At 57.3% G+C, this 227,803-nt stretch carries 212 protein-coding genes and 1 pseudogene (2 of these 213 cut by a window edge); 95 read left to right on the top strand and 118 right to left on the bottom strand.

Annotated elements, in window-relative coordinates; all coding sequences use genetic code 11:
• Nucleotides 1-9, bottom strand: the 5' end (the start) of a protein-coding gene (gene sodB / locus OSH03_RS02650) for a superoxide dismutase [Fe] (protein WP_061098434.1). Its footprint begins 573 nt before the window's first position; only the first 9 of its 582 coding nucleotides appear in the window; it begins with the start codon at nt 7-9; its stop codon lies off the left edge, out of view.
• Between the two features lie 122 nt (nt 10-131).
• The gene (locus tag OSH03_RS02645) at nt 132-905 is read right to left on the bottom strand and encodes a C40 family peptidase (protein ID WP_266178199.1); all 774 of its coding nucleotides are present in this window, start codon (nt 903-905) and stop codon (nt 132-134) included.
• A 338-nt stretch (nt 906-1,243) separates the two neighbouring features.
• Between OSH03_RS02645 and grxD the strand changes: the two genes are divergently transcribed.
• Nucleotides 1,244-1,591, top strand: coding sequence for a monothiol glutaredoxin 4 (gene grxD / locus OSH03_RS02640; protein WP_003832760.1), 348 nt, complete (start codon nt 1,244-1,246; stop codon nt 1,589-1,591).
• Between the two features lie 42 nt (nt 1,592-1,633).
• Here the strand turns inward: grxD and rnt are convergent, their stop codons facing one another.
• From rnt to eptA, 5 genes are all read right to left on the bottom strand, one after another.
• Nucleotides 1,634-2,284: a ribonuclease T gene (gene rnt, locus OSH03_RS02635; protein ID WP_266178198.1), complete on the bottom strand. Its 651-nt coding sequence runs from the start codon at nt 2,282-2,284 to the stop codon at nt 1,634-1,636.
• 95 nt (nt 2,285-2,379) lie between these two features.
• Entirely contained in the window at nt 2,380-2,787 is a 408-nt protein-coding gene (gene gloA, locus OSH03_RS02630; protein WP_013096923.1) for a lactoylglutathione lyase, read from the bottom strand.
• 100 nt (nt 2,788-2,887) lie between these two features.
• On the bottom strand, nt 2,888-3,985 hold the full coding sequence (nemA, locus tag OSH03_RS02625) for an alkene reductase (protein WP_266178197.1): 1,098 nt from the start codon (nt 3,983-3,985) through the stop codon (nt 2,888-2,890).
• 53 nt (nt 3,986-4,038) lie between these two features.
• A complete protein-coding gene (locus OSH03_RS02620) occupies nt 4,039-4,638 on the bottom strand; it encodes a TetR/AcrR family transcriptional regulator (protein ID WP_266178196.1) in 600 nt (199 codons plus the stop codon).
• Between the two features lie 41 nt (nt 4,639-4,679).
• Nucleotides 4,680-6,305, bottom strand: a complete 1,626-nt coding sequence (gene eptA / locus OSH03_RS02615) for a phosphoethanolamine transferase EptA (protein ID WP_266178195.1) — start codon at nt 6,303-6,305, stop codon at nt 4,680-4,682.
• Nucleotides 6,306-6,454: 149 nt separating this feature from the next.
• Between eptA and OSH03_RS02610 the strand changes: the two genes are divergently transcribed.
• From OSH03_RS02610 to sodC, 3 genes are all read left to right on the top strand, one after another.
• Nucleotides 6,455-6,694, top strand: coding sequence for a DUF1289 domain-containing protein (locus OSH03_RS02610; RefSeq protein ID WP_266178194.1), 240 nt, complete (start codon nt 6,455-6,457; stop codon nt 6,692-6,694).
• Between the two features lie 48 nt (nt 6,695-6,742).
• On the top strand, nt 6,743-7,639 hold the full coding sequence (locus OSH03_RS02605; protein WP_266178193.1) for an aldo/keto reductase: 897 nt from the start codon (nt 6,743-6,745) through the stop codon (nt 7,637-7,639).
• An 80-nt stretch (nt 7,640-7,719) separates the two neighbouring features.
• Nucleotides 7,720-8,238 (top strand): superoxide dismutase [Cu-Zn] SodC, encoded by a 519-nt coding sequence (gene sodC, locus OSH03_RS02600; RefSeq protein WP_061098426.1) that lies wholly within the window; start codon nt 7,720-7,722, stop codon nt 8,236-8,238.
• Here the strand turns inward: sodC and OSH03_RS02595 are convergent.
• From OSH03_RS02595 to OSH03_RS02585, 3 genes are read right to left on the bottom strand one after another with little or no spacing between them, the layout of a single operon-like run.
• The gene (locus OSH03_RS02595; protein WP_266178192.1) at nt 8,217-10,250 is read right to left on the bottom strand and encodes an FUSC family protein; all 2,034 of its coding nucleotides are present in this window, start codon (nt 10,248-10,250) and stop codon (nt 8,217-8,219) included. The genes sodC and OSH03_RS02595 overlap by 22 nt on opposite strands.
• Complete coding sequence (locus tag OSH03_RS02590; protein WP_266178191.1) at nt 10,250-11,110, bottom strand: efflux RND transporter periplasmic adaptor subunit; 861 nt, start codon at nt 11,108-11,110, stop codon at nt 10,250-10,252. Before OSH03_RS02590 ends, OSH03_RS02595 begins: the two co-directional genes overlap by 1 nt.
• Nucleotides 11,111-11,112: 2 nt before the next feature.
• Entirely contained in the window at nt 11,113-11,349 is a 237-nt protein-coding gene (locus OSH03_RS02585; RefSeq protein WP_061098423.1) for a DUF1656 domain-containing protein, read from the bottom strand.
• A gap of 186 nt (nt 11,350-11,535) precedes the next feature.
• Here OSH03_RS02585 and slyA point away from each other — a divergent pair, with 186 nt between their 5' ends.
• A complete protein-coding gene (slyA, locus tag OSH03_RS02580; RefSeq protein WP_021241135.1) occupies nt 11,536-11,976 on the top strand; it encodes a transcriptional regulator SlyA in 441 nt (146 codons plus the stop codon).
• A 37-nt stretch (nt 11,977-12,013) separates the two neighbouring features.
• Here the strand turns inward: slyA and OSH03_RS02575 are convergent, their stop codons facing one another.
• Together OSH03_RS02575 and slyB are read right to left on the bottom strand one after the other, a co-directional pair.
• On the bottom strand, nt 12,014-13,375 hold the full coding sequence (locus OSH03_RS02575; RefSeq protein ID WP_266178190.1) for a sensor domain-containing diguanylate cyclase: 1,362 nt from the start codon (nt 13,373-13,375) through the stop codon (nt 12,014-12,016).
• Nucleotides 13,376-13,573: 198 nt separating this feature from the next.
• Nucleotides 13,574-14,041, bottom strand: coding sequence for an outer membrane lipoprotein SlyB (gene slyB / locus OSH03_RS02570; RefSeq protein ID WP_028012906.1), 468 nt, complete (start codon nt 14,039-14,041; stop codon nt 13,574-13,576).
• 245 nt (nt 14,042-14,286) lie between these two features.
• Here slyB and anmK point away from each other — a divergent pair, with 245 nt between their 5' ends.
• The 5 genes from anmK (at nt 14,287) to pdxY (ending at nt 18,869) form a co-directional block, all read left to right on the top strand.
• On the top strand, nt 14,287-15,411 hold the full coding sequence (gene anmK, locus OSH03_RS02565) for an anhydro-N-acetylmuramic acid kinase (RefSeq protein ID WP_151413261.1): 1,125 nt from the start codon (nt 14,287-14,289) through the stop codon (nt 15,409-15,411).
• 93 nt (nt 15,412-15,504) lie between these two features.
• A complete protein-coding gene (gene mliC / locus OSH03_RS02560; protein ID WP_028012908.1) occupies nt 15,505-15,828 on the top strand; it encodes a C-type lysozyme inhibitor in 324 nt (107 codons plus the stop codon).
• Between the two features lie 57 nt (nt 15,829-15,885).
• Nucleotides 15,886-16,542: a pyridoxamine 5'-phosphate oxidase gene (gene pdxH, locus OSH03_RS02555; RefSeq protein WP_061098420.1), complete on the top strand. Its 657-nt coding sequence runs from the start codon at nt 15,886-15,888 to the stop codon at nt 16,540-16,542.
• A gap of 125 nt (nt 16,543-16,667) precedes the next feature.
• Nucleotides 16,668-17,942, top strand: coding sequence for a tyrosine--tRNA ligase (gene tyrS / locus OSH03_RS02550; protein WP_023311370.1), 1,275 nt, complete (start codon nt 16,668-16,670; stop codon nt 17,940-17,942).
• A 66-nt stretch (nt 17,943-18,008) separates the two neighbouring features.
• Complete coding sequence (gene pdxY / locus OSH03_RS02545; protein WP_266178189.1) at nt 18,009-18,869, top strand: pyridoxal kinase PdxY; 861 nt, start codon at nt 18,009-18,011, stop codon at nt 18,867-18,869.
• A 60-nt stretch (nt 18,870-18,929) separates the two neighbouring features.
• On the opposite strand, the gene gstA is transcribed toward pdxY, so the two are convergent.
• The 12 genes from gstA to blr all read right to left on the bottom strand — a co-directional run bounded on the left by gstA (nt 18,930) and on the right by blr (nt 29,203).
• The gene (gene gstA / locus OSH03_RS02540; RefSeq protein WP_151413264.1) at nt 18,930-19,535 is read right to left on the bottom strand and encodes a glutathione transferase GstA; all 606 of its coding nucleotides are present in this window, start codon (nt 19,533-19,535) and stop codon (nt 18,930-18,932) included.
• A gap of 105 nt (nt 19,536-19,640) precedes the next feature.
• Nucleotides 19,641-21,149 carry a dipeptide/tripeptide permease DtpA gene (dtpA, locus tag OSH03_RS02535; protein WP_266178188.1) on the bottom strand — a complete coding sequence of 503 codons (1,509 nt, stop codon included), beginning with the start codon at nt 21,147-21,149 and terminating at the stop codon, nt 19,641-19,643.
• A gap of 601 nt (nt 21,150-21,750) precedes the next feature.
• Entirely contained in the window at nt 21,751-22,386 is a 636-nt protein-coding gene (nth, locus tag OSH03_RS02530) for an endonuclease III (RefSeq protein WP_042719087.1), read from the bottom strand.
• Nucleotides 22,383-23,069, bottom strand: coding sequence for an electron transport complex subunit E (locus tag OSH03_RS02525; RefSeq protein ID WP_266178187.1), 687 nt, complete (start codon nt 23,067-23,069; stop codon nt 22,383-22,385). The genes nth and OSH03_RS02525 overlap by 4 nt, the downstream gene beginning before the upstream one ends.
• A gap of 2 nt (nt 23,070-23,071) precedes the next feature.
• Complete coding sequence (gene rsxG, locus OSH03_RS02520; RefSeq protein WP_266178186.1) at nt 23,072-23,692, bottom strand: electron transport complex subunit RsxG; 621 nt, start codon at nt 23,690-23,692, stop codon at nt 23,072-23,074.
• A gap of 10 nt (nt 23,693-23,702) precedes the next feature.
• Complete coding sequence (gene rsxD / locus OSH03_RS02515; protein ID WP_266178185.1) at nt 23,703-24,755, bottom strand: electron transport complex subunit RsxD; 1,053 nt, start codon at nt 24,753-24,755, stop codon at nt 23,703-23,705.
• Nucleotides 24,756-26,873: an electron transport complex subunit RsxC gene (gene rsxC / locus OSH03_RS02510; RefSeq protein WP_266178184.1), complete on the bottom strand. Its 2,118-nt coding sequence runs from the start codon at nt 26,871-26,873 to the stop codon at nt 24,756-24,758.
• Nucleotides 26,866-27,444, bottom strand: a complete 579-nt coding sequence (gene rsxB, locus OSH03_RS02505) for an electron transport complex subunit RsxB (protein ID WP_061098411.1) — start codon at nt 27,442-27,444, stop codon at nt 26,866-26,868. The genes rsxC and rsxB overlap by 8 nt, the downstream gene beginning before the upstream one ends.
• A complete protein-coding gene (rsxA, locus tag OSH03_RS02500; RefSeq protein WP_014883581.1) occupies nt 27,444-28,025 on the bottom strand; it encodes an electron transport complex subunit RsxA in 582 nt (193 codons plus the stop codon). The genes rsxB and rsxA overlap by 1 nt, the downstream gene beginning before the upstream one ends.
• Nucleotides 28,026-28,101: 76 nt before the next feature.
• A complete protein-coding gene (locus OSH03_RS02495) occupies nt 28,102-28,542 on the bottom strand; it encodes a DUF2569 domain-containing protein (protein WP_151413875.1) in 441 nt (146 codons plus the stop codon).
• Nucleotides 28,543-28,628: 86 nt separating this feature from the next.
• Nucleotides 28,629-28,844 carry a transcription modulator YdgT gene (gene ydgT / locus OSH03_RS02490; protein ID WP_013096896.1) on the bottom strand — a complete coding sequence of 72 codons (216 nt, stop codon included), beginning with the start codon at nt 28,842-28,844 and terminating at the stop codon, nt 28,629-28,631.
• A gap of 233 nt (nt 28,845-29,077) precedes the next feature.
• Nucleotides 29,078-29,203: a division septum protein Blr gene (blr, locus tag OSH03_RS02485; RefSeq protein WP_168733269.1), complete on the bottom strand. Its 126-nt coding sequence runs from the start codon at nt 29,201-29,203 to the stop codon at nt 29,078-29,080.
• Between the two features lie 241 nt (nt 29,204-29,444).
• On the opposite strand from blr, the gene OSH03_RS02480 reads away from it, so the two are divergent.
• A complete protein-coding gene (locus OSH03_RS02480) occupies nt 29,445-30,485 on the top strand; it encodes an oxidoreductase (RefSeq protein WP_266178183.1) in 1,041 nt (346 codons plus the stop codon).
• A 43-nt stretch (nt 30,486-30,528) separates the two neighbouring features.
• On the opposite strand, the gene add is transcribed toward OSH03_RS02480, so the two are convergent.
• The 3 genes from add to malX all read right to left on the bottom strand — a co-directional run bounded on the left by add (nt 30,529) and on the right by malX (nt 34,440).
• Nucleotides 30,529-31,530 (bottom strand): adenosine deaminase, encoded by a 1,002-nt coding sequence (gene add, locus OSH03_RS02475; protein WP_266178182.1) that lies wholly within the window; start codon nt 31,528-31,530, stop codon nt 30,529-30,531.
• A 96-nt stretch (nt 31,531-31,626) separates the two neighbouring features.
• Complete coding sequence (locus OSH03_RS02470) at nt 31,627-32,799, bottom strand: MalY/PatB family protein (RefSeq protein ID WP_266178181.1); 1,173 nt, start codon at nt 32,797-32,799, stop codon at nt 31,627-31,629.
• A gap of 48 nt (nt 32,800-32,847) precedes the next feature.
• Nucleotides 32,848-34,440: a maltose/glucose-specific PTS transporter subunit IIBC gene (malX, locus tag OSH03_RS02465; protein ID WP_061098406.1), complete on the bottom strand. Its 1,593-nt coding sequence runs from the start codon at nt 34,438-34,440 to the stop codon at nt 32,848-32,850.
• 177 nt (nt 34,441-34,617) lie between these two features.
• On the opposite strand from malX, the gene OSH03_RS02460 reads away from it, so the two are divergent.
• On the top strand, nt 34,618-35,646 hold the full coding sequence (locus OSH03_RS02460) for a Mal regulon transcriptional regulator MalI (RefSeq protein ID WP_253541739.1): 1,029 nt from the start codon (nt 34,618-34,620) through the stop codon (nt 35,644-35,646).
• A 1-nt stretch (nt 35,647) separates the two neighbouring features.
• Here the strand turns inward: OSH03_RS02460 and OSH03_RS02455 are convergent, their stop codons facing one another.
• Nucleotides 35,648-36,544: a LysR family transcriptional regulator gene (locus OSH03_RS02455; RefSeq protein ID WP_266178180.1), complete on the bottom strand. Its 897-nt coding sequence runs from the start codon at nt 36,542-36,544 to the stop codon at nt 35,648-35,650.
• A 106-nt stretch (nt 36,545-36,650) separates the two neighbouring features.
• Between OSH03_RS02455 and OSH03_RS02450 the strand changes: the two genes are divergently transcribed.
• Nucleotides 36,651-37,631 (top strand): MBL fold metallo-hydrolase, encoded by a 981-nt coding sequence (locus tag OSH03_RS02450; RefSeq protein ID WP_266178179.1) that lies wholly within the window; start codon nt 36,651-36,653, stop codon nt 37,629-37,631.
• Between the two features lie 15 nt (nt 37,632-37,646).
• Entirely contained in the window at nt 37,647-38,501 is an 855-nt protein-coding gene (locus tag OSH03_RS02445) for an alpha/beta fold hydrolase (RefSeq protein ID WP_266178178.1), read from the top strand.
• A 38-nt stretch (nt 38,502-38,539) separates the two neighbouring features.
• Here OSH03_RS02445 and OSH03_RS02440 read toward each other — a convergent pair whose 3' ends face one another.
• Both OSH03_RS02440 and manA read right to left on the bottom strand, forming a co-directional pair.
• Complete coding sequence (locus OSH03_RS02440; protein WP_266178177.1) at nt 38,540-40,072, bottom strand: YdgA family protein; 1,533 nt, start codon at nt 40,070-40,072, stop codon at nt 38,540-38,542.
• 99 nt (nt 40,073-40,171) lie between these two features.
• The gene (gene manA / locus OSH03_RS02435) at nt 40,172-41,347 is read right to left on the bottom strand and encodes a mannose-6-phosphate isomerase (protein WP_266178176.1); all 1,176 of its coding nucleotides are present in this window, start codon (nt 41,345-41,347) and stop codon (nt 40,172-40,174) included.
• Nucleotides 41,348-41,546: 199 nt separating this feature from the next.
• On the opposite strand from manA, the gene fumA reads away from it, so the two are divergent.
• Together fumA and fumC are read left to right on the top strand one after the other, a co-directional pair.
• Nucleotides 41,547-43,193 (top strand): class I fumarate hydratase FumA, encoded by a 1,647-nt coding sequence (fumA, locus tag OSH03_RS02430; RefSeq protein ID WP_266178175.1) that lies wholly within the window; start codon nt 41,547-41,549, stop codon nt 43,191-43,193.
• A gap of 137 nt (nt 43,194-43,330) precedes the next feature.
• Entirely contained in the window at nt 43,331-44,725 is a 1,395-nt protein-coding gene (gene fumC, locus OSH03_RS02425; protein WP_266178174.1) for a class II fumarate hydratase, read from the top strand.
• On the opposite strand, the gene tus is transcribed toward fumC, so the two are convergent.
• The 3 genes from tus to rstA all read right to left on the bottom strand — a co-directional run bounded on the left by tus (nt 44,726) and on the right by rstA (nt 48,308).
• The gene (tus, locus tag OSH03_RS02420; protein ID WP_266178173.1) at nt 44,726-45,655 is read right to left on the bottom strand and encodes a DNA replication terminus site-binding protein; all 930 of its coding nucleotides are present in this window, start codon (nt 45,653-45,655) and stop codon (nt 44,726-44,728) included.
• 73 nt (nt 45,656-45,728) lie between these two features.
• Complete coding sequence (rstB, locus tag OSH03_RS02415) at nt 45,729-47,027, bottom strand: two-component system sensor histidine kinase RstB (protein ID WP_266178172.1); 1,299 nt, start codon at nt 47,025-47,027, stop codon at nt 45,729-45,731.
• Between the two features lie 564 nt (nt 47,028-47,591).
• Nucleotides 47,592-48,308, bottom strand: coding sequence for a two-component system response regulator RstA (gene rstA / locus OSH03_RS02405; protein WP_266178171.1), 717 nt, complete (start codon nt 48,306-48,308; stop codon nt 47,592-47,594).
• A gap of 128 nt (nt 48,309-48,436) precedes the next feature.
• Between rstA and OSH03_RS02400 the strand changes: the two genes are divergently transcribed.
• Complete coding sequence (locus tag OSH03_RS02400; protein ID WP_061098395.1) at nt 48,437-48,772, top strand: GlpM family protein; 336 nt, start codon at nt 48,437-48,439, stop codon at nt 48,770-48,772.
• Here the strand turns inward: OSH03_RS02400 and folM are convergent.
• From folM to ydgH, 3 genes are all read right to left on the bottom strand, one after another.
• Nucleotides 48,769-49,491, bottom strand: a complete 723-nt coding sequence (gene folM, locus OSH03_RS02395) for a dihydromonapterin reductase (protein ID WP_061098394.1) — start codon at nt 49,489-49,491, stop codon at nt 48,769-48,771. The two genes, OSH03_RS02400 and folM, sit on opposite strands and share 4 nt — an antisense overlap.
• 39 nt (nt 49,492-49,530) lie before the next feature.
• On the bottom strand, nt 49,531-50,913 hold the full coding sequence (locus OSH03_RS02390; protein WP_266178169.1) for an amino acid permease: 1,383 nt from the start codon (nt 50,911-50,913) through the stop codon (nt 49,531-49,533).
• A gap of 186 nt (nt 50,914-51,099) precedes the next feature.
• Complete coding sequence (gene ydgH / locus OSH03_RS02385) at nt 51,100-52,044, bottom strand: DUF1471 family protein YdgH (RefSeq protein ID WP_028012941.1); 945 nt, start codon at nt 52,042-52,044, stop codon at nt 51,100-51,102.
• 535 nt (nt 52,045-52,579) lie between these two features.
• Between ydgH and pntA the strand changes: the two genes are divergently transcribed.
• From pntA to OSH03_RS02370, 3 genes are all read left to right on the top strand, one after another.
• On the top strand, nt 52,580-54,109 hold the full coding sequence (gene pntA / locus OSH03_RS02380) for a Re/Si-specific NAD(P)(+) transhydrogenase subunit alpha (protein WP_266178168.1): 1,530 nt from the start codon (nt 52,580-52,582) through the stop codon (nt 54,107-54,109).
• Between the two features lie 10 nt (nt 54,110-54,119).
• The gene (gene pntB, locus OSH03_RS02375) at nt 54,120-55,508 is read left to right on the top strand and encodes a Re/Si-specific NAD(P)(+) transhydrogenase subunit beta (protein ID WP_013096868.1); all 1,389 of its coding nucleotides are present in this window, start codon (nt 54,120-54,122) and stop codon (nt 55,506-55,508) included.
• A gap of 106 nt (nt 55,509-55,614) precedes the next feature.
• Nucleotides 55,615-56,724: a mechanosensitive ion channel family protein gene (locus tag OSH03_RS02370; RefSeq protein ID WP_151413861.1), complete on the top strand. Its 1,110-nt coding sequence runs from the start codon at nt 55,615-55,617 to the stop codon at nt 56,722-56,724.
• Between the two features lie 40 nt (nt 56,725-56,764).
• Here the strand turns inward: OSH03_RS02370 and uspE are convergent, their stop codons facing one another.
• The 7 genes from uspE to OSH03_RS02335 form a co-directional block, all read right to left on the bottom strand.
• The gene (gene uspE / locus OSH03_RS02365) at nt 56,765-57,715 is read right to left on the bottom strand and encodes a universal stress protein UspE (RefSeq protein ID WP_028012944.1); all 951 of its coding nucleotides are present in this window, start codon (nt 57,713-57,715) and stop codon (nt 56,765-56,767) included.
• A 109-nt stretch (nt 57,716-57,824) separates the two neighbouring features.
• Nucleotides 57,825-58,007: a hypothetical protein gene (locus tag OSH03_RS02360; protein ID WP_014883604.1), complete on the bottom strand. Its 183-nt coding sequence runs from the start codon at nt 58,005-58,007 to the stop codon at nt 57,825-57,827.
• Between the two features lie 146 nt (nt 58,008-58,153).
• Nucleotides 58,154-58,906, bottom strand: coding sequence for a fumarate/nitrate reduction transcriptional regulator Fnr (fnr, locus tag OSH03_RS02355; protein WP_006174991.1), 753 nt, complete (start codon nt 58,904-58,906; stop codon nt 58,154-58,156).
• A 183-nt stretch (nt 58,907-59,089) separates the two neighbouring features.
• Entirely contained in the window at nt 59,090-59,605 is a 516-nt protein-coding gene (gene ogt, locus OSH03_RS02350; protein ID WP_028012946.1) for a methylated-DNA--[protein]-cysteine S-methyltransferase, read from the bottom strand.
• Nucleotides 59,606-59,615: 10 nt separating this feature from the next.
• Nucleotides 59,616-61,142, bottom strand: a complete 1,527-nt coding sequence (abgT, locus tag OSH03_RS02345; protein WP_061098388.1) for a p-aminobenzoyl-glutamate transporter — start codon at nt 61,140-61,142, stop codon at nt 59,616-59,618.
• A gap of 46 nt (nt 61,143-61,188) precedes the next feature.
• Nucleotides 61,189-62,634: a M20 family metallopeptidase gene (locus OSH03_RS02340; protein ID WP_266178167.1), complete on the bottom strand. Its 1,446-nt coding sequence runs from the start codon at nt 62,632-62,634 to the stop codon at nt 61,189-61,191.
• On the bottom strand, nt 62,634-63,944 hold the full coding sequence (locus OSH03_RS02335) for a M20 family metallo-hydrolase (protein WP_266178166.1): 1,311 nt from the start codon (nt 63,942-63,944) through the stop codon (nt 62,634-62,636). The genes OSH03_RS02340 and OSH03_RS02335 overlap by 1 nt, the downstream gene beginning before the upstream one ends.
• Before the next feature lie 175 nt (nt 63,945-64,119).
• On the opposite strand from OSH03_RS02335, the gene OSH03_RS02330 reads away from it, so the two are divergent.
• Together OSH03_RS02330 and smrA are read left to right on the top strand one after the other, a co-directional pair.
• Nucleotides 64,120-65,031 carry a LysR family transcriptional regulator gene (locus OSH03_RS02330; protein ID WP_028012950.1) on the top strand — a complete coding sequence of 304 codons (912 nt, stop codon included), beginning with the start codon at nt 64,120-64,122 and terminating at the stop codon, nt 65,029-65,031.
• Nucleotides 65,032-65,386: 355 nt separating this feature from the next.
• On the top strand, nt 65,387-65,950 hold the full coding sequence (gene smrA / locus OSH03_RS02325; RefSeq protein ID WP_061098385.1) for a DNA endonuclease SmrA: 564 nt from the start codon (nt 65,387-65,389) through the stop codon (nt 65,948-65,950).
• A 27-nt stretch (nt 65,951-65,977) separates the two neighbouring features.
• Here smrA and tcp read toward each other — a convergent pair whose 3' ends face one another.
• On the bottom strand, nt 65,978-67,639 hold the full coding sequence (gene tcp / locus OSH03_RS02320; protein WP_061098384.1) for a methyl-accepting chemotaxis citrate transducer: 1,662 nt from the start codon (nt 67,637-67,639) through the stop codon (nt 65,978-65,980).
• 143 nt (nt 67,640-67,782) lie between these two features.
• On the opposite strand from tcp, the gene OSH03_RS02315 reads away from it, so the two are divergent.
• Complete coding sequence (locus tag OSH03_RS02315) at nt 67,783-68,649, top strand: aldo/keto reductase family oxidoreductase (RefSeq protein WP_266178165.1); 867 nt, start codon at nt 67,783-67,785, stop codon at nt 68,647-68,649.
• 46 nt (nt 68,650-68,695) lie between these two features.
• Here OSH03_RS02315 and OSH03_RS02310 read toward each other — a convergent pair whose 3' ends face one another.
• Nucleotides 68,696-68,896, bottom strand: a complete 201-nt coding sequence (locus tag OSH03_RS02310; RefSeq protein WP_061098382.1) for a hypothetical protein — start codon at nt 68,894-68,896, stop codon at nt 68,696-68,698.
• A 313-nt stretch (nt 68,897-69,209) separates the two neighbouring features.
• Between OSH03_RS02310 and umuD the strand changes: the two genes are divergently transcribed.
• Nucleotides 69,210-69,644 (top strand): translesion error-prone DNA polymerase V autoproteolytic subunit, encoded by a 435-nt coding sequence (gene umuD, locus OSH03_RS02305; protein ID WP_266178164.1) that lies wholly within the window; start codon nt 69,210-69,212, stop codon nt 69,642-69,644.
• Nucleotides 69,628-70,890, top strand: coding sequence for a translesion error-prone DNA polymerase V subunit UmuC (gene umuC, locus OSH03_RS02300; protein ID WP_151413856.1), 1,263 nt, complete (start codon nt 69,628-69,630; stop codon nt 70,888-70,890). The genes umuD and umuC overlap by 17 nt, the downstream gene beginning before the upstream one ends.
• Nucleotides 70,891-70,897: 7 nt before the next feature.
• Here the strand turns inward: umuC and OSH03_RS02295 are convergent, their stop codons facing one another.
• Nucleotides 70,898-71,794 carry a LysR family transcriptional regulator gene (locus OSH03_RS02295; protein WP_266178163.1) on the bottom strand — a complete coding sequence of 299 codons (897 nt, stop codon included), beginning with the start codon at nt 71,792-71,794 and terminating at the stop codon, nt 70,898-70,900.
• 97 nt (nt 71,795-71,891) lie between these two features.
• On the opposite strand from OSH03_RS02295, the gene OSH03_RS02290 reads away from it, so the two are divergent.
• Nucleotides 71,892-72,947: an SDR family oxidoreductase gene (locus OSH03_RS02290; RefSeq protein WP_266178162.1), complete on the top strand. Its 1,056-nt coding sequence runs from the start codon at nt 71,892-71,894 to the stop codon at nt 72,945-72,947.
• A gap of 40 nt (nt 72,948-72,987) precedes the next feature.
• Here the strand turns inward: OSH03_RS02290 and OSH03_RS02285 are convergent, their stop codons facing one another.
• Nucleotides 72,988-73,968: an NAD(P)H-dependent flavin oxidoreductase gene (locus tag OSH03_RS02285; RefSeq protein WP_266178161.1), complete on the bottom strand. Its 981-nt coding sequence runs from the start codon at nt 73,966-73,968 to the stop codon at nt 72,988-72,990.
• A gap of 133 nt (nt 73,969-74,101) precedes the next feature.
• On the opposite strand from OSH03_RS02285, the gene OSH03_RS02280 reads away from it, so the two are divergent.
• Entirely contained in the window at nt 74,102-74,986 is an 885-nt protein-coding gene (locus tag OSH03_RS02280; RefSeq protein ID WP_266178160.1) for a LysR family transcriptional regulator, read from the top strand.
• A 196-nt stretch (nt 74,987-75,182) separates the two neighbouring features.
• Here the strand turns inward: OSH03_RS02280 and OSH03_RS02275 are convergent, their stop codons facing one another.
• From OSH03_RS02275 to OSH03_RS02260, 4 genes are all read right to left on the bottom strand, one after another.
• Nucleotides 75,183-78,254 carry an efflux RND transporter permease subunit gene (locus tag OSH03_RS02275; RefSeq protein WP_266178159.1) on the bottom strand — a complete coding sequence of 1,024 codons (3,072 nt, stop codon included), beginning with the start codon at nt 78,252-78,254 and terminating at the stop codon, nt 75,183-75,185.
• Nucleotides 78,251-79,399: an efflux RND transporter periplasmic adaptor subunit gene (locus tag OSH03_RS02270; RefSeq protein ID WP_266178158.1), complete on the bottom strand. Its 1,149-nt coding sequence runs from the start codon at nt 79,397-79,399 to the stop codon at nt 78,251-78,253. The genes OSH03_RS02275 and OSH03_RS02270 overlap by 4 nt, the downstream gene beginning before the upstream one ends.
• Before the next feature lie 78 nt (nt 79,400-79,477).
• Nucleotides 79,478-80,674 carry a sensor histidine kinase gene (locus OSH03_RS02265; RefSeq protein ID WP_266178157.1) on the bottom strand — a complete coding sequence of 399 codons (1,197 nt, stop codon included), beginning with the start codon at nt 80,672-80,674 and terminating at the stop codon, nt 79,478-79,480.
• Complete coding sequence (locus tag OSH03_RS02260) at nt 80,671-81,366, bottom strand: response regulator (RefSeq protein ID WP_266178156.1); 696 nt, start codon at nt 81,364-81,366, stop codon at nt 80,671-80,673. The genes OSH03_RS02265 and OSH03_RS02260 overlap by 4 nt, the downstream gene beginning before the upstream one ends.
• A gap of 124 nt (nt 81,367-81,490) precedes the next feature.
• On the opposite strand from OSH03_RS02260, the gene OSH03_RS02255 reads away from it, so the two are divergent.
• Nucleotides 81,491-82,276, top strand: coding sequence for a MipA/OmpV family protein (locus OSH03_RS02255; protein ID WP_266178155.1), 786 nt, complete (start codon nt 81,491-81,493; stop codon nt 82,274-82,276).
• A gap of 37 nt (nt 82,277-82,313) precedes the next feature.
• Here OSH03_RS02255 and yajD read toward each other — a convergent pair whose 3' ends face one another.
• A complete protein-coding gene (gene yajD / locus OSH03_RS02250) occupies nt 82,314-82,661 on the bottom strand; it encodes an HNH nuclease YajD (RefSeq protein ID WP_266178154.1) in 348 nt (115 codons plus the stop codon).
• Between the two features lie 178 nt (nt 82,662-82,839).
• Here yajD and OSH03_RS02245 point away from each other — a divergent pair, with 178 nt between their 5' ends.
• Together OSH03_RS02245 and OSH03_RS02240 are read left to right on the top strand one after the other, a co-directional pair.
• On the top strand, nt 82,840-83,865 hold the full coding sequence (locus tag OSH03_RS02245; protein WP_266178153.1) for an LLM class flavin-dependent oxidoreductase: 1,026 nt from the start codon (nt 82,840-82,842) through the stop codon (nt 83,863-83,865).
• Nucleotides 83,866-83,893: 28 nt separating this feature from the next.
• A complete protein-coding gene (locus OSH03_RS02240) occupies nt 83,894-84,841 on the top strand; it encodes a zinc-dependent alcohol dehydrogenase family protein (protein WP_266178152.1) in 948 nt (315 codons plus the stop codon).
• 3 nt (nt 84,842-84,844) lie between these two features.
• Here OSH03_RS02240 and OSH03_RS02235 read toward each other — a convergent pair whose 3' ends face one another.
• A complete protein-coding gene (locus tag OSH03_RS02235) occupies nt 84,845-85,879 on the bottom strand; it encodes an AI-2E family transporter (RefSeq protein ID WP_061098375.1) in 1,035 nt (344 codons plus the stop codon).
• 133 nt (nt 85,880-86,012) lie between these two features.
• Between OSH03_RS02235 and OSH03_RS22150 the strand changes: the two genes are divergently transcribed.
• The 3 genes from OSH03_RS22150 (at nt 86,013) to mdtI (ending at nt 86,980) form a co-directional block, all read left to right on the top strand.
• Nucleotides 86,013-86,183, top strand: coding sequence for a protein YdgV (locus OSH03_RS22150; RefSeq protein WP_420909746.1), 171 nt, complete (start codon nt 86,013-86,015; stop codon nt 86,181-86,183).
• A 118-nt stretch (nt 86,184-86,301) separates the two neighbouring features.
• On the top strand, nt 86,302-86,664 hold the full coding sequence (gene mdtJ / locus OSH03_RS02230) for a multidrug/spermidine efflux SMR transporter subunit MdtJ (RefSeq protein ID WP_061099675.1): 363 nt from the start codon (nt 86,302-86,304) through the stop codon (nt 86,662-86,664).
• Nucleotides 86,651-86,980, top strand: a complete 330-nt coding sequence (mdtI, locus tag OSH03_RS02225; RefSeq protein ID WP_028012966.1) for a multidrug/spermidine efflux SMR transporter subunit MdtI — start codon at nt 86,651-86,653, stop codon at nt 86,978-86,980. The genes mdtJ and mdtI overlap by 14 nt, the downstream gene beginning before the upstream one ends.
• Before the next feature lie 38 nt (nt 86,981-87,018).
• Here the strand turns inward: mdtI and OSH03_RS02220 are convergent, their stop codons facing one another.
• The 9 genes from OSH03_RS02220 to puuD all read right to left on the bottom strand — a co-directional run bounded on the left by OSH03_RS02220 (nt 87,019) and on the right by puuD (nt 95,853).
• Nucleotides 87,019-87,840 (bottom strand): trypsin-like serine peptidase, encoded by an 822-nt coding sequence (locus OSH03_RS02220; RefSeq protein WP_028012967.1) that lies wholly within the window; start codon nt 87,838-87,840, stop codon nt 87,019-87,021.
• A gap of 102 nt (nt 87,841-87,942) precedes the next feature.
• On the bottom strand, nt 87,943-88,026 hold the full coding sequence (ydgU, locus tag OSH03_RS22250) for a small membrane protein YdgU (protein ID WP_021241182.1): 84 nt from the start codon (nt 88,024-88,026) through the stop codon (nt 87,943-87,945).
• A 93-nt stretch (nt 88,027-88,119) separates the two neighbouring features.
• Nucleotides 88,120-88,494, bottom strand: coding sequence for an acid resistance repetitive basic protein Asr (gene asr, locus OSH03_RS02215; RefSeq protein ID WP_032642591.1), 375 nt, complete (start codon nt 88,492-88,494; stop codon nt 88,120-88,122).
• Nucleotides 88,495-88,642: 148 nt separating this feature from the next.
• Nucleotides 88,643-90,130: a carboxypeptidase M32 gene (locus OSH03_RS02210; protein WP_266178151.1), complete on the bottom strand. Its 1,488-nt coding sequence runs from the start codon at nt 90,128-90,130 to the stop codon at nt 88,643-88,645.
• Nucleotides 90,131-90,280: 150 nt separating this feature from the next.
• Entirely contained in the window at nt 90,281-91,552 is a 1,272-nt protein-coding gene (gene puuE, locus OSH03_RS02205; protein ID WP_266178150.1) for a 4-aminobutyrate transaminase, read from the bottom strand.
• Between the two features lie 25 nt (nt 91,553-91,577).
• Nucleotides 91,578-92,858, bottom strand: coding sequence for an NAD(P)/FAD-dependent oxidoreductase (locus tag OSH03_RS02200; RefSeq protein WP_266178149.1), 1,281 nt, complete (start codon nt 92,856-92,858; stop codon nt 91,578-91,580).
• Complete coding sequence (gene puuC, locus OSH03_RS02195) at nt 92,855-94,348, bottom strand: aldehyde dehydrogenase PuuC (RefSeq protein ID WP_266178148.1); 1,494 nt, start codon at nt 94,346-94,348, stop codon at nt 92,855-92,857. The genes OSH03_RS02200 and puuC overlap by 4 nt, the downstream gene beginning before the upstream one ends.
• Before the next feature lie 157 nt (nt 94,349-94,505).
• Nucleotides 94,506-95,063, bottom strand: a complete 558-nt coding sequence (puuR, locus tag OSH03_RS02190) for an HTH-type transcriptional regulator PuuR (RefSeq protein ID WP_013096835.1) — start codon at nt 95,061-95,063, stop codon at nt 94,506-94,508.
• 25 nt (nt 95,064-95,088) lie between these two features.
• Nucleotides 95,089-95,853: a gamma-glutamyl-gamma-aminobutyrate hydrolase gene (gene puuD, locus OSH03_RS02185; RefSeq protein WP_028012974.1), complete on the bottom strand. Its 765-nt coding sequence runs from the start codon at nt 95,851-95,853 to the stop codon at nt 95,089-95,091.
• A 214-nt stretch (nt 95,854-96,067) separates the two neighbouring features.
• On the opposite strand from puuD, the gene OSH03_RS02180 reads away from it, so the two are divergent.
• From OSH03_RS02180 to OSH03_RS02175, 3 genes are all read left to right on the top strand, one after another.
• Nucleotides 96,068-97,486 (top strand): glutamine synthetase family protein, encoded by a 1,419-nt coding sequence (locus OSH03_RS02180; RefSeq protein WP_266178147.1) that lies wholly within the window; start codon nt 96,068-96,070, stop codon nt 97,484-97,486.
• Between the two features lie 172 nt (nt 97,487-97,658).
• Nucleotides 97,659-97,853 (top strand): YmjE family protein, encoded by a 195-nt coding sequence (locus tag OSH03_RS22145; RefSeq protein WP_061098367.1) that lies wholly within the window; start codon nt 97,659-97,661, stop codon nt 97,851-97,853.
• Complete coding sequence (locus tag OSH03_RS02175; RefSeq protein ID WP_061098366.1) at nt 97,843-99,234, top strand: APC family permease; 1,392 nt, start codon at nt 97,843-97,845, stop codon at nt 99,232-99,234. The genes OSH03_RS22145 and OSH03_RS02175 overlap by 11 nt, the downstream gene beginning before the upstream one ends.
• Before the next feature lie 70 nt (nt 99,235-99,304).
• Here the strand turns inward: OSH03_RS02175 and OSH03_RS02170 are convergent, their stop codons facing one another.
• Complete coding sequence (locus tag OSH03_RS02170) at nt 99,305-100,558, bottom strand: MFS transporter (protein WP_266178146.1); 1,254 nt, start codon at nt 100,556-100,558, stop codon at nt 99,305-99,307.
• 121 nt (nt 100,559-100,679) lie between these two features.
• Here OSH03_RS02170 and OSH03_RS02165 point away from each other — a divergent pair, with 121 nt between their 5' ends.
• From OSH03_RS02165 to bioD, 3 genes are all read left to right on the top strand, one after another.
• Entirely contained in the window at nt 100,680-101,576 is an 897-nt protein-coding gene (locus OSH03_RS02165; RefSeq protein ID WP_266178145.1) for a LysR family transcriptional regulator, read from the top strand.
• 130 nt (nt 101,577-101,706) lie between these two features.
• A complete protein-coding gene (mlc, locus tag OSH03_RS02160; RefSeq protein ID WP_041910244.1) occupies nt 101,707-102,927 on the top strand; it encodes a sugar metabolism global transcriptional regulator Mlc in 1,221 nt (406 codons plus the stop codon).
• A 130-nt stretch (nt 102,928-103,057) separates the two neighbouring features.
• Nucleotides 103,058-103,753: a dethiobiotin synthase gene (bioD, locus tag OSH03_RS02155; protein ID WP_061098364.1), complete on the top strand. Its 696-nt coding sequence runs from the start codon at nt 103,058-103,060 to the stop codon at nt 103,751-103,753.
• On the opposite strand, the gene clcB is transcribed toward bioD, so the two are convergent.
• From clcB to OSH03_RS02125, 6 genes are all read right to left on the bottom strand, one after another.
• Complete coding sequence (clcB, locus tag OSH03_RS02150) at nt 103,688-104,998, bottom strand: voltage-gated ClC-type chloride channel ClcB (protein WP_266178144.1); 1,311 nt, start codon at nt 104,996-104,998, stop codon at nt 103,688-103,690. The genes bioD and clcB overlap by 66 nt on opposite strands.
• 101 nt (nt 104,999-105,099) lie before the next feature.
• Nucleotides 105,100-106,248, bottom strand: a complete 1,149-nt coding sequence (gene osmV / locus OSH03_RS02145; protein ID WP_266178627.1) for an osmoprotectant ABC transporter ATP-binding protein OsmV — start codon at nt 106,246-106,248, stop codon at nt 105,100-105,102.
• Nucleotides 106,248-106,895, bottom strand: coding sequence for an osmoprotectant ABC transporter permease OsmW (osmW, locus tag OSH03_RS02140; protein WP_028012983.1), 648 nt, complete (start codon nt 106,893-106,895; stop codon nt 106,248-106,250). The genes osmV and osmW overlap by 1 nt, the downstream gene beginning before the upstream one ends.
• Nucleotides 106,896-106,903: 8 nt before the next feature.
• Nucleotides 106,904-107,803 carry an osmoprotectant ABC transporter substrate-binding protein OsmX gene (gene osmX / locus OSH03_RS02135; RefSeq protein ID WP_151413851.1) on the bottom strand — a complete coding sequence of 300 codons (900 nt, stop codon included), beginning with the start codon at nt 107,801-107,803 and terminating at the stop codon, nt 106,904-106,906.
• Between the two features lie 18 nt (nt 107,804-107,821).
• Nucleotides 107,822-108,532, bottom strand: a complete 711-nt coding sequence (osmY, locus tag OSH03_RS02130; RefSeq protein ID WP_045261451.1) for an osmoprotectant ABC transporter permease OsmY — start codon at nt 108,530-108,532, stop codon at nt 107,822-107,824.
• Between the two features lie 275 nt (nt 108,533-108,807).
• A complete protein-coding gene (locus OSH03_RS02125) occupies nt 108,808-109,755 on the bottom strand; it encodes an NAD-dependent epimerase/dehydratase family protein (RefSeq protein ID WP_266178143.1) in 948 nt (315 codons plus the stop codon).
• Nucleotides 109,756-109,846: 91 nt separating this feature from the next.
• Here OSH03_RS02125 and OSH03_RS02120 point away from each other — a divergent pair, with 91 nt between their 5' ends.
• Complete coding sequence (locus tag OSH03_RS02120) at nt 109,847-110,251, top strand: MerR family transcriptional regulator (protein WP_266178142.1); 405 nt, start codon at nt 109,847-109,849, stop codon at nt 110,249-110,251.
• A 6-nt stretch (nt 110,252-110,257) separates the two neighbouring features.
• Here OSH03_RS02120 and OSH03_RS02115 read toward each other — a convergent pair whose 3' ends face one another.
• On the bottom strand, nt 110,258-110,995 hold the full coding sequence (locus OSH03_RS02115) for a YoaK family protein (RefSeq protein WP_266178141.1): 738 nt from the start codon (nt 110,993-110,995) through the stop codon (nt 110,258-110,260).
• A 417-nt stretch (nt 110,996-111,412) separates the two neighbouring features.
• Here OSH03_RS02115 and catA point away from each other — a divergent pair, with 417 nt between their 5' ends.
• Nucleotides 111,413-112,078: a type A chloramphenicol O-acetyltransferase gene (gene catA / locus OSH03_RS02110; protein ID WP_266178140.1), complete on the top strand. Its 666-nt coding sequence runs from the start codon at nt 111,413-111,415 to the stop codon at nt 112,076-112,078.
• 79 nt (nt 112,079-112,157) lie between these two features.
• Here the strand turns inward: catA and OSH03_RS02105 are convergent, their stop codons facing one another.
• The gene (locus tag OSH03_RS02105) at nt 112,158-112,475 is read right to left on the bottom strand and encodes a YebG family protein (RefSeq protein ID WP_266178139.1); all 318 of its coding nucleotides are present in this window, start codon (nt 112,473-112,475) and stop codon (nt 112,158-112,160) included.
• 69 nt (nt 112,476-112,544) lie between these two features.
• On the bottom strand, nt 112,545-112,898 hold the full coding sequence (locus OSH03_RS02100; RefSeq protein WP_266178138.1) for a helix-turn-helix domain-containing protein: 354 nt from the start codon (nt 112,896-112,898) through the stop codon (nt 112,545-112,547).
• 333 nt (nt 112,899-113,231) lie between these two features.
• Between OSH03_RS02100 and oqxA the strand changes: the two genes are divergently transcribed.
• Both oqxA and oqxB read left to right on the top strand, forming a co-directional pair.
• Entirely contained in the window at nt 113,232-114,407 is a 1,176-nt protein-coding gene (gene oqxA / locus OSH03_RS02095) for a multidrug efflux RND transporter periplasmic adaptor subunit OqxA (protein ID WP_061098354.1), read from the top strand.
• A gap of 24 nt (nt 114,408-114,431) precedes the next feature.
• Nucleotides 114,432-117,584, top strand: a complete 3,153-nt coding sequence (gene oqxB / locus OSH03_RS02090; RefSeq protein ID WP_028012992.1) for a multidrug efflux RND transporter permease subunit OqxB — start codon at nt 114,432-114,434, stop codon at nt 117,582-117,584.
• Nucleotides 117,585-117,643: 59 nt separating this feature from the next.
• Here the strand turns inward: oqxB and oqxR are convergent, their stop codons facing one another.
• From oqxR to OSH03_RS02075, 3 genes are all read right to left on the bottom strand, one after another.
• On the bottom strand, nt 117,644-118,123 hold the full coding sequence (gene oqxR, locus OSH03_RS02085; RefSeq protein ID WP_061098353.1) for an efflux pump transcriptional repressor OqxR: 480 nt from the start codon (nt 118,121-118,123) through the stop codon (nt 117,644-117,646).
• A 137-nt stretch (nt 118,124-118,260) separates the two neighbouring features.
• Complete coding sequence (locus tag OSH03_RS02080) at nt 118,261-119,649, bottom strand: sensor histidine kinase (RefSeq protein WP_266178137.1); 1,389 nt, start codon at nt 119,647-119,649, stop codon at nt 118,261-118,263.
• A complete protein-coding gene (locus tag OSH03_RS02075; protein ID WP_061098351.1) occupies nt 119,649-120,326 on the bottom strand; it encodes a response regulator in 678 nt (225 codons plus the stop codon). The genes OSH03_RS02080 and OSH03_RS02075 overlap by 1 nt, the downstream gene beginning before the upstream one ends.
• A gap of 203 nt (nt 120,327-120,529) precedes the next feature.
• Between OSH03_RS02075 and OSH03_RS02070 the strand changes: the two genes are divergently transcribed.
• The gene (locus OSH03_RS02070; RefSeq protein ID WP_266178136.1) at nt 120,530-121,363 is read left to right on the top strand and encodes a MipA/OmpV family protein; all 834 of its coding nucleotides are present in this window, start codon (nt 120,530-120,532) and stop codon (nt 121,361-121,363) included.
• A 55-nt stretch (nt 121,364-121,418) separates the two neighbouring features.
• On the opposite strand, the gene OSH03_RS02065 is transcribed toward OSH03_RS02070, so the two are convergent.
• Together OSH03_RS02065 and OSH03_RS02060 are read right to left on the bottom strand one after the other, a co-directional pair.
• Nucleotides 121,419-122,882, bottom strand: a complete 1,464-nt coding sequence (locus OSH03_RS02065; RefSeq protein WP_266178135.1) for a DUF1254 domain-containing protein — start codon at nt 122,880-122,882, stop codon at nt 121,419-121,421.
• Between the two features lie 12 nt (nt 122,883-122,894).
• Nucleotides 122,895-124,373, bottom strand: coding sequence for a DUF1254 domain-containing protein (locus tag OSH03_RS02060; protein ID WP_266178134.1), 1,479 nt, complete (start codon nt 124,371-124,373; stop codon nt 122,895-122,897).
• A gap of 308 nt (nt 124,374-124,681) precedes the next feature.
• Here OSH03_RS02060 and OSH03_RS02055 point away from each other — a divergent pair, with 308 nt between their 5' ends.
• Together OSH03_RS02055 and OSH03_RS02050 are read left to right on the top strand one after the other, a co-directional pair.
• Nucleotides 124,682-126,295, top strand: a complete 1,614-nt coding sequence (locus OSH03_RS02055) for a mechanosensitive ion channel family protein (RefSeq protein WP_266178133.1) — start codon at nt 124,682-124,684, stop codon at nt 126,293-126,295.
• Between the two features lie 31 nt (nt 126,296-126,326).
• The gene (locus OSH03_RS02050) at nt 126,327-127,514 is read left to right on the top strand and encodes an OmpP1/FadL family transporter (protein ID WP_266178132.1); all 1,188 of its coding nucleotides are present in this window, start codon (nt 126,327-126,329) and stop codon (nt 127,512-127,514) included.
• Between the two features lie 81 nt (nt 127,515-127,595).
• Here the strand turns inward: OSH03_RS02050 and dmsD are convergent, their stop codons facing one another.
• The 4 genes from dmsD to OSH03_RS02030 all read right to left on the bottom strand — a co-directional run bounded on the left by dmsD (nt 127,596) and on the right by OSH03_RS02030 (nt 132,095).
• On the bottom strand, nt 127,596-128,210 hold the full coding sequence (gene dmsD, locus OSH03_RS02045) for a Tat proofreading chaperone DmsD (protein WP_028012998.1): 615 nt from the start codon (nt 128,208-128,210) through the stop codon (nt 127,596-127,598).
• A 92-nt stretch (nt 128,211-128,302) separates the two neighbouring features.
• Entirely contained in the window at nt 128,303-130,741 is a 2,439-nt protein-coding gene (gene ynfE, locus OSH03_RS02040) for a selenate/tellurate reductase subunit YnfE (RefSeq protein ID WP_266178131.1), read from the bottom strand.
• Nucleotides 130,742-130,872: 131 nt separating this feature from the next.
• Nucleotides 130,873-131,166 carry a DUF1161 domain-containing protein gene (locus OSH03_RS02035; protein ID WP_048956357.1) on the bottom strand — a complete coding sequence of 98 codons (294 nt, stop codon included), beginning with the start codon at nt 131,164-131,166 and terminating at the stop codon, nt 130,873-130,875.
• Between the two features lie 131 nt (nt 131,167-131,297).
• Nucleotides 131,298-132,095 carry a glycosyltransferase family 25 protein gene (locus OSH03_RS02030; RefSeq protein WP_266178130.1) on the bottom strand — a complete coding sequence of 266 codons (798 nt, stop codon included), beginning with the start codon at nt 132,093-132,095 and terminating at the stop codon, nt 131,298-131,300.
• Between the two features lie 175 nt (nt 132,096-132,270).
• Between OSH03_RS02030 and OSH03_RS02025 the strand changes: the two genes are divergently transcribed.
• On the top strand, nt 132,271-132,981 hold the full coding sequence (locus tag OSH03_RS02025; RefSeq protein WP_151413842.1) for a YnfC family lipoprotein: 711 nt from the start codon (nt 132,271-132,273) through the stop codon (nt 132,979-132,981).
• A 17-nt stretch (nt 132,982-132,998) separates the two neighbouring features.
• Here the strand turns inward: OSH03_RS02025 and speG are convergent, their stop codons facing one another.
• Together speG and OSH03_RS02015 are read right to left on the bottom strand one after the other, a co-directional pair.
• Nucleotides 132,999-133,559 (bottom strand): spermidine N1-acetyltransferase, encoded by a 561-nt coding sequence (gene speG / locus OSH03_RS02020; RefSeq protein WP_151413841.1) that lies wholly within the window; start codon nt 133,557-133,559, stop codon nt 132,999-133,001.
• Nucleotides 133,559-133,897 (bottom strand): DUF1283 family protein, encoded by a 339-nt coding sequence (locus OSH03_RS02015; RefSeq protein WP_008502414.1) that lies wholly within the window; start codon nt 133,895-133,897, stop codon nt 133,559-133,561. The genes speG and OSH03_RS02015 overlap by 1 nt, the downstream gene beginning before the upstream one ends.
• 297 nt (nt 133,898-134,194) lie before the next feature.
• On the opposite strand from OSH03_RS02015, the gene manD reads away from it, so the two are divergent.
• The 4 genes from manD (at nt 134,195) to OSH03_RS01995 (ending at nt 139,567) form a co-directional block, all read left to right on the top strand.
• Nucleotides 134,195-135,409, top strand: coding sequence for a D-mannonate dehydratase ManD (gene manD, locus OSH03_RS02010; RefSeq protein ID WP_266178129.1), 1,215 nt, complete (start codon nt 134,195-134,197; stop codon nt 135,407-135,409).
• A 14-nt stretch (nt 135,410-135,423) separates the two neighbouring features.
• Nucleotides 135,424-136,443, top strand: a complete 1,020-nt coding sequence (locus tag OSH03_RS02005; RefSeq protein ID WP_266178128.1) for a Zn-dependent oxidoreductase — start codon at nt 135,424-135,426, stop codon at nt 136,441-136,443.
• A gap of 73 nt (nt 136,444-136,516) precedes the next feature.
• Nucleotides 136,517-137,884: an MFS transporter gene (locus OSH03_RS02000; RefSeq protein ID WP_151413838.1), complete on the top strand. Its 1,368-nt coding sequence runs from the start codon at nt 136,517-136,519 to the stop codon at nt 137,882-137,884.
• Nucleotides 137,885-138,103: 219 nt separating this feature from the next.
• Complete coding sequence (locus tag OSH03_RS01995) at nt 138,104-139,567, top strand: mannitol dehydrogenase family protein (protein ID WP_266178127.1); 1,464 nt, start codon at nt 138,104-138,106, stop codon at nt 139,565-139,567.
• 43 nt (nt 139,568-139,610) lie between these two features.
• On the opposite strand, the gene ydfZ is transcribed toward OSH03_RS01995, so the two are convergent.
• Nucleotides 139,611-139,814 carry a putative selenium delivery protein YdfZ gene (ydfZ, locus tag OSH03_RS01990; protein ID WP_028013008.1) on the bottom strand — a complete coding sequence of 68 codons (204 nt, stop codon included), beginning with the start codon at nt 139,812-139,814 and terminating at the stop codon, nt 139,611-139,613.
• Between the two features lie 288 nt (nt 139,815-140,102).
• Between ydfZ and OSH03_RS01985 the strand changes: the two genes are divergently transcribed.
• Nucleotides 140,103-140,534 carry a universal stress protein gene (locus tag OSH03_RS01985; protein WP_041910207.1) on the top strand — a complete coding sequence of 144 codons (432 nt, stop codon included), beginning with the start codon at nt 140,103-140,105 and terminating at the stop codon, nt 140,532-140,534.
• Between the two features lie 33 nt (nt 140,535-140,567).
• Here OSH03_RS01985 and OSH03_RS01980 read toward each other — a convergent pair whose 3' ends face one another.
• Both OSH03_RS01980 and ydfG read right to left on the bottom strand, forming a co-directional pair.
• Nucleotides 140,568-141,254, bottom strand: coding sequence for a GntR family transcriptional regulator (locus OSH03_RS01980; RefSeq protein ID WP_266178126.1), 687 nt, complete (start codon nt 141,252-141,254; stop codon nt 140,568-140,570).
• A gap of 91 nt (nt 141,255-141,345) precedes the next feature.
• On the bottom strand, nt 141,346-142,092 hold the full coding sequence (gene ydfG, locus OSH03_RS01975; protein ID WP_266178125.1) for a bifunctional NADP-dependent 3-hydroxy acid dehydrogenase/3-hydroxypropionate dehydrogenase YdfG: 747 nt from the start codon (nt 142,090-142,092) through the stop codon (nt 141,346-141,348).
• Between the two features lie 142 nt (nt 142,093-142,234).
• Between ydfG and dcp the strand changes: the two genes are divergently transcribed.
• The 3 genes from dcp (at nt 142,235) to OSH03_RS01960 (ending at nt 147,861) form a co-directional block, all read left to right on the top strand.
• Nucleotides 142,235-144,268 (top strand): peptidyl-dipeptidase Dcp, encoded by a 2,034-nt coding sequence (gene dcp, locus OSH03_RS01970; protein WP_266178124.1) that lies wholly within the window; start codon nt 142,235-142,237, stop codon nt 144,266-144,268.
• Nucleotides 144,269-144,677: 409 nt separating this feature from the next.
• Entirely contained in the window at nt 144,678-146,225 is a 1,548-nt protein-coding gene (locus tag OSH03_RS01965) for a methyl-accepting chemotaxis protein (protein WP_151413833.1), read from the top strand.
• 427 nt (nt 146,226-146,652) lie between these two features.
• Nucleotides 146,653-147,861: an MFS transporter gene (locus OSH03_RS01960; protein WP_266178123.1), complete on the top strand. Its 1,209-nt coding sequence runs from the start codon at nt 146,653-146,655 to the stop codon at nt 147,859-147,861.
• 19 nt (nt 147,862-147,880) lie between these two features.
• Here OSH03_RS01960 and OSH03_RS01955 read toward each other — a convergent pair whose 3' ends face one another.
• Nucleotides 147,881-148,870 carry a 2-hydroxyacid dehydrogenase gene (locus OSH03_RS01955; protein WP_116340177.1) on the bottom strand — a complete coding sequence of 330 codons (990 nt, stop codon included), beginning with the start codon at nt 148,868-148,870 and terminating at the stop codon, nt 147,881-147,883.
• A 210-nt stretch (nt 148,871-149,080) separates the two neighbouring features.
• Between OSH03_RS01955 and OSH03_RS01950 the strand changes: the two genes are divergently transcribed.
• The 3 genes from OSH03_RS01950 to OSH03_RS01940 are packed head-to-tail and all read left to right on the top strand — an operon-like array spanning nt 149,081 to nt 152,233.
• A complete protein-coding gene (locus OSH03_RS01950) occupies nt 149,081-151,720 on the top strand; it encodes a YdbH family protein (RefSeq protein ID WP_266178122.1) in 2,640 nt (879 codons plus the stop codon).
• Nucleotides 151,717-151,908 carry a YnbE family lipoprotein gene (locus OSH03_RS01945; protein WP_126326064.1) on the top strand — a complete coding sequence of 64 codons (192 nt, stop codon included), beginning with the start codon at nt 151,717-151,719 and terminating at the stop codon, nt 151,906-151,908. Before OSH03_RS01950 ends, OSH03_RS01945 begins: the two co-directional genes overlap by 4 nt.
• A 7-nt stretch (nt 151,909-151,915) precedes the next feature.
• Complete coding sequence (locus tag OSH03_RS01940) at nt 151,916-152,233, top strand: YdbL family probable chaperone protein (RefSeq protein ID WP_266178121.1); 318 nt, start codon at nt 151,916-151,918, stop codon at nt 152,231-152,233.
• Here the strand turns inward: OSH03_RS01940 and feaR are convergent, their stop codons facing one another.
• Nucleotides 152,234-153,142: a transcriptional regulator FeaR gene (gene feaR, locus OSH03_RS01935; protein WP_266178626.1), complete on the bottom strand. Its 909-nt coding sequence runs from the start codon at nt 153,140-153,142 to the stop codon at nt 152,234-152,236. It abuts the gene before it with no gap.
• 241 nt (nt 153,143-153,383) lie between these two features.
• On the opposite strand from feaR, the gene OSH03_RS01930 reads away from it, so the two are divergent.
• On the top strand, nt 153,384-154,883 hold the full coding sequence (locus OSH03_RS01930) for an aldehyde dehydrogenase family protein (protein WP_266178120.1): 1,500 nt from the start codon (nt 153,384-153,386) through the stop codon (nt 154,881-154,883).
• Between the two features lie 99 nt (nt 154,884-154,982).
• Here the strand turns inward: OSH03_RS01930 and OSH03_RS01925 are convergent, their stop codons facing one another.
• From OSH03_RS01925 to paaZ, 3 genes are all read right to left on the bottom strand, one after another.
• Nucleotides 154,983-156,089, bottom strand: coding sequence for a GGDEF domain-containing protein (locus OSH03_RS01925; protein WP_266178119.1), 1,107 nt, complete (start codon nt 156,087-156,089; stop codon nt 154,983-154,985).
• Between the two features lie 118 nt (nt 156,090-156,207).
• Entirely contained in the window at nt 156,208-158,481 is a 2,274-nt protein-coding gene (gene tynA / locus OSH03_RS01920; protein WP_266178118.1) for a primary-amine oxidase, read from the bottom strand.
• A 195-nt stretch (nt 158,482-158,676) separates the two neighbouring features.
• Entirely contained in the window at nt 158,677-160,719 is a 2,043-nt protein-coding gene (gene paaZ, locus OSH03_RS01915) for a phenylacetic acid degradation bifunctional protein PaaZ (RefSeq protein WP_266178117.1), read from the bottom strand.
• A 285-nt stretch (nt 160,720-161,004) separates the two neighbouring features.
• On the opposite strand from paaZ, the gene paaA reads away from it, so the two are divergent.
• From paaA to paaY, 13 genes are all read left to right on the top strand, one after another.
• Nucleotides 161,005-161,934 (top strand): 1,2-phenylacetyl-CoA epoxidase subunit PaaA, encoded by a 930-nt coding sequence (paaA, locus tag OSH03_RS01910; protein ID WP_061098322.1) that lies wholly within the window; start codon nt 161,005-161,007, stop codon nt 161,932-161,934.
• A gap of 12 nt (nt 161,935-161,946) precedes the next feature.
• Nucleotides 161,947-162,234, top strand: a complete 288-nt coding sequence (gene paaB / locus OSH03_RS01905) for a 1,2-phenylacetyl-CoA epoxidase subunit PaaB (protein ID WP_003857353.1) — start codon at nt 161,947-161,949, stop codon at nt 162,232-162,234.
• Between the two features lie 8 nt (nt 162,235-162,242).
• Nucleotides 162,243-162,989, top strand: coding sequence for a 1,2-phenylacetyl-CoA epoxidase subunit PaaC (gene paaC / locus OSH03_RS01900; RefSeq protein WP_266178116.1), 747 nt, complete (start codon nt 162,243-162,245; stop codon nt 162,987-162,989).
• 11 nt (nt 162,990-163,000) lie between these two features.
• A complete protein-coding gene (gene paaD / locus OSH03_RS01895) occupies nt 163,001-163,498 on the top strand; it encodes a 1,2-phenylacetyl-CoA epoxidase subunit PaaD (protein WP_266178115.1) in 498 nt (165 codons plus the stop codon).
• Between the two features lie 7 nt (nt 163,499-163,505).
• Entirely contained in the window at nt 163,506-164,576 is a 1,071-nt protein-coding gene (gene paaE / locus OSH03_RS01890; protein WP_266178114.1) for a 1,2-phenylacetyl-CoA epoxidase subunit PaaE, read from the top strand.
• Complete coding sequence (paaF, locus tag OSH03_RS01885) at nt 164,573-165,340, top strand: 2,3-dehydroadipyl-CoA hydratase PaaF (protein ID WP_266178113.1); 768 nt, start codon at nt 164,573-164,575, stop codon at nt 165,338-165,340. Before paaE ends, paaF begins: the two co-directional genes overlap by 4 nt.
• A complete protein-coding gene (gene paaG, locus OSH03_RS01880; RefSeq protein WP_266178625.1) occupies nt 165,340-166,128 on the top strand; it encodes a 2-(1,2-epoxy-1,2-dihydrophenyl)acetyl-CoA isomerase PaaG in 789 nt (262 codons plus the stop codon). The genes paaF and paaG overlap by 1 nt, the downstream gene beginning before the upstream one ends.
• A gap of 1 nt (nt 166,129) precedes the next feature.
• On the top strand, nt 166,130-167,554 hold the full coding sequence (gene paaH / locus OSH03_RS01875) for a 3-hydroxyacyl-CoA dehydrogenase PaaH (protein ID WP_266178112.1): 1,425 nt from the start codon (nt 166,130-166,132) through the stop codon (nt 167,552-167,554).
• Nucleotides 167,544-167,966 (top strand): hydroxyphenylacetyl-CoA thioesterase PaaI, encoded by a 423-nt coding sequence (gene paaI, locus OSH03_RS01870; protein ID WP_253541848.1) that lies wholly within the window; start codon nt 167,544-167,546, stop codon nt 167,964-167,966. The genes paaH and paaI overlap by 11 nt, the downstream gene beginning before the upstream one ends.
• Nucleotides 167,966-169,171: a 3-oxoadipyl-CoA thiolase gene (gene pcaF, locus OSH03_RS01865; protein ID WP_266178111.1), complete on the top strand. Its 1,206-nt coding sequence runs from the start codon at nt 167,966-167,968 to the stop codon at nt 169,169-169,171. Before paaI ends, pcaF begins: the two co-directional genes overlap by 1 nt.
• Before the next feature lie 27 nt (nt 169,172-169,198).
• The gene (gene paaK / locus OSH03_RS01860) at nt 169,199-170,515 is read left to right on the top strand and encodes a phenylacetate--CoA ligase PaaK (protein WP_266178110.1); all 1,317 of its coding nucleotides are present in this window, start codon (nt 169,199-169,201) and stop codon (nt 170,513-170,515) included.
• A gap of 133 nt (nt 170,516-170,648) precedes the next feature.
• Nucleotides 170,649-171,584, top strand: coding sequence for a phenylacetic acid degradation operon negative regulatory protein PaaX (gene paaX / locus OSH03_RS01855; RefSeq protein WP_021241337.1), 936 nt, complete (start codon nt 170,649-170,651; stop codon nt 171,582-171,584).
• A gap of 9 nt (nt 171,585-171,593) precedes the next feature.
• Nucleotides 171,594-172,190, top strand: coding sequence for a phenylacetic acid degradation protein PaaY (gene paaY, locus OSH03_RS01850; protein WP_151413827.1), 597 nt, complete (start codon nt 171,594-171,596; stop codon nt 172,188-172,190).
• On the opposite strand, the gene OSH03_RS01845 is transcribed toward paaY, so the two are convergent.
• Nucleotides 172,099-173,370 (bottom strand): serine hydrolase domain-containing protein, encoded by a 1,272-nt coding sequence (locus OSH03_RS01845; protein ID WP_266178109.1) that lies wholly within the window; start codon nt 173,368-173,370, stop codon nt 172,099-172,101. The genes paaY and OSH03_RS01845 overlap by 92 nt on opposite strands.
• A 136-nt stretch (nt 173,371-173,506) precedes the next feature.
• On the opposite strand from OSH03_RS01845, the gene OSH03_RS01840 reads away from it, so the two are divergent.
• Complete coding sequence (locus OSH03_RS01840) at nt 173,507-173,989, top strand: glutathione peroxidase (protein WP_266178108.1); 483 nt, start codon at nt 173,507-173,509, stop codon at nt 173,987-173,989.
• A 122-nt stretch (nt 173,990-174,111) separates the two neighbouring features.
• On the opposite strand, the gene OSH03_RS01835 is transcribed toward OSH03_RS01840, so the two are convergent.
• Together OSH03_RS01835 and OSH03_RS01830 are read right to left on the bottom strand one after the other, a co-directional pair.
• The gene (locus OSH03_RS01835; RefSeq protein ID WP_266178107.1) at nt 174,112-175,068 is read right to left on the bottom strand and encodes a hypothetical protein; all 957 of its coding nucleotides are present in this window, start codon (nt 175,066-175,068) and stop codon (nt 174,112-174,114) included.
• A 222-nt stretch (nt 175,069-175,290) separates the two neighbouring features.
• Entirely contained in the window at nt 175,291-175,728 is a 438-nt protein-coding gene (locus tag OSH03_RS01830) for a VOC family protein (RefSeq protein ID WP_266178106.1), read from the bottom strand.
• A gap of 361 nt (nt 175,729-176,089) precedes the next feature.
• Between OSH03_RS01830 and OSH03_RS01825 the strand changes: the two genes are divergently transcribed.
• A complete protein-coding gene (locus tag OSH03_RS01825) occupies nt 176,090-177,007 on the top strand; it encodes a LysR substrate-binding domain-containing protein (protein WP_266178105.1) in 918 nt (305 codons plus the stop codon).
• Nucleotides 177,008-177,051: 44 nt separating this feature from the next.
• Here the strand turns inward: OSH03_RS01825 and OSH03_RS01820 are convergent, their stop codons facing one another.
• Nucleotides 177,052-177,522, bottom strand: coding sequence for a hypothetical protein (locus OSH03_RS01820; protein ID WP_266178104.1), 471 nt, complete (start codon nt 177,520-177,522; stop codon nt 177,052-177,054).
• A 287-nt stretch (nt 177,523-177,809) separates the two neighbouring features.
• Between OSH03_RS01820 and OSH03_RS01815 the strand changes: the two genes are divergently transcribed.
• Complete coding sequence (locus tag OSH03_RS01815; RefSeq protein ID WP_266178103.1) at nt 177,810-178,286, top strand: WbuC family cupin fold metalloprotein; 477 nt, start codon at nt 177,810-177,812, stop codon at nt 178,284-178,286.
• Nucleotides 178,287-178,349: 63 nt separating this feature from the next.
• Here OSH03_RS01815 and OSH03_RS01810 read toward each other — a convergent pair whose 3' ends face one another.
• Both OSH03_RS01810 and OSH03_RS01805 read right to left on the bottom strand, forming a co-directional pair.
• Nucleotides 178,350-178,823 carry a DMT family transporter gene (locus OSH03_RS01810; RefSeq protein ID WP_266178102.1) on the bottom strand — a complete coding sequence of 158 codons (474 nt, stop codon included), beginning with the start codon at nt 178,821-178,823 and terminating at the stop codon, nt 178,350-178,352.
• A gap of 14 nt (nt 178,824-178,837) precedes the next feature.
• A complete protein-coding gene (locus OSH03_RS01805; RefSeq protein WP_266178101.1) occupies nt 178,838-180,235 on the bottom strand; it encodes an amidohydrolase family protein in 1,398 nt (465 codons plus the stop codon).
• 125 nt (nt 180,236-180,360) lie between these two features.
• On the opposite strand from OSH03_RS01805, the gene OSH03_RS01800 reads away from it, so the two are divergent.
• Nucleotides 180,361-181,245: a LysR family transcriptional regulator gene (locus tag OSH03_RS01800; protein WP_266178100.1), complete on the top strand. Its 885-nt coding sequence runs from the start codon at nt 180,361-180,363 to the stop codon at nt 181,243-181,245.
• Here the strand turns inward: OSH03_RS01800 and OSH03_RS01795 are convergent.
• From OSH03_RS01795 to OSH03_RS01785, 3 genes are all read right to left on the bottom strand, one after another.
• Nucleotides 181,238-181,837 (bottom strand): NAD(P)H-dependent oxidoreductase, encoded by a 600-nt coding sequence (locus OSH03_RS01795; RefSeq protein ID WP_266178099.1) that lies wholly within the window; start codon nt 181,835-181,837, stop codon nt 181,238-181,240. The genes OSH03_RS01800 and OSH03_RS01795 overlap by 8 nt on opposite strands.
• 74 nt (nt 181,838-181,911) lie before the next feature.
• The gene (locus OSH03_RS01790; RefSeq protein WP_266178098.1) at nt 181,912-182,505 is read right to left on the bottom strand and encodes a TetR/AcrR family transcriptional regulator; all 594 of its coding nucleotides are present in this window, start codon (nt 182,503-182,505) and stop codon (nt 181,912-181,914) included.
• 89 nt (nt 182,506-182,594) lie between these two features.
• Nucleotides 182,595-183,062 carry a nuclear transport factor 2 family protein gene (locus tag OSH03_RS01785; RefSeq protein WP_061098304.1) on the bottom strand — a complete coding sequence of 156 codons (468 nt, stop codon included), beginning with the start codon at nt 183,060-183,062 and terminating at the stop codon, nt 182,595-182,597.
• A gap of 104 nt (nt 183,063-183,166) precedes the next feature.
• On the opposite strand from OSH03_RS01785, the gene OSH03_RS01780 reads away from it, so the two are divergent.
• Nucleotides 183,167-183,745: a TetR/AcrR family transcriptional regulator gene (locus tag OSH03_RS01780; RefSeq protein WP_266178097.1), complete on the top strand. Its 579-nt coding sequence runs from the start codon at nt 183,167-183,169 to the stop codon at nt 183,743-183,745.
• Nucleotides 183,746-183,796: 51 nt separating this feature from the next.
• Here the strand turns inward: OSH03_RS01780 and OSH03_RS01775 are convergent, their stop codons facing one another.
• Nucleotides 183,797-184,576, bottom strand: coding sequence for an SDR family oxidoreductase (locus OSH03_RS01775; protein ID WP_266178096.1), 780 nt, complete (start codon nt 184,574-184,576; stop codon nt 183,797-183,799).
• A gap of 90 nt (nt 184,577-184,666) precedes the next feature.
• On the opposite strand from OSH03_RS01775, the gene OSH03_RS01770 reads away from it, so the two are divergent.
• Nucleotides 184,667-185,044, top strand: coding sequence for a winged helix-turn-helix transcriptional regulator (locus tag OSH03_RS01770; RefSeq protein ID WP_061098301.1), 378 nt, complete (start codon nt 184,667-184,669; stop codon nt 185,042-185,044).
• 74 nt (nt 185,045-185,118) lie between these two features.
• On the opposite strand, the gene OSH03_RS01765 is transcribed toward OSH03_RS01770, so the two are convergent.
• Nucleotides 185,119-185,907, bottom strand: a complete 789-nt coding sequence (locus OSH03_RS01765; RefSeq protein WP_266178095.1) for a hypothetical protein — start codon at nt 185,905-185,907, stop codon at nt 185,119-185,121.
• 1 nt (nt 185,908) lies between these two features.
• On the bottom strand, nt 185,909-186,106 hold the full coding sequence (locus OSH03_RS01760) for a hypothetical protein (RefSeq protein ID WP_024908361.1): 198 nt from the start codon (nt 186,104-186,106) through the stop codon (nt 185,909-185,911).
• Between the two features lie 258 nt (nt 186,107-186,364).
• Between OSH03_RS01760 and OSH03_RS01755 the strand changes: the two genes are divergently transcribed.
• Genes OSH03_RS01755 through OSH03_RS01720 form a run of 8 tightly spaced genes read left to right on the top strand, consistent with a single transcriptional unit; the run spans nt 186,365 to nt 192,245 of the window.
• A complete protein-coding gene (locus OSH03_RS01755; RefSeq protein WP_266178094.1) occupies nt 186,365-186,799 on the top strand; it encodes a nuclear transport factor 2 family protein in 435 nt (144 codons plus the stop codon).
• On the top strand, nt 186,796-187,515 hold the full coding sequence (locus OSH03_RS01750; RefSeq protein ID WP_266178093.1) for an SDR family NAD(P)-dependent oxidoreductase: 720 nt from the start codon (nt 186,796-186,798) through the stop codon (nt 187,513-187,515). Before OSH03_RS01755 ends, OSH03_RS01750 begins: the two co-directional genes overlap by 4 nt.
• Entirely contained in the window at nt 187,512-188,771 is a 1,260-nt protein-coding gene (locus OSH03_RS01745) for an NAD(P)/FAD-dependent oxidoreductase (RefSeq protein ID WP_266178092.1), read from the top strand. Before OSH03_RS01750 ends, OSH03_RS01745 begins: the two co-directional genes overlap by 4 nt.
• A gap of 1 nt (nt 188,772) precedes the next feature.
• Nucleotides 188,773-189,495, top strand: a complete 723-nt coding sequence (locus OSH03_RS01740) for a DUF1365 domain-containing protein (protein WP_266178091.1) — start codon at nt 188,773-188,775, stop codon at nt 189,493-189,495.
• Nucleotides 189,492-190,712 (top strand): SAM-dependent methyltransferase, encoded by a 1,221-nt coding sequence (locus tag OSH03_RS01735; RefSeq protein ID WP_266178090.1) that lies wholly within the window; start codon nt 189,492-189,494, stop codon nt 190,710-190,712. The genes OSH03_RS01740 and OSH03_RS01735 overlap by 4 nt, the downstream gene beginning before the upstream one ends.
• Nucleotides 190,709-191,194 carry a DUF2878 domain-containing protein gene (locus OSH03_RS01730; protein ID WP_266178089.1) on the top strand — a complete coding sequence of 162 codons (486 nt, stop codon included), beginning with the start codon at nt 190,709-190,711 and terminating at the stop codon, nt 191,192-191,194. The genes OSH03_RS01735 and OSH03_RS01730 overlap by 4 nt, the downstream gene beginning before the upstream one ends.
• Nucleotides 191,191-191,715 (top strand): hypothetical protein, encoded by a 525-nt coding sequence (locus OSH03_RS01725; RefSeq protein ID WP_266178088.1) that lies wholly within the window; start codon nt 191,191-191,193, stop codon nt 191,713-191,715. The genes OSH03_RS01730 and OSH03_RS01725 overlap by 4 nt, the downstream gene beginning before the upstream one ends.
• Complete coding sequence (locus OSH03_RS01720; RefSeq protein ID WP_266178087.1) at nt 191,712-192,245, top strand: DUF3833 domain-containing protein; 534 nt, start codon at nt 191,712-191,714, stop codon at nt 192,243-192,245. Before OSH03_RS01725 ends, OSH03_RS01720 begins: the two co-directional genes overlap by 4 nt.
• Here the strand turns inward: OSH03_RS01720 and OSH03_RS01715 are convergent.
• A complete protein-coding gene (locus OSH03_RS01715; RefSeq protein WP_266178086.1) occupies nt 192,242-192,700 on the bottom strand; it encodes a DMT family transporter in 459 nt (152 codons plus the stop codon). The two genes, OSH03_RS01720 and OSH03_RS01715, sit on opposite strands and share 4 nt — an antisense overlap.
• Nucleotides 192,701-192,704: 4 nt before the next feature.
• The gene (locus OSH03_RS01710; protein WP_266178085.1) at nt 192,705-193,139 is read right to left on the bottom strand and encodes a DMT family transporter; all 435 of its coding nucleotides are present in this window, start codon (nt 193,137-193,139) and stop codon (nt 192,705-192,707) included.
• 95 nt (nt 193,140-193,234) lie between these two features.
• On the opposite strand from OSH03_RS01710, the gene OSH03_RS01705 reads away from it, so the two are divergent.
• A complete protein-coding gene (locus OSH03_RS01705; protein ID WP_266178084.1) occupies nt 193,235-194,167 on the top strand; it encodes a LysR family transcriptional regulator in 933 nt (310 codons plus the stop codon).
• Nucleotides 194,168-194,172: 5 nt separating this feature from the next.
• On the opposite strand, the gene OSH03_RS01700 is transcribed toward OSH03_RS01705, so the two are convergent.
• The 3 genes from OSH03_RS01700 to OSH03_RS01690 form a co-directional block, all read right to left on the bottom strand.
• Nucleotides 194,173-195,201: a methionine synthase gene (locus OSH03_RS01700; protein ID WP_061098288.1), complete on the bottom strand. Its 1,029-nt coding sequence runs from the start codon at nt 195,199-195,201 to the stop codon at nt 194,173-194,175.
• Nucleotides 195,202-195,224: 23 nt separating this feature from the next.
• Nucleotides 195,225-196,199, bottom strand: coding sequence for a DUF1852 domain-containing protein (locus tag OSH03_RS01695; protein WP_266178083.1), 975 nt, complete (start codon nt 196,197-196,199; stop codon nt 195,225-195,227).
• A 141-nt stretch (nt 196,200-196,340) separates the two neighbouring features.
• Nucleotides 196,341-196,799 carry a GNAT family N-acetyltransferase gene (locus tag OSH03_RS01690; RefSeq protein ID WP_266178082.1) on the bottom strand — a complete coding sequence of 153 codons (459 nt, stop codon included), beginning with the start codon at nt 196,797-196,799 and terminating at the stop codon, nt 196,341-196,343.
• A 140-nt stretch (nt 196,800-196,939) separates the two neighbouring features.
• Here OSH03_RS01690 and OSH03_RS01685 point away from each other — a divergent pair, with 140 nt between their 5' ends.
• Nucleotides 196,940-197,479, top strand: coding sequence for a DUF2058 domain-containing protein (locus OSH03_RS01685; RefSeq protein ID WP_028013071.1), 540 nt, complete (start codon nt 196,940-196,942; stop codon nt 197,477-197,479).
• A gap of 7 nt (nt 197,480-197,486) precedes the next feature.
• Here OSH03_RS01685 and OSH03_RS01680 read toward each other — a convergent pair whose 3' ends face one another.
• Together OSH03_RS01680 and azoR are read right to left on the bottom strand one after the other, a co-directional pair.
• On the bottom strand, nt 197,487-198,173 hold the full coding sequence (locus tag OSH03_RS01680; RefSeq protein ID WP_266178081.1) for an RluA family pseudouridine synthase: 687 nt from the start codon (nt 198,171-198,173) through the stop codon (nt 197,487-197,489).
• Nucleotides 198,174-198,262: 89 nt separating this feature from the next.
• Nucleotides 198,263-198,868, bottom strand: a complete 606-nt coding sequence (gene azoR, locus OSH03_RS01675; protein ID WP_008502313.1) for an FMN-dependent NADH-azoreductase — start codon at nt 198,866-198,868, stop codon at nt 198,263-198,265.
• A 205-nt stretch (nt 198,869-199,073) separates the two neighbouring features.
• On the opposite strand from azoR, the gene hrpA reads away from it, so the two are divergent.
• On the top strand, nt 199,074-202,976 hold the full coding sequence (gene hrpA, locus OSH03_RS01670) for an ATP-dependent RNA helicase HrpA (RefSeq protein ID WP_266178080.1): 3,903 nt from the start codon (nt 199,074-199,076) through the stop codon (nt 202,974-202,976).
• A 499-nt stretch (nt 202,977-203,475) separates the two neighbouring features.
• Here the strand turns inward: hrpA and OSH03_RS01665 are convergent, their stop codons facing one another.
• From OSH03_RS01665 to OSH03_RS01645, 5 genes are all read right to left on the bottom strand, one after another.
• Nucleotides 203,476-204,135, bottom strand: coding sequence for an O-methyltransferase (locus tag OSH03_RS01665; protein WP_266178079.1), 660 nt, complete (start codon nt 204,133-204,135; stop codon nt 203,476-203,478).
• Nucleotides 204,136-204,208: 73 nt separating this feature from the next.
• The gene (locus OSH03_RS01660; protein ID WP_266178078.1) at nt 204,209-205,588 is read right to left on the bottom strand and encodes an efflux transporter outer membrane subunit; all 1,380 of its coding nucleotides are present in this window, start codon (nt 205,586-205,588) and stop codon (nt 204,209-204,211) included.
• Nucleotides 205,585-206,667: an HlyD family secretion protein gene (locus tag OSH03_RS01655; RefSeq protein ID WP_217478590.1), complete on the bottom strand. Its 1,083-nt coding sequence runs from the start codon at nt 206,665-206,667 to the stop codon at nt 205,585-205,587. Before OSH03_RS01655 ends, OSH03_RS01660 begins: the two co-directional genes overlap by 4 nt.
• A gap of 22 nt (nt 206,668-206,689) precedes the next feature.
• Complete coding sequence (locus tag OSH03_RS01650) at nt 206,690-208,342, bottom strand: MFS transporter (protein ID WP_266178077.1); 1,653 nt, start codon at nt 208,340-208,342, stop codon at nt 206,690-206,692.
• Between the two features lie 157 nt (nt 208,343-208,499).
• Nucleotides 208,500-209,819 (bottom strand): MFS transporter, encoded by a 1,320-nt coding sequence (locus tag OSH03_RS01645; RefSeq protein ID WP_266178076.1) that lies wholly within the window; start codon nt 209,817-209,819, stop codon nt 208,500-208,502.
• 64 nt (nt 209,820-209,883) lie between these two features.
• Between OSH03_RS01645 and OSH03_RS01640 the strand changes: the two genes are divergently transcribed.
• Both OSH03_RS01640 and OSH03_RS01635 read left to right on the top strand, forming a co-directional pair.
• Entirely contained in the window at nt 209,884-210,009 is a 126-nt protein-coding gene (locus tag OSH03_RS01640; RefSeq protein ID WP_266178075.1) for a hypothetical protein, read from the top strand.
• A gap of 137 nt (nt 210,010-210,146) precedes the next feature.
• A complete protein-coding gene (locus OSH03_RS01635; protein WP_266178074.1) occupies nt 210,147-210,941 on the top strand; it encodes a YdcF family protein in 795 nt (264 codons plus the stop codon).
• A 56-nt stretch (nt 210,942-210,997) separates the two neighbouring features.
• Here the strand turns inward: OSH03_RS01635 and gap are convergent, their stop codons facing one another.
• On the bottom strand, nt 210,998-211,999 hold the full coding sequence (gene gap, locus OSH03_RS01630; protein ID WP_028013079.1) for a type I glyceraldehyde-3-phosphate dehydrogenase: 1,002 nt from the start codon (nt 211,997-211,999) through the stop codon (nt 210,998-211,000).
• A gap of 189 nt (nt 212,000-212,188) precedes the next feature.
• On the opposite strand from gap, the gene cybB reads away from it, so the two are divergent.
• Complete coding sequence (gene cybB, locus OSH03_RS01625; RefSeq protein ID WP_266178073.1) at nt 212,189-212,719, top strand: cytochrome b561; 531 nt, start codon at nt 212,189-212,191, stop codon at nt 212,717-212,719.
• Nucleotides 212,720-212,762: 43 nt separating this feature from the next.
• Here the strand turns inward: cybB and OSH03_RS01620 are convergent, their stop codons facing one another.
• A complete protein-coding gene (locus OSH03_RS01620; protein WP_266178072.1) occupies nt 212,763-213,830 on the bottom strand; it encodes an oxidoreductase in 1,068 nt (355 codons plus the stop codon).
• A 13-nt stretch (nt 213,831-213,843) separates the two neighbouring features.
• On the bottom strand, nt 213,844-214,587 hold the full coding sequence (locus OSH03_RS01615) for a DeoR/GlpR family DNA-binding transcription regulator (RefSeq protein WP_266178071.1): 744 nt from the start codon (nt 214,585-214,587) through the stop codon (nt 213,844-213,846).
• Nucleotides 214,588-215,302: 715 nt separating this feature from the next.
• Here OSH03_RS01615 and OSH03_RS01610 point away from each other — a divergent pair.
• The 3 genes and pseudogenes from OSH03_RS01610 to OSH03_RS01605 all read left to right on the top strand — a co-directional run.
• On the top strand, nt 215,303-216,640 hold the full coding sequence (locus tag OSH03_RS01610; RefSeq protein ID WP_061098275.1) for a TolC family outer membrane protein: 1,338 nt from the start codon (nt 215,303-215,305) through the stop codon (nt 216,638-216,640).
• Between the two features lie 121 nt (nt 216,641-216,761).
• Nucleotides 216,762-219,272 (top strand): annotated as a pseudogene (locus OSH03_RS22245) (Ig-like domain-containing protein); the annotation flags it as partial.
• A gap of 18 nt (nt 219,273-219,290) precedes the next feature.
• A protein-coding gene (locus OSH03_RS01605) for an Ig-like domain-containing protein (protein WP_478213771.1) crosses the window boundary here: on the top strand, nt 219,291-227,803 show its 5' portion. Its footprint extends 7,012 nt past the window's final position; only the first 8,513 of its 15,525 coding nucleotides appear in the window; it begins with the start codon at nt 219,291-219,293; its stop codon lies beyond the right edge, outside the window.

The following is a 227,803-nucleotide window of genomic DNA, read 5'->3' as shown; positions in this document are numbered from 1 at the left end:
GAACGACATTGCTTCTCTCCTTATTGTATTTTGTGTTGCCAATAACCCTACAGACAACAAGGACAGGATAGCAAATTGAAAGGGTATGCAAAAGAGGAACTTACCCTGCCGCCGATGCGGCAGGGCAGGGATTAACGAATGGTTTTTGGCGTCATGACGCGACGCGCGCCAACGTAGTGACGTACCCAGTAATCTTCGCTGAGCGAGGTGATCTGAATGTCCTGACCGCTGCGCGGAGACTGGATGAATTTCCCGTTGCCGACATAGACGCCCACGTGGTCAGCCGTACCGCGACCCTGCGTGCGGAAGAAGACCAGATCGCCGTTTTCCAGCTCACCCCGGTTAACCGGCGACGCATCGCGCAGGTGATACATCTCATTGGCGGTACGTGGAATACGGAATTTAACCAGATCTTTATAGGCGTAATAGACGAGGCCGCTGCAGTCGAAACCGGTACGCGGTGAACTTCCGCCCCAGCGATAAGGTTTGCCAATCTGCCCCATCAGTTTATTCATCGCGGTTTTTTGCGCTTTTTGCACACGCACTTTATGCACGTCCGCCAGCTTCGTTACCTTCGTGCATTTTGCTTTATGGCCTTTACGGGGAATGCATTTTTCTGTAACGAGGTTAGCGGCGGTCTGCGAAGCTTTATTTTTGGCGGTGCGGGTAGTGCGGGAAGATTTTGTTTTCGTTTTGCTGGAAGCGGTTTGTTTAGTCTGAGCGGTAGATTTTTTCTTGACGTTCTTCGTGGTGGTTTTTTTCTTACGTTCTGTGGCTTTTACCAGATGGCTTTTTTGTACAGCAGATTGCCGCGCCTGCTGAGAGGCGTTTGCCGCTGGCGTTAATGTGAGTGATGTAAACAGTAAAGCACAGAGCGTGATCGAGATTTTAGTTATCCGCGCCACTGGGCAGTCCCCTGATATATGCAGGTCATCAATAATACCCGCGTGTGATTTACAAAGCCCGTCGATTCTAATCCATAAAAACCCGAGAAGTTAATAGCATTTTTCAATCTAAAAACGTGTTTCGTTAGCAAGTGCAAAAAAATTCATCGTTCTGTCGCACAATTGTTCACTCCCTAAGCAAAACCCTGACGAGCGACGGGGTAAACGTCATTTGCAATGCAACTTTTGTGGAGTCGGGGTAAAATATATAAACGTGACGAAAATGTTATTTTCCGATGCCAGCCTGACCCGCTACAATGTCAGACTACTGCCGTAACAGAAGTTAAAGGAAGCAAGACATGAGCACCACTATTGAAAAAATCCAGCGCCAGATCGCTGAAAACCCGATTCTGCTGTATATGAAAGGTTCTCCGAAGCTGCCAAGCTGCGGCTTCTCCGCGCAAGCGGTTCAGGCGCTGTCAGCCTGTGGTGAGCGTTTTGCTTACGTTGATATCCTGCAGAACCCGGACATCCGCGCTGAGCTGCCAAAATACGCTAACTGGCCGACCTTCCCGCAGCTGTGGGTAGACGGCGAGCTGGTGGGCGGCTGCGATATCCTGATTGAGATGTATCAGCGCGGCGAACTGCAGCAGCTGATCAAAGAGACGGCGGCGAAGTACAAAACCGAAGAGCCGGACGCTGAGTAATTATCTGCGTTAATAAAAAGCGACCTGAAGAGGTCGCTTTTTTTATACTTCACTGTCGCCCATCGGCAGCGGCCAGCCGCCCAGACGCTTCCAGCGGTTGACGATCTCACAGAACAGCTCCGCGGTGCGCTCCGTGTCGTATAAGGCGGAGTGCGCCTGGGTGCCGTCAAACGGTATACCCGCCGTAATGCAGGCTTTGGATAAAACCGTTTGTCCCAGAGCCAGGCCGCTCAGCGCGGCGGTGTCGAAGGTCACGAACGGGTGGAAAGGGTTGCGTTTGAGCGACGCGCGTTCGGCTGCGGCCATGGTAAAGCTGTGATCGAAGGTGGCGTTATGGGCTACCATGATGGCGCGGCTGCAGTTGCTCTCTTTCATGCCTTTACGCACCATTTTAAAAATGGCGTGCAGCGCATCATATTCACTGACTGCACCGCGCAGCGGGTTATGCGGATCGATACCGTTAAACGCCAGCGCCTCCGGCTGTAAGTTTGCCCCTTCGAAAGGTTCAACGTGGAAATGCAGCGTGGTGTCCGGTGTAAGCCAGCCCTGTTCATCCATCTTCAGCGTGATGGCGGCAATTTCGAGCAGCGCATCGGTTTTAGCGTTAAATCCGGCTGTTTCTACATCAATGACAACGGGATAAAAACCACGAAAACGGTCGCACAGACCGCTAAATTGAGCGTTATCGGACATCAGGGTCTCTTACAAGGGGAAAAAGCAGTGCGCATTATGGCAAATTTTGCAGAGTGATGCAGTAAAACTACGGGCGCATGTTGCGCCCTGAGGGATCAGTTGCCCAGACCGCGTCCCGCGTCTTTGGCTTCAATCAGCTCGATCTTGTAACCGTCCGGATCTTCCACGAACGCAATCACGGTGGTGCCGCCTTTTACCGGGCCGGCTTCGCGCGTGACGTTACCGCCGTTGCTGCGGATGCGTTCACACGCTTCGGCAGCGTTGTCCACTTCCAGCGCGATATGGCCGTAGGCCGTACCCAGCTCATAGCTGTCCACGCCCCAGTTGTAGGTCAGTTCGATGACCGCTTCATCCGTTTCCGGGCCGTAACCCACGAACGCCAGCGAGTATTTGTATTCCGGGTTTTCGCTGGTGCGCAGCAGCTTCATGCCCAGGACGTTAGTGTAGAAATCGATAGAACGTTGCAGATCGCCAACGCGCAGCATGGTGTGAAGTAGGCGCATAATTTCCTCATTAACCAATGGAGTAGAGTATCTTTTTGAACAGAAACGATGTTTTAGTATAGCGGCGAAGTGTCGCCGCTATCAATGAACAATGGCGAGATTACAGAGAAGGGTAGTCGGTGTAGCCTTCCGCGCCGCCGCCGTAGAAGCTCTCAGGACGCTGCGGGTTCAGGGCCGCTTTCTGCTGCAGACGAGCAACCAGATCCGGGTTGGCAATATAGTCGCGGCCAAACGCCACGGCGTCGATCAGCCCTTTATTAATCAGGTCTTCGGCTTTCTCCGGAGTATAAGCACCCGCTCCGATGATCACCCCGTGGAAGCGCTCGCGTACTTTCTGACGGAAGGCTTCCGTATAAGGCTTACCGCCGGCCCAGTCCGGCTCGGACATGTGCAGATAGGCAATGCCGCGTTTCGCCAGCTCTTCAATCAGATACAGCGCGTCCGCTTCTTCATTCGGACCGTTGTCAACGTTCTGGAACGTACCGATTGGGGAGACGCGGATACCGATACGGTCCGGGCTCCACTCCTGGCATACGGCATCAACCACTTCCAGCACCAGGCGGGCGCGGTTTTCGACGCTGCCGCCGTACTGGTCGGTGCGATGGTTAGACGACGGTGACAGGAACTGGTGCAGCAGGTAACCGTGCGCGGAGTGTAGCTCAACCAGGTCAAAACCGGCTTCGCGGGCGTTGGCCACGGCCTGACGGAAGTCGTTAACGATACCCGGGATCTCGTCCAGCTCCAGCGCGCGTGGCGTAGAGGTGTCGACGCGGATCGCGTTGCCGTTTTCATCGCGCAGGGAGGTGCGGGTGTTCGCGTTCAGGGCAGACGCTGAAACCGGCGCCTGACCGCCAGGCTGAATGCTGCTGTGGGAGATACGACCGGTATGCCACAGCTGGACCGCAATGCGGCCGTCTTCAGTGTGAACGCCAGCGGTGATTTTCTGCCATGCGGCGATCTGCTCCGGGCTGTGCAGCCCCGGCGCACCCGCATATCCTTTGGCCTGAGCAGAAATCTGCGTGGCTTCAGTGATGATCAGGCCAGAGCTGGCGCGCTGACGATAGTATTCACCCATCAGTGGGGTTGGGATATCACCCGGCTCAATGCTGCGCAGACGGGTAAGCGGAGCCATAAACACGCGGTTTGGCGCGGTGACGGCACCCACTTTTAAGGGGGTAAATAATTTTTCAGCTGACATAACGACTCCTGAGTAGACCAGTCGACTAGTAATAACGGAAATAAAAACGCCTGCTAAGCGCCAGGCGCAGTGATCGTACTTTTCACATGCGCCAGCGCGCTTTCCAGCGGCACGGCACTGCGAGAAATTTTAGCCTGCAGGTTGGCGCCTAACCAGAGGGAGTAGAGCACCTGAGCCTGCGTTAAGGGATCGCCGGGGAAGGCGAGCGTATTTTCTTCGCGCCCCTGCGCCAGCGCCTGCGCCAGCAGGGCGATAACGCCGCTGGCGCCTTTATCCATTGCCGTGCGCATATCTTCTGAGAGATCGCACACTTCGGCAGAGAGTTTAACCGTCAGGCATCCGCTGATAATGCCCTGCTGACAGAACTGGTTCAGCGTTTCCTGATAGTAGTTCAGAACACGATCCCGATAGTTACCTTCCCCCGTGGCGAAGTGGGTCGCGAGGCGCTGGTGGTAAGCAGCATAGTGCCGCTCCAGCATCGCCACGCCAAAAGCCTCTTTGGACCGGAAGTAGTGATAGAACGACCCCTTCGGTACCTCAGCGGTTTTTAATAGCTCGCTCAATCCCATACCGGTGAAGCCGCGGTGCATGCACAGCCGCTCGCCGGTCGCCAGGAGATGTTCGCGGGTATCGTGTTCAGTATTTCTGCTCATGGATTCACTCTAATAGACCGTTCGGTCTAATGCAAGCGCTGTTACCGGCGACACGCGTTCAGAATGTCCAGCTGTTGCTGATAAGTGCTTGATTTAACGTCCATCATGCCCAGCACCGTCGAGAACAAATTGTCCTGCGAAACCGCATTTTTTGCTGCGTGGTCGCGTAAACACTGCTCGTTGATGCCAAAGTTTTTCGCATAGTCCGGGGAGAGCCAGAACATAAACGGAATGTGCGTCTGCTGCTCCGGCGCCAGCATGTACGGCGTGCCGTGCAGATAAATACCGTTCTCACCGAGCGATTCCCCGTGATCCGAGAGGTAGATCAGCGCGGTGTTCATGTTCGCCTGTCGGGCCTTCAGCGCGTCAATGGTTTTGCTGACCATGCTGTCGGTATACAGGATGGTATTGTCATAGGTGTTCATCAGCGCCTGATGATCGCAATCCTGAATCTCGTTGGTGTCGCAGGTGGGGGTGAATTTACGGAAATTATCCGGGTAACGGCGGTAGTACGCCGGACCGTGGCTGCCCATCAGGTGGATAACCAGCACCGTGTCCTGCTTCAGACCGTCCAGCACGTTGTCCAGACGGTAGAAGTTTACGTCATCAATACAGGACTGGTCTTTGCAGAACTGGTCCAGCTTCCACTGCGTCATGTCGGTATGGGGAATACGATCGCAGGCGCCTTTACAGCCGCCGTCGTTGTCGCGCCACAGGAGGTTGAAACCCGCATGCTTGAGCACGTCGAGCAGTCCTTCCTGATGGTGCGCCAGATCGGCATCGTATTTGCTGCGCGTCATGCCGGAGAACATGCAGGGCACAGAAACGGCGGTTTCAGTCCCGCACGAGGAGGCCTGGGGGAAGTTAATCACATCCTGCTTTTTCAGCTCGGGGTTGGTTTCACGCCCGTAGCCATTGAGTGAGTAGTTCGCCGCGCGCGACGCTTCGCCGATGACCAGCACCAGAACGGTTTTCTTCTGCTGACCCGTAATCAGCGCGCCTTTGTGCGCATCTTCGCCAATCCGCACCAGCGTTTGATCGCCGGCAAACCAGCGCATCTTGCTGTATTTCACCACGGCGCTGACGTAGTTCGCCGGGGTGACCATTTTGACGATGCTTTTATTATTGCGGAACAGCGACGCGTAATCTTTATAAAACACCGCGGCGATAAGAATAATCACCAGCAGGGCACCGAGCATCGCGGCAACGCGCGTCAGCAGGGCGTACCACCATTTGCCGGTACGAATGCGGGTCAGGGCCAGCACCAGGGATGGAACAAGACCGGCTATGACAATCCACAGAATCATCTGCGGGGTCACCAGCGCGGTGGCTTCCTGGGAATTAGTTTCGAACACGTTCACAATCATGTTCTGATCGATGACCGCGCCGAAGGTAAACATAAAATACGTTGCCGCAGCGCACCCGACAGTTAAGACGATCAGCAGCGGCTTACGGATATACGGGATATTGAGCAGGCTAAAAACTATCACCCAGCCACAAAACAGCACCACCGGTACGGATGCGGCGAAGAGAATATCGTGCAGATGCGCAGGGGCAATAATGGCCCAGCTGCGCTGAATAAATAGCCCGTTTAGCAGCGTGAAGAAGAGTGCACAGCCCAGAGTGAATTTTATGTCGTTACACTGTAACTTTTTACTTAACCACATCGATCGGTAAACCTGTCATTGTCATGATGTGGCGAGTATAGAGAGGGAAGATTAGTGAAACCTTAATGCCACAAAACTGTGGTAAAGCCCTTGCACGCGGCGCTTTTAGCGTCTTCACTGTAGGTGAGAGCGGTTAACCGGAGGTGAGTGTGGCAGAGCAGCTGGAGTTTTTCCCCATCCAGAGCCCGTGCCGGGGGATTTGTCAGTCAGATGAACGCGGTTATTGCCGCGGGTGCATGCGTACCCGCGACGAGCGTTTTAACTGGCAAAACTTCAGCGACACGCAAAAGCAGGAGGTGCTACGCCTCTGCAGACAGCGACTTCTGCGCAAAATCCGCGCAAACAAAGCCGCTGAGACCGAAGAACCCCAGCAACCTTCACTGTTTTAATGCGGTAATTGCGTATACTCATGACATCACGTCCTTGAGGAAAATGTTATGGTTCAGCGAATTACCCTTGCCCCCCAGGGGCCAGAATTCTCCCGTTTTGTGATGGGCTACTGGCGCCTGATGGACTGGAATATGTCCCCCCTCCAGCTGGCAAGCTTTATTGAAGAGCATATCGATTTAGGGGTAACAACCGTCGATCATGCGGATATTTACGGTGGCTATCAGTGTGAAGCCGCCTTTGGCGAGGCGCTCAAGCTGGTTCCGGCACTCCGGGATCGCATGGAGATCGTCACGAAATGTGGTATTGCCACCACGGCCAAACCGGAGCATGCCCTCGGTCACTACATTACCGACAGCGCCCATATCATCAAGAGCGCCGAGCAGTCGCTGGTCAATCTGGCAACCGATCGTATCGACCTGCTGCTGATTCACCGTCCGGACCCGCTCATGGATGCCGACGAGGTGGCGGAAGCCTTCCTGAGCCTGCATCAGAGCGGGAAGGTGCGTCACTTCGGCGTCTCCAACTTTACCCCGGCTCAGTTTGCGCTGCTTCAGTCTCGCCTGCCGTTCACGCTCGCCACTAACCAGGTTGAGATCTCCCCGGTACACCAGCCGCTGCTGCTGGACGGTACGCTCGACCAGCTGCAGCAGCTGCGCATTCGCCCGATGGCCTGGTCGTGCCTCGGCGGAGGACGCCTGTTTAATGATGATGCGTTCCAGCCGCTGCGCAATGAGCTGGAAACCATCGCCCGCGAGCTGAACGCGGAGAGCATAGAGCAGGTGGTTTACGCCTGGATCCTGCGTCTGCCGTCAAAACCGCTGCCGATCATTGGCTCCGGGAAAATTGAACGCGTCCGTTCCGCACTGGTCGCCGAAGAGCTGCAGATGACCCGCCAGCAGTGGTTCCGCATCCGCAAGGCCGCGCTGGGTTACGACGTGCCATAAACCGCAAGAAGGTGACTTTCCGGTGAAATCTGTGCCCCTGGTATACACTTAAGGGGCAAAAAATAACCAGCGGAGGTCATATGAAGCGTTTTACTCTGGCATTGGTCACGCTGGTTGTTTGCGCAGGGGCGCAGGCAGCCAGCGACGAAGTAGAAATGAATCTCGTCACCTCACAGGGTGTGGGTCAGTCCATCGGGACGGTGAAAATCACTGAGACCGATAAAGGGCTGGAATTCGCACCCGATCTTAAAGCACTCCCGCCGGGCGAACACGGCTTCCACGTTCATGCCAAGGGGAGCTGTCAGCCAGCCATGAAAGAGGGTAAACCGTCGGCAGCGGAAGCAGCAGGGGGCCACCTCGATCCGCAGAATTCAGGTAAACATGAAGGGCCTGAAGGTATGGGACACCTGGGCGACTTGCCGGTGCTGGTGGTCAACAATGACGGTAAAGCCACGGATCCGGTCGTGGCTCCGCGGCTGAAAAAGCTGGATGAGGTCAAAGGCAAAGCGCTGATGATCCATGTGGGCGGCGATAACATGTCCGATCGGCCTAAACCGCTTGGCGGCGGCGGGGCGCGCTATGCCTGCGGCGTAATCTGATCCCCAATCGTTCCCGGCGGAGGCGCCTGTTCCAGCTGCGACAGCGAGCAGTGCAGGCGCCAGATTATCGAGGCCAAATCGCGGGCTGCGGGAAGATGGTGCCGTGCAAGGGTGTCGCAGATCCGCTGCAGTTCAGCCAGCGTGGCCTCCAGAGGCCGCTGCTGAACGCCGCGCTCGCTCATCACATCGCGTAGCAGAGAGATGCAAACATCACGTACCTGCGACAGCGGATCGGAGCGCGTTTCCCACGCGCGAAGCTGCCAGACCACGTGCGAGCAGTTCAACAGCACCACGCCCCAGCGCAGCAGCCAGCGTCGGGAGAGCGCGTCCTGGCTGTTATTTAACTGGCTGACGTGGTGATAAACCAGCGACTCATACTCGCTTTCTTGCAGATCCGGCTTGCGGCTGAGCTGGTCGACAAACCCTCTGCGCAATTCACGAATATGTCGACGGCTCTTGCGTGCGTCAGAGCCGGGACGCAACACCGCGAAGGCCAGCCACGCCAGCCCCACGCCAAGGATTTTTGCCAGGTTGTCATTCAGAAAATCGGCGTAATCATACACCGGCGGATTCGTCACGGAGATAAACGAGCCCATAAAGACAATCAGCTGCCCCCACAGACCCGCCAGTTTCGGCATTTGCAGCTTAAGGAGCTGCATCGTAGTTAACAGCGGAAACAGGAACAGCAGAAACTGCCAGAGATCGCTTATCTGCACCATCAGGCCAAACTTCACCACAAAACTGAACAGTGACAGCAAAACAAGCGTTCGCAGCAGCAGCGTAAGCGAGTTAAACGGCGAGTCCGCGACGGAGTATAGGACGCAGCTGATAGCGGCAAGCGTTAAAGCCGCCGAACCGGACTCCCACTGCGTGGTGATGCTCCAGGCCCCCACCAGCATCAGCGCGCAGAAGGTGCGAAAACCGCTCCACAGCGCTTCCAGATAATCGGTGTGACGTGCGAGAGCCGGGCTGCCGGGAACGTTAAACTCCGTGACCGGGGTGGCATTCTCAACCGCCTTAATCCAGCGGCTGCTGCGCAGATATAGCCGACAAAAGTAATTCAGCCGCTGCCAGAAGGCGCGATGGCGATAATCATACTCATCCACCGGGGCGAGCGGGGCGATGATCTTCGCGACGGTGTAGATGTCCGCATCCGGGCGCGCGAGCGCCGCGAGCAGGGTTTCGATTACGGCGCGGGTGTTTTCCGGCGGTGACGGCCAGTTGAGCAGCATCCGCCGCAGGCTGGAGATGGCGCTGGTCATGCGCAGCTGCTGGTGTAGCAAATAGTTAAGCAGCGTGTTCTGACGGCGAAAACGGTAATGGCTCCAGAACGCCTGAATACGTAACAGATTCATGGTCAGGATCTGCCCGATAACCTTTTCATGCGCGAGTCGGATGTCGTCGCTGGTATCCGGTTGCCACAGCAGGCTCGCGTGTTCCAGCAGCCGGGTATGCATGGTTTTCAGCGCAGTGATAAGCGCTGTGCCGTCGGAGGTGCTGGGCAGGACCATCATCATAAATCCGCCGCAGAGGATCCCGACAATCACTTCGCAGACGCGCGCCTGTGCGATATCCCATAGCTCGGTGGTGTCGAGCACGTTGACGACCGGGAAGGCGATAATGGCGGCGGTATAGCCCGCCAGCTGGAAAGCATAGGCCACGTTATTGGTGAAATGGGCGCAGGCCCAGGTACAGCAACCCAGCCATGCCGCCATGCTCAGCAGGAACAGCCACGGATCGTTCAGCGTGTGGCCCGCGATTATTAACGCCGCGGTGGCACCCAGCAGGCTACCTGCGATACGGCCAAGGCTTTTGCTGATCACCCCGCCAACGGTAGGGAAGCTTACCACCGCCGCAGAGGTCATCGCCCAGTAGGGCTCATCCAGGTTCAGGTAATAGGCGACGGTCAGCGCCAGGCACATGGCAATGCCGTTGCGCAGCGCGTAGCGCCACTGGGGGCGCGTCGCTTTCATCCACGGCGTGTTTTGCCAGGAGAGCGCCTGTAGCTTCATTAACGGGTTCCGATGGAGACAGTGCAGGTGGTGCCGGAAACCAGCGTGATGTCCTCGGGTAAACGGTCAAACTCCACGCGCACAGGCACGCGTTGAGCCAGGCGCACCCACGGTACGTTCGGCTTGATGTCCGGCACCAGCCCGGAATCCGTTTCAACGCTTTGATCGTAAATGGCGCGGCCAATGCTGGAAACGTGACCATGTAACTTTTGCGAGCCGCTGTAAAGCGTTATGGCGGCGGGAGCACCTTCACGTATATGACGAAGCTTGGTCTCTTCGAAATAGCCCACGACGTAGAAGGAGTGGCTATCGACGAGGGCAAAAACAGGCTGACCGGCGGTGGCATAATTCCCCACACGGGCGGAGAGGTTGGTCACCCATCCATCGACGGGGGCGGTAACCACAGTTTGGGTAAGCTCCCACTGCGCCTGCTTCAGCGTCGCCTCAGCCACGTTGACGCTCGCCTGCATGGCTTTGACGTTGATATTGGCGGTATCTAAATCTTCCGCGGAGATGTAGTTTTTCGACAGGTGACGGCGGCGATTGGCCTCGTTATTGGCCTTCGCTAAGTCAGACTGGGCTTTTGCCAGCTGCGCCTGGGCGTTCAGAATCGCAATGTGGTACGGGGTGTCGTCGATGCGGAATAACACCTCTCCCTTTTTAACGAGCTGGTTATCCTTAACCAGCAGCGTTGTAATACTTCCCGACACCTGGGGAGTGATGCTGACCTGCTCAGCGCGAACTTTGCCGTCACGGGTCCAGGGGGACTGCATATAATAATTCCACAGCCACCAGCCAGCGACCACGGCAAGGACAAGGACGAACAGGGTGGAAAAGTACTTCAGCGTTTTCAGAGGCATATTCACCACACGATCAGAACAGCAAGGCCCAGGCATACGGAGAGGGCAAACAGGGAAAGATCCATCAGCATGGGATGCCAGATTTCGCCGGAGTACATCCAGTCGCGAAGCAGGCGATGCGCGATGAGCCACAGAATAAAGCCCACCAGCACGGCTTTAAACAGAGGAGGAAAGTAGACTGACGCACCGAAGATCAGATCCTGAAGGGGTAAACCCTCTGGGCGATGAAAAAAGATCACAGGCAGAAATCCTTTGCAGTGAACAGAATGCCGCGTTGGCTTGTCTGAGTATGAAGAAGCATCACAAATCAGTGTAAGTCATACTTTTGAATTAGATGAATGCAGTATTGCATTTGTTTTGCCATTACAAATGCTGCACACTATTCTAAAATCAGTATAATAACTTAGCAAGCTAATTATAAGGAGATGAAATTGGAATCGCCATTAGGTTCTGATCTGGCAAGGTTGGTACGCGTCTGGCGTGCTCTGATTGACCATCGCCTGAAACCTCTGGAACTGACGCAGACGCATTGGGTCACGTTGCACAACATTCATCAGCTGCCGCCCGACCAGTCGCAAATTCAACTGGCTAAAGCGATAGGCATTGAGCAACCGTCGCTGGTGCGCACGCTTGACCAACTGGAAGAGAAGGGACTTATCTCCCGGCAAACCTGCGCCAGCGATCGTCGCGCCAAGCGGATTAAGCTGACGGAGAAAGCGGCTCCCATCATCACTGAAATGGAAGCTGTAATTACCAAAACCCGCGGTGAAATCCTTTCAGGGGTTTCCCCGGCGGAGCTGGAAATGCTCATCAGCCTCATTGCGCGGCTGGAGCAAAACATCCACGAGCTACAGTCTCGCGACTGACCGGACAACAAGGCCTTGCATCCGCAAGGCCTTATTTTTACTTGAAGACAACGACGCGGTTACGGCCTGTCTCTTTCGCTTCATACATCGCCTTATCGGCATTTTCTACGCACGCTTCTGCGGAGACCGATGATGAGGTTGCCGTAAATACCCCCATGCTGATGGTAACCGGCTCCGGTAACTGACCCTCACTGCTGATTTTGTCAAAACTGCTCAGCTTCAACCGAATACGCTCTGCCACCTGGTAGGCGTCTTCGGCAGCGGTGTTTGCCAGCATCAGGACAAACTCTTCGCCGCCGATTCGCGCCGCGATATCCTGGGGGCGCACGGAATCCATCAGCAGATTAGAGACAAACTGCAATACTTTGTCTCCCTGAAGGTGTCCATAGTTGTCGTTGATGCGTTTGAAGCGATCGAGATCGCTGACGATAACCGAAACAGGGCGGCTGGAGGTGGCGATGTCCAGCGCCTGGTTTAACGATTCGTAAAAATAGCTGCGGTTATAAAGGCGCGTGAGCGGATCGCGAATCGAATTTTGGTACGACTGCTGATACTTTAAATGGGAATCACGGTATAACCTGAAGACATCGTAGAGCAGAACGAAAATAATCATCAGCGTCGCGACGGTTTCAAATAGCCGGGCACGATACCACGATATATCTTCGGCGTGCCCGCCCACTAACAGCATAGAGAGCGTGACGACGTAGCAGATACACAGAAAATTACCTCCCACCCAGAAAAGATTGCGCACCCGCGTAATAAACATCAGCGTAGCTAATGTCACCACCCAGAGAACAATTAATGAAATATTAATACTGTGGCTCCAGAGAACCATAAACTGCCGCGTTTCATTATCGACCAGATCGAGGGATAAAAACGGGGAATGGCTGGAATAAATCCACGCAAGCATCACGCCACAGGCGGTAAAGAGAAATGCACCACTGACGATCGAGATATGCGCTAAGCGTGAAAAAGGCTGATTGCGGGAGGGATAGAGTAATGCCGAAGCGATCATCAGGACGGCCATTATGAGATGGCGGAACATATAGTAGATCATCGCATCGTTGTAGTTCGCGTCGTTAAACTGATAGAGGTTCAGCCATGCCGGAAAGCTGGTCAACGTTCCAACCATCAGTAATGCTGAACCGGAAAAGGCAAAGGAGATGACAATCAAATAAAGCCGTCTCTTATCACACCAGTATTTCATTGCCATAAAGCAGGCAATGAACAGGTGAAACACGAGTAAAAAAATGGTGAGCGTAGGGAACAAAAGGGGTGAGAAGGAGGGAACCCATTCCACCAGTTTCGCAAATAAAGCTTGTAGTATTCCGATGACGACAGCGCAACCGAAACAGAACGAGATATAACGACCTTTGACAGAACGACTATTCGCAAGCATATAAAGTTTTACAAAATTAAAATGAAATAGGGTGAGGTAGTTGCGAAGAGTCTAATCAATTAAAGCAATAAATACTTTGCGCGGGAACAATATACGGCGGGATTAATAATATATGGAATAAATATATATTGTAAATATATTCACGAGAATTATATATTTTGTAAGTGGATGTGGCCGGATGACCACATCCATCTTTAATTAACGCGGGGAAACGGTAACCTGGCTACCGTTGCTTGCCAGCACAACGCGCTGACCGGCGGAGAAGCGGGTATTGCCCTGTTTCTGAACCACCATAATGGTGCTGCCGTCGTCTTTACGAATTTCCAGCTCTACGCCCTGGGTTTTGTTCATCGCGCCCTGAACGCCCTGGCCCGCGACGCCACCCGCTACAGCGCCCGCTGCGGTCGCCAGAGAACGGCCCGTGCCGCCGCCAACGGTATTACCCAGGAAACCACCCAGTACAGCACCGCCGATTGCGCCCATCACGTTGTTTTCATCACCACCCTGAATTTGTACAGGACGGGCGTTAACAACGGTACCGTAAGTCACGCTCTGAACCTGTTTTGCTTCAGAAGCGCTGTAAACGTCGCCAGACAGCGAGCTGTCGTTCACACAGCCAGCCAGGGTTAAACCAATCAGCGAAACGCCCAGTACACGTACAATCATTTGAATCTCCTGTTCACCAAAAACGCCTATCTGGAGGCATCCGTTATGGCTAAATTATATGGCATAAAGGGCCATAGTTCATATCTTTGCACTAACAATAAGAAAATTGTACTTGAATTTGACTTAACGAGACATAAACAGGATCCGCCCGGCGACATTGTTAAAAAATATTAGCGTCGGATGGCAAAGGAGCGCTGTTTATGGTTGAGTGGATATCCTTAGCCCACGCAACGTAAGGAAAGCGCATGAAATCGGGTCGCTACATTGGTGTGATGTCGGGCACCAGCCTGGATGGGGTAGATGTCGTTCTGGCCGCCATTGACGAACATATGGTGGCACAGCAGGCGAGCCTGACCTGGCCAATCCCCCTTTCGCTGAAAGAGGACATTCTGAGCATTTGTCAGGGGCAGCAGTTGACCCTCTCCCAGCTTGGTCAACTTGATGTTCGGCTGGGGGCGCTGTTTGCGGATGCGGTGCAGGCGTTAATGCAAAAAGAACATCTTCGTCCCCAGGATGTGGTCGCCATCGGGTGTCACGGACAAACCGTCTGGCATGAGCCGACGGGCGATGCGCCGCATACGTTGCAAATCGGCGATAACAACCAGATTGTGGCGAAGACCGGCGTAACGGTCGTCGGGGATTTTCGTCGCCGCGATATTGCGCTTGGCGGCCAGGGCGCGCCGCTGGTGCCTGCTTTCCATCAGGCGTTGCTGGCGCACCCTTCAGAACGCCGCATGGTGCTCAACATTGGCGGGATTGCTAACCTCTCGATGCTTATTCCGGGGCAGCCCGTTCGCGGCTACGACACCGGTCCGGGAAATATGTTAATGGATGCCTGGATCTGGCGGCAGTGCGGTCAACCGTATGATAAAAACGCCGATTGGGCGAGCGAGGGTAAAGTGGTTCTCCCGCTGCTGCAGTCCATGCTCAGCGACCCTTATTTTGCCTTGCCGGCGCCCAAAAGCACGGGGCGTGAATACTTCAACTTTGGCTGGCTTGAGCGCCAGCTGGCGCTGTTCCCGGCTCTCGCCCCGCAGGACGTCCAGGCGACGCTTGCAGAATTAACGGCCGTGTCGATCTCTGAGCAAGTGCTGCTCAGCGGCGGCTGCGAACGCCTGCTGGTGTGCGGCGGGGGAAGCCGAAACCCGCTGGTGATGGCGCGTCTTGCCGGGCTGCTGCCGGGCACCGAGGTGACCACGACGGACGAGGCCGGCATCAGCGGTGATGATATGGAAGCGCTGGCTTTCGCCTGGCTTGCCTGGCGCACCATCGCCGGGCTGCCGGGCAATTTGCCGTCGGTAACCGGCGCGCGCGAGGCCAGTGTCCTCGGGGCGATTTTCCCGGCTAATCCTCGTCATAATCAGAGTTAACTGAAATTCAGCGCGGCGTCTCGTCGTTAGAATGGAATAAAACAGGAGGGCAGCCATGCCCTCCAGGACCAGGAAAGTCTTCGGAATACGCCCATGAAAAAACTTCTTCTTATTGCCGCGCCTTTATTGCTGTCAGGATGCAGCGTCTACAACCAGTTCCTTGAGCGCATGCAGACCGATACCCTGGAGTATCGCTGCGATGAAAAACCGCTGACCGTGAAGCTGAATAACCCGCGTCAGGAAGCCAGCTTCGTCTACGACAATAAGCTGCTGACCCTTAAGCAGGGTATCTCGGCCTCCGGAGCGCGTTATTCGGACGGCATCTATGTCTTCTGGTCGAAAGGCGACAGCGCCACGGTCTACAAACGCGACCGCATTGTGCTGAACAACTGCCAGCTTGAAAATCCGAAGCGTTGAGATTTTTACAGGGGCGGCGCACAATAGCGCCACCCAATCTCAAGATCAGCTAACGCCATGTCAGATAACGATGAACTGCAGCAAATTGCGCATCTGCGCCGTGAATACACCAAAGGCGGCCTGCGTCGCCAGGATCTTCCCGCTGAACCCCTCGCGCTCTTTGAACGCTGGCTGAAACAGGCCTGCGACGCGAAGCTGGCCGACCCAACGGCCATGGTCGTCGCGACGGTAGATGAAAACGGTCAACCGTATCAGCGCATCGTCTTGCTCAAGCATTACGACGAGAAAGGGCTGGTGTTCTATACCAATCTGGGCAGCCGCAAGGCGCACCACTTAGAAAATAATCCGCGCATCAGCCTGCTGTTTCCGTGGCACATGCTTGAACGTCAGGTGATGGTCACCGGCAAAGCGGAACGTCTCTCGACCCTTGAGGTGGTGAAGTATTTCCACAGCCGCCCGCGCGACAGCCAGATTGGCGCCTGGGTGTCAAAACAGTCCAGCCGGATCTCTGCCCGCGGCGTGCTGGAAAGTAAATTCCTGGAGCTGAAACAGAAGTTCCAGCAGGGTGAAATCCCGCTACCGAGCTTCTGGGGCGGCTTCCGCATTCCGATTGAGCAGATGGAATTCTGGCAGGGCGGTGAGCATCGCCTGCACGACCGCTTTTTATACCAGCGCGAGAATGGCGGCTGGAAAATCGACAGACTGGCCCCGTAATCCCCGAAATTTGTTGATTTAAGCGCTAGCGCACACCGCGCTTGCGCTTTATTCTATGGTCCTTTCGCATCAGGCGAAAAGTCGTGTACCGGCAAAGGTGCAGTCGTTTATACATGGAGAATTTGATGGCAAGCAGTAACTTGATTAAACAATTGCAAGAGCGGGGCCTCGTGGCCCAGGTGACGGACGAGGAAGCGTTAGCAGAGCGACTGGCGCAAGGCCCGATCGCGCTCTATTGCGGCTTCGATCCCACCGCTGACAGCTTGCATTTGGGGCATCTTGTTCCATTGTTATGCCTGAAACGCTTCCAGATGGCGGGCCATAAGCCTGTTGCCCTGGTGGGCGGCGCGACCGGTCTGATTGGTGACCCGAGCTTTAAAGCCGCGGAGCGTAAACTGAACACCGAAGATACCGTGCAGGAGTGGGTCGATAAGATCCGCAAACAGGTTGCACCGTTCCTCGACTTCAACTGTGGTGATAACTCTGCCATTGCTGCTAACAACTACGACTGGTTTGGCAGCATGAACGTGCTGACCTTCCTGCGTGACATAGGCAAGCACTTCTCTGTTAACCAGATGATTAACAAAGAAGCGGTCAAGCAGCGTCTGAACCGTGACGACCAGGGTATCTCCTTTACCGAGTTCTCCTACAACCTGCTGCAGGGCTATGATTTTGCCTGCCTGAACAAGCTGCACGGCGTCTCTCTGCAGATCGGCGGCTCTGACCAGTGGGGGAACATCACCTCCGGTATCGACCTGACCCGTCGCCTGCATCAGAACCAGGTCTTCGGCCTGACCGTTCCGCTGATCACCAAAGCAGACGGCACCAAATTCGGTAAAACCGAAGGCGGCGCGGTGTGGCTCGATCCGAAGAAAACCAGCCCGTACAAATTCTATCAGTTCTGGATCAACACGGCGGACGCCGATGTTTACCGCTTCCTGAAGTTCTTCACCTTCATGGACATTGCAGAGATCAATGCGCTGGAAGAGGAAGATAAGAACAGCGGTAAAGCACCGCGTGCCCAGTACGTGCTGGCGGACGAAGTGACCAAACTGGTTCATGGTGAAGAAGGCCTGGCTGCGGCAAAACGCATCACCGCAAGCCTGTTCAACGGTACGCTGAGCGATCTGAGCGAAGCGGACTTCGAACAGCTGGCGCAGGACGGCGTGCCGATGGTTGAGATGGAAAAAGGGGCTGACCTGATGCAGGCGCTGGTGGACTCTGAGCTGCAGCCGTCTCGCGGGCAGGCGCGTAAAACCATCGCCTCCAACGCTATTACCATCAACGGTGAAAAGCAGGCTGACCCGGAATACACCTTCGTTGACGGCGATCGTCTGTATGGCCGCTACACGCTGCTGCGCCGCGGTAAGAAAAACTACTGTCTGGTCTGCTGGAAATAAGTAAAAGTCTCCAGGGGCGTGGGAAACCACGCCCTTTTTGTTTGTTCAGGGTTTGGTAAGAAAAAGATGAAGAACATCCTCGCCATTCAGTCCCACGTTGTTTTTGGACATGCTGGCAATAGCGCAGCGGAATTCCCGATGCGCCGCCTCGGTGCCAACGTCTGGCCGCTCAATACCGTGCAGTTCTCTAACCACACGCAATATGGTAAATGGACAGGCTGCGTGATGCCGCCTTCGCACCTTACGGACGTTGTGCAGGGTATTGCGGATATAGACCAGCTCAAGCGCTGCGACGCCGTTCTGAGCGGCTACCTCGGCTCAGCGGAGCAGGGGGAACATATCCTCGGCATCGTGCGTCAGGTGAAAGCGGCAAATCCGGCGGCAAAATACTTCTGCGACCCGGTTATGGGTCACCCGGAGAAAGGCTGCATCGTGGCGCCTGGCGTAGCGGAATTTCACGTTCGCCATGCGCTGCCCGCCAGCGATATCATTGCGCCCAACCTGATTGAGCTTGAGATCCTCTGCGAGCATCCGGTTAACAGCGTAGAAGAGGCTGTAAGCGCGTCTCGCGAGCTGATAGCCCAGGGGCCGGAGATTGTACTGGTAAAACATCTCGCCCGCGCAGGGCTGACCCAGGAGCGTTTTGAGATGCTGCTGGTGACGAAAGATGACGCATGGCATATCAGCCGGCCGCTGGTGGATTTCGGCACGCGTCAGCCGGTGGGCGTGGGTGATGTGACCAGCGGGCTGCTGCTGGTGAAGCTGCTGCAGGGTGCAACGGTGCGAGACGCGCTGGAGCACGTTACGGCAGCGGTGTACGAAATTATGATTGCGACGAAAGAGATGCAGGAATATGAACTGCAGGTGGTCGCGGCCCAGGATCGCATCGCGAAGCCGGAGCATTATTTCAGCGCCACACGATTATAATCGTCCAGAGTTCGCAGGCCGGGTAAGCGTCAGCGCCACCCGGCAACACAGACGGCTCGCTTAATTCAACCCTTCCGCTTTTAGCGCCGCAGCCACCGCTGGGCGCTCCGCCACGCGCGCCATATACGATGCGATGTGGTCCAACCCTTCCAGGTTCAGCTTAACCGCACGCGCCCAGCGCAGTACGGTAAACAGGTACGCGTCGGCAATGGTGAAGCGTGAACCGCAAATCCACTGATCGTCCTTCAGCGATTCATTCACGAACTGCAGCTTTTTCTCTAGCAGGGCTCGCACGGTCGGCTTGTACTCTTCCGGCGTATCCGGGCGGAACAGGGGGGTAAAACCTTTGTGCAGCTCGGTGGCGATATAGTTCAGCCACTCCAGCGTTTTATAACGTGCGACGCTGCCGGTAGGGGCAAGGAGCTGGCGATCCGGTACGTTGTCCGCCAGGAATTGCATAATCGCCACGCCTTCGGTCAGCAAAGTACCGTCATCCAGCAGCAGGGCCGGAACCTGCCCTTTAGGGTTAATTGCAAAAAAGTCATCCCCGTTTTCCAGGCGCTTTTTCATCAGGTCAACGCCATCCAGCGTGAAATCCTTGCCGCTCTCGCGCAGGGTGATATGGGAAGCAAGAGAGCACGCGCCCGGTTTGTAGAACAGTTTCATCGGTAACTCCTTTTTGCTGAGGTTTCAGCTATGTTAGTGCGCGAAGGAACAAAAAAAAAGCCGCTAAAATCTTAGCGGCTTCTGTTCAGTCGTTTCTCTCAGATATCACGCGGTAGCGGTTTTGTTCGCTTCCGCGGTCTTGTCGTCGTCCTGAGTCATTCGATTCAGTTTCGGCGCGGTCAGCAGCATCAGCGCCGCGATAACCGCCGTAGCGATACCAATCTGCATGAACACGGTACCGTAGACGTTCAGGGAGACCAGCGGGTCGGTCACGTTTTCCGGCACCGCCATCAGGTTCGCAATCTTACCGGCGATGATCGCTGCACCAGCAGTGGTCAGGAACCAGCTACCCATAATGAAGCCCATCAGACGCTGCGGAACCAGCTGCGCAACCATCGCCAGGCCCAGACCGGAGATCATCAGTTCGCCGATAGACTGCAGCGCGTAGCTCAGGATCAGCCAGTTAACGGACACGATACCCGCGTCAGTGGCGAATTTAGTACCCAGCGGCAGCACCAGGAACGCGCCGGAGCACAGCACCATACCGATTGCGAACTTGTGCGGCATTGGCAGACGGTCGCCCATCTTGTTATAGATAGCGGCCAGGATTGGGCTACCAATCATGATCCAGAACGGGTTCAGCGCCTGATACTGCTCCGGCTCGAACGCGATGCCCAGGATGGAGTGCTCAACGTTACGAATAGCGAAGAAGTTCAGAGAGGTCGGCATCTGGCTGTACAGCACGAAGAAGATAATCGCTTCCAGCATCAGAATGAACGCCACAATCATCTTACGACGGGCTGCACCCTGCATGGCGAACGCTTCTTTCGCGAAGATGACCACGATACCCAGCGCAACCACGCCCAGAACGGCACGAGCGATACCCTGGTTGTGCAGCAGCCAGGTGGCGATCGCCGCCAGGACGACAACGCCCACGATGGTGGCCAGCAGCTTGCCCATGTGGACAGGCTCGAAGTCAGGTTTTGAACCGTAGTCTTTCACCCAGCTGCGGCAGAACAGGAAGTTTACCACGGTGATCAGCATACCCACGAAGCTCAGCGCAAACGCCACGCTCCAGCCGAATTTCGCCGCCAGCCATGGGGTTGCCAGCATGGAGAAGAAGGAACCAATGTTGATGGACATGTAGTACATGGTAAATGCACCGTCCAGACGTGGGTCATCTTTGCTGTAGCAGGTTGAGAGCAGGGAAGACGGGTTTGCTTTGAACAGACCGTTACCCACGGCGATGGTTGCCATGCCCATATAGACCACAGCCGCATCATGTCCTGACCATGCAACCAGACCATAGCCAATAGCCAGAACAATGGCACCCAGCATAATGACGCGCTTAGTACCCAGAACTTTATCGCCCAGCCAGCCGCCGATAGCAACCAGACCGTAGACGAGGGCACTGAAGGAGGAGAACAGCGTGATGGAATCGGCTTCGGACATACCCAGCTGTTTAACCAGGTAAACCGCCATAATCCCTTGCAGGCCGTAGTAACCAAAACGCTCCCATAACTCGATAGAGAAGATGAGATAAAACGCTTTCGGTTGTTTAAAAGCGTTCAGACTCACGCTTTCTTCTGTTGGTTTATTGTTTGCAGTCGACACATATACCTCTTTTTTTACATCCCATATTAACGGGGGTGTTCATAGCGTGATGGCCGTAGCCCATCCGCCTTATAGTTATATTGGGAGGAGAAACGGCGGGTAATGTTCACTATCCTGCCCCGTCTGGCAATACGTTTGTAATAATCTGTTACATATATCTGGGGCGGTATAATCGTCGGTTTCTGCAAATGTTATTCAGCGTTAAATTTTATACGATAACTAAAGGTAGTTTTTTCGACTGGGATCTACCCTGCGGGACAGGCTTTTGGCGATATGTTCTGCTATTTGCCGTCTGTTGCAGTGAGATAGCCCATAATCTGAAAAATAGCTGGTCTTATCTTCCGGGTAAACTCGGTTATATCTTGCCCGGCAAAGGGTTTGCGGTGACTTTGACAACAAAAAAACAACATGACGTTATCAGAGTGATCGGGATCACAGATATATAGAAATTTTTGGCTATGAAAAAAGTATTAACCTGTTTGAGCGTTATAGAGCCGAAGAAGTGACGCGTCAGAGGATGCAAAAGGCGGATGAATTATGGTCAGGAGAAGGGTTTCTGGAAGGCCTTCTCCTGGTGTGGGATTATGAACGTGGATAAAAGTCAGGAATAAACTTTTTCTTTATATTCACACAGATCTTCAATAATGCAGGAGCCACAGCGCGGCTTTCGGGCTATGCAGGTATAACGACCGTGCAGAATAAGCCAGTGATGGCAGTCAACCTTGAATTCGGCAGGAACCACTTTTAACAGCTTCTCTTCAACCTGCTCGACATTTTTCCCTGGGGCGAAGTTAGTCCGGTTTGAGACGCGGAATATATGCGTATCCACGGCGATGGTCGGCCAGCCAAACGCGGTATTGAGCACAACGTTCGCGGTTTTACGCCCCACGCCCGGCAAGGCTTCCAGCGCGGCGCGATCCTCCGGCACTTCGCCTCCGTGCTGTTCCAGCAGGATCCGGCAGGTCTTAATGACGTTCTCCGCCTTGCTGTTGAACAGGCCGATGGTTTTGATATAAGACTTAACGCCCTCCACGCCCAGTTCCAGCATCGCTTTTGGCGTATTGGCGACCGGATAGAGCAGGGCAGTGGCTTTGTTGACGCTCACATCGGTCGCCTGCGCAGAGAGCAGCACCGCGATCAGCAGCTCAAACGGAGAGGTAAAATTCAGCTCCGTCGTCGGGTGCGGGTTCTCGTCCCGCAGACGGGTCAGGATCGCAATGCGCTTTTCTTTATTCATGAAGCCTTCTCGGGTGTCCCTTCCAGAACGCTGCGCTCTGCCGCGCGGCGCTTACGTTTTTCATCAATCAGGTATTTTACCGCCAGCATCATGCCAAGGCCAATAAACGCGCCAGGCGGCAGCATCGCCAGCAGGAATGGCGTGTCGGTGTGGAACACTTCGATGCGCAGCACTTTGGCCCAGCCTCCCAGCAGCGCATCTGCGCCGTCGAAGAGCGTCCCGTTGCCCAGAATTTCACGCACGGAGCCGAGGACGAACATGGCGGCAGTCGCGCCCATCCCGATGGAAAACCCATCCAGAGCGGAAATGGCCGGGTTGTTTTTTACCGCGAAAGCCTCAGCGCGGCCGACCACGATACAGTTGGTCACGATAAGCGGAATAAAAATCCCGAGCGACTGGTACAGGCCAAACGCGTAAGCGTTGATAAGCATCTGCACGACGCTTACCATCGACGCAATGATCATCACGTAAATCGGAATACGGATTTCCGACGGCGTCCAGCGGCGCAAAACGGAGATAGAGAAGTTGGTCAGGGTCAGCACCAGCGTGGTCGCCAGGCCCAGCCCGAGCGCGTTGGTAGCGGTAGATGTCACCGCCAGCAGCGGACAGAGCCCAAGCAGCTGTACCAGCGCGGAGTTATTCTTCCACAGCCCCTGGACAATAACCTCTTTAACCTGGCTCATGATTACTCCTCACAGGCCGGAAGATTGTTGATTTGCGCGGGCAGCGTTTCGGCATACAGCCCGGCGCGTTTTACGGCGTTTACCACCGCCCGCGGCGTGATGGTTGCGCCCGTGAACTGGTCAAACTCGCCGCCGTCTTTCTTCACCGCAAATGCCGTGTCGTCTTCGCCGTGGATGACTTTACCGGCAAAGTGCAAAATCCAGTCGCTCAGACGGGTTTCGATTTTATCGCCCAGGCCTGGCGTTTCATGATGCTGCGTGACGCGGGTCCCGAGAACGGTACCGGAAAAATCGCTGCCCACGAGCAGCTGTATGGCGCCAGAGTAACCGTCAGGCGCCGTGGCTTCCATTACCGCGCCTACCGGCTTATCCCCTTTACGGGCGATAAAAACGCGATGCGCGCCTTTTCCAAGCGGCGGGGCGTCTACGACAAAGCAGCTTTTTTGCAGGTCATTATCGTAGAAATCGGACGGGATCACCTGGTCGAACAGCGCCTTTTGCTGCTTCAGCGCCTGTTCTTCAATGGTCGTTTTGGTCAAGGCATTGACCAGTGCCGTCAGCCCCGTCAGAACCGCGGCGAAGACAGCCAGCGTGACGCCGTGTTTTTGCATCGTTTTTAACATGGCGAAACCCTTAGCGATGGCCGTACACGCGGGGCCGCGTGTAATAGTCGATGAGCGGAACGGTAATATTGGCGAGCAGGACGGCAAACGCCACGCCGTCCGGATAACCGCCGAAGCTGCGGATGAGCCAGACCAGCAATCCAGCCAGCGCGCCGAAGATCAGGCGACCGCGGTTGGTAGTGGAGGCCGTCACCGGATCCGTCAGGATAAAGAATGCGCCTAACATGGTCGCGCCGGAGAGCAAATGCATCTGCGGGCTGGCCAATGATTCAGGCGAAAAGACCCAGCCCAGCGTGGCGCAGAATGCCAGCGTCACGAGGAAGCTGACCGGAATATGCCAGCGAATGGCCTTCTGCTGCAGCAGGAACAGCCCGCCCAGCAGATACGCCAGGTTGACCCACTGCCAGCCCGCGCCCGCCAGCATGCCGCTGTAGATGGCGGATTTCATGATCTGCTCAACGCTGTGCCCGGCGTGTAGGGACGTTTTGAACGTATCAAGCGGCGTCGCCTGGCTGATACCGTCCACGCCCATACGCAGCGCGTTCATATCCGCACCCAGCGCCGTATGGCCGGTAAAGATCGCCTGCAAAGCATCCACAAAGCCCGGAACCGTGGCCGCAATTTCGTGCGGCGGGAGCCAGCTGGTCATCTGCACCGGGAAGGAGATCAGCAGCACCACGTAGCCGATCATTGCCGGGTTAAACGGGTTATGACCGAGGCCGCCATAGAGCTGTTTGGCAATAATCACGGCAAACACGGTGCCGAGCACTACCATCCACCACGGGGCAAGCGGGGGAATGCTGATGGCCAGCAGCAGGCCGGTCAGCAGCGCGGAGTTGTCGGCCAGGATGCGGGAAACCGCCATCTTGCGCAGCTTCAGCACGAGGGCTTCCGCCGCGACGGCGCTGGCGCATCCCAGAGCTATCTGGAACAGGGTTCCCCAGCCGAAAAACCAGCACTGAACGGCAATGCCCGGCAGCGCGGCCAGGCAGACCAGCATCATAATGCGCGAGGTCTGACGCTGGTTATGGGTGTAGGGGGAACTTGCGATTCTGAAAACCATTTAATCCTCGTTTACGGCTTGCTGTGCGGCTTTCTTCGCCTGAACGCGCGCGATCGCGGCCGCGACGGCGGCCTTGCGCGGGTCGTCGTTTGCGGCCTGCGGCTGCTCTTCCTGCTGCGCCGCTTTGCGCGCTTTGGCGCGCGCGATGGCCGCTTCAACGGCGGCTTTACGCGGGTCGACCGGTGCTTCAGGTTCTGCGGCAGGCGTCTGCTGCGCCGCTTTGCGCGCTTTGGCGCGGGCAATCGCGGCCTCAACGGCGGCTTTACGCGGGTCGACCGGTACTTCGGGTTCTGCGGCAGGTGTCTGCTGCGCTGCTTTGCGCGCTTTGGCGCGGGCGATGGCCGCTTCAACGGCAGCTTTACGCGGATCGACCGGATCCTGTTTAACCACCACTGGCTGCTCCCCGGCCTTGCGGGCTTTGGCACGGGCAATGGCCGCTTCGACGGCCGCTTTGCGTGGATCGATTTCAGCTTCCGGCTGCGCCGTTTGCGCTTTTTCCGCCTGACGGGCGCGGGCCGCTGCCTTGCGCGCTTCGCGGGCGGCAATCGCTTCGCTGTTATCCGGTTTATCACCGGCCTGGATCACCAGCGTCTGGGCGGCATTGGCTTTTTTCTCGCGAACGCGCGCCAGTGCGGCGTTGATTGCATCCTGATCTTTCCCGGCAGGCTGAACGGCGGCCTGCTTATGACGTTCCTGACGGGCCATCTTCTCACGTTCGAGACGCGCCTGACGCGCTTCGAAACGTGCCTTGGCTTCCGCGGCGCGTTTCTCTTCCATGGAGATGGCATAAATTTCGGCCTTCTCCTGGCGGAAGTACTGCACCAGCGGAATGTTGCTTGGGCAGACCCAGGCGCAGGCACCGCATTCGATGCAGTCGGCCAGGTTATGGGCTTTAGCTTTATCGTGCAGCTGGCCTTTGCTGTACCAGTACAGCTGCTGCGGAAGGAGATCCGCCGGGCAGGCATCGGCACAGGCGCTGCAGCGGATGCAGCCTTTCTCTTCCTGCTCTTCCCCCATTTCGGTTGGGGAAGGGGCGAGCAGGCAGTTGGTGATTTTCACCACCGGGACATCGAGCCACGGCAGGGTAAAGCCCATCAGCGGGCCGCCCATGATCACCATCTGGTCGCTGGCCGGGCAAAATTCAGCCTGTTCCAGCAGATGGCGCACCGGCGTGCCGAGGCGCGCCCAGACGTTACCCGGACGAGAAACTGACCCTCCGGTCAGCGTTACCACGCGCTCGGTCAACGGCTCGCCGTCAATCACCGCACGCTTGACGGCGTAAGCGGTGCCGACGTTTTGCATCAGCACGCCGATATCCGACGAGCGTCCGCCGTGCGGCACCTGCTTTCCGGTGAGGATTTGCGTCAGCTGCTTTGCGCCGCCAGAGGGGTACTTGGTCGGGATAACGCGCAGGGCGATATCATGGCTACCGGCCAGCACGGCGCGCAGCATCGAGATAGCCTGCGGTTTATTGTCTTCGATACCAATCAGCACTTCTCGCGGCTGCAAGATGTGGGCGAGGATGCGGATGCCTTCCACCACCTGGGCGGCACAGTCCTGCATCAGACGATCGTCTGCGGTGATATACGGCTCGCACTCGGCGGCATTGATAATCAGCGTCTGAATCTTATCGCCGCCGCCGCTCAGCTTGACGCCGGTCGGGAAGCCCGCGCCGCCAAGCCCCGCGACGCCGAACTGATGGATACGTTCGATAAGCGCGTCGCGGCTCTGGCTGCGGTAGTCGCTCCAGCCGTCACGGTCAATCCAGCGATCTTCACCGTCGGCTTCAATAATCACGCTCAGTTCCGACAGCGCGGACGGATGCGCCACCGTATGAGGGGCAATCGCCACCACTTTCCCGGATGTTGGGGCGTGGACCGGCAGCATACGTCCGCGTCCGAAGGTCAGCGGCTGACCGCGCAGCACCGTATCGCCTTCTTTCACGCACAGCTCGCCCTCAGCGCCAATATGCTGCTTGAGCGGCATGACGTAACGCGTCGCCAGCGGAATTTGACGCAGCGGCGTGCCGTTGGACTGGGTCTTCATCTCTGGCGGATGGATACCGCCGTCAAAGTCCCAAATCTTCTCTTTTCTGAAAGCAGAAAATAACTTAAGCATGTTGTTCCACAGGAATATTGCGAACCGGAATGGTTTGAAGATCCCACTTCCAGCTTTCGGTAGTCGTTTCAACCGGGCGCAGCTCTATACATTGCGTCGGGCAGGGGGCCACGCAGAGGTTGCAGCCGGTGCACAGATCCGCCACAACGGTGTGCATGGCGCGGGTCGCGCCAACAATGGCGTCAACCGGGCAGGCCTGAATACATTTGGTGCAGCCGATGCAGTTTGCCTCGTCGATCACGGCAAGGGCGCGAACCGGCTCCTGCGCTTCGGCATCGCCATCTACGGGCTGCGGATCGACGTTAAGCAGGGCGGCAATTTTCAGCATTACCGCTTCGCCGCCGGGCGCACAGCGGTTAATTTTTTCACCCTGAATGCCTACCGCTTCAGCGTAAGGGCGGCAGCCCGGGTAGCCGCACTGTCCACACTGACTTTGCGGCAAAAGCTCATCAATTTTCTCAACAACAGGATCGTCCTCTACCGCGAAACGGCGGGAGGCATAGCCCAGGACAAGGCCAAACACCAACCCCAGGACGCTGATAGAGGCGATGGCAATCCAGATAGCACTCATTACAACTTCACCAGACCACTAAAGCCCATAAAGGCCAGAGACATTAAACCCGCGGTCACCAGCGCAATGGCGTTACCGCGAAATGGCGCAGGGATATCCGCTGCCGCCAGACGTTCGCGAATCGACGCGAACAGCACCATAACAAAGGAGAAACCGACGGCGGCGGAAAAACCGTACAGCGCCGACTGCATGAAGTTATGGCCAAGATTGATGTTCAGCAGCGCCACGCCAAGCACCGCGCAGTTGGTGGTGATCAGCGGCAGGAAGATACCCAGCAGGCGGTAGAGCGCCGGGCTGGTTTTACGCACCACCATTTCAGTAAATTGCACCACTACCGCAATGACCAGAATAAACGCCAGCGTCCGGAGATAGATTAACCCCAGCGGGATGAGGATCCAGGTGTCAATCAACCACGCGCAGATAGACGCCATCGTCATGACAAAGGTCGTCGCCAGCCCCATGCCCATCGCCGTTTCCAGCTTTTTGGACACGCCCATAAACGGGCACAGGCCAAGGAACTTCACCAGAACGAAGTTGTTAACCAGCACAGTGCCGACAAAGAGCAGTAAGTAATCGGTCATTATTTAGCCTGAAATAAAAAAGCCGCCTATTATCGGACAAACCGGGGCAGGCGACAACAGGTTATCTGTAAGGTTATTACGGGTTCACGAAGGTGTTTTTCACACGCGTTGAACGCTTGAAATAGGGCACCAGCAGCGCCGCAGCCAGTAACGGGAAAAGCAGCTGGCGGACAGCAAGCGCGTCAGACACGGGCGAGAAAGCAAACGCTTTAACCGCCAGCAGAACCGAAATGAGCAGCCAGATAATATAGTGCTTAGGCACACTCTTGCGGCGCTTAAAGAAGGCGATGGTCAGCCACAGGGTGTAGTACCACATCCCAATCGCGAAAACGAACGACACAAACCACATCGCTATATTCAGCACGCTTTGCGACATCAGGGTCTTAATGGCGTGAGGGGTAATCAATGCGGTGGTATAAAGCAGCAGCGCAAGCGATGCGCTTAATAAGGCAACCAGCAGCCATGCCAGTGGGGCGATTAACCAGCCTCCGATGCGTTCTCCAGGCGTTGCGGTCATGAACTCTCCCATTATCTGCGCGAAATGTTGTACAGCCAGTTTGCAGGGCGGAGAGTATATAACATTTCGCGCGGATGGCTACTTTCTTATAAAACGTAACGCCATACGGACTTCGGCACTTCGCCGACGTTGAACAAGCGTCCGCCGGAGACCAGCTCCGCACGGCGATGATCCGCGGCGCGATACATATTGATAATGTCCTGATTATCCGACAGGGTGTAGTTCAGATGGTCAAACAGTTTTTCCAGGCTCTCAAGCGAATTGATCTTGCGAAATTTTAATAAATAGTCCTGAACTGTCATATTAATAATTTTCCATATAAAAGTGAGTAATACCAGTTAAGGTAATTCGGTCGAATAATAAACGGATTAATACAGACGTAAACAGCCCACTCAGATAACGCGACGAAATTAGGAGTTTTCTTTGCTGAAATTCAGGCACCGAAGGTGATGCCTGGAAGAGAAGGTTAACCGCGTTCACCAGGGCTGGCAATCCGAAACTGACATATTATGTCACTCTTTATAGCAGCAACCGGTTACTTAGGATGGGTGACGGCAGCAGGCTCCGGCGGCTGGTAGTTATCAATATGGCTGGCTACGCCGAGCAAAATGACCGAAACCCCAAGAACAATCCATCCCGCTAATTCAATGATTCGATTAATAATTGATGCCATGATTCACTGTTGTAATTTATCCATAAATACAGGGCGCAAATGTTACAGCGCTGTTTCTCTGACGGCAAGCGCTTTGGGAACGATTCCCTTAAACAAAATCAGAAGGTTAATACTATGTAACAAAAATAGCCGCTACAGCCTGCTATTTTAAGCGCCATGGCTCATTATTAATGAGGACAATGCCAGACAGGCCAGTATGAAATAAGAAACGCATAAAGAGGATAACACGATGAGTGATAACATCCGCGTCGGGCTTATAGGCTACGGGTACGCGAGCAAAACGTTTCATGCGCCTCTGATCGCCGGGACGCCGGGAATGGCGCTGGCTGCGGTATCCAGCAGCGACGCCGCCAAAGTCCACGCTGACTGGCCCGCAGTATCGGTTGTCTCTGAGCCTAAACATCTTTTCAACGATCCGAATATCGATTTAATTGTTATTCCCACCCCGAACGACACGCACTTCCCGCTGGCGAAAGCCGCGCTGGAAGCCGGGAAGCACGTCATTGTTGACAAACCCTTCACCGTGACGTTGTCACAGGCGCGTGAGCTGGAGGCGCTGGCGAAAAGCCTGGGCAGAGTGCTGTCCGTTTTCCATAACCGCCGCTGGGACAGCGACTTCCTGACGGTTAAAACACTTATCGGTGAAGGCACGTTAGGGGAGATCGTTTATTTTGAATCGCACTTTGACCGCTTCCGCCCGCAGGTAAGAAACCGCTGGCGCGAACAGGCCGGTCCGGGCAGCGGCATCTGGTACGATTTAGCCCCGCATCTGCTGGACCAGGCCGTGAATCTGTTTGGTCTGCCGGTGAGCATGACGGTCGATCTGGCCCAGCTCAGGCCCGGGGCGCAGACAACCGATTACTTCCACGCGGTGTTGAGTTACCCGCAGCGCCGGATTGTGCTGCACGGCACGATGGTCGCGGCCGCGGAATCTGCCCGCTTTATTATTCACGGCACGCGCGGGAGCTACGTGAAGTTTGGCCTCGATCCGCAGGAAGACCGGCTTAAAAACGGTGAACGTCTGCCGCAGGAAGACTGGGGCTATGATATGCGCGACGGCGTCGTGACGCGGGCGGAAGGTGAGGAGCTGGTTGAGGAAACCCTGTTAACGATCCCGGGTAACTATCCGGCCTATTATGCAGCCATCCGCGATGCGCTGAACGGAACGGGGGAGAACCCGGTTCCGGCCAGCCAGGCGATCCAGATTATGGAGCTGATTGAGCTGGGGATTGAATCTGCCAAACATCGCGCCACGCTTTGTCTGGCATAATTTTTGTAAGCCGGGTAAGCGCCAGCACCACCCGGCAGCGGCGTTAACCGCGCGCCACTTTATCCCGCAGCGCCTGCTTCTCTTCAGGCGTCAGGAAGGCTATTTCCAGCCCGTTTACCTGCGCCTGAAGGATCTGCTCGCGGCTCAGGCCAGCCTGCGGTGCGGCGATGTTGTACTCGTGGATGATATCCACGCCCTGAACCGCCGGATCGTCCGTGTTCAGCGAGGCCAGCACGCCGTGCTCAAGGAACGTTTTCAGCGGGTGCTGCGCCAGCGTGGCCACGGTGCTGGTCTGAATGTTGGACGTCAGGCACGACTCAATCCCGATACGCTGCTCCGCCAGGAAATCCATCAGGGCGCGATCTTCTACCGCCTTCACGCCGTGGCCGATACGCTCGGCACCCAGTTCGCGGATGGCCTGCCAGATGCTTTCCGGGCCCGCTGCTTCCCCCGCATGGACGGTAATGTGCCAGCCGGCATCGCGCGCGCGGTTGAAGTGGGAGAGGAACAGGCTGCCGGGGAAGCCCAGCTCGTCACCGGCGAGGTCGACGGCGGTGATGGCATCGCGATGCGCCAGCAGCGCTTCCAGCTCCTGCAGGCAGGCGGCTTCGCCGAAAGTGCGGCTCATAATGCCGATCAGGCGGGCCTGGACGTCGTAGGTTTTACACCCTTCGCGGACGCCTTCAATGACGGCCTCCACCACGCCTGCAACGGGCAGGCCGTGGGTCATCGCCATATAGCCCGGCGAGAAGCGCAGCTCGACGTAATGCAGGCCGTTACGCGCCGCATCTTCAATGTTCTCAAACGCCACGCGGCGGCAGGCATCCAGCGAGGCCAGCATCTTCACGCCCCAGTCGAGCTTGCTCAGGAAGCTGACCAGGTCCGGTTCATTGGAGGTGACCTGAACGTGTGGGATCAATGACTCAAGCGTCTGAGCGGGAAGCGTTAAGTTGAACTGGCGGCCAAGATCGAGGATGGTTTGGGCACGAATGTTACCGTCAAGGTGACGATGAATATCAGTTAAAGGCAGGCGTGTATCAATCATGGTCGCACTCTTTTCTGGTTAAAGTGCGCCATATTATAAAAACAAAACGGGGTAAAAAGCTATTTGCGCAAGGGAATATTCCGTTGCGCAAATAAATTACAGGAGCGTGTTGATCCCGGCGATGAGGCGCTGAACCCCTTGTTCCAGCTTGCTGCGCGGACAGCCGGCGTTAAGGCGCACGAAGCCGTTGCCCTCTTTTCCGTACGTGTATCCCGGCATGATGGCGACTTTTTGCCGCTCGATCAGCACTTTTTGCAGAGCCCTGTCGTCAATGTTCAGCGGACGCAGGTCAATCCAGGCCAGATAGGTTGCTTCCGGCGGCTGCCAGTTCAGTTTCGGAAAAGCGCTGTTTAATTCCTGCGCGATATACAACAGATTCTCTTCCAGATAGCGCCGCAAGGCATCCAGCCACGGCTCTCCCTGCTGATAGGCGGCGATATGTGCCGTCAGCGCCAGCACGGAAGGGGAAGAGAGTCCGTCCCGGCCTTTTAGCGCGCTGAGATAGCCGGTACGGCTCTCCTCATCGCCAATCAGGCCGTATGCGCCCGTCAGCGCCGGAATATTAAAGCTTTTCGAGCCGGAGGTGAGAAGCGCCCATTTGCCGCGCGCCACCGCGTTCCACGGAGTGTGGCGATGCGCCCCCCACACCATGTCCATATGAATTTCATCGCTGATCGCCGCCACGTCATAGCGTTCGCAGAGCTCGGCCATATGGGTCAATTCTTCAAGAGTCCATACTTTTCCGGTCGGGTTTTGCGGGCTGCACAGCAGCAAAATTTTGTTTTCCGGTTTCGCCAGGGCCGCTTCAAGCGCCGCCATATTGCCCAGCCAGCCAGCCGCCTGCTTTTCCATCTCAACGGGCACAACCTGACGCGCATTGCCTCCAATGGCGTTGTAAAACGCATCATACGCCGGGGTGTGGACCACCACGCCGTCACCGGGCTTTGACCAGAGGCGGATCAGCTCTGACACCATGTAGATGACGGAAGGGCCATAAACGATGGTTTCTTTATCAATGCGGCTGTTAAAGCGCTGCCGGAACCAGTGCGCAACGGCGGCAAGAAACTCGTCATTTTTCCAGCGGCTGTAGCCCAGCACGCCGTGGTTGATGCGCTGATGCAGCGCGTCGGTAATGCAGGGGGCGGTGGCGAAGTCCATATCCGAGATGGTGAAGGGCAGCAGATCCGCCGCGCCAAAGCGGTCGGCGACGTAGTCCCACTGCGTACACCAGGTGCCGTGTCGATCCACGACGGTAGAAAAATCAAACATGACGTTAATCCTTAAAGTAAAACCCCCTCATGAGAGGGGGCTGAGGCATCAGGCTTCTACTGTTCGCATCAGGGTTGCCAGCTCATCTTTCACCGACTGAACCTGCGGGCCGATAACCACCTGCAAATTGTGCTGATTTAACTGTACCACGCCGATGGCCCGGTTGGCTTTCAGGGCGTTGGTATCCACTTTTGACATATCCGCCACCGACAGACGCAGGCGGGTGATGCAGTTATCCAGCGAGGTAATGTTATCCGCACCGCCCAGCGCCGCCAGAATGGCAGGGGTGTTATACCCGGATTTGCCCACGGTACCGGCCACCGCCTGCTCAACGCTGGTGGCGGTATCGGTATCGCGGCCCGGCGTTTTCAGGTTAAAGCGGGTGATGGCGAAGCGGAAGATACCGTAGTACACCGCGAACCAGATGGCCGCCACGACCGGCACCAGGTACCACTTGGTGGACAGGCCGTGCAGGATCCCGAACACCACGAAGTCGATCACGTTGCCGTCAGTGTTGCCGATGGTCACGCCCAGCACCGCCATCACGGTGAAGCCCAGGCCGGTCAGCAGCGCGTGGATGAGATACAGCACCGGTGCGACAAACAGGAACAGGAATTCGATAGGTTCAGTGGTGCCGCCGACGACGCAGGCAATCACGCCGGAGATCAGCAGCCCTTTAATTTTATGACGGTTTTCCGGGCGCGCGCAGTGGTACATTGCCAGCGCGGCGCCCGGCAGGCCGCCGAGGAAGGCCGGCATTTTACCCTGAGACAGGAAGCGGGTGGCGCTTTCGGAGAAGCCGTGGGTAGTCGGGCAGCTCAGCTGCGCCTGGAAGATGGTCAGCGCACCGCTCACGTCGTGACCGCACACCTCCATGGTGCCGCCCGCTTCGGTGAAGCGAATCAGGGCCACCAGGATATGCTGCAGGCCGAACGGCAGCAGCAGACGCTCGCCGGTGCCGAAGATCATCGGACCAAAATCTCCCGCGCCGTTGATGATGCGGCCAATGCCGTTGATGCCCATCGCAAAGACCGGCCAGATCAGCGGAATGATCAGGCCGAACAGACCCATGACCACCAGGGTGACAATCGGCACGAAGCGGGTACCGCCGAAGAAGGCCAGGGCATCCGGCAGGCGGATGTTGTGGAAGCGCTCGTGCAGCATCCAGATAATGACCCCGGCGATCACCGCCCCGAGGATCCCGGTATCAATAGACTGGATGCCGATCACGCTCTGAATATTGTTGGCCTTCAGCACGGCAGCGTCGGTGGTCGGCAGAATGCCCTTCGCGGTCAGCCAGAAGTTAACCGCCAGGTTCATCACGGCGTAACCCACAAAACCGGCAAACGCCGCGACGCCTTTATTCTCGCGGGCCAGGCCCAGCGGGATGGCGATGCAGAACATCACGGGCAGGAAGCTAAACGCGAAGGAGCCGACCTTACTCATCCAGATAAAGATCGCCTGCAGCACGGGGGTGCCGAGGAACGGGATCAAAGTGATGACGTCTTTACTGCTCAGCGAACTGCCGATCCCGAGCATGATCCCGCAGAACGAGAGGAGCGCCACGGGCAGCATAAAGGTTTTACCCAGTTGCTGGAAAAACTCCCACAGCGATATTTTTTGTGCTGCTTTCGCCGTCATAGAACGACTCCTTTATTGTTAAAATCGGTTTGTCTGCTTCAATGCTGCGAGAAGATAAAACGTTTTATCAAAGTTTAGTGCGCGCTGAATCACATTCTCAGGCTTTGACTGGTAGTATAAAGATAACGTATTGATAAAACGTTTTACCGATCTCATTTCAGGGAGTCACGCCGACACATGGCTGTAGCGAAAAAAATCACCATCAACGATGTCGCGCTGGCGGCGGGTGTCTCCGTCAGCACCGTTTCTCTGGTACTGAGCGGGAAAGGGCGTATCTCGCCCGCAACCGGTCAGCGGGTGAACGAGGCGGTTGAACAGCTGGGCTTTGTGCGTAACCGCCAGGCGTCGGCGCTGCGCGGCGGGCAAAGCGGGGTGATTGGCCTGATTGTCCGCGACCTGACGTCACCTTTCTATGCGGAGCTGACCGCCGGGTTAACCGAGGCTCTGGAAGCGCAGGGGCGGATGGTCTTCCTGCTGCACGGCGGGCGCGAGGCCGGGCAGCTTCTCTCCCGTCTCGATATGCTGCTGACCCAGGGCGTGGACGGGGTGATCGTCGCCGGAGCGTCGGGCGTGGGCAGCGAACTGTGCGAGCGTGCCGCCGAAAAAGGCGTGCCGCTGGTGTTTGCCTCGCGCGCCAGCTACCTGGACGAGGCCGATACGCTTCGCCCGGATAACATGCAGGCCGCGCAAATGTTGACCGAACATCTTATTCGCCGCGGGCATCAGCGCATTGCCTGGCTGGGCGGAAAAAGCTCCTCCCTGACGCGCGCCGAGCGGGTCGGCGGCTACTGCGCGACGCTGATTAAATACGGCCTGCCGTTCCACAGCGAATGGGTCGTGGAGTGTGAATCCAGCCAGAAAAAAGCGGCGGAAGCGATTGGCGCGCTGCTGCGAAGCAGCCCGACGATCAGCGCCGTGATTTGCTACAACGATGTGATTGCCATGGGCGCCTGGTTCGGCCTGATCCGCGCCGGGCGTCAGAGCGGCGAGGGCGGGGTGGAAACCTTTTTCGGCCATCAGGTGGCGTTAGGGGCCTTCGCCGACGTTGGTGAAAACGCGCTGGACGATCTCCCCATCGTCTGGGCTACCACCCCTGCGCGGGAGATGGGCTACACGCTGGCGGACAGAATTATGCAGCGCATCGACAATACGGATGTCCAGGCCGGGCACCAGATTGTGGCGGCGCGGCTGGTGACGGTGAAATAATTCAGCTCTGCTGCGTAAGCGGGTTGAGCGTCAGCTGTGTCTCAAGTGCTTCTACAAATTTTCGCACTTTTGCCGGGATCAGGCGTGACGTTGGGTAAACAGCCCAAATGGCCAGCGATTCCGGCTGAGCATCTTCAAGGACGATCCGCACGAGTTTACCCTCTGCGATGGCAGGCTCTACGTACCAGCGAGATAAATTTGCGATGCCGAGTCCTCCCAGGCAAGCCTCGAAAATGGCCTCAATAGAGTTAGCCGAGAATCGGCCTGACACCTTTTGTTTGTAGCGCTGTTCACCCTTTTCAAACGACCAGTGCGTCGTCTCTGAGGTGGTCAGGCAGCTATGTCCAGCCAGATCGTTAAGTAATATCGGCGAACCGTACGCGGCCAGATACTCCGCGCTGGCGCAAAGCTCGCGAGGGTTATCACAGATGCGGTGTGCAACCAACCGGTTATCGCGCAGCGGTGCAATGCGTAACGCCACGTCTATGCCTTTCCCGACAATATCAATTTGCTCATCGGTTGCCAGCAGGTCAACCTGCAGGGCAGGATGTTGCTGCATAAACAGCGGCAACATCGGCGCAACGATCTTGCGTCCAAACGCGGCTGAGGCGGTAATGCGAAGACGTCCGGACAGGTGCGCACCGTCGGGAAACAGATCGGCCAGCGCGTTATTTTTATCTTCCAGCAGCGCCTGCGCATGAGGCAAAAAAACGTCCCCATCGCTGGTGGGTGAGAGGGATCGCGTGGTGCGATGCACCAGTCTGACCCCCAGCTCGGCCTCAAGATTGTTAAGAGAGCGTGACGCCGCCATGGCGCTCATCGAGAGCCGACGCGCGGCGCCCGCCAGACTACCGGCCTTGATGGCTTCGACAAACACTTCAATATCTTCCAGCTTCATTATATCGTTTTTCGTTATGCTGCCTTATCAAAGTACATATCTACAGTATTTATCGTTGTGCTGCCATAGTCTCTTCACGTTGTGAAAAAATGAATCTGGAGAGAAGATGAAAAAGTTGAAAACGGTTCTGGCATTCAGCAGCCTGCTGCTGGTAAGTGCCGCCTGGGCTGACGCACCTGCGCAGGTGAAACAGCAGGTCCCCGGCTATTATCGTCTGGCGGTAGGGGAATATGAGGTCACGGCGCTGTTCGACGGCTATAACGACCTTTCGCCGTCATTACTGCACGGCCTTTCAGACGACAAGGTTCGTAAACTGCTGGCTCAGCATAAAATTGATGCCGAACGCATGCCGACCGCGTTTAACGCTTTCCTGGTTAATACCGGTAAGCATCTGGTCATGATTGACAGCGGAGCGGGGCACTGCGTGCCGGAAACGGCCGGCCAGCTGGTCAACAATATGAAAGCATCAGGCTATCGTCCTGAGCAGGTTGATACCATTTTCCTGACGCATCTTCATCTTGATCATGTTTGTGGCCTGAGCGATGCGGACGGTAAAGCGTTGTTCCCTAATGCCACCGTCTACGTACCGCAGGGGGAGGCCGACTACTGGCTCGATCCTGCAAAAGAAGCGAGCGCGCCGGCTAATGCGAAGGAGTATTTCGCTATTGCCCGAAAAGCGTTGTCTGAGTATAAAGCCTCCGGACATCTCAAAACCTTCGTTCCGCCTGCCTCGCCCATCCCGGAAGTCCAGACAGCCTATGCCGTTGGTCATACGCCTGGCAGTACCGTTTATCGCTTTGCGTCTCAGGGGAAGGCTATTAACTTCATTGGGGATCTGATTCATGCGCCAGCCGTCCAGTTCCCGCATCCTGAAGTGTCTATTCGCTTTGACGTCGATTCGAAAAAAGCCATCTCGTCCCGGGCGCAGGAATTTAACGCGCTGGCGAAAGACGGTGAGTGGATGGCCGCAGCGCATCTGCCTTTCCCGGGTATTGGGCATATCACCGCCTGGCAGCAGGGCTATAGCTGGAACCCTGTTAATTACGGGCCTTATCAACGTGCGGCCAACGTGCCTCTGCTGAAATAAAGTGAGGTTACGAATATGAAAAGTTACACCGTAACGGCAAACGGCATCCGCCAGTTTGTGGTTGAAGAGGGTGAAGGCGCGCCGGTTATTCTTCTTCACGGTTTTCCTGAAACAAACTATGCCTGGCGCTACCAGATGCCGGTATTGTCCCGGCACTACCGCGTAATCGCGCCGGATTTACGAGGATATGGCGAAACGGATAAACCGGCTTCTGGCTATGATAAACGGAACATGGCGCGGGACATCCGGGAGCTGATGCGTGCGCTGGGCTTACAGAAGGTGGTCCTGGTGGGGCACGATCGCGGCGCGCGCGTCGCGACGCGGTTTGCAAAAGATTACCCAGAGCTGGTGGAGCGTCTGGTGGTGATGGATAACGTGCCAACGCGTATCGTGGCGCGCGATTTGAATGCGTCCATCGCCCGCGCATACTGGTTCTTCCTGTTCCATCTCGTGCCCGATCTCCCGGAAGCGCTGATTGCGGGACGCGAAAATATCTGGCTGCGCCACTTTTTCTCGGACTGGACCTACGATCCGTCAACCATTAGCGGCGAAGCGTTTGACACCTATGTTCGCGCGTATCAGGCGCCCGGAGCCGTGCGAGGCGCGATGGCTGACTATCGCGCCAACGCGGAAGATGTGGCGCAGGATCTTGCCGACGCTGACGTGAAAATCACCTGTCCGGTAATGTCGCTGTGGGGCAATGATTTTCACGCGGTCGGCAAGCTCTTCGATATGCAAAGCGTCTGGGCTGAAATGGCGGATAACCTGCGGGCGTACGGTATCGACGAGTGCGGCCATCTTCCTCAGGAGGAACAGCCTGAGAAAGTTAACGCCTTGCTGCTGGATTTCCTGCAGGGATGGAAGGGATAACGACATTAAAAAACCCCTCGTAAGAGGGGTTTTTCTGTTTACTGCTGCGGTGCCGCTGGTACGGCTGGCGCTGCGGGTTCAGCCGGTTCCGGCATCCCCAGCGTCGGCATACCAAACATGCCAACAAACTCTTCCAGCGGCATTTTGTCGCCGTTCAGCGTTACCTGGCCGTTGGCATATTGCAGGCTGGTGGAAATGGTGTTGTCTTCCACTTTGGTGATGCGGAACATCTGACCCATCGCCGCCAGACCTTTTACCTGCTGGTTCGCCAGCTTGCCGGCATCTTCATCGCCATAGCCTTCCAGCTTCGCAATCTGGGTCATAAACTCGGTCGCCATATCCATCGGGATGGTCAGCTTGCTGTCGAGCGACTTCACGCTGCGATCCACTTCCTGCGCCAGCGTCTGCGGTTCACCCGTGGCGGCGGCAGGATCTTTCAGGAACAGCGACAGGTTAAAGCTGGTTTCGCCTTTGCTGTTTTTCCAGCTTAGCGGCGCAACGGTGACCACCGGCTCGCCTTTCAGCAGGATTGGCAGGTTATTGAACAGCACCGCCATCGCCTGCTGCTGGTACACTTCCGGGTTCTGCTGCAGCGCGGCGTCGGTCAGCAGCGCCTGGCTCTCTTTGCTGTATTTCTGGCTAAATTCGTGCCACGCCTGACCGTCGATATTGCCGATCTTCAGCGACAGCTTGCCGGTGCCCAGATCCTGATTCTGCACCTTCAGGCTCTTCAGCGTGTAATCCAGCTGGGTGTTGATGCTCTTACCGTCTTTGGATACGTCGGATTGACCGTTAACGTCCATGCCTTCCAGCACGGCCATCTCTTTCCCTTCAATTGCGATAGCAATCTTATCCACGGAGAGCTTCTGGTCGCCGATACGCTCTTTAAAGTCGGTCATACGGCTGTTGCCGTCGGCTTTCAGGTTGTTGAAGGTGAGCTGTACTTTTTGGTTGTATTCGTTCACGGCGTTGACCAGGCCGCTTTCCGCTTCACCCGTCATGGAGAAGACGTTGCCGTCCCGATCCGCATCGATTTTGAAATGGCCGCCGCTGAAGGCGACTTTTTCGTTCTCTTTCTCGTAGTTCAGCGCTTTCAGCGCGATATCAGAGCTGGTATCACCGGAGTAGCTAATGCGTGTGTTAATGTCGAAAGGTGATTCGTTCTTTGCCAGGTCAAACAGCGGTTTGGTGACGTCGTTATTCACCAGCACGGTATGAACGGACGCCATGGACGGGATCAGGTTAAACGACTTTAACTGCGCCAGCGGCAGCGGACCGTGGCTTACCACTTCATCCAGCACCACGCTCTGTCCCGGCTTCAGCCAGCCGTTTGCCGCACCGGCCACCGGCTTCACCACCAGCTGCATACGGCTGGTGAACACGCCGCGCTGATAGTTCTGGTAGCTCAGCTCCAGACCCGCCTCCGGCGCGCTGCGCTTAATCTCTCCGTTAGCCTGCGCCACCATCTCAGCCAGACGGCCTTCCAGCTGTTTCCCGGTAAACCAGGAGGCACCCGTCCAGACCACGCCTAACGCTACAATCACTCCAACCGCTACGACCGATTTTTTCATTGCGACTATCCCTAAAATGAAACCAGGCGGTAAAAACCGCCCGGAGATATTAAGCCTTCAACTAGCTTAGCAAGAGTTGTTAAAAAATTCAGTAAGTGCTTAAAGCTTATTAAAAACGCGCGCCAGGCGACCGGTGCCGCTCACGTTGACCGGGGACTCATTGGCTGCAACGAATGCTGACTCACCGGGCTGAAGAACCAGATGCTGCTCGCCTTTGTGCAGCGTTGCTTCGCCCTCGACGCAGAACAGGATCGCCGCGCTCTCCTGCGCGATAGCCGTTTCCGCCTGGCTCAGGTCATGAAGTGAAAACGCAAAATCTTCAACCGGAATCGGGAAGTCCAGCTCTGCGCCGTTTTTCACCGGCTGAGTCAGCAGCTTTGCGGCAGGTTTCGCCACGAACTTCACGTTGGCAACCAGCTCAGGAATGTCGATGTATTTCGGCGTCAGGCCCGCGCGCAGCACGTTGTCGGAGTTGGCCATCACCTCCAGCGCCACGCCCTGCAGGTAGGCGTGCGGGGTTTCCGCGAACAGGAACATCGCTTCGCCAGGATTCAGCTTTACCACGTTCAGCAGCAGAGGGGAGAACAGGCCGCTGTCGTCTGGGTAAAACTCGGAAATCAGGCGGATGGTCTCCCACGGTTCACCCTGATGGCTGCCCAGGGCCGCTTTCAGCACCGCCAGCGCGTGAGATTTCTCTTCACCCTGCATATTCAGCAGGCTGGCGAACAGCTGGCTCAGCGCGTCCGCGTTAGGGTTTTCGAGGAAGTGGGCGATAGCCTTGTTGGCACCCGCGACCGGCTGCAGAAGGGAGATAATCTCGGAAAACTCGCGGAACGCGTTCATCGCCAGGAAGGGAGTCAGCGCAAAAACCAGCTCCGGCTTGTGGTTTGGATCCTTGTAGTTACGCTCGGCAGCGTCCAGCGGGATGCCCGCCGCGTTCTCTTTGGCAAAGCCGATTTCAGACGCTTTTTTGTTCGGGTGAACCTGGATGGAGAGCGGCTGGTCGGCACACAGTACCTTAAACAGGAACGGCAGTTCGCCAAAGCGCTGAGCCACCTTGTCGCCCAGCAGCGCGGCTTTATCGGCATCAATCACGTCACGCAGGCTGCGTACCTGGCCGCTGGCGTCTTCAATTTTTGAGCTGCTCTTCGGGTGCGCCCCCATCCACAGTTCCGCCATCGGCAGGTTGTTTGGGTTCGCGATACCGTAGAGATCCGTTAACGCAGTTTTACTTCCCCAGGCGTAGTTTTGCACTGAGTTAATGAGTTTTTGCATTATCAAGCCCTGATTCAAATGTGGAATTAACTCCGGGTATTAAAGCAATAAACCACGTGGAAGTAACCTGTGGATGTAAAAAGTCGTACTAGTCTCAGTTTTTGTTAAAAAATTGTGTAGGATAAGCTGACTCGCTTTTAAGCCGGGCAGCGGAACATCTGCCCTGAATAAACAGACCGAAGCAGTAAGTGAGAGAACAATGTCGAATAAACCCTTCCATTATCAGGATCCTTTCCCCCTCAGTAAGGATCGGACCGAGTATTACCTGTTAACCCGCGATCACGTCTCCGTCTCTGAGTTTGAAGGACAAGAGATCCTCAAGGTGGATCCGCAGGCGCTGACGCTGCTGGCGCAGCACGCTTTTCACGACGCTTCCTTTATGCTCCGCCCCGCGCACCAGCAGCAGGTTGCCGATATCCTGAGCGATCCGCAGGCCAGCGAGAACGATAAATACGTTGCCCTGCAGTTCCTGCGTAACTCAGATATCGCGGCGAAAGGCATTCTGCCAACCTGTCAGGACACGGGCACGGCGATCATCGTCGGTAAAAAAGGCCAGCGCGTCTGGACCGGCGGCGGTGACGAAGCGGCGCTGGCGCACGGCGTCTACAACACCTACACCGAAGACAACCTGCGCTACTCGCAAAACGCGGCGCTGGATATGTACAAAGAGGTCAACACCGGTACCAACCTGCCCGCGCAGATCGATCTCTACAGCGTTGACGGTGACGAGTACAAATTCCTCTGTATCGCCAAAGGCGGCGGTTCAGCCAACAAAACCTATCTCTACCAGGAGACCAAAGCGCTGCTCACTCCGGGCAAGCTGAAAAATTACCTGGTTGAGAAGATGCGCACCCTCGGCACCGCGGCATGCCCGCCGTACCATATCGCCTTCGTGATTGGCGGTACCTCGGCTGAAAGCACGCTGAAAACCGTCAAGCTGGCTTCAACCAAATACTACGACGGCCTGCCAACCGAAGGTAACGAGCACGGCCAGGCGTTCCGCGACGTGCAGCTTGAGCAGGAGCTGCTGGAAGAGGCGCGTAATCTGGGGCTCGGGGCGCAGTTTGGCGGCAAATACTTCGCCCACGACGTGCGCGTGATCCGTCTGCCGCGTCACGGTGCCTCCTGTCCGGTCGGGATGGGCGTCTCCTGCTCTGCGGATCGCAACATCAAGGCCAAGATCAACCGCGAAGGCATCTGGATCGAAAAGCTGGAAAACAATCCGGGCAAATATATCCCGGAAGCGCTGCGTAAAGCGGGTGAGGGTGAAGCGGTTCGCGTTGACCTGAACCGTCCGATGAAAGAAATTCTGGCGCAGCTTTCGCAGTACCCGGTCTCAACCCGTCTCTCCCTTAATGGCACGATTATCGTCGGCCGCGACATCGCGCACGCGAAGCTGAAGGAGCGTCTGGACAACGGGGAAGGGTTGCCGCAGTACATCAAAGATCACCCGATTTACTACGCGGGCCCGGCGAAAACGCCTGAAGGCTATGCCTCCGGCTCGTTAGGCCCAACCACGGCAGGACGTATGGACTCGTACGTTGATCAGCTGCAGGCCAACGGCGGCAGCATGATCATGCTGGCGAAAGGCAACCGCAGCCAGCAGGTGACGGACGCGTGCCATAAGCACGGCGGCTTCTACCTCGGCAGCATCGGCGGCCCGGCGGCGGTACTGGCGCAGGGCAGCATCAAGAGCCTGGAGTGCGTGGAGTACCCGGAGCTGGGTATGGAAGCGATCTGGAAAATCGAAGTGGAAGACTTCCCGGCGTTTATCCTGGTGGATGACAAAGGCAACGACTTCTTCAAGCAGATCCAGTCATCCCAGTGTTCGGCGTGCGTGAAGTAAATTGAAAAAAACGGGTGGCGCAGCCGCCACCCGACATCAAAAAGAGCGCACAAAGCGCCATACCGTTTCTCAGAAGTCATCAATACTTATTCCTTAAGCATGTGAGCAATCCCTCTTTTGTTATCAAGGAGAAAGTAATGACCACGGTACGCCATGAGAAAGACTCGATGGGCGCCATCGACGTCCCGGCCGACAAGCTATGGGGCGCGCAAACCCAGCGTTCGCTGGAGCACTTCCGTATTTCGACCGAAAAAATGCCCGTCTCGCTGATCCAGGCGCTGGCGCTGACCAAACGCGCCGCCGCGAAGGTGAACCAGGATTTGGGCCTGCTGGAGGCCGATAAAGCCAACGCCATCATCAACGCCGCAGACGAAGTGCTGGCGGGTAAGCATCCCGGCGAATTCCCCCTCGCCATCTGGCAGACCGGTTCCGGTACCCAGAGCAACATGAACATGAACGAAGTGCTGGCGAACCGGGCGAGCGAGCTGCTGGGCGGCGTGCGCGGCATGGAGCGTAAGGTCCACCCGAACGATGACGTCAACAAAAGCCAGAGCTCTAACGACGTCTTCCCGACGGCGATGCACGTGGCGGCGGTCATCGCCATTCGCGAGCAGCTTATTCCGCAGCTCAACGTGCTCAAATCCACGCTTAACGACAAAGCGCAGGCCTTCCGCGACATCGTTAAAATTGGCCGTACGCACCTACAGGACGCCACGCCGCTGACGCTCGGACAGGAGATTTCCGGCTGGGTGGCGATGCTGGAACATAACCTGAAGCATATTGAGTACAGCCTGCCGCACCTGGCGGAGCTGGCGCTCGGCGGGACGGCAGTCGGAACCGGGTTAAACACCCATCCCGAATACGCGGTGCGCGTGGCGGAGGAGCTTGCTGCCATTACCGGACAGCCGTTCGTTACGGCGCCCAACAAGTTCGAAGCGCTGGCGACCTGCGATGCGCTGGTCCACACCCACGGCGCGCTGAAAGGGCTGGCGGCCTCGCTGATGAAAATTGCCAACGACGTGCGCTGGCTGGCTTCCGGTCCGCGCTGCGGCATCGGTGAAATCAGCATCCCGGAAAACGAGCCGGGCAGCTCCATCATGCCGGGTAAAGTTAACCCGACCCAGTGCGAAGCCATGACCATGCTCTGCTGCCAGGTGATGGGCAACGACGTGGCCGTCAACATGGGCGGTGCGTCCGGCAACTTCGAGCTGAACGTCTATCGCCCGATGGTGATCCACAACGTGCTGCAATCCGTTCGTCTGCTGGCGGACGGGATGGAGAGCTTTAACGAGCATTGCGCGGTGGGGATTGAACCCAATCGTGAACGCATCAGCCAGCTGCTCAATGAATCCCTGATGCTGGTCACCGCGCTCAATACCCATATCGGCTACGACAAAGCCGCGGAGATCGCTAAAAAAGCGCATAAAGAGGGGCTGACGCTGAAAGCCTCCGCCCTGGCGCTGGGCTATCTCACGGAGGCGGAGTTCGACGCCTGGGTCCGCCCGGAAGCGATGGTCGGCAGCCTGAAATAATCATCCCGCCACGTACAGGTGCAGCCGGGGAATAATCAGCTGTAGCGGCTGCGCCTGAGGCCTGTAACGGTGCTGAACATTGTCAGCATCGTAATTCAGCAGTTCCCCAATATCGGGTACCACCGCGCCCCGATCGGCATCGTAAAGCGCAATCAGCGGCGTCGGGCAGGCATACTGCACCTGCTTTTGCTGACCGGAATACCAGACGCGAGCGATAGGCTGCACCTTCACCGGGCGCTTTATCTTGAGGCGCGCATCCGCCGGCAGCGAGGCGATGCTGTGGTACTCCTGCTCCAGGCGCTCAATCCACTGCTCCCGCGACCACGGCGCGACGGTGCGCGGCGTCTTCAGGCTTTTTTCCAGCTGGGCCAGAATCTCATCCCGGGTGAAGTTTTTAATGATGTGCTTATTCGCCCAGCCGAAGCGCAGCGTGGCAGGGTGGCGCAGTACCGTCAGCGTTCGATAGGCATTCAGGGTAATCAGCCCCGGAAGCTGTCGATGCACCCACTCAAACCGCGCGGCAGGCGCGAGGCCGGACTCTTCGGTAACGATCTTTTCAAAGGCCGCTTTCAGGGTGTTGATATGCGCAATCTTGCTTTCCAGCGCTTCGCGCGCTGTCGCATCGGTTTGCAGGCAGATGACGCCCGGCAGGCGTACGGCCGCCTTACTGCTGCGGTTTTCTGACTGCTGCTGGATAAACAGGCGGCGATAGTGTTTTAGCGTCAGCTCAAGGGCCGCGCTGCCGATGTGCTGTTCGACCTCGATGGTGTCCAGCGGATCGTGCTCGGCTCCCTTAGCCACATCCGGCAGGGTAAAGACGCGCGCGGCCAGCAGGCGGCAGGCCTGCAAACGCTCGGTCAGGGTCAGGAGCTCGTGTTCTATTTCCCGAAACGTGCCGTTAAGCCGTTCGATGAGATCGTAGGTTGCCATAAGCACTCTCATTAGTTACAACATACTTATCATATAGCACAGCACGCCGGGTCAGGCCAGCGTGCGGTTGAGGTCAGGCAGGGACGGGAAGGGCGATGTTATGGTACACCGGCCAGCTAAAGCAGAAGCGCGCGCCGCCGAGCTCGCTCTCCTCGCAGTGCACCGTGCCGCCCATCGCCTGCGCGATAGAGTAGACAATCGCCAGCCCCAGGCCGCATCCGCCGGTGGCGCGATCGCGGCTGGGGTCGAGGCGGACAAACGGTTCAAACACGGTTTCTCGCGCTTCCGGGGCAATTCCCGGTCCGTCGTCCTCCACCGTCAGGCTGGCCCGGTTGCCCTGAAAATCCAGGCTAATCTGGAGCGTACTCTCGCTGTAGCGCATGGCGTTGTTCATCAGGTTGTCCAGCACGCGCTCCATCAGGCGCATATCGAGCGCGCCGTAGTCACCCGGCGTGACGCGCGTCAACAGCGTGCGCTGCGGGTTTACGCTCTGAACGTCATCAATATGGGTTTGCAGCCAGGCGGGCAGATCCGGCGTGGTGAGGTTCAGCTCGTTTTGCGGACGGTCGAGACGCGCGTAGGTCAGCAGCTCCTCAATCAGCGCTTCAAGCTGACCAATGTCGCGGTTAAGCGCCTGATTCTCTGCCTCGGTCAGATTCTCGCTCATCTCCAGACGGTAGCGCAGGCGAACCAGCGGCGTGCGCAGCTCGTGCGCAATCCCGTCGATCAGCTGCTTTTTACTGGCGATCAGGGCATTGATGTTATCGGCCATCTGGTTAAAGGCCACGCCCAGACGCTCAAAGCTGGAACCGCTGTCGAAGTGAATGCGTTCGGTAAAATGCCCCTCGCCAAAACGCTGCGCGGCGGATTCCAGCTTCAGCATGTCCTGCCAGTGGGGCCGCATCCAGATAAAGACCGGAAACGCGAGCGAAATGGCGATAAAGGCCATCAGCGCCATGTCCAGCAGACGCATCTGGTGCAGATAATAGAGATAGGGCACCGGCCCGACGGCCAGCACGTAATGGCTGCGCGGGATGCGCTGGATAAAGGTGTATTTCTCATCCAGCGCGACAATGTCCCCGTCGCGCAGGCGCTGCATGGCGGGCGGGTCCAAATCGAAATCTTTTAACGGCTCGATGCGTAAATCAAACGACAGGTTCAGATCGAGCTCTTTGAGGGTTTTTGCCCAGTTGTGGGGCGGGATCTCTCTCAGCTCGCTGCGCATCAGATACAGCGAGCTTTTCATCAGATCGTCCAGCGACTGCCTGCCCGCACGTTCGGCGGTGAATTTATAGACCAGCCCGACCAGCATGGTCATGACCAGGAAGCAGACAAACAGCAAAAGATAAAACTGCACAAACAGCTTTTTCATTGGATCTCACCGAAGAAACGCTTTGTGCAGAATATACATGAAAACCCGTCAATATTTTCATGTCTGTGAAGCGCGTTACATGGCCTTCGCGCTGTTTTTTACCCTGGCGATGAGTGTTTCCGTTATGGCCAGACCTTCCGCAATCTGTGGATCGATCACGGCGGTCCCAAATTCGTTAATTAAATCCAGGAGTAATTCGTAAGACTGGATAAGTTCAAGGAGGTCAATGAGCGCTTTTTGATCGGCGCGCGAGGGTGAGGAATGGCTAAACGCTGCCTAGTTAACAATCCATTCAAGATTGGTTTTGATGGCTTCTACGTCATGGTAGCTATACATATTTCATGAGCTTAAATCCTCATTTCAAGATTTTATGGGAGAGAATGTGCTGAAAAGGTGTGGGCTTATCGCCGGCCCGGTGCGGCTTAAAGGAGAGAACGTCTGAATATTTATTATGGATTAGTTCGCGCGCTTAGCAAGTTAATTGTTGCGTAAACGTGTAAATTAACGCGCGAAAGAAAGGATTTCGACGCCTGATGCCTTCATTTCGCGCACATTATCTTTTTATCAGGTTTCCCAGGCGTGCGGGGCAAACAGATAACCCTTGTTACGCACGGTTTTAATGCGGTAGGGCTCGGTGGCGTTATCCTGCAATTTTTTGCGCAGACGCGAAATCGCCACGTCAACGCTGCGATCCATTCCGTCATAGCTCACGCCACGGAGGTTTTTCAGCAGCGCGTCGCGGTCCATGATTTGTCCGGCATGCGTGGCCAGCTCCCACAGCAGGTCAAAGTCTGCGGTGGAGAGGGCGATAAGCTCGCCGGAAAGCAGGACCTGGCGGTTAACCGGGTCTATAGACAGCGTACCGAAGCGCAACGCTTTGTGCGGCGTCAGAGACGGCGCGGGCGCTTCGCGTTCAATGCTGGCGTGCTGGCGCAAATGCAGGCGCAGGCGGGCCAGCAGGACGGCAGGCGGTGTGGTTTTCAGAATGTAATCATTGGCGCCCATTTCCAGCGACAAAATATGGTTCATATCGCTGTCCAGGGAGGTAAGCAGAACGATAGGGCCGTCCCAGCGGGCGCGCAGGTCCCGGCAGAGCGTCATGCCGTCTTTGCCTGGCAGCATGATGTCCAGCAGCACCAAATCCGGGTTTTCACGGACGACCACCTCTTCGGCACGATCGCCGCGAGGCTCAACAATGACGTCCATATCATGTTTATCCAGATAGGCGGCGATCAATTGCCCGACTTCGGGTTCGTCTTCAACATATACAATCTTATTCATACAGCGTCTGTTTTCGTGAAAAAAGCCAAAATACACCGCGGAACCTTAACCTTCCATTAATCTTTCAAAATTAACGCCGCTTCCGTTATTCTGGCTTCTGGTGTTACTTGATTGTTATAGGGAAAAATATGGGGCTGGTGATTAAAGCCGCGCTGGGGGCGCTGGTGGTGTTACTGATTGGCATTCTGGCAAAAACCAAAAACTACTATATTGCCGGGCTGATCCCGCTGTTCCCGACCTTTGCGCTGATTGCCCACTATATTGTGGCCTCTGAACGGGGTATGGAGGCGTTACGTACGACCATTGTGTTTGGCATGTGGTCGATCGTTCCCTATTTTCTCTACCTGCTTTCCCTGTGGTATTTCACCGGTTTTCTGCGGCTTCCCCTGGCGCTGGGCGGGGCAGTGGTCTGCTGGGGGCTCAGCGCCTGGGTGTTAATATTCTTCTGGAGCCGCTTTCACTAGCGCAGCGGGCGGCCGCCGTCCACGGCAAAGGTTCTGCCGGTGACATAGCAACTGGTGAGGAGGTAATCCACAAGGTCGATTACCTCTTTCTCGCCTGGGGCAATTTTCATCAGCGACTTATTCAACGCCTGCTGGCGATATTCCGCATCATCGTTTTCGTTAAACAAAATCATCGCCGGGGCGATGGCGTTCACCTTTACCTCGGGCGCGAGCTTGCGGGCAAAGGAGCGCGTCATGTTATCCAGAGCGGCTTTGCTGGCCGCATAGGCGATATGCTTGTCGCTCCCGCGCTCCACCACATAATCGGTAAAGTGAATAATGTCGCCCGCCGCATGCCCGTGGCCGCGCAGCAGATCCTGCAGCGCGTGGTTGAGCAGATAAGGGGCGTTAACGTGGATCTGCAGCATGGCGGAGAGCGTATCGCTGAGGGACGTGCCGGGCTTCTCGGCACACCAGGCGCTGGCGTTATGGATCACGGCGCGCAACCCCGTCGCGGTGGATTTAACCTGTTCGGCAAAGGCCAGAATGCCTTCGTCGGTGGAAAAATCAGCCTGAATGCAGACCGCTCCGGCTTTGCGCAGCCCCTCAATCGACGGGTATTCCGTACGGTAGCTGACAATGACCGGATGGCGAAGGTTGAGAAAGTGATGGGCGAGGGCGAGGCCGATACGGCGGCCTCCACCGGTGATCAGTATTGGGCGAAGCGGTGCATTTCCCATCGTATTCTCCTTTACAGTTCAACAATGGGAAAGACAGTGCTATCCCATTAACATCCAGGTTGCCGGTACGGCAGCAACCAGTAACAGCCCGATTAAGGCCATTTCACGGCGTTTCAGCGCGTTCTCCAACTGATGCGTGCGGCGGGCGTAGATAAACACCAGCAGGCCCGGCGCATACAGCACTACCGACAGCAGCAGATGCATCGGCCCGGAAGCATACAACAACCACAGACCGTAAATACAGGCCCCTACGCCCACAACATAGTGCGCCGGACGCGTGGCGATTTTTAACAAATACGCACCCACTAAGAAATAGGGTACCAGAATCATCTCCGAGGCGATGGTCAACAGGGTGTTATAGTCTGAACCTGTGAGCCAGATCAGCACCAGACAGACCTGAACGCTGATGTTGGTCAGCCAGAGTGAGGCAGATGGCGCATTATTTTGGTTTTGACGGGCAAACAGGCGTGGAAACGCCTTGTGCGTCGCGGCCAGGAACGGCACTTCAGCCGCCATGATGGTCCAGCTCAGGTAAGCGCCGCAGACGGAGACAATCAGCCCTGCGGCAATCACCACGTCGCCCCACGGGCCGAGCATTTTCACCATCAGGCCTGCCATGGACGGGTTACGCATTTCGGCCAGTTCAGGACGCGCCACCACGCCCAGCGACAGCAGGGTCACCAGCAGATACACGCCCAGCGCTGCCAGGACGGCCAGCAGCGTGGCGCGGCCCACATCGCGCTTATTACGCGCGCGGGCAGAAACCACGACGGCACCCTCAACGCCGATAAACACCCACAGGGTAATCAGCATCGTGTTTTTCACCTGCTCCCAGACCGGAACGCCCAGCGCAATGCCGCTGAAATCAAGCGAAAACACGTCGAGACGGAACGCGATAAAGGCCAGCACGATAAACAGGCCAAGCGGCACCAGCTTCGCCAGCGTCGCCACCAGGTTGATGCTGGCGGCGGTCTGAACACCGCGCAAAATCAGCCAGTGTACAATCCACAGCAGCATCGAAGCGCCGACGATGGACTGCCAGGTATTGCCGTCGCCAAACAGGCGCAGCTCAGGGGTATCGGTAAAGAAACTGAGCGCCGAGAAGACAATCACCAGATAAGAGACGTTGGCGATGACCGCGCACAGCCAGTAGCCCCAGGCGGAGCAGAAGCCAATCAGCTCGCCGAAACCTTCACGTGCATAGGTGAAAATTCCGCCGTCCAGATCCGGGCGAACGCGGGTCAGCAGCAGCATGGCGAACGCCAGCAGTAATATCCCGACACCGGTAATGCCCCAGCCAATGAGCAGGGCGGCCGGGCTTGCGACGGCCGCCATGTTCTGCGGTAAACTGAATACGCCCGCACCCAGCATTGAGCTTAAAACGAGTGCAGTCAGAGCACTCAGGCCAAGTTTCTTTTCCATTGGCTTCCTGTTATGAAAAGTCCCAATCCAGAATAATTATTTCGCTAAGGCGCATAAAAATGGTGGATCACACTAAGGCGCGGGATTTTACGGAGTGTAACGAGAGCATGCAATGATGTGTGGCAGAAATTCGAAAAAAGTAACAAAAAAAGGCGGCATTGCGCCGCCTTTCGTCAACGGTTTTTGTTACTTGTACAGATCGGCGCTGATGGTCACGTTGTTACCACGTTCCTGCCACTGGCGGGTGATGTGGTAATACTTCGCCCCTTTCTTCGCCGCACGCTTCGCGACCTGGTAAGAGACTTCAGTCATATTGCCATAGTTGCCGGTAAACTTGATGCTGTCGAACGGCACCATCTGCGCGGCAGTGGCTTTGTTCAGCTCTTCAATTTTGGTGCCGTCCGGCAGCGTCACGGAGTAACGGCCACCTTTCGTGGACTGCGTTTCAAAGAAACGGCCCACTTCAGCGCTTGGCGCCGCGGAGGTCGCTACGCCTGGAATTTCAACTTTCTTCGCTTCTTCGCCGCCTTTGGCTATCGCCGCGCGACCCGCTTCAGAATCCGCAGGGATGGCATCCGGGCTCTGCAGAACGCGTTTTTTCGCATCTTCTTTGTAGATGAATGCGGTAATGCGCTGATTGCCGCCCTGGTTAGCATCCACCTGACGCACGATATAGAAAGAGTAGGCACCTTTCTCTTTCGCGGCTTTGGTGATGGCATCGTTCACTTCAGGCTGGCTGCGATAGAAGCCCTGAACGGTAACGGTGTCGTAAGGTTCCAGCTCAATGGCCTGATCTTTCGGCAGCTCAACGATACCGTTGATTACGCGGTTTTTCGGCGCGTCAGCCTTTGGTGCATTATCTTTATACAGCGCAATGGTCACGCGCTGGTTACCGCTGTTGCCGTAATCGGACTGGTCAACAACGTAAAAGGAGGCCGCCCCGTTTTTATCCGCGGCTTTTGATGCGGCGGCGACGGCATCGCCAATAGAATTATAACGACCCACAATGACCGTATGGTCAAAAGGTTTTAACGCTGCCGCTTGCTCCGGCGTTAACTCTGTTGCGGCATTCGCAGACAGGGCGGTCGCACAAAGAAGTGCGGACGCCAGGAGTGTGTTCTTAAGCTTCATAAAAATAATCCTTCGCCTTGCGCAAACCATGTACTGGTGTTGTTGTTAATTTGAGACGGTCCCGATTATGGCATTTAAAACCCGTCGCTGTCTGCGCCATTTTTCACTGCCTGTGCTCACTGAATTACCGAATTCGATAACATTTAGTGATATGTTGAAAAAACAGGCGTTTGACAAGCAAAACTGATAAAGCATATGACTTTTACAAGTTAATTTAATGTTAATAACTTGTTCTCTTATGGCGCTATATCATGTTTTTACCGCTTCGCTTGCGCTATTTATCGGTTCTGGCGATGAATTTAAGGTAAATATCACTGTCAGTGACGCCGATCGCTTATTTTTCGCAGATAAAGTAAGAAATAGTGTTTTCTGGCGGTAGATCACAAGCGCTATTTTCAGTAGGTTATAGACAGTTTGTTACTGTTTTATTTTGCGGGGTTACTCATTTCTCGTCGCTATCAAGCTGGCGAAAATTGATACAAACCGCAGGCATTTATCGACAAACCATCATCAAAAACCGATGGAAGGGAAAACTATGCGTATTGGGGTACCAAAAGAACGGTTAGCCAATGAAACCCGCGTAGCGGCAACACCGAAAACGGTGGAGCAACTGCTTAAGCTGGGTTTTACCGTCGCGGTTGAAAGCGGCGCAGGCAAGCTGGCGAGTTTCGATGACGACGCCTTTATTCAGGCTGGCGCGGAAGTGGTGGACGGTGCTGAAGTCTGGCAGTCGCCCGTGATTCTGAAGGTCAACGCGCCGGAAGAGAGTGAGATTGCGCTGCTGAATCCAGGCACCACGCTGGTGAGCTTCGTCTGGCCTGCGCAAAATCCTGAACTGATGGAGAAGCTGGCGGCCCGTGGCGTGACCGTGATGGCGATGGACTCCGTGCCGCGTATTTCGCGCGCGCAGTCGCTGGATGCGCTGAGCTCCATGGCAAACATTGCTGGCTACCGCGCCATTGTTGAAGCCGCCCACGAATTTGGACGCTTCTTTACCGGCCAGATCACCGCGGCGGGGAAAGTCCCACCGGCGAAAGTGATGGTGATTGGCGCGGGTGTGGCGGGTCTTGCCGCAATCGGTGCGGCAAACAGCCTGGGCGCTATCGTGCGCGCGTTCGACACCCGTCCCGAAGTGAAGGAACAGGTTCAGAGCATGGGTGCCGAATTCCTTGAGCTGGACTTTAAGGAAGAAGCGGGCAGCGGTGATGGTTACGCGAAAGTGATGTCCGAAGCCTTTATCAAAGCCGAAATGGAACTCTTCGCCGCGCAGGCGAAAGACGTCGACATTATTGTTACTACCGCGCTTATTCCGGGTAAACCCGCGCCGAAGCTGATCACCCGCGAAATGGTCGACTCCATGAAGCCGGGCAGCGTGATTGTCGACCTGGCGGCACAAAACGGCGGTAACTGCGAGTATACCGTTGCCAATCAGGTGACCACGACCGCTAACGGCGTGAAGGTGATCGGCTATACCGACCTGCCTGGCCGCCTGCCAACCCAGTCGTCTCAGCTGTACGGCACCAACCTGGTTAACCTGCTGAAGCTGCTCTGCAAAGAGAAAGACGGCAACATCACCGTCGATTTTGACGATGTGGTGGTGCGCGGGGTTACCGTGGTGCGCGAAGGTGAAATTACCTGGCCTGCGCCGCCTATTCAGGTTTCAGCCCAGCCTCAGGCTGCGCCGAAAGCGGCACCAGAGCCAAAAGAACCGGCTAAACCGTCTTCTCCGTGGCGCAAATACGCCATCATGGCGCTGGTCATTATTCTGTTCGGCTGGCTGGCTGACGTCGCGCCGAAAGAGTTCCTCGGCCACTTTACCGTCTTCGCACTCTCTTGCGTTGTGGGTTACTACGTGGTGTGGAACGTTTCCCATGCGCTGCACACGCCGCTGATGTCGGTCACCAACGCTATCTCCGGGATCATCGTGGTGGGGGCGTTGCTGCAGATTGGGCACGGCGGCTGGATCAGCTTCCTGAGCTTTATCGCGGTGCTGATCGCCAGTATCAATATTTTCGGTGGTTTCACCGTGACTCAGCGCATGCTGAAAATGTTTCGTAAAGGCTAAGGGGTAGCATATGTCTGGAGGATTAGTTACAGCCGCATACATTGTTGCTGCAATCCTGTTTATTTTCAGTCTGGCGGGACTTTCCAAACACGAAACGTCTCAGCAGGGAAATAACTTTGGTATCGCCGGGATGGCGATTGCGCTGATTGCCACCATCTTCGGGCCGGATACCGGCAACGTGGCGTGGATCCTGGTAGCGATGATCATCGGCGGCGCGATTGGTATTCGCCTCGCGAAGCGCGTTGAAATGACCGAGATGCCGGAGCTGGTGGCGATTCTGCACAGCTTCGTGGGTCTGGCGGCGGTGCTGGTGGGCTTCAACAGCTACCTGTATCATGAACCGGGCATGGAGCCGATTCTGGTCAACATTCACCTGACCGAAGTGTTCCTCGGCATCTTCATCGGTGCTGTGACCTTCACCGGTTCTATCGTGGCGTTCGGCAAGCTGCGCGGTAAGATCTCTTCTAAACCGCTGATGCTGCCTAACCGTCACAAGCTGAACCTGGCGGCGCTGGTGGTGTCGTTTGTGCTGCTGGTGGTCTTCGTGCGTACCGAAAGCGTGGGCCTGCAGGTACTGGCGCTGCTGGTGATGACCATCATCGCGCTGGCGTTTGGCTGGCATCTGGTGGCATCCATCGGCGGTGCGGATATGCCGGTGGTTGTCTCGATGCTGAACTCCTACTCCGGTTGGGCAGCGGCGGCGGCAGGCTTTATGCTGAGCAACGACCTGCTGATCGTCACCGGTGCGCTGGTCGGTTCTTCCGGTGCCATCCTGTCTTACATCATGTGTAAGGCGATGAACCGTTCGTTCATCAGCGTTATCGCCGGCGGCTTCGGTTCTGACGGTTCTTCTACCGGCTCTGACGAAGAAGTGGGCGAGCACCGTGAGATAAGCGCGGAAGACACGGCAGAGATGCTGAAAAACTCGCATTCTGTGATCATCACCCCGGGCTACGGCATGGCGGTGGCGCAGGCGCAGTATCCGGTGGCGGAAATCACCGAGAAGCTGCGCGCGCGCGGTATCAAGGTGCGCTTTGGTATCCACCCGGTGGCGGGGCGTCTGCCTGGACACATGAACGTGCTGCTGGCGGAAGCGAAGGTGCCATACGACATCGTGCTGGAGATGGACGAGATCAACGATGATTTCGCCGACACCGACACCGTGCTGGTTATTGGCGCTAACGACACCGTTAACCCGGCGGCGCAGGACGATCCGCGTAGCCCAATCGCCGGGATGCCGGTTCTGGAAGTGTGGAAGGCGCAGAACGTCATTGTCTTCAAACGCTCCATGAACACCGGCTATGCTGGCGTGCAGAACCCGCTGTTCTTCAAAGAGAATACCCACATGCTGTTTGGCGACGCCAAGGCCAGCGTGGATGCGATTCTGAAAGCGCTGTAATTCGCTTTCTCCTGTCAAACCGCCCTTCGGGGCGGTTTTCCTATTTCTGCGGTCAGCTTTTCTCCTCTGTCTATACTTTACCCTTTGTGTAATACGAGGAGGTGTAATGCAATTTCTGTCCCGCTTCGACATCATCGCGCTGATGATGACGCCAACGTTCTGGATAGGCGCCGCCACGGTTGTCTTTGTGACGCTGCTGGTGTACTGGCTGCTGACGCGCCTGATCGCGTTCGTTAAGAAAGGCATCACCACCTGGGGCGACAAGCACCCAACCACCAACCGGATGCGCTTTATCCTGACCGATATGCTTAACCGCACCAGCCGCTTCCTGCTGTTTGTGGTGGCGCTGCTCTTCAGCCTGCGCTTCGTTGACTTACCCGATCATCTTTTTAGCACCGTCAGCCACGCCTGGTTCCTTGTCTTCGCCATCCAGGTGGCGCTGTGGATGGATCAGGGGGTGGTGTCGTGGCTTCGTCACGTCATGCTGGCACCGGGAAGCCATAAAAACCCGGTTACGCTGGTGATCACGGGGCTTATTCTCCGTGCCATCGTCTGGTCAGTGATGCTGCTGTCTATCCTTGCTAACGCGGGCGTCAACATCACTGCTCTGGTTGCCAGCCTTGGGGTAGGGGGTATTGCCATCGCCCTCGCCGTACAAACGATCCTCAGCGACGTGTTTGCCTCACTCTCTATCGGCTTTGATAAGCCGTTTGAAATTGGCGATTTCGTGGTGTTCAACGACGTGGCGGGGACGGTAGAGCACATTGGCCTGAAAACGACCCGTATCCGCAGCCTGAGCGGGGAGCAGATCGTCTGCGGCAACGCCATTTTGCTTCAGCAGACGCTTCACAACTACAAGCGCATGCAGACGCGCCGCATCGTCTTCACCTTTGGCGTTGCCAGCGACACGCCGCCCGATAAGCTGCGCTACGTAGGGGATATGGTCAGGCAGATCATCACCGATGTCGGTGAGACTAAATTCGATCGCGCCCATTTTCTGGGATTCGACCGCGACCGCCTGACGTTTGAAGTCGTCCATATTGTTAATACCGCGGATTACAACAAATACATGGACATCCAGCAGGAGATCAATATCCGTATTCTTGAAGGGCTAAACGCCCAGGAGATTAAGCTGGCGCTGCCCAGCATGGTATTGCACGCGCCGTGGATGCAGGAGGAGTCAGGTGAACAGCCGAAGCCGGTAATGGAGAGCTGATGAGAAAAGCCCGCCGGAGAGGCGGGCTTTGATGCTTGCGCTAATCGTCTTCCGGGTCGTCCAGCTCAATCGGCGTCTGATACTCATCCGGCTTGATGACCAGCAGGTCACAGCGCAGATGGTCGATCACCTGTTCGGCAGTGTTGCCGAGGAAGGCGGCAGAAATACCGGTCCGGCCAATGGTCCCCAGGACCACAATCCCGGCCTGCAGATGCTCGGCTAAATCGGGGATCACCTCTTCAGGCAAACCTTTTTCCACGTGCGTCATGTTCTCGTCAATGCTGAACTTCTGGCGCAGCGCTTTCATCGCCAGCAGGTGCTGACCGCGGATCGCGTCGTTATAGACGCTAGGGTCAAATTCCGGCAGCTCAATGGCGATATTGATCGGGGTAACCGGATAGGCGCCCACCAGGTGCACTTCGGTATGGTTAACCTGATCGGCAAGCTGGATGGTCTCCTTCACCAGCTTCTCGTTAAGCGAATTGTGGTAATCCTCTTCGCTCGCGAGATTCACCGCCACAACGGCTTTCCCGCCTTCAGGCCACGGCTGGTCTTTCACCATCCAGACCGGGCAAGGGCATTTGCGCAGCAGATGCCAGTCGGTCGGGGTGAAGATCACGGACTCCAGCTTGTCGTGCTGGTGCGCCATCTTCAGCAGCAGGTCGTGCCCACCGGCAACAACTTCCTGGATAATGGCTTCAAAAGGTCGGTTATGCCAGACCACTTTAATATCAATAGGCACACCCGCTTCCAGGTAATACTTCGCCTGTTCACGGATCCACGCGGTACGCTGGCTGATGACGCCCTGACGCATAGCGGTGCGCTCGTCAGGCGACAGAAGGGTGGTCATCTCATACGAGAAGTCATAGATCGGCAAAAACGCTTTGATTTTGCCACCAATCCGTTGATGTAAATACACAGCGCGTCGTAATGCCGGCTGATCGTCCTGATTCGGATCGATAGCTACCAGCATGTTTTGATACTTAGCCATACAGGTCTCCTTACTACTGTCACCACAGTCTGTAATTAAAAGAGTAACCTATATATCCTGAATGAAACAGAGGAGAGCTTTTGCCAGATCAATAATTCATGAAAATTTATCAGAGGAAAAGCACGGTGGTTGTCACCGCGATAAACGCAATGAACAGCAGCACCATCACCGCTATCGCAAAGGTCGTGGAATCCTGAACGTAGGTTTTTTCCTCCCCCTTCATCGGGCCGACCAGCATTATCCAGATGAAGATAAAGGTCACTGAGGCAATCACGACTGAAACGAAAAACAAACTTTCTCTCAATTCATAACCTCAACGACAACCTTTCAGGCGCTGTGTGGGGACGAGCTACGGTGAAAATGTCTTAAAGCGGAAGCGATTATACCAGACCAATAAATCACATGAATTTATCAGTCTGGTTATCAACATGCGGAGAGTTACGCCACGTTACGGGCGTGTCCGGCAAGAACGGCCAGCGCTTCGCCGTTTTCGATAGTGATGTATTTACCCTTAACGGCCAGCATTCCGCTCTTCTGGAAACGGCCCAGCAGACGGCTGATGGTTTCAACGGTCAGGCCCAGGTAGTTACCGATATCGCCACGGGTCATGGTCAGACGGAACTCACGCGGCGAGAAACCGCGTTCGGCGAAGCGGCGGGAGAGGTTATAGATAAACGCGGCCAGGCGCTCTTCTGCATTCTTTTTGGAAAGCAGCAGGATCATGTCCTGGTCGCCTTTGATCTCACCGCTCATCAGACGCATCATCTGCTGACGCAGGTTAGGCATCTTGCCGGACAGATCGTCCAGGGTTTCAAACGGGATTTCGCAAACCATAGAGGTTTCGAGTGCCTGAGCAAAGCTCGGGTGGTGGCCAGTGCCGATGGCATCAAAGCCCACCAGATCGCCTGCCAGATGGAAGCCGGTGATCTGCTCATCACCCTGTTCGGTGATGGTGTAGCTCTTGATGGTGCCAGAGCGGATAGCATAGAGCGATTTCAGTTCGTCTCCCGCTTTAAACAGCGTCTGCCCTTTCTGAATAGGCTTTTTGCGCTCGATAATGTTATCAAGCTGATCGAGTTCATGCTCATTCAGGGTAAACGGGATACAGAGCTGGCTGATGCTGCAATCCTGGCAATGGATAGCACAACCGCCAGACTGAATGCGTCGTATAATTCGCTTTTCCGGGATCATAGGTTTGCTCAAGCCTTAATTGATATTGGTCAATTTTAACATCTTTTTGGTAAGTACGTAAGCCTGACAAACCCTCAATAAGGACAAGAGACGGCAACGTGTTGCCATCTTCTTGAAATTCCACAGCTTGATTATGGATTTTTAGCCTAACCGGTAGAAAATTAAGCACTAAAAGCCTGGGATCTACAGCAAGAGATACCCTTCGTGACGCAGTAACCACTCCTTGCGCTGCACCCCGCCGGCATAGCCGGTCATGGTGCCGTTGCGGCCAATGACCCGATGGCAGGGCACCACAATGCTGACCGGATTAGAGCCATTGGCGGCACCCACCGCGCGTGCGGCGCCTGCGCGGCCTAGCTGCTCCGCGAGCTGGCCGTAATGCATGACCTGCCCGCACGGTATCGACCGCAGCGCCTGCCACACTTCGCGCTGAAAAGGGGTACCTGCCGTGGCGGTCGGCAGAGTGTCAATGATGCTGAGATCGCCTTCAAAATACGCCGCAAGCTTGTCGCTCAGCCCGCCCGGGTTGGTGGCGCTGATGCGTTCATAACCCTGTGCGCGGTAATGAATATCAAGCAGTTCCTCCATGCGATCGCTGTGCTCTTCCCACTCAACGGCGCGCAGGCAGAACTGCTCGTCAGCGATCACCCACAGCGGCCCGAGCGGCGTCGCAATTTTATCTTCGAGTAATCTCAGCATTTTCAATCCTTTAGTTCAGCCTCGGGTATATCCCCGGCCCAATCGGCAGGCCGACAAGATACCATGCCACCAGCATCACCAGCCATACCCCTAAAAAGATAAGCGGGTAGGGTAAAACCAGCGAATAGTAGGTACCCAGTCTGGCCTCGGGCTTATAGCGCTGCAGGAAGCCTAAAAACAGCGGAACGAAAGGTGAGACGGGCGCCAGCGGGATCACCGAGGAGTCCGCGATGCGGAACAGGATCTGGGCAAACGCCGGGTGGAACCCGAGCATCATAAACATCGGCACGAAGATCGGCGCCAGAATTGACCAGATGGCGGAGCCGCTGGCAATAAACATGCACAGCAGGGATGACAGCAGCGCCAGCCCGACAAACGCCGGTACGCCGCTTAGCCCGGCAGCCTCCAGCGCATCGGTCAGGCCTACGGCCATAAACTTGCCCATGTTGCTCCAGTTAAACATCGCCACAAACTGCGCCAGCGGGAACACCATCACGATAAAGCCCGCCATCTCTTTCATCGGCTCGATCATCAGCTGCGGCAGATCGCCCTGCCGGCGGATTTTGCCGGTCGCGATACCGTAGGCGAGCGAAACGACAAAGAAGAAGAGAATAATCAGCGGCACGATGCCCTGAATAAACGGCGACGGCAGGACGGTATGCTTTACCGGATCGCGCAGTATGCCGTTTTCCGGCACCACCATCAGCGCCACCAGCGCGATAAACGCCAGCGAGACAATCCCGGCAACGCGCAGGCCGAAGCGCTGTTCTTTACTCAGCGTCTCCAGCTTTTCATCGCTACGGCCTTCCCATTTGCCCAGACGCGGCTCGATGATTTTATCGGTAATCAGCCCGCCGACAATCGTCAGGACGATCACCGAGCTCGCCATAAAGTACCAGTTGTCGATCACGCTGACGTGCATGGCCGCATCAATGGTCTTCGCCGCCTCCGTGCTGATGCCCGAGAGCAGGACGTCGGTGGTGACGATCAGCAGGTTGGCGGTAAACCCGCAGCCCACGCCCGCAATGGCCGACAGCAGACCCGCCACGGGATGACGCCCGACGGCGAGGAAGATCAGCGCCCCCATCGGCGGCATAATCACCAGCGCGGCGTCGGACGAAATGTGGCTGAAGAAGGCGATAAACAGCACCATGTAGCTGGCGTAGCGCGCGCTGACGTGGGACGCCATTTTCACCATCAGCGCGGGCAGCAAGCCCACGCGTTCCGCCAGACCGGCTCCCAGCACCAGCGCCAGAATGGCACCCAGCGGGGCGAAACCGCTGAAGTTTTTGATGACGTTCGGTAAAAACCAGTGCAGCCCGTCAACGCTGAGCAGGTTTTTCACCGCCACCAGGCTGCCGTCGGCCGGGCTACGCACGCTGACGTCAAAGGCGGAGAGCACGGCGGTGGCGACCATTAAAATCACTATCAGATAGATAAACAGCAGGAAAGGGTGCGGTACTTTATTGCCGATCCTTTCAACCCAGCCATAGAGCTTACCGGATGGGGAATGCGAAGGTATGGATGACATACTCATGGGCGTTCCTCGGGAGTGTTGTGTTGTTGTGTTGTGTTGTGTTTTTTTATTTTAAAGGTGACGGTGTCACGCCCCGTGGGATCGGACACGCGTACGGTTTTTCTTCTATTTGTTGTTCGAACTCTTCACGACATGTTTTTAGCAGCGCTGCGTCCTGCAGCAGATTGAGCGCGGTGGCACCCATCACTTTCCCGGCCAGCAGCATGCCTTTGTGGGCAATGGAGGTTCGTCCCTGCGCCACCAGCTGCCAGGTGTGCAGCGGCGTCCCGACGGTAAAGCAGGGGCTGAAGCACTGGGCGACCGGCATTTTCCAGCTGACGTCACCCACGTCCGTTGAACCCGCCAGCACGTTATCCGTGATGGCATAGGGCGCGACTTCATCCACCAGCAGCGTCTCCTGATGGCGGCGGGCAAAGGCTTTGCCTGCGTCTCCCCCCGTTGCGGCAATGTTTTTCAGGCTGTTCTGCAGATCGTTTGGCGTCAGCGTGGCGCGGATTTCGCGGGCAAAGTCGCGCTCTTCATCGGTCCACTCCGGCGTGCCGTAGTGCTGCAACGCGCGGTACATCGCAGCCTCGAGCGTGCGGTTCGGCAGGTAGCTGGAGCAGGCCTTATCAAAGCGGCACTCGACGGTGGTTTCGGTCATCATCGCCGCGCCCTGGGCGATTTTCTCGATGCGCTCGTAGATCTGCTGCGCGTCGGCCATCTCCGGGGCGCGGATAAGGTACAGCACCTCGGCCTGAGCCTGCACCACGTTGGGCGAAATTCCGCCGGTGTCGGTGATGGCGTAATGGACGCGCGCTTTCTCTATGATGTGCTCGTTAAGGAAGTTGGTGCCGGTGGTCATCAGCGTCACGGCGTCCAGCGCGCTGCGCCCTAAATGGGGCGAGTTGGCCGCATGCGCCGCCACGCCGTGAAAACGCCAGGCCGCCTGAATGTTGGCGAGCGTGCTGACGTTAAACATCCCGGCAAAGGCCTCCGGGTGCCAGGTGACGGCGGCATCAACGTCATCAAACAGACCTTCACGCACCATAAAGGTTTTCCCGGAGCCGCCTTCCTCACCGGGACAGCCGTAAAAACGCACCGTTCCGCTGCCGCCGTGCTGCTCCAGCCAGCTTTTTACCGCCACCGCGCCCGCAAGCGCCGCGGTGCCCAGCAGGTTATGCCCGCAGCCGTGGCCGTTCGCCCCCGGCGTGGCGGATTGCGCCGTCGTGCAGTGCGCCTGCTGGCTTAGCCCGGCCAGCGCGTCGTATTCGCCCAGCAGGGCAATAATCGGTTTCCCGCTGCCGAAGCTGGCGATAAACGCGTTGGGGATACCGCCTGCCTCGCGGGTCAGCGTAAAGCCCTCGGCTTCCAGCTCGTCAGCGAGCCGTCTGGAGGACCAGAACTCTTCAAAGCGGGTTTCGGGATGATCCCAAATAGCGTCGGCAATATCGGTTAGCGTCTGACATCGCGTGTCGATAGCATCGGCAATAAAAGCGTAGTTCTCCTGCATTACACACCTCGCGTCCACGGGAAATTGAGCGCAGTTCGTGCCAGCGTTTCAATGGCGACCGTCATGACCTGCTCATCGAAGTCGAATTTTTCGTTGTGATGTCCGGCGCTCAAGTCCGTGCCGAATACCATATACGACGCCATGCCGCCGTTCTGCTGCACGCGGGCCATCATCAGCGTGGCGTCTTCAGAGCCTGCCGGCGCTTTCACCTTATCGATTGCGTGCACAATTCCGGAAACCTGGCTCGCCTGTTCACGCAGGTAATCAACCCAGGCCGGCGTCGGCGCGCTGGAGGTGGCGGCGCCCATCAGGCGCATCTCCGCGCTCACGCCATAGAGCGCTGCCGCGCCGGTAATGACGGCCTGCGCGCGTTCAAAGACATACTGGTTAATGGCTTCGGTTTCACCTCGGGTTTCAACCTTGATCAGGGCATTGGCGGGCACCACGTTGCGTCCGCTACCGGCCTGCATCACCCCGACGTTGACGCGGGAAGCGCCTTCGCTGTGCGGGGCGATGCTGTGCAGGGCGAGGGCGGCCTGCGCGGCGGCAAGCAGGGCGTTACGTCCATCCTCCGGTTTGCCGCCCGCATGTGCCGCAACGCCGGTAAAGTTCACGTCGAACTTGGTGGTGGCCATAAAGTTATCGCTGCCGCAGATCGCCGTTCCGGCGGGGACGCCCGTACCAATATGGATGGCGGTAAAATAGTCCACGCCGTCCAGCGCCCCGGCGGCAACCATGGCGCGCGCGCCGCGGGTGCCTTCTTCGGCAGGCTGGAAGATCAGCTTGATGGTACCGTTGAGCTGCGCTTCGTTCTGCTTAAGCACCTTTGCCAGCCCCAGGCCAATGGTGGTGTGGCCGTCGTGCGCGCAGGCGTGCATCATTCCCGCGTTGCAGGAGGCAAAACCGTCGCGGAACGGACGATGGCTGTCGTCGAGCGCTTCGCTTAAATCCAGGGCATCCATGTCGACGCGAAACGCCAGCGTCGGGCCAGGACGGCCGGTATTCAGGGTCGCCACAATGCCGGTAAATCCGCCTTCAAACGGCGCCAGCCATTTTTCAGGCGCGCCCTGCGCGCGCGCGCGGGCAAACTCTTTTTCCAGAGTGGCGTTATCGGGCAGCCCCATACGGCTTTCGGCATCGACCACGTCGCGACCCACCGCCAGTTCGTAGCCCAGGGAGTCGAGGGTTTCCGCGACCTTTGCGGCGGTACGGAACTCTACCCAGCCGGATTCCGCAAAATGGTGAAAATCCCGACGCCATGCGCTCAGCTGGGGGGCTAATGTCTGGATGTACTGCGCCAGTGTGTCCATATCTGTTCCTGTCATCATAAAAAAATGTGAACTGCTTCACGCTGTGATAGTTTTTACTTATCACTAACCGTTTTTTCACAGTTTTAACCGTTCAGGAATTACCCTCGCACATCCCTTTCCATTAAAGTAGATGACAGTTTCTTTACTCTGATAAACAACGGTTATCGGTTGGGCTATGTCATTTCAGATTAAATTTCATCAAATCCGGGCGTTTGTTGAAGTGGCGCGTCAGGGCAGCATTCGCGGCGCCAGCCGGACGCTGAATCTCTCGCAGCCGGCGCTGACCAAATCCATCAAAGAGCTGGAGGAGGGCATGGCGGCGCAGCTTTTTGTTCGCCGGAGTAAAGGCGTTGCGCTGACCGAGTGCGGGGAAGGGTTTTACCAGCGCGCCAGGCTGATTCTGGAAGAGCTGCGCGCGGCGCAGGATGACATTCGCCAGCGGCAGGGGGATCTGGCCGGGCAGATCAATATCGGGATGGGGGCCAGCGTGTCACGCAGCCTGATGCCCGCCGTCATCACCCGTTTTCACGCCCAGCACCCGCAGGTTAAAGTGCGAATTATGGAAGGTCAGCTGGTGTCGATGATCAATGAATTACGCCAGGGCGAACTGGACTTCACCATCAACACCTATTATCAGGGGCCTTACGACCATGAGTTTACGTTTGAAAAACTCTTCGAAAAACCGTTTGCGGTATTTTGCCGGGAAGGACATCCGGCGACAGGGGCAACATCCATTAACGATCTGCTGCATTATAACTGGACAATGCCAACGCCGCGGGGAAGTTATTATAAGCAATTAGAAGATCTATTTAGCCACCGCTCGCAAATACCGCGGATTGGCGTAGTGTGCGAAACCTTTTCTTCCTGCATTAGCCTTGTCGCGCAAAGCGATTTTTTAAGTATCCTTCCGCAGGAGTTAGGCTGTGACCCGCTGCTGGCGCACCGTCTGGTCATTCTGCCGGTTGCCGAGTCGCTTCCAAAAGCCGCATATTATTTAATTCAGCGCCGGGATTCTCGCCAAACTCCGCTTGCCGAATCATTAATTACGCAATTCAGAAGGGAGGCGAGGAAAATAGTTTCAGGGTGAACGTCGCATAATAAAAAAACAGAGTCTGCCCGACATCAGACAGACCCTACAGTACACACAGCAGTGCGTCCTTTCGCAAGTCCTGGGTATTATATCCATGAGGCAGGTAAATTTAGTTATAACACCTTTCCCGAAAAATGAAAGGAAGGTGAATGATTGATTTCACGAAAATTTAACGTAAATCACTTATTTTACCGTTGCTGAGGTTTTAGTTAAGTCAGGTTTAAGTGCATTTTATAATTACTATATATATTCATCGAATTAATACTTAACTCGTGCCTCACCTTCTAAGGGTTATTGAGACACCTGTCTGGCGCAGGTATAGTACAGGGCCAGATGTAGCCGGAGGATTTCCATGAACCCTGACGACAAATCCCTTTTTCTTGACGCCATGGAGGATGTCCAGCCCCTGAAACGCTGCACCGATATCCACTGGCAGCAAAGCCGTAATACCCGGGCTCGCCAGGACATCGATACCGAACAGCTCGACAACTTTCTGACCCTGGGTTTCCTTGAGCTATTGCCGCTTGACGAGCCGCTGGCGTTCCAGCGCGAAGGCGTTCAGCAGGGCGTTATTGATAAGCTGCGTTCGGGTAAATACTCCCGACAGGCCAGCTTAAATCTGTTGCGTCAGCCCGCTGAACGCTGCCGCCAGATGCTGTATTCCTTTATTCGCCAGGCCAGCCGTGACGGATTACGTAACCTCATCATCATCCACGGGAAAGGGCGCGAGCAAAATTCGCATCCTAATGTGGTGCGTAGCTATCTGGCACGCTGGTTAACCGAGTTCGAGGAAGTGCAGGCGTTCTGCGTGGCGCTGCCGCATCACGGCGGCAGCGGGGCTTGCTATGTTTCCCTGCGAAAATCCGATGAAGCGAAGCAGGAGAACTGGGAACGGCACGCCAAGCGCAGCCGTTAGCGGGCGATATCTTCGCCCGCCTGAGGCTTAGAACGTTTCCCAGTTACTGTCGGAGGCGGCGTTAGCCGTTGCCGGACGCAGCAGCTGCGGCGTTTTAACGTTGGCCGGGCGCGGGGCGGTGGCGTTTGCTTTACCGTTCAGACGAAACGCGGCCACGGCCTGACGCAGCTGTTCGGACTGATCTTCCAGCGCCGCTGCCGCCGTGGCGGACTGCTGCACCAGCGCGGCGTTTTGCTGCGTCACGCTGTCCATCTGCGACACGGCCAGGCTCACCTGCTCAATTCCGCGGCTCTGTTCATCCGATGCGGACGAAATCTCGCCCATGATATCGGTGACGCGGGTGACGGCGGCGACAATCTCCTTCATGGTGGCGCCCGCTTCGCTGACCTGCTCAGAACCGGTGTTCACCCGGCTGACGGAGTTCTCGATAAGCCCTTTGATCTCTTTCGCCGCCTGCGCGCTGCGGCTGGCCAGCGTACGGACTTCACCGGCGACAACCGCAAACCCACGGCCTTGCTCGCCCGCGCGGGCCGCTTCTACCGCGGCGTTAAGCGCCAGAATGTTGGTCTGGAACGCAATGCTGTCAATCACGCCGGTAATGTGGGCGATTTGCTGCGAACTGTCAGCAATTTCGTTCATGGTGCGCACCACGTTATCCACGACGTGGCCGCCGCGAGCCGCTGTTTCAGAGGCATTCTTCGCCAGCAGCGTCGCCTGACGGGCGTTATCGGAGTTCTGTTTAACCGTTGCGGTCAGCTCTTCCATGCTGGCGGCAGTCTCTTCGAGCGAGGAGGCCTGCTCTTCGGTGCGGGCGGAAAGATCGTTGCTCCCTGCGGCAATTTCACCCGCGCCGGTGTAGATGGAGTCGGTGCTGCCGCGTACGGCGCTGACGGTCGTTACCAGCGACTGCTGCATCTCGTGCAGGCCGGCGGCCAGTTGACCCATCTCATTGCGGCCAGAGAGGGTGATATCCTGCGTCAGATCGCCTCCCGCAATGGCGCGAATATGGTTCATAATGGCGTTGAGCGGCTTTAACAGCAGGTGCTGTAAACCCTGCCAGATCACCACCAGCACGGCGATAACGGCCAGGAAAATGGCTGCCAGCGTCCACTGCATCTGCGTGAAGCTGCTCTGGTTCTCTTCGGTTGCCGCCTTCAGCAGCGTGTTGTTCTCGGCGCGCCAGCGGTTATAGACCGCCTCCATGTCGTCCTGGGCCTGCTGAGCGTCCAGATCGCCATAGGCCTGGTAGTTGTCGGCACGCAGATACTCAATCGACAAACGCATCACCTCGTGCATCTGATTCCATGACTTCTGCATCTCGTCGGTTAACGCCGCATTCTGGCCGTTAACCTGCGGCATTTTCTGCCATTCTTTGTTATAGGCTTCAGCTTTAGCCAGCGAGTCGCCTGCGGTGCCAAGCAGTTTATTAATCGCGGCAAGGGATGCCGGGTCGCGCTGGTTCTTCAGGTAGCGGATCGCCACGCGGGTGACGGTAACGCGCGTTTTCACCAGCGTGTTCACGCTGTCGCTCAGGCTTTCCTGCTGGGCATTCAGCACGCCGGAGTTCTGGAAGTTATGGCGATCGTTGCTGACGGCAGAGTAGAACAACCCTCCCGTGACAACTTGCAGCAGACAGAATATGGTGAGGGCAAAGATAATTCCGGTAATCACGTGCAGATTTTTCAGCATAGCGGTCGTCCGTTAGAAAAGATGCAGAGGTACACCCATACTATCGTCGTATAGAATTTAAACTTTAATTTAACTCGCGCTTAACTTAGGGCTTCGGTCAGGAACCTGTTGTAAATCCGGATCATTTTATGAGGAAGGTTAACATGAGCAGCATTGATAAAAGCGGGACGTACGCGCTCGGAACGCGAACGGTTAAACGACTGGGCTACGGGGCAATGCAGCTTGCCGGGCCGGGCGTATTTGGCCCGCCGAAGGATAAACAGGCCGCGCTGGACGTACTGCGCGAAGCCGTGGCGGCGGGTGTGAATCATATCGATACCAGCGATTTTTATGGCCCGCATGTGACGAACCAGCTGATCTGCGAGGCGCTTCATCCTTACCGGGACGATCTCACCCTCGTCACCAAGATCGGCGCTCGTCGCGATGACAAAGGGGCCTGGCTGCCGGCCTTTTCCGCGCAGGAGCTGACCAAGGCGGTGCATGACAACCTGCGCAACCTGAAGCTGGATGTGCTGGACGTGGTGAATCTGCGGATCATGTTTAGCGCACACGGCCCGGCAGAAGGATCGATTGCTGAACCGCTTACCACCCTCGCAGAATTACAGCAGCAAGGGCTGGTGCGCCACATTGGCCTGAGCAACGTCACGGCCACGCAGGTGGCGGAAGCGCGGAAGATGGTGCAGATCGTCTGCGTGCAGAACATGTACAACATCGTGAACCGCGGCGACGATGCGCTGGTGGATTTACTGGCGCAGCAGGGGATTGCGTATGTGCCGTTCTTCCCGTTGGGAGGCTTCACGCCGCTGCAGTCCACCGGCCTGCAGGCCGTCGCGGATTCCCTGGGCGCAACGGCGATGCAGGTTGCGCTGGCATGGCTGCTGCAACGTTCACCGAACATCCTGCTGATCCCCGGCACTTCATCCGTGGCGCATCTGCGGCAAAACCTCGCGGCGGGAGAGGTGCAATTGCCGCCTGAAGCACTTGAAAAACTGAATGCTCTGATGGGTTAATCACAGCATGGGCAAAGCCGGAAGGACACTTTCAGGCTTTGCCTGCTCAGACTCCGCATTGACTTTGCTGTCTGTGAAGCGCTAACGCTTCTGCCACAATCTCCTGCTTGCTTTTTCGCGTCTCAAAGGCGGTGATTCTGATGTACTCCATCAGGTCAGGCTCGATGCGGGCGCTCAACATCCTGAGATCGGCCTCCTTTGCTAAACCGCGGGCAACTCGCTTGTCGGGATAGTCACGGGCTGGCATAGAAAACGTCCTCCAAAAGTCTTGATAATTCGTGTCCTGAAATATGCGTTACTCTTATCAAAAAGTCAATTAATAGTGTTTGCATAGTGATTTGGTGATCTTTTGATTTTAACTTTAAGTGATTTTAAAGTGTTTATTAATGACTTGGTTATGACTTTTGCTTAACCCATCTGCGATCGCCCGCAGAAGAGGTTGCTAAATTAAATCCGCTCAAACTTCAACGCGTTTGCGGTCTTTGTCGGAAATGACCTTGATCCTGTGCCGTAATCCGTAATACTGTGTTTATATACAGTATCTGGCGGGAAAGGCATTTATGGACACTCTCTTTTCTTATCATCCAAAGCAACATATTGAATTACCTCTCTATCTTGAGCGCGTTGCCTGTGGTTTTCCAAGCCCTGCGCAGGATTATGTGGAGGATCGTCTCGATCTTAACCGGCTGGCAGTCAGGCACCCCAGTGCGACCTACTTTATCAAAGTGAGCGGGGACTCCATGATCGGCGCGGGGATTAGCGACGGCGATCTGCTGGTGGTAGACCGCTCGTTAAATGCCGAACACGGTGACATTGTTGTGGCGTCGGTCGGCGGCGAGTTTACGGTGAAAGAGCTACAGACCCGCCCGGTTCTGCGGCTGCTGCCGCGTAATGCCCGCTATCAGCCGATCGCCTTTCAGTCCGAAGAGGAGCTGCAAATCTTCGGTGTCGTCACTCATACGCTCAAAACGCATAAACATGTTCGCGCTGGTTGATGTGAATAGCTTCTATGCCTCCTGCGAGAGGGTGTTTCGCCCCGATCTGGTGGGTAAGCCCATCGTGGTGGTGTCCAATAACGACGGCTGCATTATTTCGCTGTCGCGGGAGGCAAAGCAGTTCGGCATAAAAATGGGGGAACCCTATTTTAAATTCAAAGAGAAGAGTTATCCGTCACGGGTTTACGTCTTTAGCTCGAACTATGCGCTGTATGCCGATCTCAGCAGCCGGGTGATGCAGACGCTGACCGATCTCGCGCCGGCCATTGAGATTTACTCCATCGATGAAGCATTTGTAAACGTTTCGGGTGTCAGCAACTGCATGTCGCTGGAAGCGTTCGGCCATCAGATGCGCACGCAGGTTTTTAAAAATACGGGCTTAACCGTTGGCGTCGGGATTGCGCCGACCAAAACGCTGGCGAAGCTGGCCAACTATGCGGCGAAGCGGTGGTCAGCCACCCGTGGCGTGGTCGATCTCTCTGATCGAGGACGGCAGCGTAAGCTGCTGGCAAAGGTTCCGGTGGAGGAGGTGTGGGGCGTAGGCCGACGCATCACGAAAAAGCTTAACGCGATGGGGATAACCACGGCGCTGGAGCTGGCGGAAGCGTCATCCTGGGTCATCCGCAAACATTTTAACGTGGTCATGGAGCGCACGGCGCGCGAGCTTCGCGGTGAGCCCTGCCTCGATCTGGAAGAGTTTACTCCTACGAAGCAGCAAATTATCTGTAGCCGTTCGTTTGGACACCGTATAACGCAATACGAGGAGATGCATCAGGCCATTTGCGCCTACGCGGAACGCGCAGCGGAGAAACTGCGCGGCGAGCATCAGTACTGCCGCTTTATCAGCGTGTTTGTGCGCACCAGCCCGCATGCGGACAACGAAATTTATTACGGCAATCAGGCTTCCGTCACCCTGATGACGCCCACCAATGATTCGCGCGATATCATCCGTGCCGCCACCGAGGCGCTGGGGCGTATCTGGCTTGACGGATATCGCTATATGAAAGCGGGGGTGATGCTGGCAGACTTTTTCAGCAGCGGCGTTGCCCAGCTTAATTTGTTTGACGATAACCGCCTGTGCGCCAACAGCGCGGCGCTGATGGCGACGATCGACAGCCTGAATCATTCCGGCAAAGGGAAGATTTGGTTTGCCGGGCAGGGGATTGAGAAAGCCTGGGCGATGAAGCGTGAGATGCTGTCACCGGCCTATACGACGCGTTACGCGGATTTACCGGTGGCGCGGTAGGAAGCGGTTATTTTGCGGGGGCATGCTCCGCGCGCTCAATCAGCAGTTGCTCGATTACGCTGACGGCTTTTCTGACGCGTTGCGGAATAAAGCGGGCGTCAGGGTAGACGGCATAGAGGAAGCGATCGGGCAACCGCCAGTCGGGCAGTACCGGCACCAGCGTGCCGGTTTGCAGCGGCCTGGCCGCAAGCGGTCGCTGCATACCGCCGATACCGATCCCGGCCTCCAGCGCCTGTAGCAGCGCGTCGCTGGTGTTGGCGCGGAAAACGGTATTCACGTTTACCGCAATCGTTTCTTCACCAGAGATTAGCCGCAGGGGGGCATCCAGCGGGATGCCGCTAAACCGCACATGGGGCAGCGTCGTCAGCTCGCTCACGTCGTGCACAGCCTGAAAACCGGGGGAGGCAAACAGCGCGGCTTCAATACGCGCCAGCACGCGAGCCGCATGCGCCTGCGGGGGCTCACTGCTCAGCCGTATCGCGACGTCCACGCCTTCCGTCACCAGATCGGCAAGGCGGTCATCAAGGGAAATCCGCAGATGTAATTCTGGATGCAGGCGCTGCAGCTCCAGTAAATGCGGCAAGACGATCTGCCCCAGGCCGCTCGGCAACTGGATATGAACGCTCCCCTGAAATTGTCGATCGACCGGCGCCAGCCGCCCCTCCGCTTCCCGCATGGCGTCCAGCAGCAGCTGCATGTCGCGGCGGTAACGTTCTCCCTGCTCGGTCAGCTTCATTGTGCGCGTTGTTCGGTGCAGCAACACCACGCCCAGCTCTTGTTCAAGAGCGGCGACCTGCTGGCTGACGGCGGACTGCTTCATCCCGCTCCGGCGGGCGGCAGCAGAAAAAGAGCCCGCATCCGCGACGCAAAGAAAGGTAGAAATGGCGTTGAGCTTGTTATTCATTTAATGGTTTTTCTGATAAATGCTATCTGATGAAGGGGATATTCACTAAAAAAATAATAGATGACACTGCGTCTGTCACTCTTTCTGGAGAAACACCATGGATAAGATGCAGCAACAAAAGGTCGCCCTCGTCGCGGGGGCCAGCGGTATTGTCGGCAGACAGCTTGTCAAAACGCTTCTGCACAAGGGATGGGAAACGATCGGCGTGAGTCGTCAGGCATTATCCCATCCTGACGGTATTACGATGGTTAACGTCGATTTGCTGGATGCCCAGGATAGCGCGCGGGCGCAGCAATCCTTGAGCAGGGTTACCCATCTCTTTTACAGCGCCTGGGTGAACGCCGCCAACTGGACGGAGATGGTTGAGCCGAACGTCACCATGCTGCGTAACCTGGTCAGCACCCTCGAAAAAACGGCACCTTTGCAGACGGTCAGCCTGATGCAGGGCTATAAAGTGTACGGCGCGCATCTGGGCCCGTTTAAAACCCCGGCGCGCGAAAGCGATCCCGGCGTACCGGGTGCAGAATTTAACTCTGCCCAGCTCGCGTGGCTCAGCCAGTATCAGCGTGGAAAACGCTGGCACTGGAATGCCATCCGGCCGGGCGTGGTGGGCAGTGCGGTGCCCGGTAATACCATGAACCTTGCGCTGAGCATTGCCCTGTATGCCTCTTTGTGTAAGGCGCTGGGACTACCGCTGCGTTTTCCCGGTTCGGAACAGACCTGGCACAGCATTGTGGATTATACCGACGCCGGACTGCTGGCGGAGGCCACGCTGTGGGCGGCCACGTCACCTGCGGCGCAGAATCAGGCGTTCAACGTAAATAATGGTGACCTCTGGCGCTGGAGCGAGCTGTGGCCGCGCATTGCCCGCTGGTTTGAACTGGACTCTGCGCCGCCGGTGAGGCTGTCGTTTCACCAGCTGTTTACGGACTATCGCGGCGCATGGCGCGAGCTGGCCGGGGATCGGCTGGTGGAGGCGGATATTATGCAGCTGAGCGACGGGCATTTTGCCGATTTCGTCTTCGGCTGGAATTACGACATGTTTGGTGACGGCAGCAAGCTCAGGCGGTCAGGCTTTACGCGGATGCAGGCGACGGATGAGATGTTTTTCAGCCTGTTCGCGCAGCTGCGGGCGGCGCGGGTTATTCCCTGATGAACCTGGGCGTCCTGGTGCAGGCCAGGACGCCAGGCATTTACTCAACCGTTAACGCATGAACAACCTCTGCCACGCTCTTTACGCTGCGGATACTTCCTATCCCCGTGCCGAGCGAGATATAACCTTCATCGGTGTTATCTTCCAGCATGCCCAGGCGCAGGCCCCGTAATCCTCCCATTGTCTTGCCCAGCTCCTCGTTGCTTGCGCCTGCCTTATCCATCGACGCCAGTTTATCCGCCAGTTTGCCGGGTAGAGAGCGGTAGTAATGGGGTACGGTGCGGAAAAGCAGTAAATCGAGACCGTTGGCGGCAACAATTTTATCTTTGACCCCCTGCGGCACGCGGCTTTCTTCCGTGCTGATAAAGACCGACCCGGCAAACACGCCTTCCGCACCTAATACATGGGCCGCTCTGGCGGTGCGATTATCGGTAATGCCGCCCGCGGCCATCACCGGGATGTGCTTCACGGCATCGGCAATCAGCGGCACGATGGAAAAGGTGCCAAGCGCCGTTGCGGGTAACGTCCCGCCCTCATCAAAACCGGTGGCCACAATAATGTCAGCCCCCATTTCTTCCGCGAGGCGGGTGTTCTCCGGCGTTGGGTTGATGTCGCGGTAGATAATGGCGATACCCGCCTCTTTTAACTCGCTGAACAGCGCGGGAATAATGCTACCTTCCCCATATCCCGTATACACCACGGCCCTGACGCCTTCTTCTTTCACCACCTGAAGGATCGGCCCTGTCCAGACGTCATTAACGGTCGTGGGGATCAGGTTCACGCCAAAGGGTTTTTCAGTCAGCCGTTTGGTTTTACGAATCTCCTCGCGCATTTTTTCGGCGGTCTCTTCCGGCGTGGAGACTGCGGTGTCGGCGGTTAAACCGGCATTGGGCCCCAGCACGCCGAGCCCGCCGGCATTGCTGACCGCAGCAACTAAACGGGCATCCGTGAGCCAGGATAACGGTCCCTGAATAACAGGCTTTTCGATACCCAGGATCTGACAGATACGGTTATTTTTCATAGCAGACTCTCTCTCGTTTGAATGGAGGAGAGTGTAGGGCGCAGCATTGTTAGGAAAAATAGCCAAAAATATTCATCACTGTTATAAAATTAATAACAATTATTTTATCCTGCTCGCGGCAAGAGCGTCCTTTATGAACATAAACCTCTTTGAATCTATTCGAATTTTTATTGAAATTGTCGAGTCGGGGAGCCTGACCCAGGCAGCGGAAAATCTGCAGATCCATCGCCCGGCGGTCACCAAAGCGTTACAGCTTCTGGAGCAGCACAGCGGCACGCGTTTGCTGCAGCGAACAACGCGTCGAATAAGCCTGACGCCGGATGGGGAAGCGTTTTATCGCCGGAGTAAACCTCTGCTGGCGCAGGCGGACGAATTGCTGGAGTCGTTTGGTGCTGACCGGGCAATACACGGCCAGCTGCGCGTGGATATGCCCATCGCTTTTGCGGCGCTGCGGGTGATACCGAACCTGCCTGATTTTTATCTGCAGCATCCTGAAATCGACATCGTTCTGAGCAGCTCTGACCGCCGCCGGGATATGCTCCGGGATGGCCTTGACTGCGTGCTGCGGGTGGGCGAGCTGGACGACGGCGACTATATCGCGCGAAAAGTGGGGGACATCAAAATTACGACCTGCGCCAGCCCGGCCTGGCTGGCACAACACGGCACGCCAGAAACGCTGGATGATTTACACCAACATCAGGCCATCAACTGGGTGAATAACAACAGCAGACAAATCCATCCGTGGACGTTTACCACGCCGGAAGGCATCGCGGAGATTAAACTTCCCGGTAAGCTTGTCGTGGACAACTCCGAAGCCTACATTGCTGCAGGACTGGCTGGGCTGGGGTTAATGCAGGGGATGAATCTCTTTCTCCAGCCTTACATTGACCGCGGTCTTCTGGTTGAAGTCCTGCCGGACTATCGCTCGCCGGACCGCAAGCTTTCTCTGCTGTATCCACACCGTCACCTCTCCCGCAAGGTGCGGGTATTTACTGAATGGCTCGAGAGTTTAGTGTAAAAACCCGTCACCGGTGTACAGCAGTCAGCTCGCGACACCGCGCGCCAATCCGTTCCACGGCATTCAGCAGGCGAGGCGTGGGTTCGTTTGCGCAGTTTAGCCGCAGCAGCTGACGGAGGATGAGATCCCCCGGATCCTGAGGAACCGTTTTGCGCTGACTGCTGCGTAATCTGCCGGGGAACGATTGAGCCTCGGCTCAACTTTCTTCTGCGGCTTTGCGCTGAATGCCCCACTGTAACAGCAGGCTAAACGACGCGGGTAACACGGTCAGCGTCACCAGCGTCGCAACCAGCAGTCCGCCGATAATGGCATAGGCCATTGGCCCCCAGAAGACCTGATGAGAAATGGGGATCATGCCCAGAATGGCGGCACAGGCGGTCAGACAGATGGGTCTGGCCCGGTGTTCCGCTGCCACCATAATCGCGGCATCGTTTGCCATTCCCTGAGCAAGATTGCTGTCAACCTCGCTAATCAATATCACCGCGTTACGTACGATCATCCCCGCCAGGGCGATGACGCCCAGCAGCGCAACAAACCCCATCGGCGTGCCGCCGGGCAGCATAGCCAGCACAATCCCCGGTAAACCAAACGGGGCCATCAGGAGGGCCAGCAGCATCCGGGAATATCGCCGAAGCTGAAGCATCAGCAGCAGCAACATGATGACAAGCGTTACGGGAAGCACGCTAAAGACAGAGCTGTTCCCCTTATCGGATTCGGCAACCGCGCCGCCTTCTTCAATGCTATAACCCGCGGGCAGATCCGCGCGCAGCTTATCGACCGCCGGACGCAGCGCTGCGGATACCGCTTCAGCTCTCAGCCCCGGCGCGAGGTCAGTTTGCACCGTGATAAAGGGCACTCGTTGCCGACGCCAGATGACCGGATCGTCCACGCCCCAGACCGGCGTCGCGACGGCGCTGAGTGGAATTTTTTTACCGTCATTCCCCTGAATCGTGAGCGAGGAGAGGGCGGTGGGGGTGTGACGTTCATTGTCCGTGGCGCGGAGCACCACGTCGACAAGGCGGTCATTATCCCTGATGGACGTGACAACGCTGCCGGACCAGACGGTGTTCAGCGTGCGGGCGAGACTTTCTGATGATATTCCCGCCGCCCTGGCCGCCGTCTGATTCACCTTCAGGGTAATAACCCTCTCCGGCTCTCCGGCCGTCTGGTTAACGTCGCGTGAGAACGATGACCGGCCAATCGCGTCCGTGAGACGGTTCGCGAGCGCCCGGACCTGCAGATAATCAGGCCCGCTCACCCGGTATTTGATCGGCCAGCCGACAGGCGGCCCAAGCTCCAGGGGTGATACGCGCGTGATGATGTCGCTGAATTGAGACGCCAGAATCTTGTTGAGTTGCGTATGCAGACGATCCCTCGCCTCCAGATCGTTGGCCACTACGACCATCTGGGCGATATTTTCATTTTCAAGCAGCACATCCATCGGCAGATAAAAACGGATGGCGCCCGACCCGACGTACGTCGAATAGCGCTTGATGTTGCTGTTGCCGGCCAGCGCGTGTTCCAGCTTTTCCACCTCTTTTAACGTTTCCGGCTGTGACGCGTTGGCCGGAAGCGTCAGGCTGACCAGCAGCTCAGGCCGGTCTGAAGCGGGGAAAAACTCGCCCTGCATAAACGTCGTGCCGTACGCTGACAGCCCCAGCGCGGAAAGCGCAATCAGCACGGTGGCGAGCCGGTGGCGGAGTGCCAGGCGTAAAAGCCGTCCGTACGCGCGCGCGATCCTTCCGGGGCCTGCCGCGTGATGTCTGACTTTTTCCGGCAATAGCCACGTGCCCGTCAGCGGCGAAAACAGGATCGCGACAGCCCAGGAGCAGAGCAGGGCAATCAGCACCACCGCAAACAGGGAAAAACAGTATTCACCGGCGCTGGAGGCCGCAAAACCAACTGGAATAAACCCGGCAATCATCACCAGGGTTCCGGTGAGCATCGGGAAAGCCGTCGTTTTGAATGCATGGGTGGCCGCATGCCGACGGGAATCCCCGGCTTCCAGCCGGGAGACCATCGTTTCGACGGCGATCATGGCGTCATCCACCAGCAGACCCAGCGCAATGATTAGCGCCCCAAGCGAGATACGCTGAAGCCCGATTCCAGCGAGCATCATGCCGGCAAACGTCATGGCGAGCACCAGCGGAATGGCAGCAGCCACCACCAGCCCTGCCCGCAAACCCAGCGAGACAAATGAAACTGCCAGCACGATAACAACGGCTTCAATAAGCACCCGGACAAAACCGCTTACCGCGTCGCTGACCACCGCCGACTGATCGGCGACTTTCACCATCTCTATACCGTGCGGCAGCCCGGCGCTAAGGACCGTCATTCTGGCGTTCAGCGCGGCGCCAAAACGCAGCATGTTGCCAGTCGGCGCCATCGACACCGCCAGCCCGATGGCAGGTTTGCCGTTTACCCGGTAAGCGGGGGCCGGTGGTTCGGCGGCTTCCCGGGTGACGGTGGCAATGTCGGTCAACGGAATATAGCGATTGTTAATGTGCAGCGTGACGGCGCGTAAACTCTCTTCGGACGTGAGCGCCCCGCTAACCTTTATCGCGATGTTTTCCTGCCCGGTACGCATAACGCCTGCCGGGACAACCGCGTTTTGCGCCCGAAGGGCATCGGCGACCGCCTGAATATCCAGCCCCATACCCGCCAGACGGGCCGGAGAAAAGGCGAGGACCAGCTGTTCCTGCTGTTCGCCCAACAGGGTGGTTTTGCCGATATCCGGCAAGGACGCGAGCTCACGACGTATTCTCTCAACGCGGTCCCGCACTTCCCGTAAGGTGTAGCCGTCGGGAATAAAGCCATAAATCGTGCCGAACGTGTCGTCAAACTCGTCGTTTACGGTCGGGCCCTGAACGCCTTCCGGTAACGACGGCGCGATGTCCTGCATTTTTTTGCGGATCTGATACCAGATGTCCTGCACCTTTTGCGGCGGGGTATCGTCGCGGAGATTCACGTGGATAACGGCGCTCCCGGCGCGGGTTTCACTTTCGAGATAATCAAGCCGGGGCGTTTCCTGCAGCTTTTTTTCAAGCGTATCGGTCAGCAGACGAGTTGTATCCGCTACGGATGCGCCCGGCCACTGCGCAGAGACGACCGCTGTTTTAATGGTAAAAGCAGGATCTTCATTACGCGGCAGTTTTTCATAGCAGAACACGCCCATCGCCACGATCAGCAGCATGAAGAAACTGACCATCTGCTGATGGTTAAGCGCCCATGCGGACAGGTTAAATTTCGCTTCCGGTTTCGTGTTCATGGCTGAACCTCCCCGGGTACCACCGGCTCTCCGGAACGGAGTTTGCTCACGCCAGCCGTAATCACCTGGTCGCCTGGCTCAAGGCCGGAGGCGATAATCACCGAGGAGGCCGTATAGCAGGCGGGCACTACCGCGCGCAGCTGCGCCTGCGACTGCGGGTTAATCACGAACACCGCCGGTCTATCGCCTGTTCGGCTCAGCGCCGATGCGGGAATGACGTAACCTCGCGGGCCAGTGGAGGGCAGGGTGACGGTGACGCTGGCACCCAGTGCCATCGCCGCTGGCGGGTTTATCAGGGTGGCCCTGACGCGCCAGGAGCGGGTCTGAGGATCGGCCTGCGGAGTGATATCCCGCAACGCGGCCGAGGCCTGTACCGTTGGGTCGCTGAGAAGGGCAACCCGCAAATCCGCATTCTCCAGCGGCGGGATCGCATCGGGCGTGGCGATATCAAACGCTACGTCGCGAGCTTCACCGGTCGCCAGCGTAAGCACCGACTGTCCCGCGCTGATAACCTGGCCCGCCGAGGCGCTTACATCGGTGATCGTGCCGGTTTGTGGCGCAATCAGGCGCGTCCAGCCGAGACTTTCGCGGGCGTTACGTAACGCGGCCTCGCTGCTTTTCAAGCGCGCGCGGGCGACAAGCCAGTCCGCGCGGGCGCTGTCGAGCTGCGTGCGGGCTATGGCGCCCGTCTGCATGAGCTTTTGCATTCGACTGACGTTAAGCGCGGCAACCTGCGCAGAGGCTTTGGCACCTTCATAGTCGGCGGCCGCGCTGTCGAGCTGGTTTTGCCCGGTCGTGTTGTCAAGCGTGGCCAACAGCTGTCCGGCGCTGACCCGATCGCCAATATCAACGCTGCGCGTCAGAATCCGCCCCCCGGTGCGAAAGCTCAGGGTCGTTTCATCGTGGGCATGGATCTCACCGGTTCTTTCCAGCGCGGGAAGGGGCTGGGCGGCACCCACGATGACGTAGCGTACCTTTCGCACAGGGCCAGGCTTATTTTCGTGTTTATCACCGCAGCCGGTCAGCGGAAAAATAGCCAGCGCAAGCAGGGCCAGGGGAAGAAAATTCACCCAGGAAAGGGTGCGCGCCACGCCGTGCAAATGGTGCAGGCAGTGGCGGAGGGAGAGAAAAAATTCGTCTGACATAACGCCGCTCCATAAAAGTGATGGCGTTATTAAATGCGCGGTAAGTCGAGAAAGATTCGATGTTGTGTCAAGGGTTTATCAAGAGTGACGATTTTCCTTATCAGACGGCAGCCAGGGTAACAAAATACGCACCGCGAGGCCGCCCGTTTCCGGCAATGAGGCGCCGATCGTGCCCCCATGCGCCTGACAAATCGCCCGGGCGATAGACAAACCTAGGCCGCTGCCGCCGGAATGCCGCGCGCGGGATAGCTCCTCGCGGCTAAAGCGTTTAAACATTTCCGGTAAGAACTGGGGCGATACGCCCGGTCCGTCATCTTGAAATTCAATGGCGTAATGCCCGCAGGCGTAGTGCAGCGCCACCTCAAGATGGCCGCCCTCGCGCCCGTATCGTAGTGCATTTTCCATAAGGATAGTAAACACCTGGCCCATGCGGAACGCGTCGCCTCTGAAGGGGCATGCGCGAGGGTTACGCAGCGTAATCGTAAAATGATGCGCATCAGCCTGGGGCATGATCCAGGCAGCCCGCTCCTGAATAAGCTCATCCAGAGAGAAGACCTGGTCTTCCAGCACCAGATTTCCCGCGTCGGCCAACGAGAGAAGATGAAGCTCATCGGTCAGGCGGTTGAGATGCTGAAGCTGTTTCATCACCATACCCAGTTGCTCCGGGTTGGCATCAAAAACGCCGTCCATCATACCCTGCAGACGACCAATGGCGGCGGTCAGGGGCGAGCGCAGCTCGTGCGCCATCGCCACGTGCGAGGCGCGGAGTTCTTTTTCATAGCGGGCGAGTTGCCCCGTCATGGAATTAAAGTCGGTTGCAAAGCTGACCATTTCAGCCGGCGCATCCTTGATAAGTTCTGCCTGACGGCCAAATTGCCCGTCTGCGACATCTTTGGCAGCATCACGAAGGCGGCTGAACTGCAGCGCCAGCGGTCGGGCGTGTTTTAACCCCATCACCACAATAAACGGGATCATCACCAGCACCAGGAGGGCCACCGTAACCCAGTCCGCGGAGGCGATGGACGGCGTGGAGTAGCTCAACCCCCACCAGGTATCCACAATGCTGTGGAAGCGGGCCGGATCGGCCTGCGGGTTCTGACTGAGCGTCAGAAATTCCTGCCGTACCGCCGCCGGCATTTTGCCCATTATCCAGTAGTTCTGAACCGCATAACGTAGCCACATGCAGGCTGCGATGACAATCACGCTGCCGATAGCCAGCGCTAAGATGCGTGCGCAAATCCAGCGCCACAGAGAGGAATGTTGGTTGGTTATCATGGTTGTCTGAACCTGTATCCCACGCCGCGTACGTTGATCAGCACGCCGGAGATCCCCACAGCTTCGAGTTTTTTACGCAGGTTATAAATATGGGTGTCCACCACGCGCTCCAGAGCCTCGCTTTCCGGCAAACAGTGCTCCAGTAAATACGGGCGGGAAAACGGACGTGCGGGAGAGCGCATCAGCGTTGCCAGAAGCGAGAATTCAGTTGGGGTCAGGTCGAGCATCACAGGCGTGTCGTCACCGTTAACCACGCTCGCCACGATGGCGGAGACATCCACTTCCAGCGTTTTCCAGCGAAGGATCTCTTCGTCTGTCTCTTTTTTACGGCTGCGCCTCAATACCGCCTGCACCCGTGCCACCACTTCCCCGGGATGATAGGGTTTCACAACATAATCATCGGCACCGTACCGCAGGGCGCCAATGCGATCGGGGGTGTCGCCCATGGCCGTGACCATGATCACCGGCACATCGCTTTTGCGACGCAGCCCGGCCAGTACTTCGGTACCGTTAAGCCCCGGAAGCATTACGTCCAGCAGGATAAGGTCGGGTTTCCACCGTTGCGCCATATCCAGCCCGGAAAGACCGTCCCCGATAATGGTGACATCGTAATTTTCACGACGTAAATAGGCTTCGAGCACGCCAGCCGCATCGGCGTCATCTTCAATAATTAGCACTCTTCTGGACAACATCCGTTCACCTTGACCGTTTCTTAACACTTTCCCGACGATTCATTGATTTAGCCAAACCATACTGCGCCAACATTGTGTGGCAGACCCTGAATCAGCAGACGCCAGCGTCTGCGTGGAGGACAGTATGATAGCGATAAAAAAAGGCCTGTATATGACCGTTCCGCTTCTGATGATTGTTGCATCCGGCGTGCAGGCGAATGATGACGCCGCTTCCGGCTCTTTAACCGTCGGGTTGGGCGGTCACTACGCACCCCGTTATTCAGGCTCAGACAAGCAGGTATGGCAGGTGGTTCCTGTGCTGCAGGGGCGTAAGGGCGCTTTCTTTATTGATGCGCAAAAAGGGGTGGGGTATGACCTGCAAAACGACAGCGGTTGGTATGTCGAACATACGCTGGGTTACGACCTCGGGAGAGCAGAGCAAAATTCTGACTGGCGTGAGGGCGCAAACAATCTGAAAGGGATGAGGGACATAGATACCACCCTGAATACCGGCCTGGCCGTCGGCTGGCAGGCCGCGCCTTGGGTGAGCGTTGAAGGCAAGGCGACGCTGCCGTTAACGGACAGTCAGGGCGTAAGCTATCAGGCATCCGTTACGTTGATTCCCCTGCAAAATAGTCAGGACACTGTCGCCTTTCAGTCTGCGGCCCTGTTTGGCGACAGCCGTTATCTGAACACCTGGTATGGGGTCAGCGAGCCGCAGAGCCGCCGCACCGGATATCGCCGCTATGCAGCGCCGGGTGGGTTTTATGGCATTGATACCAGTTTGACCTGGAGCCATCAGTTCGATGCTCACTGGGGGACGGTTCTGAGCGCGGACTATACCTGGCTTGACGACCATGCGAATGAAAGCCCGATCGTGATGCGGCGCAATGAGGGAGCTGCAACCGCCGCTATCACCTGGACATTTTAAATTTGCGGAGCACGATGTGAATGAGGGAACGAAAGGACTACCTCTTTTTGTCCATCATTGCCTTTAAGTCAGCAAACGGGTTAAACGTGGCGACGCCCACGTCTTTTTGGGCGTCTTCCCCGGCGACCACGGTGGTGCCGTACTGATCCGCTTCGGTGTACTTAGAATGTTCGTGATCGTGGCAAAACAGGCACAGCAGCTCCCAGTTGCTGCCATCTTCCGGGTTGTTGGTGTGGTCGTGATCGATATGGTGAACCGTCAATTCACGCAGGTTGGAATAGACGAACTCCCGCGAGCAGCGTCCGCAGACCCAGGGATAGATTTTTAATGCTTTTTCGCGATAGCCGCTTTCCAGTCGCGCGTAGTTTTTAGGGATCAGAGCCATTGCCGGTTTTACCTGCCATGAAAAAAGTGGGGGATATTATATCCCATTATGGGGCGGAATGACGAACCGCTAAATTCCGTCAATTTATTTGATGCTTTCCGTTAAATAAACGGCATTTATTCTCAGCGAGTAATGCGTAAAGTGGAGAGAACGCAACGTATTATCAGGACACATCGTTATGAAAAAGATCGGGTTTTTATCGTTTGGTCACTGGACGCCTTCACCGCAGTCCGGCACGCGCTCGGCGGCGGATACGCTGCTGCAGTCCATCGACCTGGCCGTGGCCGCTGAAGAGCTGGGCGCGGACGGCGCCTATTTCCGCGTGCACCACTTCGCCCGTCAGCTGAGTTCACCGTTCCCCCTGCTGGCCGCCATCGGCGCCAAAACGAAAACTATCGAAATCGGTACTGGCGTGATCGATATGCGCTATGAAAACCCGATGTACATGGCCGAGGATGCGGGCGCGGCGGACCTGATTTCCGGCGGCCGTTTGCAGCTTGGCATCAGCCGTGGCTCTCCGGAGCAGGTCATTGATGGGTGGCGTCATTTCGGCTATGTCCCGCAGGAAGGGGAAAGCGAAGCGGACATGGCGCGCCGTCATACCGAGGTGCTGCTTGAGGTGCTGCGCGGCGAAGGGTTTGCAAAGCCGAATCCACAGCCGATGTTCCCCAATCCGCCGGGGCTGCTGCGCCTGGAACCGTATTCTGAAGGGTTGCGGGAGCGTATCTGGTGGGGCGCCGGTTCGAATGCGACGGCGGTATGGGCCGCTAAGCTCGGCATGAACCTGCAAAGCTCAACCCTGAAAGACGACGAAACCGGCGAGCCGTTCCATATTCAACAGGCAAAACAGATCCGCGCTTATCGCCAGGCCTGGAAAGAGGCGGGGCATGCGCGCGAGCCGCGCGTCTCGGTCAGCCGCAGCATTTTTGCCCTGATGGACGACCGCGACCGGATGTACTTCGGCGCCAGCCGCAACGACAGCGATAGCGTGGGGTATCTTGATGAGAAAACGCGCGCGATCTTCGGGCGCAGCTATGCCGCAGAGCCCGACAGGTTGATTGAACAGCTGAAAAAGGACGAGGCGATTGCCGAGGCTGATACGTTATTACTGACCGTACCGAACCAGCTCGGCGTGGATTACAATGCGCACGTGATTGAGTCCATTCTCAAACATGTCGCACCGGCAATGGGCTGGCGCGATTAAGTATTCCGCCGTCAGCCGTGAGATCGTAATGGAAAATCTGGCCCTCTGGTATCGCCGTTTTGGCGAGCCAGAATCTGTTCTGCAACCTGAAGCCGCACCGCCGGACGCGCTTGCGCCGGGACACCTCCGCGTGCAAATGCTGTATGCGCCGGTGAACGCGTCCGATCTCATTCCCATTACCGGCGCCTATCGCCACAGAACTCCGCTGCCCGCCGTCGCGGGGTATGAAGGCGTCGGCGTTGTCATTCAGGCGCCCGCGTCGTTTGCGCATCTGTCGGGTAAACGCGTTCTGCCGCTGCGCGGGCAGGGTACCTGGCAGCGCTATGCGGATTGCCCGGCAGAGTATGCGATCCCCGTCCCGGACGATGTCGATTCACGCCTGGCCGCGCGGGCCTATATCAACCCGCTGGCGGCACAGATGATGCTGAACCACTATCCACCGCGGGGAAAGCGGGTGCTGCTCACGGCCGCCGGTTCGGATTGCGCCATTCTGCTCGGGCAGTGGGCGCGTCTGGCGGGGGCAGAGACGGTGTACGGTATTCATCGTTCGCCCGTTCACGCTGAACGGCTGGCGGCGATGGGGATTGTTCCTGTCGCACAGCATGACATGCAGCGGATTCTCTCCGTTGCCGCGCGTGCCGACGTCGTTTACGATGCAACCGGCGGAACGCTGGCGGAAGCGATCCTGAGCGTGATGCCGGAGCAGGGCATATTTATCTGCTACGGGCTGCTCTCCGGGCAGACCTTCCGCCAGCAGCGGCCCCTGCCGCGCGTGGCGTGGTTCCATATTCGTAACTATCTGGATGGGCTCAGCGCTGAGGCGTGGCTCGCGCGGTTCGATCAAATCTGGCCCCGGATGCGCGCCAGCGAGTACAGCCCCGGTACGGTGTACCCTCTGACGGACTGGCAGAGGGCGCTCGGGGCTTACCGTGAAGGGGGAAGGGCAAGCAAGCCCCTCCTGTCGATGGCGGAATGACGGCTATTGATGGCTCATATCGCTCAGCAGCACGGCGATGCTTTGCCCGCCCGCAGTCTGTTCCAGCCCAATCTTCACGATGATGGTCAGCGGAACGGAGAGCAGCATGCCTACGGGACCGAGCAGCCAGCCCCAGAAAATCAGGGACAAAAAGACGACCAGCGTCGAAAGCCCCAGCCCGCGTCCCATCATTCGTGGTTCAAGAATATTCCCGAACACCAGATTAATCGCCAGATAGCCGGCCAGCAGAATCAGCGCGTCATAAAATCCGCTGAACACCAGCACCTGAAGAATAGGGGGGATCGCCGCCAGCACGGAGCCGATGTTGGGAATGTAGTTGAGCGCAAACGCCAGTAGCCCCCAGACGAACGCAAAGCGGACGTCCAGCGCCACCAGCATTCCCCAGACCACCACCCCGGTGACCAGGCTGATGGCGGTTTTCAGCACCAGATAACGTGAAACGCTGTCCAGCGCGCGCTGAATAGCTCCCATTCCTTCAACCGGACGAACCATAATTTGCTGTAACTTTGCGGGCAGCTGCGGCACCTCCAGCAGCATGAACACCACCGTTAAAAACAGCAGGAAAATGGAGGTCATGGCATTGGAAAGCTGCGTCAGCAGTCCTGTGACGATCGTCATAGCCGCATTAGGGTCGATATATTTAAGAAGCTCCTCAACGGAGACTTCTATTCCCGCGCGCTGTAGCCAGGGCTCAAGCTGCAGCAGCGGTATCGCCAGCGAGGAACGGTATTTCGGCAGCGTTCGCGCCAGTTCGTTCAGCGAGGTACCCAGATACGCAACCAGTAACACCATAGCGAAAATAATGACGCTAATCAGCAGGGTAATCGCCAGCACGCGCGGGATGCGCAGCCGCGTCATGCGCTGGACCAGTGGGTTAAGGATCACCGCAACGAACAGAGCCAGAATAAAGGGCACAATGATGTCGGCGGCAAAACGAACGCCCGTGAGTATGATCACCAGCATGCCCAGCATGATGACAATTTTTAACCCGTTCAGGGTAATAATGGGTTTAGCCATGGTGACTCCGAAAAACGCTTTTTATTTATAATAAAGGGTAAACGCCCTGCAATAAACTAACCAAAATCAAACGGGACGGGTAAAGAATTGAAAAGACTTTGAGTAAAATCTTCAGTTATGGTACAAATTTGGCGTGTTCAACTACCGAGGACAATTTTCATCCGCAAAGACGAGAAGCAACAACGCGGATAATTGTAATTTTATGGACAATTTGTTCAGAACCTATTCTTCAAACAACGCTGCTCTATTTTCCACCTCCTTCTGCCTGCTTGCTGGTGAGCAACACTGGCGCACCGCACTATAGTCACCTCTTCTGCCTGAGCTGGCGCTACGCGCTTAGCTGTCTGATTTAATTTCATATTTTTTTGGTTTGCCGCATGCGGCGGGCCACGATGGATTATATTCTCAAGCAGGAGAAAAACATGTTTTACTGGATCTTATTAGCCCTGGCTATTCTCGCTGAAATTACCGGCACGCTGTCTATGAAATGGGCAAGCGTCAGCGAGGGCAATACCGGTTTTATTTTAATGCTGGTGATGATTTCCCTTTCTTATATTTTCCTCTCATTTGCGGTGAAGAAAATCGCGCTGGGTGTGGCCTACGCGCTGTGGGAAGGGATCGGTATTTTATTGATTACGCTTTTCAGCGTTCTGATATTCGACGAAACATTAACAACAATGAAGGTCGCCGGACTAACGACGCTGGTCGCGGGTATCGTGCTGATTAAATCAGGTACCCGAAAACCGACCAAACAGCAGAAGGAGCAGAACCATGCAGCAGTTTGAATGGGTTCACGCGGCCTGGCTGGGCTTCGCTATCGTGCTGGAGATTCTGGCGAACGTTCTGCTGAAATTCTCCGACGGTTTTCGCCGTAAAGTTTACGGCCTGATGTCGATTGCCGCGGTGCTGGGGGCCTTCAGCGCCCTGTCACAGGCGGTCAAAGGTATCGATCTGTCTGTGGCCTATGCGCTGTGGGGCGGTTTTGGTATCGCCGCCACCCTGGCCGCAGGGTGGGTGCTCTTCGGGCAGCGTTTAAATAATAAAGGCTGGATAGGGCTGATATTGCTGCTGGCGGGCATGATCATGATAAAACTCGCCTGATCAATCGGTAACCCTGCTTCACCGACAGCCGCGCTGGCTTACTCCTTAGCCAGCGCTTCCAGCTTATCGCGAAAGCCGGTGACGGATAAGGCCCGGTTATCGGCTCGCCAGCGGTCTTTCGCCGCCGGGGCGGAGCTTTGTACCCCAATCAACTGCCAGCCGTTATCGGTTTTCAGCATCAGCGGTGAACCGCTGTCGCCCGGCAATGTATCGCACTGATGCGAAAGCACGCTGGTCTGCGCCCAGCCCGTCACGATACAGTCCGTGTGGGTGTAGAGCGCATCCAGATGATCGACCGGGTAGCCTGACTGCGTGACCTTGCGGTCGGCGGCTTTCAGCGCGGCGGTGAGCGCCGCTTTATCGCCGTCAAATAACGGCAGCGGCGTAATGCCCGAAGGCGGGTAGCGCAAAATAATCAGGCCAAAATCCCACGAGGCTGCCGCGGGCGGCACAATCCAGCCGTCGCCATCCGGCTTCAGTCGCTTACCGAGCGAAGCATCCACCCGGCCTTCAATGCCGTGGATTTCATAGCGCCAGATCCCTTTTTGCGACACAAATCGTAGGACAACCGCTTTGTCTGGCTTTCCGTTGGGTGGCGTCAACAGGCAGTGGCCCGCCGTCAGCGCTAATTGCGGGGTGATCAGCGTCGCGGTACACAGGTTGCCGCTGGCGGTTTCCAGTTGGCCTATAGCATCCCAGGGAGCCTGGGTAGGATCGGTGACGCGGGTACGATCGTCATGACCGAAAAAAAGCGTCTTTAGCTCTTTCGCGCTAATGGCGTTATCACCGCCATCATCCGCCTGTGAAAATCCAGAAAAAAGGCCAAACGTTCCCAGCAACAACACAACAGATTTACGCATATCACACTCTGGTGGGGGTAATTATGATTATTAAAAGTGAACCCTATGAAAATACTATAGACGGGACGGCGCTAAAGTGGGAGTAAAATCAGCGTGCTACAGTCAGGAAAGATAAAAATGGCTTGCGATGAGCGCGCATAAAATAAGCAGGATAAGAATCAGCTCAAACCGATAGCGTCGCAGCATACGCCCTCCGGATAAAAAAAACGGCGCAGAACCTTTTCCGGTTCAGCGCCGGTTTACCAACGTGCCCCGAAGGGCACGGTTAAGCTTGTACGCTTACGCAGCTGGCTGTGCAGCTGGTTTAGCAGCTTCGTGTTTTACTGCTTTTTTATGATGCTTTTTCGCAGCCTGAGCTTTCTGCTCTACGGCTGGTTTGGCGGCTTTCTTGTGGTGCTTTTTCGCAGCCTGAGCTTTCTGCTCTACAGCTGGTTTAGCGGCTTTTTTATGGTGCTTTTTAGCGGCCTGGGCTTTTTGCTCTGCAGCCGGTTTAGCGGCTTTGTGGTGTTTCTTGTGATGTACGGTTTTTGCTGGCGCCGCGGTGGTCGTTGCAGCCGGTGCCGCAGCAGCTGGTGCAGCAGTGGTTTCAGCAGCAAACGCAGCAGAAGACAGACCCATAGCAGCGGCAACAACCAGAGCTAATACTTTTTTCATGTTCATACCCTCGAATTTGGTTTTTCATTTAACCCCACTGCGGGGCCGTTGAAATAACTATATCCCTGTAAATTCGGGGTTTCCGTGAGTGATTGGTATCGGCGTGTAACCATATGTACAAGGCCGGGGAAGAACCCCGGCCTTATCATTACAGGTAGCGTGAGGTGAGGTGTTCGCGGAAGTAGCGGATATTCAGATCTTCCCCCGTCGCCTGGGTGATTAACTGCGACGTGCTGAAGCGGCTGCCGTGCTGCCAGATGTTCTGACGCAGCCACTCAAACAGCGCCGAAAAATCGCCTTCAGCGATGGAGGACTGCAGCCCCGGAAGCGCGGTCTTTGCCGCATGGAACAGCTGCGCGGCGTACATCGCGCCCAGCGTGTACGACGGGAAGTAACCAAACCCGCCGTCGGTCCAGTGGATATCCTGCATACAGCCGTTGCGGTAGTTATCTTTGGTGGATAACCCGAGCCAGGCCTGCATTTTCTCATCCCACAGGGCGGGGATATCGTCCACCTCGATCTCGCCGTTGATCAGCGCGCGCTCAATCTCATAGCGCAGCACCACGTGTGCCGGGTAGCTCACTTCGTCGGCATCGACGCGGATATAGCCTGGCTTCACGCGCTGGTTCCAGGCGATAAAGTTCTCTTCGCTAAACGCCGCCTGGCTGCCAAAGCGGGCGTGAACGGCAGGGAGGAGGTACTTGAGGAAGGCTTCGCTGCGCCCCAGCTGCATCTCAAAGAACAGGCTCTGGGATTCATGGATCGCGGTTGAGCGGGCGAGGGCAATAGGCTGGCCCGCCCATGCGCGCGGCAGGTTTTGCTCGTAGCGCGCGTGTCCGGTTTCGTGGATCACGCCAAACAGCGCGCTGAGCAGTTCGTCCTCATCATAGCGCGTGGTGATGCGCACATCTTCCGGCACGCCGCCGCAGAACGGGTGCGCGCTCACGTCCAGGCGTCCGCCGTTAAAATCGAAGCCAAGCATCTTCATGGCTTCCAGCCCCAGCTCGCGCTGGGTTGCCGTCGGGAAGGGGCCCTGCGGCGGAACGAACGACCGCTGTGCCTGTTTCTCCACCGCGCTTGCCAGCAGGTCCGGCAGCCAGGTTTTCATATCGCCAAACAGCACGTCCAGGCGCGCGCTGGTCATGTCCGGCTCGAAAATATCCAGCAGCGCGTCGTACGGCGTACAGCCTTTGGCCTCGGCGCGCAGGCGGGCTTCTTCACGGCTGAGTTTCACCACTTCTTTCAGGTTGGCGGAAAAGCCCTGCCAGTCGTTGGCGGGGCGCTGCGTACGCCAGGCGTGCTCGCACCTGCTGCCCGCGAGAGATTTGGCTTCCACCAGCGATTCCGGCAGCAGGGTAGCCTGCTGGTACTGTCGCGTCATTTCGCGCAGGTTGGCCTGTTCGACGTCATTCAGGTCTTCCCCTGCTGCGGCCGCTAACAGGTCGCCGACTTTTTTATCGGTCAGGATCTGATGTTGCAGGACGCTCATCTCCGCCAGCGCTTCACCGCGCGCGGCGCTGCCGCCTGGCGGCATCATGGTAAACATGTCCCAACTGGCGATGGAGGAGAGATGCGAGAAGCGGGAGAGACGCTGGAAGGTTTTCACAAGTGACTGATAGGCGGATGTTTTTTGCAATTCTTATTTCCTCTTGCCAGGGATGTGTTTCAGGGAGCATATAATGAAACAGACCAAATTCCCCAACATTTCCCGCACGGAGGAAATCTGTGCCGATCTCCTCCGTTGAAACCGCCTCCGGAATGCCGGGAGACGGTTTTCAGTGGGCGCTTAGGTCTTATCACGCATAACCTGTTGCAGGATCGCCAGCGCCTGGGTGAACTGGGCATCCGGAATGGTCAGCGGATAAAGGAAGCGGATCACGTTACCGTACTGGCCACAGATCAACAGCAGCAGGCCCTGGGCGAGTGCCTTTTGCTGTATCGCCTGCGCGATGGCGGCCGAAGGTTCACGGCTCTCGGGATCAAAAAACTCCGCCGCAATCATCGATCCTCTTCCCCTTATCGCCACGAGCGCAGGAAAACTGCCCTGAATCTCCTCCAGCGTGGCTTTCAGCCGATCCCCCAGATGGCAGGCGCGGGCGCACAGCGACTCGTTGTCGATAATATTCAGCACCGCATGCGCGGCGGCCACCGCAAGCGGGTTGCCAGCATAGGTCCCCCCCAGACCGCCGGGCGCCGGCGCGTCCATGATCTCGGCGCGGCCCACCACGCCGGATAGCGGCATTCCGCCTGCCAGGCTTTTCGCCATCGTCATCAGGTCGGGCTTGTCCGCGTAGTGTTCCATGGCAAACAGTTTACCCGTACGGGCGAAGCCGCTCTGCACTTCGTCGGCAATCATCACGATCCCGTGTTCATCGCAGATGCGGCGGATGGCGGCCACCAGCTCTGGCGGGGCGACGTTGAAGCCGCCTTCACCCTGAATGGGTTCAAAAATAATCGCCGCTACCTGTTTCGCCTCAATATCCGCTTTGAACAGGCGTTCTATCGCCGTGATGGCATCCTGCGTCGTAATGCCGTGCAGCTCGGAGGGATACGGCACGTGATAAACCGACCCGGGGAACGGGCCAAATCCCAGCTTATAGGGCGCGACCTTGCCGGTTAACGCCATGGTCATATAGGTTCGGCCGTGGAAGCCTCCCCCGAAGGCAATCACGCCCGGTCTGCCGGTGTGGGCCCGGGCGATTTTAAGGGCATTTTCCACCGCTTCCGCGCCCGTTGTGAAGAACGCCGTTTTGGCCGGGCCCTGAATCGGGGCCAGTTCGTTAAGTTTTTCGGCTAATGAAACGTAGCTTTCATACGGCACAATCTGGTAGGCCGTGTGGGTGAACTGGTGAAGCTGTTTTTCCACTGCCGCCACCAGTTCAAGATGACGATGGCCGGTATTCAGAACCGCGATCCCGGCAGCGAAATCAATATAGTCGTTGCCCTCCACGTCGGTGAGGGTGGCATTCTCCGCCGTCCGGGCAAAGAAATTACACATTACGCCTACGCCGCGCGGTGTAGCAGAAAGTCTGCGCTGATGAAATTCCTGGTTACTCATGTCAGATACCCTTTTGTCGAAACGATCATACGCCAAGACGATCGCGCAGGCTGTAGTACGCCGCGCCCATCGCCGTGAATGGAATCCGCAGGCTGCGGCCGCCCGGGAAGGGGTAGTGCGGGAGGTTGGCAAACGCATCAAAGCGCTCGGCGTCACCGCGCAACAGCTCCGAGATCAGCCGTCCGGCCAGGTGGGTGCAGGTCACGCCGTGGCCGCTGTAGCCCTGCATGTAATAGATGTTCTTATCCAGACGGCCAAACTGCGGCATCCGCGACAGGGTCAGCAGGAAGTTGCCCGTCCAGCGGTAGTCGATTTTGACGCCTGCCAGCTGAGGGAAGGTTTTTAGCAGCTTTGGCATCACCAGGCGCTCGACATCGTCCGGATCGCGCGCACCATAGACGACGCCACCGCCGTACAGCAGGCGGTTGTCGGCGGTGAGGCGGTAGTAATCCAGCAGGTAGTTGCAATCTTCCACGCAATAGTTATTGGGGATCAGCGTGCGGGCGACCTCCTCCGGCAGCGGGGCGGTGGTCACCACCTGGGTGCCGCAGGGCATGCTGCGTTTTGCCAGTTCCGGTTCTATCTTATCGCCCAGATAGGCATTCCCGGCGACGATCACGTAGCGGGCCGTCACCTGGCCATGCTGCGTGCTCACCACGGCAGGGCTGGTGTGCTGAATGGCGGTCACCGGGGACTGTTCATATACCCGGCCGCCGTTCAGGCGAATGGCGTCCGCTTCGCCGATCGCCAGGTTCAGCGGATGGATGTGCCCCCCGCTGCGGTCCAGCAGCGCGCCGGTATAGCGTTCGCTGTCGACTTCCCGGCGGATGGCGCTGGCGTCCAGCAGCTCCAGCTGCGTGTTGCCGTAGCGTTCCCAGTTGGCTTTTTGCTCCTCCAGTGTCTCCAGCTGCTTATGGTTTAGCGCCACAAACAGCCCGCCGGGACGATAGTCGCACTGGATCTGATAGCGCTGGATCCGCTCCCGGATGATCTCCCCGCCTTCAAACATCATGCTTCCGAGGACTCTGGCGGCATCGGGCCCGTAGTTTTTCTCAATCACGTCGATATCGCGGCTGTAGGAGTTAACCAGCTGGCCGCCGTTGCGTCCGCTGGCGCCGAAGCCGATGCGCGCCCCTTCAAGGAGCACCACGTCATAGCCCATTTCAGCCAGATGCAGCGCGGAGGAGAGGCCGGTATAGCCGCCGCCCACCACGCACACGTCACAGCTGATCGACTCGTTAAGCGTCGGGAAAGGTTCGTAAGCGTTCGCGCTGGCCGCGTAGTAGCTGGTGGTATGTTCGGTCATGATTGAGGCTCCAGGGCAATCCAGATGGTTTTCAGTTCGGTAAATTTTTCCAGCGCGTGCAGGGACTTATCGCGACCGTTGCCGCTCTGCTTATAGCCGCCAAAGGGTACGGTCATATCACCGTCGTTGTAGTTATTGACGAAGACCGAGCCTGCTTTCAGGCGGCGGCTCATGCGGTGCGCGCGGGAGAGATCGCGGGTCCATACCGCCGCGCCAAGCCCATATTCACTGTCGTTGGCCAGCGTTAAGGCTTCCTCTTCGGTTTTAAAACGGGTGACGACCAGCACCGGTCCGAAAATCTCTTCCCGGCACAGCGGGGAGGCAGGGTCGATGTCGACAAAAATGGTGGGACCGACTGCGGAAGGCCAAGATTGTTCCCGCCCGTCCACCAGCAGCGTACCTTTTCGGGTTCCCTCCCGAATAAACGTGTGGACGGTATCGGCGTGCGCAGCGTCGATGAGCATGCCCATCGTGCTGTCAGGGTCGAGAGGATCGCCCGGCTGCCAGTGACGGGCCTGCGCTTTCAGCCTTGCCAGAAAGTCATCGGCGATGCTGTCTTCGAGCAGCAGGCGGGTACCGGCGATACAGACTTGCCCCTGGTTATAAAAAATCCCGGCGGCGGTCGCGCTCACGGCCTTGTCCAGGTCCGGACAGTCGGCAAAGATAATGTTGGCGCTCTTGCCGCCGGCCTCCAGCCAGACGCGCTTCATGTTGCTTTCGCCCGCGTCCTTCAACAGCTGCTTGCCGGTACGGGTAGAGCCGGTAAACGTCAGCACTTCGACCTCCGGATGCAGTGCCAGCGCCTGGCCCGCTTCGTGGCCGTAACCGCTTATCACATTCAGCACGCCGTCCGGCAGGCCCGCCTCTTTCGCCAGCCCGGCCAGCCGCAGGGCGGTGAGCGGCGATTTCTCCGACGGTTTCAATACCACGCTATTGCCCGCAATCAGTGCCGGGCCCAGCTTCCAGCAGGCCAGCAGCAGCGGGAAGTTCCAGGGGACGATGGCCGCGACAACCCCGATCGGCTCGCGCACGATCATCGCCAGCTCGCCCGGACCCGTAGGCGCCACTTCGCCGTAGACTTTATCCGCCGCTTCGGCGTACCAGCGAATGGCGCGAGCCGCGCCGGGAATATCGTCGCGCAGGCTGTGGCGGATCGGTTTACCGGTGTCCAGCGTTTCCAGTAGGGCCAGCTCTTCGCCGTGGCGCTCCATCAAATCGGCGAGCTTATTCAGCACGGCCTTGCGCTGCGCCGGAGACGCCTGCGACCAGTCTCCGCGCTCAAATACCTCACGCGCGGCCTGAACCGCACGGTCCACGTCCGCCTGCTTGCCCCGGGCCACGTTCGCCAGCGTCTGTTGTGTCGCGGGATTGACGGTTTCAAACGTGGCATTATCGGCGGCGTCACAATAGGCACCGTTAATAAATAACCGGGTCTCAATGGCGCTGTTTTTTGCTTTATCCTGCCAGTAAGTCAGGTGCTGAAAATGCATATTCACTCCTTTCTTTCGCAATCAGATAAATAAAGGCATGGCCGTTTCAGGCAATACGAAGCCGTGAGGCATCCCGGGAATTAACCCGTTGAATGCCGACATCGATCGTTTTTATTTGTTCCGGCGTAAGCGCGCTTACGCCGGGACTGAGTGGTAATTAGAACGTGGTGGGGGTGTGGGCACTGATAATGCGGCAGATGCCTGCCGAGGTATTGCTAAAGCTGTGCGGTATGCCGGTATTGATGGCATAGCTCTGCCCCGCAACCAGGTGATAAGGCTGGCCATTAATGGTCAGCACTATTTCACCTTCCAGTATCGTACCGATCTCCTCACCCTGATGTTTGATCCTCTCTCCGGTCGTGGTTCCAGGCTGGTAAGTTTCAAAAATCATCGCCAGCGTACGGTTCGGATTTCCGTTATGAACCAGCTTCATCGAAACCCCCTGACTGCCTATTTCGATAAGGTCTTCCTGATTAATAACCACCTGCGGTTCATCAGGTTTTTCCGGTTCCGAAAAGAATTCCGAGAGCGACAGCCCATAAACTTTCAGCAGCTTTTGCAGCGTACTGATGGCAGGACTGACTTTGTCCTGCTCGATGGTGCTGATGGCACTGTGTGTTAACCCAGACAGTTCGGCGGCACGCCGCTGCGAGAGACCCAGCTGCTGGCGGATCTCAGACAGACGTTTCCCTGGCGCCAGTCCGTCATCGCTCATAGTTGCATTTCCTTTACGGTAGTGGTCAAAGCCGTTGCTTCTCGGCAATGTGGCTTTGACAGGCGGTGATAAAACCATCAAACAACATACGTGACAGGGCATACTCGCTGCTGTTCCATTCGGGGTGCCATTGCACGCCGAGGGCAAAGGGGTGGTCATGAACGCTGACCGCTTCGACCAGCCCGTCCGTCGAGCGGGCCTCCACGCGGAGCCGTGGTCCTAACGTTCGTGCACCTTGCCCGTGTAACGAGTTTACCCAAAATGTGTTACAGCCTGGTATTAATTGAGACAGCAGTCCTCCCTCCTGAACCTGAACCTCATGAGAAGGGGCGTATTGTAGCTCAACAGGCAGTTCAGGATCTTCCCGGTGCTCAAGCAGGTCGTTCTGCTCGAACAGGCGGCGATACAGCGTTCCTCCCGTCGCAACAACCAGTTCCTGCAGCCCCCGGCAGATGGCGAAAATGGGGATGCGCCTTTCGAGCGCGGCGGCAATCAGCGCCATACTCAGAAGATCTCGCCCGGGATCGGCGTCAGGCTCATCGCCGTTTTCACCATAAAGGTGCGGCTGCACGTTACTTGGGCTGCCCGGCAGGTAAATCCCGTCCAGGGTTGGCAGCAGAGCGGTAAGTAGCTCTGGCTCTGCCAGCGCATGCGGTAAGGCAATAGGTAAGCCCCCCGCGTTAATAATGGCATTCAGGTACTTTTCTTGCAGGGTCTGGGTCTCATGACCCTTAAGCCTGTTTCTGCACATCACTACGCCAATAACTGGCTTGTTCATTATATTTTCCATGATCGCCCTCACAAAGTGGACTAAATTTAGGCCATTCTCGCCTGTGAAACGGCCTTTTCGTTCAATATTTTCTCAATCTAGCAATGGGATCTGCCTTTTGCAAACTTAATTTAACATTTGACAAACAATTTGTTTGCATACAGATTCGATAGGGTGGACATTATATTTGACAGTCCAGAGCAGCGAACGCAAATCCCAAAAACGGTGGTAAATCATGGAAACCAATATCGTAGAAGTTGAGAACTTTGTGCAGCACACGGATGAGAGGCGGGGCAGCGCCTTTACGCAGGAAGTGAAGCGCTATTTAGAAAAGTATCCTGACACCCAGTTTATTGATGTCCTCCTGACCGACCTGAACGGCTGTTTTCGCGGCAAGCGCATCCCGGTTGCCGGACTGAGCAAGCTTGAAAAAGGCTGCTATTTCCCGGCATCGGTTTTCGCCATGGACATTTTGGGTAACGTCGTAGAAGAGGCGGGCCTGGGGCAGGAGCTCGGCGAGCCGGACTGTATCTGCGTGCCGGTACCGGGCACCCTGACACCCTCCGCCGCCGACCCGGAATACATTGGTCAGGTGCAGCTCACCATGGTCGATGAAGATGGCGCTCCCTTTGACGTTGAGCCGCGGAACGTACTCAACCGACTCTGGCAGCAGCTGCGCCAGCGCGGTCTGTTCCCCGTGGTAGCGGTAGAGCTGGAGTTCTATTTACTTGACCGTAAACGCGATGCCGACGGCTATCTGCAGCCACCCTGCGCGCCGGGCACCGACGTGCGTAACACGCAGAGCCAGGTCTACTCGGTTGATAACCTGAACCACTTTGCTGACGTGCTGAACGACATTGACGAACTGGCGCAGCTGCAGCTGATCCCCGCAGACGGGGCAGTGGCTGAAGCCTCCCCGGGCCAGTTCGAGATTAACCTGCACCATACGGAAAACGTGCTCGACGCCTGCGATGATGCGCTGGCGCTAAAACGTCTCGTCAGGCAGATGGCGGAAAAACATAAGATGCACGCCACGTTTATGGCAAAGCCGTATGAAGAGCATGCGGGCAGCGGGATGCATATCCACATCAGCATGCAAAACAACAGAGGCGAAAACGTGCTCTCAGACGCCAGCGGCGAGGATTCCGCGCTGCTGAAACGCGCGCTGGCCGGGATGATCGATCTGATGCCCGCGTCCATGGCGCTGCTGGCACCGAACGTCAACTCCTACCGCCGCTTCCAGCCGGGAATGTACGTACCGACGCAGGCGTCATGGGGACACAATAATCGCACGGTTGCCCTGCGTATCCCCTGCGGCGATCGCCACAACCATCGGGTCGAGTACCGGGTGGCGGGCGCAGATGCGAACCCGTATCTGGTGATGGCGGCGATTTTTGCCGGCATTCTTCACGGGCTGGATAACGATTTACCCCTGCAGGAAGAAGTTGAAGGCAATGGCCTGGAGCAGGACGGACTGCCGTTCCCGATTCGTCAGAGCGATGCGCTGTGGGAGTTTATGCAAAACGATCACCTTCGCGAGCGGCTGGGCGAACGTTTCTGCCACGTCTATCACGCCTGCAAAAATGATGAATTACTGCAGTTTGAACGCCTGATTACCGAAACAGAAATTGAGTGGATGCTGAAAAACGCCTGATGACGTGCCCCGGTAAGGGGCCGCTTTGTTTCATCTCATACGTTTCACCAAACGGCCTGCGCGGAGCCTGGCCGAACTGTTCGCTGGCACGCCAGCTATCTCCCGGGAGTCGCGTTATGGAGCGCAGGCGGCACAGGGACTTTCTTAACGACACTGTGTGACGAGGTAGGAAATGATGCAGATGTTCAACTATCCGCAGGGCGAAGGGGGCCAGTCAGGCGCCTGCTGTGAGTGCGAGCCAGAGATGCTGCGCTGGTACGATCGCGTATGTTCTTTACAACTTCCCCCTTTGCTAAGCAGGTTTGCGTTAAGGTCAACGCAATTGCAAACCACGGTAAGCATGGGGGGGACGGTTTATGGCGACTAACACGTCTCTTGACTCGCCGGGCATGGCCGGAAGAACCCGGCTGCGCAGTTCCCTCAAGCTCTGGCAGGTGGTCATGATGGGGCTGGCTTACCTCACTCCCATGACCGTGTTTGATACCTTCGGCATTGTGTCCGGTATCAGCAATGGCCACGTGCCTGCCTCATATCTTCTGGCGCTGGCGGGCGTCATGTTTACCGCCATCAGCTACGGCAAGCTGGTGCGACAGTTCCCGGAAGCGGGCTCTGCGTACACCTACACGCAGAAATCGATCGGCCCCCACCTGGGGTTTATGGTCGGCTGGTCATCGCTGCTGGACTATCTCTTCCTGCCGATGATTAACGTGCTGCTGGCGAAGATCTACCTTTCCGCGTTGTTCCCGGAAGTCCCGCCGTGGGTCTGGGTGGTGGGGTTTGTGACGATCCTGACGCTGGCGAACCTGAAGAGCGTTAATTTGGTCGCCAACTTTAACACCCTGTTTGTGCTGGTGCAGATCGCCATCATGGTGGTGTTTGTCATACTCGTGGTGCATGGCCTGCACAAGGGTGAGGGGGTTGGCACCGTCTGGTCGCTCCAGCCGTTTATCAGCGAGAACGCACACCTGATCCCGATTATTACCGGCGCGACGATCGTCTGCTTCTCTTTCCTCGGCTTTGACGCGGTCACCACGCTGTCGGAAGAGACGCCAAACGCGGCGCGGGTTATTCCCAAAGCCATTTTCCTGACCGCACTGTATGGCGGGCTGATATTTATTATTGCCTCGTTTTTCATGCAGCTCTTTTTCCCGACGATCGCGCGCTTCAAGAACCCGGACGCCGCGCTGCCGGAAATTGCGCTGTACGTGGGCGGCAAGCTCTTCCAGTCGGTGTTTCTGTGCACCACCTTTGTGAATACGCTCGCTTCAGGCCTGGCCTCGCACGCCAGCGTCTCACGCTTGTTGTACGTGATGGGGCGTGACAACGTCTTCCCGGAGCGGGTGTTTGGCTACGTGCATCCGAAGTGGCGCACGCCGGCCCTGAACGTCATTATGGTAGGGATAGTGGCGCTGTCGGCCCTGTACTTTGATCTCGTGACCGCGACGGCGCTGATCAACTTTGGCGCGCTGGTGGCGTTTACGTTTGTTAATCTCTCGGTGTACAACCATTTCTGGCGGCGTAAAGGGCTGAACAAAACGTGGAAAGATCGGCTCCACTATTTCCTGCTGCCCCTCATTGGTGCCGCAACGGTCGGCGTGCTGTGGATAAACCTCGAAGCGACGTCCCTGACGCTTGGCCTCATCTGGGCGGCACTGGGGGTTCTTTACCTGGCATGGCTAACGCGCCGCTTCCGAAAACCGCCTCCGCAGTTTGAAGCCGGTAAGATAGAGCAGGCCTGGGATTCCTGAACGTGAAACGGCACCAGTACGCTGGTGCCGTTTATCGGGATCGCTCGTCTTACCGGGCATCAGTCCCTTACTATCTCAGACGCTTATGAAGACTTGCTCCCACCAGCAGCGCCGCGCACAGCATCAGCGCGATAAACCCGCTCACGCCGTTCCAGCCGTAGTGATGCCAGAACACGCCGCCCAGCGTCCCGGCGATGCTTGAGCCCAGATAATAGCTAAACAGATACAGCGACGATGCCTGTCCTTTGGCGCGACGCGCGCGCGGGCCAATCCAGCTGCTGGCGACCGAGTGAGCGGCGAAGAACCCTGCGGAGAAGAGCAGCATCCCGGCAAAGATAAGCCACAGGGAAGAGAAGAGCGTCAGCAGCAGGCCGAGCAGCATCACCGCGGTAAAAACCAGCATCACCGGCCCGCGGCCAAAGCGCGCCGTCATCGCTCCGGCTTTCGGCGAGCTCCACGTGCCGGTGAGATAGGCCACGGAAAGCAAACCCACAACGGCCTGATTCAGATGCCACGGCGAGAGCATCAGCCGGTAGCCAATATAGTTAAACAGCGTCACGAAGGAACCCATCAGCAGGAATCCCATCAGAAACAGTCGCGGTAAACCTTTGTCGCGCCAGTGCAGGCGGAAGTTGATAAACAACGTTTTCGGGCGCAGAGAGGTCGGGCGAAAATGGCGCGACTCCGGCAGGATTTTCCAGAACATCAGGGCCGATGCCAGCGCAAAGCACCCGATCACCGCCAGCGCAATGCGCCAGCTGAAGAAGTCCGTAAACACCCCGCTCAGCAGACGCCCGCTCATGCCGCCAATCGAGTTCCCGCTGATGTACAGCCCCATCGAAAAGGCAACGAAGCTCGGGTGGATCTCCTCGCTGAGATAGGTCATCCCGACTGCCGCCACGCCGCTGAGCGATAGCCCGATCAGCGCGCGCATCACCAAAATGCCGTGCCAGCTGGTCATCATCGTGGAGAGTAACGTACAGACCGAGGCCAGCATCAGGGCGGTTACCATCACCGGTTTACGGCCAATGGCGTCGGATAGCGGACCGGTAAAAAGCAGGCCAATTGCCAGCATCCCGGTTGAAATGGAAAGCGAAACGCTGCTGCTGGCGGGCGATACGCCGAACTCGTGGGAGAGCACGGGCAGGATCGGCTGAACGCAGTAGAGCAGGGCAAACGTTGCCAGACCGGCGGAAAAGAGCGCCAGGGTGACGCGCATAAACTGGGGGGTACCGCGTTTGATGAACTGAACCGGCTGCGATGCTACAGGCAAATCATTAATATCTCTGGCCGGATCGATATCAATGGTAGATGTACGACTCACACAGTTTCCTTGCTTAAACATCCCCGTGATTTCTGGTGACGGGTATGACCACACGTTCAGGGTAGGAAAATGTAAATATTCTGTCTAATATATTAATAATCTCAAATGATACTTTAAAAATATGAATATCGAGCTGCGTCATCTTCGCTACTTTGTCGCCGTCTCCGAGGAGCTGCATTTTGGCCGCGCGGCGGCGCGGCTGAATATTTCTCAGCCGCCCTTAAGCCAGCAGATTCAAATCCTCGAGCAGCAGGTCGGGGCGCGTCTTCTGGCCCGCACCAACCGCAGCGTGAGCCTAACGGCGGCGGGTAAGCAGTTTCTGATCGACAGCCGGCAAATCCTGAGCATGGTCGACGACGCCGCTGCCCGGGCGGAACGGCTCTATCTTGGGGAAGCCGGAGAGCTGCGGATCGGGTTTACCTCGTCCGCGCCGTTTATCAGCGCCGTCTCGCAGACGCTATCGTCATTCCGCCGTCATTTTCCGGACGTGCATATTCAGACGCGCGAAATTAATACCCGCGAGCAGATTGCGCCGCTGAACGAAGGCGCGCTCGATCTGGGGCTGATGCGTAATACCCAGCTGCCGGACACCCTGGCGTGGGAGGTGATCCTGCGCGAACCGCTGATGGCCATGATCCCGAACGACCACCCGCTGGCGTCGTGTCCGGCGGTTTCGCTGGCAGAGCTGGCAAAAGAGCCGTTTGTCTTTTTTGACCCGCAGGTCGGGACGGGCTTGTATGACGATATTCTGGGGCTGATGCGCCGCTACGATCTTGCCCCGGTCATCACCCAGGAGGTGGGAGAGGCGATGACCATTATCGGCCTGGTCGCCGCCGGGCTTGGGGTGTCGATACTCCCGGCCTCCTTTAAGCGGGTACAGCTGCGCGAAATGCGCTGGGTGGCCATTGCCGAGGAGGATGCCGTTTCGGAGATGTGGCTGGTGTGGTCAAAACATCGCGAACAGAGTCATGCTGCGCAGCGCTTCAAACAGCGGTTAATCCAGGCCTCCGCGGTCTGATATTTCCCGGGAAAAACGGGTAAAAATGTGCGGTAAATCACATGGCTAAGTAAATATTTGACGACACCCATGGAAGTGCTTCACCATAGCCAAAAGTTTATTTCGAAGCTCGAAAATAAGGGAGTACGAGGTGGTTGCTGATAGTCAGCCAGGGCATATTGATCAGATTAAGCAGACCAACGCTGGCGCGGTGTATCGCCTGATTGATCAGCTTGGTCCGGTTTCGCGTATCGATCTGTCGCGCCTGGCACAGCTGGCACCCGCCAGTATCACCAAAATTGTCCGCGAAATGCTGGAAGCGCACCTGGTCCAGGAGACGGAAATTCAGGAGCCGGGCAGCCGTGGTCGTCCGGCGGTTGGCCTGGTGGTCGAGACCGAAGCCTGGCACTACCTCTCGCTGCGCATCAGCCGCGGAGAGATCTTCCTTGCGCTGCGCGACCTCAGCAGCAAGCTGGTGGTGGAAGACCGGCTTGAGCTGCCGCTCAACGCCGAGGAACCGCTTCTTGATGCGATTGTCTCCCATATCGATCGCTTCTTTATCCGCCATCAGCAGCGGCTTGAACGCTTAACGGCGATTGCCATCACCATGCCCGGCATTATTGATACCGAAAATGGTATTGTTCACCGCATGCCGTTTTACGACGATGTTAAAGAGATGCCCCTGGGCGAAGTGCTGGAAAACCATACCGGCGTGCCGGTCTATATTCAGCACGACATCAGCGCCTGGACGATGGCGGAAGCGCTGTTTGGCGCGTCGCGCGGTGCCCGGGACGTGATTCAGGTGGTCATCGATCATAACGTCGGGGCGGGGGTGATCACCGACGGACGGCTCCTCCACGCCGGAAGCAGCAGCCTGGTGGAAATTGGCCACACCCAGGTCGACCCGTACGGTAAGCGCTGCTACTGCGGGAACCATGGCTGTCTGGAGACGATCGCCAGCGTGGAAAGCGTGCTCGAACTGGCGCAGGTGAGGCTCAGCCAGTCCATGAGCTCCTCGCTTCACGGCCAGCCCTTAACGGTGGATTCCCTCTGCGCCGCCGCGCGTCAGGGGGATCTGCTGGCGAAGGACATTATTACCGGAGTGGGAAATAACGTAGGCCGCATTCTGGCGATTATGGTGAACCTCTTCAATCCGCAAAAAATCCTGATTGGCTCACCGCTCAGCCAGGCGGCGGAGATCCTTTTCCCGGCGATTACGGCCTGTATTCAGCAGCAGTCGCTCCCCGCCTACAGCAGAAATATTGCGGTAGAAAGTACCCAGTTTTCCAACCAGGGCACGATGGCCGGCGCGGCGCTGGTCAAAGATGCCATGTACAACGGCTCGCTGCTTATCCGCCTGTTGCAGGGTTAACTCTTTTCCGCAGATGTAAGAAAAATTGCGCTATCTCAAGCCGGGTAGCGCACGCATCCCGTAGACTTCCTCCACTGAATTATTTACCTGGTTGATATTTTCGAAGCATACCCAAGAGGTGGAGTGAGTCATGCTTAAGCGTTTCTTTGTTACTGGTACAGATACCTCTGTCGGCAAGACCGTTGTATCCCGCGCATTGCTGCAGGCTCTGGCAGCAAGCGGTAAACGCGTCGCAGGGTACAAACCGGTCGCAAAAGGGAGTAAAGAGACGCCAGAGGGATTGCGAAATAAAGACGCCCTGGTGCTGCAAAGCGTCTCGTCGCTGGAACTGCCTTATCACGCGGTCAATCCTATTGCGTTAAGCGAAGAGGAGAGCAGCGTGGCGCACAGCGGCCCGATCAATTACCCCCTGTTGTCCGACGGCCTGGCGAACCTGAGCGAGCAGGTCGATCACGTGGTGGTCGAAGGGACGGGCGGCTGGCGCAGCCTGATGAATGATTTGCGCCCGCTGTCTGAATGGGTCGTGCAGGAGCAGCTGCCGGTAGTGATGGTGGTGGGTATCCAGGAAGGGTGCATCAACCACGCGCTGCTGACGGCGCAGGCGATTGCCAATGACGGCCTGCCGCTGGTTGGCTGGGTGGCAAACCGCATTAATCCGGGCCTCGCGCACTACGCTGAAATCATCGACGTGCTGAGCACCAAGCTGCCCGGCCCGCTGGTGGGCGAGCTGCCTTATCTGCCTCGCGCCGAGCAGCGCGAGCTAGCGCAGTACATCGATCTCTCTGCCCTCGGTGGCGTGTTGACCGTAGATCGAGTCGTGGCGTAACGTTCGCGACAGTACGGACGCCATCACGCAGGCGACCAGTAAACCGGGCAGTAAAAAATACTGCCCGGTCATTTCACAGACCATCAGCGCCGACATAATGGGCGCATGCGTGGTCGCGGCGAGCAGCGTTGCCATCCCGGCCAGCCCCAGCAGCATCGCCGTCTCAGAACCCGGCAGCCACAGCGCGAAAAGCTGCGCGAACAGCATCCCCGTAGCCATACCGACAAACAGCGTAGGCGTAAACACCCCTCCCGGCGCCCCCGAACCGCTGCTTGCCAGCACCGCCAGCAATTTACAGATAAACACCCCGGCAATCACCGAGAGCAGCGGCGGGGCGAGAAGAAAAGCCTGAACCACGCTGTAGCCGTTCCCCCACACCTTCGGCGTCAGAAGAGAAAGCAGCCCGACGATCGAGCCGCCGAGCGCCAGCTGCCACGGCGGCGAAAGCTTAAGGCGCAGAAAAAGCCCGTGGCTGAACGCCATTAGCCACATCAGCAGCGGTCCGCAGAGGCCTGCCAGCAGGCCCATTGCGACCAGCAGAGCATAATCTGTCGCGGTGAGGATGCCGCTCAGATGGACCTCGTAGAGCGTACCGGCACCCGGTGCCAGGAGTTTTGTGGTGAGAAGCGCGACCACCGCCGCAATCACCACGGGGCCGAGCGAGGCTAGCATTAGCGTGCCAAACAGAATCTCAGCGATGAACAGGCTGCCGGCCAGGGGAGCATGGTAGGCGCTGGCCATCCCGGCGGCGGCGCCACAGGCGATCCAGAGCTTCCATTCGGATTTGGGCGTAAAACGACGGGCGAAAAAGGAGGCGGCGAGGGCGGCAAGCAGGATCATGGCTCCTTCGCGACCGATGGCGCTTCCGCTGGCAACGACCAGCAGCGAAGCAAGGGATTTAACGAGGCTGGCGCAGTAGTCAAACTGACCGTCGCCGGTCTCCAGCGCTTCCATATAATCGGTCGGCGCGTGGGGACGCTGGGCGGTCAGGCGCTGCCATCCCCAGAGCAGCAATCCGGCAGCTAGCCCTCCAAGAGCAGGCGTTAGCGCGCGTCGCCAGGGAGAGAGCGACGCGGCGGCATTCACCAGGCTGCCGCTGTCGTTGCTCAGAAGCAGCCACTCCAGCAGGTACATGCTGTGGCGGAACACCGCAACGGCCAGCGCGGCGAGCACGCCGGTAATGGTGGCAATCAGCAGCCGGCGAAACATCGCGCGGATGTCGGGGTAAACGTGAAGACGTTGCATGGGTCGCAATTAAACGGGGACGATACAATATTGTGGCGGGAAATCGCGGGGTTAGCAAAAGGTATGCGTGCGAAAAAGCCGGGCGATGCCCGGCCGGAAAATTAACTGTCGCTGTGAATATTCAGCGCCCGGCGCGTACGCCCTGAGCTCAGGTATTCGGCAATATAGTCCTGCGAAATTTCGCCGTTGTAGCGCCCGTCCTCGTCCACGATCGGCATCCAGCTTGTGTTACTCTCATACAGACGGGAAAGCACCACGCGCAGGTTGTCCTCGGCCTTGCCGGTCATGCGGAACGGATGCAGGATGTCGGCGCAGGTACCGCTGGCGTTGCGCGCTTCGCGACGCTTCACAAAGCCCAGCGGCTTGCCGTGCTCGTCAACCACGGTAATCGCCCGAATATCGTTATCGTCCATGGTGGCAAACGCGTCAGGAAGCGGGGTAGAGCCTCGCACCGTAATGGTTGGCTGCTGGTCGGTGACGTCGCCCGCGGAGACCAGCAGCAGGCGCTTCAGCGTGCGGTCCTGACCGACAAACGAGCCGACAAACTCGTTCGCCGGTTTCGCCAGCAGTTCATCCGGGCTGGCGCACTGGACGATTTTTCCCTGACGGAATACCGCAATGCGGTCGCCGAGCTTCAGGGCTTCGTCGATATCGTGGCTCACCAGCATGACGGTTTTTTTCAGCTTGCGCTGCATCTCCAGGAACTGGTTCTGGATCACCTCACGGTTGATCGGGTCTACCGCGCCGAACGGTTCATCCATCAGCAGCACCGGGGGATCCGCCGCCAGGGCGCGGATGACGCCAATACGCTGCTGCTGGCCGCCGGACATCTCGCGCGGATAGCGGTGGAGGAACTTGTGCGGATCCATCGCCACCATATCCATCAGCTCTGCGGCGCGGGCTTTGCACCGCGCTTTATCCCAGCCCAGCATGCGCGGCACGACGGTGATGTTCTCTTCAATGGTCATGTTCGGGAACAGGCCAATCTGCTGGATCACATAGCCAATGTTGCGGCGCAGGGTCACGGTGTCCATCCCGCTGGTGTCCTCGCCGTTAATCAGGATGTTCCCGCTGCTTGGGGTGATGAGGCGGTTAATCATCTTTAGAGTGGTGGTTTTCCCGCAGCCGGACGGGCCGAGCAGGACGCACATTTCCCCTTCAGGCACGTTCAGGTTGACGTTGTCGACGGCCTTAAAGGTCTGGCCGTGCTTCTGTGAAAATTGTTTGGTGAGGTTTTCCAGTTTTATCATCATCGAATCCCCTTTGGAGTCAGAACTACCTGCAGACGGTGCAGCAGCCAGTCGAGCACAATCGCTAAAAGACATATCATCAGCGCGCCCGCAATCAGCATACGAATATCGCTTCCGCCGATGCCGTTAAGCAGCAGCAGGCCAAGCCCGCCCGCGCCTATCACGGCGGCGATTGCCATCACGCCGATGTTCATTACCACGGCGGTGCGGATCCCGCCGAAAATCACCGGCAGCGCCATCGGAATTTCCACCCAGCGCAGACGCTGCCAGAACGTCATACCGATGCCGCGTCCGGCTTCACGCAGGCCCGGCGGCAGGCTGTCCAGCGCCGTGTGGGTGTTACGCACGATCGGCAGCAGCGAGTAGAGAAACACCGCCGTTATAGCGGGCAGGGCGCCAATCCCCTGACCGATCAGCGAAAACAGCGGGATCATCAGGCCAAACAGGGCAATAGACGGGATGGTCAGCACGATGGTGGCTATCCCCAGCACCGGCGTCGCCAGCCACTTGTGGCGCACAATTAAAATGCCCAGCGGGACGCCGATGATAATCGCTAAGCCCACGGCCAGCGCCACCAGCCACAGATGCTGCAGCGTCAGGGTTAACAGATAGTCCCAGTTGTCCAGAATGTAGTGAACGGTATCCATAGCGCCTCCTACAGCAGCTGCTTGCTACGCAGGAAATCGCGGGCGACCTGCTGCGGTGACTGATGGTCGATATCCACCTTCTTGTTCAGCTCGGTGATAACGTCGTTGTTGAGCTGGGCAGAGAGAGTATTGAGCGCCTCTTCCAGACCGGGGTTGGCCTCCAGGGTGTCCTTGCGCACCACCGGGGTGACCGCATAGCTCGGGAAGAAGCCTTTATCATCTTCCAGCACTTTGAGATCAAAGCCCTTCACGCGCCCGTCGGTGGTGTAAACCAGCCCGGCGTCGACGAAGCCGTCGCGCACGGCGTTATAGACCAGACCCGGGTCCATCTGCCGGATTTGCGGACGGTCCAGATCCATCTTATAGGCCTCCTGCAGCGGCTTCATGCCGTCGCTGCGCCCGGCAAATTCGAGGTCTAAGCCCAGCAGCCAGTTTTTGTCCGGGTTGGTTTTGCGAACCTGCTCAATTTTCGCCACCATCTCTGACATGGTGTTGATATGCTCCGCCTCGGCGCGCTTGCGCTGCATGGCGAAGGCATAGGTGTTGTTCATGTCGGCGGGTTTGAGCCACACCAGACCGTGCTTCGCGTCGAGGCGCTTCACCGTCTCGTATGATTCCTGCGGCGACATGCGCTTGTTGATGTGGTTGAAGATGATCAGCGACGTGCCGGTGTACTCCCAGGTCATATCAATCTGCTTGTTGATCATCGCGTTGCGGGAGATCACCGTGGCGATATTGGTTTTTGGCTGAACCTGGAAACCTTTCTTTTGCAGGTACTGTACGGTCATCGCCGAGAGAATGTGCTGCTCGGTAAAGCTCTTGGTCGCCAGAATCAGCGGGGCTGCCAGCGCCTGGCCGGTGAACAGCGCCGCGGCACACAGCGCCGTCAGGCTGGAAAACAGTCTCATAAAAGCTCCTTGTTATTGTTATCGAGCGAGATGGGGGCTCATCACGCGACCCAGCGCCGCCAGCAGGGTGTCGAGGATCAGGGCGAACAGGGCGGTAGCCGCCGCGCCGAGGATCAGGGTCGGGAAATCGTTCAGATAAATGCCCGGGAAAATCAGCTCGCCGTAGCTGCTGGCGCCAATCAGGAACGCCAGCGGCGCGGTGCCGACGTTAATGGCGGTGGCGATGCGGATCCCCGAGAGCATAACCGGCCAGGCGTTGGGCAGCTCAACCTGACGCAGGCGCTGCCATTTCGTCATGCCAATGCCGTTTGCCGCTTCCAGCAGCGACGACGGGACCGAGCACAGCCCGGCGTAGGTATTGCGCACAATCGGCAGCAGCGAGGCGAGGAACAGGGCGATGATGGCAGGCGTATCGCCGATACCTATCACCACCATCGCCAGCGCCAGCACGGCCAGCGGCGGCAGGGTGTTGCCAACGTTAAATATTTGCATCACGTATTCGGCGACGCCCCGCGCGGCCGGACGACTCAGCAAAATACCGGCCGGAATGCCCACCAGCAGGGCAAAAAACATCGACGAGAAAACCAGAATCATGTGCTGTTGCCCGAGGTAGACCAGGTCAACCTGGCGCGCCTTGATTGTCTCAAGCCCGATTCCCCAGACGAGGAGGGCAAGGACCACGAGAATGGCGCCGACAAACAGCAGCGAGCGTTTGAGTAATGGGTGCATTGCGGTGTGTCTCCCTGTGCGCATGCGTTATAGCAACCGCCGGTTGCCTGTTGTTATGCCATGTTTCGGCAGGGGTAATTGACCTATAGCAAGCGTTTGGGAAGGGTTCCAGCGAAGGGGGGAAATCAGTAACCCTATGAAACTAGTGGCAACCTTCAGCCAGGCCTGATGGCATAAGGGCTGATTGTCGGGCAGGCAGAATAGTCCTAAACACGAGACTGGGATGTGACGTTGTCACAATTTAGGGGCCGCACCCTGACGGTGCGGCAACGTAGTTATGCTGTTTTATATGTTTTTGAATTCCACTCATGCCAGATGCTCTTAAGCCCTTGTCGGTAAGGGGTAACGGCGAATTCGGGGAAACGCTGCCTGAACTTCGTTGAATCAAAGAGATTGTCAGCGTCATATCTGGGCAACAGTTCCCACATTTCGCGCGCACCCTGCGAAAACAGCGCCGTCGCGGCGAATGCCAGCTTGCCGGGCACGGCGTAGTCCGCTTTCTGGCCGAAGATCTCACAGGCGAGAGTGACAAACTTTTGATACGTCAGCCTTTCGTCGCAGCAGGGTAAATGCCACGTCTGCCCGAAGGCCTCCGGCGTATTGCCCAGCAGGGCGAGCGCGCGGCTGGCATCTGGCGTCCAGATGAGGGTGCGCCGCGTATCGTCACGTACCGGAACGCGCGGGCGTTTGTGCTGCTTAAGCCTGTCGATAATGAGCGCGTTCGTGAAGCTCTGCGTTTTCTCAGGCCCGTAAAACTCCGGTGCCCGACCAATGAGAACGGGAATATCGCCCCGCTGCATTTCATCAAGCACCCGGTTGGCCATCAGCGCACGCACGTTGCCTTTTCGTCCCCGGGGCGCAAAGCGCGTCTCTTCGGTTTGCGGCACGTCGTTCTGAGGATACATATAGGTATTGTCAAAATAGACGAATTTTGCGCCCGCGCTTCGCGTGGCTTGCAGGGCGTTTTCCAGCATGGTCGGAAACTGGCGCTCCCAGAGCGCGGAATCTGGCGGCAGACCGGCAGTAAAATAGACCGTGTCGCTGCCGTTGACCGCCTTCTGCGTCTGCTGTGCATCCAGGAGGTTGGCTGAAAAGAGGGTATCGCTGGCGTTGATTTTCTGCGGATGGCGGCTGACCAGCCTGATATCATCGGTATAGCCGCGTTTTAGCTCGCGGGCCAGTTCAAGGGCTATTTGCCCGCTGGCTCCCAGAATAGTTTGCATTTTAGCTCCGTGAGAGATGGCGATCCGGTTGACCTTATAAAAAGTTTAAGCTTAAAGTTAACTTTAAGGTCAATATGCCAGAGCTAAAGAAATGAAAATTGGCGAGCTGTCGAAAATGACGGGGATCGCCCCGTCGCGAATTCGGTTTTATGAAGCGGAAGGCTTACTGCCACGGCCAGTAAGGCAGGGGAACGGATATCGCGTATATTCTACGAACGCTGCCGCGCTGCTGAAAATCATCGATAACGCACAGCGCACCGGTTTTACGCTCGAGCAAATACGCCGCTTCCTGCCGCAGCCGCAACAACGCTGGGATCATGAAGCACTGATCGAATCCCTTAAGACGCGCATTACGCAGATAGAGGCTATGCAAAAGCAGCTCGAGGAAAACAGAAGAGAGCTGCTGGACCTGGTCGCGAGTATCGCCAACCGGCCGGAGGGGATCGCCTGTGACGACAACATGCAGCGCTTGCTGGGGCAGCTGCAGGGCGATTGACCGGGTTCACGCCGCTGCGCGCACCCGGCGAACGCGCGTCGAGACGGTAATAATGGAAACCATCGCAACAATCGTGAGCATCAGCCCCAGCGCCAGCATGGCGTTAAAGCCAACCCATCTGAACAGCAGCAGCCCAGCAATCCCCCCGGTCATAAACGAGAAAATGGTGGTTAAGTGGGTTTTCAGCTGACTTTTTTGCGCCGTGGTATCCTTCGAGTAATCCCTGCGGAGCATCGCCACCAGCACGGAAGCCAGCGATATGCCTGCGTCCGTTAGCGTACCGGTGATATGCGTCGATCTCACCCGTCCGCCGGAGAGCTGCGTGGAGGTTGAATTATGAATGCCCATCAGGCCGCACAGAAAAATAATAATCTCGCGGTTGCTCGTGAGGGCGTGGAAATACATCTCGTAGAGAGAGACGCCGGTCAATAGTACCCCCTCGACGAAAAGAATTTGGCAAAAAACCAGCCTGATATTATGGATAATGCCCCATAGCACAATAAGACGGGCAATAATTGCGCCGGTGACAAAAGAGAGAATAATCGAGCCAAAGAAAATCATATCGCTCAGATCGGTGGAGGAGACTTCGCTGGATAATTGTGAGGTGTTGCCGGTCATGTGAGAGGGGAAAAAGCCAAATGCCCCAAGGGCGATGGCGTTAAGCAAACCTGCCGAGGTCGCCAGCCAGAGGGCAAGCCGGCGATCCTCCTTATGCGTTCGTTCTTTCTTGAGTCTAATCAGCAAGAATACCTCCGGGTTGAGCTTTACCTGACTATCAGGCTAGCAAAGCGGTGCAACGGGCTGTCCAGGATATGGCTTAATTATTATTCCCTCTGACAGGCTTCAGGGTTTTGTAATTAAATAAAATATCCTCACTGAGGGTGTGGGCGTGAATAATTTAAACCATGCCGTTATTTCCGTGACGCAAAAAAACGCCGGATGGTGGCTTGAGCGTTCAAACCCGTCCTCAAGTGCAGGCTCGCCGGGCTTGTCAAACGGTGTCATCATCGACAGCCCAGGTACGACATCCGCCAGGGTAAACGTCCCGCCCGCCGCAAAGACATAGCGCCAGCGTTAATGAATTCCGTCGCCTGCTTGCTTAATGCGGGGAAAAAATTTAGGCTAACATCAGAGATGTCCTTGCTCATTAAAGGCTTAGAAATGGAAAAAACAATTCCGGAATATACGTCCGTTGACTTATCTCGTTGGGCAAGGAAGGAACATTTTGAGATTTTTCAGGGGTTCGCTCAGTCGACGTTTAACCAGACGGTTTTAATCGATATTACCGCGCTGTTAAAACACATCAAAGCGGTTGGCTGGAAATTTTACCCGACGATTATTTTTCTCATTTCTAAGATCGTCAACAGTCGTCCTGAGTTCCGTATGGCCATGAAAGACAATGAGCTTATTATATGGAACGAAGTCCATCCAAATTATACCATTTTCCATAATGAAACAGAGACATTTTCATCATTATGGAGCCATTACGATGGCAATATTCAGCACTTCCAGAAGACCTACGCTGAAGACATTGCGCGCTACGGTAATAATCTTGCTTATTGGCCTAAGGACGAATCCAGGGAAAATATCTTTTTCATATCTGGCATTCCCTGGGTGAGTTTTACCAGCTTTAACGTCAACGTTGCGCACATGAAGAACTTTTTTGCCCCTATGTTTACGCTTGGAAAATACTACGAACACGATGGCAAAGTATTATTGCCCCTCGCCGTTCAGGTTCATCATTCCGTGTGCGATGGTTTCCATGTGGCAAGGCTGTACAATGAGTTACAAGAGATGATTGATGCCTTGCCGCAATCCGGCGCGTGATTTGCCAGGCGCTGACGTTAATAAAAAAGCCGCAAGCAGCATGCTGCTTGCGGCGTCAGGTTCGGTGACGATGTGGCGATCAGGCAGCTTTTACCGCTCTGATTTTTTTACTGTCAGCCGCATCTGATTCGGTTTTATCATCAGCCGCAGGGGCATCGAGGGCAGGGAGCTTGCTGGTGCGCAAAATATGCTGCACGGTCTCTTTCTGCTCGGCGAGATACAGACCAAGATTTTCAGCCTGCGTTTCATCCATCTGCATTCCGCTTTGCAACAGCCAGTCGGTGAACGCGTCTGCCATATCGAGCAGCCTGTCGTGAGCGTCAGCCTCTTTCTTACTGGCAAATGTCATTTTCTCTTCACCTTTTCTTACGACAACATATTTTATTTCAACAGCCATCACGCACCTCTAATACTGTATTTATATACAGTATAACAGCTTCGGGATGATGTTGCAGTAAAAAGTGAGCTACTGGTGCATCGGCTGCGTTTCACGACCGCCGATACTGCGTCTCCATGCGCCAGGTGCCTGACCGTACTGGCGTTTGAAACTGCGGTTGAAGGACTGCTGAGAGTCAAACCCGAGCGCAATCGCCACGTTCAGGATGGGCTCATCGCTGTGTGCCAGGCGCTCAACCGATTTTTGCAGCTTTTGCGCGCGAATATATCCGGCGAGGGGATAGCCCGTGTGCTCTTTGAACAGGCGCTGAAGGTGCCATTTCGAATAGCCGGAGCGCCTTGAGACGGTCTCAATGTCCAGGCGACTGTCGAGGTTGTTATCAATCCAGTCGAGTAAATCATGCATAAATGCGCCAGTGTTCATCAGGTTTCCCCCACGCAGCGATAGAAAGGTATCTTTATCTGTTGCATTTTAAGGTGGCCTGGTTTCACGATAATTGCAAGTTTTATTGTTGCATTTAAATCCTTACCCGAAACGGGCCTTTTATCGACGACTCAAATAGCACATAAAGTGCAACAATTATTCTTGCACTTAGTTAGGCGCATTCCTACAATCGCCGCGATAGTGTATTCGAAACTGTTACAGTTTTGTGGCGATGAACGACACAAATGGCCTTAAGCCAGCCCGGACAAAGGAAGTGGCGCGGCGCCTCCCGCTGCGTCTTGCCCGGCGGCTGCAATTACCGGAATAAAAATAATGAGCCTGCAAAAAACCTGGGGAAACTATCATCTGAATGCACTGGGAGCGATGCTGCTCTCCGTGCTGCTCGTCGGATGTGATGACAGCGTAGCGCAAAACGCCGCGCCGCCCGCGCCCGCCGTCAATGCTGCTGACGTGGTTGTGAAATCTATTAGCCAGTGGGATAGCTTTAACGGCCGGATTGAAGCTGTGGAAAGCGTGCAGCTTCGTCCCCGCGTCTCTGGCTACATCGACAAAGTGAATTTCACCGACGGCCAGGAAGTGAAAAAGGGCGAGGTGCTGTTCACGATTGATGACCGAACCTATCGCGCCGCGCTGGAGCAGGCGCAGGCGACGCTGGAGAGAGCCAAAACGCAGGCCAGCCTGGCGCGAAGCGAGGCTAACCGTACCGATAAATTAATCAATACCAACCTGGTATCCCGTGAAGAGTGGGAGCAGCGCCGTTCGGCCGCCATTCAGGCGCAGGCCGATATTCGCGCGGCCCAGGCTGCGGTAGACGCCGCGCAGCTGAATCTCGACTTCACCAAAGTGACGGCACCTATTGATGGGCGCGCCAGCCGGGCGTTAATCACCAGCGGCAATCTGGTCTCCGCGGGCGACAGCGCCAGCGTGCTCACCACGCTGGTCTCGCAGAAGACGGTTTACGTCTACTTTGACGTGGATGAGTCAACCTATCTTCACTATCAAAATCTCGCCCGCAACGGGCAGGGGGCGTCCAGCCACCATACGGCGCTACCGGTTGAGATCGGCCTTGCCGGCGAGGAGGGCTACCCCCATCAGGGCAAAGTGGATTTCCTTGATAATCAGCTTACGCCGAGTACCGGTACGATCCGCATGCGCGCGCTGCTGGATAACGCGCAGCGTCAGTTCACGCCGGGACTCTTTGCCCGCGTACGCCTGCCGGGCAGCGCTGAATTCCAGGCCACGCTTATTGACGACAAAGCGGTGCTGACTGACCAGGATCGCAAGTATGTTTATATCGTGGACAAAGAGGGCAAAGCGCAGCGTCGCGATATTACGCCGGGGCGTCTGGCCGACGGTTTACGCATCGTGCAGCAGGGGCTGAAACCTGGCGATAAAGTCATCGTTGACGGTCTACAGAAAGTGTTCATGCCGGGTATGCCGGTGAATGCGAAAACCGTCGCCATGACTGCCAGCACCGCCCTCAACTGATCACTTGACCAGAGAATCCTTCCCATGGACTTTTCCCGCTTTTTCATCGACAGGCCGATTTTCGCTGCCGTACTGTCGATTCTGATTTTTATCACAGGATTAATCGCCATCCCGCTTCTGCCGGTGAGCGAATATCCTGACGTCGTACCGCCAAGCGTGCAGGTGCGCGCGGAGTATCCGGGCGCCAACCCGAAAGTGATTGCCGAAACCGTGGCGACGCCGCTGGAAGAGGCGATCAACGGCGTTGAGAACATGATGTACATGAAATCCGTCGCCGGCTCGGACGGCGTGCTGGTCACTACCGTCACGTTCCGTCCGGGTACCGATCCGGATCAGGCGCAGGTGCAGGTGCAAAACCGCGTCGCGCAGGCCGAGGCGCGTCTGCCGGAAGACGTGCGGCGCCTGGGCATCACGACGCAGAAGCAGTCGCCAACGCTGACGTTGGTGGTGCATCTGTTCTCGCCCAACGGTAAGTACGATTCGCTGTACATGCGCAACTACGCCACGCTGAAGGTGAAGGACGAGCTGGCGCGTCTCCCCGGCGTCGGCCAGATTCAGATTTTCGGCTCCGGTGAATACGCCATGCGCATCTGGCTGGACCCGAACAAGGTCGCGGCCCGCGGGCTGACCGCCTCGGACGTGGTCACGGCAATGCAGGAGCAGAACGTGCAGGTGTCCGCCGGGCAGCTTGGCGCCGAGCCGCTGCCGAAAGAGAGCGATTTCCTGATCTCCATTAACGCCCAGGGTCGTCTGCATACCGAGGAAGAGTTTGGCAATATTGTCCTGAAAACGTCGGAGGACGGTTCGGTCGTCCGCTTGCGCGACGTGGCGCGTATCGAGATGGGTTCCGGCAGCTATGCGCTGCGTTCCCAGCTTAACAACAAAGACGCGGTCGGGATTGGTATCTTCCAGTCACCGGGGGCAAACGCCATTGATTTGTCTAACGCGGTGCGCGCCAAAATGGACGAACTGTCCACCCGTTTCCCGGAAGATATGAAGTGGGCGGCACCTTACGATCCGACAGTTTTCGTGCGCGACTCCATCCGTGCGGTGGTGCAAACCCTGCTGGAAGCGGTGGTGCTGGTGGTGCTGGTGGTGATCCTGTTCCTGCAAACCTGGCGCGCGTCGATCATTCCGCTGATCGCGGTGCCGGTGTCGGTGGTGGGGACGTTCAGCATTCTCTATCTGCTGGGCTTTTCGCTTAACACCCTCAGCCTGTTCGGGCTGGTGTTGGCCATCGGTATCGTGGTGGACGACGCCATCGTGGTGGTGGAAAACGTCGAGCGAAACATTGAAGAGGGGCTTGCGCCGCTGGCGGCCGCGCATCAGGCGATGCGTGAAGTCTCCGGGCCCATTATCGCGATTGCGCTGGTGCTGTGCGCGGTGTTCGTGCCGATGGCGTTCCTCTCTGGCGTTACCGGTCAGTTCTACAAGCAGTTTGCGGTGACGATAGCGATTTCCACGGTGATCTCCGCCATCAACTCGCTGACGCTCTCTCCGGCGCTGGCTGCGCTGCTGTTAAAACCGCACGGCGCGCCGAAAGACTTCCCGACCCGGCTTATCGATCGCCTGTTCGGCTGGATTTTCCGTCCGTTTAACCGCTTTTTCCACCGTAGCTCGAACGGCTATCAGGGGCTGGTAGGCAAAACGCTGGGCCGACGCGGCGCGGTGTTTGTGGTGTATCTGCTGCTGCTGTGTGCCGCGGGCGTGATGTTTAAAGCGGTACCCGGCGGGTTTATTCCGACGCAGGACAAGCTGTACCTGATTGGCGGCGTGAAGATGCCGGAAGGCTCGTCGCTGGCGCGCACCGACGCGGTGATCCGCAAAATGAGCGAAATCGGCATGAATACCGAAGGCGTGGACTACGCGGTGGCTTTCCCGGGTCTGAACGCGCTGCAGTTTACCAACACGCCGAATACCGGGACGGTGTTCTTCGGCCTGAAGCCGTTTGACCAGCGCAAGCACTCTGCGGCGGAAATTAACGCGGAGATCAACGCCAAAATCGCGCAAATCCAGCAGGGCTTTGGTTTCTCCATTCTGCCGCCGCCGATTCTGGGGCTGGGTCAGGGGTCAGGCTACTCGCTGTATATTCAGGATCGCGCGGGTCTGGGCTATGGCGCGCTGCAAAACGCGGTGAACACCATGTCCGGTGCGATTATGCAGACGCCTGGGATGCACTTCCCGATCTCCACCTATCAGGCTAACGTTCCGCAGCTGGACGTGCAGGTTGACCGCGATAAGGCGAAAGCGCAGGGCGTGTCGCTGACCGATCTGTTCGGTACGCTGCAAACCTATCTGGGCTCGTCGTACGTGAACGACTTCAACCAGTTCGGACGCACCTGGCGCGTGATGGCGCAGGCAGACGGGCAGTTCCGCGACAGCGTGGAAGATATTGCGAATTTACGCACCCGGAATAGCCAGGGCGAAATGGTGCCGATTGGCAGTATGGTGAAAATCACGACCACCTACGGGCCGGATCCGGTGATACGCTACAATGGCTACCCGGCGGCGGATCTGATTGGCGATGCCGACCCGCGCGTGCTCTCGTCCGCGCAGGCGATGACGCAGCTGGACGCGATGTCTAAGCAGATCCTGCCGAACGGAATGAATATTGAATGGACGGATCTGAGCTTCCAGCAGGCCACGCAGGGCAATACGGCGCTGATCGTCTTCCCGGTCGCGGTACTGCTGGCGTTCCTGGTGCTGGCGGCGCTGTATGAAAGCTGGACGCTGCCGCTGGCGGTGATCCTCATTGTTCCGATGACCATGCTTTCCGCGCTGTTTGGCGTCTGGCTGACCGGTGGGGATAACAACGTCTTCGTGCAGGTGGGGCTGGTGGTGCTGATGGGGCTGGCCTGTAAAAACGCGATTCTTATCGTGGAGTTTGCCCGCGAGCTGGAAATTCAGGGCAAAGGCATCATGGAAGCGGCGCTGGAAGCGTGCCGCCTGCGCTTGCGTCCGATTGTGATGACCTCCATCGCCTTTATCGCCGGGACCATTCCGCTGATCCTCGGCCACGGCGCGGGCGCAGAAGTGCGCGGCGTCACCGGGATTACGGTCTTCTCCGGGATGCTGGGCGTAACGCTGTTTGGTCTGTTCCTGACGCCGGTGTTCTACGTGACGCTGCGTAAGTTCGTGACGCGCGGCAAAGTGGAAAGGGAGGTTCTGCCCGCGTAGGGATACCGCAGATAACAAAAAACCGCCTTTATCGTAAAGGCGGTTTTTTTTCGCGAAAATTACTGGGCTTTTTTGTACTGGGCAATGAGTTCAGGTAAAGGATCGCACCCGCTGGTATCGGCTTTTTTGACCTCGTCCAGCGCGCTTGCCACGGTGTGGCGCGCTAATACCGCGAGCGAAGCCTGCTCTGCTTCTTCGGAAATCGATTTGAAGTACCAGCAGGCGTTGGCGCTGACCACGCAGCGGGCCGGCACGTCCGGGCGCGACGCCCAGAGTTTTTTATCTTCGGTGACTGAAAGGTAGATATCGCGCAGGGTAATCTTTTCCGGCGGACGTCCAAGATGAATTGAGCCGTTGCGGCCAAGCGTTGAGACGATAATGCCGTCACGCGTGAGTGGAACCATCAATTTGCGGATAAAGCTCGGGTTGGCTTCCAGGCCGTAGGCCAGAATCGCACTCGTCGAACGTTCTCCTAGTTGCTCCGCCATCGCTACGCTGAGAACCATCTGCAAAGCTGTCGGGAAGCGGTAATCTAACATTTCTCTTTCCTGGGTTGCGGTGAATCTTGTTCTTTTTGGCACCGCAGAGGTGAATAAGCAATAAACAACAATATAACAAATACGGTAATTTTTTTGAAGCAATCTGCGGCATTTGCGATCGAACACCCTGTTCTGGTTTAGCTAAACGTGCGGTCCGGGAAGTCAACCGTCACCAGGAGGCCACCTTCTGCGGAAGTACTCAGGTTTACGCTGCTGCCGTGCTGCTGTGCAACGGCTTTGACAATGGCAAGCCCCAGCCCGCTCCCGCTTTGCATCTGATTGGGATCGCGGAAAAACCGGTCGAATACGCGCTCGCGCAATTCAACCGGAATGCCCGGCCCCTCATCGGAGACGCGCAGCTGGGCTGATTTATCTGCTGAGCGTACCTCTACCTGAATCCGCCCGCCCTCAGGGCTGTACTTCACGGCGTTTTCAATGAGATTGTCGATCAGCGACATCAGACGTTCCCGGACGCCAGCAATCCAGATCTCATCCTCAGCGAAGAATTCCAGCTCAATCCTGCGCCCCGACGCTAGCGGCTCCAGCGCAGCCATCCGCTCTTGTATGAGCGACGTCAGCGGTACGGGCTCCATCGCGGTGTCAATGCGCGCTTCACTGTGCATCATCAGCAGCAGCTGGTTGACGAGACGGGCCGCCCGGCCGTTGCTGCGCACAATCCCTGCTAGCAGCTGCCGCTGGCTCTCGCTGCTTGCCCAGGACTGCAGCGCCTCCACGTTAATGCGCATCGCAGCCAGCGGCGTACGCAGCTCGTGCGCGGCATCCGCAATGAAAACCCGTTCCCGTTCAGCGCTTTCCCGCACTCTGGCAAGAAAATCGTTTATCGCGTCCACCATTTTGCGAAGCTCCCTGTGCCTCGGGCCGGCTTTTAAGGGAGAGAGATCGTCTGGCCTGCGTAATGAAATTTCATTCACCACCTTGCTCCAGGGACGCATTGCAATGCGGATCGACAGCCACGCGGGAAACAGAAGAAAAGGAATACAGACCAGCAGCGGCATAATGTAGTAGCCGCGTGAGTTCAGATAGATAAAGAAGTTCCAGCTGCCGGCCGGTGTGAAAAGAGTAACGTCCACGTCGGAACGAGGGGACTTGAGGGTTCGGCTGGTCCAGGTACGACCGTCACTCTGAACACGCTGGATTTCACCCAGCCTGGTGTTCATTACTCCCGTTGGTGCGCCAGCGGATGAAAAAATGATTGCGTTATTCTTGCGAACGATGAGGTTGATTGATAATGCAGGATCTTCGCCGCCGCCATAGCCTTCCCGCAACGCCTTACTGAACGCTTCCAGCACCTCGTTACGATCCTGCGGGCGTTCGCCAAGACGATCAACCAGGGAAAAAACAGTGTCGTACGTCTTACTGCCCGTCAGTATCGGAGGGCTACGCAGGTCCTCCAGCAGTATGAAGGTCAAAAAAAGACACCACAGCAGGGTAAGCAGCACCATCTGGGCGATGATAATTCGCCGCACCAGCGTGGGACGCTTCAGGAGGAACCAGACGTTTCGCATTAACCCGTCACCTTCTGAACAGAGACGGTATCAATGACGTACCCGACGCCCCGCACCGTTCGCACATAGCCTTCGCCAATTTTCCGCCGCAAATTTCCCATATGCACGTCGAGCGCATTACTGAGATTTTCCTTGTTGCCGAATATCCTTTCTTCCAGGAACCGCCGCGTAATCACCCGGTCAGCGCGCAGCATCAACGTTTCAAGCAGCGCATATTCACTGGCCGTCAGCTCAACGTGACGCGCGCTCACCGTCACGCGACGCGTCGGGACATGAAGCGATAAGCCCCGGATCTCTATCGCCTCATTTTCAAAACCGTAGCTGCGTCGCGCAAGGGCTCTGACTCTCGCCAGCAGTTCGGCGAGAACGAAGGGTTTGACAAGATAATCGTCTGCACCGGCATCCAGGCCGCACAGGCGATCCTGCAGCGTGCCTCGCGCCGTCAGGATAATGACGGGGATCCCCTTAAGCTGCTGGCGCAAACGCGTCATAAGGCTCATGCCGTCGCCGTCGGGCAGCCCCAGGTCGAGCAAAATCAGTTCCGGCACGCAGACGTCAAGCTGATGCAGCGCATCCTCTTTACGGCGAACCCATATGACGTCAAATCCCTGATCTGAAAGGGCAATACGCACGCCGTTGCCAAGATCCAGGTCGTCTTCGATTAGTAAAATTTTCACATTGGTAACTGTAACAACCGTGGATGAAGAACAACTTAAGAAAAAAACGGTAGCAGGAAATCCGTCCGGTTTACAGCACCGGCTGGCGCTTCAGCGTTTCTTCATTTTCGGCTCATAAGAACCTTAGGGTCGGTATTCAAAATGGGCGTCCTGGCGTTTCACCGCCTGCATCGCAACCATTTGAATCCATAAGGGCTTCTTTAATGAGAAACATCGAACTGCGTCATACGTTCCCCCATTCACTTTCGGGCTACAGACTGAAAAGCATTGTGCCGGGCGTTGTTCTGGCGCTACTGGCCACCCCGGTAATGGCAGCAGAACAGAAGGGCAATGTCTTAACTCTGGGGGGAGGCGTGGACGTCGCGCCGCGCTACTCGGGTTCGGATAAAAGCCGCGTTAGCGCGGCTCAGGTGGTGGATTACTCAATGGCGAATGGCTTCTTTATCAGCACCACGCGGGGTATCGGTTACGGCAATAATATCGGTAATCTCGATTACAGCGCTGCCCTGAGCTATCGCACGGGCCGTAAAGATAAAGACGTCAGCAGCGATGCGATCGGCTCCGGCAGCGACGAGCTGCGAGGAATGGGCGAGATAAAAGGCTCGGCAATCGTCGTGCCCGGGCTGGGATATAAAGTGACCGACTGGCTTAATCTCCAGCTGCAGGCTGAGGTTCCTGTTTCTGAGAGAGACAACGGTGAGGCGGTGCATTTCGGCATTTCCAGCCCGCTCTATACGTCACCAAAAAATGCGGTGACGCTGGCGCTGACCGGCAGCTGGGGTTCCGACAAGTATATGCAGACCTACTATGGCGTCAGTGACGCCCAGTCGAGCGCGTCGGGATTCGCCCGACATGACGCCGGAGCGGGAATTTATGCGTATTCGATGAACCTTGACTGGAGCCATAAGCTCACGTCGCGCTGGAGCGTGCTTGCTTCCGCGGGCGTTACGCAGCTGACGGGGGATGCGGGTGATAGCCCGATAGTGAAACGTAAAACGTCACCCACGGGGAGCTTGAAGGTGACGTACAGTTTTTAGCGTGTAGGTTCTGCTAAACGCCCCCGAACAGCCATCCGGGGGCGACCGCATTGGCTTATTTTACCGTTTCAATCTTCGGTGGCTGCCAGGTGCCGTCCAGAATAGGCTGTTCGCCCCAGTAGGCGCGGATGTAGAGTGACAGATTACCGTCCGGAGCCGGGAGCCAGTTATTGACCTTATCGTCAGAAGGGCGGTTTTTGCTGACATAGAGCGTCAGCGAACCATCCTCGTTGTACTTCAGGTTTTTATTTTTCGTCCCCAGTGAATAACGGTTCAGCTCATTGGGGCTAAAAAGATGCTTACTGTTGTAAAGCGTGAGTGACCAGAAACCTTTTACAGGAGGAAGCTCGCCTTTGGCGAACGTTACCGTGTAATCATGATCTCCAGATAGCTGTCCTCCAGCGGCATCATTGTCGGTGTAGAAATACTGGGTTTCGTTCGGCTTGTTATCGAACATATTCGATTTGGAGGTGCCGGTTCGGTTGTAGTAGTCCACCCCGAACTCGGCGTTGTTTTTCGAGCGGTTCCAGCCGTTGCCGGCAGGCACCCCGTTATTCTTCCATTTAAAGAAGTCTGCAATCACCGTTTTATCGGTCTCGATGGCTGCTTCATCCATCCATTTGCGTACTTCAGGGTTTTTCTTCCCGGCCTCTACCAGATGGCGGTACTGCGCGTACATGGCCTCTTCGCCGGGCAGCGGTGGCACTTTTTCCAGCACGTTTGCGAACTGGTCAAAGAATTTTTCTGGCACCACCCAACGCGTCTCGCCCGCGCTGGCATCCGGTTTATCACCAATGGCGGGAATTTTTGAGTACTCAAAGGATTTCATTTTCCCGTCAAACTGGCTTAACGGGTAGGTCATGATTTCTTTGATAGGAGCCTGAATGGCTTTGCGGTCTTCCGGCGTATCATCCATCTGCACGCGTGGAATGACGTTAGCCATTTCAGTGGAGGAACGAATAACCCCTTCAATACCCTTCGGTGTTTCACCTTTCCAGTTCGGCCCGACTAATAAATAAAATCCGGGTTTCGTGCCGTAAGGCTTACCGACGTTACCAATTTGGTTCGTGCGGGCGTCATAGATAGCGTAGACCCAGAAACGCTCGCCAAAATCAGGTACCTGAATAACGATCGGTTCTTTATCTAACTCGAAAAAGCCAAGCCCGTAGGCAACATCCTGGTTTGGGCAGGTAACGAAGGTTTCTTCCGGCTTGATATAGTCCGTCAGCATGCTGAGCTGACCCATAGGCGCGACGGGGACCATCCCGCCATTAAGCGCGGGATAGGGCGCTTTGGTGATGGTTTCCCGGCGGTTGAACTGGTTCACCATGGGCCAGCCCCAAATGTAGGCCTGCTGCGCAATGGCCTTTACATAGCTTTCAGGCATCGTCACATCCGCAGACGGCTGGTTTAACCGATCAAACTGGGTGGGATGCGGGATGGTTAGCGGCGCAGTTTGCGCATGAACGCCCGCGCTGAGCGCCAGCGCGGTGAAGAGGGCAAGGTAGCGTTTTTTCATGTTTTCTCTCAATTATTTGTTGGTCTGCACCAGATCGTCCGGTATCCAGGTTTGATCGTAGAAGCCGTCCTCGGTGCCGTACAGGCGAAGGGCGACAAGGAAGTTACGGTCGGGAACCGTTTTGATAAACGCGCTGTCGTCTACGCCGTCCGGTTTATTTGGCCCAAACCAGAGGTCGATGGAGCCGTCATTGTTTTTCGGAATGTTGTAATAACCGTTGGTGGAGGGCAGAAGCTGATCGGTTTCAGGCATTGTGCCGTCGGTGATGTTGTAGGCCGTTACCGCCCAGAACAGCGCGGCTGGCGGATTCGGCGGCAGATGCAGTTTGTAAGTATTGCTGCCGTTCAGGAATTTACCGGTGTTGTCTTTGGTCGTGTAAGGATATTTCGAGCCCGCCCCGGTGGTATGCATTACCATCGCGGCCGCGCTGGAATAGGCAATCTGGAAGAAGGCCGCGCGCTGGTTAGCATCAAGCGTGCCGTACTGCATCCATTCTGCGGTTGCACCCGCCCACGAGTTTTCCCACTGTCTGTCTTTGTAGTACAGCTGACGCTGATCGTCGCGCCCCACCTGTCGGCGAGCCAGAATCATTCGCGGTGCGGTGGCGACCGCTTTATTAAGCATTTCCTGCTGCTTCGCCGTCGGCGCGAAAGGTTTCCCTTTAACCATGCCGATGCTTAACAATGCGCTACGCGTCTCCTCCGGGATCGCCGTTAAAGGCTCATAGTCCACGAAGGTTTTCAGTTTCTGCCAGTAGCTGGCGTCCGTAGGATACATCATGTTGACGCGCTTGCCGCTGGCATCCGGGAACTGCATCGGCTTGACCTCTTTCTCTACGTCCCAGAGCGGATAAATTCGCGTCGTTTCAGCATTTTTTACCGCCGGGACCGGGTCAGGCTTACCGTCGCCTTTCCCCATGATGGTTCTGAAGAAGAGGAATACGTTATAAGTTGATGATTTAAAGGCGTAGTAACCCTGAGGGACCGGCCCTTCATAGTCAGGCGGTAACAGCAGATACAAGCCACCGCGAGCCCGGTCCGGGCCGATAGCTCCCACGTCGGTGATGGTTTTCTGGAAGAAATCGGTAAACATGCCGATGACGTTTGCCGGAGCTTTAACCACCAGCGGACCCGTCTCTTTAAGGTCCAGGTAGCTCATCGAATAGATAACATCCCCGTTTGGCGTCGGCACGACGGCACGGCTGTCCATGCGCTCTTTCCAGATTGGCAGGACATTGTAGCCTTTGCCAAATGCTGCCTCGGAACCATCACGCAAACCGATAGTATTCAAAAGGGGCAAGGTTTGAATATATGCCTGAATGGCATCCTGATAATACAGTTCGTCGCTAAGCGTCTGCGCCTCTTCCGGTGCCAGCCAGTTGCCGTTATTGAGCTGTTTCATTAACGGCGATAAAGGCGCATCGGCCGCGAATACTGGCTGAGAAAATGTCAGTGCCAGTAATACAGCAGAGGTTATTACATGAAATTTCATAACACTTTCCTGAGTGAATAAGCTGAATAGCCAGCGGAGAATGTCACCTCAACCTGTAGGACACTGCCGTCTGGCACTGAATATGCCGAATGCCATTTAATGATAGTTAACGCTGCAAAAATGTAATCTTTAGATTTATTTATTAATAAATTTGCGAAAGGAGTTTTTCCTTCTTGCTGAATGAAAAGGTGAGGCTTACAGGAAAATTGCAGAACTGAAGCGCTGGTCTATGCTCAGAAAATCGTGCGTCTACCGTTTGGTTGGCAGAGTAATGAAAAAAGTTAATTTCACGCTCCTCGGTGCCGGGTATGAATAAAAAAGCGCTCGCGTTTTTAACGCTTGTGATAGTCCTTTTAACGTCTGGCGCGTTTGCTGCTGAGCCCCGTCAGGAACCGACGGAGCAGGAGCAAGCGCGCACGCTGTATATTTTCCATACCCCCATCGTCATGCTTCAGGCTAAGTTCGGCCTGACAACCCCGGAAGAACGCGTTTTACGCATCCGCAACACGCTGCGTAATTTCAGCCAGGCGGATGTCCGTGAACCGATAAAAATTGTCCCCGTCACCCGTTATAACCAGCAGGGCAAGCTGTTCGTGATGAATGGCAAGCCGCTTATGCTGCTGACGCAGGCGGATCTTGATGAAGGTGACGACCTGACTCTCGATCAGGCCGCGCAGCGCGTGCTGGCGCGTTTGGAGGCACAGCGCACGGCGCTTCACGACCAATACGACACCGGATGGCTTGTGCTTTCCGTGGTGAAAACCGCGCTGGGGCTGGCCGGTTGCTTATTGCTTATCTGGGGTGCGTGGCGCTCCTGGCGTCGGGTCAAGCGCCACTTTCGTCGCCGGATTGCAGAAAATCGCGGGTTGATCCCCAAAACCTGGCGGCGTTACGTTGGTGCCGTTGAAGCCCGTCTATACGCCTTGCTGATGATATTGCTGGGGATGATAGCTTTCTATGTCTGGCTTAGCTGGGCGTTTAGCCTGTTTCCCTGGACGCGGGTTTGGGCAACCTCGCTGGGCGACTGGTCCCTGCGCGTCGTTCGTCAGATTTTCTTATCCATCGTCTCTGCCTTACCGGGCCTGCTGATTGTTTTAATTATTTTTATTATCACCGCCTTCATTCTTAAGTTGTTGAAGATGGTACTCAATCAGGTGGAGGCGGGCCGTTTACAGTTTCCGGGACTTCACCCCGAAACCGTCGGGGCAACCAGAAAACTGCTCTCTGTGGTGGTGTGGTTGTTCGCGCTCTCCGCCGCATACCCGTTTCTCCCCGGCGCCAATTCGCTGGCCTTTAAGGGCATAAGCGTCTTTTTTGGGCTTATGCTCACGCTGGGATCTGCCGGAGTGATGAATCATGCCATGAGCGGCCTCGTACTGATTTATTCACGCGCGCTGCGCAAAGGGGACGTTATTCGGGTCGCGGATAACGAAGGGAAGGTGAGTGAAATCGGTATGCTCGCCACCAAAATTATCACGCGTGAAAACTACGTAGTGACCGTACCTAATGCCGTCGTGGTGAGCGGCAAAATAACGAACCTCAGCGCTCAAAATAATGATGGCAGCATCAACCTGACCGTAAGCGTCACCATCGGGTACGACACGCCCTGGCGACAGGTTCATGCCATGCTTGAGCTGGCCGCCAAACGGACAGCGTGTGTGGATCTTACGACCGCGCCGCTGGTGCGTCAGCTGGCGTTAATGGACTGGTATATCGCCTATGAGCTTCAGGTCAGGCTGCTACCCGGACAGCCGCTGGCTGCCGCGCGCAATGTGCTGTTCAGCAACATTCAGGATGTTTTCAACGAATTCAACGTGCAGATCATGTCGCCCAACTTCGTTATGCAGCCTGAAGGCAGCGTCATGGTCGCCAAAGAGAACTGGTATCCGGCACCGGCAGTGGCACCTGAGCGGGACAAATAAAAACGGGCATTCATTCGCAGGCAGAGGGCACATGAGAAAATCGACGTTGTTTTATCTGGGGCTGTTTTTTTCGCAGGCGACTCAGGCCAGCGCGCTCTACTTCTATGAAATAGGGACTGAAGATACCGCGCTTGCGGGGGCGGGCCAGGCCGCCCGCGCTCAGGATGCATCCACAATAGTGACCAACCCGGCCGGGATGACGCGGCTGCCTGACCATATGTTTACCGGTGGATTACAGGCAATGGACGGGGATATTTCGTATCACCTTGACGATGACTCGGGCCGCAAAAGCCCTGGCGATATCCTGCGTTTTTTTCCAAATGCGAGTGCCTTTTACACCCAGAAAATTGATGATGCGCTGTATGCTGGCGTGGGTTTGTACGGCAATTATGGCCTGGGCATTGATTTTGATAACTGGGCAGGCGAACGGCTTATCAAAAAAAGCACGATGGTCGCGATGACCCTGAGTCCGTCCTTAGCCTATAAGCTGAGTGAGCGGGTGTCCGTGGGCGGTTCCGTCAATGTCAATTACGGATTCCTTTCTCTTACGCGCCATGTCGACGATGAAGACGTAAAAGAAAACGATCATGACTGGGCGCTGAGCTACCGTCTGGGCTTACTGATGGCGCTTACCGATCGAACGCGGGTGGGCATCGCATGGACCAGTAAAACGGATTATGACTTTAATATTGATGCCAAAGCCCGCTTCCCAAACTTACCCAACGTTGAATATGACATTCCCGTTTCTGCACAGGTCAGGGCGCCTCAGCAAATTATGTTAAGCCTGGTGCATGATTTCAATAAAACGTGGTCGGTAATGGGAGACCTTGGCTGGCAGGACTGGAGCCAATTTGGCAATCCGCAGATTTCAGTAGCCGGACAAGATGCCGAAAGCAAAAATCGTCTTAAAGACTCGTGGCATACCGCGCTGGGGGTACAGTATCGTCCAACCGAATTGTGGCGCATCAATGCGGGCGTCGCGTTTGACAGTACCGTCTACAAATCTCAGGATGATGTTGCACTTTCCTTACCTACCGGGGACGAGTGGCGTTTTGCAACGGGCGCCCAGTATCAGGTGACGCCGCAAAGCAACATAGGGTTTGCCGTCTCGTATCTGCATATGCAGTCCTCGCGCGTGAAATCGCCAGAACAATTTAAGGGAAGCTATGACGATCCGTATCTGTGGTTTGCCAGCGTGAACTACAGCTATCAGTTTTGACCGGTTTCTTAAGCTATTTTCAATGTGCACAGTAGTGCCGTGTTGACGGCTTGCCCGCCAACGGCAGGCAAGCCATCTCACCTAGCGGTACAGCGTCTTTTCCGCAACCGGAACAACCAACGCCGATCGCCAGTCCGCCAGCGTCAGCTGCGCAAGCCTGCCGAGCGCGATATAGAACGGATGCCCGGCGTTGTCGACAAACACCGACAGAAAGCGCGTGCTCCACGGCAGCAGATGCCACGCCAGAAGCCGATCGCACTCCGACTCGCGGCCATTCTCGGCCAGCCATGCCGCCAGCAGCAGCAGGGTGCCGAAATGATCTTCCGGTTCATTTTGCTGCATCTGAAACGCGATATTGTTTTCCCGCATCCACTGGCGCAGGGCGAGAGTCGAATCGCCAAACAGAACGGATTCACGGTCCAGCCAGACGGAACCCCACGGCGGAGCGGGCAGGGCATAAGGACCAATAAACAGCCGTTGCCAGGCGTCCGTCAGCGGCTCATCGGAAGACGAGGCAAAGGTTTCAGCTACGGGCAACAGCGTTTCCGGCGGCAGGGGCCAGTCCTCTATCCATTCGCCAGCAGTTAGTGCCTGCACCAGCGGGGCTGTCTGCTCGCTGTCAGGCGCGAAGTAAAACAGCGCGCCCAGTACGCGGGCGCTGAACGCGAACGAGTCACGGTGTGAGACGTCTTTCATTAAATCTTCCTTGCTCGCGCGGTGATGTCCGCGCGACGTGATTAACCATTAATACAGACCAAAGCATAAGCCAGGGTCAGAGAATTCACCCCTTACACCTTCTCAATCTGCACCAGATTGGTGTGCTGCGGGTTGCCTTTTGCCAGCGGTGACGGGCGGTGCGTGGTCAGTGTGTTGATGCACGAGCCGTGGTCAATACGATCGCCATTCATATTGGCATCGTGCCAGGCTCCCTGGCCCATGGCGCTTACGCCTGGCATGATGCGCGGCGTGACTTTCGCTTCTATTCTCACCTCACCGCGATGGTTAAAGACGCGCACCGTATCGCCGTTCTTAATGCCACGTTTCGCGGCATCAACGGGATTCAGCCAGACCTCCTGGCGGCAGGCCGCTTGCAGCACGTCGACGTTACCGTAGCTGGAGTGGGTGCGGGCTTTAAAATGGAAGCCAAACAGCTGCAGCGGGAACCGCGCGCGCTCGGGCGCATCCCAGCCGTCAAAGGTGGATGCGTAGACGGGCAGCGGGCTGATGGTCTCATCTTTTGCCAGCTCCCAGGTCGCCGCAATATCCGCCAGCTTGCTGGAATAAATTTCAATCTTGCCTGAGGGCGTTTTCAGCGGATTGGCTTCCGGGTTCTCGCGGAATTTTTTATAGGCCACAAAGTGTCCGTTTGGATCTTTGCGCTTATAAATGCCCATTTGTTTCAGCTCGTCATAGGACGGCAGTGCGGGATCTTTAGCGAGCATTTTTGCATACAGGTACTGCAGCCACTCTTCCTGCGTGCGCCCTTCGGTAAATTTCTGATGGATATCCGGTCCGAGGCGTTTCGCCACTTCGCTCATGATCCAGTAGATAGGCTTGCGCTCAAACTTCGGTGCGGTCACGGGCTGGAGGAAAATCAGGTAGCCCATGTTCCCGGCGTAATCGTTAGGGATAATGTCTTCCTGCTCGACGGTCATTAAATCTGGCAGCAGGATATCGGCATATTTCGCCGATGAGGTCATAAAGTTGTCGATCACCACGATGGTTTCGCACTTGCTTTCGTCCTGCAGAATATCGTGGGTTTTATTGATATCGGAGTGCTGGTTAATAATGGTGTTACCCGCGTAGTTCCAGATGAACTTAATCGGCACGTCCAGCTTATCTTTACCGCGCACCCCGTCGCGCAGAGCGGTCATTTCCGGGCCACGAGCGATGGCGTCCGTCCAGCTGAAGCAGGAAATTTGCGTTTTAACCGGGTTTTCCGGCAGCGGCATACGTTCGATAGTGATGGTGTAGGTCGACTCACGGGCGCCGCTGTTGCCGCCGTTGATCCCCACGTTGCCGGTCAGAATCGGCAGCATCGCGATGGCGCGGGCGGTCAGTTCACCGTTCGCCTGTCGCTGAGGTCCCCATCCCTGGCAGATATAGGCCGGCTTCGCGGAGCCGATTTCGCGGGCAAGCTTGATGATGCGATCTGCTGGAATGCCGGTAATGCGCGAGGCCCACTCAGGCGTTTTCGCCGTGTTGTCATCACCCTGGCCGAGAATATACGCTTTATAGTGACCATTCGCGGGGGCACCTTCCGGCAGCGTTTTTTCGTCGTACCCAACGCAGTATTTGTCCAGGAACGGCTGGTCAACCAGGTTTTCGTCGATCAATACCCAGGCAATTCCCGCCACCAGGGCGGCATCGGTACCCGGACGGATCGGGATCCACTCGTCTTCGCGTCCGGCTGCCGTATCGGTGTAGCGCGGGTCGATGACGATCATGCGCGCGTTGGAGCGCTCGCGGGCCTGCTCCAGGTAATATGTAATCCCGCCGCCGCTCATGCGGGTTTCCGCCGGGTTATTGCCGAACATTACCACCAGTTTGGTGTTTTCGATATCCGAGGTGCTGTTGCCGTCGTTGCTGCCGTAGGTATAAGGCATCGCGCAGGCGATTTGTGCCGTGCTGTAGGTGCCGTAGTGGCTCAGGAACCCGCCGTAGCAGTTCATCAGGCGCGCCACCAGCGAAGCGTAAGGGGAGGAGCGGGTGATATTGCCGCCGACAATCCCGGAGGAATAATTTATGTATACCGCTTCGTTGCCGTATTTGCTGACCACGTCTTTCAGGCTGGCGGTGATGGCGTTCAGCGCCTCGTCCCAGCTGATGCGCTCGAACTTGCCTTCACCCCGTTTACCCACGCGTTTCATCGGGTAGTTCAGACGGTCAGGGTGGTTGATGCGGCGGCGAATAGAGCGTCCGCGCAGGCAGGCCCGGACCTGGTGATTGCCGTAGATATCCTCACCGGTGTTATCCGTTTCGACCCAGTACACTTCGTCATCGCGGACGTGCAGGCGCAGCGCGCAGCGGCTGCCGCAGTTGACCGAGCAGGCGCCCCAGACCACTTTATCTTCTGCCGGTTTCACTGCGTTTTGTACCGCAGCGGCGGCGCTTTTCATTCCAAAAGGCAAAGAGATGCCGCCGGCGGCAAGCGCCAGAGAACCTATCGCCGTAGATTTTACGAGTGTTCGACGGCTAATTCCGCCGTGATGTTCGATATCGGACATGGCTCACCCCACCATTGTGATTACGTATTATTTTTCCCGAAATGATAACCGGGCTAATGATGGGGTGAGTGTTACTTATTTGGAGGTATTAAATATTAATCCTTGTCAAATCAAAGGGGATTGACGGTGATTTACTGAGGTTCAGCCGGCGCATTATCCTGATTGCCGGACGCCGCTCCGCTGCCTGTGCGGGTGTACAAAATTTTAAAGGTGTCGTTGGCACAGTGGCCCACCACCTGGGCGTCCGGCTGGTCGGCCTGATCGTTCGGGACAATATTCAGCGTAAAACCAGACTCCGGCACGCCGTTGTTGACGATCTTCTGCTGAATGTCGCTTTTCACGCGCTCGCAGGAGTCCGGAGCCGCCAGCGCGGCCGTTGAGGCACTCATTAACAGCAGGGCGGTAATCCAGGGTAACCGTTTCATCTGTAGCTCCTTTTCTCTGTGTAGAGGTTAAGCATAGCAGGATTTAGGTAAGCTTTTGTTTTATGGCTATCTTTCTGAATAGTCCTGGAGGCGCTTTGACGCCGAGCCAGTATTAAAATACAAAAGTAAACTTACCCTTTGCCCTGGTTGATTATTTTATTGAATAGCGGAGTAATAGCTCGGCGATAACGGTGGCGAAGTTTTGCGGCTAAAGGTCTTTCCTGCATCAATGAATTCCAGATTTTTTTCTTTTTTGCATCTAACAGAGCATCACCTTTAGATTCATTGATTGTCGAGTCATTAGCCTCTTCAGAAAGACGCACTGGATAAGGTACTAATGCGTGAATTTTAGCCAGGGACAGGTCTTCGAATAGGCTCCATTTGTCGGAAACCATCCATACAGGATAAAGATTCTGAAGAAGCCTGCTGGCAGCTTTTTGATTAATAATGTAAGCGTGAGCTGTCGTGGCGTGGTGCATCTTATGCACATTATACGAGCCGTATATGTTTTTAATCGGCTTCTTGTGATATTTATTGACGCGACTAAGGAGAAGAATCTCAGGTCTGGTGTGGCTAAGCGTCACGTTGTTTAATATTTCACTAAGGTCGTCACTAAGCTCGACGTCATCTTCGAGAATGAGTGCTGCCTCTATATTTTCGGTTATTATTTTTTTATATATTGCTTGATGGCTTAAAGCACAACCCACTTCTCCCGGAAGGAACGCATAATTTACCTCGCGTGTGACATTTTTACGTTCAGCATCAGTCATTTCCCGACCGTCTACTGCTTCAATAAATTCATGTGTAATGTTCAACTTTACCAGTTGAGACTCCATTTTTTCACGACGTTCGAGCGAGTGTTTAAGATTGATTATAAAAGTTCTCATCCTTTGAGCGTCCCGTAAGGCTGATGGCTGGACCAAATTCATGCATTTTACCAGTATTTTGGTCAGTTCAACATCAGTAAGTGCTTATTCGGGATAGGATAAAAATCAGTTCTAGCCAGAAGGAATGTAAGGCACGAACTTCCAAATTGCTATCCATTGGTTCGACTCTATTTGCTACTATGAGAGCAACAATCCGTTCATTCTATTGGTAAATGATGTGAAGAAATATGCAGCGATAACGCTCCTGGCCGCTACTCTCGCGGGTTGTGATAACAACTCCGCGCCGCTGTCGTTTACGCCCGAGATGGCGAGTTTTTCGAACGAATTTGATTTCGACCCTCTGCGCGGCCCGGTCAAAGATTTTACCCAGACGCTGTTCAACGAGAAGGGCGAAGTGTCCAAACGGGTCACCGGCACCGTGTCGGAAGAAGGGTGTTTCGACACGCTGGAGCTGCACGACCTGGAGGCTAACACGGGCGTAGCGCTGGTGCTGGATGCCAACTACTACATCGATGCAGAAACCCAGCAGCGTAAGGTGAAGCTGCAGGGCAAATGCCAGCTGGCCGAACTGCCGTCAGCCGGGGTGACGTGGGATACCGACGACAACGGCTTCGTGGTGGCCGCGCACGGCAAAGAGATGGAGGTGAAGTACCGCTACGATGCGGATGGCTACCCGCTGGGCAAAACCACCGTCTCAGGGGATCAGCATTTATCGGTACAGTCAACGCCGTCTAAGGATCTGCGCAAAAGAATGGATTACTCGGCCGTGAGCCTGTTAAACGACAAGCCGATGGGCAACGTGACGCAGAGCTGCGATTACGATCGACATAACAACCCGGTGAGCTGCGATCTCACCATCAAGGACGACAGCGTCAAACCCGCCGTTGAGCGCAAGTACACCATTAAGAATACGATTGAGTACTACTGAGGATAAAACCGCGCAGGTTACTGCGCGGTTGGTTTCAGCAGGCTGGCGCCTGACGGCTTGTGTCCGGCCAGGTGCTGATGCTGGAAAATGCACATGCGGATGGTGTTGCGGTACTCGCCGTTGATAAAGAACTCGTGAATCAGCTCGCCTTCTACCATAAAGCCCAGCTTGCGGTAGATGTGGATAGCTTTTTCATTCTCTTTATCCACGATCAGGTAAAGCTTGTAGAGATTCAGGACGTTGAATCCGTAATCCATCGCCAGCTTCGCCGCCCGTGAGGCCAGGCCTTTCCCCTGGTGCTCTGGCGAAATAATGATCTGGAACTCCGCCCGGCGGTGAACGTGGTTAATCTCAACCAGCTCCACCAGCCCGGCTTTTTCGCCTTCACACTCCACCACAAAACGACGCTCGCTCTGATCGTGAATGTGCTTGTCGTAAAGATCCGACAGCTCGACAAAGGCCTCGTAAGGCTCTTCGAACCAGTAGCGCATCACGCTGGCGTTATTGTCGAGCTGGTGGACAAAGCGCAGGTCTTCACGCTCCAGCGGCCGAAGTTTTACGTCACAGGGCGCCGCCATTACGGGGCTACCGTACGACCGGTGCGGCGATCCAGGCAGCGCAGGGTGTTCGGCTCCCAGTAGGCATTGACGTTCGCACTTTGCTGACACTTATCGCGTGCGTCAAAGGCGACATCTTCTTTGTCCCACTCTTTTTCAGCACGTTTGTTGACCTTCTGACGAAGGCTGCGGGTGTCATTCCATTGTTCTTTGTCCATCGCGGCGTTCTGGCGGCTTTGCGCGCTGTCACCAGACTCAATAATGAGCTTGCTGGTTTCCGCTGTCGCAGAGGCGGCAAAGGCGAACGATGACAGCGCCAGCAGGGCTGTCAGACAAAGGCGTTTGCTTAATGTAGTCATAGCGTTTCCTTTTAAATGGGTGCAGATGAGCAAGTTTCCCCGTTCAGATTCTACACCAAAGAGCAATAACGGCATACCCGCGGCACGGGTATGGAAAAGTAAAAGATATCTTCAGGTACGCTGCCTAAATGAATCGTCACCTGAAGTGAAACAAACACAAAATGATGGTTTTTAGGAGGACGAGCAGGCGACCGTTTTTGTGATCGTTAGCCGATTTCATGATCATCATACTTGTATGGTAGTTGTGTGAGTGGGTAAATTTCCGTCATCACAACGAACGATGTAAGGAAAGGAATTATGAAGATTGTCGCGGCTGACGTGTTTGTTACCTGCCCGGGGCGGAACTTTGTCACCCTTAAAATCACTACCGATGAAGGGGTCGTTGGCCTCGGTGACGCCACGCTGAACGGGCGTGAGCTATCCGTTGCTTCCTACCTGAAAGATCACCTCTGCCCGCAGCTGATTGGCCGCGACGCGCACCGTATCGAAGATATCTGGCAATTCTTCTATAAGGGCGCCTACTGGCGCCGCGGGCCGGTCACCATGTCGGCCATCTCCGCCGTGGATATGGCACTCTGGGACATCAAAGCCAAAGCGGCCAATATGCCGCTTTACCAGCTGCTGGGCGGCGCATCCCGTGAGGGCGTGATGGTCTACTGCCACACCACCGGGCACACCATTGACGACGTGCTGGAAGATTACGCCCGCCATAAGGAGATGGGCTTTAAGGCGATCCGCGTGCAGTGCGGCGTGCCGGGCATGAAAACCACCTACGGCATGGCTAAAGGAAAGGGGCTGGCCTACGAGCCCGCCACCAAAGGCGACTGGCCGGAAGAGCAGCTCTGGTCCACCGAGAAATACCTCGACTTCACGCCAAAGCTGTTTGACGCGGTGCGAAGCAAGTTTGGCTTCAACGAGCATCTCCTGCACGACATGCACCACCGCCTGACGCCCATCGAAGCGGCGCGCTTCGGCAAGAGCATCGAAGAGTACCGCATGTTCTGGATGGAAGATCCAACGCCTGCGGAAAACCAGGAGTGCTTCCGCCTGATCCGCCAGCATACCGTCACGCCAATTGCCGTCGGTGAAGTGTTCAACAGCATCTGGGACTGCAAGCAGCTTATCGAAGAGCAGCTTATCGACTATATCCGCACCACTATCACCCATGCGGGCGGGATCACCGGGATGCGCCGCATCGCGGACTTCGCGTCGCTCTATCAGGTGCGTACCGGCTCGCACGGCCCGTCAGATCTGTCGCCGATCTGCCACGCGGCCGCGCTGCATTTCGACCTGTGGGTGCCGAACTTCGGCGTGCAGGAATATATGGGATACTCCGAACAGATGCTGGAAGTCTTCCCGCATAGCTGGCGCTTTGATAACGGCTATATGCACCCGGGCGAGAAGCCGGGGCTGGGCATTGAGTTTGATGAAAAGCTGGCGGCGAAATACCCGTACGATCCGGCCTATCTGCCGGTGGCCCGTCTCGAAGACGGCACGCTGTGGAACTGGTAACCGAGGAGCGAACGATGAAAAGCGTAGTGATTCAACAGCCGAACCGGCTGGTAATTGAAGAGCGTCCGCGCCCGGAGCCAGGCGCAGGGGAAGTCCGCGTCAAAATCAAGCTGGCCGGGATCTGCGGGTCAGACAGCCACATCTACCGCGGGCATAATCCGTTTGCAAAATATCCGCGCGTGATTGGCCACGAGTTTTTTGGCACGATCGACGCCGTGGGCGAGGGCGTAGAACCGTCCCGGTTAGGGGAGCGCGTTTCGGTGGATCCGGTGATCAGCTGCGGGCACTGCTACCCGTGCTCCGTCGGCAAGCCTAACGTCTGCACCTCGCTGGTGGTGCTGGGCGTCCACCGCGACGGCGGCTTCAGCGAATATGCCGCCGTGCCCGCTAAAAATGCCTGGCGCATCCCGGATGCGATCCCGGATAAACACGCCGTGATGGTCGAACCTTTCACCATTGCCGCCAACGTGACGGGGCAGGCTAGCCCTGGCGAACAGGACGTTGCGCTGATCTACGGCGCAGGGCCGATGGGGCTGGTCACCGTGCAGGCGCTGAAGGGCGTCTATAACGTGAAGCAGATTATCGTCGTCGACAGAATCAATGAGCGGCTGGCTATGGCCCAGCGCAGCGGCGCGGACTGGGTGTTAAATAATGCCGAGCACTCGCTGCAGGCCGCGCTGGACGAAAAAGGCATCAAGCCGACGCTGATTATTGACGCCGCCTGTCATCCGTCGATTTTGCAGGAAGCGGTCACCCTGGCCTCTCCGGCGGCGCGCATCGTGCTGATGGGCTTTTCCAGCGAACCGAGCCAGATAGTTCAGCAGGGCATCACCGGCAAAGAGCTGGCGATCTTCTCCTCGCGCCTGAACGCTAACAAATTCCCGGTCGTCATCGACTGGCTGGAAAAAGGGCTGATCGACCCGGAAAAACTGATCACCCATACCTTTGACTATCGCCATGTAACAGACGCCATCGAACTGTTTGAAAAAGACCAGCGGCAGTGCTGCAAGGTTTTACTGACGTTCGGGCAATAACCCTACACGCGGTAAAGAGCCCGCGAAGACGGGCTCTGAGTGGTACGCATCTTACCTTTTAGAGATAGCCATTATGACGCAAGCACAACCTCAAAGAACCACCTCCGATCTGGTGAAAGCCGCCGTCTCCGGCTGGCTGGGCACCGCGCTGGAATTTATGGATTTCCAGCTCTACTCGCTGGGGGCGGCGCTGGTATTTCATGAAATCTTCTTCCCGGAACAGTCGGCCGCGATGGCGCTGATTCTGGCGATGGGAACCTACGGCGCGGGGTACATCGCGCGTATCGTCGGGGCCTTTATTTTTGGCAGAATGGGCGACAGCATTGGCCGTAAAAAGGTGCTGTTTATCACCATCACCATGATGGGGATCTGCACCACGCTGATTGGCGTGCTGCCAACCTACGCGCAGATCGGCATTTTTGCGCCCGTGCTGCTGGTGACGCTGCGTATTATTCAGGGGCTGGGCGCCGGGGCAGAGATCTCCGGGGCCGGAACCATGCTGGCGGAGTACGCGCCGAAAGGGAAACGCGGCATCATCTCCTCGCTGGTGGCGATGGGGACTAACTGCGGAACGCTGAGCGCCACGGCGATCTGGGCCATTATGTTCTTTGCCCTCGACCGTGAACAGCTGCTCGCCTGGGGCTGGCGCGTGCCGTTCCTTGCCAGCGTTGTGGTGATGATCTTTGCCATCTGGCTGCGAATGAACCTCAAGGAGAGTCCGGTCTTTGAGAAAGTAAACGATGCAGAAACCGTGCAGCCGGACACCTCGCTGGGTTCAATGGTGAAAAGTAAATCCTTCTGGCTGGCGACCGGCCTGCGTTTCGGTCAGGCGGGCAACTCGGGGCTGATCCAGACCTTCCTCGCGGGTTATCTGGTCCAGACGCTGCTGTTCGATAAAGCGATTCCCACCGATGCGCTGATGATAAGCTCCATTCTCGGGTTTATCTCCATCCCGCTGCTGGGCTGGCTTTCCGACAAAGTGGGGCGCAGGCTGCCGTACATTATCCTCAATATCTCCGCCATTATTCTGGCCTACCCGATGCTGTCGATTATCGTCGATAAAAGCTATGCGCCGGGGACAATCATGCTCTCGATCATCGTTATCCATAATTTCGCCGTGCTGGGGCTGTTTGCGCTGGAAAATATCACCATGGCGGAGATGTTTGGCTCGCGGAATCGCTTTACCCGCATGGCTATCTCGAAAGAGGCGGGCGGTCTGGTGGCGGTGGGCTTTGGTCCGGTACTGGCGGGGATCTTCTGCAACATGACAGGCTCCTGGTGGCCGATCGTTGCCATGCTGGTGGCCTATTCCTTGATTGGGCTGGTTTCGGCGTTCCTGATGCCGGAAGTCCGCGACCGGGACCTCAGCGCGGCGGAAGATGCTGCGGAGGCCGCGCCGAAAGAGCGCGTGGGTTACGGTGCGGTCTCCACGCGGCGCTAGCGGTTTATATCTTGCGTGACTTATCACACAACTTTTGGTTTATGTCACACCACCTGAGCAAAAGTTAATATAAATCAAAAACTCAAACGGCAGTATTAGTATGGTTGATGGTAGTTATTTTTTACCCCGACTGCCATTCTAGTTGGTGTAGTCAGCAGGCGCTGCCGCTCTGGACAGGGCGGCAGCGATCCACGGCTTTCTAATTAACGAGTCTTAATCATGGAAAATACCTTATTACAGGCCAACGCGACGCTGCCTCAGTACGATCGCGCCAGCCTTAAAGCACGCATTGTTCATTTAGGCTTTGGCGCATTTCACCGCGCGCATCAGGCGGTGTATGCCGACATCCTCGCGGCTGAAAACGGCAGCGACTGGGGCTACTGTGAGGTTAACCTGATTGGCGGCGAGCAGCAGATTGCCGACCTGAAGGCGCAGGATAACCTCTACACCGTGGCGGAAATGTCTGCCGATGCCTGGACCTCCCGCGTGGTTGGCGTAGTCAAAAAGGCGCTGCACGCGCAGGTCGACGGGCTGGAGAGCGTGCTGGCGGCAATGTGTGAACCGCAGGTGGCGATTGTCTCGCTGACCATCACCGAAAAAGGCTACTGCCACTCTCCGGCGACAGGGCAACTGATGCTCGATCACCCGTTAATTGCCGCGGATCTGCAAAACCCGCATCAGCCGAAATCCGCGCCGGGCGTGGTGGTGGAAGCGCTGGCGCGTCGTAAATCGGCGGGGCTGCCCGCGTTCAGCGTGATGTCCTGCGACAACATGCCGGAGAACGGTCACGTGATGCGCAACGTAACCTGCGCTTACGCCCGGGCGGTAGACGGCGAGCTGGCGGACTGGATCGAGGCTAACGTCACCTTCCCGTCAACCATGGTCGATCGCATCGTGCCGGCGGTCACTTCCGATACGCTGGATAAAATCGCGCAGCTGACCGGCGTACGCGATCCGGCGGCGGTGGCCTGCGAGCCGTTCCGCCAGTGGGTTATCGAAGATAACTTTGTGGCCGGGCGTCCGGAATGGGAAAAAGCCGGCGCCGAGCTGGTTTCAGACGTGATCCCGTTTGAAGAGATGAAGCTGCGCATGCTCAACGGCAGCCACTCGTTCCTCGCGTACTTGGGCTATCTGGCTGGTTATCAGCACATCAATGAGTGTATGGAAGACGAGCACTACCGCGTCGCCGCGCACGCGCTGATGCTCAACGAGCAGGCACCGACTCTGAAAGTGAAGGGCGTGAATTTAGAACGCTACGCTGACCTGCTGATCGCCCGCTACAGCAACCCGGCCCTGCGCCACCGTACCTGGCAAATTGCGATGGACGGCAGCCAGAAGCTCCCGCAGCGCATGCTGGACTCCGTGCGCTGGCACCTGGTGCACCAGACGCCTTTCCCACTCCTGGCGCTGGGCGTGGCGGGGTGGATGCGCTACGTCGGCGGCGTGGACGAGCAGGGTAACGCCATCGACGTGAGCGACCCGCAACTGGCGGCGATTCAGGCGGCGGTGAAGGGAAGTGCCGAAGGTGAGAAGCGGGTTAACGCGCTGCTCGGCATTGAAGCCATTTTTGGAAAAGAGTTGCCGCGAGAAAAAGTCTTCACAGACGCCGTGATGAGCGCGTATCAGACGCTGCTGCAGAAGGGCGCGAAGGCTACGGTGGCGGAGTACGCGTCACGCCTGTAATACAACACATGCCGCCGTTCGCGGCGGCATGTCGGCGCACAATTTAGTGCATACCCAGACGAATCAGTTCAATTGGTTCGAACTTACCTTCGCATCCTTCCACTTCCACCGTTTTGCCACGGCGCACCTGCGCGGCATCCAGCCCGTCGCTGTGGATCGCCTTAATCACGCCGGTTTTACCGGTGCCGCTAATCATGACGCGGCTGCCGGTGGTGATTGCATTGCGGTTACGGTCGTATGTCATCATGGTATTTTCTCCTCTCTAAACTATCCGTTACGGCGCTATTTCAGGTTTTGCCGTTCACGGGGCACTATAAATACGCCTGTCTGCCAGTCATGTTTTTGTTTTTGATCAAACTCACACTTTTTTCTTTATTACGTGGGGCGCTGACGCTTCACGACAGCAATTTACAAAGCAGGCCATTATTTTCATTTATTGATAGTTTCAACGGGGAAGCGTTGAGGGTTGGTTTATATTCCCGATGTCATTCTGGGTGCAGGAAATAACCCTTCATCGGAATAAGGAGTCAGGCTTATGTATAAGAAGATTTTGATGCCTGTTGACGTGTTTGAAATGGATTTGAGCGACAAGGCGGTTCGCCACGCGGCTAACCTTGCGAAGGCCGAGGGCGCGTCGATTACCCTGGTCAATATTCTGCCTGCCAGCAGCCGGTCTCTCCTGCGCGGATTCAACGCCGATATTAAAAAGTTTGAAGAGTATATGAGCGCAGAATCCGGGAAGAAAATGAACGAGTTAAAACGACTGTTCGATATCTCCCCGGAAAATATTCACACCCTGGTTCGTTTTGGCAGCGTCCGCGATGAAATTATCAAGCTGAGCAAAGAAGGGGAATATGACGTGATTGTCATCGGGTCGAAAAATCCGGGCATCACCACCCATCTGCTGGGGTCAAATGCGGAATCTATTCTGCGCTACGCCACAATTCCGGTGTTGGTCGTTCGCTAATCACGACGCCGCCCTCGAAAGGGGCGGCAAATATTACTCTTCGCTAAACCACTCGCTATTTTCCTGACGAATAAGCTGCACGGATTCGCCGATCTCCTGCAGATGCAGCGTCATCGCTTTTTCCACGCCGTCCGGATCGCGTTTTTCCAGCGCGCTGAAAATATCGTGATGCTGTCGAAGCAGCATTTCCGGCGGGGAGACGTGATCGAGGCTCATGTAGCGCACCCGGTCAATGGTGGCCTTGATGTTCTCGATGGTATCCCAGGCTAACTGGCAGTCCGCAATTTGCGCCAGCTTCTGGTGAAACTCGTCATCAAGCTGGAAGAAATCGTTGAGCTGCTTACGGTCAATTGCAATGCGCTGCTGATGCAGGTTTTGCTCCAGCAGGTAACACTGGTTGTCGTTGATAAGCGCTGCGGCACGGCGCACCACCGCGCATTCAATCGCCTGACGCACAAAACAGCCGTTGCGCACCTGTGAGAGTGAAATTTTGTTCACGTAGCTGCCGCGCTGCGGGCGGATCTGAACCAGGCCGTTCTCCGCAAGCTTGATGAACGCTTCACGCACCGGCTGACGGGAGACGTCAAAACGCACGGAGACCTCTTTTTCAGAAAGCGGCGTTCCCGGCGGGATCAGGCATTGGACAATATCGCGTCGCAAAATGCGATAGATTTGCTGGTTTACGGGCTGGGTAGGATTGAGTTGCGATTCAGCGGCCATGAGTTGTCATTTCTCAGAGAGTTAGCCTGAACATACTACCATTCTTTTATAACCCGAAACAGACCCGGCCCGCGGGCCGGGAAGGGCTTATTTAGCCACGATGGACGCTAAGTCCGGCAAAGCTCTGGCTGACCGGCATCATCTCTACGGTATTGATGTTGACGTGTTTTGGCAGGGTCGCGACCCACCAGACCGCTTCGGTGACGTCTTCCGGCGTCAGCGCATTGGCGTTTTCGTAGGTTTTATCCGCTTTCGCGTCATCGCCCTTGAAGCGCACGTTGGAGAATTCGGTGCCGCCAACCAGCCCCGGCTCGATATCGGTGACGCGAATGGCGGTGCCGTGCAGATCGGTACGCAGGTTCAGACTGAACTGGCGAACGAAGGCTTTGGTCGCGCCGTAGACGTTACCGCCCGCGTAAGGCCAGCTCCCGGCGGTAGAACCGATATTGATAATGTGGCCGCGGTTGCGCTCCACCATGCCCGGCAGCACCGCGCGGGTCATGTACACCAGCCCTTTGTTGTTGGTATCGATCATATTTTCCCAGTCCTCAACGCTGGCCTTGTGGGCAGGCTCCATGCCCAGCGCCAGACCGGCGTTGTTGACCAGCACGTCGATGGCGCGCCACTCTCCCGGCAGGTTAGCAATCATCTCTTCAATGGCCGCGCGGTTACGCACGTCCAGCTGTGCGGTCAGGATGCTGTCTCCTAATTCGTCCTTCAGCTCCTGCAGGCGCTCCTGACGACGGCCGGTTGCAATCACCTTATGCCCGTTGGCGACGAAGCGACGCGTGATGCTTTCACCAAAACCCGCCGTTGCCCCGGTAACTAAAATAATCATCTCACTGTTCCTCAACGCTTTTTGTGTTGTACTAACATAGCACGCCCGCAGAGGGTGCGTTAAGGCAACATTTGTATGACGGCGTTGCAGGCGATGGCGGCCTGGCCTACTCTGGGAAGATATCCGTTCTGAGGAGTGAAAGATGACGGCCAACAACCCCTTTTTTGACATCAGCCTGCTGCCTTACCAGGCCCCCCATTTTGATACCATCAAAGACGAGCACTATCGTCCGGCCTTCGATGAAGCGCTTCGCCAGAAGCGGGCGGACATAGACGCGATAGTTTCTCAAACCGCTGCGCCTGACTTCACTAACACCGTGCTGGCGCTGGAGAAAAGCGGCGTCATGCTCGCGCGCGTCAGCAGCGTTTTCTTCGCCATGACCTCCGCGCACACCAATGCCTACCTGCAGGAGCTGGAGGAGCAGTTCTCCACCGAACTTGCCGCGCTGGCGAACGACATCTGGCTGAACGACACCCTTTTCGCCCGCGTCGAGAGCGTGTGGCAGGACCGCGCCGCTCTGGATGCCGAATCCCGTCGGCTGGTCGAGGAGACGTACCAGCGCTTTATTCTGGCCGGCGCGCGCCTGAATGAAGCGGAAAAAGCCGAGCTGAAGGCGCTGAATACCGAGGCCGCGTCCCTGACCAGCCAGTTTAACCAGCGCCTGCTGGCCGCCAACAACGCGGGCGGTCTGGTGGTGGATTACGCGCACCAGCTTGAAGGCCTCAGCGCAGAAGAGATCGCTGCCGCGGCGCAGGCCGCTGCGGAAAAAGGGTTGAACGATCGCTGGCTGATCCCGCTCCTGAACACGACACAGCAGCCTGCGCTAGCCGCGCTGCGCAACCGGCAGACGCGCGAAAATCTGTTCAACGCCGGCTGGACGCGCACCCAGAAAGGGGATGAAAACGACACCCGCACGCTGATCCTGCGCCTTACGGCGCTGCGGGCGCGCCAGGCCCGTCTGCTCGGCTTTGAGGATTACGCCAGCTGGAGCATCGCCGACCAGATGGCGAAAACTCCCGACGCCGCGCTGGCCTTTATGCGCGGAATTGTGCCCGCCGCGCGTGCTCGTGCAGAGCGCGAGCAGGCCGATATCCAGAAGGTCATTGATGACGAGCAGGGTGGGTTCACCGCGCAGGCCTGGGACTGGGCCTTTTATGCCGAGCGCGTGCGCCAGGCGAAATACGCCCTCGATGAATCGCAGATTCGACCCTATTTTGCCCTCAATACCGTATTGCAGGATGGCGTATTCTGGGCGGCCAGCCAGCTGTTTGGCATCCGTTTTGTGGAGCGTTTCGATATTCCGGTTTATCACCCTGACGTCCGCGTATGGGAAATTTTTGACCATACCGGTGAGGGCATGGCGCTGTTTTACGGCGACTTCTTCGCCCGCGATTCCAAGCAGGGCGGGGCCTGGATGGGCAATTTCATCGAGCAATCCTTTGAGCTTGCTGCCCGCCCGGTGATCTACAACGTCTGCAACTACCAAAAGCCGGGTAACGGCGGCGTCGCGCTTCTCTCCTGGGATGACGTGATAACCCTGTTCCACGAGTTTGGCCATACCCTGCACGGTCTGTTTGCCAGCCAGCGCTTCGCCACGCTGTCCGGCACCAATACGCCGCGTGATTTCGTTGAATTCCCGTCGCAAATCAATGAGCACTGGGCCAGCCATCCTCAGGTGTTTAGCCACTATGCCCGTCATTACGAAACCGGTGACCCCATGCCGGACGCGCTGCGGGAAAGCATGCTCAACGCGACCCATTTCAACAAGGGCTATGACATGACGGAGCTGCTGAGTGCGGCGCTGCTGGACATGAACTGGCACGGCATCAGCGAGGCCGTGTCGAGCGTTGAAGAATTCGAAGCCGCGGCGTTGAAAAAAGAGGGGCTGGATCTGCCCGCTGTACCGCCGCGCTATCGCAGCAGCTACTTTGCCCATATCTTCGGCGGCGGCTACGCGGCGGGGTACTACGCCTACCTGTGGACGCAAATGCTGGCGGACGATGGCTATCAGTGGTTTGTCGAACAGGGTGGATTGACGCGTGAAAACGGACAGAAATTCCGTGAGGCGATTTTGTCTCGCGGCAACAGCGCTGATTTAGCCGAACTTTATCGTAGCTGGCGCGGACACGATCCGAAGATTGAACCGATGCTGAAGAATCGCGGATTGAGCGCATAGCGTCACTTTTAGCTGCGAAGAGAACCGGGCCTCGCGCCCGGTTTTTTTATAGGTCTGAAAGTCCTTAAATGGTCAAAAAAAGAACTAAAATTTACATTTATTAATGTTTTGAAATGCAGTTACATTAAATGTGCTTAATTTTAGGCGCTTTTGCGAATCTCAAATTTATAATTCTCGCAACTTAATTTAATTATTTATACTGATTGAAGTACAATCGTTAATTGCATATAAGAATCATCGCAAAAAGAGGGTTAATATATTTTTATTGCAGCCTAAAGTATTAATTTCCTCTGCCGATTAGCATGGGTGTGGTCGTGGTGGAAACCTATTTCCGTTACCCACAAAAAATAAGCCGTTATTAAAATTCATCTCCAGAAGATGAACCTATGCTAATTATTAAGGAAGAGTCATGTTTAAAAATCTCAACATCGGCACCCGGCTTACCATAGCATTTGGCGCAATTGTGGTTTTAATGTCCGTCGTCTGCGGGTTGCTCTATTTGAGCTTTGACAGAGTGACGGCCGTCAGCAAGCTCAACGTTCATAGCTATAAAGTGGTCGATAACCTTCGCTCCGTAACCGAAAACCTGATCAACATGGAAACCGGCATTCGCGGTTTTGCGCTCACCGGCAATCAGGACGTTCTTCAACCCTTCACGCAGGGGGATGAGAGGTTTAAAAGCAAAGTTGATGAAATTGCAGGGCTTACGCGTGATAATCCGTCGCAGCAGCAAAAATTAACCACCCTCTCCAGGCTTGAAGAAGAATGGAAAAGGTCATTTGCGCTGCCGTTAATCCAGCGAAGAGAGAGGGTATCCCGCGGGGGCGAAGATATGGATGCGTTCATCAGTAGCCTTGAGCGTAATACCGGAAAAGAGCAAATGGACGCTATGCGGGGCGTTATTCAGCAAGCGCTGAACGACGAATACAGCATTATGGCTGAACGTCAAACCCGACTGGCTGAAGAACGCTTCCGTACGCGCATGATGATAATCCTGGGAATGATTGCGGCGGTTTTCACCGCGCTGCTGACGGGCACACTGCTGTCGCGCAGTATTCTCCGACCGCTAAAGCAGGCCCTGAATACGGCGAACACCATTGCCGCCGGCGATCTCACCTCAACCATACGTATTACCCGGATGGATGAAACCGGCACGCTGCTTGCGGCTCTGGACAACATGCAGACCCAGTTGAAAACCCTTGTCACTGAAATCAAAGAGGCCGCGACGTCGGTGGATCTGGCTGCCGGGGAGATCGAGCAGGGCAATATGGAGTTATCGTCTCGCACCGAGGAGCAGGCAGCGGCGCTGCAGCAGACTGCCGCCAGCATGGAGCAGCTGACGATGACCGTTCGGAACAATACCGAGGTCGCTGAGCATACGGCAACGTCAGCAAGAAAGACGGAAGCACTGGCACGCGAAGGTGAGTCTGCCGTGGGCGAAATGAGCGAAACGATGCAGAATATCTCGGCTAACGCGCTGAAGATAAAGGAAATCACCAGCGTTATAGAAGGGATAGCTTTCCAGACTAATATTCTGGCGCTGAATGCGGCGGTCGAGGCTGCACGTGCCGGTGAGCATGGTCGCGGCTTCGCCGTGGTGGCGACGGAAGTCAGAAATCTCGCTCAGCGCAGCGCAACGGCTTCTAAAGAAATTGGGGCGCTGATTGAGCATGCCGTTGAGGATGTCGATAACGGTGTGTCGGTGGCATCCAGAACGGCAGAGACGATTTTGCGGGCCGCGAGCAACGTGGCTACGCTGGCAGAAACCATGGACAGTCTTTCAATGGCTTCGGTTGAGCAAATGCAGGGCATCATGCAAATCAGCGCTGCCGTCACCCAGATGGATGGCGTGACGCAGGGTAATGCGGCGCTCGTTGAGCAGTCCGCTGCGGCATCGCAGGCGCTGACCGAGCAGTCCAGGGCACTGAAGCAGATGACGGAAAACTTTGCTATTTGAGCGGCAAAGCATAATGAAAAGGTAAAGCTCCGGCGTTTTAAACGCGAATTTTAATCAAACCAGCAACGAGGGCGCCTTAATAAAAAGGGGCGTCCTCGTGAATAATGAAGAAAATAGCCGAGCGCCAGTGACAATTTAAAAATACTGACTACGATTTCGTAAAACGAATAATTTAAAAGGAGTTTCTGATGGCGATTGCTGTGGTGACGGTTTTACTTTTCCTGCTGATGTTCCCGGCGGCTATTCACATTTTGCTACAGCTCGTCGGAGGCTGGTGTGACGCGTAGCCTCCCTGGTTAATCCGGTCTTTTGGTCCGTCATCTGATTTTCAAAAAGCAGCGCTACGCTACATTTTTAATTTTATTGTACGATCGTCTGGACGCGGTTCATTGCGAAACGCGAGCCGGATAATTCACAGGCAGGAAGTATGTCTCTTCGTTCGCTGCGGGCGTTATGCCTCACAAGTTTTTTCATTGCGGATGTCCGTGATGGCCTTGGTCCTTTTCTCGGTATCTTTCTCACTGAGCGACACTGGACCCCCGATGATATCGGCTTGCTGATGACGGCCGGAGGGCTGGCGGGGTTACTGGCCACATTGCCGGCGGGGGTTATTACCGACACCTCCAGGAACAAACGCGCCTTGCTGGCGCTTCTCTGCATTTTGATCACCCTGAGCACGCTGCTGCTCTGGTTCAGCCAGCAGACCGGCGTTGTCGCCGTCTCTCAGATGGTCACCGGCATCTGCGCGGCGTTTGTCGGGCCTCTCGTCGCCGGGATTACGCTGGGCCTGACCGGCCAGCGCGGGTTCAGCGCGCAGATGGGCAAAAATGAGGCGTTCAATCACGGCGGCAATTTTGTCACCGCAGTGATAGCAGGCGGCATTGCCTGGTACTGGGGCGTCGGGGGGATTTTCCTGCTGATGACCTGTACCACACTGCTGACGCTCTGCGCGCTGCTTGCCATCCGTAACGGGGACATTGATAACGATGCGGCGCGAGGGCTTTCATCTTCAGGTAACGTTCCTGTCCCCGGCTTCGCGGTGCTGATTAAAAACCGGGCGCTGTTTGTGACCGGGCTGACGCTGCTGCTGTTCCACCTGGCGAACGCCGCACTGCTGCCGATGCTGAGCATGAGGGTGGCCGCGGCACCCGCCTCGATCAACCCTGGCCTGTTCGCGGCAGGCACCGTTATCATCTCGCAGGCGGTGATGATCCCCGTTGCCATCTGGGTTGCAGGCCGCATAGAACGTTACGGCTACTGGCGCCTGATTATGCTGGCACTGCTGGTTATGCCGGTGCGGGCGGCGCTGGCAGCAATGACGGACGCGCCGCTGATGATGATCCCGGTACAAATTCTCGACGGACTGGCCGCCGGGATCCTGGGTGTCGTGGTACCGTCGTTTATCGTGGTGCTATTGCGCGGGAGCGGGCACGTCAATGCCGGGCAGAGTGTGGTGATGCTGATGCAGGGGGTAGGGGCATCCATGAGCCCGGCGTTAACCGGCACGATTGCCGGTCATTACTCCTTTGCGGCGGCATTCAGCGTGCTGAGCGCGATTGCGCTGGCGGCCGTCCTGCTCTGGTGGCGCTTCGCACACCGGACCTGGGAAACAGACAGCATGCCGGGTGGGGCATAGCCGCCACCCGGGGTCTCACTTAGACCAGTTCGTTAGGGCAGGTTTCACCCTTTTCCAGCTGCTGCAGGTTACCCAGCGTGGTTTCCGAAATGCTGATCAGCGCTTCGGCAGTCAGAAACGCCTGGTGGCCGGTAAACAGGACGTTATGGCAGGCAGACAGACGGCGGAACACGTCGTCCTGGATCACATCGTTGGACTTGTCTTCAAAGAACAGATCGCGCTCGTTCTCATACACGTCCATCCCCAGCGCGCCAATTTTCTGGGTTTTCAGCGCTTCGATAGCGGCCTGAGAGTCAACCAGTCCGCCGCGGCTGGTGTTGATGATCATCACGCCGTCTTTCATCTGGTCAAACGCCGCCTGGTTAAGCAGGTGATAGTTTTCCGGCGTCAGCGGGCAGTGCAGGGAGATCACGTCAGACTGCGAGAACAGGGTCGCCAGGTCAACGTACTCTACGCCCAGCTCCAGCGCCGCGGCGCTCGGGTACGGATCGAATGCCAGCAGACGCATGCCGAAGCCTTTCAGAATGCGCAGGGCGGCGACGCCGATTTTACCGGTCCCGATCACGCCCGCGGTTTTGCCGTACATGGTAAAGCCAGTCAGCCCTTCCAGAGAGAAGTTGGCGTCACGGGTGCGCTGATAAGCGCGGTGAATACGACGGTTGAGCGACATCATCATGCCAATAGCATGTTCCGCAACCGCCTCCGGTGAGTATGCCGGGACGCGCACCACTCTCAGACCCAGCTCTTTCGCCGCGTCGAGATCCACGTTGTTGAAGCCGGCGCAGCGCAGGGCGATATACTTCACACCCTGCTTTTTCAACTCTTCCAGCACCGGACGACTGCCGTCATCGTTAACAAAAATGCAGACGCCTTCACAGCCGTGCGCCGTTTTGGCGGTTTTTTCGGACAGCAGAAAGTCGAAAAATTCAAGCTCAAACCCGTAAGCTTCGTTAACATGTTGCAGATACTTTTTGTCGTACTGCTTTGTGCTATATACCGCGAGTTTCATAAGACTTTCTCCAGTGATTTTGCATTCACGTTAGCATGATTAAAATTATCTTACAATTTATAAAATATTATTGAATTCAATAAGTTCTATCAATTATTCTAGAGCATCTATCCTTAAAAATGGCATTTCCTTCAACTGAATGGCTAAACATGCGACAATATTCGGCATTGCCGGCTTAATTCTTTCGAAAAATCAGGATATTAACTGCCCATGAAGGGTAAATACAAAGCCGCCATTGCGGTTTTACTGCTGTTGATTTTGGTGCCGCTGACGCTGCTGATGACGCTCGCCCAGTGGGTGCCGACGCTCGCCGGGATCTGGCTCCCCGTTGGAACGCGCATCGCTTTTGAAGAGAGCCCCAAACTCACCCGTCACGCGCTGGCGATCCCCGATCTCCGCTATCTGGTTGAAGAGTGCGAGATTGCCCGCATCGATAACGTGACGCTGTCACATCCGAGCCGCTGGAAGCTGGATATCGGCTCGCTGGATCTTAACGCCGTCTGTCTGAGCAAGATTCCTCAGTCAGCCCCGTCCACGGTAGCCCCAAAAACGCTGGCCCAGTGGCAGGCGGTGCTACCGAACACCTGGCTCACCATTCACCGTCTGACGCTCTCGCCCTGGCAGCAGTGGCAGGGCGAGCTTAATGCGTCGCTGACGCCATCCGTTCAGGAGATCGCCTATAAAGGCGAACAGGTCAGCATCAAAGGCACGCTTCGCGGCCAGACGCTCTCGGTCAGCCAGTTTGATGTTCAGCTCCCTGACCAGCCGCAGCCGATTAAGCTGGTGGGCGAGTTTACCTTGCCGCTGGTGCCGGACGGCGTTCCGGTGAAAGGCCATGCCGTCGCTACGTTTAACGTGCCTCAGCTCACGTCTCTGGTCGATGCCGATCTGGACTGGGAAGACAATCAGGGACAGCTGGTGGTGATGGCGCGAGACAACCCTGAACCGCTGCTCGATCTGCCGTGGCAAATCACGGCGGAACAGCTGAACATCAGCGACGGACGCTGGAACTGGGGTCTTTCGGGTATGCCGCTGAGCGGCCGGGTTTCCCTTCGCGCCGACAACTGGCAGCAGGGGCTGGAGAAAACCACCCTGACCGGACGGCTGAATGTGCTTACGCGCGGTGACGCAGGGAAAGGCAACGCGGTACTGAATATTGGGCCGGGCAGGTTCAGCATGGAAAACAGCGACATGCCGTTGCATCTGAGCGGCGAGGCGAAGCAAAACGATCTCATTCTTTACGCCAAATTGCCGGCAAAACTGACCGGCAGCCTGTATGAACCGCAGCTGGCCTTTGCGCCGGGCGCGCTGCTTCGCTCGCGCGGGCGCATCATTGACTCGCTTGATATCGATGAAATCCGCTGGCCTCTGGCGGGCGTGAAGCTCACCCAAAAGGGCGTGGACGGTCGTCTGCAGGCTATTTTGCGCGCCCATGAAAACGAGATGGGCGATTTTGAACTCCATCTGGACGGGCAGGCCAACGACTTTTTACCCGATAACGGCCTGTGGCAGTGGCGCTACTGGGGCAAAGGGCGTTTTACGCCGATGAATGCCCGCTGGGATGTCGCCGGGAAAGGCGAGTGGCGCGACAACCTCATCGAGCTGACGGCGCTCTCCACCGGTTTTGACAAGCTCCAGTACGGCACGATGGACGTCAGCAAGCCGCGCCTGGCGCTGGAGCAACCGGTGCGCTGGGTCCGGGATCCCGAAAAGCCAACCTTCAGCGGCGCGCTGTCGCTCAATGCCGGGCAAACCCGTTTCTCCGGCGGCAGCGTTTTGCCGCCGTCGGTCCTGACCTTCAGCGTCGACGGCACCGACCCGACCATTTTCCAGTTTAAGGGTAACCTGCACGCGGACGCCATCGGCCCGGTGCAGGTGAACGGTCGTTGGGATGGGGAGCGCCTTCGCGGACAGGCCTGGTGGCCGAAACAGTCGCTCACCGTCTTCCAGCCGCTGGTCCCGCCGGACTGGAAAATGACGCTGCGTGACGGGGAACTCTATGCGCAGGTTGCCTTCTCGGCGGCCCCCGATCAGGGCTTTGAGGCGGGCGGACATGGTGTACTGAAATCCGGCAGCGCCTGGATGCCGGATAACCAGATCAACGGCGTCGATTTTGTGCTGCCGTTCCGCTTTAGCGAGGGGACATGGTCCCTGGGCACGCGCGGCCCGGTCACGTTGCGCATTGGCGAAGTGGAAAACCTGGTGACCGCGCGCAACATTACCGCGGACTTGCAGGGAAACTACCCCTGGACGGAGGATAACCCGCTGCTGCTCACCAACGTTAAAGTGGAAACGCTCGGCGGGAAGATCACCATGCAGCAGCTGCGGATGCCGCAGCACGATCCGGCTCTGCTGCGCGTGGACAACATCTCCTCAAGCGAGCTGATCGGCGCCGTCAATCCGAAGCAGTTTACCCTGTCGGGCCCGGTGAGCGGGGCGCTGCCGTTCTGGCTGGACAATGAAAAATGGATCATTAAAGATGGCTGGCTGACCAACCCGGGGCCAATGACGCTGCGCATCGATAAAGATACGGCAGACGCCATCGTGAAGGATAATATGGTCGCGGGCGCGGCGATTAACTGGCTCCGCTATATGGAAATCTCGCGGTCGTGGACGAAAATCAATTTAGATAACCTGGGTGAATTAACCATGCAGGCGACCATCAAGGGGACCAGCCGCGTGGACGGCAAAAGCAGCTCCGTCAATCTGAACTATACCCATGACGAGAATGTCTTTACCCTCTGGCGCAGCCTGCGTTTTGGAGACAACCTGCAAACCTGGTTTGAGCAACACGCGGCGATTCCCGGTCTCCGCAGTTCGACCGGCAAGGAAAGTGAGGAACAACAATGAAAAAGATGGCTGGTGCGCTCACCGTTGCCGTTGCCGCGCTACTGACCGGCTGTACGCCGCGCATTGAAGTCGCTGCGCCAAAGGAGCCGATTACCATCAACATGAATGTCAAAATCGAACACGAGATCCACATTAAGGTCGATAAAGACGTTGAAGCCCTGCTGAAATCGCGCAGCGATCTGTTCTGAGGACGCCATGAAACGAGTAGCTTTGATTTTACTGGCTCTGGGAATGAACGCGCAGGCGGCTGCCCTGACCTTAAACGATGCCCGCGCGCAGGGGCGCGTGGGGGAAACCCTGAGCGGTTACCTGGCCCCGATCCAACAGGATGCCGAAACGCTGTCGCTGGTGAATCGCATTAACGCGGCGCGCACGGAGAGCTACCAGAAGCTGGCAGACAGCAATAATTTGCCGGTTGATGAAGTGGCGAAAATGGCGGGGCAAAAGCTGGTAGCCCGCGCGCAGCCTGGCGAGTACGTGAAGGGCATTAACGGTAAGTGGCTGAAAAAGTAGCTAGCGGTAGCGCTTGCGGTATTCCCCCGGCGACACGCCAAAACGCTGCTTAAAGGCCGTTGAAAAGTGGCTATGGTCGGTGAATCCCCAGCTGTAGCCAATGCCCGCCAGCTTTTCATCATCGCCGGTTGACTGCAATTCCTGCGCGCAGAGATCCAGACGACGGTTTTTAATGTACTGCGCTACCACCAGCCCCTTTTCGGCAAACATGCGGTAGAGGCTGCGCACGGACATTCCGCTCTCGGCGGCAATCCATTCCGGGCGCAACGATTCAGACTGAATATGGTTGTCAATCAGCGCCACCACGTGCTGAAACTGACGCTCCTTGCGCGGCTGGATCACATCGCGCTGCTGGAACGCGGGGCGCAGCAGGCAGACCATCGCCTCAAGCGCCGCTTCACTCTCCCGGTCGCTCAGGTCGGGGTTGTTCATACTCTCCATCAGCAGGCGATGGCTCAGCTGTACCGTGGGCAACGCGCGGGAAAGGGCGAGCGCGCAGCTTATTTCCTGAAAGCGGCACTGCTGCTCGATAATCTGACGGGGAACCAGCAGCGAAATCTGGCGGGACTTTTCCTGCCAGTTGATCGAGCAGGGACGGGAGGCGTCAATCAGCGTGATATCCCCGGTTCTGAGCACCGCGCGCCGCGCATCCTGCTCAACTTGCGCGCTGCCTTCAAGCTGGAACACGGTATAGAACCACGCATCGTTACTCTGTGCGATCTCCTGACGGGAGCGGAACAGGTTAACGCCGCCTGCGGTGACGGTACTGAGCTTCAGGCTGCGCGCGTAGCTGGTCTCCAGTTCGCCGAAGAATTTGCCTTCGGTGGGCTGGGCGTTAAAACGCCCGCAAACCTGGTTAATTTGCGCCAGCCACTGCTGATACTGTTCCTGCTCGCTTGCACACGCCATCGTTTCTCTCGCTGCACCGTCAACGTTTTCGCATTGTTGCATTTGTGTTGCATTTTGTCTGAGCTATGAGGCTGACTATAGGAAAGAACACTCACCGGTAACAGCGATATAAGCGGCGATTATCGCGATTTGCGGCACCTGTCACAGGTGGCAAAGCGAATGTCACAGAGACAAAAGCGAGAATGCAAAACCCCACTTAGACTGGATGAACACCCTGCGAAGAATAACGAAGGAGTATCCTATGTCTGAATCATCGGTGGCTATTCTGCCTGCCGTGCAGCAGTTTTTAGACCGACACCATGGCCTGTGGATTGAAGGGCGTCAGGCCGCGTCGGACAGCGAAAAGCGGCTAAACGTCTACAACCCGGCCACGGGCGAGGTGATTGCTTCGACAGCCGATGCCAGCGTCGATGACGTTGACCGGGCCATCATGTCCGGCTGGCGCGCCTTTGTTACCCGCTGCTGGGCCGGAAAATTACCTGCGGAGCGCGAGCGGATCCTGCTCCATTTCGCCGATCTGGTCGAACAGCACGGCGAGGAGCTGGCCCAGCTTGAAACGCTGGAGCAGGGCAAATCTATTAACATTTCCCGGGCTTTTGAAGTCGGCTGCACCCTCAACTGGATGCGCTATACCGCCGGGCTGACCACCAAAATAGCGGGCAAAACCCTCGACCTCTCCATCCCGCTGCCGCAGGGCGCGCGCTATCAGGCGTGGACGCGTAAGGAGCCGGTCGGCGTGGTGGCCGGGATTGTGCCGTGGAACTTCCCGCTGATGATCGGAATGTGGAAAGTGATGCCTGCGCTGGCCGCGGGCTGCTCAATTGTCATCAAGCCTTCAGAAACCACGCCGCTGACCCTGCTGCGCGTGGCGGAGCTGGCCAGCGAAGCGGGCATTCCGGACGGGGTGTTCAACGTGGTGACCGGGAGCGGCGCGGTGTGTGGCGCAGCGCTAACCTCGCACCCGCATATCGCGAAGGTGAGCTTTACCGGCTCAACGGCGACGGGTAAGCAAATTGCCCGCGCGGCGGCGGACACGCTAACCGGGGTGACTCTGGAGCTGGGCGGGAAAAACCCGGCCATCGTGCTGAAGGATGCGGACCCCGCGTGGGTGATAGAAGGATTAATGACCGGCAGCTTCCTGAACCAGGGGCAGGTATGCGCGGCGAGCTCGCGCATCTACATTGAAGCGCCGCTGTTTGACACGCTGGTCAGCGGGTTCGAACAGGCGGTGAAATCTCTGAGCGTCGGGCCGGGCATGTCGCCTGAGGCGTTTATCAACCCGCTGGTGTCGCGCGCGCACTGCGATAAGGTGCAGACCTTCCTCGACGAGGCGACGTCGCGCAACGCGGAGCTGATCGTCGGTAACCGGGGTCCGGAAGGTAAAGGCTATTACGTGTCGCCTACGCTGGTGGTGAACCCGGATGCCGCGCTGCGGTTAACCCGTGAAGAGGTGTTTGGTCCGGTGGTCAACCTGGTGCGGGTATCCGACGGAGAAGAGGCGCTCCAGCTGGCAAATGACACCGAATATGGCCTGACGGCCAGCGTCTGGACGCAGAACATCAGTAAGGCGCTGGAGTATACCGACAGGCTGCAGGCGGGCACCGTCTGGGTGAACAGCCATACGCTGATTGACGCCAACCTGCCGTTCGGCGGGATGAAGCAGTCCGGTACAGGACGCGACTTTGGCCCGGACTGGCTGGACGGCTGGTGCGAAACCAAGTCGGTTTGCGTGCGCTACTAGTAAAAGCAAAAGGCAACCGGGAGGTTGCCTTTTTAGTGTTTGTTCCCTCTCCCGTGGGAGTGGGTCAGGGTGAGGGCATCAGGCCGCACCCGGCTTTATTCAAAGCGACCACCGATCCCGCCCGGCCTCCTTCGCCCGATACAGCGCCGCATCGGCGCGGGCGATGATCTCGGTGCCGGCTAAGCCTTCCACCATACCCGCAATCCCCATGCTGACGGTGACACGATCGCTGACGTCTGACGCGCTGTGCGGTATCGACTCCGCGCGCAGGCCATCCTGAATGCGTACCGCAACTTTTTCCGCGATATTTTCCGGGCAGTTAAACAGGATCACCACAAACTCCTCGCCGCCGTAGCGAGACACCACGTCGTCGGGCGTTCGCACCGACTGCTTCAGCACCCGCGCCACGCGCGTCAGACAGTCGTCACCCGCCTGGTGACCGTAGGTGTCGTTGTAGCGTTTGAAATAGTCGATATCCAGCATAATCAGCGAGAACGGTTTCTTCTGCTCAACCGCGTTCTCCAGCACCACTTCCATCTTCCGGCGGTTGGCGGTTGTGGTTAACGGGTCCTGATGCGCCAGCGCATCCAGTCGTGAGATCAGCAGCTGGTTTTGCTGGTTACGCCGCCAGGCCTCGTCAAACCAGCTTAACAGGATGAAACGCCCGCAGATGAGGATCAGCGAAAAGACGCTCCAGATGATAACGAAGTGAAGATTAAGGCCATCATTAAGTACCCAGCTGGCAATCGGCAGGGTTATCCAGAGCGGGAGCACGAAGGCGAGCAGCCCCTGAGGGTAAAAGTAGAGCGCGGTTAACCCTGCGAGTAATAAAATGACGCACAGCGGCCAGACGTGAGGCAGCAGTAAATTGGTGATAAACCAGAAGGAGGATATGGACCAGATAGCGCTACAGATAAACAGCACCACGCTGATACCGGCGATGCGCCGCCAGGCCATAAGGATCAGCGCAGCCGAGAGGATAATAATGCCGAGCATCGAGGCGTCGACCATTTTCATCATATGCGGCAAGTGGGGATAAAGCGGATCGCTGGCGTTAAGCAGGACGTGTCGCAGCAGAATCATCACGGCGAAGCTGATGTTGACGAAGGCCAGCCAGGGCAGGTTCATCGCCAGCCCGTGCATGACCATGGCGTGGCGCGTAGGCCAGGTTGCCCGTTCCAGCGTCGGTTTTTTTCTTTTTTCCATAAAATCCTTTCCCGTCCGGGGGATAAATCATTCAGGTGAGATATCAGTAACTATAAGCAAGCCCGGACGATCCTCAAACGCTGGGGTAAAAAAAACCGGGCAATTGCCCGGCAGGTGGTTATTTTTCGTCTTTTTTCTTCCCAAGCGTTGGCGTCTCGTCGAAGAAGTTCCACGGTTTAAGCAGGGTGTGCACCCATTCCGTCGGCATGATCGGCCACTCTTCCGCGCGCGCCACGTGGGTGGTGCCGGTGGTCATCCAGACCACGTCATCCTGGTCGTTCAGCGATTCGTTATCCTTGCTGTACTGACCGAGGCCCGTGTCGTGGATGGAGCGGTTCGGGAATTTCCCTTCCGGATACAGCTCATCCGGGTGGTAACGCGTCACCCACAGCTGTTTATCCATAAAGCTCAGGCGATGGTAAATCCACTCGTCCGGGGCAAATTTCGCGCCGGTCGCTACCGGATGAGTACCGCCCGCGTAAGGGATAATCTGGTACGAGACCGGGTTGCCCATGCGGTTCTCTTTGCTGGTGTTGCTCATCAGGCGGATGGTGCCCGGGTCAAACTTCTGCGCCGCCTGCTGTTCGGTATCAATATCGTACTGATTGACCTGCATGGTGCTGGTGCGAGGGCCGCCTGCGGTATTCGGCTTCACCTCCGGATCCATCGCCACCAGCTTGTTGTTGATGCCGTCCACGTCCATATCAAGACGGAAGTTATAGATGTGCTGATGGGTGGTGCCCACGATGTTATGGTCGATCAGCGTGCCGTACTTTGTGTCGTCTTTGGCGGTGGCGTCATGCATGGTTTTCGCCTGAACGCCTTTCACCGCTTCAATACCCGTCGCGCCGGCATCAATGCCGATGGTGCCGTTTTCATGGAACACCCAGTCGAAGATGTAATCGTAGTTGCCCACGGTACTCACCCAGCGCACCACCAGTTCGCGACGCTCGGCGCTGACGTTCGGCTTGCCCATCTCCTGATGTTTATATTCCGGCCCCGCGTAGCGTTCGAAAATGGCTATCGCGCGCGGGATCTCCATCGGCGTGCCGGTGTAATCCGGGATGGTTTCGTTGAGCATCACGGCGTTGGACGGCACGTCCTTACCGCGCACCAAAGGCGAGGTCAGGGTGCCCATGCCGTAGTCGCCGGAGTCGAGATAGGCTTTAAAGTACCAGCCCACGTCCGGATCGCCGTAAGGGACGATCATGCCGCCGAGCGACCCCTGATACATCACCTGGCGCTTTTTGCCGTTGTCGTTGTACGTGACGGTTGAAATCATCGGGCCGACGCGGGAGTCCAGGCTCAGGTGGAAATCCCAGTTCTGCCAGTGCACCATGTCGCCGGTAATGGTGTAGTTCTTGCCTTCCGGCTCAATGATGTCGAGCGGTTTTTTCGGCGTCTCTATGCGATCGCGGCCGTCATAGGGGCGCGGGGTCAGGGGAACCGGCACAACGGCGCCTTCCTCGATCTTCTGGATTTTCTTTTGCTCCAGATCGACCACGGCCACGAGGTTCTCGATCGGGTGCGCCCAGTAGTTGCCGTCGCCGACGTCCAGATAGCTCACCACCTTCAGCAGGCGGTCTTCCTGCTTCAGACCGTCTTTACCGTCGAAGTAGCCGACGGTCAGCGGCGTGGTAATCACTTTTTTCGGGTCGGTGATGCCGCGTTTTTTAAGCACCTCGGCAAACTCCGTGCTCTCGTTGATAATCTGCTGCACCGCGGTGAAATCATCCAGCAGCACCATGCCGTGCGCGTCTTTTACCGCTTCCCGGCGCAGGATTTTTTTATCCTTCAGATCCACCACGCTTTCGATGACGTGCTTGCCGTCGAGCATGACGATTTTCGCCTGACGAGGGGCATCCACTGCCGTACCGTTGAGCACAAAGTCCCACACTTTGGCTTTCTCTGGTTCCGCAAGGGCGATCTGGGTAAAGCGGGTATTGGGTTTAAAATCCGCAGAGGCTTTCACAATCTCGACGGCCTGCTTAATTTCGTCCGCCGTCAGCGCGTTTAGCGGGTGAGGGCGTTTTTCAACCTGGAAGGTCTGGTCAAGACCAGACTGGAAAACGTCGTTGATGAAGGTCTCTGAGATAAAGGCTTTTTTGCCCTTCATCACTACCGGCACCTCAAGCTTGAGGGTTTGACCGTTGACGATGGCCGTCTTTGCGCCCGGTTTGACCTTCACAAAGGCACCGTCCTTCGCAATGGTGAACATCTGTGCGTAATCATCCCACTGCACGTCCGCTCCAAAGTCCTGCAGCGTTTTGTCCATCGGGACCATATGCGCCTCGCTGCCGTGGGCGAAAACAGGGGATTGCCAGGCGCAACACAGCGCAACGGCCATGGCGAGTGCCGTTCTACGGGCAGAAAAAGAAGAATTGCTTCCCATCGTAGACCTCATCTTGTTGTGTTTATTGTGTTGTGACAGCCTTATCCTGACAGGCGCCTGTGAAAAGCGTTTGCCTGCATCTGCCAGGTTATTTGTTGGTCTTGCCAGGTTAAAAAAAGAGCGGGGATGAATCACAGGCTCGTGCAGATCAATCCCCTCTCCCCGTTGGGGAGAGGGTCAGGGTGAGGGGTGACGTTAGCTGAAATCACCCCGCTGGCGCGCCACCAGCGTCAGAATGGAGTAGAGCGCCACGGCCTGCTGGTGCTGGTTGAAGATCTCAACCGCCCATTCCACCACGCCGGTCGGTTTTTCCTCGGCGGTACGCTGTTTCTTCAGCGTTTTGCGCTTGCAGGTCAGACGCACCTGGATGGTGTCGCCCGGCTTGACCGGCTCGATAAAGCGCAGGTTTTCCATGCCGTAGTTGGCAATCACCGGCCCGACGCCTGCATCAACGAACAGTCCCGCCGCGGCGGAGATCAGGAAGTAGCCGTGGACCACGCGCTCGCCAAAGATCGACTCTGCCGCACCGATCTTGTCCATATGGGCATAGAAGTGGTCCCCGCTCAGGCAGGCAAAGTTCACGATGTCCGCCTCCGTCAGCGTGCGGCGCGGCGTCAGCAGGCTGTCGCCCGGCTGCAGCTCCTCAAAGTATTTGCGGAACGGATGGACGCGATCTTCCTGCACCGCCGCGCCGCGCACCCACTGTTTGCCGATGGCGGCCAGCATCGACGGGCTACCCTGAATCGCGGTGCGCTGCAGGTAGTGCTTCACAGCGCGCAGGCCGCCCAGCTCTTCGCCGCCGCCCGCGCGGCCAGGGCCGCCGTGCACCAGCTGAGGCAGCGGGGAGCCGTGGCCGGTAGACTCTTTTGATGATTCTTCGTTAAGGATTTGAATACGCCCGTGGGCGCGGGCCGCGCCGGCGATAAACTGGCGGGCAAGGGTCAAATCTGCGGTGACCAGCGTCCCCGCCAGGCTGCCGCCGCCCGCGCGGGCAAGCTGCATGGCGTGGTCTGCGCTGCGATACGGCATCAGCGTGGCGACCGGGCCGAAGGCTTCCGTATCGTGCACCGCCGGGGTTTCATCCGGCTGCGGGCAGAACAGCAGGGTTGGCGGGAAGAACGCCCCCGCGGCCTGCAGATCCGCTTTGCCGCCCAGGCGGATCTGGCAGCCTGCGGCGACCAGCCGGTCCACTTTCTCCTGCACGTCCGCGCGCTGCTCGGCGTTGACCAGCGCCCCCATCTTCACCCCTTCCTGCGCTGGGTCGCCAACGACGACCTTTTCCAGACGGGCAATCAGCGCCTGGCTGACGGCATCAACCTGGCTTTGCGGGACGATAATCCGGCGAATGGCGGTACATTTCTGCCCGGCCTTGGCGGTCATTTCGCGGACCACCTCCCGAATGAACAGGGCAAACTCAGGCTGCTCCGGCGTGACGTCTTCACCCAGCACGCAGCAGTTCAGGGAGTCGGCTTCCATAGTGAACGGTATCGAATTCGCCACAATATTCGGGTGCACGCGCAGGCTTTGCCCGGTGCTGGCGGAGCCGGTAAAGGTCACCACGTCTTGACCGTCGAGCTGGTCGAGCAGATCGCCCGCGCTGCCGCAAATCAGGCTAATGGCGCCGTCCGGCACCAGTCCGCTGTCCACGATGGATTTGACCATTGCCTGCGTCACCTGCGCGGTAGCGGTGGCGGGCTTGATGATGGCGGGCATCCCGGCAAGCCAGGTCGGCGCGAGTTTTTCCAGCATCCCCCAGCAGGGGAAGTTAAAGGCGTTGATATGCACCGCTACGCCGGACTTCGAGGTCAGGACGTGGCGCGCCGCAAAGCCGCCTTCTTTCGAGAGGGGAATAAGCTCATCTTCCGGCCACAGCGTGTCGTCCGGCAGCTCGCGGCTACCCAGGCTGGCGTAAGTGAAGAGGGTGCCGATGCCGCCCTCAATATCGACCCAGCTGTCCGCCTTCGTCGCGCCCGTCTGGGCGGACAGGGCATAAAACGTCTCTTTTTCGCCGAGCAGGTGTTTCGCCACCGCTTTCAGCATGGCGGCACGTTCGATAAAGGTCATGGCGCGCAATGCCTCGCCCCCATGCTCAATGGCATAGTGACGGGCGGCCGCCATGTCCAGCCCTTCGCTGGTCACTTCCCAGAGTGCTTCGCCGCTGATGGCGTGATGAATCGCGCGTGCGCGGCCCCGGCCAGACTGCCAGGTACCGGACAAGAAGCTGGCTAACTGCTGCATCGCTTATCTCCAAATGTTTCGTGATTTCACCATTAATAGTTTGATCGTGAATCATAAAAATCAAGCTGTGTTTTTAATGAATTGTTAACATTGTGATCTGGCTGGACGAATCGCCTCGCGTGAAGGCGCTTTTCATAAGGCTCGGAGTAAAAGCCTTGCGAGCAGCATCACAAAACCGGGAAACAATTCTTGGGGTTATATTTAACCTTTGTGTAACTTTTAAAAAACAAAGTGATTCAAAATTTCGCTTTAATTTGCAAACTAACGAATCATAAAGGTGATGACGTGACGCAAGAACAACGGTTTGAGCAGCGCATAGCGCAGGAGACGGCGATTGAGCCTCAGGACTGGATGCCGGACGCCTACCGTAAAACGCTGATCCGCCAGATTGGTCAGCACGCGCACTCCGAAATTGTCGGCATGCTGCCGGAAGGGAACTGGATAGCCCGCGCGCCGACGCTGCGCCGTAAAGCCATTCTGCTGGCGAAAGTGCAGGACGAAGCCGGGCACGGGCTCTACCTCTACAGCGCGGCGGAAACGCTGGGCTGCGCGCGGGAAGACATCTACCAAAAGATGCTCGACGGCAAGATGAAATACTCCTCCATCTTTAACTACCCGACCCTGAGCTGGGCCGACATTGGCGTGATTGGCTGGCTGGTGGACGGCGCCGCCATCGTTAACCAGGTGGCGCTGTGCCGTACCTCCTACGGCCCGTATGCCCGCGCGATGGTAAAAATCTGCAAAGAAGAGAGCTTCCACCAGCGTCAGGGCTTTGAGGCCTGTATGGCGCTGGCGCAGGGGAGCGAGGCCCAGCGCCAGATGCTGCAGGACGCCATCAACCGCTTCTGGTGGCCGGCGCTGATGATGTTCGGGCCGAACGACGACAACTCCCCGAACAGCGCCCGCAGCCTGGCCTGGAAAATCAAACGCTTCGGTAACGACGAGCTGCGCCAGCGCTTTGTCGACAACACGGTGCCGCAGGTGGAGATGCTCGGCATGACGGTGCCGGATCCGGACCTGCGTTTTGATGAAGAGAGCGGTCACTACCGCTTCGGCGAGATTGACTGGCAGGAGTTTGACGAGGTCATTAACGGGCGCGGCATCTGCAACCACGAACGTCTGGCCGCGAAACGCAAGGCCTGGGACGACGGAGCGTGGGTGAGGGAAGCCGCGCTGGCGCACGCCGAAAAACAACGTACCCGTCAGGCCGCATAAGAGGAAATAACCATGAGCAATGTCTACTGGCCGCTGTACGAAGTGTTCGTACGCAGCAAACAAGGGTTATCGCACCGTCACGTGGGCAGCCTGCATGCCGCCGACGATCGCATGGCGCTGGAAAATGCGCGCGATGCCTACACCCGCCGCAGCGAAGGCTGTTCTATCTGGGTGGTGAAGGCGAGCGAGATTGTTGCCTCCCAGCCGGAAGAGAGCGGCGAGTTCTTCGACCCGGCGGAAAGCAAGGTTTACCGCCATCCGACGTTCTACACCATCCCTGACGGCATCGAGCATATGTGAGGCAAAGAATGAACTCAGTGACTGCCTATGCCCTGCGTCTGGGCGACAACGGTCTGGTGCTCTCCCAGCGTCTCGGCGCCTGGTGCGGCCACGCGCCGGAGCTGGAAATTGACCTCGCGCTCGCCAATATCGGCCTCGACCTGCTGGGGCAGGCGCGCAATTTCCTGACCTATGCTGCGCAATCAGAAGGTCAGGGCGATGAAGACACGCTGGCGTTTGGCCGCGACGAACGCCAGTTCCGCAACGTACTGCTGGTGGAGCAGCCGAACGGCAGCTTCGCCGACACCATTGCCCGCCAGTACCTGATGGACGCCTGGAACGTGGCGCTGTACGAACGTCTGACTCAGAGCAGCGACGGCCAGCTGGCCGCTATTGCCGCCAAAGCGATTAAAGAGGCGCGCTACCACTTGCGCTTCAGCCGCGGCTGGCTGGTGCGGCTGGGCGACGGGACCGACACGTCCGCGCAAAAAATGCAGCAGGCCATCGACAGCCTGTGGCGGTTTACGGCGGAGCTGTTTGACGCCGATGACGTCGAGCTTGAGCTTATTGACACCGGTGTGGCGGTAGACCCGCGAACTCTGCGCCAGCCGTGGGAAAGCGAGGTGTTTGCTGGTCTCAAAGAAGCCTGCCTGCAGGTTCCCGCAGAGGTGGCGTACCGCACCGGGGGCAAGAAGGGGCTTCATACCGAACATCTGGGCCCGATGCTGGCGGAAATGCAGTATCTCCAGCGCGCGTATCCCGGTCAGCAGTGGTAAAGGAGAACGCTATGCAACGCCTCGTCGACATCGCGCCTGCGCAAATACCTGAGATCTGGTCGCTGTTAAGCCAGATCCCCGATCCGGAAGTGCCGGTATTAACCATCACCGATTTAGGCATGGTGCGCAGCGTGAAGGCACAGGGGGAAGGCTGGGTGATTGGCTTCACGCCAACCTACTCGGGCTGCCCGGCAACGGAACACCTGTTGCGGGCGATCCGCGACGCGATGACCAGGCGCGGCTTTACCCCGGTGCACATTGTGCTCCAGCTTGAACCCGCCTGGACCACCGACTGGATGACCGCCGACGCGCGCGAGCGCCTGCGCGCGTACGGCATCAGCCCACCCGTGGGCCATAGCTGCCACGCGCACGCCCCGGCAGAGGTGAGCTGCCCGCGCTGCGCCAGCACCGATACCGCCCTTATCAGTGAATTCGGTTCGACGGCCTGCAAAGCGCTCTACCGCTGCAATACCTGCCGCGAGCCCTTCGACTATTTCAAATGTATTTGAGGCTGCCATGACAACGTTTCATTCTTTAACAGTGGCAAAAGTGGAACCTGAAACCCGCGACGCGGTGACCATCACCTTCGCGGTGCCGCAGGCGCTGCAGGAGGCCTACCGCTTCCGCCCCGGCCAGCACCTGACCCTGAAAACGACGCTGGATAAGGACGAACTGCGCCGCTGCTACTCCATCTGCCGCAGCACCGCGCCGGGCGAGATCAGCGTGGCGGTTAAAGCCATCGAAGGCGGGCGCTTTTCCCGCTATGCCCGGGATGAGATCAAAGCGGGCATGGCGCTGGAGGTGATGGTTCCTCAGGGACAGTTTGGCTACCAGCCGCAGGCTGACCGTGAAGGCCACTACCTGGCGATTGCGGCAGGCTCCGGGATCACTCCGATGCTGGCGATTATCTCCGCCACGCTTTCGACCGAACCCAACAGCCATTTCACCCTGATCTACGGCAACCGCAGCAGCCAGAGCATGATGTTCCGCCAGGCGCTGGCGGACCTGAAGGACAAATACCCGCAGCGTTTACAGTTGCTCTCCATCTTCAGCCAGGAGCGGCTGGACAGCGATTTGCTATTTGGCCGCATCGACGCAGAAAAGCTGCAGGCGCTGGCGAAAACCCTGATCAACTTCCGCCAGTACGACGAGGCGTTTATCTGCGGCCCGTCGGCGATGATGGACGACGCCGAAGCGACGCTGAAGGCGCTGGGGATGCCGGAAAAATCCATTCACCTTGAGCGCTTTAACACCTCAGGGATCACCGTGAAGCGTGCGGTGCACGTACAGGCAGAAGGTCAAAAAGTGACCGTGCGTCAGGACGGGCGCGACCGTGAAATCACCCTGACGGCGGACGACGAAAGCATTCTTGATGCCGCCCTGCGCCAGGGGGCGGATCTCCCTTACGCCTGCAAGGGCGGCGTGTGCGCCACCTGCAAATGCAAAGTGCTGCGAGGCAAGGTGGACATGGCAACCAACTACAGCCTGGAGCCGGACGAGCTGGCCGCCGGGTACGTACTGAGCTGTCAGTCGCTGCCGTTGACCGCCGACGTGATTGTCGACTTTGACGCGAAGGGGATGGCATGAGCGAACTGATTGTTACCCGACATGACCGCGTGCTGCAGCTGACGCTGAACCGTCCGGCGGCGCGTAACGCCCTCAACAATGCGCTGCTGGCGCAGCTTGCCGAGCAGCTTGAGGCCGCGGCTTCTGACCGCGAGATTTCCGTCTGCGTAATTTATGGCAGCGAGCGCTGCTTTGCCGCCGGGGCCGATCTCAACGAAATGGCGGAGAAAGACCTGCCCGCCACCCTGAACGATATCCGCCCGCAGCTGTGGGCACGCATTAACGCGTTTAACAAACCGCTGATTGCCGCCGTGAACGGCTTCGCGCTGGGCGCAGGCTGCGAGCTGACGCTGCTGTGCGACGTGGTCATTGCCGGCGACAACGCCCGTTTCGGCCTGCCGGAAATCACGCTGGGCATTATGCCCGGCGCGGGCGGCACCCAGCGTCTTATCCGCAGCGTGGGTAAATCCCTTGCCAGCAAAATGGTGCTGACCGGCGAGAGCCTCTCCGCGCAGCAGGCGCTGAATGCCGGGCTGGTAAGCGACGTTTTCCCCGCAGCGCTGACGCTGGAGTATGCCCTGAAGCAGGCGGCGCTGATGGCGCGCCACTCGCCGCTGGCGCTGCAGGCGGCGAAGCAGGCGCTGCGCCAGTCTCAGGAGGTGTCGCTCCAGGCCGGGCTCGCGCAGGAGCGCCAGCTGTTTACGCTGCTTTCCGCCACCGAAGACCGCCGGGAAGGGATCGACGCCTTCTTACAAAAACGCACCCCCGACTTTAAAGGACGCTAATTGTGGAATTTATTCTCAGTCACGTAGAACAGGGCGTAATGACCATTACGCTGAACCGTCCGGAGCGTCTGAACAGCTTTAACGACGTTATGCACCAGCAGCTTGCCGAGTGCCTGAAGCAGGCCGAGCGCGATGATGCCGTTCGCTGCCTGCTGATCACCGGGGCGGGACGCGGGTTCTGCGCCGGTCAGGATCTGAACGACCGTAACGTCGACCCCAACGGCCCGGCGCCGGATCTGGGAATGTCTGTAGAAACCTTCTACAACCCGCTGGTGCGCCGCCTGGCAAAGCTGCCGAAGCCGGTGATATGCGCGGTCAACGGCGTGGCGGCGGGTGCCGGTGCCACGCTGGCGCTCGGGTGCGACATGGTGATTGCCGCCCGTTCCGCCAACTTCGTGATGGCCTTCAGCAAGCTCGGCCTGGTGCCGGACTGCGGCGGCACCTGGCTGCTGCCGCGCGTGGCCGGACGCGCCCGCGCCATGGGGCTGGCGCTGCTCGGCGACAAGCTCAGCGCCGAACAGGCGCAGGCGTGGGGGATGATCTGGCAGGTGGTGGACGACGACCAGCTCTCCGCCACCGCGCAGCAGATGGCGCTGCATTTTGCCTCTCAACCGACCTTCGGCCTGGGGCTGATCAAGCAGGCGATCAACGCCGCGGAAACCAACACCCTGGACGCGCAGCTTGACCTGGAGCGCGACTATCAGCGCCTGGCCGGGCGCAGCGACGACTACCGCGAGGGCGTCAGCGCCTTCCTCGCGAAGCGCGCGCCGAACTTTACGAGGAAATAAGATGCTGAACATACGGACTGTCGCCGTGATTGGCAGCGGCACGATGGGCGCCGGGATTGCCGAAGTGGCGGCCAGCCACGGGCATCAGGTGCTGCTCTACGACATCTCAAGCGATGCGATATCCCGCGCCATCGACGGGATCCGCCAGCGTCTGGCCTCCCGGGTGACGCGCGGAAAACTTTCCGCCGATGCCGGGAGCCAGATCCTCGCCCGGCTGCTTCCGGTTACGGATATCACCGCGCTCTCCGCCGCCGAACTGGTGATTGAAGCGGCCTCCGAGCGGCTGGAGGTGAAAAAGGCGCTGTTTGCGCATCTGGCTGAAATCTGCCCGCCGCAGACGGTGCTGACCAGCAATACCTCTTCCATCTCCGTCACGGCGATTGCCGCGGATGTCCACCATCCGGAGCGCGTCGCCGGGCTGCACTTCTTTAACCCGGCGCCGGTGATGAAGCTGGTGGAGGTGGTCAGCGGGCTGGCGACCTCTCCGGAAGTGGCCGACGCGCTGTGCGAGCTGGCGCTGAACTGGGGCAAACAGCCCGTACGCTGCCAGTCAACGCCGGGGTTCATCGTCAACCGCGTCGCGCGTCCGTTCTATTCCGAGGCCTGGCGCGCGCTGGAAGAGCAGGTCGCGCCGCCGGAGGTGATTGACGCCGCCCTGCGTGAAGGCGGCGGTTTCCCGATGGGGCCGCTGGAGCTGACCGACATGATCGGTCAGGACGTCAACTTTGCGGTGACCTGCTCGGTATTTAACGCCTTCTGGCAGGAGCGTCGTTTTCTGCCCTCGCTGGTGCAGCAGGAGCTGGTGCTGGCGGGAAGGCTGGGCAAAAAGAGCGGGAAGGGCGTTTACGACTGGCAGGGCGACAAACCCGCCGTGCAGTGGGTGCAGGCTGTGAACGACAGCTACAGCCCGATGCGCGTGGAAAAAAGACGTGACGGTGTCACCGAAATTGATGATGTGTACCTGATCGAAACGCAGGGTGAAACCGCGCAGGCGCTGGCGCTGCGGCTTAACGGCCCGGTGGTGGTGGTGGACCGCATCGAGCGCGACGTGGCGGTGATTGCCGCAGCCGCCAGCAACCCGCATACCGCGACGCAAAAGGCCATTCGCTACCTGCAGCAGCAGGGGCACCGGGTGGTGCAGATTGCCGATTATCCCGGCCTGCTGGTCTGGCGCACGGTGGCGATGATTGCCAACGAAGCGCTGGATGCCCTGCAAAAAGGGGTCGCCAGCGAGAAGGACATCGATACCGCCATGCGCCTCGGCGTCAACTACCCGAGCGGACCAATCGCCTGGGGCGAGCGTCTGGGCTGGCAGCGCCTGCTGACGCTGCTGGAGAACCTGCAGCGTCATTACGGCGAAGAGCGCTATCGCCCCTGTTCCCTGCTGCGCCAGCGCGCGCTTCTGGAGAGTAGCTATGAGTCATAACGCCTGGCATAACGCCCGCGCCATGTATGAACGGGACGCCTGCGCGCAGGCGATGGGGATGGACATTGTCGACATGGACGACGGCTACGCGGTGGTGTCCATGACCATCACCCCGCAGATGCTCAACGGCCATAAAACCTGCCACGGCGGACAGCTGTTTTCGCTGGCAGACACCGCCTTTGCCTACGCCTGCAACAGCCAGGGGCTGGCGGCGGTGGCCTCCGGCTGCTCGATTGATTTTCTGCGTCCGGGCTTTGCCGGGGACACGCTTACCGCCACCGCGCGGGTGAAGCATCAGGGCAAGCTGACCGGCGTGTACGACATTGAAATTCAGAACCAGCAACAGAAAACCGTCGCCCTTTTTCGCGGAAAATCTCACCGCATCGGCGGCAATGTGACAGGAGAGGCCTGATGCGTGACGCATTTATTTGTGATGGCGTTCGAACCCCGGTGGGGCGCTACGGCGGGGCACTTTCCGCCGTTCGAACCGACGATCTCGGCGCCGTGCCGCTGCGCGCGCTGCTGGCCCGCTATCCGCAGCTCGATCTGGAGCGGATTGACGACGTGATCTTCGGCTGCGCCAACCAGGCGGGGGAAGATAACCGCAACGTAGCGCGCATGTCGTCGCTGCTCGCCGGGCTGCCGCAGACGGTGTCCGGAACCACCATTAACCGCCTGTGTGGCTCGGGGCTGGACGCGATTGGTTTTGCCGCACGCGCCATTAAGGCGGGCGACGGCGACCTGCTGATCGCGGGCGGCGTGGAGTCGATGTCCCGCGCGCCGTTTGTGATGGGCAAAGCCACCGCCGCGTTTCAGCGTCAGGCGGAGATCTTTGATACCACCATCGGCTGGCGATTTGTGAATCCGCTCATGCATCAGCAATTCGGAACTGACAGTATGCCGGAAACGGCAGAGAATGTAGCTGAATTGTTAAATATCAGCCGTGCCGATCAGGACGCGTTCGCGCTGCGCAGCCAGCAGCGTACCGCGCAGGCGCAGCAGAACGGCATTCTGGCGCAGGAGATTGTGCCGGTGCGGGTGCCGGGCAAAAAAGGGGCGGTCACCGAGTTCAGCGAAGATGAACATCCCCGCGCGGACACCACGCTTGAGCAGCTTGCCGGGCTAAAAACGCCGTTTCGTAAGAACGGGGTGGTCACGGCGGGAAATGCCTCCGGCGTCAACGACGGCGCGGCGGCGCTGATCGTCGCCAGCGAGCAGATGGCGCTGGCGCAGGGTCTCGTTCCGCGCGCGCGGATCGTGGCGATGGCGACGGCAGGGGTGGAGCCACGTCTGATGGGACTCGGCCCGGTACCCGCCACCCGCAAGGTGCTGGAACGCGCCGGACTCAGCATTAACGAGATGGACGTGATCGAGCTTAACGAAGCGTTCGCCGCGCAGGCGCTGGGCGTGCTGCGTCAGCTGGGCCTGCCGGATGATGCCGCGCACGTCAACCCGAACGGTGGCGCGATTGCGCTGGGCCACCCGCTGGGGATGAGCGGCGCCAGGCTGGCGCTGGCCGCGAGTAATGAACTGCACCGACGCGGCGGGCGCTACGCGCTGTGTACGATGTGCATCGGTGTGGGTCAGGGCATTGCCATGATCCTTGAGCGTGTTTGAGCATAAAAACAATGTGAGTACCCTACAATGACAAATACAACAAAGCTTGATCCGATTGAAACGGCCTCCCTTGATGAACTGCAGGCGCTGCAGACCGCGCGTCTGAAATGGACGCTGCACCACGCCTATAACAACGTGCCGATGTACAAACGCAAGTTTGACGCCGCGGGCGTTCACCCTGACGATTTCAAAGAGCTGGCGGATATCCGCAAATTCCCGTGCACCACCAAGCAGGACCTGCGGGATAACTACCCGTTTGATACCTTTGCCGTGCCGATGGAGCAGGTGGTGCGTATTCACGCGTCATCCGGCACCACCGGCAAACCGACCGTTGTTGGCTATACCCAAGGCGACATCGACAACTGGGCCAATCTGGTGGCCCGCTCCCTGCGCGCGGCGGGCGGCAGCGCGAAGGACAAAATTCACGTGGCGTATGGCTATGGCCTGTTTACCGGTGGGCTTGGCGCGCACTACGGCGCCGAGCGTTTAGGCGCGACGGTGATCCCGATGTCCGGCGGCCAGACGGAGAAACAGGCGCAGCTGATCCGTGATTTCCAGCCGGACATGATCATGGTGACGCCATCCTACTGCCTCAACCTGATTGAGGAGCTGGAGCGCCAGATGGGCGGCGACGCCAGCTCCTGCTCCCTGCGCGTGGGCGTTTTCGGCGCCGAGCCGTGGACGCAGGCTATGCGTCGCGAAATTGAAAAACGCTTAGGCATTACGGCGCTGGATATTTATGGCCTCTCCGAGGTGATGGGGCCGGGCGTGGCGATGGAGTGTATCGAAACCGCCGACGGCCCGACCATCTGGGAAGATCATTTCTACCCGGAGATCGTCAACCCGAACGACGGCACGCCGCTGGACGACGGCGAGCAGGGCGAACTGCTGTTCACCACGCTGACCAAAGAGGCGCTGCCGGTGATCCGCTACCGCACCCGCGACCTGACGCGCCTGCTCCCGGCCACCGCGCGCAGCATGCGGCGCATGGACCGGATCAGCGGCCGCAGTGACGATATGCTGATCATCCGCGGCGTCAACGTCTTCCCGTCGCAGCTGGAAGAGGAGATTGTGAAGTTCGAACACCTTTCTCCGCACTACCAGCTGGAGGTGAACCGTCGCGGGCATCTTGATTCGCTTTCCGTGAAGGTGGAGCTGAAAGAGAGCAGCTTAACGCTGACGCACGAGCAGCGCTGCCAGGTGTGCCACCAGCTGCGCCACCGCATTAAGTCGATGGTGGGGATTTCCACCGACGTGATGATTGTGAACTGCGGCAGCATTCCGCGCTCGGAGGGGAAAGCCTGCCGGGTGTTTGATTTGCGTAAAATTGCGGCCAACGGTTGAGTTTCCCTCACCCCAGCCCTCTCCCAAAGGGAGAGGGTGTAAAAGTTCCCTCTCCCTTTGGGCTGAGGGTTAGGGTGAGGGGCTATCCCAGAATCCTATGCTATGATTCATCCAGGACAAAAATAACAACAGAATGAATCACATGAATAAACTCGACGCCTTTATCCAGCACGCGGTCAGCTCGGTTCCCGTCAGCGGAACGTCGCTTATCTCCTCGCTATACGGTGACGCGCTTTCCCACCGCGGCGGCGAGATTTGGCTCGGCAGCCTTGCCGCCTTACTGGAAGGCATGGGATTTGGCGAGCGCTTCGTGCGCACCGCGCTGTTTCGCCTCAACAAAGAGGGCTGGCTGGATGTTTCCCGCATCGGGCGACGCAGCTTTTACCGCCTGAGCGATAAGGGGCTGCGCCTGACGCGTCGCGCGGAGAATAAGATCTATCGCGCAGAGCTGCCCGCCTGGGACGGCAAATGGCTGTTGCTGCTCTCCGAAGGGCTGGATAAAACCACCCTCGCCGACGTCAAAAAACAGCTGATCTGGCAGGGGTTTGGCACGCTGGCGCCGAGCCTGATGGCCTCGCCGTCGCAGCATCTGGCGGACGTGCAGTCCCTGCTTCACGATGCCGGCGTGGCGGAAAACGTGATTTTCTTTGAAGCCCACTCGCCGCTGGCGCTCTCCCGCGCGGCGCTGCGTTCGCGGGTGGAAGAGTGCTGGCAGCTAACCGAGCAAAACGCGATGTACGAGTCGTTTATCAACTCGTTCCGCCCGCTGCTGCCGCTGCTGAAGGAGGCCGCGCCGGAGGAGCTGACGCCGGAGCGCTGCTTCCAGATCCAGCTGCTGCTGATTCATTTTTATCGTCGCGTGGTGCTGAAAGATCCGCTGCTGCCGGAGGAGTTACTGCCCGCGCACTGGGCGGGACAAAGCGCCCGTCAGCTCTGCATTAATATCTATCAGCGTGTCGCGCCGGGGGCGCTGGCGTTTGTCAGCGAGAAGGGGGAAACCTCCGTGGGCGAGCTGCCCGTGCCCGGCACGCTCTACTATCAACGCTTTGGTGGCCTTACAAGCGCATAAGGAGTGAAGATGCCAGTTTATCAAATTGACGGTCTGACGCCGGTGGTGCCGGACGAGAGCTATGTTCACCCAACGGCGGTGCTGATTGGCGACGTGATTCTGGGCAAGGGCGTGTATGTTGGACCGAACGCCAGCCTGCGCGGCGATTTTGGCCGTATCGTCGTGAAAGACGGCGCCAACATTCAGGATAACTGCGTCATGCACGGTTTTCCGGAGCAGGACACGGTGGTGGAGGAAGACGGGCATATCGGCCATAGCGCCATCCTGCACGGCTGCATCATCCGCCGTAACGCGCTGGTGGGTATGAACGCGGTGGTGATGGACGGGGCGGTCATCGGTGAAAACAGCATAGTCGGCGCGGCGGCGTTCGTGAAGGCGAAAGCGGAGATGCCTGCCAACTACTTGATTATCGGCAGCCCGGCCAAAGCGATTCGCGAGCTGAGCGAGCAGGAGCTGGCGTGGAAGCGGCAGGGCACGCGGGAGTATCAGGTGCTGGTGGAGCGCTGCAAGCTAACTATGCACCAGGTTGAGCCGCTGCGCGAGGCTGAGCCTGACCGGAAACGGCTGACGTTTGACGAGAATTTAAGGCCGAAGTCGGCGGTGTAGGGGTAAGACCGTCTTTTTTCGCCATATCCATCAATAGCGCGATGCCAATATAGTTGCTCCAGTTAAAGGTATTTTGCAGCACCACCACCGCATTACCTTTTTCTTTGTCATAGCCGATAAAGCTGGAGTAGCCGCCGATATAGCCGACCTGATAGGTGATTTTTTCGAGACCGATAAAGTCGGTGGTCCAGGCAATGCCCTGCACCCCGTCGGGGCGTTGAATATCGGTATTTCTGACTTCGTCAAAGACGCTGTCCAGCAAGGGATTGTGGGTCACAGAGACGTGATAGCGGGCATAGGCCGCCAGATCTTCGGCGTTGCTGTACAAGCTCGCCGCTGCCACCATGTTGTTGGAGAAATGCCAGTCCGGCGTCAGCTGCCCGCGCGGGATAAATTTTGGCTGATCGCCCGCGTGGCCGAGCGCCCGCTGCGGGTATCCTTTAAGCTTCTGTGGCGTAAAGCTGCTGTTAGCCATGTGCAGCGGACGGAAAATATAGCGCGAGGCTAAACTCTGAATATCTTCCCCGGTTTTGTGCTTCAGGATATAGCCAATCAGGGCGTAGCCGGTATTGGAGTATTGCGGCGTTTTATCCTTCGGCGCGCGCCAGCTGGCGAGATAGTTCAGCACGTTATCGCTGTCCAGATCACCGTAGAAGTTATCACCCGTGCTTAAGTAGCGGATGAATTTTCCGAGCATCGGAACATCCATATTCTGGCGCGGAAGGCCGGAGGTGTGGGTTACCAGCTCCAGCAGGGTGATTTTTTGTGCATCTTTGCTCAGCGGCGTACCAGCCGGTAGCAATGTTGCCAGGCTGTCTTTCCAGTTCAGTTGCCCCTCACTGACCAGACAGGCCACCACTTCCGCCGTGATCCCTTTGCTGAGCGAGCCGAGCGCGAACAGGGTATCTGGCCTGACCGGGTAACGATTGACCGCATCGGTAACGCCCCAGGTATAAAACTGCGGTGAGCCGTGATTGTGAATTACCGCGACCGTCATTCCTGGAACGGATTTTTGCACCATGTAGTGACGCACCACGCTGTCAACGTCGCCATCCAGCGATTCATGGGTGAGGAGTTCCTGGGTACCTTCCGGGGAGGACATTTGCGAGAGCGTGCCACAACCGCTGAGGAGTGGGATGGTAAGCAGAAGCCAGCAAATTTTTTTAGTGATGTTCTGCATACCTGATAGCGAGTGTGATGGTCATTGGCGCGGCGGGAATGTATCACACTTAGCCTGTGTGAATGTAAACTTTCTGTACGGAGGCCGCCGCGTGGGTGGTCTCGGTGACTATTCTGCCTGCTTTGAGGATTTCAGCATGACACGCTTTCATCAACTTACCGCCACCAGCCTGGATGGACGTCTTATCTCAATGGACGACTATGCTGGGAAGGTGGTTCTGGTCGTCAATACCGCCAGCCAGTGCGGCTTTACGCCCCAGTATGCGGGTCTCGAAGCGCTATACAAGAAATACGCCGAACAAGGGTTAGTGGTGCTGGGTTTCCCCTGCAACCAGTTCGGTAAACAGGAACCCGGCGACGCCGATGAAATCTCAAAGACCTGCCACGTTAACTACGGCGTGAGCTTCCCGATGTTCGAGAAGGTCGAGGTTAACGGCAGCACAGCGCACCCGCTGTTTCGTTATCTGAAAAAAGAATTGCCCGGTGTGCTGGGGGGGCGGATTAAGTGGAACTTTACTAAGTTTCTGATCGGACGCGACGGTAAACCCCTCAAGCGTTTTGCACCGATGACCTCGCCAGAGAAAATGGAGGGGGCGATTGTGGAGGCTTTAGGGGGGTAGGGGTCTGGTATTGGAATCAGTCATTATTCTGGTACTTGAGGAATTCATGATGTCCGCTTTGTGCCAAAGGCTGACGTTGCTGGTTATCTGGTTAAGGCCCAATTTTGGGCCTTATTTTAATCTTAATTTATTAATAAACTTTCAACTTCCTTTGCAATTCTATCAATTTTTTGAATCATGATTTTTGATGGGATTAAATCTTGGCCGTGGACCAAAGCATTGCGATATTTAATTATTTCCCTTAAATCATTATTCAACCGGCTTTCAATACGACCAAATTTAACCAACTCATTTAGCGCAATTGAAATAGAGCGATACCTTTTACCTTTTCTAGAAGAGCTATAATATTGTGCTGGAACTGAATCAATGCCAATGGATTGGGCTTGATTAGAATATAACTTATTAAGCAGCCTATTGAGAAATGATTCCAACTCATTGAATCTATATAAAAATAAAGCGAGAGAATCTGTAGTATCATCATGATTTTTATTTTCATTTTTTTCTTCAATCGTATTACTATCATTGAGCTTGCTATTATTCCCATTCATATCTGACGAAGACTGACTAGCATAATTTTTATTTTCTTCATGCTCGTCTATGGATTTTTTTATTTCCTCACTTGCTTTTTCAATTTTATCTAACCGCAGGACGTACAGAATGAAATAACAAAAAAGAAAAATAGTTATTATGAAAAATGCCGCACATAAATTTTTAGACACAACTCTAACCATATTTACTTTATCATCAAATGATACCAAAGTAAAAACAGCCAGTAGAATTGTTGATAATGAAAAAAAAGTTAACGCAAATAATAAAACTCTTTCATTGTTTTGAGTTAAATTTATTGCATCTATTTTAGTTGAGTCATTTTCTTTCTGTTTGTCTTGATTGTTTCTAAGGAATATATAACCCGTAACTGTTAGACCATAAATGGCAGCAATCACTTGTGCTTGCGTGGAATATATATATAGATGTTGTTCTTCACTAAGTAAATACCAAGGACTCTCAAACCCTTGGTATATCCATAGATAAGAAACAACCGTTGTTAATATAAATAAAAGAGTAATGGTCAGTTTCACTTTAAGCTATCCTGCTGATGTGATGCATTCAGTTTTGAGTAGCTATTTTGATAAAATTTTGATAACCAATCAATAACCAAAAAAGGGAGTGACATGCTCCCCGTTGATTAACACATCTCAATGTTAGTAATGCGACTATTTGGCTGCGAGAACAACGGCGAACTTCCACTTCTGGCTCAAAGCGGACATCCCCACATACAAATCCAAGTTCTGCAAAAAACATTACCCCCGCAACCATGGCGTAATCGACAAACCCGTAAGCAAGCCTTCCGGGCTGAGCAGGCGAGTGACGGTTTGCCCCCACGGTTCCATACGGTTAGCCACCAGCAACCGATAGCCTTTTTCACTCAGAACTCGGGTAGCCGATTCCAGATCCTGCACCTCGTACTCAATCCAACCCTGCGGTATCGGGTGCTCTTCTGGCCACTGTTCTTCTCCAAAACAGGAGGTTGCCGCCTGCGCGAGCGGCCAGACGGCAAAATGCTTCACGCCTTCTAATTGGCCCTCTTCAGTGAGCAGATAATCACTATTCCCCTCCATCGGCTTCAGCGGCAGACCGAGTGTCTGGATATAAAAGGAGATGCTGGTTTCTGTATCGCGCGAAATAGGCCCGAACCCGGCGATAAACAAAACATCTACTCCCGGTAACGTCTGCGACATATCCACTCCGTAATGACCAAAAAACATTCTGAATTTACCTTAGGGCTGGCTGAAATACGACTCTCAATTCTGGTGTCGCATTCACCGCGCCTGCTCGCTCACGACGGGGATCCGCATTGCCTTTCGCCCACGGAGCTGTATAAATCGTTGTTGCTGATCTCGGGGGCGATGACGACCGGTTCAACAATCAGTAAAAGCAGGGGTGCACTGCTTAAAAACGTACCGGATGTTAAACGTGCACAGCTTGGATCCATTCTCAGGGAGTCACTGTTGACGTTTCCGCCTGAAGAACTGAGTGACAAGTAGCTGAGTGCCGATAATAAAAATAACACCCTGATCTCACCTCACTGAAAGGAAAAGTATGTCTTTACCGCCACTGTACGCGCTGCGCGCGTTTGAAGTTGCCGCGCGGCTGAACTCCTTCAGCAAAGCCGCTGAAGCACTGAATATCACTCCGGGAGCGGTTAGCAGGCATGTCCGGACGCTTGAAATGTGGTTCGACTGCGAGCTGTTTAAGCGGCAGGGGCCGAGAGTGGAGGTCAGCGAAGCCGGGCGTATTCTGGCCGGTCAGCTTAGCGAAAGCTTCTCGAATATTGAGTGGGCCTGTCGCGCATTCCGCAGTGAAAATCACCTTCTGCGCCTCAAAGCGCCCAGCACCCTGACGATGCGATGGCTCCTGAACGTTCTCAAAACCTTTCGCGAGAACCATGCGAAACCGAAAATCGAAATCGCCAGCGTCTGGATGGACTTCGACACCGTTGACTTCAGCCGGGAGCCATACGATTGCGCGATCCTCCTCGGTAATGGCTATTTCGGCGAGTCAACGGAGAGCAGCCTGCTTTTCAGCGAATGGCTTATTCCTGTTTGTCCGCCGTCACTGCTTGAGTCTGCCCGGCACCAGCTTCCTGAGTGCGATCTTATCCATCCCTCTCCGGACAGGCGGGACTGGAAGCGCTGGCTGAAAAGAACAGGGCTTTTCCCCGGGCTCGACATGAGCGGCGGAATTGTGTTCGATACCCTCGAACAGGGGAGCCTCGCCGCCATGCACGGTCACGGCGTGGCGATGGCCGATCTCCGGCTCACGCTGGAAGCACTAAAAAGCGGCCTGCTCGCGCTGCCCTTCAGGGAGGCGATAGCAACGGGGGACGGCTACTATCTTGTGTGGCCGAAAAATTCGCTCAGAAGACAGAGTATTGAACGTCTGCTGGCGTGGCTTAGCCTTAACGCGCCGGTTATTCCTTCTCTGGATATCGTCTGTCTTGATTACAAAATGAAATAAAAAGCAGGATATTTCTCGCGGAATATCCTGCCTGTTGAATGCATTCAGGCGTAGGGAATATTTGCCATTTTCTTATATCTTTCCGGCAGGGCACTGTTCAGGTTGAGTAACTTATCCAGAATATAAAGCGCAGGCGTTCCTTTTGCTCGCTCGGCGTCGATCAGCGCCGCGCGTATCACATTGGTAGCCGAAGTCATTTTGCTGAAATACTCTTCTGATTCCGGCGTCTGGACCTCCCCGGACCCTGTGTAACGCATCCGGGGCCAGTCCGCGAAGTCAGGCAGGATTAGGGTTGCATCGTCTTTTGGAATGTGTGCCGAGAGCAACGCTTCGGCGTTACCCGGATTGCGTTGAGCGAAAGACAGGAGATGCAGTCGATGGATGAATGGCGAAAGCGCCTCAGCGCGATCGCTATCTGATGAAAGTAACGTGATGAGCGCATGTATATTTTCACCGGCGGTGTTTTTTTCAGGTGAGGTCATTTTCATTAGATGAAACAAAACATCGAGTGTCATAGGTACTCCATACACATATATTATTATTTGAATTTTGCTATCAATTTCTTGCCAGCAATATACCAGTGATGAACGGATGGTATTTCAATGCGGTTATGTTTGAAAAACGATAAATAGTGGCAGTCAATGTGAGTTTTACTCAACGTGACGCTCTGGGCCCCAACATTGCAGATCCTCTCACTGCAGCGTTTTGTTTCACAAACGCCATAGCTCATCGGCTTTTCAGAATGGTATAACGTCGTGCAGCAATCGGCTTGCCGTTAATCGCCACATTCGCAAAGGCTTATATGAAACAAATTACCTTCAGTGACCTGCAGCAGCAAAGCGAGCAGGCCGCAAATTCTCCTCGCTTACGGGCGCATCGTAATTTACATCCTGAGCTGAGCGACCCGGTGCAGCGCCTGGCTATCGCCATGGAGCCCGGCACCTATGTTCGCCCTCATCGCCACCCGCACACGTTTGAACTGCTGACGGCCCTTAGCGGTCGCTTTCTGGTGTTGAACTTCGACGACAGCGGCAACGTGACCCGGCGCGTAGTGTTAGGCGAAGAGTGCAAGGTGCTGGAGATGGATGCCGGCACCTGGCATGCCGTGCTGTCTCTGGATAAAGGCGGCGTCATTTTTGAGGTAAAACACGGAGGGTATCAGCCTGTTCCCGAGCACGATACCACCCCGTGGTCGCCTGCTGAAAACGAACCCGGCACAAAGGAGTTGATGGCGTGGTACGCCCAGGCGCAGGTGGGTGACGGTGGTTTTACCCTGTAATTGCGCGCTTAAGTGCCGGGCGATGACCCGCTTCTTCAGGCTACACAGGTGTGCTGTTAGCGTTCACTGCAACAAACGTTCGGTGAAGCGGTCGCCAAACAGCATGATGGCGAGCCCAACGAGCATGATGACCATTCCGCCCAACCGCATCGCTGAAACCGGACGACGCAGGGTACCCAGCAGACCAAAGTGGTCAATCACCTGCGACGAGAGCAACTGCCCGACAATCGCCAGCCCGAGCAGGGCGGAAAAACCAATTTTCGGTGCCAGCACGACATAGCTGAACAGCGCGCAGGCACCGATGAATCCTCCCGTCAGGCTCCACAGCGGTTGCGACGGAATTGCCGAAAGCGAGGTGGCTAATCCACCCCTTAGCAATGCGTAAATCCCAAGACTCACCGCCCCGGCGGTAAAAGAAAACAGGGCCGCCGTTACCGCATCACCGGCCAGACCCTTTGCCAGCTGGCTGTTGAGGGTTGTTTGCAGCGTAATACCCAGGCCTGCGGCAAAGGCGATGACGTAATAAACCATGCTCATCCGTTTCATTACCTTCAGTGCGCCTGATGCAGCGGCAGGAAGCTGTCCGCAAATATGTCAGGCTCATAGCCAGTGGCGGTAAAAAGATGCTGGCGTGATTCATCAATCGCTGCACGAAGGCGTGCGCTGTCCACGCCCAGCACGTTGCCGCCTTGCTTAACGATGCGTCCTCCAATCATCACGGTATCAATATTGCTGCGCTCAGCGGCATGCACAACCGTGCCAAAAGCATTCCCGGAGGGGTAGAGGTTGAGATCGCCCACGTTAATCAGGATCAGGTCGGCCTGTTTGCCCGGCGTCAGGCTTCCTACTTTCTCCTGCAGCCCGGCGCACGCCGCGCCATCGATGGTGGCGGCCTTCAGAAGCTGGGCGGCCTGAAGCGTTTTCAGGGAGTGCGCGCTACCGCAACAGGATTGTTGATGCATGCCCATGACGCGCTGCAGGTAAAACGCCACGCGCATCTCCATAAACATGTCGCCGCTATATGAGGTTTCATTATCAACGCTCAGACCAGGGCGAATGCCGTGACGCAGGGCAGACTGAATGGCAAACATCCCGTCCTCAATGCCGTAGTGCGCGTCGGAACGAGGGCAGACGTTCACCCGCACGCCCGCATCCCGCAGGATCGCCCAGCCTTCGTCAGGCAGGGCCGTGCAGTGATTGAAGATATTGTCCGTGCCCAGCATCCCCCGCTGATGCAGCTCCGCAAGCTGTGAGGCCATTTCACCGCCGAAAAATTCAGTGACGATCGGTAGCCCGAGCCTGCGCGCCTCGGTCCACATCTCAGGTTCCAACTGGGCCATCGCCGCCAGTGAAACAAGGCTTTCCGGGTTGTTCCGAAAATACTTTTCCTGCAGGCGCTGCCAGTTTCCCGGCCAGTTCGCAGTGTCCCATTCCCCGGATACCGGCGAGCCAGAGGCGTGAATAGCGCGGATCCCGGCATCCTGAAGCGCCTCGACGGCGGCGTCTGAATGGGCGGCGCTGCGGCTGTTATGGGAGTTATCAATGACGGTGGTGATCCCGGCGTCAATACAGCCCAGCGCGGAGAGCAGGTTGCCAACGTACATATCGGCAGGGCGGTAGTATTTCGCAAAAGAGAAATGCGTGGCGTTGCAGTAGTCCTCCATCGATTCCGCATTAGGGTTGATGCGACGCAATTGCCCCTCCCAGGCGTGGCGATGGGTATCCACCTTCCCCGGCATGGCAATCATGTTTGTGGCATCAATAACCGTGGCTCCCTGTGCCTCCAGTTTTTCGCCGACGGCCGCAATCGTGGTCCCTTTGATGAGGATGTCGCCGCGTTCAATATTGCCCATGGTCTCATCCATGCTGAGGATCGTCGCGCCGCGAATCAGCGTCGCCGGGGAAGGGGTGTTCTGATTATTCACAATATTTCTTACGTAATCGGTCATTTTTTCGTCTCTCTTGTTAACTACTGTCCACAAGCTACGTCACTCGATTAGCGTGAAAAAGGCGCGTAATATGTTTTCTTTATTCATAATCAGCGAATAATTGAATTCTACAGGTGGAAGAACGAATGGATCGTATCCAGGCTATGCAGATCTTTATAAGGGTGGCGGAGTCCGGCAGCTTCGTGCGTGCGGCTGAAACCCTCTCCCTGCCTGCCTCAACGGTCACCAGCACCATTAAAAATCTGGAGAAATACCTGCAGGTGCGCCTGCTGAACAGGACGACACGGCGGGTAAGCCTGACGCCCGAAGGCTTGCAGTACCTGACGCAGTGTCGTGAAATTCTTGCATTAATCGACCAGGCGGAGTCCAGCCTGAGCGATTCCGGCAGTAGACCACAGGGTCGCCTGCGGGTGGATATGCCAGCCGGGATTGCTCATCACATCGTGATGCCCCAGCTGAATGATTTTTACCGTCTTTATCCGGATATCTACCTCATGATCGGCGTCAGCGATCGTCAGGTTGACCTGGTGCAGGAGGGCGTCGACTGTGTCATTCGAACGGGGGAACTGAATAACTCCACGCTGGTAGCCCGTCCGCTGGGCCGCTTTCGCTGGGTCACCTGCGCCTCGCCGGGCTATCTCCGGGAATACGGCATTCCGCCGTCGCCGGATGCACTTAGCGGGCACCGGGCGGTTCACTATTTTTCCGGCCAGACGCGACGCGCGAACGAATTGCGCTTCGCTCAGGGCGCTGAAATGCTGTCTGTTCCGGTGAGCGGTGCCGCCGCCGTCAATGAAACGGGGCTCTATATTCAAATGTGTCTGGAGGGTTTTGGGCTGGTGCAGGTGGCCGAGAATATTGTCGCAGAGCATCTGCGCGAGGGAAGGCTGGTGGAGGTGCTGGCGGACTGGCAGCCGCCGTCGGTGCCGGTCACGCTGCTCTATCCCCACCAGCGATATCTTTCTCCAGCCGTGCGCGCCTTTGCTGACTGGATAGCCGGGATTATTTAATGCTGCCGAGGCTTTGCAGGAAATCTTCAACCTGCTCAGGCGTAGCCGTGTCTGCCTGGTAAAGAATATCGAGCTTAACGTTCTTTAACCCGCAAAAGCCAAATACCCCTTCGATTATCTGCGTCTGAATTGCCGTCGAATAGCCGTGCTTGTCGAATCCAGCGAGATCGCTGCCGCCGGTGGCAATCAGGCGGACGGGAACGTCCCGTAAGTTGCCCACAATTCGGCCGTCGTCGGCCACCTTATACGCCCAGTTCAGGGTTAAAACGCGATCGAACCAGCCTTTCAACAGCGCGGGGACCGACCACCAGTAAATGGGGAAGACAAACACCAGCATATCCGCTCGCTCGACGCGCTGCTGCTCGCGCAGGATATCGTCGGGAAGCGCGCTCGGATCGCCGTGATATAAATCCAGATCGGGGCGAGAAAACGCCGGATTAAACCCTTCCGCATGAAGATCGGCGATCTCAACCTGCGTGCCTTGCTCGCGTAATTTACCGGCAATGCGTGCGGCCAGCGTATGGGATAACGACGTGTCGACAGGATGAGCCGTCACGATCAGCGCGTTATTAATAGCGTGTGTTGCAGACATAGCGACCTCGAAGTGGGTGAGAACTGCCAGTTATATTACTATTGGTAACTTAGCTGTCAATCCGCACCCAACGATCATTTTGTGCTATTCGCGTAGGTCTCCAGCACGCCGGACATCGCGCCGCTGAGCGTATCTTCCGCAACATTGCGAGCCAGCACGCCGTTACCCGCGGCGGTGCTTAGCGCATCCGCCGCACCTATGATGGCCGTCAGCGCCGCTTCTCCCTGAACGCCTTTCAGCACGACGAACGGGGACAGCGCGGTACGCAGGCAGTCGGCACATTCAGCCACGCACGCCTCGCGGAACGTCTGCAACGCGCGGGAGCCGGACAGCGCCGCCGCAATCGGACCGGTTTCCGGTCCGGCGGTAATGGCGCAGTCGATATAGGCGGCGCTGAAAAAGCGGATCGTCTTGTTCAGGGTTTTGCTGTCTACCGCCAGTGTCTCCCTGAACTTCGCCAGCTGCCGGTCGCTATAGTCCTGGTAGAGCGCCATCAGCAGCCCTTCGCGATCGCCAAAGTGATCGTAGGGAATAGGCTTCGTCACGTTTGCCCGCTCTGCCAGGTAGCCCAGCGTCAGCGCCTCCGTGCCTTGCTGACGAACGATTCCGCGCGCCACTTCCAGCAGCTGCACGCGACGATCCTCTTTTCTTAAGCGCTTAACGACCATGCTTTCCTCGGTTCTGTTATCTACTCATGGTAGTTTACGCGTTTAGGCAGGGGGCTGCACCCGTTGTTTCCCAGAGCGGAACCGGAACTTCAAAGCCCCAGTTCGCTCAGAGAAGGGTGATCGTCCGGGCGCCTGCCCAGCGGCCAGTGGAACAGACGTTCAGATTCTTTTATCGGCATATCGTTTACGCAGGCAAAGCGGCGCTTCATCAGCCCGTCCGGCTCAAACTCCCAGTTTTCATTGCCGTAGGAGCGGAACCAGTTGCCGGAATCATCATGCCATTCATAGGCATAGCGCACCGCGATCCGGTTATCCGTAAACGCCCAGAGCTCTTTAATCAGGCGGTAATCCAGCTCTTTTTTCCATTTCCGCGCCAGAAACGCCTGGGCTTCCTCGCGGTTCGTGGCGAACTCCGCGCGGTTGCGCCACTGGGTATCCAGCGTATAGGCCAGCGCGACTTTTGCCGGGTCGCGGCTGTTCCAGCCGTCTTCGGCCAGCCTGACTTTTTCGATGGCGCTTTCGCGAGTGAAGGGCGGTAATGGAGGACGTGTGTTCATAGCGATAACCTCAGCGTTATATGAAGTAGACAGGTCTGTCTACCTGATGTAATCTATGCCTGAAAAATAACGCTGTCAATATCCGTTTTGAGGCCGTCGAAAAAATGAAAACACAATCCGCAAGTAACGAACAGAAAGTCAGCGTCAGGGATAAAATATTACTTACGGCACACGATCTGTTTTATTCCACAGGCTTCAGGGCGACGGGGGTGGATACGCTGATTAAGGCGTCAAAAGTCACCAAAGTGACGTTCTATCGCCATTTTCCGAGTAAAAATTTGCTTATTCTCGCCTATTTGCACTATCGGCATGAAATATGGATTAGCTGGTTTGAAGCTACGTTACGTCGACATCTGGACGAAGGCGAATCACCTTCTGGTGCGATAGCTGCAACGCTTCACGAATGGTTTATTTCACCCGATTTTCACGGCTGCGCGTTTATTAACGCCAGCGCAGAGGCAAAATCCGAAGAGATTGAAAATGAAATAAAAGAGATATGCCGAGACCATAAGGCAGAAACAAAGAAAAAAATCGAAATGCTCGCCGATATAGCGGATGAAAAGACCTGTAACGACATTATGATGCTTATCGACGGGGCTATTATTCATGCCCAAATGGGAATGGATACAGAAGCAGTAATAAACGCGTTGAAAACGGGCTTAGAAAAGCTGACGGGCCAATGAGATGACTCTGTGCTTAATCAGCCCTCATCCGGGGCCGATTAAGCACCCGCGTTACACCGTCGGGATGGTGCCGCCATCAATGACAAATTCAGTACCGGTAATACTCGCAGCATGCGATGACGCGAGGAAGACGATGAGGTTAGCCACTTCAATCGGCCTGGCAGGGCGTCCCAGCGGTATTCCACCCAGCGACTTCATAATGATCTGCTTGCCGCCTTCGTAGTCTGTGCCTGCCTGCGTAGCCAGCCTCTCCGCCAGCGCCACCGCGGCCTCGGTTTCGATCCAGCCGGGCGCGACGCGCACAACCCGAACCCCCTTCGGCGACACTTCTTTTGAGAGGCTTTTACTGTATGTCGAAAGTGCCGCTTTAGCCGCTGCATACGCGGTGGTTGATTCCGGTAACGGCAGTTCGCGCTGAATAGAGGTCACGTGAATAATTACCCCGTTTCCCTGAGCAAGCATTCCGGGAAGCAGGGCGCGATCCAGGCGCACTGCGGGCAGCAAATTAAGATTGAGCTCCTGCTGCCACGCTTCTTCTCCCAGCGCAGCAAAACCGCCGCCGGGTGAGGTGGAACCGCCTGCCACATGAATAATCACGTCGACTCCTCCCATCTGTTCCTGAACGGCTGATGCGACCAGGTCACATCCTGCAATTGTCGTAAGGTCAGCGGCTACAAATGTATCTGCGATATTGACCTCCGGCTCATGGCGCGCCGTGGTAAATACCGTTGCACCAAGTTGTTTTAAAAGCCCGACGACTGCTTTTCCCAGCCCTTTTGTGCCAGCGGTAACAAGCACGCGCTTGCCTGTGAAATTAATATCTAATGACATGACCAATAACTCCCGTTATTTACAGTACGGGTATATTCAACATAGACTGAGAAATTGACAAGTACGCACGAAAAAGTGAGTTACTAAATTATGAGTAAGTTATATAGTCCGGAATCTGCCGCAAGCGGCGTGGAGCAAGTATTACGGCTGCTCGAAGGCCGCTGGAAATTAATTATTCTTTTTCATCTTTTCGACGGAAAAGTGCAGCGCTACTCTGATTTCGAAAAACTGATTCCCGGTATTTCCCAGAAGATGCTGGCGCAGCAGCTTCGACAGCTTGAGTCCGACGGTATCGTTTCGCGGATGGTCTATCCTCAGGTACCACCAAAAGTGGAATATCGACTCACCGAATGGGGGCAGGCATTATGCCCGGCACTCGATGCCATGCTGAAATGGGCAGAAAAACGCGAGAATTATGCGAGCCTGGCTACCGATGGAACCTCTTTCAAAAACCCAAACGGAGAATGACGCCATAACTGTTGTCATTCGCCGTTCGTTAACGCGGGTTATTAGCATCCCCTCACAGCAGAGCATACTCAGGATTATGGGGATGTCTCTTTAGAAAGAGGGGGGTCGTCCCGCTGCGCCAGGGACAGCGCGCTGGCGCTGGCGGGGTCGAACAACGAGATGCTCTCAATCTGATTGAGCAAAATCACCTTTCGGAAAGACATGGCGCTGCGGGGTTCTGAATCGAGCGTGATGTCATGCTCCGCATACCACTTGCTGTAATTATTCTCAATGCGCAGATTCATCGTTTTCTCGTCCCTGTAGCCGCTTAACATCGGGATCAGCACAATATTGGCCGTTTTTTCATATTCCAGCGTCGCGGTGTGGATCATGCCGATGTAAATCCGCCGCGACCGAAGCGTCACCTGCGCCAGCTCGCCTTGCTCCATACACTGGTACAGCAGCTGTTCAATACCGCTCGACTGGGCAAGACGCTTGTAGAGCTTTTTCCGGCTTTCACCGTCCAGCCTGGCGCTGCCTGCCCAGTTAGAGCGGTAGAGGCAAAACAGGATGGCAAACGCCAGCATTACGACCACCGGCGCCTGAATGCCTAAAAAACTCCAGTTCATAAAGTCGATTTGCCAGTCGGTATATTTCAGTGAGGCAAAATGGAAAGCGTTGTTGGCGGCGGAAAGGGTGAACAGCAGCAGCCAGAGTAATCCCGTGGCGATTACGCCCTGCAGAACGAAAATACAGCCATAAAGCGCAACGAGAAAATAGACGTCCCAGCCGAAGGAACGCTTGATTTTAAAGCGCGTCGACAGGTCCCGGCTGGTGTACCAGTACCCGCAAACCATCAGCACCATAAATATCGCCGTTCCCATATCAGGCCCTCTTCAGCGTGTTGACGTGACGCAGAAAATCCTGCCGCACCTCGTTGCTTTTGTAGTTCACCGAAGCGTTCCCGTCCTGGTCGATAATGATGCGATCGCCATCTTCCACGGCTTCAATAATTTCCTGCTGGCTCATTACCTGGAGCAGGGATTCGGGGCTGGAGAAAAGCGAGAGAAAGAAGCGTTTCATGTCAGGCATCCTTATGAATAAAAAGAATAAGCCTGGAAGAGAACCGGTATGTTTGCCTTAAGGATAACCTGAAAGTGAAAGCCGGGTGGCGGCTACGCCTTACCCGGCCTACAAAACCCACTCTTTTGCAAGACTTTCAATTTATTGATATGTAAATGAAATAAAAAATATCTCATCACAAACTTGGACAAATAACGTTAATTGTGTAAGTTTTAATTATGCGATTACGCCACGTTGTTTACAGCCAGGATGTGACCCATGAGCACTTTGCCCTCTGTCGTGAGTCGGTTTATTGAGTACTACGTCGCACTGGATAGCCAGCCGCCGTCCGCGCTGGTCGGGCTTTACCATTCGAATGCCACCCTTATCGATCCGTTCGGCGAGCACGACGGTATCTTCGCGCTTCAGCGCTATTTCACCCATCTGCTGGCCAATGTCGAGAAGTGCCGTTTTACCATCGATCCGCCGCTGTGCAGCGGGAACCGGTTCGTTGTCACCTGGGTAATGCACTGGTCGCATCCGCGCATTGCCGGAGGCGAGCCGCTTGAACTGCCTGGATGTTCGGTGGTGGACACCGAAAACGATCTCATCACGCGCCAGCGGGACTTCTACGATGCGGGAGAGATGATCTACGAACACCTCCCTCTGCTGGGCTGGGCGGTACGCGGCGTGAAGCGGAGGGTCAAATCATGAAGACGGTGCTGATTACCGGCGCAAGCTCGGGCATTGGCGCGGGGCTGGCGAAGTCCTTTGCCGCTGACGGCTACCACGTGATTGCCTGCGGGCGCGATCCGGCGCGGCTTGAAGCGCTGCATCAGACCTGCCCCAATCTCTCCGTTCGCCTGTTCGATATGACAGACAGGGACGCCTGTCGCCAGGCGCTGAGCGGCGTTTACGCCGATCTGGTTATTCTCTGCGCCGGTACCTGCGAATATCTCGACGGCGGCGTGGTGGATGCGGCGCTGGTGGAGCGGGTCATGAACACCAATTTTCTCGGGCCGGTGAACTGTCTGGCCGCGCTGCAGCCGCAGCTGGCTGCCGGCAACCGCGTGGTGCTGGTGAGCTCGATGGCCCACTGGCTTCCCTTCCCGCGGGCAGAGGCCTACGGCGCGTCCAAAGCGGCGCTGAGCTGGTTTGCCGACAGTCTGCGCCTGGACTGGGAGCCAAAGGGGATTGCCGTGACGGTCGTCTCTCCGGGCTTTGTCGACACGCCGCTGACGCGCAAAAACGATTTCGCCATGCCGGGCAGGGTGAGCGTCGACGAGGCGGTCAAGGCGATCCGTACCGGGCTGGCGAAAGGCAAAATGCATATCGCGTTTCCGGCCGGGTTTGGCCTTATTTTGCGGCTGCTCTCCGGGCTGCCCGCGTTTCTGCAGCGCGCGCTGCTGCGCAGGATGGTGCGCTCATGAACATTGCAATTATCGGCAGCGGCATCGCCGGGCTGACCTGCGCCTGGCGCCTGGCAGGGCACCATCAGGTCACCCTGTTTGAAGCGGGCGCCACCCCCGGCGGCCATACCGCGACGGTTGACGTCTCAACACCTCAGGGCACATACGCGATCGATACCGGGTTTATCGTCTACAACGACCGCACCTACCCGCGTTTTATGGGCCTGCTCAGCGAGCTCGGCATCAGCGGGCAAAAAACGCAGATGAGCTTTTCGGTGCACAACCCCGAGACCGGGCTTGAGTATAACGGCCACACCCTGACGTCGCTGTTTGCCCAGCGCAGAAACCTGGTGAATCCGGCGTTCTGGCGGCTGCTCGGTGACATCGTCCGCTTTAACCGCCTGGCGAAACAGGCGCTTGAAGGAGAGGTCGACCCGAACGCCACGCTGCAGACGTTTCTGGACCAGCACGGCTTCACGCCGTTTTTTGCGCGCCACTACATTCTGCCGATGGGGGCCGCCATCTGGTCGTCGTCGCTGCAGGAGATAAAGCGCTTCCCGCTGCCGCTCTTCCTGCGCTTCTTTCACCATCACGGCCTGCTGGATATCACCCATCGCCCGCAGTGGTACGTGGTGCCGGGCGGCTCGCGGGAGTATATCCGCGCCATGCTCGACAAGCTGGGCGACCGTCTGAAACTGCATCTTAATTCACCGGTGCAGCGCGTGAGCCGCCACGAGCGCGGCGTTACGCTTCAGCTCGAAAACGGCAGCCAGGGTTTCGACCAGGTAATTTTTGCCTGCCACTCCGCTAGTGCCCTGGCGATGCTGGAGGATCCTACGCCCGCGGAGCGCGAAGTGCTGGGCGATATCGGCTGGCAGCGCAACGAGGTTGTTTTGCACAACGATCCGCGCTGGCTGCCGGTGCGGAAGCGCGCGTGGGCGAGCTGGAACTACCGCCTGAGCGCCCAGGAGCAGGCCAGCGCCTGCGTCACCTACAACATGAACATTCTTCAGGGTCTGCCTGCGGCCAGCCCGCTGTTCTGCGTCACCCTGAACCCGGACGCGCCGGTGGATGAACGCTTCGTCCTGCAACGCTTTGTCTATGAGCATCCGCTGTTTAACCCGCAAAGCTGGCGGGCCCAGGCGCGCCGCGGCGAGATCAACGGTCATCACCGGAGCTGGTTCTGCGGCGCTTACTGGTACAACGGTTTTCATGAAGACGGCGTGCGCAGCGCGCTGGACGTGGTCAATGAAATCACCGCCGGGGAGGGGAACTGAGATGAACAGCTGCCTCTATCACGGCGTATTGCGCCACCGCCGCCTTCAGCCGAAAACCCACGAATTCAGCTACGACGTTTTTATGGCCTGGCTGGATCTCGATGAGCTGCCGCTGCTGGCGCCCGTCGGCGTGCGGCGCAACCGCTTTGCCGCCGCCTCGTTCTATGACGCGGACTATCCGCTCGGCACGCCGCTTAAAGAGAACGTGCTGAACAGGCTGGAGAGCCTGACCGGGGAACGTCCGGAGGGGCGGGTCATGCTTCTGACGCAGCTGCGCTATTTCGGGTTCCATTTCAATCCGGTCAACTTTTACTACTGCTATGACCAGGAAAATACGCTTCGCTGGGTGCTGGCGGAGGTGCGCAACACGCCGTGGAACGAGCGCCACTATTACGCGGTCGACGGGCAAAATGCCGAGCCTACGGAGAAAGCGTTTCACGTTTCCCCCTTCAACCCGATGGACATGATCTACCACTGGCGCTTCAACAACCCGGACAACACGCTGCATATGCACATTGAAAATCATCAGGAGGCGAAGGTCTTTGACGCCACGCTGGCCCTGCGGCGGGAGCCTCTGACCCGCCCGGCGCTGCGCTCGCTGCTGCTGCGCATCCCGCTGATGACCCTGAAAACCGTTTTCGCCATTTACTGGCAGGCGCTGAGGCTGTGGATCAAGCGCGTGCCGCTGTATAACCATCCCGTCAGCAGGAGTGAACGCTCATGACCGATCCCGTCTTTGCGCTAGAACCCGATATCCCGCGCAACGTCCGCATTGCGCGTTGGCTGCTGTTTCGTCTGTTAAGCGGCATTCGCGGCGGCTCGCTCACCCTGCGTGAAGGGGCGCAGACCTTCCATTTTGGCGAGACATCCTCCGCGCTGCACGCAGACGTGCAGATCCTCACCCCCGGCGTCTACTGGCGCGTCTTAACGGGCGGTAGCCTGGCCGCCGCAGAAGCCTGGATGGACGGCGAATGGGAGACCGCGCAGCTTACGCCGCTTCTGCAAATCCTGGCCCTCAACGGTGAAGTGCTTGGTCGTCTGGAGAACGGGTTCCGGCTGCTCGGCCGCCCGCTGGAGCGGCTTCGCCACTGGACGCGGCGCAACTCTCGCGCCCAGGCCCGGGAAAATATTGCCGCCCATTACGATCTGGGCAACGCGTTCTATGCCCATTTTTTGGATAAGGAGCTGCTTTACTCCAGCGCGCTGTTTACCGCTGACGAGCAGGATCTTACCGTGGCGCAGCAGGCCAAAATGGCGCGCCTGTGCGACCAGCTGGCGCTAAACCCGGGTGACCACCTGCTGGAAATTGGCACCGGCTGGGGCGCGATGGCGGAATACGCCGCCCGTCACTACGGCTGTCGGGTGACCACCACCACGCTGTCGCAGGAGCAATATATCTGGGCAACCGAGCGCATCGCCCGCGCCGGGCTGCAGGATCGGGTTGAGGTACTGCTTTGCGACTATCGCGACCTCACCGGACAGTACGACAAGCTGGTCTCGATAGAGATGATTGAGGCCGTCGGGCAACGCTATCTGCCCACCTTCTTCCGTACCTGTCAGGCGCGGCTGCGCCCCGGTGGACGGATGGCGATTCAGGCCATCACCATTCAGGACCAGCGCTACCGCGACTACAGCAAAAGCGTCGATTTTATCCAGCGTTACATTTTCCCGGGCGGCTTCCTGCCGAGCATTACGGCGATGAACGAGCTGATGACGCGCCACACCGATTTCGTGGTGCGCAATCTTTTCGACATGGGGCCGGACTACGCCCGGACGCTGGCCCACTGGCGGCAGCGCTTTGTCCACGCCTGGCAGGAGATTGAAAAGCTCGGCTTTGATGAACGGTTCCGCCGCATGTGGCTGTACTACTTCGGCTACTGCGAAGCCGGGTTTAACGCCCGCACCATCAGCGTGGTGCAGCTGACCGCCGAGCGCGTATGAGACGTTACCTTCAGGTCTTTCTGCTGGCCGTCGCGTTCGATCTCTACTGGGCGCTGGTGGTGCTGTTTCGCGAACAGGGCCTGATTATCTGGCTCGGGCTGGCGATCCTGGCGTGCCTGTTATTGCCGTCGGCATACCGTCTGTACGCCATTGGGCTGGCCGCGGCGGGCAGCCTGCTGGATGCGCTCTGGGCGTTGACGGGGCTGATTGCCTTCACGGGCGACGCTCTGATGCCGCTATGGATGGTGGCGTTGTGGCTGATGTTCGCCGTGGTCTGGACGCAGCTTGCGCGCACCACCACGTTACCCGGCTGGCTGCTGACCCTGCTGGCGGCCGTGGGAGGCCCGGTGGCCTACCTGATTGGCGAGCGGCTGGGCGCCATCACGTTTCTGGAGCCGACCTTTATCGTCGTTAGCTGGATGGCGCCGGGCTGGCTGGTGTTGATGCTGTTTTTCCACCTGCTGATGGGGAGACAAAAATGAGAGCTGCGGTTCTGCTGCTTTGGCTGACGCTGGCTGTTCCCGGCGCCCAGGCCGCCGACTGGCTGGACTGGCGTAAGGTGGGCGACGCCACGCTGACCTGGGGGCCGTTCACGGTCTATACCTCCCAGCTCCGCACGCCGGATGGCCGTTACGGCCGGGACGATCGGGATCAGGCGCTGATTATTACCTACGCGCGCGACATAGATCGAGATGAACTGGTTGAGGCGACCCGCGACCAGTGGCAGGCGCTGGGGATCCTGGCACAGGAACCGGAAAGTGAAGCCTGGCTAAGGATGCTCCAGTCCCTGTGGCCGGATGTACGACCGGGCGCGCAGCTGGCGTTTGTTCTCAACGATAAGCAGGGGCAGTTCTGGTACCGCGCGTCGGCGGCGCAAACATCCTTTATTCCGCTCGGGCCGCGTCAGTCGGAAGCGTTCAGCACCCGCTTTCTGGCCATCTGGCTCGATCCCCGTACGCAATATCCTGAGCTGCGTCAGCAGCTAATCGGAGGCCAAAAATGAAACGAATCCTGACGCTGGCGCTGGCATTCACGATGCTGCTGGCGGGCTGTAGCACGGAGGTGGCCGAGTATCGCCAGCAGCAGCCGCGGCTTGATATCTTCCACTACTTCCAGGGCAAAACCGAAGCGTGGGGCATGGTGCAGGATCGCAGCGGCAAGCAGATCCGCCGTTTCCACGTTGAAATTGCCGGGGACGTTATCGGCGATACGCTGACGCTGAACGAGCACTTCGTGTACGACGACGGCGAGAAGCAGCAGCGGGTCTGGCACATTCGCCGCGTGGGGAACGACCGCTACGAGGGAACGGCAGGAGATATTGAAGGCGTTGCCACCGGGCAGGCCGCAGGCAACGCCTTTAACTGGCATTACAGCATGAACGTGAAGGCCAACGGCAAAACCTGGCTGCTGAACTTTGACGACTGGATGTACCTGCAGGATGAGACGCATCTGTTCAATAAAACCGAGATGAAGAAATTTGGCGTCACCGTCGCCACGGTGACGCTGTTCTTCACCCGGAACACACAAGCTTAGTCGCGAACATCGCCGGTTTTGCTGCTGGAGTAGATGAAGTACAGGGCAATCCCCAGGCAAACCACCGCGCCCAGACGGCTCGGTGAAAACGCAATAGCGGGATTGTTCAACCAGCCAAAGTTATCTATCAGCATGCTCATGGCGAGCTGGCCGAATATCACCGCCACCGTGGCGACGGCGGTGCCGATGCGCTGCACGGCGAGCACCATGATCACAATGTAGGGCACGCCAAACATTGCCCCGAGGAGCTGCCATTTCGGCACGTCCAGCAGCGTGACCGTCTGCTTAGGCTCAAAGAAGAAAATGAGCAGGGCGGTCACCAGCGCGCCGACGGAAAACGTCAGAAACGCGCTCTTGAAAACGCCCACGCTGCTGCCGAGCTGTCCGTTAATCGCTGCCTGTACGCTCAGCGTCGCGCCGCCGCAGACGGCCAGAAGAATCATAATCAGCGTCATTTCGTTACCCCTTCGCAACCAGTACCAGTGCGGCAATAATAAAAACCAGCGCCACGATGCGTCTTGAGTTTATCTTCCTGTGCGGCGTACCCAGCAGGCCAAAGTGGTCAATGATCAGGCTTTTAAAAACCTGACCTGCCAGAATGCCGATCATCGTCAGAGCGATGCCGATGGCGGGGGTGGCGATAGTCAGAATGACAACGTAAACAGGACCCAGCACGCCGCCGAGCAGCTGCCAGCCGGGCTGTGCGAAAAACGACGGGCTGTTGCGCGGGCTAAAAAACAGCATCAGCAGAAAGGTCAGCGCGGCGCCGACCCCGAAAATGCTGAACGTGGCCCATAAATCGCCCACTTCTCCTCCTAACGGCCCCAGCAAACCCGCCTCGACGGAAAGGCCCATCCCGCCGGCAATCACCAGTAAAATCAATATAAACTGCATCACGCTTCCTCCGTATTAAGGCGAAGAAGATTACGTCGGTAGACATGTGAGAAAAATGCCATAATGCAGGAAACACCTTTGCAGGAAATGCATTAATGTCAGATGGCGGAAGCATGAACCTTCGATCACTGCTGCTGTTTATTGCCGTCTATGAAACGCAGAACTTTTCCGTCGTGGCGCGACGGGAGGGAATTTCCGCCTCGCAGGTGTCGCGGATTATTCATCAGCTTGAGGACGCGCTCGGCCAGCAGCTGTTCTACCGCAATACCCGGGCGGTGATCCCCACGGAAAACGGGCATCTTTTCATCCGCTATGCCAGGGCGATGGTCGATAGCTTCGAAGAGGCGCGCCGGGAGCTGGATGAACGTTCGACCGAACCCTCCGGTACGGTCCGCATTAACGGGCCGGTATTTTTTGGACAGAGGCACGTTGCGCCCGGCCTGGCAGGCCTGGCCGAGCGTTATCCACGGTTAACCATAGAGCTGACGCTGACCGATGACTTTATCGACCCGCACCGGGATGCCGCCGACCTCATCTTTCGCATCGGCACGCTGACGGACTCGACGTTCCACGCCCGCATCTTCGGGCAGCAGCGCTACCACCTTGCCGCCTCGCCCGCGTATCTGCGTCAACACGGCGTGCCGGCCGACCCGGCCGAGCTGAGCCAGCATAAATGCCTGGTGTATCGCGGTTCGTCTGGCCCTAACCGCTGGCTGGTGCGGCGCAAGGGGGAGAATTGGGTGCACTATCCCGTCGCGCCGCTGATGACGTCCAACAATGCGGAGTCGCTGCTCATTGCCGCGCTGGGTGGAATGGGGATCGTCCTGTTTCCGGACTGGCTTATTGGCGACAGGCTGCAGCGGGGAGAGCTGGTTGCCCTTATGCCGGAAATGGCGTGCGCTATCAATACGGAGCCGCTCAATATTGCGGCGATCTATCCTCACGCACGTCATCCGCCCCTGAACGTCAGGGCGGTGATTGATTATTACGTGGCGTTTTTCGGCTCGCCGCCGTACTGGCAAACGTAAGGCAATTACGCGCCGAGTTCTTTACGGATAATTTCTGCGCCGGCGCTGAGCGCTTTCAGCTTGCCGTTAGCCACCTGACGGGAGAGGGGAGCCATGCCGCAGTTGGTTGACGGGTAAAGCTTGTCGGCATCGACGAACTGCAGCGCTTTACGCAGGGTGTCGGCGACCTCTTCTGGCGCTTCGACGGTGTTGGTGGCTACGTCAATCGCCCCAACCATCACCTTTTTACCGCGAATCAGCTCCAGCAGATCCATCGGTACGCGGGAGTTGTGGCACTCCAGGGAGATGATGTCGATGTTAGAGGTTTGCAGCTTAGGGAAGGCCTCTTCATACTGGCGCCATTCTGAGCCGAGCGTCTTTTTCCAGTCGGTATTGGCCTTGATGCCGTAGCCGTAGCAGATGTGTACCGCGGTTTCGCATTTCAGACCCTCAATGGCGCGTTCCAGCGCGGCGATACCCCAGTCGTTAACCTCATCGAAAAAGACGTTAAACGCTGGCTCATCAAACTGGATAATATCCACGCCCGCGGCCTCTAATTCGCGCGCTTCCTGGTTGAGGATTTTGGCGAATTCCCAGGCCAGCTTTTCGCGGCTTTTATAATGCGCGTCGTAAAGGGTGTCGATCATGGTCATCGGCCCGGGCAGGGCCCATTTTATCGGCTTGTCCGTGAGCTGGCGCAGGTACTTTGCATCGTCCACGAATACCGGCTTCTGACGCGCAACGGCAGAAACCACGGTGGGCACGCTGGCGTCATAGCGGTTACGAATGCGCACGGTCTGGCGGTTCTCAAAATCGACGCCGCTCAGGTGTTCAATAAAGGTAGTGACGAAGTGCTGGCGGGTCTGTTCCCCGTCGCTGACAATATCGATTCCCGCACGGATCTGCTCGTCCAGAGACAGGCGCAGCGCATCCTGTTTACCCGCCAGCAGTTCCTGATCCTGCAATTTCCACGGAGACCAGAGCGTTTCAGGCTGCGCAAGCCAGGTCGGCTTAGGCAGGCTGCCAGCCGTAGACGTCGGGAGCAATGTTTTCATAATAAAAGACCTTTTTTGATGAATTAAAGCGTGTAGTTATCAGACCACTGCTCGAGAATGTGTTTATAAGGCTTGATGAAATATTCTTCGGTAAATCGACCCTGTTCAATCGCCAGGCGGCTTCGCTCTTCGCGGTCATAAACAATTTTGGTTAATGAATGATCCTGCTGGTTCAGATCCGGGCGATAAAACAGTCCCGCCGCCGAGTTCGCGTTGTAAATTTCCGGGCGATAGATTTTCTGGAACGTCTCCATCGTGCTGATGGTGCCGATCAACTCCAGATCGGTGTAATTGCTCAGCAAGTCCCCGGTAAAGAAGAAAGCGAAAGGCGCCACGCTGTTCTCCGGCATGAAGTAGCGGACCTTCAGGCCCATTTTGGCGAAGTACAGTTCCGTTAACGACTCGCCGTCCGGCGCGTACTCAATGCCCAGAACGGGGTGCTGGTTACCGGTGCGGCGGTAGGTGTCTTTGCTGGAAACGCTCAGGCAAATCACCGGGCCCTTTCTGAAGTTCTCTTTGTATTCCGGCGAATTAATAAAATGGCGGAAAATGTTGCCGTGCAGTTTGCCAAACTTTTCCGGAACGCTGAAGTGCTGCTGGTTCTTATTGTGCTCCAGCAGCAGAACGCTGAAATCATAATCGCGCACGTAAGAAGAGAAGTTATTCCCGACAATGCCAGGGATGCGCTGGTTATTTTTCTTGTCGACAATGTACGTCTGCAAAACCTCAATGGCCGGGAACGGCTTTTCCGCGCCTATGTTCAGGTCGACGGAGATGATTTCAAGCTCAACCGCGTAGCGATCGGCGGTTGGGTTATCCCAGCACGCCAGGGCGTTAAAGCGGTTGTTGATCATCACCAGCGTATTGCGCAGGTTTTCCTGACGTTTTTCCCCACGCGCCAGGTTGGCAAAGTTGGTGGTCGTACGCGTATTTTCAGACGGGTTGTAATTCTCATCGAAGCAACTGCGCTTAAGGGTATATGTGAAAGCTTTGCTCATTGTGGTTATGCATCCTAAGTTCATGTTGCTAAGAAGTTACCAATGCATAATTTATGCCTGAGCCCGCGGCGCAGGGGAAGTGACTTAATTTCAATGCAACATGAGCGAAGTTCATGATGCTGATCACATTTTCCGACCGCGTCAGGTCATCATGAATTTTTTAGCGAAACAGACGGCTTCTTGCCTGCCGATGTAGGGTCCGTAGTTGTCTATAACGCTGTAGCCATTCCGCTCATAGAAGTTCACGGCGCGCCTATTCACTTTTCGTGTTTCAAGCCAGATTTCTCCGTAGCCTAAACGTTGCGCAGAGGCTTCAAGGAAAGCCAGTAAAGCCTGTCCAATACCGGGTTCGCTTCTGTCGGAGTACATTCGCTTAAGCTCCGCAATCTGTTCGGATAGCGGGCGCAATGCCCCACATCCCACGGCATCACCATTATCATTCTTAGCGACAACCCACAGTGTGCGTTCGGCCATCATGGCGTCGACGTTAAAATGTCGCGTACCGCGATCCCCTGTAATAGCCGCCAGTTCAGATGAAAGATTATCAATGAGACGTTGGGATTCAGGCGCGTGGAGGTCGGCTGCTTTAATCGTTATCATGGATGTTTCCGGTGTGCTTTATTTGGCAGCAGCCAAATTATCAGACAGTTAAAGTGAGTTGTCCTATGTTTTACTTATGTTTCGGCACGGGCTTAATGTCGGTATAATCCCCAAAATTTCCAACCGGTTTAGAAACGATCATGACAAAACTCACCTTACAAGAGCAGATGCTGAAAGCGGGCTTAGTCAGCAGCAAAAAAGCGGCGAAAGTGCAGCGCACGGCAAAGAAATCACGCGTTCAGGCGCGTGAAGCTCGGGAAGCGGTAGAAGAGAACAAGAAGGCGCAGATCGAGCGCGACAAGCTGCTGAGCGAGCAGCAGAAGCAGGCAGTGCTCGCGAAAGAGTTTAAAGCGCAGGTGAAGCAGCTGATCGAGATGAACCGCATCACCGTGGCGAAGGGCAACATCACCTTTAACTTCACCGACGGCAATCTGATCAAAAAAATTGAGGTCGACAAGCAGACGCAAACTCAGCTTATCAACGGCCGTCTGGCCATTGCGCGCCTGGTGCTCAATGCAAACGGCGACTGTGAATACGCGATCATTCCGGCGGTGGTGGCCGATAAAATTGCCCAGCGCGATGCCGACAGCATCGTGTTAAACAGCGCGCTCAGTCAGGAAGAGCAGGACGAAGACGATCCGTACGCGGACTTCAAAATCCCTGATGATTTGATGTGGTAAACCGCGTTCAGAACGGGGCGGCGTGGCGGGCGTTAACCGGCTCTCCGCTCACGGGATGAATAAAATTCAACTCGCTTGCGTGCAGCATCAGCCGGGACGTTCCCTCGGTCCCCAGCGCTTCAAGACCGCCATACAGATCGCAGCCCAGAATAGGGTGCCCCAGCTGCTGGCAGTGGATGCGCAGCTGGTGGGTTCGCCCGGTCTCCGGTATCAGTTTCACACGCGTTAACGGTAGCCCCGTCCCCTGATAAAACCGTTCCACCACCCGATAGCGGGAGCGGGCGGGTTTACCGTTGACGGCGCAGATCGACATCAGCGGGAACAGCGCCGGGTCTTTGGCAATGGGCGCGTCTATGACTCCCTCATCGTTTTCCAGATGTCCGCAAAGCAGGGCGCTGTAAACTTTCTCCACGCTGCGCTGGCTGAACTGCTGGCAGAGCGCCGCGTTGATGGGTTTATTGCGCGCAACCACCATCAGCCCTGACGTGCCGAAATCCAGACGATGTACCAGCGTGCAGCCGGGGAACGTCTGGACCAGACGATAATGGACGGAATCGAGGTTTTGCGGGTTTTTGCCCGAGAGGCTAAGCAGGCCGGAAGGCTTATTAATCAGCAGCAGATGTTCATCCTGCCAGAGGATCTCAATGTCGTCGTGACACGGTGGGGCAATAAAAGAATCGATAATCGCAGACATCAGGCCGCCCGGCTGGAGAGTGGGTGCGGATGATAGCGAAATGCGGGGAAAAGAAAAACCCTCCCACCGGGCGGTGAGAGGGCAAAATCTTACGCTGCGACCAGGCTGTCGATGGCGGCTTTTGCGTCGGTCTGCGCTTTGGTCGCCACTTCCGGACCGTAAGCGATACCTTCAGCGAACACGAAGTTCACGTCGGTGATGCCGATGAAGCCCAGGAACAGGCTCAGGTACGGCGCAACCAGGTCAGTTGGGGTATCTTTATGAATACCGCCACGGCTGGTCAGGACGATCGCGCGCTTGCCTTTCACCAGACCTTCAGGGCCGTTCTCGGTGTAGCGGAAGGTTACGCCAGCGCGCGCCACCAGGTCGAAGTAGTTCTTCAACTGGGTAGGAATGTTGAAGTTGTACATTGGGGCGTTGATGACGATAACGTCGTGCGCCTGCAGCTCAGCAATCAGCTCGTCGGACAGGGCCAGGGCTTCCTGCTGACGCGGGGACAGCGGTGCATCGCTCGGGCGCAGCGCGCCAACCAGCTCGCCGTCCAGGACAGGAATTGGGTTTGCTGCCAGGTCACGCACGGTGATTTCGTCTGCAGAATGCTGTTCACGCCACTGCTCAACGAAGTAATCAGACAGCTGACCAGACTGAGAGTACCCTGCCAGAATGCTGGATTTCAAAACTAATACTTTGCTCATGGGTGATTCCTGTTGTTGCATTTGATTGAAGGGGGTTGCCCCGTTGCTTGTTGACACTTTATTCACAATCCTGCCACAGAGATAGCGCAATATATCGAAGCCTATGTTCGAATTTTTTGAATAAGGCGCTAAAAGCGTCAATGTGGTACTCTATAGCAATCATTAAAAAGAGATTTTACCCGGCAGAGCACTGCCCGTTAACGCTATGACAGAACAACCAAAAATCACCTTCCCGATGCTCCTGCAACAGCTTGATTCCCTGATGCTGCGCGATAAACAGCGGTTTTCCCGCCGGCTGCACGGCGTGAAGAAGGTTAAAAATCCTGATGCACAACAGGCCATTTTCCAGGAGATGGCGAAAGAGATTGAACAGGCGGCAGGGAAGGTTGTGCTGCGCGAAGCCGCACGCCCGGCAATTACCTACCCGGAAAACCTGCCCGTCAGCCAGAAGAAACAGGATATCCTTGAGGCCGTACGCGACCACCAGGTGGTGATTGTCGCCGGGGAAACCGGCTCGGGGAAAACCACCCAGCTACCGAAAATCTGCATGGAGCTGGGGCGCGGGCTAAAAGGGCTGATTGGCCACACCCAGCCGCGTCGTCTGGCGGCGCGCACCGTGGCGAACCGTATCGCCGAAGAGCTGCAGACGGAGCCGGGCGGCTGCATCGGTTACAAGGTGCGCTTCAGCGACCACGTCAGCGACAACACCATGGTCAAGCTGATGACGGACGGTATCCTGCTGGCGGAAATCCAGCAGGACCGCCTGCTGATGCAGTACGACACCATCATCATTGACGAAGCGCACGAGCGCAGCCTGAACATCGACTTCCTGCTCGGCTACCTGAAAGAGCTGCTGCCGCGTCGTCCGGATCTGAAAATCATCATCACCTCCGCGACCATCGACCCGGAGCGCTTCTCGAAGCATTTCAACAATGCGCCGATTATTGAAGTCTCGGGCCGCACCTATCCGGTTGAAGTGCGCTATCGCCCGATTGTGGAAGAGGCGGACGATACCGAGCGCGATCAGCTGCAGGCCATCTTCGACGCCGTCGACGAGCTGGGCAACGAGAGCGCGGGGGACATCCTGATCTTCATGAGCGGCGAGCGCGAAATTCGCGACACCGCCGATGCGCTCAGCAAGCGCGACCTGCGCCACACCGAGATCCTGCCGCTTTACGCGCGTCTGTCGAACAGCGAGCAGAACCGCGTGTTCCAGCCGCACGGCGGGCGCCGCATCGTGCTGGCGACCAACGTGGCGGAAACCTCGCTGACCGTGCCGGGCATCAAATACGTGATCGACCCGGGCACGGCGCGCATCAGCCGCTACAGCTACCGCACCAAGGTTCAGCGCCTGCCGATTGAGCCGGTCTCCCAGGCTTCCGCTAACCAGCGTAAGGGCCGCTGCGGCCGCGTGTCGGAAGGGATCTGTATTCGTCTCTATTCGGAAGACGATTTCCTCTCGCGTCCGGAATTCACCGACCCGGAAATCCTTCGCACCAACCTGGCGTCCGTTATCCTGCAGATGACCGCGCTGGGGCTGGGAGACATCGCGGCGTTCCCGTTCGTCGAAGCGCCGGATAAGCGCAACATTCAGGACGGCGTGCGCCTGCTGGAAGAGCTCGGCGCCATTACCACCGACGAGCAGGCTAGCATCTATAAGCTGACGCCGCTGGGCCGCCAGCTCAGCCAGCTGCCGGTCGACCCGCGCCTGGCGCGCATGGTGCTGGAAGCGCAAAAGCACGGCTGCGTGCGCGAGGCGATGATTATCACCTCGGCGCTCTCCATTCAGGACCCGCGCGAGCGTCCGATGGACAAGCAGCAGGCGTCGGACGAAAAGCACCGTCGCTTCCACGACAAAGAGTCCGATTTCCTCGCCTTCGTGAACCTGTGGAACTACCTCGGCGAGCAGCAGAAAGCGCTCTCCTCGAACCAGTTCCGCCGCCAGTGTCGCGTGGATTTCCTCAACTACCTGCGCGTGCGCGAATGGCAGGATATCTACACCCAGCTGCGCCAGGTGGTGAAAGAGCTGGGCATTCCGGTGAACAGTGAACCGGCAGAATACCGCGAAATTCACATCGCGCTGCTGACCGGCCTGCTGTCCCATATCGGGATGAAGGATGCGGACAAGCAGGAATATACCGGCGCGCGTAACGCCCGCTTCTCCATCTTCCCGGGTTCCGGCCTGTTCAAGAAGCCGCCGAAGTGGACCATGGTCGCGGAGCTGGTGGAAACAAGCCGCCTGTGGGGACGCATTGCCGCGCGTATCGACCCGGAATGGGTTGAGCCGGTGGCTCAGCACCTGCTGAAACGCTCGTACAGTGAGCCGCACTGGGAGCGCGCGCAGGGCGCGGTGATGGCAACCGAGAAAGTGACCGTTTACGGCCTGCCGGTGGTCGCCGCGCGCAAGGTCAACTACAGCCAGATTGACCCGGCGCTCAGCCGCGAGCTGTTTATCCGCCACGCGCTGGTGGAGGGGGACTGGCAGACGCGTCACGCCTTCTTCCGTGAAAACCTGAAGCTGCGCGCCGAGGTCGAGGAGCTTGAGCACAAATCTCGCCGTCGCGACATCCTGGTGGACGATGAGGCGCTGTTTGAGTTTTACGACCAGCGCATCAGCCATGATGTTATCTCTGCCCGCCACTTCGACAGCTGGTGGAAGAAGGCCAGCAAAGAGACGCCGGACCTGCTCAACTTCGAAAAGAGCATGCTGATTAAAGAGGGGGCGGAGTCGGTCAGCAAGCTCGACTACCCGAACTTCTGGCATCAGGGCAACCTCAAGCTGCGTCTGACCTACCAGTTTGAACCGGGCACCGACGCGGACGGCGTGACCGTGCACATTCCGCTGCCGCTGCTGAACCAGGTCGACGAGGGCGGCTTTGAGTGGCAAATCCCCGGCCTGCGCCGCGAGCTGGTGATTGCGCTGATCAAATCCCTGCCGAAACCGGTGCGCCGAAACTTTGTGCCTGCGCCGAACTACGCGGAAGCGTTTTTAGGCCGCGTCACGCCGCTGGAACTGCCGCTGCTGGACGCGCTGGAGCGTGAGTTCCGCCGCATGACCGGCACCACCATCGACCGCGAAGACTGGAACTGGGATCAGGTGCCCGATCACCTGAAAATCAGCTTCCGCGTGGTGGATGATAAAAACAAAAAGCTGCTGGAAGGGCGTTCGCTTAGCGAGCTGAAAGAGGCGCTGAAGGGGAAAGTTCAGGAGACGCTTTCTGCGGTAGCGGACGACGGCATCGAGCAGAGCGGGCTGCACATCTGGAGCTTTGGTCTGCTTCCGGAAAGTTACGAGCAGAAGCGGGGCAACTATAAGGTCAAAGCCTGGCCGGCGCTGGTGGACGAGCGCGACAGCGTGGCGATTAAGCTTTTTGATAACCCGCAGGAACAGCAGCAGATGATGTGGCGCGGGCTGCGCCGCCTGCTGCTGCTCAACATCCCGTCGCCAATCAAGTATCTGCACGAGAAGCTGCCGAACAAAGCCAAGCTGGGGCTCTACTTTAACCCGTACGGCAAGGTGCTGGATCTGATTGACGACTGCATCTCATGCGGGGTGGACAAGCTGATCCACGAGGCGGGCGGTCCGGTCTGGACGGAAGAAGGTTTTGCGAAGCTGCATGACAAGGTTCGCGCCGAGCTGAACGACACCGTGGTCGAGATTGCCAAACAGGTCGAGCAGATCCTCACCGCCGTGTTCAATATCAACAAGCGCCTGAAGGGGCGCGTGGATATGACCATGGCGCTGGGGCTGTCGGACGTGAAGGCGCAGATGGCGGGGCTGGTGTACCGCGGTTTTGTGACCGGCAACGGTTTTAAGCGCCTGGGCGATACGCTGCGCTATCTGCAGGCGATTGAAAAACGTCTGGAGAAAATGGCTATCGATCCGCACCGCGACCGCGCGCAGATGCTGAAAGTGGAGAGCGTGCAGCAGGCGTGGCAGCAGTGGCTGAACAAGCTGCCGCCGGCACGTCGCGAGGATGAAGATGTGCAGGAGATCCGCTGGATGATCGAGGAACTGCGCGTGAGCTTCTTTGCTCAGCAGCTCGGTACGCCGTATCCGATTTCGGATAAGCGTATTCTGCAGGCGATGGAGCAGATCTCCGGTTAAAACCCGGTTTTCTCCCTCTCCCTGTGGGCTGAGGAATCCCCAGTAATTTATAAGCAGAAGCAATAACGTTGTTTCAGAACGACTAAAGGCTTTCAGCGACGCCCTGGTCCGGCTGTAAATCGCCGAAGCGTTTCCGTAAGGCCGGGGCGAGGCGCAGGGATGCGCCGAGAGGGCGTGGCCTGCAGGGATGCAGGCTCATGCCCGACCCGATAGCCTGAAGGAATAAGCTGAGGGCACCGCGAAGCGGCGATTTACCGCCGGGAGCCCGGGTTGCCAGGGCGGTGGCGATTGAGCCGCCATGGCACGTTCACCGAAACAGCATTTACAGAGTAGCAAGGAACATAAAGTGAACGGAATGACCACCACTGCCGTATGTTCCCCTCACCCTAACCCTCTCCCCAAAGGGGCGAGGGGATTGTTCAGTGCTAGCATTAATTTGTGGGGAATCCTCAGCCCTGTGGGAGAGGTTCGGGGTGAGGGCATCATCCCGCACATTTTTTCACCCGTTCACCATCGCCAGCGTAAACCCATCCCATCCTTTAACCCCCACCGTCTGCAGCGCGGTGGCGGTTAAGCGCGGGTTATCCCCAATCATCTCGATAAAACGCCGCACGCCCTGCACGCGCGCATCGTCGCTTTCCCCGTTAATGACTTCGCCGTCGCGCACCACGTTATCGCCGATAATCACCGTGCCGGAACGGGAGTAGTGCAGCGCCCACTCCAGATAGCCGGGGTTGTTCGGCTTATCGGCATCAATAAAGATCAGGTCGAACGGCGGAATGTCACCAAAATTTTCGAGCGAGTTCAGCGCCGGGCCTTCAATTAATTCAATACGATCGCTTAGCCCCGCAAGGTGAATATTCTGGCGGGCAACATCGGCATGCGTCGGGTCAGCCTCAAGCGTAATCAGCTTTCCGTCCGGCGGTAGGGCGCGCGCCATCCAGATTGAGCTATAGGCACCCAGCGTCCCGATCTCAAGAATGCGTCTTGCCTGCGTCATGCGCACGAACAGCGCCAGCAGCTGCCCCTGATTGGCCGCAACATCGTGTTCGGGTAACCCGGCGCGCTTGTTATTTTCAAGAACCTTCTGAAGAACCTCATCCTCAGGGATAAGCGAAGAAATCATGTAATTATCTACTGCAGACCATTGTTGTTGCATAGATTGACTCCTTGATAGGGATTGCCGGATGCGAAATGTAGGCCCGGTAAGCGTAGCGCCACCGGGCAGGTTTTCAGGCACTGACCCAGCCGCCGCCCAGCGCTTTATACAAATCAATCTGTGCCAGCAGCAGGTTATTTTTTACCTGCACCACGCTGGTCTGGACCGAGTACAGCGTGCGCTGCGCATCAAGCACATCCAGATAGGAGGAGTACCCGTTACGATAGCGGTTCTGCGCAATGCGCAGCGTCTCCCGGGCCACATCCTGCTGGGCAAGCAGCTCCGTCAGCTGTTCCTGATAGCGCGTTATGGCATCAAGGCTGTTGTTCACTTCGGCAAACGCGTTACGCACGGTTTTTTCATACGCATACAGCGCCTGGTTACGCTGGGACTGGGAAATATCCACCTGCGCGTTCAGGGCCTGGCGGTTAAAGAGCGGGGCGAGAATGCTGCCGCCCGCGCTCCAGAGCTGGAGCGGGTTGTCCAGCAGGCCGGAAAGGGTACGATCCTGAATCGATCCGCTGGCGGTCAGGTTGATCGACGGCAGCAGGCTGGCGCGTGACGCGGCCAGCGAGGCGTCAGCCGCGACCAGCTGTTGCTCGGCCTGCACGATATCCGGGCGACGATTCAGGAGCGTGGAGGGCAGCTGTGACGGCAGCGTCAGCGGCGTCAGGGCCGCAAAGCTTTCGCTGCGCGCCACCGCGCCGGGATTGCTTCCCAGAAGCAGGCTCAGGGCATTCTCCTGCTGTGCAATCTGATGCCGCAGCACGGGCACCTGCGCCCGCGTTGAGCGAAGCTCGGAATCCGACTGCATCAGCTCCAGGCGCGAGCTGTAGCCCGTCTCAAGCTGGCGTTTGGCAAGGTTAAACGCCTCCTCGCGCGATTTCAGCGTGGATTCGGTCACTCGCAGCTGTTCGTCAAGCGAGAGCAGGGTGACGTACCCGGAGGCAACGGCCGACGCGACGGTGAGATCCGCGGCCGCGGCGGCGGCTTTTTGCGCCTCCAGCGAGGCCTCGGCTGCGCGAGAAGTGCTGCGGTTGACGCCCCAGATATCAACGTCATAGCTCGCCGTCAGGCTGCCTCTGTACAGCGTGCCGTAGACCGGCAGCCCGGTGGCGGCGGATTGCGAACGGGCGCGCGTTCCGCTTACCCCCGCGTCGAGCGAAGGAAACAGGCTGCCGTCGGCGGCAAAGACCCGCGCCTGGTATTCGTTTATCCGCTCGCGGGCAATCAGCACGTCGCTGTTGTTTTTAAGCGCCCGATCCACGTAGCGGTTCAGGTGGTTGTCATGAAAGTTGCGCCACCAGAGCTGTTCCGCCGGGCTGGCTGGCCCCGAGTCGGCTCGCCACTGCGCAGGGATGTGCAGCGTCGGCTGCGCCGGTTTGACGTCGACGGACTGGCATCCGGCCAGCGTTACCGCCAGCACCAGAGCGGCTATCGGGCGAAGAGTCATTGCTTCGCCTCCCGCGTATCAATCGTCACCTGGACCGACATACCCGGACGCAGCAGTTTGTACGCGTCTTCTTCACCCAGCACCTCAATACGCACCGGAATGCGCTGGGCGATTTTGACAAAGTTGCCGGTGGCGTTGTCCGGCGTGATGGCGCTGAATTCAACCCCGGTCGCCGGAGAGATGCTCTCCACACGGCCCTGATACGCTTTGTTGTTCAGGGCATCGACGGTGAACTTCACCGGCTGACCGACGCGCAGCTCCGCCAGCTGGGTCTCTTTGATGTTGGCGATCACCCAGTGCTGCGGCGGCACCAGCGTTGTGAGGTGCGTTCCGGCGGTCACGTACGCGCCGAGACGTACGGCAATCTGGCCGAGCTGGCCGTCGCGCGGGGCGATAATGCGGGTATTTTGCAGGTCAATCTGCGCCAGCTCCAGCGCCGCTTTGGCGTTTTCAACATCCGCCTCCAGCGCGCCGCGGTTCACAATCACCGTCTGCAGATCCTGACGCGACATCTCAAGCGTGGCTTTCGCCTGGTCGATATCCGCGCTGCCCTGGGCGGCGCTGGCCAGCGCGGCATCGCGCTCGCGAATGGAAAGCGAACCGTCCGCCGTCAGATCCTTCACGCGCTTTAAATCCGCCTGGGTTTTCAGGCTCTGGGCGCGGGCATTTTTCAGCGCGGCTTCATTTTTGGCAATGGTCGCTTCGGCGCTTTTACGCTGCTGCAGGTTGTTATTCAGCGCGGCAATTTTCATCGCCAGCTGCGCCTCGGCCTGATGGACGCGCTGACGATAGATCCGGTCGTCGATCTGCAACAGCAGGTCGCCTTTTTTAACCTGCACAAAGTCCTGAACCTTCACCTCGGTGATATAGCCGTTAACCTGGGGGCTGATGAACGTCGTCTGGCCCCGCACGTAGGCGTTGTCGGTAAACTGCGCGTGGCGGGTAAACGGCGGCAGCTGCCAAGCGTAAAGAATGACCAGCACGCCGACAATACCGATGGCGGCGGCGGTGAAAACGGAAACAATGCGCACATTTTTGCGGGTGTTAGCCTGCTCTTTGGCGGCATCCTGCTGACTCATAAACTCTCCAGAAATATTTCAATTACCTGTTGCCGGTGGCGTTCTTCAGCGCCATACGGGCAGTTATGCGCAGGCGCAGCAAGCGCCATAAAATCCAGACCAGCGTGGCGGCGGCGATGCTCGCCGTCAGAAGATAAGTATCGTTATAGGCCAGAATGTTTGCCTCAAGGGTGGTCACCGTCTGTAGCTGGGTAATGGCCTGCGTTCCCAGCAGCGAACTGTCGCCAATCAGGCTTTTATACATCTGGGTATAAAGCTGAATTCGCTCGTTGACCAGCGGGTTGAGCGTGGTGAGCTGATCCGCCAGCAGGCTGGAGTGGTACTTCTCGCGCCAGGTCTGGAAGGTGCCGAGAATCGCCGACCCCAGCAGGCCGCCGAGGTTCTGACTCATGCCGAACATGACCGAGAAGCTGACCAGGTTTCGCGGGTCGGCGATCACTCCGCCAATGGCGGCCAGCATGGCGGGCGCCAGGAAGAAGGCGCTGCCGAAGCCCAGCAGGAACTGGCTGACCATCAGCTGATCCGGGCGGGTCAGGTTATTGGACTGGCTGTCCAGCAGGGAGGCCACAATCATCAGCGCCAGAGAGGTGACGATCGGCCACGCAAGTTTCGTCGGTTTGATGGTGAGACAGCTGGTGACGATCCCGCAGACGATCCCGGCGAAAATGGACCACGCCAGGTGGGTCATCTGCTCATTCTGTAACCCCACGTACTGTAGCCAGCCGATGACGCCGGTGTTTTGCTCCGCCAGCACGATGCGGATCAGCAGCATGATCAGCCCCAGGCGGACGATGCTGCCGCTCGACAGCCAGCGGGTGTTCAGCAGCGGGTTGTCGCGGTTATGTTCAAACACGATGGCAGCCACAATTAGCACCAGCGATAGCGCCAGCGACCAGCCGATCCACGGCGCCTCGAACCACCATTCAAGACGGCCCAGCGAGAGCACGGCGCAGAGCAGGGCCATCCCGGGGGCCAGTAAAAAGAAGGTGATAAAGTCTTTCTTCTCAAAGACCTTGCGTCGGTCGCCCGGCGGCAGCTTTAAGGCGATTACGCAGGCCAGGGAGATCAGCGCCAGCCCCAGTTCAAAGAAATAGAGCCCGCGCCACTCGTCAAGCTGGAGAAGCTCAGTGGAAAACAGGCGCGCCAGCGGTATAGCGAGCGACGATCCGGTAATCCCGATGGTGAGCGCCTTCAGGCGGTGCTTCGCTGGCCAGGCCTGTATCTGGTAGTAAATCCCCAGCGAGCTGAGCGCGGCGGCCACCATCCCGTGCGCGGCGCGCACCATCAGCGCGGAGCTGAGGTCGTTAACGAACAGGTGGAAAAAGGTGACCAGCACGTACAGCACCAGAAAACCTTCAGTGAAGGCGCGCAGGCCGTACTGTTGACGGAATTTGACCAGCAGCAGGTTGATGGAGATGTTGGTCATCACATAGACCGCGGGCAGCCAGGCGATTTCGGTCGACCAGGCCCCGAAGGTCCCCTGCAGGTTTTGCAGGTTGGCGGTGACCACCGCATTGCCCAGTGCCCCCGTCAGGCACACCAGCAGCCCAACGACGCCGTAGGCGACGCGTTTTGGCGTACTGTGCTCGGGGGTGGAAGGCGAACCCAGCAGGGCGGGTTTCTCATGTGGCTGCCACTCGCGAGGAGCATAAGGGTCGCGTTCGGGCAGGCGCATAACGTCATTACCTTAGAAATGATTGAATAATTAGCGGGCCAGGGATTCTACGTCTGCCGCAAATGATAATTCAAGTGAATATGATTTGCGCATGTTAATCAAATGTACGAGAGAAATTTAAGGAAAAAGAGCGGCCCGCAGGACGGGCCGGGAAAGGTCAGAGACGTTCGGGCTGCGCCTGGACGAGAGTTGTACGCTTAACGCGGCTGGCGCAGAAAATCGCGATTAAGGAGATGGCTACCGTGACGGCAAGATACCAGGCCACCGGAACCCAGTCGCCGTCATATTTTGCCAGCAGGCCGGTGGCAATCAGCGGGGCGGTACCGCCGGCCAGCGCGGCACCCAGCTGATAGCCGAGCGTAATGCCGGTGTAACGCACGTTTGCGCTAAAGATTTCAGAGCACAGCGTACCGAGTACCGCGGTGACCGGCGCCCACAGCACGCCAAAAGCGATGACCGTCGCGAGCACAATGCCCCAGGTTGTACCGGTATTGAGCAACATAAACCACGGCACGATAAACAAGCCCAGGATAAAGACGCTCGTGGCATACATGCGCTGACGGCCAATTTTATCCGAGAGCAGCCCCATTAACGGAATCATTATCGTGGCCACCATGGCTCCCAGCGTCACGGCCTCCAGCGCCTGCGATTTTTGATAGGTCAGCGTGCTGGTGGCATAGCTCACCACAAACGTAGAGAAAATATAGAACGGCGCGGTTTCCACGACCTTGAGGCCAGCGGCGATCAGCACTTCACGCCAGTGATGCTTCAGCGTATCGCGCAGGGGAGCCTTAGCCACCTGGCCGGACGCTTTGACCTTCTGAAAATCAGGCGTTTCATCGATATCTTTTCGGATCCACAGGCCGAGCAACACCAGAACCGAGCTCAGCAGGAACGGGATACGCCAGCCCCAGGAGAGAAAATCCTCCTCGCTGAACATAGTCATCAGCGAAACGATAAAGGTCGCCATCAGCATGCCGATGGTCACGCCCGCCTGTGGAATGCTGCCGAAGAACCCTTTGCGCTTTTCGGGCGCGTATTCGTAGGCCAGCAGCAGCGCGCCGCCCCATTCACCGCCTATGCCCATCCCCTGAATGATACGCATCAGGATCAGCAGAGCGGGCGCCCACAGGCCAATCATTTCATACGTGGGCAGCAGGCCAATCATAACGGTTGCACCTCCCATCAAAGAGAGGGTCAGTACAAGGGTTTTTTTACGACCAATGCGGTCGCCGATGTGCGCGAAAAGTACCCCGCCAATGGGACGTATAAAAAAGGTTAATGAGAAAGAGAGATACGAGAGAATGAGTCCGATCACCGGATCGACCATCGGGAAAAAGATCTTATTAAAGACCAGCGCGGCCGCCGTACCGTAGAGGAAATAGTCAAACCATTCAATGGCGCTCCCGGTAAGGCTGGCGATTAATACCTTCTTATTTTTTCGTAATACCGTCGTCGTACTTTCATGTTCTGTCATGACCTGAAACCCCGCCACGTTGATGATGTATGAGGTGTCACCTGGCGCGCTTCAGGTGCAACCCGTGAAGATGAAAAAGGTTGTGAAATTGTTAAGCAACTTAGGGTTGGATGTTGTATTTGGCAAGCGCGGGCGGGCTGAAACTGGTCAGATCACGGTTAAATTTGCAGCGTTGGGTGCTTTTTCATGACGCCTGTACAATACAATGTTTTGTATGGCTGGAAATCGAAAGCATAATAGGCAGGTGCAACCTGATGATTTTTGGATGTTTCTGGTTATTTCAGAAAAACAATAAATTCGGCGATTCAACAACGTGAGGAGTTGACCATGGTTCAGCCCCATTTTCCCCTTCTGGCGGATGCCACGCTGGCGGCTATCAATACTGTCGGCGCATGGCTGGCGCAGGACGACCTGAGCGCAACCCGTCAGGCTCCGGTGATTGATGCGGTGATCCTGGCTGGTAACGCGGCGATCCCAACCATTGACGCGGCCTGCCGTATTGCCTCTCAGAATGACGTGCCGCTTTTGATCAGCGGCGGCATCGGCCATTCGACCCCATTTTTATATGAAGCGATCCGCAATCACCCGCGTTACCACGCTCTACCGGTCGCGGGGCGGGCAGAAGCAAGCATCCTTGCCGACGTTGCGCGGGAGTTCTGGCAGATCCCCGGGGCGCGCGTGTGGGTTGAAGATCGCTCCACCAACTGCGGTGAAAACGCGCGTTTTAGCTGGGAAATGCTGAAAGAGCGTCAGCTGACAAGCGGGCGCGTGCTGGTGGTGCAGGACCCGACGATGCAGCGCCGCACGATGGCGACCTTTGCCCGCGTGTGCCGCGATGAGCCCGCGTCGCCGCAGTGGATAAGCCATCCCGGGTTTACGCCGACGCTGCAAAACGGCAAAGAGGGCGTGGAATTTATCGGGGACAGCGCCGGGCTGTGGCCCGTTGAGCGCTATCTTTCACTGGTTCTGGGAGAGCTGCCGCGGCTGTATGATGACGTTAACGGCTATGGCCCGGCCGGGCGTGATTATATCGCCCACGTTGAGTTCCCAGAGGCTGTCACCGCCGCATGGAGACAGTTACAACAGGACCCGGTCCTGAAGAGCGCACGTAAAATAATTTAGGCACGGAACAATCCCCTCGCCCCTTTGGGGAGAGGGTTAGGGTGAGGGGTTGGAAGTCACAGCGCAGCAAACTTATCCAGCGTGCGCACCAGCTGGGTCACAAAACCATACTCGTTGTCATACCACGCTACGGCTTTCACCAGCTGTAGATCTCCCGCTTCTGAGACCTCCGTCTGCGTGGCGTCGAATACCGAGCCATAGTGCGAGCCAATCACATCTGAAGAGACAATCTCGTCATCGGTATACCCGAACGATTTATTCCCCTGGGTCGCCTTTTTCAGCGCGGCGTTGATCTCCTCGACCGTCACCTTTTTACCCAGAATCGCGACCAGCTCGGTTACCGATCCGGTTTTCACCGGCACGCGCTGGGCGTGGCCCTTCAGTTTGCCGCTGAGCGCGGGGATCACCAGGCCGATGGCTTTCGCCGCACCGGTGGTATGCGGAATAATATTTTCAGCCGCCGCCCGCGAGGCGCGCAGATCTTTCCCGCGCGGGCCATCCACCAGCGCCTGGGTGCCGGTGTAGGCATGAATGGTGGTCATGGTGCCCACTTTAATTTCAAACGCGTCGTTCAGGGCTTTTGCCAGCGGGGCGAGGCAGTTGGTGGTGCAGGACGCAACGGAAATAATGGTATCGCTGGCGTCAATAGTATCGTCATTCACGCTATAGACGATGGTCTTCATCTCACCCGCGGGTGCCGAGATCAGCACTTTCTTCGCGCCGGCGTCCAGGTGCGCCCGCGATTTCTCTTCAGAGGTATAAAAGCCGGTGCACTCCACGACGATATCCACGCCCGCGGCTTTCCACGGAATGTGCTTTGCCTCTTTTTCGGCGTACACCGCAATGGTTTTACCGTCGACAATTAGCGCATCCTCGGTGAAATCCACGCTCCAGGGGAAGCCACCGTAGTTGGAATCATGCCTGAGCAGGTAGGCCAGGACTTTCGGGGAGGTGAGGTCGTTGATGGCGACGACGGTATTGCTGTCCTGGGTTTCAAGAAGGCGGCGCAGCACAAGGCGTCCAATGCGTCCAAATCCGTTAATGCCAATTTTACTCATGGTGTTCTCCTGTGAACGTGTCGATACGACAGTTTGAACTCATCCAGGCTTAGACCATCACGGACAGGGCGGCAATTGAAGATGCTTCATGCGAGGGGAAGTATTTGAAAAACCATACAGAAAAGTTAATGAATTTTTAAGGAAAGGAGATTATGTTGGCGCGGTGACTGTTTTTTTTCAGGAAATCCCATGCGCACTAAATATACAAGCCTGCAAATCACGATTCACTGGCTGGTGTTTTTGTTAATCGTCGTCGCCTACTGCGCGATGGAATTCAGAGGCTTTTTCCCGCGTACCGACCGCCCGCTTATTAATATGATCCACGTCTCCTGCGGGATTTCGATTCTGGTGCTGATGGTGGCGCGATTGCTGATCCGCCTCAAGTTTCCCGCACCGCCCATTCAGCCTAAGCCCAAAGCGATGATCACCGGGATGTCCCACCTTGGGCATCTGATCGTCTATCTGCTGTTTATTGCGCTGCCGCTGATTGGCATCGTGATGATGTATAACCGCGGAAACGACTGGTTCGCCTTTGGTCTGGCGATGCCTCACGCGGCGGAGGGGAATTTTGACCTGGTGGATGTGCTGAAGGAGTGGCACGTTACGCTGGCAAACCTGGGCTATTTCGTGATTGGTCTGCACGCCTTTGCGGCGCTAATGCATCACTATTTCTGGAAAGATAATACCCTTTTGCGCATGATGCCGAAAAAGCGTCAGTAGTCTTTAACTCTTGCCGGGTGGCGCTGCGCCACCCGGCTTGTTTTTAACGCATCAGCGCACGCTCTTCATCAGTTAACGCCAGCGTCTGCGTTGACCCCGTCTCTGACGATTTCACCGCCGCTTCCAGCACGGCCATGACCGCTAACGCCTCGACAGGATGAACGGGATTGGCGATCTTCCCGAGCACCGCATCCCGCACGTTAATGTAGTACTGCCGCTGATCTCCCTTCGGGGTGGCAATCGTCTGCGGTTCGCCGTCAGCCCCAAAGAACACCATGCTGTCGTCGTCTTTTCCCCAGGCGTCGCTGCCGGGAAGCACGCCAGCAAGCAGCTGCGCTTCCTGCTGGTCGATTCTGGCTTTCACCACGCTGCCTTTGTCCCCGTGGACGGTAAAGCGCGCCGTACCGCCAGCTACCAGCATGCTGGCGTGCAGAACCACCTTACGATCCGGGTAATTGAGGAGCACGTGCGCCCAGTCGTTAACCTCTGCGCCGTCGCGCAGCGTCGCGATATTTCCCTGAACTGACTCTGGCAGGCCAAACAGCTGAAGCGTCTGGTCGATCAGGTGAGGGCCCAGGTCAAACCACAGGCCGCTGCCGGGCACGTTCTGCTCGCGCCAGCGCACGCGCACTTCCGGGCGGAAGCGGTCAATATGCGACTCCAGATGCTTAACCTTGCCGACCGTGCCTTGCTCAATAATCTGCTTAATGCCGAGGAAATCGCTGTCCCAGCGGCGGTTGTGGAAAACGGAGAGCAGAAGCTGCTTTTCTTCCGCCAGGGCAATCAGGTCCCGGGCTTCCTGCATGTCCAGGGTGAAAGGCTTATCCACGACCACGTGTTTCCCCGCGTTCAGGGCCAGCGTCGCCAGCGGCGCGTGGGTGGCGTTAGGGGAGGCAATGACCACCAGGTCGACATCAGGATGTTGAATGGCTTCCTCGGGCGTGTCTACCACCAGCACATCCGGAAGATCGCGCTTCACCTTCTCTTCATCACGAGAAGAGACCACCGCCAGCTTAAGCCCGTCCACGGACTGGATCAGCGGGGCATGGAAGGTTTTACCGACAAAACCATACCCGATCAGCGCAATGTTGATTGTTTGAACTTTACTCATGACCTTCTCCACGTTATTGCGCGCACACCGTGACCTGTAATGCGCCAGGGTCCCCAAGCTCAGGCCAGGGACGATCTAAAAAGAGTTGATGAATATCGGTTAGCCCGGAGACCAGATACGGCTCGCAGCGGTTAACCTTCAGGTGATCGGCGACAATCCAGTGCGCATGGCTTGCGGCGAGCATCGCGCGTTTCACCTCGGCATCCGCTTCTTTACCGGCACTCAAACCGAGTTCGGCATGAAGGGCGCACGCCCCGAGAATGGCGATATCTGCCCGATAGCGAGACAGCAGGGACAACGTGGCGCTGCCGGCAAACAGGCGCTGCTTCGGGTCCCATTTTCCGCCGAGCAGAATAAGCTCAATGTCTTCCCGGTCGCTAAAATGCTGGGCGATATCCAGCGAGGTAGTGATCACGGTGTGAGGCCCCTGTAGAAAAGTGGCGACGGCCATCACCGTACTGCCGGCATCCAGAAACAGGGTGGAACCCGGCGGAACCGCCTGCGCAACCTGTTTCCCCAGGCGCTGCTTGGTTTCCGGCAGCAGGGTATTGCGGCCCTGACGATTCATGGCCGAGAGATTTAGCGCAATAGCCCCGCCGTGATTCTTCTGGGCAAGGCCCTGATTTTCCAGAACGGTTAGATCCCGACGAATAGTATCCGCTGAAACCTGCAGCTTTTCTGCCAGTTCGGTGATGCTGGCCTGACCTTGTTCACTGAGAATATCAAGGACATAGCGTTGACGTGCGGTTTTGTGCATGGCAGTAATCCTGCAAAATGTCGCAATAGTTTGCATAATACAGCATTTTGGCGCAGAGGGAAGGGGCATCGTAAACCAGGAAGATGTTTGATTATTGAAATTATATTAAGCAGATATCATTAAGCCGTTCTGAATGTTAACCACAGTGTTACTGTTATGTTTTAATCAACGATTTGGATTAAGTAACCATGGCACTACCACTGATTGGTTTTAAATTCTGATATGCAATTAAAATAAAGCATATTATTTCGAATTAATATTTTTTATTGGGATTATGTTTCAACAACATGGCGGCTATTACTTAAATTGACACTTCTTTGAAAATCTTTGTGTCTGACCCGCTCAGAAATTAACGCAAAAATGTGCGCAGAGATGATTAAGAATTTTCCTTAAATTACAGGGGGTTTTGATGTTTCATCTGAAAGACTACTTTCAGAGTTTTGTCCAGAAACCCCATGTTTTTTCTTATATGTAACACCTCATTAACATTGTGGGTGTAGTGGCCTATACCACATTTTGTTATGCTGCGAATCAACTTAAGAAATAAGTAAATTCTTAAATTTAATAAGACAAAGGCGGATCTCATCTCCATCGGAAATGGGTATGGGGAGTTTTACCTGAAATTCAGCGAGGAAGCTAAATAAGATATTTGTCTAATTATCTGTACCTCTTTTTGGGTAATTGCTTGAGTGTCACTCAGAGTCAGGGAGATAAAATGACGATATTACGCAAGCCTGTTTTACGCCAATTTATAGCAACGCTGGCATTAATTTCATTAGCCATAAATACGGCTTACGCCAATAGTGGCCCGGTGGGTATTGCCCCGATGGCAACGATGACCTTAAAAGAAAGTATTCTTTTCGCTATCGATCGCGATCCGTCAATAAGCCAGCAGGCCGCGCAGTTAGGTATTGGTCAGGCGCAAATAGACGAGGCGCGCAGCGGCTGGATGCCGCAAATAGCCTTAAACGGAAGTACGGGGCATAGCCAGACCACCGATTCCAGCGGTTCGCTGAAGAATTCTGCGGCCTGGGGGCTGAGCCTGACCCAGCTGATATACGATTTTGGCAAGACCAACAACAGCATCAGCCAGTCTTCCGCCCGGCGCGATAGCTACCGCTACCAGCTGATGAGCACGCTTTCTGACGTGGCGGAAAAAACGGCGCTCGGCTACGTGGAGGTCAAACGTTATTCCGATCTGTTACAGGCGGCAAAAGAGAACGTTCAGGCACTGAAAAACGTGGAGCAGCTGGCAAAACTGCGCGCCGATGCGGGCGTGAGTTCCACCTCCGATGAGCTCCAGACCCGCACGCGCATTGCCGGCATGCAGGCGACGGTGGCGCAGTATAACGCCGCGTTGAACAGCGCCCGCGCAAGGCTCGCGGTATTAACAGGAATGCAGGCGGATAATTATTCGCCGGTACCCGCAAATCTCGCCGTTGAGCCGGATTCGCTCAACCGCATTGATTATTCGTTAATACCGGCGGTAATGGCCGCGCAGAACATGGAACGTTCGGCCCAGTATGGCGTTGAAACGGCGAAGTCCCAGCACTGGCCAACCCTGAGCCTGAAGGGAGGACGCACGCGTTACGAGTCGGACAACCGCTCGTACTGGGACGACCAGATCCAGCTCAATGTTGACGCACCGCTTTATCAGGGCGGCGCGGTATCTGCACGCGTGCGTCAGGCTGAGGGCGCACGCGCGATGGCGTCCTCTCAGGTCGATCAGGCGCGTTTCGACGTGCTGCAAAAGGCCTCCGTCGCGCAGGCTGACTGGACCGGCGCACGGGGAAGAATGGAGGCCGGGAAGCGGCAGCTGGAAAACGCGCTGCGGGCCCGCGAGGTTTATAAAAATGAATACACCCTGAGCAAGCGGAGCATCAATGATTTGCTCAGCGTTGAGCAGGATGTCTGGCAGGCCACGTCGGCGAAAATAATCGCCGAGTATGATGGCTGGAGTTCGGCAATTAATTATGCTTCCGCGGTTGATAATTTAATGCCGCTTGTTGGAATAGAGAAAAACGCTGCCGCAAAATTACCCGATTTAAGTTAACAAAAGCCACGCATAGCTGCGCGAAATAAGTCTGAAAATAATGGGTGTTTTTTCCCAGGGATAGCTACATCCGTCTGGTGGATATATCCACAGGGATCCGTACACCTGCAAGGAGAGGAATATGAGTAACGTAAAGGTTGTTGATGTCATCATTCGCAAAACGGCGGAGAAAACGAAATTAACCGGCGAAGGAAATCTGTCGGTCTCTATTTCATCGCCGAGCGTGATTGAAATTCAGGGCTCTGCTCAGGACGTGGTGCGTTATGTCCGCCAGGGTAAAGACCTTCTCATTTATATGAAGGACGGCAGCGTTATTCGCTGCAATAACTATTTTGTTGAAGATCCTGAAACCCAACATCGGTCAGAGCTGGTGTTCAACGACGGGCAGGAACTGACTTATCTCTCTTTTGCCGATGCCGGGGAAGCGTCAGGCGTTGCCGTGACTGAATTAACCGCGCAGGCCACACCCATTAGCAGTATTGAACCCTTCCTGGAGCAGGGAAGCGTCCTGAGCGATGCGCCGTGGGGCTGGATTGCCGGGGCGGCGTTAGGCGGCGGCGCTATCGGCGCACTGCTGGCCCACGGCGGTGACGGCGAAACCAAAACGAAAGTTATTGATAACACCAAAGAAGTGGAAAGCGCCACGCCGACCTTCCTGCTGTCGGACAAGGTGGGCGACAAGCAGGGAGTATTGAGTGCAAACGCCCTCACGGACGATAACGCGCCGACCTTTAGCGGTACCGGTCAGCCGGGCGCGACCATCCAGATCAAAGACGGCAGCGGCAGCACCATCGCCAGCGCGATGGTCGGTAAAGACGGCACCTGGACGGTAAAACTCCCGACCCAGGCCGACGGGGAGCACACCTGGTCAGTCGTGCAGATCGACGGCAGTAAAACCACGTCCGCGGGCAACATCACCGTGACCGTTTCCACGGCCGAGGCCACGCTTACGCTGGCGACAACGGCGGGTGACAACGTGATTAACGCCAGCGAGCAGTCCGCGGGCTTTACGCTGTCCGGCAGCAGCCAGCATCTGGCGCAGGGAACCGACGTTTCCGTAACGCTGAACGGTAAAACCTACACCGCCCAGGTGGGGGCAGACGGCGCGTGGAGCGTTAACGTGCCTGCGGCAGACGCGCAGGCGCTCAGCGACGGCAGCTGGACCGTCAGCGTCAGCGGCAAAGACGCGGCGGGTAACACCGTGAGCGGAAGCCAGACGATCGGCGTGGATACCGCTGCGCCAACGCTCTCCGTCGATACGCTCGCGCAGGACAACATCATTAATGCCGCTGAGCACAACCAGCCGCTGACGCTGAGTGGTAAAACCAACGCGGAAGCCGGGCAGATTGTGACGGTGACGCTGAACGGCAAAAATTATAACGCCACGGTGGGCGGCGACGGCACCTGGTCCGTCACGCTGGAGGCCAGAGAAGTGCAGGGCCTCAGTGAAGGTAACCACACCCTGACGGTGAACGTCAGCGACAAAGCGGGCAACGGCGCGTCCGTGACCGCAGATTTCACGGTGGATACCCAGGCGCCGGTCGTCACCATCGACACCGTCGCGGGTGACGATATCCTGAACACCAGCGAGCAGGGCCAGGCGCAGATTATTTCCGGGCAGGCGAGCGGCGCGGCGGCAGGGGATGTCGTCACCGTGACCGTTGGCGGCCAGACCTTCACCGGCGTCGTACAGGCAGACGGCAGCTGGAGCGTGGGCGTTCCTGCCTCCGTCGTCGGCGCGCTGGGTGAGGGCAACCACACCATTGCCGTCTCCGTCACCGACGCAGCGGGGAACACCGGTAGCGCCACGCACGGCATTGCGCTGAGCGGCAACCCGCCGGAATTCACGATTGACGCCATCAGCCAGGACAACGTGCTGAATGCCCGGGAGGCGATGCAGCCGCTGAGCCTGACCGGAACCAGCAACCTGCCGGACGGCAGCGCCGTTACCGTGACGCTGAACAACGTCAACTATCAGGCTACCGTCGAAAACGGTATCTGGGCGGTACAGGTGCCGGTATCCGACGTCCTGAATCTGGCGAACACCCTTTACACCGTCAGCGTCAGCGGCACCGACAGCGTGGGCAACAGCGGCTCTGCCGGGGCGACGCTGCTGGTCGATACCGTGCTGCCGCAGGTGATCATCAATACCTTTGCCGGGGACAACCTGGTCAACAACGCCGAAGCGGGCGTGGACCAAACCCTCAGCGGCCGCGTTACCGGCGCGGCGGCGGGCGATACGGTGTCCGTTACCGTCGGCGGTAAGAGCTACAGCGCCACGGTGGGCAGCGATCTGACCTGGAACGTCACGATCCCGTCAGCGGATCTTCAGGCGTTCGGCGACGGGGATTTAACCTTTACCGCCTCCGTGACCAACGGGCACGGTAATACCGGCACCGGCGAGCGCGATATCAATATCAACGCGGAACTGCCGGGTCTGCGCGTAAACACCATTTCCGGCGATGACGTGATCAACGCCATCGAGCAGCAGCAGGATCTGACCGTCACCGGCGCCAGCACCCATCTGGCCGCGGGTACGCCGATTGTCGTCACCATCAACAACGTCGAATATAACGCCGTGGTTACCGCCAGCGGCGGCTGGAGCATTGGCGTTCCTGCTGCGGATCTGCAGGCCTGGACGGCGGGAGGTATGACGGTGAGCGTCAGCGCGAAAGATGCCTGGGGCAACACCGTTGAAGCGGAACACCCGATTGAACTCGATCTCAACGCCGTGGCGGTCACCATTGATACCGTCTCCGGCGATGACCTGCTGAACGCGGCAGAAAAAGGGAGCGATTTAACCCTTTCCGGCCAGACGCAGGGCGTTGAGGCGGGGCAAACCGTGGTGGTGAAATTTGCCGACCAGACCTTTACCGCGCAGGTGCAGCAGGATGGCTCCTGGAGCCTGACCGTGCCTGCCAGCGCCATGGAAACCCTGATTGACGGGCGCGCGCAGGTGAGCGTCAGCGTCACCAACGTCAGCGGCAACAGTGCCGACGCGTCGCGCGTGGTCACGGTGGATACGCAGCCTCCGGCGATTACGCTCGATAACCTGACCGACGACAACATCATTAACGCGGCGGAAGCGCAGCAGGATTTAGCGTTAAGCGGCAGCAGCACGGCGGAACCCGGCCAGACGGTCACCGTGACCCTTAACGGCAAAACCTATCAAACCACGGTTCAGGCGGACGGTACCTGGCAGCTGAGCGTGCCTGCGGCCGACGTGGGGGCGCTGGCAGACGGCATTGTCACCGTGACGGCAACCGTCAGCGACGTGGCGGGCAACGCCAGCAGCGCGGACCGCGTTGGGCTGGTGGACGCGACCGTGCCGCAGGTGACCATTAACGACTTTGTCACCGCCACCAACACCGTGAACCAGCTCGCCCATTCACAGGCGCAGATCCTGAGCGGCTCCGTGACCGGAGCGGCAGCGGGCGATCTTGTCACCATCACCATCAACAGCGTGGATTACACCACCGTGGTGGATGCATCAGGCAACTGGAGCCTCGGCCTGCCCGCGTCGGTCGTGCAGGGGCTAACTGACGGCACCTGGACAATCGACGTCTCCGTGACCGACAGATCCGGCAACACAGGCAGCCATTCACTGGACGTGGTGGTGAATACCGTGACGCCAGCTATCGGCATTAACACGCTGGCAGCGGATGACGTGATTAACGCCGTCGAGAAAGGCGAAGATCTGCAGATCGCCGGCACCAGCAACCAGCCTGCCGGTACCACCATCACCGTGACCCTGAACGGCATTAACTACACGACGACAACCGATGATAGCGGCAGCTGGAGCGTTACCGTGCCGGCGGCTGCGGTCGGCGCGCTGGGCGAAGCGAATTACACCGTGACGGCGAACGTGACCGACAGCGTGGGCAACAGCGCCTCTGCGAGCCACGACGTGCTGGTGGACAGCTCGCTGCCGGTTGTCGCGATCGACGCGCTGGCGGGCGATAATATCGTTAACGCGGCAGAAGTGGCGGCAGGCCAGACCCTGACCGGCAAGGTCGCTAACGCGGCGGTAGGTGACACTGTCACCATTATTCTGGGCGGAGAGACCTTTACCGTTACCGTGCAGGACGATCTCTCCTGGAGCCTGCCGTTAACCCAGAGCCAGCTAATCGCGCTCGGCAACGGGGATTTGACCGTCTCAGCCAGCGTCACCAACGCGCACGGCAATACCGGCTCGTCTTCGCTGGACTTCACCATCGACGCCCAGCTGCCGGGCCTGCGTATTGATACCGTGGCGGGCGACGACGTCATTAACGTCATAGAGCACGCTCAGAACCTGATTGTCTCCGGCTCAAGCACCGATCTGGCGGCGGGCAGCACCGTCACGGTGACCATTAACGGCAAGGTCTATTCCGCAACCGTGCTGGCGGACGGCACCTGGCAGGCGGCGGTACCGGCAGCGGACGTGTCCCAGTGGGCGGACGGTTCGCTGGATATCAAGGCAAGCGCGCAGGATCCTTCCGGCAACCCGGTGACTATCGGCACCGTCGTGGACGTCGATCTCGCGCCGGTCGCCGTCAGCATCAACAGCGTGACCGCGGACAACGTGCTCAACGCGGCGGAAAAAGGCCAGGATCTGGTGCTGTCCGGCACCTCATCTAACGTAGAAGCGGGCCAGACCGTCACCATCACCTTTGCGGGTAAAACCTATACCACGACGGTGGACGCCAACGGCGACTGGACGTACACCGTACCGGCTGCCGATTTGAGCGGCCTGAAGGACGGCGACGCCAGCGTGCAGGTAAGCGTGAGCAACGTGAACGGCAACGCGGCGTCGTCTGCGCAGGAATTCAGCGTCGATACCGCCGCGCCAACGGTGACCATCAACGCCATCAGCGGCGATAACATGCTGAACGCGGCAGAGGCGGCGCAGGATTTGACCCTGAGCGGAACGTCTACTGCCGAAGCGGGCCAGACGGTGACCGTGACCTTCAACGGCAAGCAGTACGCCGCGCAGGTGCAGGCCGACGGCAGCTGGACGCTGGACGTGCCGGCAGCCGATCTGACGAGCATCGCCGACGGTAACGCCACGGTCACGGCTTCCGTATCCGACAAAGCGGGCAACCCGGCCAGCGCGGATGCCTCCGTGCTGGTGGATACCACCGTACCGCAAATTACCTTCAACATCGTCGCGGGCGACGACATCGTGAATATTGCCGAGCACGGCCAGGCGCTGATCGTCTCCGGCAAGGTTACGGGCGCGCAGGCGGGTGACGTTATTACCGTCACCCTGAACGGAAAAGACTACACCGCGATGCTGGACGCGTCCGGAAGCTGGAGCGTGGGCGTTCCGGCGGCAGATGTGGGCGCGCTGGCTAACGGCGACCAGACGATTTCGGCAACCCTCACCGATAAAGCGGGTAATAACACCACCGCCACGCATGAATTCGACGTCTCCCTGACCGCGCCGGTGATTGCCATCAATACCCTGGCGGTTGACGACGTGGTTAACGCGGTCGAGAAAGGCCAGGATCTGCAGATTTCGGGCACCAGCAACCAGCCGGAAGGTACAGCCATTACGGTGACCCTGAACGGCATCAGCTATACCGCCACCGCCGACGCCAGCGGCAGCTGGAGCGTCACCGTTCCGGCGGCGAACGTCTCGGCCCTGGGTGAAGCGAGCTACGCCGTGACGGCAGGCGTGACCGACGCCGCGGGCAACAGCGCGAGCGCCAGCCACAGCGTGCTGGTCGACAGCGCGCTGCCGCAGGTCACCATCAACCCTGTCGCCACGGACGATGTCATTAACGCGGCGGAAGTGGCTTCCGGGCAGACCCTGAGTGGGAAAGTGAGCGGCGCGGCGAGCGGTGACACTGTCACCCTTTCAATCGGCGGCAATACTTACACCGCGACGGTTCAGGACGATCTGAGCTGGTCGGTCAACGTGCCGTCCGAGGTATTAACCGCTATCGGTAACGGCGATCTGACGGTGTCGGCCAGCGTCACCAACGGCCACGGCAACACCGGCTTCGGCGAGCGAGAAATCGTTATAGACGCCAATCTGCCGGGCCTGCGCGTTGATACCGTGGCGGGCGACGACGTGATTAACAGCATTGAGCATGCGCAGAACCTGATCGTCACCGGCTCCAGCGACGGCCTGGCAGCGGGCACGACGCTGACCGTGACTGTAAACAGCAAAACCTACGCGGCCACGGTGCTGGCAGACGGTTCCTGGACGGCGGCCATCCCGGCGGCAGACGTCAGCGCGCTCGGCGCAGGCACGGTCACCGTGAAGGTCGAGGGGAATAGCGCGGCGGGCAACCCGGTCTCCATCAGCCACGACGTGAAGGTGGATCTGGCGGCGGTCGCGATCAGCATTGACGCCATTGCTACCGACGACGTGATTAACGCGGCGGAGAAAGGCGCAGATCTGGTGCTGTCCGGCTCCACCAGCAACGTGGAAGAAAACCAGACCGTATACATTACCTTCGGCGGCAAGTCGTACACCGCGACGGTGGATGCCAGCGGCAGCTGGACGGCGACCGTGCCGTCTGCCGATTTGGGCAGCCTGAAGGACGGCGACGCCAGCGTGCAGGTGAGCGTCACCAACGTGAACGGCAACAGCGCCTCGGCGGGGCGTGAGTACAGCGTGGACGCCACCGCGCCGACGGTCTCCATCGAAATCGTCAGCGACAACAACATCATCAATGCGGCCGACGCGCAGCAGGATCTGATCGTCAACGGCATCTCTAACGCCGAAACGGGCCAGACCGTGACCGTAACCCTGAACGGCAAAGAGTACACCACCACCGTGCAGGCTGGCGGCAGCTGGAGCGTGACCGTACCTTCTGCGGATGTCGGCGTGATTACCGACGGCAGCTACACCATCAGCGCGGCGGTCTCCGATAAGGCGGGCAACCCGGCCGCTGCGGATCGCGACGTGCTGGTCGATACCACCGTTCCGCAGCTGACCATTAACACCGTTTCCGGTGACGACGTGATCAACAGCGCCGAGCACGCGCAGGCCCTGATTGTCACCGGTTCCGCGACCGGCGCGGCGGCGGGCGACGTGGTTACCGTTACCCTCAATAACAAATCCTACACCGCCACCCTGGACGCCTCCGGCAACTGGAGCGTGGGCGTGCCTGCGGCAGACGTTACCGCGCTGGCCGCCGGGGATTACACCATCACCGCGGCGCTGACCGATAAGGCGGGCAACAGCAACAGCGCCACGCACGGCGTGGAGGTGAACCTGACCGCGCCTGTGCTGACCATCGACACCGTTTCCGGTGACGACGCGATCAACAATACCGAGAAAACGCAGGATCTGACGATCTCCGGTACGGCTTCCGGCCTGGCGGCAGGCGCGGTGGTGACCGTGATGCTGAACGGCAAAGCATACAGCGCGCAGGTGGACGATAACGGAAAATGGACCACCACCGTTCCGGCGAGCGAAGTCGGTCAACTGGGCGAGGCGCTTTACACCGTCACCGCGTCAGCAACGGACGGCGTGGGCAACAGCACCAGCGCGTCGCACACCGTAAACGTCGAGTCCGTTCTGCCGGGGGTGATTATCAACGCCGTCGCGGGTGACGACGTCATCAACGCGGCGGAGCTGGCTGCCGGCCAGACCATCAGCGGTAAGGTAGTGAACGCCGAGGCGGGCAACACCGTGACCGTGACGATTGGCGGCAACAGCTACACCGCAACGGTGCAGAGCGATCTGACCTGGTCCGTTACCGTGCCGGAATCTGCGCTGACGGCGCTGGGCAACGGCGATCTGACCGTGTCAGCCAGCGTCACCAACGGCGTGGGCAATACCGGGGCGGGCGAGCGCGAAATCGTTATAGACGCTAACCTGCCGGGCCTGCGCGTGAACACCGTGGCGGGCGACGACGTGATCAACAGCATCGAACGTACTCAAAACCTGATTATCACCGGCTCCAGCGACGGCCTGGCAGCGGGCACGACGCTGACCGTGACCGTAAACAGCAAAACCTATCCGGCCACCGTTCTGGCGGACGGCTCATGGAGCGCGGCCATTCCGGCGGCAGACGTGAGCGCGCTGAACGCGGGCACGGTTACCGTGACCGTCACGGGCCAGAGCAGCGCCGGTAACCCGGTCTCCATCAGCCACGATGTGACGGTGGATCTGGCAAGCGTTGCCATCAGCATTGACGCCATCGCCACCGATGACGTGATTAACGCGGCGGAGAAGGGCGCGGATCTGGTGCTTTCCGGCACCACAAGCAACGTGGAAGAAAACCAGACCGTCACCGTCACCTTTGGCGGCAAATCTTACACCGCCACGGTGGACGCCGACGGTAAATGGACCGCCACGGTGCCAGCGGCCGATCTGGCGCCTTTGAAAGACGGCGACGCCAGCGTGCAGGTGAGCGTCACCAACGCCAACGGCAACAGCGCGTCGGCGGGCCGCGAGTACAGCGTGGATGCGACCGCGCCGTCCGTGACCATCAACACCCTGGCGACGGACGACATTCTGAACGCGACGGAGGCGAAAGCCGATCTGACCGTGTCCGGCACCAGCACCGCCGAAGCGGGCCAGACGGTGACCGTGTCGCTGAACGGCAAAGACTACACCACAACCGCAGGCGCGGACGGCAGCTGGACGCTGAACGTCCCGGCGGCGGATCTGGCTGGGTTAACCGACGGCAGCGTCACCGTCACCGCATCGGTAAGCGATAAAGCGGGTAACCCGGCGTCCGTGGATCGCAACCTGACGGTGGACGTGACCGTTCCTGCGGTGACTATCAACACCGTGGCGGGCGACGATGTCATTAACATCGCAGAACACGGCCAGGCGCAAATCATCAGCGGCACCGCCACCGGCGCGGCAGCGGGTGATAAGGTCACCGTCACGATTGGCGGCCAGACTTATACCACCGTGCTGGACGCGGCGGGCAACTGGAGCGTGGGCGTACCGGCGAGCGTGATTTCCGGCCTCAGCGACGGCTCCGTGACCGTCACGGCGTCAGTCACCGATGCCGCAGGCAACACCGGCACCGGCAGCCATAACGTGACCGTCGATACCGGTCTGCCATCGGTGGCCTTCAACGCCATCAGCGATGACAACGTCCTGAACGCCGTTGAAAAAGGCCAGGATCTGAGCGTCAGCGGCACCAGCGCCAACCTGACGGAAGGCACCATGGTGACCGTGACCCTCAACGGTAAAAACTACACGGCGACGACCGCGGCAGACGGTACCTGGAGCCTGACGGTTCCGGCAGCGGATCTGGCCGGCCTCGGCCAGGCCAATTACACCCTGAACGCGACCGCCACCAACGGCGTGGGCAACAGCGTCAGCAATACGGCGACCCTGCTGGTCGACACCGCGCTGCCGGCCGTCACCATCAATACCGTGGCGGGCGATAACGTCATTAACGCGGCGGAAGTGGCCGCGGGCCAGACCGTGAGCGGTACCGTGGCGAATGCCGAAGCGGGCAATACCGTCACCGTCTCCATTGGCGGCAACACCTACACCGCAACGGTGCAGAACGATCTGACCTGGTCCGTGAACGTGCCGTCTGACGTGCTGACGGCGCTGGGCAACGGCAGCCTAAGCGTGACGGCTACCGTCACCAACGGCCACGGCAACACCGGCTTCGGCGAGCGCGAGATCGCCATCGACGCCAGCCTGCCGGGCCTGCGCGTCGATACCGTGGCGGGCGACAACGTAATTAACAGCATCGAGCACGCGCAGAACCTGATCGTCACCGGCTCCAGCGACGGGCTGGCGGCAGGCACGGCGCTGACCGTCAACGTCAACGGCAAAGACTATGCGGCGACGGTGCTGGCGGACGGCACCTGGAGCGCGGCGATCCCGTCCACTGACGTGAGCGCGTGGCCGGAAGGCACCGTGAAAATCAGCGTCACTGGCGACAGTTCAGCGGGCAACCCGATTACCATAAGCCACGACGTGACGGTGGATCTGGCGACCGTTGCCATCAGCATCAACGCGATTGCCGCCGACGACGTGATTAACGCGGCGGAGAAGGGGGCGGATCTGGTGCTGTCCGGGGCGACCACCAACGTGGAAGCCGGGCAGACCGTGACCATCAGCCTGAACGGTAAAATCTACACCACCACCGTGGGCGACGACGGCAGCTGGACATACACCGTACCGTCTGCCGATTTGGGCAGCCTGAAGGACGGCGATGCCAGCGTGCAGGTGAGCGTCACCAACGTCAATGGCAACAGCGCCTCGGCGGGCCGCGAGTACAGCGTGGATGCCACCGCGCCGTCCGTGACCATCAACCCCCTGGCGACGGACGATATTCTGAATGCCGCCGAAGCGAAGAGCGATCTGACCGTGTCCGGCACCAGCACCGCCGAAGCGGGCCAGACGGTGACCGTGTCGCTGAACGGCAAAGACTACACCACCACCGCAGGCGCGGACGGCAGCTGGACGCTGAACGTCCCGGCGGCGGACCTGGCGGCGCTCGGCGACGGCAGCGTGACCGTGACGGCAAGCGTCAGCGATAAAGCCGGTAACCCGGCGTCGGTCGATCGCAACCTGACGGTGGACGTGACCGTGCCTGCGGTGACCATCAACACCGTGGCGGGCGACGACGTGATTAACATCGCTGAGCACGCGCAGGCGCAGATCGTCAGCGGCACCGCTACCGGCGCGGCGGCGGGCGATACCGTCACCGTCACGATTGGCGGCCAGACGTACACCACCGTGCTGGACGCGGCGGGCAACTGGAGCGTCGGCGTGCCGGCGAGCGTGATTTCCGCCCTGCAGGACGGCACCGTGACCGTCACGGCGTCAGTCACCGATGCCGCAGGCAATACCGGCACCGGCAGCCATAACGTCACCGTGGATACCGGGCTGCCGTCCGTGGGCTTTAACGCCATTAGCGGCGATAACGTCCTGAACGCGGTGGAGAAAGGTCAGGATCTGAGCGTCAGCGGCACCAGCGCCAACCTCGCGGAAGGCACCCTGGTGACCGTAACCCTCAACGGCAAAAGCTACGCGGCCACCACGGCGGCAGACGGCAGCTGGAGCCTGACGGTGCCGGCGGCGGATCTCGCGAGCCTGGGCGAAGCTAACTACACCCTGAGCGCAATCGCCACTAACGGCGTGGGCAACAGCGTCAGCAACACCGCGACCCTGCTGGTCGACACCGCGCTGCCGACCGTCACCATTAACACCGTGGCGGGCGATAACGTGATTAACGCGGC

It is taken from the genome of Enterobacter nematophilus (assembly GCF_026344075.1).
Classification (GTDB): domain Bacteria; phylum Pseudomonadota; class Gammaproteobacteria; order Enterobacterales; family Enterobacteriaceae; genus Enterobacter; species Enterobacter nematophilus.
Note: the sequence above shows the minus strand (reverse complement) of the source record. Positions and strands in the feature narration are given on the sequence as shown.

Bases quoted from the DNA above. Each gene is read 5' to 3' on its own strand.
- OSH03_RS01930 (WP_266178120.1), top strand. From the start codon at position 153,384: ATGTCTGAATCATCGGTGGCTATTCTGCCTGCCGTGCAGCAGTTTTTA.
- nth (WP_042719087.1), bottom strand. From the start codon at position 22,386: ATGAATAAAGAAAAGCGCATTGCGATCCTGACCCGTCTGCGGGACGAG.
- asr (WP_032642591.1), bottom strand. From the start codon at position 88,494: ATGAAAAAAGTATTAGCTCTGGTTGTTGCCGCTGCTATGGGTCTGTCT.
- OSH03_RS01960 (WP_266178123.1), top strand. From the start codon at position 146,653: ATGTCTCTTCGTTCGCTGCGGGCGTTATGCCTCACAAGTTTTTTCATT.
- OSH03_RS01695 (WP_266178083.1), bottom strand. From the start codon at position 196,199: ATGAGCAAAGCTTTCACATATACCCTTAAGCGCAGTTGCTTCGATGAG.
- OSH03_RS02445 (WP_266178178.1), top strand. From the start codon at position 37,647: ATGAAAAGTTACACCGTAACGGCAAACGGCATCCGCCAGTTTGTGGTT.
- mdtJ (WP_061099675.1), top strand. From the start codon at position 86,302: ATGTTTTACTGGATCTTATTAGCCCTGGCTATTCTCGCTGAAATTACC.
- OSH03_RS02260 (WP_266178156.1), bottom strand. From the start codon at position 81,366: ATGTTGTCCAGAAGAGTGCTAATTATTGAAGATGACGCCGATGCGGCT.
- OSH03_RS02285 (WP_266178161.1), bottom strand. From the start codon at position 73,968: ATGAAAAATAACCGTATCTGTCAGATCCTGGGTATCGAAAAGCCTGTT.
- oqxA (WP_061098354.1), top strand. From the start codon at position 113,232: ATGAGCCTGCAAAAAACCTGGGGAAACTATCATCTGAATGCACTGGGA.
- rsxC (WP_266178184.1), bottom strand. From the start codon at position 26,873: ATGCTTAAGTTATTTTCTGCTTTCAGAAAAGAGAAGATTTGGGACTTT.
- OSH03_RS02050 (WP_266178132.1), top strand. From the start codon at position 126,327: ATGAGAAAATCGACGTTGTTTTATCTGGGGCTGTTTTTTTCGCAGGCG.
- abgT (WP_061098388.1), bottom strand. From the start codon at position 61,142: ATGAGTATGTCATCCATACCTTCGCATTCCCCATCCGGTAAGCTCTAT.
- add (WP_266178182.1), bottom strand. From the start codon at position 31,530: ATGATTGATACACGCCTGCCTTTAACTGATATTCATCGTCACCTTGAC.
- puuD (WP_028012974.1), bottom strand. From the start codon at position 95,853: ATGGAAAATATAATGAACAAGCCAGTTATTGGCGTAGTGATGTGCAGA.
- paaB (WP_003857353.1), top strand. From the start codon at position 161,947: ATGAGCAATGTCTACTGGCCGCTGTACGAAGTGTTCGTACGCAGCAAA.
- OSH03_RS01740 (WP_266178091.1), top strand. From the start codon at position 188,773: ATGAACAGCTGCCTCTATCACGGCGTATTGCGCCACCGCCGCCTTCAG.
- OSH03_RS02245 (WP_266178153.1), top strand. From the start codon at position 82,840: ATGAAAAAGATCGGGTTTTTATCGTTTGGTCACTGGACGCCTTCACCG.
- mliC (WP_028012908.1), top strand. From the start codon at position 15,505: ATGAAAAAACTTCTTCTTATTGCCGCGCCTTTATTGCTGTCAGGATGC.
- OSH03_RS01665 (WP_266178079.1), bottom strand. From the start codon at position 204,135: ATGCAACAACAATGGTCTGCAGTAGATAATTACATGATTTCTTCGCTT.
- paaF (WP_266178113.1), top strand. From the start codon at position 164,573: ATGAGCGAACTGATTGTTACCCGACATGACCGCGTGCTGCAGCTGACG.
- OSH03_RS02100 (WP_266178138.1), bottom strand. From the start codon at position 112,898: ATGAACACTGGCGCATTTATGCATGATTTACTCGACTGGATTGATAAC.
- tyrS (WP_023311370.1), top strand. From the start codon at position 16,668: ATGGCAAGCAGTAACTTGATTAAACAATTGCAAGAGCGGGGCCTCGTG.
- ynfE (WP_266178131.1), bottom strand. From the start codon at position 130,741: ATGTCCGATATCGAACATCACGGCGGAATTAGCCGTCGAACACTCGTA.
- OSH03_RS02575 (WP_266178190.1), bottom strand. From the start codon at position 13,375: ATGCTTGCGAATAGTCGTTCTGTCAAAGGTCGTTATATCTCGTTCTGT.
- ydgT (WP_013096896.1), bottom strand. From the start codon at position 28,844: ATGACAGTTCAGGACTATTTATTAAAATTTCGCAAGATCAATTCGCTT.
- OSH03_RS02605 (WP_266178193.1), top strand. From the start codon at position 6,743: ATGGTTCAGCGAATTACCCTTGCCCCCCAGGGGCCAGAATTCTCCCGT.
- OSH03_RS02340 (WP_266178167.1), bottom strand. From the start codon at position 62,634: ATGCAGGAGAACTACGCTTTTATTGCCGATGCTATCGACACGCGATGT.
- OSH03_RS01690 (WP_266178082.1), bottom strand. From the start codon at position 196,799: ATGATAACGATTAAAGCAGCCGACCTCCACGCGCCTGAATCCCAACGT.
- OSH03_RS01950 (WP_266178122.1), top strand. From the start codon at position 149,081: ATGAAGGGTAAATACAAAGCCGCCATTGCGGTTTTACTGCTGTTGATT.
- hrpA (WP_266178080.1), top strand. From the start codon at position 199,074: ATGACAGAACAACCAAAAATCACCTTCCCGATGCTCCTGCAACAGCTT.
- pntA (WP_266178168.1), top strand. From the start codon at position 52,580: ATGCGTATTGGGGTACCAAAAGAACGGTTAGCCAATGAAACCCGCGTA.
- OSH03_RS01995 (WP_266178127.1), top strand. From the start codon at position 138,104: ATGGAAAATACCTTATTACAGGCCAACGCGACGCTGCCTCAGTACGAT.
- pdxH (WP_061098420.1), top strand. From the start codon at position 15,886: ATGTCAGATAACGATGAACTGCAGCAAATTGCGCATCTGCGCCGTGAA.
- OSH03_RS01940 (WP_266178121.1), top strand. From the start codon at position 151,916: ATGAAACGAGTAGCTTTGATTTTACTGGCTCTGGGAATGAACGCGCAG.
- OSH03_RS22145 (WP_061098367.1), top strand. From the start codon at position 97,659: ATGATGCAGATGTTCAACTATCCGCAGGGCGAAGGGGGCCAGTCAGGC.
- OSH03_RS02440 (WP_266178177.1), bottom strand. From the start codon at position 40,072: ATGAAAAAATCGGTCGTAGCGGTTGGAGTGATTGTAGCGTTAGGCGTG.
- gstA (WP_151413264.1), bottom strand. From the start codon at position 19,535: ATGAAACTGTTCTACAAACCGGGCGCGTGCTCTCTTGCTTCCCATATC.
- paaE (WP_266178114.1), top strand. From the start codon at position 163,506: ATGACAACGTTTCATTCTTTAACAGTGGCAAAAGTGGAACCTGAAACC.
- OSH03_RS02125 (WP_266178143.1), bottom strand. From the start codon at position 109,755: ATGCAAACTATTCTGGGAGCCAGCGGGCAAATAGCCCTTGAACTGGCC.
- gap (WP_028013079.1), bottom strand. From the start codon at position 211,999: ATGAGTAAAATTGGCATTAACGGATTTGGACGCATTGGACGCCTTGTG.
- OSH03_RS01780 (WP_266178097.1), top strand. From the start codon at position 183,167: ATGAAAACACAATCCGCAAGTAACGAACAGAAAGTCAGCGTCAGGGAT.
- OSH03_RS02460 (WP_253541739.1), top strand. From the start codon at position 34,618: ATGGCTGTAGCGAAAAAAATCACCATCAACGATGTCGCGCTGGCGGCG.
- umuC (WP_151413856.1), top strand. From the start codon at position 69,628: ATGTTCGCGCTGGTTGATGTGAATAGCTTCTATGCCTCCTGCGAGAGG.
- anmK (WP_151413261.1), top strand. From the start codon at position 14,287: ATGAAATCGGGTCGCTACATTGGTGTGATGTCGGGCACCAGCCTGGAT.
- OSH03_RS01790 (WP_266178098.1), bottom strand. From the start codon at position 182,505: ATGGTCGTTAAGCGCTTAAGAAAAGAGGATCGTCGCGTGCAGCTGCTG.
- dcp (WP_266178124.1), top strand. From the start codon at position 142,235: ATGACGGCCAACAACCCCTTTTTTGACATCAGCCTGCTGCCTTACCAG.
- OSH03_RS02275 (WP_266178159.1), bottom strand. From the start codon at position 78,254: ATGAACACGAAACCGGAAGCGAAATTTAACCTGTCCGCATGGGCGCTT.
- tynA (WP_266178118.1), bottom strand. From the start codon at position 158,481: ATGGGAAGCAATTCTTCTTTTTCTGCCCGTAGAACGGCACTCGCCATG.
- OSH03_RS02060 (WP_266178134.1), bottom strand. From the start codon at position 124,373: ATGAAATTTCATGTAATAACCTCTGCTGTATTACTGGCACTGACATTT.
- oqxB (WP_028012992.1), top strand. From the start codon at position 114,432: ATGGACTTTTCCCGCTTTTTCATCGACAGGCCGATTTTCGCTGCCGTA.
- OSH03_RS01680 (WP_266178081.1), bottom strand. From the start codon at position 198,173: ATGTCTGCGATTATCGATTCTTTTATTGCCCCACCGTGTCACGACGAC.
- OSH03_RS02455 (WP_266178180.1), bottom strand. From the start codon at position 36,544: ATGAAGCTGGAAGATATTGAAGTGTTTGTCGAAGCCATCAAGGCCGGT.
- OSH03_RS01710 (WP_266178085.1), bottom strand. From the start codon at position 193,139: ATGCAGTTTATATTGATTTTACTGGTGATTGCCGGCGGGATGGGCCTT.
- malX (WP_061098406.1), bottom strand. From the start codon at position 34,440: ATGACGGCGAAAGCAGCACAAAAAATATCGCTGTGGGAGTTTTTCCAG.
- OSH03_RS01660 (WP_266178078.1), bottom strand. From the start codon at position 205,588: ATGACTCTTCGCCCGATAGCCGCTCTGGTGCTGGCGGTAACGCTGGCC.
- OSH03_RS01830 (WP_266178106.1), bottom strand. From the start codon at position 175,728: ATGTCGCAGACGTTACCGGGAGTAGATGTTTTGTTTATCGCCGGGTTC.
- rsxG (WP_266178186.1), bottom strand. From the start codon at position 23,692: ATGTTAAAAACGATGCAAAAACACGGCGTCACGCTGGCTGTCTTCGCC.
- OSH03_RS02370 (WP_151413861.1), top strand. From the start codon at position 55,615: ATGCAATTTCTGTCCCGCTTCGACATCATCGCGCTGATGATGACGCCA.
- tcp (WP_061098384.1), bottom strand. From the start codon at position 67,639: ATGCTGAAAAATCTGCACGTGATTACCGGAATTATCTTTGCCCTCACC.
- OSH03_RS02470 (WP_266178181.1), bottom strand. From the start codon at position 32,799: ATGTTTGATTTTTCTACCGTCGTGGATCGACACGGCACCTGGTGTACG.
- bioD (WP_061098364.1), top strand. From the start codon at position 103,058: ATGCTTAAGCGTTTCTTTGTTACTGGTACAGATACCTCTGTCGGCAAG.
- OSH03_RS01685 (WP_028013071.1), top strand. From the start codon at position 196,940: ATGACAAAACTCACCTTACAAGAGCAGATGCTGAAAGCGGGCTTAGTC.
- mdtI (WP_028012966.1), top strand. From the start codon at position 86,651: ATGCAGCAGTTTGAATGGGTTCACGCGGCCTGGCTGGGCTTCGCTATC.
- OSH03_RS02005 (WP_266178128.1), top strand. From the start codon at position 135,424: ATGAAAAGCGTAGTGATTCAACAGCCGAACCGGCTGGTAATTGAAGAG.
- cybB (WP_266178073.1), top strand. From the start codon at position 212,189: ATGCGCACTAAATATACAAGCCTGCAAATCACGATTCACTGGCTGGTG.
- OSH03_RS02590 (WP_266178191.1), bottom strand. From the start codon at position 11,110: ATGCCTCTGAAAACGCTGAAGTACTTTTCCACCCTGTTCGTCCTTGTC.
- OSH03_RS02480 (WP_266178183.1), top strand. From the start codon at position 29,445: ATGAGTGATAACATCCGCGTCGGGCTTATAGGCTACGGGTACGCGAGC.
- OSH03_RS01800 (WP_266178100.1), top strand. From the start codon at position 180,361: ATGGATCGTATCCAGGCTATGCAGATCTTTATAAGGGTGGCGGAGTCC.
- OSH03_RS01615 (WP_266178071.1), bottom strand. From the start codon at position 214,587: ATGCACAAAACCGCACGTCAACGCTATGTCCTTGATATTCTCAGTGAA.
- OSH03_RS01745 (WP_266178092.1), top strand. From the start codon at position 187,512: ATGAACATTGCAATTATCGGCAGCGGCATCGCCGGGCTGACCTGCGCC.
- pntB (WP_013096868.1), top strand. From the start codon at position 54,120: ATGTCTGGAGGATTAGTTACAGCCGCATACATTGTTGCTGCAATCCTG.
- OSH03_RS02055 (WP_266178133.1), top strand. From the start codon at position 124,682: ATGAATAAAAAAGCGCTCGCGTTTTTAACGCTTGTGATAGTCCTTTTA.
- OSH03_RS01805 (WP_266178101.1), bottom strand. From the start codon at position 180,235: ATGACCGATTACGTAAGAAATATTGTGAATAATCAGAACACCCCTTCC.
- OSH03_RS02495 (WP_151413875.1), bottom strand. From the start codon at position 28,542: ATGACCGCAACGCCTGGAGAACGCATCGGAGGCTGGTTAATCGCCCCA.
- OSH03_RS01760 (WP_024908361.1), bottom strand. From the start codon at position 186,106: ATGAAACGCTTCTTTCTCTCGCTTTTCTCCAGCCCCGAATCCCTGCTC.
- tus (WP_266178173.1), bottom strand. From the start codon at position 45,655: ATGGCAACCTACGATCTCATCGAACGGCTTAACGGCACGTTTCGGGAA.
- osmX (WP_151413851.1), bottom strand. From the start codon at position 107,803: ATGAGACTGTTTTCCAGCCTGACGGCGCTGTGTGCCGCGGCGCTGTTC.
- OSH03_RS02165 (WP_266178145.1), top strand. From the start codon at position 100,680: ATGAATATCGAGCTGCGTCATCTTCGCTACTTTGTCGCCGTCTCCGAG.
- OSH03_RS01820 (WP_266178104.1), bottom strand. From the start codon at position 177,522: ATGACACTCGATGTTTTGTTTCATCTAATGAAAATGACCTCACCTGAA.
- speG (WP_151413841.1), bottom strand. From the start codon at position 133,559: ATGGCGGCGCCCTGTGACGTAAAACTTCGGCCGCTGGAGCGTGAAGAC.
- OSH03_RS01825 (WP_266178105.1), top strand. From the start codon at position 176,090: ATGTCTTTACCGCCACTGTACGCGCTGCGCGCGTTTGAAGTTGCCGCG.
- paaX (WP_021241337.1), top strand. From the start codon at position 170,649: ATGAATCACATGAATAAACTCGACGCCTTTATCCAGCACGCGGTCAGC.
- rsxB (WP_061098411.1), bottom strand. From the start codon at position 27,444: ATGAGTGCTATCTGGATTGCCATCGCCTCTATCAGCGTCCTGGGGTTG.
- paaK (WP_266178110.1), top strand. From the start codon at position 169,199: ATGACAAATACAACAAAGCTTGATCCGATTGAAACGGCCTCCCTTGAT.
- OSH03_RS02595 (WP_266178192.1), bottom strand. From the start codon at position 10,250: ATGAAGCTACAGGCGCTCTCCTGGCAAAACACGCCGTGGATGAAAGCG.
- manA (WP_266178176.1), bottom strand. From the start codon at position 41,347: ATGCAAAAACTCATTAACTCAGTGCAAAACTACGCCTGGGGAAGTAAA.
- dmsD (WP_028012998.1), bottom strand. From the start codon at position 128,210: ATGAAAGACGTCTCACACCGTGACTCGTTCGCGTTCAGCGCCCGCGTA.
- OSH03_RS01925 (WP_266178119.1), bottom strand. From the start codon at position 156,089: ATGGAAAAAAGAAAAAAACCGACGCTGGAACGGGCAACCTGGCCTACG.
- OSH03_RS01785 (WP_061098304.1), bottom strand. From the start codon at position 183,062: ATGAACACACGTCCTCCATTACCGCCCTTCACTCGCGAAAGCGCCATC.
- OSH03_RS01770 (WP_061098301.1), top strand. From the start codon at position 184,667: ATGAGTAAGTTATATAGTCCGGAATCTGCCGCAAGCGGCGTGGAGCAA.
- osmW (WP_028012983.1), bottom strand. From the start codon at position 106,895: ATGGATACCGTTCACTACATTCTGGACAACTGGGACTATCTGTTAACC.
- OSH03_RS02525 (WP_266178187.1), bottom strand. From the start codon at position 23,069: ATGAGCCAGGTTAAAGAGGTTATTGTCCAGGGGCTGTGGAAGAATAAC.
- OSH03_RS02175 (WP_061098366.1), top strand. From the start codon at position 97,843: ATGGCGACTAACACGTCTCTTGACTCGCCGGGCATGGCCGGAAGAACC.
- OSH03_RS01840 (WP_266178108.1), top strand. From the start codon at position 173,507: ATGACACGCTTTCATCAACTTACCGCCACCAGCCTGGATGGACGTCTT.
- OSH03_RS01965 (WP_151413833.1), top strand. From the start codon at position 144,678: ATGTTTAAAAATCTCAACATCGGCACCCGGCTTACCATAGCATTTGGC.
- OSH03_RS01700 (WP_061098288.1), bottom strand. From the start codon at position 195,201: ATGAAAACATTGCTCCCGACGTCTACGGCTGGCAGCCTGCCTAAGCCG.
- OSH03_RS01720 (WP_266178087.1), top strand. From the start codon at position 191,712: ATGAAACGAATCCTGACGCTGGCGCTGGCATTCACGATGCTGCTGGCG.
- OSH03_RS02290 (WP_266178162.1), top strand. From the start codon at position 71,892: ATGGATAAGATGCAGCAACAAAAGGTCGCCCTCGTCGCGGGGGCCAGC.
- OSH03_RS01645 (WP_266178076.1), bottom strand. From the start codon at position 209,819: ATGACAGAACATGAAAGTACGACGACGGTATTACGAAAAAATAAGAAG.
- sodC (WP_061098426.1), top strand. From the start codon at position 7,720: ATGAAGCGTTTTACTCTGGCATTGGTCACGCTGGTTGTTTGCGCAGGG.
- umuD (WP_266178164.1), top strand. From the start codon at position 69,210: ATGGACACTCTCTTTTCTTATCATCCAAAGCAACATATTGAATTACCT.
- OSH03_RS02270 (WP_266178158.1), bottom strand. From the start codon at position 79,399: ATGTCAGACGAATTTTTTCTCTCCCTCCGCCACTGCCTGCACCATTTG.
- oqxR (WP_061098353.1), bottom strand. From the start codon at position 118,123: ATGTTAGATTACCGCTTCCCGACAGCTTTGCAGATGGTTCTCAGCGTA.
- fumC (WP_266178174.1), top strand. From the start codon at position 43,331: ATGACCACGGTACGCCATGAGAAAGACTCGATGGGCGCCATCGACGTC.
- OSH03_RS02315 (WP_266178165.1), top strand. From the start codon at position 67,783: ATGAGCAGCATTGATAAAAGCGGGACGTACGCGCTCGGAACGCGAACG.
- catA (WP_266178140.1), top strand. From the start codon at position 111,413: ATGGAAAAAACAATTCCGGAATATACGTCCGTTGACTTATCTCGTTGG.
- slyB (WP_028012906.1), bottom strand. From the start codon at position 14,041: ATGATTGTACGTGTACTGGGCGTTTCGCTGATTGGTTTAACCCTGGCT.
- ydfG (WP_266178125.1), bottom strand. From the start codon at position 142,092: ATGATTATTTTAGTTACCGGGGCAACGGCGGGTTTTGGTGAAAGCATC.
- OSH03_RS01795 (WP_266178099.1), bottom strand. From the start codon at position 181,837: ATGTCTGCAACACACGCTATTAATAACGCGCTGATCGTGACGGCTCAT.
- OSH03_RS02220 (WP_028012967.1), bottom strand. From the start codon at position 87,840: ATGCGTAAATCTGTTGTGTTGTTGCTGGGAACGTTTGGCCTTTTTTCT.
- OSH03_RS02335 (WP_266178166.1), bottom strand. From the start codon at position 63,944: ATGGACACACTGGCGCAGTACATCCAGACATTAGCCCCCCAGCTGAGC.
- OSH03_RS01750 (WP_266178093.1), top strand. From the start codon at position 186,796: ATGAAGACGGTGCTGATTACCGGCGCAAGCTCGGGCATTGGCGCGGGG.
- pdxY (WP_266178189.1), top strand. From the start codon at position 18,009: ATGAAGAACATCCTCGCCATTCAGTCCCACGTTGTTTTTGGACATGCT.
- OSH03_RS02295 (WP_266178163.1), bottom strand. From the start codon at position 71,794: ATGAATAACAAGCTCAACGCCATTTCTACCTTTCTTTGCGTCGCGGAT.
- OSH03_RS02180 (WP_266178147.1), top strand. From the start codon at position 96,068: ATGGAAACCAATATCGTAGAAGTTGAGAACTTTGTGCAGCACACGGAT.
- OSH03_RS01715 (WP_266178086.1), bottom strand. From the start codon at position 192,700: ATGACGCTGATTATGATTCTTCTGGCCGTCTGCGGCGGCGCGACGCTG.
- OSH03_RS01980 (WP_266178126.1), bottom strand. From the start codon at position 141,254: ATGGCCGCTGAATCGCAACTCAATCCTACCCAGCCCGTAAACCAGCAA.
- OSH03_RS02015 (WP_008502414.1), bottom strand. From the start codon at position 133,897: ATGACTACATTAAGCAAACGCCTTTGTCTGACAGCCCTGCTGGCGCTG.
- OSH03_RS02065 (WP_266178135.1), bottom strand. From the start codon at position 122,882: ATGAAAAAACGCTACCTTGCCCTCTTCACCGCGCTGGCGCTCAGCGCG.
- rstA (WP_266178171.1), bottom strand. From the start codon at position 48,308: ATGAATAAGATTGTATATGTTGAAGACGAACCCGAAGTCGGGCAATTG.
- paaY (WP_151413827.1), top strand. From the start codon at position 171,594: ATGCCAGTTTATCAAATTGACGGTCTGACGCCGGTGGTGCCGGACGAG.
- OSH03_RS02030 (WP_266178130.1), bottom strand. From the start codon at position 132,095: ATGAATTTGGTCCAGCCATCAGCCTTACGGGACGCTCAAAGGATGAGA.
- OSH03_RS01985 (WP_041910207.1), top strand. From the start codon at position 140,103: ATGTATAAGAAGATTTTGATGCCTGTTGACGTGTTTGAAATGGATTTG.
- feaR (WP_266178626.1), bottom strand. From the start codon at position 153,142: ATGGCGTGTGCAAGCGAGCAGGAACAGTATCAGCAGTGGCTGGCGCAA.
- ogt (WP_028012946.1), bottom strand. From the start codon at position 59,605: ATGCTGAGATTACTCGAAGATAAAATTGCGACGCCGCTCGGGCCGCTG.
- manD (WP_266178129.1), top strand. From the start codon at position 134,195: ATGAAGATTGTCGCGGCTGACGTGTTTGTTACCTGCCCGGGGCGGAAC.
- OSH03_RS01845 (WP_266178109.1), bottom strand. From the start codon at position 173,370: ATGCAGAACATCACTAAAAAAATTTGCTGGCTTCTGCTTACCATCCCA.
- OSH03_RS01655 (WP_217478590.1), bottom strand. From the start codon at position 206,667: ATGAGTCAGCAGGATGCCGCCAAAGAGCAGGCTAACACCCGCAAAAAT.
- paaZ (WP_266178117.1), bottom strand. From the start codon at position 160,719: ATGCAGCAGTTAGCCAGCTTCTTGTCCGGTACCTGGCAGTCTGGCCGG.
- fnr (WP_006174991.1), bottom strand. From the start codon at position 58,906: ATGATCCCGGAAAAGCGAATTATACGACGCATTCAGTCTGGCGGTTGT.
- osmV (WP_266178627.1), bottom strand. From the start codon at position 106,248: ATGATAAAACTGGAAAACCTCACCAAACAATTTTCACAGAAGCACGGC.
- paaD (WP_266178115.1), top strand. From the start codon at position 163,001: ATGCAACGCCTCGTCGACATCGCGCCTGCGCAAATACCTGAGATCTGG.
- OSH03_RS02265 (WP_266178157.1), bottom strand. From the start codon at position 80,674: ATGATAACCAACCAACATTCCTCTCTGTGGCGCTGGATTTGCGCACGC.
- OSH03_RS01730 (WP_266178089.1), top strand. From the start codon at position 190,709: ATGAGACGTTACCTTCAGGTCTTTCTGCTGGCCGTCGCGTTCGATCTC.
- OSH03_RS02105 (WP_266178139.1), bottom strand. From the start codon at position 112,475: ATGGCTGTTGAAATAAAATATGTTGTCGTAAGAAAAGGTGAAGAGAAA.
- smrA (WP_061098385.1), top strand. From the start codon at position 65,387: ATGAACCCTGACGACAAATCCCTTTTTCTTGACGCCATGGAGGATGTC.
- OSH03_RS02035 (WP_048956357.1), bottom strand. From the start codon at position 131,166: ATGAAACGGTTACCCTGGATTACCGCCCTGCTGTTAATGAGTGCCTCA.
- OSH03_RS01945 (WP_126326064.1), top strand. From the start codon at position 151,717: ATGAAAAAGATGGCTGGTGCGCTCACCGTTGCCGTTGCCGCGCTACTG.
- grxD (WP_003832760.1), top strand. From the start codon at position 1,244: ATGAGCACCACTATTGAAAAAATCCAGCGCCAGATCGCTGAAAACCCG.
- OSH03_RS02080 (WP_266178137.1), bottom strand. From the start codon at position 119,649: ATGCGAAACGTCTGGTTCCTCCTGAAGCGTCCCACGCTGGTGCGGCGA.
- puuC (WP_266178148.1), bottom strand. From the start codon at position 94,348: ATGCATTTTCAGCACCTGACTTACTGGCAGGATAAAGCAAAAAACAGC.
- OSH03_RS02280 (WP_266178160.1), top strand. From the start codon at position 74,102: ATGAACATAAACCTCTTTGAATCTATTCGAATTTTTATTGAAATTGTC.
- paaI (WP_253541848.1), top strand. From the start codon at position 167,544: ATGAGTCATAACGCCTGGCATAACGCCCGCGCCATGTATGAACGGGAC.
- pcaF (WP_266178111.1), top strand. From the start codon at position 167,966: ATGCGTGACGCATTTATTTGTGATGGCGTTCGAACCCCGGTGGGGCGC.
- OSH03_RS02200 (WP_266178149.1), bottom strand. From the start codon at position 92,858: ATGACCGAACATACCACCAGCTACTACGCGGCCAGCGCGAACGCTTAC.
- ydgH (WP_028012941.1), bottom strand. From the start codon at position 52,044: ATGAAGCTTAAGAACACACTCCTGGCGTCCGCACTTCTTTGTGCGACC.
- OSH03_RS01765 (WP_266178095.1), bottom strand. From the start codon at position 185,907: ATGGGAACGGCGATATTTATGGTGCTGATGGTTTGCGGGTACTGGTAC.
- fumA (WP_266178175.1), top strand. From the start codon at position 41,547: ATGTCGAATAAACCCTTCCATTATCAGGATCCTTTCCCCCTCAGTAAG.
- eptA (WP_266178195.1), bottom strand. From the start codon at position 6,305: ATGTGGTTAAGTAAAAAGTTACAGTGTAACGACATAAAATTCACTCTG.
- OSH03_RS02620 (WP_266178196.1), bottom strand. From the start codon at position 4,638: ATGAGCAGAAATACTGAACACGATACCCGCGAACATCTCCTGGCGACC.
- ydgU (WP_021241182.1), bottom strand. From the start codon at position 88,026: ATGCTGCGACGCTATCGGTTTGAGCTGATTCTTATCCTGCTTATTTTA.
- clcB (WP_266178144.1), bottom strand. From the start codon at position 104,998: ATGCAACGTCTTCACGTTTACCCCGACATCCGCGCGATGTTTCGCCGG.
- OSH03_RS01705 (WP_266178084.1), top strand. From the start codon at position 193,235: ATGTCAGATGGCGGAAGCATGAACCTTCGATCACTGCTGCTGTTTATT.
- rsxD (WP_266178185.1), bottom strand. From the start codon at position 24,755: ATGGTTTTCAGAATCGCAAGTTCCCCCTACACCCATAACCAGCGTCAG.
- OSH03_RS01650 (WP_266178077.1), bottom strand. From the start codon at position 208,342: ATGCGCCTGCCCGAACGCGACCCTTATGCTCCTCGCGAGTGGCAGCCA.
- OSH03_RS02330 (WP_028012950.1), top strand. From the start codon at position 64,120: ATGTCATTTCAGATTAAATTTCATCAAATCCGGGCGTTTGTTGAAGTG.
- rnt (WP_266178198.1), bottom strand. From the start codon at position 2,284: ATGTCCGATAACGCTCAATTTAGCGGTCTGTGCGACCGTTTTCGTGGT.
- OSH03_RS01775 (WP_266178096.1), bottom strand. From the start codon at position 184,576: ATGTCATTAGATATTAATTTCACAGGCAAGCGCGTGCTTGTTACCGCT.
- yajD (WP_266178154.1), bottom strand. From the start codon at position 82,661: ATGGCTCTGATCCCTAAAAACTACGCGCGACTGGAAAGCGGCTATCGC.
- ydfZ (WP_028013008.1), bottom strand. From the start codon at position 139,814: ATGATGACATACGACCGTAACCGCAATGCAATCACCACCGGCAGCCGC.
- slyA (WP_021241135.1), top strand. From the start codon at position 11,536: ATGAAATTGGAATCGCCATTAGGTTCTGATCTGGCAAGGTTGGTACGC.
- OSH03_RS02450 (WP_266178179.1), top strand. From the start codon at position 36,651: ATGAAAAAGTTGAAAACGGTTCTGGCATTCAGCAGCCTGCTGCTGGTA.
- OSH03_RS02000 (WP_151413838.1), top strand. From the start codon at position 136,517: ATGACGCAAGCACAACCTCAAAGAACCACCTCCGATCTGGTGAAAGCC.
- OSH03_RS01955 (WP_116340177.1), bottom strand. From the start codon at position 148,870: ATGAAACTCGCGGTATATAGCACAAAGCAGTACGACAAAAAGTATCTG.
- puuE (WP_266178150.1), bottom strand. From the start codon at position 91,552: ATGAGTAACCAGGAATTTCATCAGCGCAGACTTTCTGCTACACCGCGC.
- OSH03_RS02235 (WP_061098375.1), bottom strand. From the start codon at position 85,879: ATGGCTAAACCCATTATTACCCTGAACGGGTTAAAAATTGTCATCATG.
- azoR (WP_008502313.1), bottom strand. From the start codon at position 198,868: ATGAGCAAAGTATTAGTTTTGAAATCCAGCATTCTGGCAGGGTACTCT.
- OSH03_RS01815 (WP_266178103.1), top strand. From the start codon at position 177,810: ATGAAACAAATTACCTTCAGTGACCTGCAGCAGCAAAGCGAGCAGGCC.
- gloA (WP_013096923.1), bottom strand. From the start codon at position 2,787: ATGCGCCTACTTCACACCATGCTGCGCGTTGGCGATCTGCAACGTTCT.
- OSH03_RS02310 (WP_061098382.1), bottom strand. From the start codon at position 68,896: ATGCCAGCCCGTGACTATCCCGACAAGCGAGTTGCCCGCGGTTTAGCA.
- rstB (WP_266178172.1), bottom strand. From the start codon at position 47,027: ATGAAAAAGCTGTTTGTGCAGTTTTATCTTTTGCTGTTTGTCTGCTTC.
- OSH03_RS01620 (WP_266178072.1), bottom strand. From the start codon at position 213,830: ATGAGTAAAGTTCAAACAATCAACATTGCGCTGATCGGGTATGGTTTT.
- OSH03_RS01755 (WP_266178094.1), top strand. From the start codon at position 186,365: ATGAGCACTTTGCCCTCTGTCGTGAGTCGGTTTATTGAGTACTACGTC.
- OSH03_RS02070 (WP_266178136.1), top strand. From the start codon at position 120,530: ATGAGAAACATCGAACTGCGTCATACGTTCCCCCATTCACTTTCGGGC.
- OSH03_RS02255 (WP_266178155.1), top strand. From the start codon at position 81,491: ATGATAGCGATAAAAAAAGGCCTGTATATGACCGTTCCGCTTCTGATG.
- uspE (WP_028012944.1), bottom strand. From the start codon at position 57,715: ATGGCTAAGTATCAAAACATGCTGGTAGCTATCGATCCGAATCAGGAC.
- OSH03_RS01810 (WP_266178102.1), bottom strand. From the start codon at position 178,823: ATGAGCATGGTTTATTACGTCATCGCCTTTGCCGCAGGCCTGGGTATT.
- rsxA (WP_014883581.1), bottom strand. From the start codon at position 28,025: ATGACCGATTACTTACTGCTCTTTGTCGGCACTGTGCTGGTTAACAAC.
- OSH03_RS01610 (WP_061098275.1), top strand. From the start codon at position 215,303: ATGACGATATTACGCAAGCCTGTTTTACGCCAATTTATAGCAACGCTG.
- OSH03_RS01635 (WP_266178074.1), top strand. From the start codon at position 210,147: ATGGTTCAGCCCCATTTTCCCCTTCTGGCGGATGCCACGCTGGCGGCT.
- folM (WP_061098394.1), bottom strand. From the start codon at position 49,491: ATGGGAAATGCACCGCTTCGCCCAATACTGATCACCGGTGGAGGCCGC.
- osmY (WP_045261451.1), bottom strand. From the start codon at position 108,532: ATGCACCCATTACTCAAACGCTCGCTGCTGTTTGTCGGCGCCATTCTC.
- OSH03_RS01735 (WP_266178090.1), top strand. From the start codon at position 189,492: ATGACCGATCCCGTCTTTGCGCTAGAACCCGATATCCCGCGCAACGTC.
- OSH03_RS02240 (WP_266178152.1), top strand. From the start codon at position 83,894: ATGGAAAATCTGGCCCTCTGGTATCGCCGTTTTGGCGAGCCAGAATCT.
- puuR (WP_013096835.1), bottom strand. From the start codon at position 95,063: ATGAGCGATGACGGACTGGCGCCAGGGAAACGTCTGTCTGAGATCCGC.
- paaH (WP_266178112.1), top strand. From the start codon at position 166,130: ATGCTGAACATACGGACTGTCGCCGTGATTGGCAGCGGCACGATGGGC.
- OSH03_RS02390 (WP_266178169.1), bottom strand. From the start codon at position 50,913: ATGGAAAAGAAACTTGGCCTGAGTGCTCTGACTGCACTCGTTTTAAGC.
- OSH03_RS02400 (WP_061098395.1), top strand. From the start codon at position 48,437: ATGGGGCTGGTGATTAAAGCCGCGCTGGGGGCGCTGGTGGTGTTACTG.
- paaC (WP_266178116.1), top strand. From the start codon at position 162,243: ATGAACTCAGTGACTGCCTATGCCCTGCGTCTGGGCGACAACGGTCTG.
- nemA (WP_266178197.1), bottom strand. From the start codon at position 3,985: ATGTCAGCTGAAAAATTATTTACCCCCTTAAAAGTGGGTGCCGTCACC.
- OSH03_RS02120 (WP_266178142.1), top strand. From the start codon at position 109,847: ATGAAAATTGGCGAGCTGTCGAAAATGACGGGGATCGCCCCGTCGCGA.
- OSH03_RS01725 (WP_266178088.1), top strand. From the start codon at position 191,191: ATGAGAGCTGCGGTTCTGCTGCTTTGGCTGACGCTGGCTGTTCCCGGC.